This window comes from Glutamicibacter sp. ZJUTW, from assembly GCF_008370855.1.
Taxonomy (GTDB): Bacteria; Actinomycetota; Actinomycetes; order Actinomycetales; family Micrococcaceae; genus Glutamicibacter; species Glutamicibacter nicotianae.
This window is the reverse complement of record NZ_CP043624.1, coordinates 1,658,724-1,889,409: the sequence shown is the minus strand read 5'-3', so window position 1 is coordinate 1,889,409 and position 230,686 is coordinate 1,658,724. Positions and strand designations below refer to the sequence as shown.

212 protein-coding genes, 3 tRNA genes, 1 other RNA gene and 1 pseudogene (2 of these 217 only partly in view) are annotated in these 230,686 nt (G+C 62.8%); 122 read left to right on the top strand and 95 right to left on the bottom strand.

Features of this window, described 5'->3' with window-relative positions:
- A protein-coding gene (locus F0M17_RS08880) for a DNA polymerase III subunit alpha (protein ID WP_149596956.1) crosses the window boundary here: on the top strand, nucleotides 1-2,888 show its 3' portion. The gene continues 568 nt to the left of window position 1, outside the view; only the last 2,888 of its 3,456 coding nucleotides appear in the window; the start codon falls outside the window, past its left edge; its stop codon occupies nucleotides 2,886-2,888.
- Nucleotides 2,889-2,971: 83 nt separating this feature from the next.
- On the top strand, nucleotides 2,972-3,580 hold the full coding sequence (locus tag F0M17_RS08875; protein ID WP_038991214.1) for a nucleotidyltransferase family protein: 609 nt from the start codon (nucleotides 2,972-2,974) through the stop codon (nucleotides 3,578-3,580).
- A gap of 6 nt (nucleotides 3,581-3,586) precedes the next feature.
- Here F0M17_RS08875 and F0M17_RS08870 read toward each other — a convergent pair whose 3' ends face one another.
- Entirely contained in the window at nucleotides 3,587-4,027 is a 441-nt protein-coding gene (locus tag F0M17_RS08870; RefSeq protein ID WP_073706180.1) for a VOC family protein, read from the bottom strand.
- 125 nt (nucleotides 4,028-4,152) lie between these two features.
- Nucleotides 4,153-5,730: an MFS transporter gene (locus F0M17_RS08865; protein ID WP_149596955.1), complete on the bottom strand. Its 1,578-nt coding sequence runs from the start codon at nucleotides 5,728-5,730 to the stop codon at nucleotides 4,153-4,155.
- Nucleotides 5,731-5,809: 79 nt separating this feature from the next.
- On the opposite strand from F0M17_RS08865, the gene F0M17_RS08860 reads away from it, so the two are divergent.
- From F0M17_RS08860 to pdxS, 4 genes are all read left to right on the top strand, one after another.
- Nucleotides 5,810-6,457: a helix-turn-helix domain-containing protein gene (locus F0M17_RS08860; protein WP_149596954.1), complete on the top strand. Its 648-nt coding sequence runs from the start codon at nucleotides 5,810-5,812 to the stop codon at nucleotides 6,455-6,457.
- 108 nt (nucleotides 6,458-6,565) lie between these two features.
- Nucleotides 6,566-8,581: a threonine--tRNA ligase gene (thrS, locus tag F0M17_RS08855; RefSeq protein WP_149596953.1), complete on the top strand. Its 2,016-nt coding sequence runs from the start codon at nucleotides 6,566-6,568 to the stop codon at nucleotides 8,579-8,581.
- A gap of 23 nt (nucleotides 8,582-8,604) precedes the next feature.
- Complete coding sequence (locus F0M17_RS08850) at nucleotides 8,605-9,171, top strand: HIT domain-containing protein (RefSeq protein ID WP_149596952.1); 567 nt, start codon at nucleotides 8,605-8,607, stop codon at nucleotides 9,169-9,171.
- 730 nt (nucleotides 9,172-9,901) lie between these two features.
- A complete protein-coding gene (gene pdxS / locus F0M17_RS08845; RefSeq protein WP_073706185.1) occupies nucleotides 9,902-10,804 on the top strand; it encodes a pyridoxal 5'-phosphate synthase lyase subunit PdxS in 903 nt (300 codons plus the stop codon).
- A gap of 549 nt (nucleotides 10,805-11,353) precedes the next feature.
- Here pdxS and F0M17_RS08835 read toward each other — a convergent pair.
- Nucleotides 11,354-11,814: pseudogene (locus F0M17_RS08835) on the bottom strand (prevent-host-death protein).
- Nucleotides 11,815-12,258: 444 nt separating this feature from the next.
- On the opposite strand from F0M17_RS08835, the gene F0M17_RS08830 reads away from it, so the two are divergent.
- Nucleotides 12,259-12,819 (top strand): dihydrofolate reductase family protein, encoded by a 561-nt coding sequence (locus F0M17_RS08830; protein WP_149596951.1) that lies wholly within the window; start codon nucleotides 12,259-12,261, stop codon nucleotides 12,817-12,819.
- A 74-nt stretch (nucleotides 12,820-12,893) separates the two neighbouring features.
- Here the strand turns inward: F0M17_RS08830 and F0M17_RS08825 are convergent, their stop codons facing one another.
- Nucleotides 12,894-13,661 carry a GNAT family N-acetyltransferase gene (locus F0M17_RS08825; RefSeq protein ID WP_073706187.1) on the bottom strand — a complete coding sequence of 256 codons (768 nt, stop codon included), beginning with the start codon at nucleotides 13,659-13,661 and terminating at the stop codon, nucleotides 12,894-12,896.
- Nucleotides 13,661-15,673 (bottom strand): M3 family metallopeptidase, encoded by a 2,013-nt coding sequence (locus F0M17_RS08820; RefSeq protein WP_149596950.1) that lies wholly within the window; start codon nucleotides 15,671-15,673, stop codon nucleotides 13,661-13,663. The genes F0M17_RS08825 and F0M17_RS08820 overlap by 1 nt, the downstream gene beginning before the upstream one ends.
- A gap of 124 nt (nucleotides 15,674-15,797) precedes the next feature.
- Here F0M17_RS08820 and F0M17_RS08815 point away from each other — a divergent pair, with 124 nt between their 5' ends.
- On the top strand, nucleotides 15,798-16,967 hold the full coding sequence (locus F0M17_RS08815) for a CapA family protein (RefSeq protein WP_246857041.1): 1,170 nt from the start codon (nucleotides 15,798-15,800) through the stop codon (nucleotides 16,965-16,967).
- A gap of 1 nt (nucleotide 16,968) precedes the next feature.
- Here the strand turns inward: F0M17_RS08815 and F0M17_RS08810 are convergent, their stop codons facing one another.
- Entirely contained in the window at nucleotides 16,969-17,604 is a 636-nt protein-coding gene (locus tag F0M17_RS08810) for a DUF6226 family protein (protein ID WP_149596948.1), read from the bottom strand.
- 41 nt (nucleotides 17,605-17,645) lie between these two features.
- Nucleotides 17,646-18,479, bottom strand: a complete 834-nt coding sequence (locus tag F0M17_RS08805; protein WP_149596947.1) for an aldo/keto reductase — start codon at nucleotides 18,477-18,479, stop codon at nucleotides 17,646-17,648.
- A 158-nt stretch (nucleotides 18,480-18,637) separates the two neighbouring features.
- On the opposite strand from F0M17_RS08805, the gene pdxT reads away from it, so the two are divergent.
- The 9 genes from pdxT (at nucleotide 18,638) to F0M17_RS08760 (ending at nucleotide 28,283) form a co-directional block, all read left to right on the top strand.
- On the top strand, nucleotides 18,638-19,249 hold the full coding sequence (pdxT, locus tag F0M17_RS08800; RefSeq protein ID WP_149596946.1) for a pyridoxal 5'-phosphate synthase glutaminase subunit PdxT: 612 nt from the start codon (nucleotides 18,638-18,640) through the stop codon (nucleotides 19,247-19,249).
- A gap of 3 nt (nucleotides 19,250-19,252) precedes the next feature.
- Nucleotides 19,253-20,011 (top strand): YebC/PmpR family DNA-binding transcriptional regulator, encoded by a 759-nt coding sequence (locus tag F0M17_RS08795; RefSeq protein WP_149596945.1) that lies wholly within the window; start codon nucleotides 19,253-19,255, stop codon nucleotides 20,009-20,011.
- Nucleotides 20,012-20,014: 3 nt separating this feature from the next.
- Nucleotides 20,015-20,614, top strand: coding sequence for a crossover junction endodeoxyribonuclease RuvC (gene ruvC / locus F0M17_RS08790; RefSeq protein ID WP_149596944.1), 600 nt, complete (start codon nucleotides 20,015-20,017; stop codon nucleotides 20,612-20,614).
- A 106-nt stretch (nucleotides 20,615-20,720) separates the two neighbouring features.
- Nucleotides 20,721-21,338 carry a Holliday junction branch migration protein RuvA gene (gene ruvA / locus F0M17_RS08785; RefSeq protein ID WP_066138500.1) on the top strand — a complete coding sequence of 206 codons (618 nt, stop codon included), beginning with the start codon at nucleotides 20,721-20,723 and terminating at the stop codon, nucleotides 21,336-21,338.
- 26 nt (nucleotides 21,339-21,364) lie between these two features.
- Complete coding sequence (gene ruvB / locus F0M17_RS08780) at nucleotides 21,365-22,414, top strand: Holliday junction branch migration DNA helicase RuvB (protein WP_128470234.1); 1,050 nt, start codon at nucleotides 21,365-21,367, stop codon at nucleotides 22,412-22,414.
- A 187-nt stretch (nucleotides 22,415-22,601) separates the two neighbouring features.
- Nucleotides 22,602-23,012, top strand: coding sequence for a preprotein translocase subunit YajC (gene yajC, locus F0M17_RS08775; RefSeq protein WP_246857040.1), 411 nt, complete (start codon nucleotides 22,602-22,604; stop codon nucleotides 23,010-23,012).
- A 60-nt stretch (nucleotides 23,013-23,072) separates the two neighbouring features.
- The gene (secD, locus tag F0M17_RS08770) at nucleotides 23,073-24,815 is read left to right on the top strand and encodes a protein translocase subunit SecD (protein WP_149596943.1); all 1,743 of its coding nucleotides are present in this window, start codon (nucleotides 23,073-23,075) and stop codon (nucleotides 24,813-24,815) included.
- Nucleotides 24,808-25,776 (top strand): protein translocase subunit SecF, encoded by a 969-nt coding sequence (gene secF / locus F0M17_RS08765; RefSeq protein ID WP_038991171.1) that lies wholly within the window; start codon nucleotides 24,808-24,810, stop codon nucleotides 25,774-25,776. The genes secD and secF overlap by 8 nt, the downstream gene beginning before the upstream one ends.
- Nucleotides 25,777-26,015: 239 nt before the next feature.
- Entirely contained in the window at nucleotides 26,016-28,283 is a 2,268-nt protein-coding gene (locus F0M17_RS08760; protein WP_038991313.1) for a bifunctional (p)ppGpp synthetase/guanosine-3',5'-bis(diphosphate) 3'-pyrophosphohydrolase, read from the top strand.
- A 27-nt stretch (nucleotides 28,284-28,310) separates the two neighbouring features.
- Here the strand turns inward: F0M17_RS08760 and F0M17_RS08755 are convergent, their stop codons facing one another.
- Both F0M17_RS08755 and F0M17_RS08750 read right to left on the bottom strand, forming a co-directional pair.
- Nucleotides 28,311-28,934: a hypothetical protein gene (locus F0M17_RS08755; protein WP_149596942.1), complete on the bottom strand. Its 624-nt coding sequence runs from the start codon at nucleotides 28,932-28,934 to the stop codon at nucleotides 28,311-28,313.
- 60 nt (nucleotides 28,935-28,994) lie between these two features.
- Nucleotides 28,995-30,353 (bottom strand): DUF349 domain-containing protein, encoded by a 1,359-nt coding sequence (locus tag F0M17_RS08750; protein WP_149596941.1) that lies wholly within the window; start codon nucleotides 30,351-30,353, stop codon nucleotides 28,995-28,997.
- Between the two features lie 143 nt (nucleotides 30,354-30,496).
- On the opposite strand from F0M17_RS08750, the gene hisS reads away from it, so the two are divergent.
- The 4 genes from hisS to F0M17_RS08730 all read left to right on the top strand — a co-directional run bounded on the left by hisS (nucleotide 30,497) and on the right by F0M17_RS08730 (nucleotide 35,298).
- Entirely contained in the window at nucleotides 30,497-31,819 is a 1,323-nt protein-coding gene (gene hisS, locus F0M17_RS08745; RefSeq protein WP_038991164.1) for a histidine--tRNA ligase, read from the top strand.
- Between the two features lie 89 nt (nucleotides 31,820-31,908).
- The gene (gene aspS / locus F0M17_RS08740; RefSeq protein WP_149596940.1) at nucleotides 31,909-33,711 is read left to right on the top strand and encodes an aspartate--tRNA ligase; all 1,803 of its coding nucleotides are present in this window, start codon (nucleotides 31,909-31,911) and stop codon (nucleotides 33,709-33,711) included.
- 146 nt (nucleotides 33,712-33,857) lie between these two features.
- Complete coding sequence (locus tag F0M17_RS08735; RefSeq protein WP_149596939.1) at nucleotides 33,858-34,976, top strand: hypothetical protein; 1,119 nt, start codon at nucleotides 33,858-33,860, stop codon at nucleotides 34,974-34,976.
- Nucleotides 34,977-35,019: 43 nt separating this feature from the next.
- Entirely contained in the window at nucleotides 35,020-35,298 is a 279-nt protein-coding gene (locus tag F0M17_RS08730) for a PadR family transcriptional regulator (RefSeq protein WP_246857039.1), read from the top strand.
- Here F0M17_RS08730 and dtd read toward each other — a convergent pair.
- Nucleotides 35,295-35,732, bottom strand: a complete 438-nt coding sequence (dtd, locus tag F0M17_RS08725; RefSeq protein ID WP_149596937.1) for a D-aminoacyl-tRNA deacylase — start codon at nucleotides 35,730-35,732, stop codon at nucleotides 35,295-35,297. The genes F0M17_RS08730 and dtd overlap by 4 nt on opposite strands.
- Before the next feature lie 89 nt (nucleotides 35,733-35,821).
- Here dtd and F0M17_RS08720 point away from each other — a divergent pair, with 89 nt between their 5' ends.
- From F0M17_RS08720 to F0M17_RS08585, 29 genes are all read left to right on the top strand, one after another.
- On the top strand, nucleotides 35,822-37,228 hold the full coding sequence (locus F0M17_RS08720) for a replication-associated recombination protein A (protein WP_022875202.1): 1,407 nt from the start codon (nucleotides 35,822-35,824) through the stop codon (nucleotides 37,226-37,228).
- A gap of 187 nt (nucleotides 37,229-37,415) precedes the next feature.
- Nucleotides 37,416-38,039: a 30S ribosomal protein S4 gene (gene rpsD, locus F0M17_RS08715; protein WP_038991153.1), complete on the top strand. Its 624-nt coding sequence runs from the start codon at nucleotides 37,416-37,418 to the stop codon at nucleotides 38,037-38,039.
- A 125-nt stretch (nucleotides 38,040-38,164) separates the two neighbouring features.
- Entirely contained in the window at nucleotides 38,165-38,536 is a 372-nt protein-coding gene (locus F0M17_RS08710; protein WP_038991152.1) for a DUF948 domain-containing protein, read from the top strand.
- Between the two features lie 80 nt (nucleotides 38,537-38,616).
- Nucleotides 38,617-38,826, top strand: coding sequence for a hypothetical protein (locus tag F0M17_RS08705; RefSeq protein WP_038991150.1), 210 nt, complete (start codon nucleotides 38,617-38,619; stop codon nucleotides 38,824-38,826).
- A gap of 19 nt (nucleotides 38,827-38,845) precedes the next feature.
- Entirely contained in the window at nucleotides 38,846-41,536 is a 2,691-nt protein-coding gene (gene alaS / locus F0M17_RS08700; protein WP_121866852.1) for an alanine--tRNA ligase, read from the top strand.
- Entirely contained in the window at nucleotides 41,529-42,002 is a 474-nt protein-coding gene (ruvX, locus tag F0M17_RS08695) for a Holliday junction resolvase RuvX (protein ID WP_066138484.1), read from the top strand. Before alaS ends, ruvX begins: the two co-directional genes overlap by 8 nt.
- Nucleotides 42,003-42,047: 45 nt before the next feature.
- Complete coding sequence (mltG, locus tag F0M17_RS08690) at nucleotides 42,048-43,469, top strand: endolytic transglycosylase MltG (protein WP_149596936.1); 1,422 nt, start codon at nucleotides 42,048-42,050, stop codon at nucleotides 43,467-43,469.
- A gap of 65 nt (nucleotides 43,470-43,534) precedes the next feature.
- Nucleotides 43,535-44,383 carry a shikimate dehydrogenase gene (locus tag F0M17_RS08685; RefSeq protein WP_143181013.1) on the top strand — a complete coding sequence of 283 codons (849 nt, stop codon included), beginning with the start codon at nucleotides 43,535-43,537 and terminating at the stop codon, nucleotides 44,381-44,383.
- Nucleotides 44,384-44,412: 29 nt separating this feature from the next.
- Nucleotides 44,413-45,612, top strand: coding sequence for a chorismate synthase (aroC, locus tag F0M17_RS08680; protein WP_038991142.1), 1,200 nt, complete (start codon nucleotides 44,413-44,415; stop codon nucleotides 45,610-45,612).
- A gap of 13 nt (nucleotides 45,613-45,625) precedes the next feature.
- On the top strand, nucleotides 45,626-46,114 hold the full coding sequence (locus tag F0M17_RS08675; protein ID WP_066138479.1) for a shikimate kinase: 489 nt from the start codon (nucleotides 45,626-45,628) through the stop codon (nucleotides 46,112-46,114).
- Between the two features lie 80 nt (nucleotides 46,115-46,194).
- The gene (gene aroB / locus F0M17_RS08670; protein WP_066138477.1) at nucleotides 46,195-47,286 is read left to right on the top strand and encodes a 3-dehydroquinate synthase; all 1,092 of its coding nucleotides are present in this window, start codon (nucleotides 46,195-46,197) and stop codon (nucleotides 47,284-47,286) included.
- Nucleotides 47,287-47,290: 4 nt separating this feature from the next.
- Complete coding sequence (locus F0M17_RS08665) at nucleotides 47,291-47,821, top strand: tol-pal system YbgF family protein (protein WP_038991136.1); 531 nt, start codon at nucleotides 47,291-47,293, stop codon at nucleotides 47,819-47,821.
- Nucleotides 47,822-47,931: 110 nt separating this feature from the next.
- Nucleotides 47,932-48,492: an elongation factor P gene (gene efp, locus F0M17_RS08660; protein WP_038991131.1), complete on the top strand. Its 561-nt coding sequence runs from the start codon at nucleotides 47,932-47,934 to the stop codon at nucleotides 48,490-48,492.
- Nucleotides 48,492-48,902, top strand: coding sequence for a transcription antitermination factor NusB (gene nusB / locus F0M17_RS08655; protein ID WP_038991129.1), 411 nt, complete (start codon nucleotides 48,492-48,494; stop codon nucleotides 48,900-48,902). The genes efp and nusB overlap by 1 nt, the downstream gene beginning before the upstream one ends.
- A 110-nt stretch (nucleotides 48,903-49,012) precedes the next feature.
- On the top strand, nucleotides 49,013-49,468 hold the full coding sequence (locus F0M17_RS08650) for a DUF664 domain-containing protein (protein WP_256370175.1): 456 nt from the start codon (nucleotides 49,013-49,015) through the stop codon (nucleotides 49,466-49,468).
- A complete protein-coding gene (locus tag F0M17_RS17760; protein ID WP_256370211.1) occupies nucleotides 49,378-49,569 on the top strand; it encodes a DUF664 domain-containing protein in 192 nt (63 codons plus the stop codon). Before F0M17_RS08650 ends, F0M17_RS17760 begins: the two co-directional genes overlap by 91 nt.
- A gap of 267 nt (nucleotides 49,570-49,836) precedes the next feature.
- A complete protein-coding gene (gene pyrR / locus F0M17_RS08645; protein WP_149596935.1) occupies nucleotides 49,837-50,406 on the top strand; it encodes a bifunctional pyr operon transcriptional regulator/uracil phosphoribosyltransferase PyrR in 570 nt (189 codons plus the stop codon).
- Nucleotides 50,403-51,365, top strand: coding sequence for an aspartate carbamoyltransferase catalytic subunit (locus F0M17_RS08640; RefSeq protein WP_038991125.1), 963 nt, complete (start codon nucleotides 50,403-50,405; stop codon nucleotides 51,363-51,365). The genes pyrR and F0M17_RS08640 overlap by 4 nt, the downstream gene beginning before the upstream one ends.
- Nucleotides 51,366-51,376: 11 nt before the next feature.
- Nucleotides 51,377-52,681 carry a dihydroorotase gene (locus F0M17_RS08635; protein WP_121866846.1) on the top strand — a complete coding sequence of 435 codons (1,305 nt, stop codon included), beginning with the start codon at nucleotides 51,377-51,379 and terminating at the stop codon, nucleotides 52,679-52,681.
- Entirely contained in the window at nucleotides 52,674-53,180 is a 507-nt protein-coding gene (locus F0M17_RS08630; protein WP_149596934.1) for a hypothetical protein, read from the top strand. Before F0M17_RS08635 ends, F0M17_RS08630 begins: the two co-directional genes overlap by 8 nt.
- The gene (gene carA, locus F0M17_RS08625) at nucleotides 53,181-54,350 is read left to right on the top strand and encodes a glutamine-hydrolyzing carbamoyl-phosphate synthase small subunit (RefSeq protein WP_149596933.1); all 1,170 of its coding nucleotides are present in this window, start codon (nucleotides 53,181-53,183) and stop codon (nucleotides 54,348-54,350) included. It abuts the gene before it with no gap.
- Nucleotides 54,350-57,628, top strand: a complete 3,279-nt coding sequence (carB, locus tag F0M17_RS08620; protein ID WP_121866844.1) for a carbamoyl-phosphate synthase large subunit — start codon at nucleotides 54,350-54,352, stop codon at nucleotides 57,626-57,628. The genes carA and carB overlap by 1 nt, the downstream gene beginning before the upstream one ends.
- Nucleotides 57,621-58,463: an orotidine-5'-phosphate decarboxylase gene (gene pyrF / locus F0M17_RS08615; RefSeq protein WP_073706210.1), complete on the top strand. Its 843-nt coding sequence runs from the start codon at nucleotides 57,621-57,623 to the stop codon at nucleotides 58,461-58,463. Before carB ends, pyrF begins: the two co-directional genes overlap by 8 nt.
- A 147-nt stretch (nucleotides 58,464-58,610) precedes the next feature.
- Nucleotides 58,611-58,946, top strand: a complete 336-nt coding sequence (gene mihF, locus F0M17_RS08610) for an integration host factor, actinobacterial type (RefSeq protein WP_013349055.1) — start codon at nucleotides 58,611-58,613, stop codon at nucleotides 58,944-58,946.
- Between the two features lie 3 nt (nucleotides 58,947-58,949).
- The gene (gmk, locus tag F0M17_RS08605) at nucleotides 58,950-59,516 is read left to right on the top strand and encodes a guanylate kinase (RefSeq protein WP_066138462.1); all 567 of its coding nucleotides are present in this window, start codon (nucleotides 58,950-58,952) and stop codon (nucleotides 59,514-59,516) included.
- 8 nt (nucleotides 59,517-59,524) lie between these two features.
- Nucleotides 59,525-59,785 (top strand): DNA-directed RNA polymerase subunit omega, encoded by a 261-nt coding sequence (gene rpoZ / locus F0M17_RS08600; protein WP_038991115.1) that lies wholly within the window; start codon nucleotides 59,525-59,527, stop codon nucleotides 59,783-59,785.
- A gap of 96 nt (nucleotides 59,786-59,881) precedes the next feature.
- Nucleotides 59,882-61,108 (top strand): bifunctional phosphopantothenoylcysteine decarboxylase/phosphopantothenate--cysteine ligase CoaBC, encoded by a 1,227-nt coding sequence (gene coaBC / locus F0M17_RS08595; RefSeq protein WP_149596932.1) that lies wholly within the window; start codon nucleotides 59,882-59,884, stop codon nucleotides 61,106-61,108.
- 76 nt (nucleotides 61,109-61,184) lie between these two features.
- On the top strand, nucleotides 61,185-62,390 hold the full coding sequence (gene metK, locus F0M17_RS08590) for a methionine adenosyltransferase (RefSeq protein ID WP_149596931.1): 1,206 nt from the start codon (nucleotides 61,185-61,187) through the stop codon (nucleotides 62,388-62,390).
- Between the two features lie 5 nt (nucleotides 62,391-62,395).
- Entirely contained in the window at nucleotides 62,396-64,357 is a 1,962-nt protein-coding gene (locus tag F0M17_RS08585; RefSeq protein ID WP_149596930.1) for a primosomal protein PriA, read from the top strand.
- A gap of 15 nt (nucleotides 64,358-64,372) precedes the next feature.
- Here F0M17_RS08585 and F0M17_RS08580 read toward each other — a convergent pair whose 3' ends face one another.
- Together F0M17_RS08580 and F0M17_RS08575 are read right to left on the bottom strand one after the other, a co-directional pair.
- Nucleotides 64,373-65,248 carry an alpha/beta fold hydrolase gene (locus F0M17_RS08580; protein WP_149596929.1) on the bottom strand — a complete coding sequence of 292 codons (876 nt, stop codon included), beginning with the start codon at nucleotides 65,246-65,248 and terminating at the stop codon, nucleotides 64,373-64,375.
- 10 nt (nucleotides 65,249-65,258) lie between these two features.
- Complete coding sequence (locus F0M17_RS08575; protein WP_073706213.1) at nucleotides 65,259-66,266, bottom strand: sugar-binding transcriptional regulator; 1,008 nt, start codon at nucleotides 66,264-66,266, stop codon at nucleotides 65,259-65,261.
- Between the two features lie 106 nt (nucleotides 66,267-66,372).
- Between F0M17_RS08575 and F0M17_RS08570 the strand changes: the two genes are divergently transcribed.
- The 3 genes from F0M17_RS08570 to glpK are packed head-to-tail and all read left to right on the top strand — an operon-like array spanning nucleotide 66,373 to nucleotide 70,378.
- Nucleotides 66,373-68,052, top strand: a complete 1,680-nt coding sequence (locus F0M17_RS08570; protein ID WP_121866841.1) for a glycerol-3-phosphate dehydrogenase/oxidase — start codon at nucleotides 66,373-66,375, stop codon at nucleotides 68,050-68,052.
- Between the two features lie 59 nt (nucleotides 68,053-68,111).
- Nucleotides 68,112-68,840: an MIP/aquaporin family protein gene (locus F0M17_RS08565; RefSeq protein ID WP_038991305.1), complete on the top strand. Its 729-nt coding sequence runs from the start codon at nucleotides 68,112-68,114 to the stop codon at nucleotides 68,838-68,840.
- 17 nt (nucleotides 68,841-68,857) lie between these two features.
- Nucleotides 68,858-70,378: a glycerol kinase GlpK gene (gene glpK, locus F0M17_RS08560; RefSeq protein ID WP_073706215.1), complete on the top strand. Its 1,521-nt coding sequence runs from the start codon at nucleotides 68,858-68,860 to the stop codon at nucleotides 70,376-70,378.
- A 113-nt stretch (nucleotides 70,379-70,491) separates the two neighbouring features.
- On the opposite strand, the gene F0M17_RS08555 is transcribed toward glpK, so the two are convergent.
- Nucleotides 70,492-72,366: an HNH endonuclease signature motif containing protein gene (locus F0M17_RS08555; protein ID WP_149596928.1), complete on the bottom strand. Its 1,875-nt coding sequence runs from the start codon at nucleotides 72,364-72,366 to the stop codon at nucleotides 70,492-70,494.
- 287 nt (nucleotides 72,367-72,653) lie between these two features.
- Between F0M17_RS08555 and leuS the strand changes: the two genes are divergently transcribed.
- Genes leuS through holA form a run of 6 tightly spaced genes read left to right on the top strand, consistent with a single transcriptional unit; the run spans nucleotide 72,654 to nucleotide 80,044 of the window.
- Nucleotides 72,654-75,143, top strand: a complete 2,490-nt coding sequence (gene leuS, locus F0M17_RS08550) for a leucine--tRNA ligase (protein WP_149596927.1) — start codon at nucleotides 72,654-72,656, stop codon at nucleotides 75,141-75,143.
- Between the two features lie 9 nt (nucleotides 75,144-75,152).
- The gene (locus tag F0M17_RS08545; protein ID WP_073706219.1) at nucleotides 75,153-76,091 is read left to right on the top strand and encodes a DegV family protein; all 939 of its coding nucleotides are present in this window, start codon (nucleotides 75,153-75,155) and stop codon (nucleotides 76,089-76,091) included.
- Between the two features lie 15 nt (nucleotides 76,092-76,106).
- Nucleotides 76,107-76,754 (top strand): ComEA family DNA-binding protein, encoded by a 648-nt coding sequence (locus F0M17_RS08540; protein ID WP_149596926.1) that lies wholly within the window; start codon nucleotides 76,107-76,109, stop codon nucleotides 76,752-76,754.
- Nucleotides 76,751-78,589, top strand: coding sequence for a ComEC/Rec2 family competence protein (locus tag F0M17_RS08535; protein WP_149596925.1), 1,839 nt, complete (start codon nucleotides 76,751-76,753; stop codon nucleotides 78,587-78,589). Before F0M17_RS08540 ends, F0M17_RS08535 begins: the two co-directional genes overlap by 4 nt.
- Nucleotides 78,586-79,017, top strand: a complete 432-nt coding sequence (locus tag F0M17_RS08530; RefSeq protein WP_149596924.1) for a ComEC/Rec2 family competence protein — start codon at nucleotides 78,586-78,588, stop codon at nucleotides 79,015-79,017. Before F0M17_RS08535 ends, F0M17_RS08530 begins: the two co-directional genes overlap by 4 nt.
- A 34-nt stretch (nucleotides 79,018-79,051) precedes the next feature.
- Complete coding sequence (holA, locus tag F0M17_RS08525) at nucleotides 79,052-80,044, top strand: DNA polymerase III subunit delta (RefSeq protein WP_073706221.1); 993 nt, start codon at nucleotides 79,052-79,054, stop codon at nucleotides 80,042-80,044.
- 177 nt (nucleotides 80,045-80,221) lie between these two features.
- Here the strand turns inward: holA and rpsT are convergent, their stop codons facing one another.
- Together rpsT and F0M17_RS08515 are read right to left on the bottom strand one after the other, a co-directional pair.
- Nucleotides 80,222-80,482 (bottom strand): 30S ribosomal protein S20, encoded by a 261-nt coding sequence (gene rpsT / locus F0M17_RS08520; RefSeq protein WP_038991103.1) that lies wholly within the window; start codon nucleotides 80,480-80,482, stop codon nucleotides 80,222-80,224.
- 170 nt (nucleotides 80,483-80,652) lie between these two features.
- Entirely contained in the window at nucleotides 80,653-81,222 is a 570-nt protein-coding gene (locus tag F0M17_RS08515; RefSeq protein ID WP_073706222.1) for a type II toxin-antitoxin system PemK/MazF family toxin, read from the bottom strand.
- Between the two features lie 112 nt (nucleotides 81,223-81,334).
- Between F0M17_RS08515 and lepA the strand changes: the two genes are divergently transcribed.
- On the top strand, nucleotides 81,335-83,182 hold the full coding sequence (gene lepA, locus F0M17_RS08510) for a translation elongation factor 4 (protein ID WP_038991100.1): 1,848 nt from the start codon (nucleotides 81,335-81,337) through the stop codon (nucleotides 83,180-83,182).
- On the top strand, nucleotides 83,183-84,412 hold the full coding sequence (gene hemW / locus F0M17_RS08505; RefSeq protein ID WP_038991099.1) for a radical SAM family heme chaperone HemW: 1,230 nt from the start codon (nucleotides 83,183-83,185) through the stop codon (nucleotides 84,410-84,412). It abuts the gene before it with no gap.
- Nucleotides 84,413-84,428: 16 nt separating this feature from the next.
- On the opposite strand, the gene F0M17_RS08500 is transcribed toward hemW, so the two are convergent.
- Together F0M17_RS08500 and F0M17_RS08495 are read right to left on the bottom strand one after the other, a co-directional pair.
- Nucleotides 84,429-84,830 carry a DUF4870 domain-containing protein gene (locus F0M17_RS08500; protein ID WP_073706224.1) on the bottom strand — a complete coding sequence of 134 codons (402 nt, stop codon included), beginning with the start codon at nucleotides 84,828-84,830 and terminating at the stop codon, nucleotides 84,429-84,431.
- Between the two features lie 91 nt (nucleotides 84,831-84,921).
- Entirely contained in the window at nucleotides 84,922-85,791 is an 870-nt protein-coding gene (locus F0M17_RS08495) for a DUF3097 domain-containing protein (protein ID WP_073706225.1), read from the bottom strand.
- A gap of 127 nt (nucleotides 85,792-85,918) precedes the next feature.
- Here F0M17_RS08495 and hrcA point away from each other — a divergent pair, with 127 nt between their 5' ends.
- From hrcA to F0M17_RS08480, 3 genes are all read left to right on the top strand, one after another.
- Nucleotides 85,919-86,932: a heat-inducible transcriptional repressor HrcA gene (gene hrcA, locus F0M17_RS08490; RefSeq protein WP_073706226.1), complete on the top strand. Its 1,014-nt coding sequence runs from the start codon at nucleotides 85,919-85,921 to the stop codon at nucleotides 86,930-86,932.
- Between the two features lie 66 nt (nucleotides 86,933-86,998).
- Nucleotides 86,999-88,123, top strand: coding sequence for a molecular chaperone DnaJ (gene dnaJ / locus F0M17_RS08485; protein ID WP_038991094.1), 1,125 nt, complete (start codon nucleotides 86,999-87,001; stop codon nucleotides 88,121-88,123).
- Between the two features lie 3 nt (nucleotides 88,124-88,126).
- On the top strand, nucleotides 88,127-88,900 hold the full coding sequence (locus tag F0M17_RS08480) for a 16S rRNA (uracil(1498)-N(3))-methyltransferase (RefSeq protein ID WP_149596923.1): 774 nt from the start codon (nucleotides 88,127-88,129) through the stop codon (nucleotides 88,898-88,900).
- Between the two features lie 352 nt (nucleotides 88,901-89,252).
- On the opposite strand, the gene F0M17_RS08475 is transcribed toward F0M17_RS08480, so the two are convergent.
- The gene (locus F0M17_RS08475) at nucleotides 89,253-90,164 is read right to left on the bottom strand and encodes a GerMN domain-containing protein (protein WP_141355314.1); all 912 of its coding nucleotides are present in this window, start codon (nucleotides 90,162-90,164) and stop codon (nucleotides 89,253-89,255) included.
- A 310-nt stretch (nucleotides 90,165-90,474) separates the two neighbouring features.
- Between F0M17_RS08475 and F0M17_RS08470 the strand changes: the two genes are divergently transcribed.
- The 4 genes from F0M17_RS08470 to era are packed head-to-tail and all read left to right on the top strand — an operon-like array spanning nucleotide 90,475 to nucleotide 94,219.
- A complete protein-coding gene (locus F0M17_RS08470; protein ID WP_149596921.1) occupies nucleotides 90,475-91,503 on the top strand; it encodes a PhoH family protein in 1,029 nt (342 codons plus the stop codon).
- Complete coding sequence (gene ybeY, locus F0M17_RS08465) at nucleotides 91,500-91,973, top strand: rRNA maturation RNase YbeY (RefSeq protein WP_038991091.1); 474 nt, start codon at nucleotides 91,500-91,502, stop codon at nucleotides 91,971-91,973. The genes F0M17_RS08470 and ybeY overlap by 4 nt, the downstream gene beginning before the upstream one ends.
- A gap of 4 nt (nucleotides 91,974-91,977) precedes the next feature.
- Nucleotides 91,978-93,264 (top strand): hemolysin family protein, encoded by a 1,287-nt coding sequence (locus F0M17_RS08460; protein WP_038991090.1) that lies wholly within the window; start codon nucleotides 91,978-91,980, stop codon nucleotides 93,262-93,264.
- Nucleotides 93,257-94,219 carry a GTPase Era gene (gene era, locus F0M17_RS08455; protein ID WP_066138385.1) on the top strand — a complete coding sequence of 321 codons (963 nt, stop codon included), beginning with the start codon at nucleotides 93,257-93,259 and terminating at the stop codon, nucleotides 94,217-94,219. The genes F0M17_RS08460 and era overlap by 8 nt, the downstream gene beginning before the upstream one ends.
- A gap of 84 nt (nucleotides 94,220-94,303) precedes the next feature.
- Here era and F0M17_RS08450 read toward each other — a convergent pair whose 3' ends face one another.
- Nucleotides 94,304-95,476, bottom strand: a complete 1,173-nt coding sequence (locus F0M17_RS08450; RefSeq protein ID WP_149596920.1) for an FAD-dependent monooxygenase — start codon at nucleotides 95,474-95,476, stop codon at nucleotides 94,304-94,306.
- 298 nt (nucleotides 95,477-95,774) lie between these two features.
- On the opposite strand from F0M17_RS08450, the gene leuA reads away from it, so the two are divergent.
- The 3 genes from leuA (at nucleotide 95,775) to F0M17_RS08435 (ending at nucleotide 99,317) form a co-directional block, all read left to right on the top strand.
- On the top strand, nucleotides 95,775-97,517 hold the full coding sequence (gene leuA / locus F0M17_RS08445) for a 2-isopropylmalate synthase (protein WP_149596919.1): 1,743 nt from the start codon (nucleotides 95,775-95,777) through the stop codon (nucleotides 97,515-97,517).
- A 247-nt stretch (nucleotides 97,518-97,764) separates the two neighbouring features.
- Entirely contained in the window at nucleotides 97,765-98,514 is a 750-nt protein-coding gene (gene recO, locus F0M17_RS08440) for a DNA repair protein RecO (RefSeq protein ID WP_066138376.1), read from the top strand.
- A complete protein-coding gene (locus F0M17_RS08435; protein ID WP_073706233.1) occupies nucleotides 98,511-99,317 on the top strand; it encodes an isoprenyl transferase in 807 nt (268 codons plus the stop codon). Before recO ends, F0M17_RS08435 begins: the two co-directional genes overlap by 4 nt.
- Nucleotides 99,318-99,322: 5 nt before the next feature.
- Here the strand turns inward: F0M17_RS08435 and F0M17_RS08430 are convergent, their stop codons facing one another.
- The gene (locus F0M17_RS08430; protein WP_210416710.1) at nucleotides 99,323-100,450 is read right to left on the bottom strand and encodes an alpha/beta hydrolase; all 1,128 of its coding nucleotides are present in this window, start codon (nucleotides 100,448-100,450) and stop codon (nucleotides 99,323-99,325) included.
- Here F0M17_RS08430 and F0M17_RS08425 point away from each other — a divergent pair.
- The gene (locus F0M17_RS08425; RefSeq protein ID WP_073706234.1) at nucleotides 100,421-101,485 is read left to right on the top strand and encodes a quinone-dependent dihydroorotate dehydrogenase; all 1,065 of its coding nucleotides are present in this window, start codon (nucleotides 100,421-100,423) and stop codon (nucleotides 101,483-101,485) included. The genes F0M17_RS08430 and F0M17_RS08425 overlap by 30 nt on opposite strands.
- Before the next feature lie 405 nt (nucleotides 101,486-101,890).
- Here F0M17_RS08425 and F0M17_RS08420 read toward each other — a convergent pair whose 3' ends face one another.
- Nucleotides 101,891-102,484 (bottom strand): DUF3043 domain-containing protein, encoded by a 594-nt coding sequence (locus F0M17_RS08420; protein WP_038991084.1) that lies wholly within the window; start codon nucleotides 102,482-102,484, stop codon nucleotides 101,891-101,893.
- Between the two features lie 69 nt (nucleotides 102,485-102,553).
- Between F0M17_RS08420 and F0M17_RS08415 the strand changes: the two genes are divergently transcribed.
- The 6 genes from F0M17_RS08415 (at nucleotide 102,554) to F0M17_RS08390 (ending at nucleotide 108,588) form a co-directional block, all read left to right on the top strand.
- The gene (locus F0M17_RS08415; protein WP_149596917.1) at nucleotides 102,554-103,963 is read left to right on the top strand and encodes a M20/M25/M40 family metallo-hydrolase; all 1,410 of its coding nucleotides are present in this window, start codon (nucleotides 102,554-102,556) and stop codon (nucleotides 103,961-103,963) included.
- A 133-nt stretch (nucleotides 103,964-104,096) separates the two neighbouring features.
- Nucleotides 104,097-104,471 (top strand): iron-sulfur cluster assembly accessory protein, encoded by a 375-nt coding sequence (locus F0M17_RS08410; RefSeq protein ID WP_038991082.1) that lies wholly within the window; start codon nucleotides 104,097-104,099, stop codon nucleotides 104,469-104,471.
- Nucleotides 104,472-104,643: 172 nt separating this feature from the next.
- Nucleotides 104,644-105,567, top strand: a complete 924-nt coding sequence (gene coxB / locus F0M17_RS08405) for a cytochrome c oxidase subunit II (protein ID WP_223308954.1) — start codon at nucleotides 104,644-104,646, stop codon at nucleotides 105,565-105,567.
- 2 nt (nucleotides 105,568-105,569) lie between these two features.
- Nucleotides 105,570-107,288: a cytochrome c oxidase subunit I gene (gene ctaD, locus F0M17_RS08400; RefSeq protein ID WP_073706236.1), complete on the top strand. Its 1,719-nt coding sequence runs from the start codon at nucleotides 105,570-105,572 to the stop codon at nucleotides 107,286-107,288.
- A 2-nt stretch (nucleotides 107,289-107,290) separates the two neighbouring features.
- Complete coding sequence (locus F0M17_RS08395; protein WP_038991079.1) at nucleotides 107,291-107,692, top strand: cytochrome c oxidase subunit 4; 402 nt, start codon at nucleotides 107,291-107,293, stop codon at nucleotides 107,690-107,692.
- Nucleotides 107,693-107,805: 113 nt separating this feature from the next.
- Nucleotides 107,806-108,588, top strand: a complete 783-nt coding sequence (locus F0M17_RS08390; protein WP_038991078.1) for a GntR family transcriptional regulator — start codon at nucleotides 107,806-107,808, stop codon at nucleotides 108,586-108,588.
- A 741-nt stretch (nucleotides 108,589-109,329) separates the two neighbouring features.
- On the opposite strand, the gene F0M17_RS08385 is transcribed toward F0M17_RS08390, so the two are convergent.
- From F0M17_RS08385 to F0M17_RS08370, 4 genes are all read right to left on the bottom strand, one after another.
- Nucleotides 109,330-110,997 carry a ubiquinol-cytochrome c reductase cytochrome b subunit gene (locus F0M17_RS08385; RefSeq protein WP_149596916.1) on the bottom strand — a complete coding sequence of 556 codons (1,668 nt, stop codon included), beginning with the start codon at nucleotides 110,995-110,997 and terminating at the stop codon, nucleotides 109,330-109,332.
- Nucleotides 110,998-110,999: 2 nt separating this feature from the next.
- Complete coding sequence (locus tag F0M17_RS08380) at nucleotides 111,000-112,049, bottom strand: ubiquinol-cytochrome c reductase iron-sulfur subunit (RefSeq protein WP_066138349.1); 1,050 nt, start codon at nucleotides 112,047-112,049, stop codon at nucleotides 111,000-111,002.
- Nucleotides 112,050-112,119: 70 nt separating this feature from the next.
- Entirely contained in the window at nucleotides 112,120-112,914 is a 795-nt protein-coding gene (locus F0M17_RS08375) for a c-type cytochrome (protein ID WP_073706237.1), read from the bottom strand.
- A gap of 76 nt (nucleotides 112,915-112,990) precedes the next feature.
- Entirely contained in the window at nucleotides 112,991-113,629 is a 639-nt protein-coding gene (locus F0M17_RS08370; RefSeq protein ID WP_038991074.1) for a heme-copper oxidase subunit III, read from the bottom strand.
- Nucleotides 113,630-113,916: 287 nt separating this feature from the next.
- Between F0M17_RS08370 and trpD the strand changes: the two genes are divergently transcribed.
- Complete coding sequence (gene trpD / locus F0M17_RS08365; protein WP_073706238.1) at nucleotides 113,917-114,984, top strand: anthranilate phosphoribosyltransferase; 1,068 nt, start codon at nucleotides 113,917-113,919, stop codon at nucleotides 114,982-114,984.
- Between the two features lie 84 nt (nucleotides 114,985-115,068).
- Here the strand turns inward: trpD and F0M17_RS08360 are convergent, their stop codons facing one another.
- Entirely contained in the window at nucleotides 115,069-115,350 is a 282-nt protein-coding gene (locus tag F0M17_RS08360) for an Lrp/AsnC family transcriptional regulator (protein ID WP_066138340.1), read from the bottom strand.
- 164 nt (nucleotides 115,351-115,514) lie between these two features.
- Between F0M17_RS08360 and F0M17_RS08355 the strand changes: the two genes are divergently transcribed.
- Together F0M17_RS08355 and F0M17_RS17610 are read left to right on the top strand one after the other, a co-directional pair.
- Nucleotides 115,515-116,111 carry a sigma factor-like helix-turn-helix DNA-binding protein gene (locus F0M17_RS08355; RefSeq protein WP_038991298.1) on the top strand — a complete coding sequence of 199 codons (597 nt, stop codon included), beginning with the start codon at nucleotides 115,515-115,517 and terminating at the stop codon, nucleotides 116,109-116,111.
- Nucleotides 116,112-116,654, top strand: coding sequence for a hypothetical protein (locus F0M17_RS17610; RefSeq protein ID WP_210416709.1), 543 nt, complete (start codon nucleotides 116,112-116,114; stop codon nucleotides 116,652-116,654). It begins immediately after the preceding gene.
- On the opposite strand, the gene F0M17_RS08345 is transcribed toward F0M17_RS17610, so the two are convergent.
- Nucleotides 116,643-117,017 (bottom strand): DUF3054 domain-containing protein, encoded by a 375-nt coding sequence (locus F0M17_RS08345; protein WP_149596915.1) that lies wholly within the window; start codon nucleotides 117,015-117,017, stop codon nucleotides 116,643-116,645. The two genes, F0M17_RS17610 and F0M17_RS08345, sit on opposite strands and share 12 nt — an antisense overlap.
- A 149-nt stretch (nucleotides 117,018-117,166) precedes the next feature.
- On the opposite strand from F0M17_RS08345, the gene F0M17_RS08340 reads away from it, so the two are divergent.
- Entirely contained in the window at nucleotides 117,167-118,147 is a 981-nt protein-coding gene (locus F0M17_RS08340) for an arsenic resistance protein (protein WP_066138329.1), read from the top strand.
- A 62-nt stretch (nucleotides 118,148-118,209) separates the two neighbouring features.
- Entirely contained in the window at nucleotides 118,210-118,485 is a 276-nt protein-coding gene (locus F0M17_RS08335; protein WP_149596914.1) for a hypothetical protein, read from the top strand.
- Here F0M17_RS08335 and F0M17_RS17845 read toward each other — a convergent pair.
- Both F0M17_RS17845 and F0M17_RS08325 read right to left on the bottom strand, forming a co-directional pair.
- A complete protein-coding gene (locus tag F0M17_RS17845; RefSeq protein WP_149596913.1) occupies nucleotides 118,482-118,976 on the bottom strand; it encodes an SRPBCC domain-containing protein in 495 nt (164 codons plus the stop codon). The genes F0M17_RS08335 and F0M17_RS17845 overlap by 4 nt on opposite strands.
- 171 nt (nucleotides 118,977-119,147) lie before the next feature.
- On the bottom strand, nucleotides 119,148-119,510 hold the full coding sequence (locus F0M17_RS08325; protein WP_073706241.1) for a helix-turn-helix transcriptional regulator: 363 nt from the start codon (nucleotides 119,508-119,510) through the stop codon (nucleotides 119,148-119,150).
- Between the two features lie 319 nt (nucleotides 119,511-119,829).
- On the opposite strand from F0M17_RS08325, the gene zapE reads away from it, so the two are divergent.
- The 6 genes from zapE (at nucleotide 119,830) to F0M17_RS08295 (ending at nucleotide 124,476) form a co-directional block, all read left to right on the top strand.
- On the top strand, nucleotides 119,830-120,882 hold the full coding sequence (gene zapE / locus F0M17_RS08320; RefSeq protein ID WP_149596911.1) for a cell division protein ZapE: 1,053 nt from the start codon (nucleotides 119,830-119,832) through the stop codon (nucleotides 120,880-120,882).
- A complete protein-coding gene (gene def / locus F0M17_RS08315) occupies nucleotides 120,879-121,520 on the top strand; it encodes a peptide deformylase (RefSeq protein WP_038991065.1) in 642 nt (213 codons plus the stop codon). Before zapE ends, def (F0M17_RS08315) begins: the two co-directional genes overlap by 4 nt.
- On the top strand, nucleotides 121,520-122,371 hold the full coding sequence (locus F0M17_RS08310; RefSeq protein ID WP_038991064.1) for a putative RNA methyltransferase: 852 nt from the start codon (nucleotides 121,520-121,522) through the stop codon (nucleotides 122,369-122,371). Before def (F0M17_RS08315) ends, F0M17_RS08310 begins: the two co-directional genes overlap by 1 nt.
- Before the next feature lie 104 nt (nucleotides 122,372-122,475).
- Nucleotides 122,476-122,952, top strand: a complete 477-nt coding sequence (locus F0M17_RS08305) for an NfeD family protein (protein ID WP_038991063.1) — start codon at nucleotides 122,476-122,478, stop codon at nucleotides 122,950-122,952.
- Between the two features lie 53 nt (nucleotides 122,953-123,005).
- Nucleotides 123,006-123,944, top strand: coding sequence for an SPFH domain-containing protein (locus F0M17_RS08300; protein WP_073706243.1), 939 nt, complete (start codon nucleotides 123,006-123,008; stop codon nucleotides 123,942-123,944).
- Nucleotides 123,945-124,128: 184 nt separating this feature from the next.
- A complete protein-coding gene (locus tag F0M17_RS08295) occupies nucleotides 124,129-124,476 on the top strand; it encodes an RNA polymerase-binding protein RbpA (RefSeq protein WP_038991059.1) in 348 nt (115 codons plus the stop codon).
- Between the two features lie 255 nt (nucleotides 124,477-124,731).
- On the opposite strand, the gene F0M17_RS08290 is transcribed toward F0M17_RS08295, so the two are convergent.
- From F0M17_RS08290 to F0M17_RS08215, 16 genes are all read right to left on the bottom strand, one after another.
- The gene (locus F0M17_RS08290) at nucleotides 124,732-125,460 is read right to left on the bottom strand and encodes a polyprenol monophosphomannose synthase (protein WP_149596910.1); all 729 of its coding nucleotides are present in this window, start codon (nucleotides 125,458-125,460) and stop codon (nucleotides 124,732-124,734) included.
- 410 nt (nucleotides 125,461-125,870) lie between these two features.
- A complete protein-coding gene (locus tag F0M17_RS08285) occupies nucleotides 125,871-127,475 on the bottom strand; it encodes an amidohydrolase (RefSeq protein ID WP_038991056.1) in 1,605 nt (534 codons plus the stop codon).
- Between the two features lie 55 nt (nucleotides 127,476-127,530).
- A complete protein-coding gene (locus F0M17_RS08280) occupies nucleotides 127,531-130,329 on the bottom strand; it encodes an RNA helicase (protein WP_149596909.1) in 2,799 nt (932 codons plus the stop codon).
- A gap of 28 nt (nucleotides 130,330-130,357) precedes the next feature.
- Nucleotides 130,358-131,224, bottom strand: coding sequence for a twin-arginine translocase subunit TatC (gene tatC, locus F0M17_RS08275; RefSeq protein WP_038991052.1), 867 nt, complete (start codon nucleotides 131,222-131,224; stop codon nucleotides 130,358-130,360).
- A gap of 9 nt (nucleotides 131,225-131,233) precedes the next feature.
- Nucleotides 131,234-131,449 carry a Sec-independent protein translocase subunit TatA gene (gene tatA / locus F0M17_RS08270; protein WP_022875116.1) on the bottom strand — a complete coding sequence of 72 codons (216 nt, stop codon included), beginning with the start codon at nucleotides 131,447-131,449 and terminating at the stop codon, nucleotides 131,234-131,236.
- 31 nt (nucleotides 131,450-131,480) lie between these two features.
- A complete protein-coding gene (locus F0M17_RS08265) occupies nucleotides 131,481-131,795 on the bottom strand; it encodes a hypothetical protein (RefSeq protein WP_143181014.1) in 315 nt (104 codons plus the stop codon).
- 45 nt (nucleotides 131,796-131,840) lie between these two features.
- Nucleotides 131,841-133,847 carry a YafY family protein gene (locus tag F0M17_RS08260; RefSeq protein ID WP_149596908.1) on the bottom strand — a complete coding sequence of 669 codons (2,007 nt, stop codon included), beginning with the start codon at nucleotides 133,845-133,847 and terminating at the stop codon, nucleotides 131,841-131,843.
- Nucleotides 133,848-133,940: 93 nt separating this feature from the next.
- Nucleotides 133,941-134,336 (bottom strand): FKBP-type peptidyl-prolyl cis-trans isomerase, encoded by a 396-nt coding sequence (locus tag F0M17_RS08255; protein WP_066138294.1) that lies wholly within the window; start codon nucleotides 134,334-134,336, stop codon nucleotides 133,941-133,943.
- Between the two features lie 16 nt (nucleotides 134,337-134,352).
- Entirely contained in the window at nucleotides 134,353-135,288 is a 936-nt protein-coding gene (locus tag F0M17_RS08250) for an FKBP-type peptidyl-prolyl cis-trans isomerase (RefSeq protein ID WP_168201985.1), read from the bottom strand.
- Nucleotides 135,289-135,409: 121 nt separating this feature from the next.
- Entirely contained in the window at nucleotides 135,410-136,783 is a 1,374-nt protein-coding gene (gene pafA / locus F0M17_RS08245; protein ID WP_121866813.1) for a Pup--protein ligase, read from the bottom strand.
- Nucleotides 136,784-136,861: 78 nt separating this feature from the next.
- Nucleotides 136,862-137,047: a ubiquitin-like protein Pup gene (locus tag F0M17_RS08240; RefSeq protein ID WP_038991046.1), complete on the bottom strand. Its 186-nt coding sequence runs from the start codon at nucleotides 137,045-137,047 to the stop codon at nucleotides 136,862-136,864.
- 67 nt (nucleotides 137,048-137,114) lie between these two features.
- Nucleotides 137,115-138,731: a depupylase/deamidase Dop gene (gene dop / locus F0M17_RS08235; protein WP_149596906.1), complete on the bottom strand. Its 1,617-nt coding sequence runs from the start codon at nucleotides 138,729-138,731 to the stop codon at nucleotides 137,115-137,117.
- Complete coding sequence (gene arc / locus F0M17_RS08230) at nucleotides 138,728-140,437, bottom strand: proteasome ATPase (protein WP_371737267.1); 1,710 nt, start codon at nucleotides 140,435-140,437, stop codon at nucleotides 138,728-138,730. Before arc ends, dop begins: the two co-directional genes overlap by 4 nt.
- Nucleotides 140,438-140,585: 148 nt before the next feature.
- Nucleotides 140,586-141,644: a tRNA (adenine-N1)-methyltransferase gene (locus F0M17_RS08225; protein ID WP_038991044.1), complete on the bottom strand. Its 1,059-nt coding sequence runs from the start codon at nucleotides 141,642-141,644 to the stop codon at nucleotides 140,586-140,588.
- A gap of 42 nt (nucleotides 141,645-141,686) precedes the next feature.
- A complete protein-coding gene (locus F0M17_RS08220; RefSeq protein WP_038991043.1) occupies nucleotides 141,687-142,814 on the bottom strand; it encodes a site-2 protease family protein in 1,128 nt (375 codons plus the stop codon).
- On the bottom strand, nucleotides 142,811-143,524 hold the full coding sequence (locus F0M17_RS08215; RefSeq protein ID WP_149596905.1) for an HAD family phosphatase: 714 nt from the start codon (nucleotides 143,522-143,524) through the stop codon (nucleotides 142,811-142,813). Before F0M17_RS08215 ends, F0M17_RS08220 begins: the two co-directional genes overlap by 4 nt.
- Nucleotides 143,525-143,607: 83 nt before the next feature.
- Between F0M17_RS08215 and F0M17_RS08210 the strand changes: the two genes are divergently transcribed.
- Nucleotides 143,608-144,516: a proteasome assembly chaperone family protein gene (locus F0M17_RS08210; protein ID WP_073706251.1), complete on the top strand. Its 909-nt coding sequence runs from the start codon at nucleotides 143,608-143,610 to the stop codon at nucleotides 144,514-144,516.
- A gap of 32 nt (nucleotides 144,517-144,548) precedes the next feature.
- Here F0M17_RS08210 and mshC read toward each other — a convergent pair whose 3' ends face one another.
- The 3 genes from mshC to F0M17_RS08195 all read right to left on the bottom strand — a co-directional run bounded on the left by mshC (nucleotide 144,549) and on the right by F0M17_RS08195 (nucleotide 147,051).
- Complete coding sequence (mshC, locus tag F0M17_RS08205; protein ID WP_149596904.1) at nucleotides 144,549-145,811, bottom strand: cysteine--1-D-myo-inosityl 2-amino-2-deoxy-alpha-D-glucopyranoside ligase; 1,263 nt, start codon at nucleotides 145,809-145,811, stop codon at nucleotides 144,549-144,551.
- A 127-nt stretch (nucleotides 145,812-145,938) separates the two neighbouring features.
- Nucleotides 145,939-146,763: an undecaprenyl-diphosphate phosphatase gene (locus F0M17_RS08200; protein ID WP_073706253.1), complete on the bottom strand. Its 825-nt coding sequence runs from the start codon at nucleotides 146,761-146,763 to the stop codon at nucleotides 145,939-145,941.
- Nucleotides 146,764-146,841: 78 nt separating this feature from the next.
- Nucleotides 146,842-147,051 carry a hypothetical protein gene (locus tag F0M17_RS08195; RefSeq protein ID WP_038991037.1) on the bottom strand — a complete coding sequence of 70 codons (210 nt, stop codon included), beginning with the start codon at nucleotides 147,049-147,051 and terminating at the stop codon, nucleotides 146,842-146,844.
- 44 nt (nucleotides 147,052-147,095) lie between these two features.
- On the opposite strand from F0M17_RS08195, the gene F0M17_RS08190 reads away from it, so the two are divergent.
- Nucleotides 147,096-147,329, top strand: a complete 234-nt coding sequence (locus F0M17_RS08190) for a DUF5703 family protein (protein WP_038991036.1) — start codon at nucleotides 147,096-147,098, stop codon at nucleotides 147,327-147,329.
- A gap of 33 nt (nucleotides 147,330-147,362) precedes the next feature.
- On the opposite strand, the gene F0M17_RS08185 is transcribed toward F0M17_RS08190, so the two are convergent.
- From F0M17_RS08185 to F0M17_RS08165, 5 genes are all read right to left on the bottom strand, one after another.
- Nucleotides 147,363-148,502, bottom strand: coding sequence for an acyl-CoA dehydrogenase family protein (locus tag F0M17_RS08185; RefSeq protein WP_149596903.1), 1,140 nt, complete (start codon nucleotides 148,500-148,502; stop codon nucleotides 147,363-147,365).
- Between the two features lie 47 nt (nucleotides 148,503-148,549).
- Nucleotides 148,550-149,866, bottom strand: a complete 1,317-nt coding sequence (locus F0M17_RS08180; RefSeq protein ID WP_149596902.1) for a M20/M25/M40 family metallo-hydrolase — start codon at nucleotides 149,864-149,866, stop codon at nucleotides 148,550-148,552.
- 84 nt (nucleotides 149,867-149,950) lie between these two features.
- Nucleotides 149,951-150,925, bottom strand: a complete 975-nt coding sequence (locus F0M17_RS08175) for a TAXI family TRAP transporter solute-binding subunit (RefSeq protein ID WP_149596901.1) — start codon at nucleotides 150,923-150,925, stop codon at nucleotides 149,951-149,953.
- Nucleotides 150,915-152,351: a HAMP domain-containing sensor histidine kinase gene (locus tag F0M17_RS08170; RefSeq protein ID WP_149596900.1), complete on the bottom strand. Its 1,437-nt coding sequence runs from the start codon at nucleotides 152,349-152,351 to the stop codon at nucleotides 150,915-150,917. Before F0M17_RS08170 ends, F0M17_RS08175 begins: the two co-directional genes overlap by 11 nt.
- Nucleotides 152,348-153,016 (bottom strand): response regulator transcription factor, encoded by a 669-nt coding sequence (locus F0M17_RS08165; protein ID WP_073706459.1) that lies wholly within the window; start codon nucleotides 153,014-153,016, stop codon nucleotides 152,348-152,350. Before F0M17_RS08165 ends, F0M17_RS08170 begins: the two co-directional genes overlap by 4 nt.
- 243 nt (nucleotides 153,017-153,259) lie before the next feature.
- Between F0M17_RS08165 and F0M17_RS08160 the strand changes: the two genes are divergently transcribed.
- The 3 genes from F0M17_RS08160 to F0M17_RS08150 all read left to right on the top strand — a co-directional run bounded on the left by F0M17_RS08160 (nucleotide 153,260) and on the right by F0M17_RS08150 (nucleotide 156,888).
- Entirely contained in the window at nucleotides 153,260-154,540 is a 1,281-nt protein-coding gene (locus F0M17_RS08160; protein WP_141355369.1) for an Nramp family divalent metal transporter, read from the top strand.
- An 80-nt stretch (nucleotides 154,541-154,620) separates the two neighbouring features.
- Nucleotides 154,621-155,262: an NADPH-dependent F420 reductase gene (locus tag F0M17_RS08155; protein ID WP_149596899.1), complete on the top strand. Its 642-nt coding sequence runs from the start codon at nucleotides 154,621-154,623 to the stop codon at nucleotides 155,260-155,262.
- 111 nt (nucleotides 155,263-155,373) lie between these two features.
- Complete coding sequence (locus tag F0M17_RS08150; RefSeq protein ID WP_149596898.1) at nucleotides 155,374-156,888, top strand: FAD-dependent oxidoreductase; 1,515 nt, start codon at nucleotides 155,374-155,376, stop codon at nucleotides 156,886-156,888.
- Nucleotides 156,889-156,966: 78 nt separating this feature from the next.
- Here the strand turns inward: F0M17_RS08150 and F0M17_RS08145 are convergent.
- A tRNA-Leu gene (locus tag F0M17_RS08145) sits at nucleotides 156,967-157,051 on the bottom strand.
- Between the two features lie 510 nt (nucleotides 157,052-157,561).
- Here F0M17_RS08145 and F0M17_RS08140 point away from each other — a divergent pair.
- From F0M17_RS08140 to F0M17_RS08130, 3 genes are all read left to right on the top strand, one after another.
- Nucleotides 157,562-158,083 carry a DUF2127 domain-containing protein gene (locus tag F0M17_RS08140; RefSeq protein ID WP_149596897.1) on the top strand — a complete coding sequence of 174 codons (522 nt, stop codon included), beginning with the start codon at nucleotides 157,562-157,564 and terminating at the stop codon, nucleotides 158,081-158,083.
- Nucleotides 158,084-158,197: 114 nt separating this feature from the next.
- The gene (locus F0M17_RS08135; protein ID WP_149596896.1) at nucleotides 158,198-159,178 is read left to right on the top strand and encodes an alpha/beta fold hydrolase; all 981 of its coding nucleotides are present in this window, start codon (nucleotides 158,198-158,200) and stop codon (nucleotides 159,176-159,178) included.
- A 64-nt stretch (nucleotides 159,179-159,242) separates the two neighbouring features.
- Nucleotides 159,243-160,436, top strand: a complete 1,194-nt coding sequence (locus F0M17_RS08130; protein ID WP_149596895.1) for a glycosyltransferase — start codon at nucleotides 159,243-159,245, stop codon at nucleotides 160,434-160,436.
- Between the two features lie 74 nt (nucleotides 160,437-160,510).
- On the opposite strand, the gene F0M17_RS08125 is transcribed toward F0M17_RS08130, so the two are convergent.
- From F0M17_RS08125 to F0M17_RS08115, 3 genes are read right to left on the bottom strand one after another with little or no spacing between them, the layout of a single operon-like run.
- On the bottom strand, nucleotides 160,511-161,365 hold the full coding sequence (locus F0M17_RS08125; protein WP_149596894.1) for a MaoC/PaaZ C-terminal domain-containing protein: 855 nt from the start codon (nucleotides 161,363-161,365) through the stop codon (nucleotides 160,511-160,513).
- Nucleotide 161,366: 1 nt separating this feature from the next.
- Nucleotides 161,367-162,704: a 3-oxoacyl-ACP reductase gene (locus F0M17_RS08120; RefSeq protein ID WP_149596893.1), complete on the bottom strand. Its 1,338-nt coding sequence runs from the start codon at nucleotides 162,702-162,704 to the stop codon at nucleotides 161,367-161,369.
- Nucleotides 162,704-163,999 (bottom strand): acetyl-CoA C-acetyltransferase, encoded by a 1,296-nt coding sequence (locus F0M17_RS08115; protein WP_073706265.1) that lies wholly within the window; start codon nucleotides 163,997-163,999, stop codon nucleotides 162,704-162,706. Before F0M17_RS08115 ends, F0M17_RS08120 begins: the two co-directional genes overlap by 1 nt.
- A gap of 75 nt (nucleotides 164,000-164,074) precedes the next feature.
- On the opposite strand from F0M17_RS08115, the gene F0M17_RS08110 reads away from it, so the two are divergent.
- Together F0M17_RS08110 and F0M17_RS08105 are read left to right on the top strand one after the other, a co-directional pair.
- Entirely contained in the window at nucleotides 164,075-164,734 is a 660-nt protein-coding gene (locus F0M17_RS08110; RefSeq protein ID WP_121866796.1) for a TetR/AcrR family transcriptional regulator, read from the top strand.
- Between the two features lie 51 nt (nucleotides 164,735-164,785).
- A complete protein-coding gene (locus tag F0M17_RS08105) occupies nucleotides 164,786-166,801 on the top strand; it encodes an acyl-CoA dehydrogenase (RefSeq protein ID WP_149596892.1) in 2,016 nt (671 codons plus the stop codon).
- Nucleotides 166,802-166,894: 93 nt separating this feature from the next.
- Here the strand turns inward: F0M17_RS08105 and F0M17_RS08100 are convergent, their stop codons facing one another.
- A complete protein-coding gene (locus F0M17_RS08100; protein ID WP_246857168.1) occupies nucleotides 166,895-167,371 on the bottom strand; it encodes a VOC family protein in 477 nt (158 codons plus the stop codon).
- 59 nt (nucleotides 167,372-167,430) lie between these two features.
- On the opposite strand from F0M17_RS08100, the gene F0M17_RS08095 reads away from it, so the two are divergent.
- Nucleotides 167,431-168,000, top strand: coding sequence for a GNAT family N-acetyltransferase (locus F0M17_RS08095; protein WP_149596891.1), 570 nt, complete (start codon nucleotides 167,431-167,433; stop codon nucleotides 167,998-168,000).
- Here F0M17_RS08095 and F0M17_RS08090 read toward each other — a convergent pair.
- From F0M17_RS08090 to F0M17_RS08045, 10 genes are all read right to left on the bottom strand, one after another.
- The gene (locus tag F0M17_RS08090) at nucleotides 167,997-168,935 is read right to left on the bottom strand and encodes a dihydrodipicolinate synthase family protein (RefSeq protein WP_246857167.1); all 939 of its coding nucleotides are present in this window, start codon (nucleotides 168,933-168,935) and stop codon (nucleotides 167,997-167,999) included. The genes F0M17_RS08095 and F0M17_RS08090 overlap by 4 nt on opposite strands.
- A 661-nt stretch (nucleotides 168,936-169,596) precedes the next feature.
- Nucleotides 169,597-170,157: a hypothetical protein gene (locus F0M17_RS08085; RefSeq protein ID WP_073706270.1), complete on the bottom strand. Its 561-nt coding sequence runs from the start codon at nucleotides 170,155-170,157 to the stop codon at nucleotides 169,597-169,599.
- 135 nt (nucleotides 170,158-170,292) lie between these two features.
- Nucleotides 170,293-173,166 carry an exo-alpha-sialidase gene (locus F0M17_RS08080; RefSeq protein ID WP_149596888.1) on the bottom strand — a complete coding sequence of 958 codons (2,874 nt, stop codon included), beginning with the start codon at nucleotides 173,164-173,166 and terminating at the stop codon, nucleotides 170,293-170,295.
- Between the two features lie 224 nt (nucleotides 173,167-173,390).
- Nucleotides 173,391-174,083 (bottom strand): N-acetylmannosamine-6-phosphate 2-epimerase, encoded by a 693-nt coding sequence (locus F0M17_RS08075; protein ID WP_038991016.1) that lies wholly within the window; start codon nucleotides 174,081-174,083, stop codon nucleotides 173,391-173,393.
- The gene (locus F0M17_RS08070; RefSeq protein ID WP_149596887.1) at nucleotides 174,083-175,024 is read right to left on the bottom strand and encodes an ROK family protein; all 942 of its coding nucleotides are present in this window, start codon (nucleotides 175,022-175,024) and stop codon (nucleotides 174,083-174,085) included. Before F0M17_RS08070 ends, F0M17_RS08075 begins: the two co-directional genes overlap by 1 nt.
- 9 nt (nucleotides 175,025-175,033) lie before the next feature.
- Nucleotides 175,034-175,981, bottom strand: coding sequence for a dihydrodipicolinate synthase family protein (locus F0M17_RS08065; protein WP_149596886.1), 948 nt, complete (start codon nucleotides 175,979-175,981; stop codon nucleotides 175,034-175,036).
- Nucleotides 175,982-176,041: 60 nt separating this feature from the next.
- The gene (locus F0M17_RS08060) at nucleotides 176,042-176,848 is read right to left on the bottom strand and encodes an ABC transporter ATP-binding protein (protein WP_149596885.1); all 807 of its coding nucleotides are present in this window, start codon (nucleotides 176,846-176,848) and stop codon (nucleotides 176,042-176,044) included.
- Nucleotides 176,845-178,872: a dipeptide/oligopeptide/nickel ABC transporter permease/ATP-binding protein gene (locus tag F0M17_RS08055; protein WP_198934342.1), complete on the bottom strand. Its 2,028-nt coding sequence runs from the start codon at nucleotides 178,870-178,872 to the stop codon at nucleotides 176,845-176,847. The genes F0M17_RS08060 and F0M17_RS08055 overlap by 4 nt, the downstream gene beginning before the upstream one ends.
- A gap of 2 nt (nucleotides 178,873-178,874) precedes the next feature.
- Entirely contained in the window at nucleotides 178,875-179,831 is a 957-nt protein-coding gene (locus F0M17_RS08050) for an ABC transporter permease (protein ID WP_038991012.1), read from the bottom strand.
- A gap of 118 nt (nucleotides 179,832-179,949) precedes the next feature.
- A complete protein-coding gene (locus F0M17_RS08045; RefSeq protein ID WP_073706276.1) occupies nucleotides 179,950-181,557 on the bottom strand; it encodes an ABC transporter substrate-binding protein in 1,608 nt (535 codons plus the stop codon).
- 137 nt (nucleotides 181,558-181,694) lie between these two features.
- Between F0M17_RS08045 and F0M17_RS08040 the strand changes: the two genes are divergently transcribed.
- Nucleotides 181,695-182,426: a FadR/GntR family transcriptional regulator gene (locus tag F0M17_RS08040; protein WP_141355409.1), complete on the top strand. Its 732-nt coding sequence runs from the start codon at nucleotides 181,695-181,697 to the stop codon at nucleotides 182,424-182,426.
- Nucleotides 182,427-182,469: 43 nt separating this feature from the next.
- Complete coding sequence (gene pepN, locus F0M17_RS08035) at nucleotides 182,470-185,118, top strand: aminopeptidase N (RefSeq protein WP_246857166.1); 2,649 nt, start codon at nucleotides 182,470-182,472, stop codon at nucleotides 185,116-185,118.
- A 130-nt stretch (nucleotides 185,119-185,248) separates the two neighbouring features.
- On the opposite strand, the gene F0M17_RS08030 is transcribed toward pepN, so the two are convergent.
- A complete protein-coding gene (locus tag F0M17_RS08030) occupies nucleotides 185,249-186,304 on the bottom strand; it encodes a biotin/lipoate A/B protein ligase family protein (protein ID WP_149596884.1) in 1,056 nt (351 codons plus the stop codon).
- Nucleotides 186,305-186,474: 170 nt separating this feature from the next.
- Between F0M17_RS08030 and F0M17_RS08025 the strand changes: the two genes are divergently transcribed.
- Nucleotides 186,475-188,073, top strand: coding sequence for an HNH endonuclease signature motif containing protein (locus F0M17_RS08025; protein ID WP_149596883.1), 1,599 nt, complete (start codon nucleotides 186,475-186,477; stop codon nucleotides 188,071-188,073).
- 431 nt (nucleotides 188,074-188,504) lie between these two features.
- On the opposite strand, the gene F0M17_RS08020 is transcribed toward F0M17_RS08025, so the two are convergent.
- The 4 genes from F0M17_RS08020 to F0M17_RS08005 form a co-directional block, all read right to left on the bottom strand.
- Nucleotides 188,505-188,762: a type B 50S ribosomal protein L31 gene (locus F0M17_RS08020; RefSeq protein ID WP_038991006.1), complete on the bottom strand. Its 258-nt coding sequence runs from the start codon at nucleotides 188,760-188,762 to the stop codon at nucleotides 188,505-188,507.
- A 146-nt stretch (nucleotides 188,763-188,908) separates the two neighbouring features.
- Nucleotides 188,909-189,742, bottom strand: a complete 834-nt coding sequence (locus F0M17_RS08015) for an RNA methyltransferase (protein ID WP_149596882.1) — start codon at nucleotides 189,740-189,742, stop codon at nucleotides 188,909-188,911.
- 4 nt (nucleotides 189,743-189,746) lie between these two features.
- Nucleotides 189,747-190,541, bottom strand: coding sequence for a sulfite exporter TauE/SafE family protein (locus F0M17_RS08010; protein WP_066138978.1), 795 nt, complete (start codon nucleotides 190,539-190,541; stop codon nucleotides 189,747-189,749).
- Between the two features lie 31 nt (nucleotides 190,542-190,572).
- A complete protein-coding gene (locus F0M17_RS08005; RefSeq protein WP_149596881.1) occupies nucleotides 190,573-191,358 on the bottom strand; it encodes an ABC transporter ATP-binding protein in 786 nt (261 codons plus the stop codon).
- A gap of 189 nt (nucleotides 191,359-191,547) precedes the next feature.
- Here F0M17_RS08005 and serB point away from each other — a divergent pair, with 189 nt between their 5' ends.
- The gene (gene serB / locus F0M17_RS08000) at nucleotides 191,548-192,468 is read left to right on the top strand and encodes a phosphoserine phosphatase SerB (RefSeq protein ID WP_149596880.1); all 921 of its coding nucleotides are present in this window, start codon (nucleotides 191,548-191,550) and stop codon (nucleotides 192,466-192,468) included.
- Between the two features lie 224 nt (nucleotides 192,469-192,692).
- Entirely contained in the window at nucleotides 192,693-194,378 is a 1,686-nt protein-coding gene (locus F0M17_RS07995) for a VanW family protein (RefSeq protein ID WP_246857165.1), read from the top strand.
- Between the two features lie 146 nt (nucleotides 194,379-194,524).
- Here the strand turns inward: F0M17_RS07995 and F0M17_RS07990 are convergent, their stop codons facing one another.
- Complete coding sequence (locus tag F0M17_RS07990) at nucleotides 194,525-195,274, bottom strand: SDR family oxidoreductase (protein WP_038991001.1); 750 nt, start codon at nucleotides 195,272-195,274, stop codon at nucleotides 194,525-194,527.
- Nucleotides 195,275-195,308: 34 nt separating this feature from the next.
- Entirely contained in the window at nucleotides 195,309-196,067 is a 759-nt protein-coding gene (locus F0M17_RS07985; protein WP_174520595.1) for a beta-ketoacyl-ACP reductase, read from the bottom strand.
- 179 nt (nucleotides 196,068-196,246) lie between these two features.
- Between F0M17_RS07985 and F0M17_RS07980 the strand changes: the two genes are divergently transcribed.
- The 3 genes from F0M17_RS07980 to F0M17_RS07970 are packed head-to-tail and all read left to right on the top strand — an operon-like array spanning nucleotide 196,247 to nucleotide 197,817.
- Nucleotides 196,247-196,663 carry a DUF3099 domain-containing protein gene (locus F0M17_RS07980; RefSeq protein WP_158024656.1) on the top strand — a complete coding sequence of 139 codons (417 nt, stop codon included), beginning with the start codon at nucleotides 196,247-196,249 and terminating at the stop codon, nucleotides 196,661-196,663.
- Nucleotides 196,663-196,908, top strand: a complete 246-nt coding sequence (locus F0M17_RS07975) for a hypothetical protein (protein WP_038990998.1) — start codon at nucleotides 196,663-196,665, stop codon at nucleotides 196,906-196,908. The genes F0M17_RS07980 and F0M17_RS07975 overlap by 1 nt, the downstream gene beginning before the upstream one ends.
- A complete protein-coding gene (locus F0M17_RS07970; RefSeq protein ID WP_149596878.1) occupies nucleotides 196,909-197,817 on the top strand; it encodes an SURF1 family protein in 909 nt (302 codons plus the stop codon). It begins immediately after the preceding gene.
- Nucleotides 197,818-197,892: 75 nt separating this feature from the next.
- Here the strand turns inward: F0M17_RS07970 and F0M17_RS07965 are convergent, their stop codons facing one another.
- The 7 genes from F0M17_RS07965 to mptB (F0M17_RS07935) all read right to left on the bottom strand — a co-directional run bounded on the left by F0M17_RS07965 (nucleotide 197,893) and on the right by mptB (F0M17_RS07935) (nucleotide 206,417).
- Entirely contained in the window at nucleotides 197,893-198,339 is a 447-nt protein-coding gene (locus F0M17_RS07965) for a hypothetical protein (RefSeq protein WP_149596877.1), read from the bottom strand.
- A 69-nt stretch (nucleotides 198,340-198,408) separates the two neighbouring features.
- Nucleotides 198,409-200,010, bottom strand: coding sequence for an ABC-F family ATP-binding cassette domain-containing protein (locus F0M17_RS07960; RefSeq protein ID WP_149596876.1), 1,602 nt, complete (start codon nucleotides 200,008-200,010; stop codon nucleotides 198,409-198,411).
- Nucleotides 200,011-200,160: 150 nt separating this feature from the next.
- Entirely contained in the window at nucleotides 200,161-201,264 is a 1,104-nt protein-coding gene (locus F0M17_RS07955; RefSeq protein WP_149596875.1) for a GTP pyrophosphokinase family protein, read from the bottom strand.
- An 82-nt stretch (nucleotides 201,265-201,346) separates the two neighbouring features.
- Nucleotides 201,347-202,117, bottom strand: a complete 771-nt coding sequence (locus F0M17_RS07950) for a DUF2637 domain-containing protein (RefSeq protein WP_052253742.1) — start codon at nucleotides 202,115-202,117, stop codon at nucleotides 201,347-201,349.
- A 131-nt stretch (nucleotides 202,118-202,248) separates the two neighbouring features.
- Nucleotides 202,249-203,352: a VanZ family protein gene (locus tag F0M17_RS07945; protein WP_149596874.1), complete on the bottom strand. Its 1,104-nt coding sequence runs from the start codon at nucleotides 203,350-203,352 to the stop codon at nucleotides 202,249-202,251.
- Nucleotides 203,353-203,409: 57 nt separating this feature from the next.
- Nucleotides 203,410-204,891, bottom strand: a complete 1,482-nt coding sequence (gene mptB / locus F0M17_RS07940) for a polyprenol phosphomannose-dependent alpha 1,6 mannosyltransferase MptB (protein ID WP_073706291.1) — start codon at nucleotides 204,889-204,891, stop codon at nucleotides 203,410-203,412.
- Entirely contained in the window at nucleotides 204,891-206,417 is a 1,527-nt protein-coding gene (gene mptB / locus F0M17_RS07935; RefSeq protein WP_149596873.1) for a polyprenol phosphomannose-dependent alpha 1,6 mannosyltransferase MptB, read from the bottom strand. Before mptB (F0M17_RS07935) ends, mptB (F0M17_RS07940) begins: the two co-directional genes overlap by 1 nt.
- A 212-nt stretch (nucleotides 206,418-206,629) precedes the next feature.
- Between mptB (F0M17_RS07935) and orn the strand changes: the two genes are divergently transcribed.
- Together orn and F0M17_RS07925 are read left to right on the top strand one after the other, a co-directional pair.
- Complete coding sequence (orn, locus tag F0M17_RS07930) at nucleotides 206,630-207,241, top strand: oligoribonuclease (protein WP_073706293.1); 612 nt, start codon at nucleotides 206,630-206,632, stop codon at nucleotides 207,239-207,241.
- Nucleotides 207,242-207,400: 159 nt separating this feature from the next.
- A tRNA-His gene (locus F0M17_RS07925) sits at nucleotides 207,401-207,476 on the top strand.
- Between the two features lie 83 nt (nucleotides 207,477-207,559).
- On the opposite strand, the gene F0M17_RS07920 is transcribed toward F0M17_RS07925, so the two are convergent.
- The gene (locus F0M17_RS07920; RefSeq protein ID WP_371737257.1) at nucleotides 207,560-208,150 is read right to left on the bottom strand and encodes a DapH/DapD/GlmU-related protein; all 591 of its coding nucleotides are present in this window, start codon (nucleotides 208,148-208,150) and stop codon (nucleotides 207,560-207,562) included.
- 304 nt (nucleotides 208,151-208,454) lie between these two features.
- Between F0M17_RS07920 and F0M17_RS07915 the strand changes: the two genes are divergently transcribed.
- The 3 genes from F0M17_RS07915 to def (F0M17_RS07905) all read left to right on the top strand — a co-directional run bounded on the left by F0M17_RS07915 (nucleotide 208,455) and on the right by def (F0M17_RS07905) (nucleotide 210,959).
- Nucleotides 208,455-208,530: transfer RNA gene (locus tag F0M17_RS07915), tRNA-His, on the top strand.
- A 683-nt stretch (nucleotides 208,531-209,213) separates the two neighbouring features.
- Nucleotides 209,214-210,362 carry an acyl-CoA dehydrogenase family protein gene (locus F0M17_RS07910; protein WP_149596872.1) on the top strand — a complete coding sequence of 383 codons (1,149 nt, stop codon included), beginning with the start codon at nucleotides 209,214-209,216 and terminating at the stop codon, nucleotides 210,360-210,362.
- Nucleotides 210,363-210,386: 24 nt separating this feature from the next.
- A complete protein-coding gene (gene def, locus F0M17_RS07905; RefSeq protein ID WP_121866782.1) occupies nucleotides 210,387-210,959 on the top strand; it encodes a peptide deformylase in 573 nt (190 codons plus the stop codon).
- A 26-nt stretch (nucleotides 210,960-210,985) separates the two neighbouring features.
- Here def (F0M17_RS07905) and F0M17_RS07900 read toward each other — a convergent pair whose 3' ends face one another.
- The 4 genes from F0M17_RS07900 to rnpB all read right to left on the bottom strand — a co-directional run bounded on the left by F0M17_RS07900 (nucleotide 210,986) and on the right by rnpB (nucleotide 215,081).
- Complete coding sequence (locus tag F0M17_RS07900) at nucleotides 210,986-212,032, bottom strand: winged helix DNA-binding domain-containing protein (RefSeq protein ID WP_149596871.1); 1,047 nt, start codon at nucleotides 212,030-212,032, stop codon at nucleotides 210,986-210,988.
- Nucleotides 212,033-212,175: 143 nt separating this feature from the next.
- Nucleotides 212,176-212,802, bottom strand: coding sequence for a hypothetical protein (locus F0M17_RS07895; RefSeq protein WP_149596870.1), 627 nt, complete (start codon nucleotides 212,800-212,802; stop codon nucleotides 212,176-212,178).
- A 231-nt stretch (nucleotides 212,803-213,033) separates the two neighbouring features.
- Complete coding sequence (locus F0M17_RS07890; RefSeq protein ID WP_149596869.1) at nucleotides 213,034-214,491, bottom strand: glyceraldehyde-3-phosphate dehydrogenase; 1,458 nt, start codon at nucleotides 214,489-214,491, stop codon at nucleotides 213,034-213,036.
- A gap of 234 nt (nucleotides 214,492-214,725) precedes the next feature.
- Nucleotides 214,726-215,081, bottom strand: an RNA gene (gene rnpB, locus F0M17_RS07885) — RNase P RNA component class A.
- 133 nt (nucleotides 215,082-215,214) lie between these two features.
- On the opposite strand from rnpB, the gene F0M17_RS07880 reads away from it, so the two are divergent.
- A complete protein-coding gene (locus F0M17_RS07880; RefSeq protein ID WP_149596868.1) occupies nucleotides 215,215-216,003 on the top strand; it encodes a YaaA family protein in 789 nt (262 codons plus the stop codon).
- 61 nt (nucleotides 216,004-216,064) lie between these two features.
- On the opposite strand, the gene F0M17_RS07875 is transcribed toward F0M17_RS07880, so the two are convergent.
- Together F0M17_RS07875 and F0M17_RS07870 are read right to left on the bottom strand one after the other, a co-directional pair.
- Nucleotides 216,065-216,451: a VOC family protein gene (locus F0M17_RS07875; RefSeq protein WP_149596867.1), complete on the bottom strand. Its 387-nt coding sequence runs from the start codon at nucleotides 216,449-216,451 to the stop codon at nucleotides 216,065-216,067.
- Nucleotides 216,452-216,463: 12 nt separating this feature from the next.
- The gene (locus F0M17_RS07870) at nucleotides 216,464-217,417 is read right to left on the bottom strand and encodes a Nif3-like dinuclear metal center hexameric protein (protein WP_149596866.1); all 954 of its coding nucleotides are present in this window, start codon (nucleotides 217,415-217,417) and stop codon (nucleotides 216,464-216,466) included.
- Nucleotides 217,418-217,549: 132 nt separating this feature from the next.
- Here F0M17_RS07870 and msrA point away from each other — a divergent pair, with 132 nt between their 5' ends.
- From msrA to epsC, 3 genes are all read left to right on the top strand, one after another.
- Entirely contained in the window at nucleotides 217,550-218,077 is a 528-nt protein-coding gene (gene msrA, locus F0M17_RS07865) for a peptide-methionine (S)-S-oxide reductase MsrA (RefSeq protein ID WP_038990965.1), read from the top strand.
- A 128-nt stretch (nucleotides 218,078-218,205) separates the two neighbouring features.
- On the top strand, nucleotides 218,206-219,141 hold the full coding sequence (gene cysK, locus F0M17_RS07860; RefSeq protein WP_038990964.1) for a cysteine synthase A: 936 nt from the start codon (nucleotides 218,206-218,208) through the stop codon (nucleotides 219,139-219,141).
- Between the two features lie 142 nt (nucleotides 219,142-219,283).
- On the top strand, nucleotides 219,284-219,868 hold the full coding sequence (epsC, locus tag F0M17_RS07855) for a serine O-acetyltransferase EpsC (protein WP_073706300.1): 585 nt from the start codon (nucleotides 219,284-219,286) through the stop codon (nucleotides 219,866-219,868).
- A 174-nt stretch (nucleotides 219,869-220,042) separates the two neighbouring features.
- Here the strand turns inward: epsC and F0M17_RS07850 are convergent, their stop codons facing one another.
- Both F0M17_RS07850 and F0M17_RS07845 read right to left on the bottom strand, forming a co-directional pair.
- A complete protein-coding gene (locus F0M17_RS07850; RefSeq protein WP_149596865.1) occupies nucleotides 220,043-221,323 on the bottom strand; it encodes a dicarboxylate/amino acid:cation symporter in 1,281 nt (426 codons plus the stop codon).
- Between the two features lie 296 nt (nucleotides 221,324-221,619).
- The gene (locus F0M17_RS07845) at nucleotides 221,620-222,174 is read right to left on the bottom strand and encodes a hypothetical protein (protein ID WP_149596864.1); all 555 of its coding nucleotides are present in this window, start codon (nucleotides 222,172-222,174) and stop codon (nucleotides 221,620-221,622) included.
- A gap of 131 nt (nucleotides 222,175-222,305) precedes the next feature.
- Between F0M17_RS07845 and F0M17_RS07840 the strand changes: the two genes are divergently transcribed.
- Entirely contained in the window at nucleotides 222,306-224,567 is a 2,262-nt protein-coding gene (locus F0M17_RS07840; RefSeq protein WP_149596863.1) for an excinuclease ABC subunit UvrA, read from the top strand.
- Nucleotides 224,568-224,569: 2 nt separating this feature from the next.
- A complete protein-coding gene (locus F0M17_RS07835; RefSeq protein ID WP_149596862.1) occupies nucleotides 224,570-225,070 on the top strand; it encodes a GNAT family N-acetyltransferase in 501 nt (166 codons plus the stop codon).
- On the opposite strand, the gene F0M17_RS07830 is transcribed toward F0M17_RS07835, so the two are convergent.
- The 3 genes from F0M17_RS07830 to F0M17_RS07820 are packed head-to-tail and all read right to left on the bottom strand — an operon-like array spanning nucleotide 225,071 to nucleotide 227,111.
- A complete protein-coding gene (locus tag F0M17_RS07830) occupies nucleotides 225,071-225,604 on the bottom strand; it encodes a hypothetical protein (RefSeq protein ID WP_149596861.1) in 534 nt (177 codons plus the stop codon).
- A gap of 52 nt (nucleotides 225,605-225,656) precedes the next feature.
- Nucleotides 225,657-226,667 (bottom strand): NADP-dependent oxidoreductase, encoded by a 1,011-nt coding sequence (locus F0M17_RS07825; protein WP_149596860.1) that lies wholly within the window; start codon nucleotides 226,665-226,667, stop codon nucleotides 225,657-225,659.
- 51 nt (nucleotides 226,668-226,718) lie between these two features.
- Entirely contained in the window at nucleotides 226,719-227,111 is a 393-nt protein-coding gene (locus F0M17_RS07820; RefSeq protein WP_149596859.1) for a DUF1304 domain-containing protein, read from the bottom strand.
- 92 nt (nucleotides 227,112-227,203) lie between these two features.
- Here F0M17_RS07820 and F0M17_RS07815 point away from each other — a divergent pair, with 92 nt between their 5' ends.
- Together F0M17_RS07815 and F0M17_RS07810 are read left to right on the top strand one after the other, a co-directional pair.
- Complete coding sequence (locus tag F0M17_RS07815; RefSeq protein WP_121867813.1) at nucleotides 227,204-227,782, top strand: TetR/AcrR family transcriptional regulator; 579 nt, start codon at nucleotides 227,204-227,206, stop codon at nucleotides 227,780-227,782.
- A gap of 96 nt (nucleotides 227,783-227,878) precedes the next feature.
- The gene (locus F0M17_RS07810; protein WP_149596858.1) at nucleotides 227,879-228,397 is read left to right on the top strand and encodes a DinB family protein; all 519 of its coding nucleotides are present in this window, start codon (nucleotides 227,879-227,881) and stop codon (nucleotides 228,395-228,397) included.
- 153 nt (nucleotides 228,398-228,550) lie between these two features.
- Here F0M17_RS07810 and gndA read toward each other — a convergent pair whose 3' ends face one another.
- Nucleotides 228,551-229,990, bottom strand: coding sequence for an NADP-dependent phosphogluconate dehydrogenase (gene gndA, locus F0M17_RS07805; protein WP_038990948.1), 1,440 nt, complete (start codon nucleotides 229,988-229,990; stop codon nucleotides 228,551-228,553).
- 209 nt (nucleotides 229,991-230,199) lie between these two features.
- Between gndA and F0M17_RS07800 the strand changes: the two genes are divergently transcribed.
- On the top strand, nucleotides 230,200-230,686 hold the 5' portion of the coding sequence (locus F0M17_RS07800) for a FadR/GntR family transcriptional regulator (RefSeq protein WP_038990947.1). The gene runs 248 nt beyond the window's last position; the window shows 487 of its 735 coding nt (coding positions 1-487); it begins with the start codon at nucleotides 230,200-230,202; its stop codon lies off the right edge, out of view.

Below are 230,686 nucleotides of genomic sequence, written 5' to 3'. Positions count from 1 at the left end.
ACGCCCACGAGCGGGGGGTCAAAGCAGTCCTCACCAACGCCGTCCGCTACGTGGACCCCGACGGGGCGGTCACCGCAGACATCCTGGACTCGGCGCGCGCCCTGCACAGCCTGAAGAACCTGGACTCCTGCCAACCCAACGGCCAAGGATGGCTGAAAACCCCGCAAGAGATGCGCCAGCTGGCCAAGGAAATCGGTTATGCCACCGAAAGAAGCTGGGCGCACCAGCTGCTGCGGGAAACCGAAGCGCTTGCCGAATGGGCTGCGGCCGACCCGGTGGCTGATCTCGGATGGAAGAAGCCGGTCATCCCCGAGGCCAAGGTCCTCGGCCTGGACCGCCCGGCCATGCAAGAGCTCACCAGCCGCGTCTACGGCGCGGTGCCAGGGCTCTTGCCGCACGCCAAACCCAGCCTCATTGAAAAACAGCTGGCTCTGGAACTCGGGGTGATCGACCGGCTGGACTTCGCCGGGTATTTCCTGACCGTCGCCGAAACCGTCAAGCTGATCACCGGCATGGGAATCCGCGTGGCCGCCCGCGGCTCCGGCGCCTCCTCGCTGGTGAACTACCTGCTGGGCATCAGCCAGGTGAACCCGCTAACCCATGACCTGGTGTTCGAACGCTTCCTCTCCGATACCCGCACCACCTTGCCGGACATCGATATCGATGTGGAGTCCGCACGCCGCCACGAGATCTACCGGGAGATCTTCGCCAACTTCGGCGAAGAGCGCGTGAGCCTGATGAGCATGCAGAACGCCTACCGTGCCCGCGGCGCGGTCCGCGATGCAGGAGCCGCCCTCGGGGTGGAGCAGGAGCAGGTCGACGAGATCGCCAAGCAGCTCTGGCGCTTCTCCGCGTCCTCTTTCCGCGAAGCGCTCACCGAGAAGCCGGAACTGGCGGCATTGGCCGAACGCATTACCGATGACACCCAGCTCGATATCCTCATCGACGCCACCGAACGCCTGGACCGGCTGCCGCGCCATATCTCCATGCACCCCTGCGGAGTGATCCTCTCCGACGCGAGCCTGCTGGACCGCACCCCGGTCCAGTCGTCGGGCATCGGGCTGCAGATGAGCCAGTTCGACAAGCACGACATGGACCTGATGGGGCTGATCAAGCTCGACGTGCTTGGGGTGCGCATGCAATCAGCCATCGCCTACACCCTGGAAGAGATCGCCCGCATGCACCCGGACAAGCAGTCGGTCGCGCGCGCCGGAGGGCATGTGGATGACAGCTATATCTCCGCTGCCGGAGCGATCGACCTGTCCCGGGTGCCGCTGGATGACGAACCCACATTCGAATTGATCCGCTCAACCCATACCCTGGGCTGCTTCCAGATCGAATCCCCGGGCCAGCGCGAGCTGATCGGCAAGCTCGCCCCGCGCGAATTCAACGACCTGATCATCGACATCTCGCTGTTCCGCCCTGGCCCCATGCAATCGAATATGGTCAAGCCCTACCTGGAGCACCGCCACGGCTTCGCCCCGGCCCAATACCTGCACTCGGACCTGATTCCAGCGCTCGCCGAAACCCATGGGGTCACCGTCTTCCATGAACAGGTGCTGCGCATCCTGGATGTGATGACCGGTTGCGGGCTGGGCATGGCCGATGTCTACCGCCGGCTGCTGGGGAATCCGGACAAGGAACCAGCCGTAGAACGCTATGTGCGCACCGAAGCAACCAAGCGCGGCTACAGCCAGGAGACGATCGACAAGGTCTGGGAAGTGCTCTCCGGTTTCGGGTCCTTCGGCTTCTGCAAAGCCCACGGGGCGGCCTTCGCCGTGCCCACCTACCACTCGGCCTGGCTCAAGGCCCACCACCCCGAAGCCTTCCTTGCCGGCATCTGGGAACATGACCCGGGCATGTACCCCAAGCGGCTGCTGGTCTCCGAAGCCCGGCGCATGGGCATCCCCATCCTGCCGCTGGACATCAACCGCTCCACCGGGCACTACCGGGTCGAACGGGTGTTCGAATCCGCTCCAGCGAAGCTCCCGGTGGTGCCACGCGCGCCCAGCTCGCTGCGCCCTGGACGCTACGGGGTCCGCCTGGCCTTCCGCGACATCCACCAGATGAGCGAACGCGAAGTCGAACGCCTGGTCGCTGGCCAACCCTATGAGCACCTTGCAGATGTCCGCGCCCGTGCGGGGCTCTCGCGCCGCACCTACCAGAACCTCGCGGCCCTCGGCGTCTTCGACTCCCTGCTCGCCGGGACCTCGCGTGCCGACACCATCGCCCACACGCAATCGATGGCACACAGCTCCCTTCCGCCCAAATACCGGCCTGGGCCCGGGCAGCTGGCGCTTGACCTCGGGAAAATCGAACACATCAAGGCCACGGGAACCGAGCTGAAACCTGCCGAAGTGGTGCGTACCGAGCTGGACCTGATGCACCTGGATGCCAGCGAGCACCTGATCTCTTCCTACCGGCAACGCCTGGCGCACCTGCCTATTGCCCAAGCGGCCGAGCTGCTGCAGTTGCGCAACGGAACCGAGGTCCTCGTCGCTGGAGTGCGCGTGGCCACCCAGACTCCTCCCATGCGTGGAGGCAAGCGAGTGGTCTTCATTTCCGTGGACGACGGGACAGGCTGCATCGATGCGACCTTCTTCGACGACACCCAGCAACGCACCGGGCCGTTGCTTTTCTCTACCCGCATGCTGCTCATCCATGGCGTCACCCGGCGCACCGGACCACGTGGCATCTCGCTGCAGGCGCTGAACGCCTGGGACCTGCATCAGCCCGAAACCTTGCCCGCTGCGGGGTACCTTGAAGAGCAGGGCCGCCCGCAAATCAGCTACCGGCCAAAGCTCGGCGAAGGTGCTCGCAGCATCGAGAGCGTCGGTGAGCTGGCCAAGCGGATGGAAGCCGAAGGGCTGGACCAGAGAGGGGCATGATGCGCTGGTTCGCTGACAGGGTTTTGCCCAGCATGTACATTGGCTCCAAAGGAACAAGTACTTGACGCGAGGGGCAAAGGAACGTGAATGCACAGGATGAACAATTCTTTCTCAAGTGCGTTCAGGCAAACCCCGTCAACCAGCAAATCCTCCACCTCGCCCCGCAGCTAGGTGTTTCGGACTGGTGGCTCACTGCAGGCGCACTATTCCAAACGGTATGGAACGTGCTTGAGGGCAAGGAGCCGCAAAACGGAATTCGCGACTACGACCTCTTCTACTTCGATGAGGACACGTCCTATGAGGCAGAAGACGCAGTCATACGCCGGGCCAAAAAACTCTTCAAAGGCATCGACGCAGAAATCGAAGTCCGCAATGAAGCACGCGTCCACATGTGGTACGAAGAGCACTTCGGGGTGCCAGCCATTCCCTTCACCAGCTCCACGGATGCCATCGATCATTTTGCGGCGAAGACCTGCTGCTTTGCGGTCACCCGTGATGCGCATGGGCAAATAGCCACCTACGCCCCGCATGGATTTGCAGATCTATTCGCCCGGAAGATCGTTCCGAACCCAGTGCTTGCCCCGCGGGAAGTCTACGAAGCCAAGATCAAAAGGTGGTTATCCCAGTGGCCCTCGCTGAGCGCTGACCCCTGGCCCGAGTCGAAAGCATCGACGAACATCACCGAAGGCTGAAAAACCTCACACCGAAGACACGTGCCCGTCCGCGTCGATCACGAAGGACGGATTGTGCACGAAATCCCAGCGGAACCCGTCCGGGTCGGCCACGCAGGCACTCTTGCCGCCCCAAGGCTGAACCGTCGGTTCGGTGACCGACGTTGCTCCAGCATCAAGCGCTCGCCGGTAGAACCGCTCGACTTCCTCATCGGTGTGCACGTTGTGCCCCAGCGACACAGGGGGAGCCTTCTCGCCGTGTCCGATGTCGCCATACTCGCTTGGCATCTGCGTAACGTCCCACAAGGCCAGCATCAAGGAATGCCCGGCACGGACAAAGGCAATCTCCGGGTGGGCTGGCTGCACCAGCTCGAAACCCAGTCCCTCGGTATAGAACCTGGTTGAAGCACCGACATCACGCACGCCGAGGGTGATCGCGCTGATGGTCGGCGGGGCCGACTTGTTCATGTAACCAGCCTAGGGTGCCCTGATCTCGATTGATAGGCCTGGGAGCAGTCGGACGACGATTCTCAAGCCGTAAGGCTCTGCACGCTGGCGATTTCCGAACCGCCAGGGCCGCAAGCCGACACTGACTACAGATGGATCCACTGTTCGTTGCGAGGCGACGACAGGTCGCGCTCACGCTGGGCGCGGAGTTCCAGGTCGACGCGGCTCGGCAGGTGATGGTTGCGCTGTACGCTGCTGGGAGTGCGGCGCAAGCCAAGCCGCCGGGACGAAACGGATGAGTTTGATGCTGGATAGTTTTTCATGCTCGGTTCTCCTTGAACCTGCGTCGGCTCGTCTTCTGCAGAAACCAAACCTGCAGATTCCTTCGCCTCCACTTCGATCTGAGAATTTGTGCTCGCCGGTTCGCTGGACCACTGATCCGGGTGCGGGATGCCGCGCACGTGCCGTGAGCACCAGGCGGCGATAGCTGCAACGATCACCAGTGAGCCGAAGAACAGCAATGTCGGTCCCATGCCCAGCCATTGCAGGCCGAGCCCGGTGAGGAACGGCGCCAGCGGCAGAGCCGACAGGGCCATGAACAAGATCAGGGAATTGGCTCGTCCTGCCATTTCCCGCGGGACTACTGCCATGAAGTAGCCTCCGACCGACGCGTTCAACGCAGGAACGCTCAGGTAGGCCACCAGCAGCATGGCACCCAGCCAGAGCAGATTTGTGTTGAAGCCCATTAGCAGCATCGCTCCGCCCAGAACGCTCAAGCAGCTGCAGGCCAGCACGCCCGTCCGGAATTTCTCGATCAAGCGTCCGGCGAACAGCGAACCGGCGAACATGCCCAGGCCCATGAATGTGGAAACCAGGCCGATTACCCGTGGGGTTTCGCCGCGTTGCTGCAACCCATAGATCAACGTCGTGTTCAGTCCGTTGGTTCCGATATTGATGACGGTGATCAGGATGAGCAGGCTGCGCAGCTGCGGCCTGGCGAAGCACCATCGCATGCCCGCCGCGATGCCGGGCGAGACCGGACGGCTGCCGGCCGGGGAGTGCTCCATGGGCTTTGACATGGCTTCGGCTGCGCGCAATGGTCCGCGCAGCGCGAACCCCGAAGCGGCGGCGAGCAGCTGCACGAAACTGACAGCCAACAGGGCAAACCCTGCTCCGAATCCGAGCAGGAGCCCGCCCAGCGGAGCCGCGCCCAGCATGAGCACCGAATCGCGTCCCTGATTTGCCGCCATGGCTCGTCCCAACTGCTTGGGATGGACCACGTCCTTGAGTGCGGCATTCGTGACGGCACCGAAATAGCCTGAACGCAGTTCCATGAGCACGTGGGCCAAGCAGAGCACTGCTACGCTCAGCGAGCCGCTCATGCTGGCCACTGCCAGTGCCAAGGTGAGTGTCGCGCCGCAAATCCCTCCGGTGAGCATCATGCGTGCCCTGTCGGAACGGTCAGCCACGGAGCCGCCAAGCAGCGTCAAGCTGGCCCGCGCGGCCAGTCCCAGGGCGGCCAGCGTGCCGGCCTGCACCGTCGAACCGGCCAGTCCCAGCAGGATCAGCGGCAGCACGAAGGAGTAGATGCCGCCAGCCAGCAAGGCCGTGGTGTCGGCGACCCACCAGATGCGGTAGCTGCGCTGGTAATGCAATGCCGGCAGCAGTTGTGCGCCGGCAGCGGTCGCCTGCGGCTGAATCAGGGGAGTCTGGTCCGTGGTCATGCATCAACCATAGACCCGCAAATAAACTTGCGCAATAGAATTTGCGCAACTTAATTTGGGCAATTGCTATGCTGATCCCATGACCCAAGCACAGTCGAATGTCACGTTCACCGCGCCAATGCTCAAGGCCATGGCCAACCCGTTGCGTAGGCAGATCTTCGATGCATTGGCGGCGATGGGCGCCGGGCGTGCCTCCGATATCGGCGAACTGCTGGGTCTGGCCCCGAACAAGGTCAGCTTCCACCTGCGCGAGCTGGCCAAGGCCGAGATGATCGAGGAGGCTCCCGAGCTGGCGCGCGACAAGCGCGACCGCGTCTGGCGTCCGGCGGCTACCGGCTACACCACGGGCCAGCCCGCGGACCGCACCGGGGATGGTTCTGCCACCGCCATGAACGCCTACCTCGGGCAGGTCATGCACGACGAGCAGCGGCGCTTGGAAGCCGCCTTGGCCCACGCCCAGCGCTGGTACGGAGCCAGCGATTCCAGGCCGGACCTGGCGCAGCTGAGCACCAGCAACCTGATGCTCACCGAAGATGAACGCCAGGAGCTGCAACGCCGTTTGGATGCGGTGATCCCCGCCTTCCGCAAGGACCAGCAGAGCGGGAAGATCGCAAGTTCGCAACCAGCCTCTCAGCGCAAGCTGTGGCACTACTCCGGGCTGCTGTCGGCCGACGAGCTGTTGAACGGGTCACACTCGGGCGAACAATCGGCACAAAACCCGAAGTGAACCGGTTGCGCGACGCAATGCTGAACTAAACTGGATTCTGGCTGGCTGTGGCCAAGGTATGCCACAAGCTATGAAGCCATCACAGATTGAAAGGTAGAACCCGATCTCATGAGCGAGCAGCTGACTCTCACCATTGACGGCGAGCAGGTACAGGTGGACGCGGGAACGACCGGTCTGCAGCATTTCGCCAATGACAAGGACGTGGTTGTCATGCACGTCGATGGCGTACTGCGCGACCTGGCCCGCGAACTGGAAGCCGGAACCACTGTCACCCGCGTAACCATCAACGATCCAGAAGGATTGGAGGTGCTGCGCCACTCGACCGCCCACGTGATGGCCCAGGCTGTGCAGCAGCTGCGCCCGGATTCCAAGCTGGGCATCGGCCCGTACATCACCGATGGTTTCTACTTCGACTTCGATGTCGAAGAACCGTTCACCCCGGAAGACCTCAAGCAGCTGGAAAAGATGATGCAGAAGATCATCAACCAGAACCAGCTCTTCGTCCGCCGCGAAGTATCCCCGGCGGAAGCCAAGGCCGAAATGGCTAACGAGCCCTACAAGTGCGAGCTGCTGGCCAAGGCCGACTCCGCAGACACCTCCGGCGAAGGCGTGACCGTCGAGGTCGCCGCCGGCGAGACCACCATCTACGACAACGTCGACCGCAAGTCCGGCGACACCGTCTGGAAGGACCTGTGTCGCGGCCCGCACCTGCCGAACACGAAGCTGATCAAGAACGCGTTCGCACTGACCCGCTCGGCCGCCGCGTACTGGCTGGGCAGCGAGAAGAACAAGCAGCTGCAGCGCATCTACGGCACCGCCTGGCCTACCAAGGAAGACCTGAAGGCCTACCAGGAGCGACTGGCCGAGGCCGAGCGCCGCGACCACCGCAAGCTCGGCGCCGAGCTGGACTTGTTCTCCTTCCCGGACGAGCTGGGCTCGGGCCTGCCGGTGTTCCACCCCAAGGGCGGCATCATCAAGCGCGAGATGGAAGACTATGTGCGCGACCGCCACGTCGAAGAGGGCTTCCAGTACGTGGGCACCCCGCACATCTCCAAGGACGGGCTGTTCCACACCTCGGGCCACCTGCCGTACTACGCGGACACCATGTTCCCGGCACTGCACATCGACGAGGAGCGCGACGAGGACGGCAGCATCACCAAGCAGGGCCAGGAATACCGCCTGAAGGCAATGAACTGCCCGATGCACAACCTGATCTTCCGCGGCCGCGGACGCAGCTACCGCGAACTGCCGCTGCGCCTGTTCGAATTCGGCCACGTCTACCGCTACGAGAAGTCCGGCGTGGTTCACGGCCTGACCCGTGTGCGCGGTTTCGCACAAGATGACTCGCACTCCTACGTCACCAAGGAGCAGGCCCCAGCCGAGGTCGAGCACCTGCTGAACTTCATGCTCTCGCTGCTCAAGGACTTCGGCATGGACGACTTCTACCTGGAGCTGTCCACCCGCGATCCGGAGTCGGACAAGTTCATCGGCACCGACGAGCAGTGGGCGGAAGCCACCGCGGTGCTTGAGCGTGTGGCCACCGAATCCGGCGTGGAACTGGTTGCCGACCCGGGTGGCGCAGCGTTCTACGGGCCGAAGATCTCGGTCCAGGCCAAGGACGCCATCGGCCGCACCTGGCAGATGGGCACCGTGCAGTACGACTTCAACCAGCCGGCACGCTTCGGCCTGGAGTACCAGGCTGCCGACGGAACCCGCCAGGAACCGGTGATGATCCACGCCGCGAAGTTCGGCTCCATCGAGCGTTTCCTTGGCGTGCTCACCGAGCACTACGCCGGCGCCTTCCCGGCATGGCTCTCGCCGGTGCAGGTGCGCGCGATCCCCGTGGCCGAGGCCTTCAACGGCTACCTCGAAGAGGTTGTCGCCAAGCTCAAGGCCCAGGGCGTCCGCGTGGAACTGGATGACTCGTCGGACCGCTTCCCGAAGAAGATCCGCAACGCGTCCAAGGACAAGATTCCATTCGTGCTCATCGCCGGCGGTGAAGATGCTGATGCGAACGCCGTGTCCTTCCGCTTCCGCGACGGCAGCCAGGACAATCAGGTGCCTGTCGATGACGCGGTAGCCCGCATCGTTGAAGCCATCAAGAACCGCGACAACAACAACTAGTTCGGCCAGGGAGTCCATTGAGCATGCAGGAACACGCAGACCAGTCCGTCACCGACGACTTCGAACTCGCCGGAGTGCCGGATTCGTTCCAGCGCCTGTGGACTCCCTACCGGATGGCCTATATCAAGGGCGGGCAGGAACAGGTCAAGGATGAGGCCAGCTGCCCATTCTGCGCAGGTCCCGGCCGTACCGACGAGGAGGCGCTGATCGTCCACCGCGGCAAAACCTGCTACGTGATCCTGAACCTGTTCCCGTACAACCCCGGCCACCTGCTGGTCTGCCCGTACCGCCACGTGCCGAACTACACCGACATCACGGTTGAGGAGACGGCGGAAATGGCGGCGCTGGCGCAGCAGTCCATGCGCGTGCTGCGCAAGGTGTCCAATCCTGCCGGCTTCAACCTGGGCATGAACCAGGGCGAAGCCGGGGGAGCCGGCATCGCCGCCCACCTGCACCAGCACATCGTGCCCCGGTGGAACGGCGACGGGAACTTCTTCCCGATCATCGCGCAGACCAAGGCGATCCCGCAGACCCTCTCCGAGGTTCGCAGCGCCATTGCCGAGGCATGGGACAGCGAAACGCTGAACTAGGCATTAGCCGGCTCACGGGCCCGGCAGGACATCAATATGTCCTGCTGGGCCACTGGTTTTTAACGCGATTTTAACGCGAGAATCGCGATGCTGGCCTGAATCAAAGCAGTGTCTCATAGATAGTTGCGGAAACTTGGCGCAACGCCTCGCGGTCGAGGCGCCGAGCGAGTCCCAATACCATCTAGGGCTCTTGGGCGCTGTCCGGCAGATGATCGCGCGCGGCTTCAGGTCATGGAAGCGGGGAACCCTGGGTTTGATGAGTTCGCGGAATGCCTCGCAGGCATCCAACAACGTGTCGACGACCCGGATCCGTCTTATACCCGCGCCTGGACCACGCGGCTCTTGGGCGATGCCTGATAACTGCGGGAAGCGGCTGCAACGATTCAAAGAGGCATGAGCCTAGTGCAATGCATGTCCGATGAAGCGGTGCGATAGGATGCCGGGGAATATGACGCGGGTGGAGGGCGGCAAAAGGGGCTGTGGCTGAGGTACTGGAAGCAAACCCTCAACTACGTGCCTAAGATAGGTTTGACTAGTACATTTGTGCCGAAAGACTATGTTACGCACTAACCTCTGATCGGTAGACAAGTCTCCCGGTGCTGGATTGTGACGCAACACGTGAGGTAATAAAGCAAAGCGATCCTACGATTACTGGCGTACCACCTCGCTTAAAACCCTGAAATTCTGGGGCAAAACGAGTCACCGCAGTGTCGAAAGGAACCATTCCTCCATGTCTACGAACAACCAGAACTCCGTCGTCGGTTCGGACCGCGTCAAGCGCGGCATGGCCGAAATGCTCAAGGGCGGTGTCATCATGGACGTAGTCACCCCGGAGCAGGCACGTATCGCAGAAGACGCCGGTGCCGTGGCAGTCATGGCGCTGGAGCGCGTTCCCGCCGACATCCGTGCCCAGGGTGGCGTCTCGCGCATGAGCGACCCGGACATGATCGACGGCATCATTGCCGAGGTCTCCATCCCGGTCATGGCCAAGGCCCGCATCGGCCACTTCGTCGAGGCGCAGATCCTGCAGTCCCTGGGCGTCGACTACATCGACGAGTCCGAGGTCCTCTCGCCAGCTGACTACGAGAACCACATCGACAAGCAGCCGTTCACGGTGCCGTTCGTCTGCGGTGCCACCAACCTCGGTGAGGCCCTGCGCCGCATCAACGAGGGCGCTGCAATGATCCGCTCCAAGGGCGAGGCCGGCACCGGCGACGTCTCCAACGCCACCGGCCACATGCGCAAGATCCGTGCAGAGATCGCCAAGCTGTCCGCCCTGCCAGAGGACGAGCTGTATGTTGCAGCCAAGGAATTGCAGGCTCCATACGAACTGGTCAAGGAAGTTGCCGCCAACGGCAAGCTTCCGGTCGTGCTGTTCACCGCTGGCGGCATCGCCACCCCGGCCGACGCCGCGATGATGATGCAGCTGGGTGCCGACGGCGTCTTCGTCGGCTCGGGTATCTTCAAGTCCGGCAATCCGGTGCAGCGTGCCGAGGCCATCGTGAAGGCCACCACCTTCTTCGATAACCCGGACGAGCTGGCCAAGATCTCCCGCGGCCTGGGCGAGGCAATGGTCGGCATCAACGTCGCCGACGTGCCGGTGCCACACCGCTTGGCTGAGCGCGGCTGGTAAGCCCTGACTCCATAAGTGCTAAACGCCCACGCTACCGAACTTCTCGGTGGCGTGGGCCTTTGCTACCGGTTGCTGGTCAGAGGCCCAACCATTTACCCGTGCAGGAGCGGCGTCTGGATAGAACTATTTCCAGGTTCTAGTCGAGTCCGGCAATTGCTGACTGCTGGAACGGACGCGGCGTATGCCAGCGCTCGAAGTTAGTTCGTATCGTTTCGATGAATGGTGTGCACCTGTTCCAAGTACACCCTATGGCCACTCACGTAGAACCAGATCCGAGCGGTACCCGTCGCACCAGCCTTATGCTGCCACCTCTCATGGATCGACCCACCGCGTTTGACCGTCCCGAGTTCACCTTTCAGCCGATAATTCGTCGGAGTGGTGGCTTAGGGTTTGCGTGTGAGGAAGTCCCAGGCGTCCGACATTGGATTTCGGATCGCCTCAACCAGGTCCCGCCATCCTTTCTGGGCATCGGTGGTAGCGAAGCGGATCCCGTATCCGACCTTCTTCGGAGGCCGGGGACCAGATTCCCCTTCTTGGCAGCAGCCACGATCAGGGGCGCTCCACGGTGATCTCAACGTCATCGAGCCACTCAAGATCGGCGCTGCCGAGTCCCGCGGCGGCTGCCGTAGCAGTCTCTTTCCATGAGGTCAGCTCCGAGATCGGCAATTGAAGCTGGTTGGTGGAGAATGAGGCCCGAGCAGCATCGACAAGCTCCTGCGCACAGGACTCGCGATCAGCAGGCGACAGGGCAAGCACCATGGCAAGTTCTGGTTCATGCGCTCGGCCAGTGTACCCCGGTCGTCGAGGGGCACGATGATCAATTGCGCAGCAAAGTGCAGTAGTCGGGCGCGTCCATCGGCCTCCCGCTGTGACATCAGCACCGGTGTCTCCCCGTCATGACGGGTTACCGTGACTGGATGTTCTTCCGCCTCGGCGAAGACCTCGGCCGAGTGCTTGCTCAGATCCGAGGAGCGCCTAGTCCGGGTTGGAGGCTCAGCTGCGATGGATATATTTCAATGCTATTCGGAATGTATTCGGAAGCCTAGAAGATGGGCGGTTGGCGACCGTAGGTCGAATTCCCGCGATCGGAGACGAGTTCTCGGGTCGAGCCAAGCAGAAAATGCCGATTGAGAATTCGATCAGACCTTGCTGCTGGTCGCACTGGTGTCTACCAACCACGTGTATTGGGCTAAAGCTCGGAGATGCCGATCAGGCGCTGCCGGCAGATATCAACCCGGAGTGCGGCACTCGGCGGCGCAGATCGTTTTGTGTACGTCAAGGCCCATGTGCGGGTCTTGAGTGGGGCCATCGCTGAGCAGGCACGCTACACCTTCGTTGACGATGGCTTGGCGTTCGAGCATTATCGTCCGTCACGGAACTTGCGTGGTGCAAGCGCGAATTGATCCCAGTGGAGTCGTACTTAATAGTGCTTGAGACATGGCAGACTGGAGAGCATGGGCGAGATCATTTTCGACGCAGCTGTCACCCTCAACGGCATTCTGGCAGATGAAAACCATAGCCTGCAATGGCTCTTCGATGTTCCGGGGGCCCAAGACCCCGACCCGGACCTGCTGCCCAAGAATGTCGGCGTGCATGTGGAAGGCGCGAATACCTACCTATGGCTGATCAAGAACGAGCAGTTCATCGAGAACCCGCAGAAGTGGCAGGAATATTATCGGGGGATCACCACGTATGTTTTCACCTCGCGGGACCTGCCACTTCCCGAGGGCGCTGACGTCCGCCTGGTCAATGGTGCGGTCAGAGAATTCTTGCCTGAAATCCGCGAGGCCGCGGGGGAGAAGAACATCTGGGTGCTCGGCGGAGGAGAGCTGCTGGGACAGTTCCTGGACATCGACGCACTCGATACCCTGGCATTGACTGTTGCGCCAGCAGCATTGTCTGCAGGAGCCGCATTGCTGCCACGCAGTATTGGCAGTGACCGGTTGGAACTGGATGAAGCACGGAAAGCCGGGCCATTTGCCCGCCTCGTCTACCGGGTCCTTCCAACTAAGTGAACAAGTTTTAAAAGACTCGACTGGCCACCGGAAAATTCGGTGGCCAGTCAAGTTCCCGCCGTTTTAGCTGTTCGCTACTGGTTCCACGAGCGCAACACCATGTGGCGTCCGCGACCAAGAAGCTTGAGCCCATTGGCGCTGAAGAAGTCGGCGCTGGACGGCGTGGCCGCCGCGAGCAGCTCCTGCGGCACCTCGTCGTCTGGAGGCGACAGCGGATTGATCATGGAACGCGACAGGCCGTGCAGCAAGGCGGTGCCAATGCCATGGCGGCGATGTTCCTTGCCTACAGCCAGGGCATGCACCATGAGCTGTCCGTTCAGGCCCTGCTGGGCAAAGCCCCGGCCGACGATCTCTCCCTCGTCGGTGCGAGCCAAGGCATGCTCAACACGACGCAAGGCCGGATGCCCGCTGGATAGCTGGGTACTGGTCTCGCGCCACAGATTCGTCACGTTCAGCTCGGCCGCATCAGCGCCGGAGGCCTCAGGCACATTATTGCCCAAACGGATCTTTCCGTTCCAGCGATCCATGGGAATGGCCAACGGGCCAGCATGCCATGAGACTTGTGCATTATCGGAGAATCCTGCTGCCTTCAGCTCATCCGAGTGGGCGCCTGAGTTGACCCATGCTTCCACGCGCCGGGCGCCTAGCCGGTGGCCTTCGGCCAGCGCCGGGCGCAGGCCCGCCTGCTCCGGCTGCTCGGGGAACAACAGGATCAGGCGCTTGCGTACCGGCTGCCAGGCCCATGAGCATCCGTGTGTGGTAAAGATCTTGCCGCCGGTGGCTACTGCCAGTGCCTGATGCCAGTGGCTTAGCGCTTCCTGTGCGGAGGCAATAGTGGTCATTATTCTGCGTTCACCAATCCTCGACGGCGCAGCAACGGTTCAACCACTGCGGTGCGGCCGCGGAATAACTCGTAGGACTCAAGGGGATCGCGCGTATTGCCGCGCGACAGCAGTTCCTCGCGGAACCGATTACCATTTTCGCGCATCAAGCCGCCATTTTCCTCGAACCACTGCACAGTGTCGGCATCGAGCACCTCACTCCAGATGTAGGAGTAGTAGCCAGCGGAGTATCCATTGGCGAAAATGTGCTGGAAATAACCGGTGCGGTAACGAGGCGGAATCAGCTCGGTATCGAAGCCGGCTTGCTGAAGCACGTCTTGTTCGAACTGCAGCGGATCGGCGATAACGGTCCCGGCGCTGATGGTATGCCAGGCCCAGTCGAGCACGCTGGCAGCCAGGTACTCGGTGGTTGCAAAACCCTGGCCCCATAGCGAAGCTGCGCGGATCTTCTCGATCAGCGCCTCGCTCAACGCTTCGCCGCTCTGGTGGTGGACTGCATAATCGGTGACGACATCCTCGTGGAGCATCCACATCTCGTTGACCTGGGAAGGGAACTCCACGAAGTCGCGCGGGACCGAGGTGCCGGCAAGAGAAGCGTATTTTCCACTGGAGAACATGCCGTGCAGCGCGTGGCCGAACTCATGGAAGAGCGTATTCGCCTCATCCATGGACAGCAGGATTGGATCACCAGGCGCAGGCGGGGTGATGTTCAAGGTGTTGGTGACGATCGGTCGTTCTTCCAGGAATGAAGCGGCATCGCGCAGGCTGGTCATCCACGCGCCGCCCTTCTTCGTGTCACGGGCCAGATAGTCTCCGGTGTAGAGCGCCAAAGGCTTGCCATCGGCGTCGAAGACTTCGAAGACCCGAACGTCCGGGTGGTAGGCAGGCAGGTCGAACCGTTCTTGGAAGGTGATGCCGAACAGCTTGGTAGCCGTCGCGAAGACCCCATCGATGAGCACCCGGCCCAACTCGAAGTAGTTGCGCAGCGCTTCGGAATCCACCGAGTACTGATCACGCAGGACCTGATTGGAGAAGTATTTCCAATCCCACGCGTTGATTTCAGCACCGGAAATCTCACCGAGCACCTCAGCTTCCCTCCGGGCGTTTGCGGTGGCAGCTTTCGTCAGTTCGGCCAGGCGCTCTTCCACCGCAGCGGTGGAAGGGGCGGTGGCTTGGGCGAGCACGGTTTCGGCATGATTGGCGAATCCGAGCAGCGCGGCGCGTTCGGCACGAAGCTGCGCCATTTCGGCGGCAATGTGAATTGTCGCGTTTTCCTCGGTGCCACGGCTCATTGATGCGTTGAACACCTTGCGGCGGGACTCGCTTGAGGACAGCGACTCCAGAACCGGCTGCTGGGTCGGAGAAACCAACGCCAGCAGGTAGCCCGACGCGTGGCCTGCTTGCTTCGCCGCCTCCGCTGCCGACTCGATGGCTGGACCGGACAGGCCGTCGAGTTCCGCTGCATCCTCGAAGTGCACCGCATGGGCGTTCTGATTCTTCAGCACGAGGTCAGCGAACTGCGTTGAAAGTTCGGCCAGCTTCGCGTTCAGTGCCTTCAGGCGATCCTTTTCGGCATCGCCCAAGCCTGCCCCGGCCAATTGGAAATTCTTCAAAGTTTGGTCCGCTAAGCGGGCGTCTTCACCCTGGAGGCTTGCACAATCCAAGGCTTGTAAACGCGAATACAAGGTTTGGTTCAGGTAGATCTCGTCTTCCTGCTCGGACCAGATCGATGAAATCTCTGATTGAATCGCCCGCAGATCTTCCGTCCCATGGGCAGAAATCACGGAGAAGTACGTCATCAACGCACGGCGCAGGGTCTGCCCGCTGGCTTCCAAAGCGAGGAATGTGTTCTCGAATGTGGGTTCCTGCGTATCGTCGATAATGCGCTGCAGCTCTTCGCGCTGCTCGGCTGCGCCGATCCGGGTCGCCTCCAGGTAGTGCTCAGCAGTGAGCTGGTCGAATGCTGGCCATTGGTAGGGCCTGGTGCTGGGAGTCAGAAGAGGGTTTTGCATAGGCCTAGGTTTTCATGGAAAAAGTGATTCAGCTTGCATTTACACCCTGCATACCCAGCTGAGCTAGGCTCGATGCATGCCCCAACGTGCTCTGCCTGCATTACTTCCACTTGGTTCAACGCTGATGGCCGCATTGCTGATTGGCGGTTGCTCTGCTGCTCCGAACGACATTCGAGAATCAGCAACCCCGCAGCCTTCGGTTCAATCGTCCACTTCAGCCTCGGCGCAACCGTTGTCGAGTCCACCCATTGATGAGAGTCCTGCTGAGGCTTTGGTGCCCCAAGAACTATCACTAATGGTTACCGGCGACGTATTGCTGCATCCTCAGCTGCTGGGCGAAGCGAAGCAAGCGGCTGGCGCTAAATCCGGTAATGGTGAGGACTTCGATTTCAGCCCACTGCTTGCGGGTCTTGCACCGTTCGTCCAGGACGCGGATGTGGCCCTTTGCAATCTGGAGACTCCGATTGGCGCCCCTCCGTACTCGAGGTATCCGCGGTTCACCGTTCCGGATCAAATTCTGAGCGATCTCGAGGCTATCGGCTACGACGGATGCACCACCGCCACCAATCACACGGTGGATTCCGGAACTGCCGGCGTCGAGCGGACACTGGATGCCTTGGAAGCGAACGGTCTTTTCGCGACCGGTTCCTATCGCAGCGAAAAAGAATCCGGGAAACCGTCGATCCTGGATGTCGATGGCGTGAAGCTCGGCGTGGTTACCAGCACCTATTCGCTCAACGGCCTGCCGGAAGAAGCTGACTGGCAAGTCGATACCGGAGTGGATGCCCAGCAACTGATCGCAAGGGGCAAGGCAACGCGCAAGGCGGGGGCTGACATCGTGGTGGCTGCCGTGCACGACGGAGCTGAATACACCAGCGAACCGACAGTGTCCCAGAGGAGGCTAGGTCGAGCTCTAGCTGAGTCCGGTGTCTTCGATTTCATCTACATGCACCACACCCACTCGGTATTGCCCATTGAAAAGCACGACGGAACCTGGATCGTCTACGGCTTGGGCAACTCCGTGGCCAAACATGCAACGCCAACTATTCTCAACCGCGAAGGCATAAGCGTGAAAGCAACATTCACCGAGGACGAGCCGGGCGAATGGGACGTCAGCGACCTGCGCTGGGTCCCGCACCAGCTTTCGACCTCGCCGGTGGCGTGGTGCCAAGTCTTCGATGCCGACGGATGCGTTCCGGACGCTGATGCTAAAGCCTCGTTGAAGCGCAGCAAAGCCACGGTGAATGCCTATGGCGCATTCGAAGATGGGCTTCACGAGTGGGCGTTGGACTGAACTATCGCAGTGGCCAGGGCTCCCAGGAGCCGCTTTCGGGCAGAATGGCACGCGCCCTGGCCAACCGAGCCGGCGATAAGTCATCGAGACTGCCGGATTGCTCACTGAACCCCATCTCATCAACTTCGAAACGATGAACGAGGCGGCCAGCGTCTAGATCCAGGTACTCGCCGAATGCTCCGGACACTGCTGCCCCCACCTGGGCTTCCAGTTCCTCAATCATGTCGGGAACGTGCTCATCGCAGGCGTCGCAGCCACAGTACGGGAACGCTGCTTGGTACAGCGCACCGAGCTCCAGATGCACCCCGGGAAATTTGGTGAGAACTATTCCCAATGGAGCGCAGCGCGAATCCACCGGGAGGATCCGAATAGAGCACATCACTGTGTCCGGTGGAATCCGCAGTTCGGTGGCCAGACCGGGATCTTCGAAGCAGCGCACCTGGAATTGCTCCTGCATCCAGCCCAGCAACGCCCGGGCTACATGCTGCACGGGGGCAAAACGTTCCGGATGTTCGGTCACCGAATAGCTTTCATGATCCGGCTCCCCATCCCAACGCTCGCCATAGGGGATTGGGGTACCGAGCTCGTCGAGGTACTCGGCGAATTTAATGTCTGGCCGCTTATAGCCCCTGAGCATGCTGGGTTCCTCCTGATGCGTCAAACCATGGAAGTAAGGGCTTAATGCCCGAATTCATCCGAATCGGTGAAGGGGCCGGCTCCGGTATCCATGGCATCGATGGCGGCTATTTCTGCCTGTGTGAGGTGGAAATCGAAAATATCCAAGTTCTCGCGCTGCCGCTGGGGATCGGCCGATTTCGGTGCGGCCGCACGCCCGGACTGGACATGCCAGCGGAGCGTCACCTGCGCGCTGCTCTTCCCATGCGCCTCGGAAATTTGTGCCAGAGTTGGATGTGAAAGGAAGTCGGACTTCTGCCGTCCCAATGGGGAATAGGCTTCGGTCCGCACGCCATGCTCCGTATTGAAAGTTTGCCATTCGGCGCTTTGACGCTCCGGGTCCACCTGGATCTGGTTCAGCGCCGGCACGTGGCCTGCTTCCAGGATCTTCTGCAACTGGTAGGGCTTGAAATTGGAGACGCCGGCAGCTCGGATCTTCCCTTCGTCTACGAGCTTTGCCAGCTCTGTGAACGCCTCGACGTAGGTGTTCTGCCGCGGGTTTGGCCAGTGGATCAAGAACAGGTCCACATAGTCGAGTCCAAGGCGGGACAGGGAGTTCTCCAAGGCCTGGCGCACGCCTAGGGCCGAATGCCACTTCTTGTTGAACTTCGTCGTCACGAAGAATTCATCGCGGTCAAGCCTGCTCTGCGCCAAGGCCTGGCCGACGGCGTCCTCGTTCTCATAGTTCTCCGCCGTGTCCACGCGGCGATAGCCGACGTCAAGGGCCGAGCGGACTGCGGCAACCGCCTCCTGGCCGCGCAGGGGCCACGTGCCCAAGCCAACGGAAGGCATGCTCACGCCACCGGCAAGTTCGAAGGAAGAAATATCAGCAATCATGTTCCCGAACCTACCAAGCTTCACGGGCTGCCGGGTGGTTGCATCGAAGAATCCACGACACACCGGGAAACAAAACCGGCGCACGGCATCCATGGGTTTAACGTTGTTTCGGCGCATTTCCGTGCTGCCATCCACCGAACACCATGAAGGTTACAACCATGCCGAAAATAGGCGTCCTCGCGCTGCAAGGGGATTTCCGCGAACATCTGGCCTCTTTTGAACGGCTTGGGCAACGTGCGCAAATGGTGCGTACAGTCGAGGATTTGGCGCAGGTCGACGCGCTGGTGCTACCCGGCGGCGAGTCTTCCGTAATTGACCGGCTCTCCCGCAACTACGGGTTGGCCGATCCCATCAAGGATCGCATCGCCGAAGGGATGCCGGTCTACGGCTCCTGCGCTGGAATGATCATGCTGGCCGATCGCATTGAGAATCCTGCAATCGCGCGGGATGGCGCGGTCCAGCAAAGCTTCGGCGGCATCGACATGACGGTGAAGCGCAATGCCTTCGGGCGCCAGGTCGACTCGTTCGAGCACCAGCTGGACTTCAACGGGCACACTCTCGAAGCGGTGTTCATCCGCGCCCCGGAAGCCGTGCAAATCGGCCCGGACGTCGAGGTGATCAGCACCGTTCAAGCCGGGCCGAATGACGGACAGGGTAGAATTGTTGCAGTACGCCAGGGAAAATTGTTGGCAACCAGCTTTCACCCGGAAGTCACCGGCAGCACAGCTATCCATCAATTTTTCATCAATCTCACGCGAGGAGACGCTTAAAGCATGTCAGGCCACTCCAAATGGGCAACTACCAAGCACAAGAAGGCTGCGATCGACGCCAAGCGCGCCAAGGCCTTCGCGAAATTCATCAAGGGCATTGAAGTTGCCGCCCGCGCCGGCGGAGCCGACATGGCCGGCAACCCTGCATTGGAACTTGCCGTCAGCAAGGCCAAGAAGAACTCCGTGCCGATCAACAACATCGACCGCGCAATCAAGCGTGGCGCCGGCCTGACCGGTGAGGTCGTCGACTACACCGAGATCATCTACGAAGCACGCGGCCCGCAGGGCTCGGCGCTGCTGATCGAGTGCCTGACCGACAACAAGAACCGCGCAGCCTCCGAGGTTCGCGTGGGCATCACCCGCAATGGCGGCACCGTCGCCGACCCGGGATCGGTGGCCTACCTGTTCAACCGCCAGGGCGTAGTCCGCCTGCCCAAGGGCGAGCTGACCGAAGATGACCTGCTGATGATCGTGCTGGATGCCGGTGCCGACGAGATCCTGGACGAGGACGAGAACTTCGCCATCGTGTGCGATCCTTCGGACCTGCGCGCGGTCGCAGCGGCGCTGGACGAGAACGAGATCGCCTACGAATCCGACGAAATGGAATTCCTGCCGTCGATGAAGGTGGACCTGGATGTTGACGGAGCCCGCAAGTTCCTGAAGCTCTACGACGCGCTGGAAGAACTGGACGATGTCCAGGGCATCTACACCAACGCCGACCTGTCCGATGAGGTTCGCGCCGCATTGGACGAAGAGCAGTAGGGCTTGGCCTTACGTGTTGTCGGCGTCGACCCCGGCCTGACCCGTTGCGGTCTTGCCGTGGTCGACGTCGCTGCTAACAGGCAGGTTTCGCTGGTGGACGTCACCGTCGCCGGCACCCCGCCGGGCACCCCGCTCGACGCCCGGCTCTTGACGATCGCCAACGCGATCGAGGCGTGGCTGGACCAGCACCAGCCCGACGTGCTCGCCCTGGAACGCGTGTTCGCTTCGGCGAACGTCTCCACGGTGATCGGCACCGCCCAGGTCACCGGCGTGGTGATCACCGCCGCGGCACGACGCGGCATCCCCGTCGCGCTGCATACGCCGACCGAGGTGAAGGCGGCGGTGACCGGTTCCGGCCAGGCGACCAAGGCGGCGATCGGCAAGATGATTGCCAAGATCTGCCGGCTTGATGAACCGCCGAAACCTGCCGACGCCGCTGACGCGGTGGCCCTGGCAATTACCCATGGCTGGCGCGGAGCGGCCACCGGCTCGAACGCCTCGGCCTCTGCGGTGCACGCCGGCGGGTCCTCGCAGCTGACAGGTGCGCAGCAGGCATGGATCGCCGCCGAAGCGTCAGCCAAGCGCCGAGCGGTGCGCCGCTAGCCGGCGGCCGGGAAATGACCTCGACCCACCGGGAAACACGGCGGATCGATATTCGTAGGTATCTTCGATAAACTGGGTTCGATCGAACATACATCCAAGGAGTGGCATGATCAGCTCATTGACCGGCACCGTGCAGGCGGTTGCACTGAACACCGCGGTAATCGACGTTAACGGCTTCGGAATGCTGGTCAACGCCACCCCCGGAACGCTGTCCGGCCTGCATCAAGGGCGCGAGGCGACGGTCTTCACCTCCATGGTGGTGCGCGAGGACTCCATGACCCTCTTCGGCTTCGCCACCGCTGAGGAGCGCGATGTCTTCGAGGTCCTGATCTCCGTATCGGGAATCGGGCCGCGCACCGGCTTGGCCATCCTTGCCGTGCATTCTCCTGAAGAAGTGCGCATCGCGGCGAATACGAAGGACACCGCCGCCTTCACCAAGGTGTCCGGCATCGGCCCCAAGGGCGCCAGCCGGATCGTGCTGGAACTGAACGGCAAGCTGGTCCCGACCGGCGCGCCGGTGGCTCCGGTGTCCGGCGGCGGTACCGCCAGCGTCTGGGAACCGCAGGTGATCGAAGCGCTGACCGGACTGGGCTGGAGCGAAAAGGATGCAACCAGTACCCTGAAGTCGCTGTCCAAGGCCGATCCGGATGTCGTTGCCACCGGTAACGTCGCAGAAATCCTGCGTGCCGCGCTGCGCAGCATGTCCAGCGGAACCCGCGTCTAAGCGGTCTGCGAGAGGATCGACTTTTCATGAATGACTCCACCGGGCTCACGAACGCCGGCAGCGAACCCGAAGAACGGGTTATCGAAGCTGCCCTGCGCCCGCGGAACCTCGACGACTTCGTCGGCCAATCCCGGGTGCGCCAGCAGCTTTCGCTGGTACTCGAAGCAGCCAAGATCCGCGAACGCACCGCGGACCACGTACTGCTCTCGGGTCCGCCCGGGCTGGGCAAGACCACTTTGTCGATGATTATCGCCGCCGAGATGAACGCGCCATTGCGCATCTCATCCGGCCCGGCAATCCAGCACGCGGGCGACCTGGCCGCGATTCTCTCTTCGCTGACCGAGGGCGAGGTGCTGTTCTTGGATGAAATCCACCGCATGTCGCGGCCTGCCGAAGAAATGCTCTACATGGCGATGGAAGACTTCCGGGTCGACATCGTCGTCGGCAAGGGGGCTGGCGCGACAGCCATTCCACTGGAACTTCCACCGTTCACGCTCGTTGGGGCCACCACGCGTGCGGGCTTGCTGCCTGGGCCGCTGCGCGACCGCTTCGGCTTCACCGGGCACCTGGAGTTCTACGCGGTCAAGGAACTCGAGCTGGTACTGCGCCGTTCGGCAATGATGCTGGATCTGAGCGTGACCTCAGCTGCATTCACCGAGATCGCCGGTCGATCCCGCGGAACCCCGCGTATCGCCAACCGCCTGCTGCGCCGCGTGCGCGACTGGGCCCTGGTGCACAAGCTCGAAGAGATCGATGCCAAGGCAGCGGCTGCCGCTCTGGACATGTACGAGGTCGATGCGCGCGGACTGGACCGCCTGGACCGCGGAGTGCTGGAAGCACTGTGCACGAAATTCGGCGGGGGACCGGTGGGGCTTTCAACCCTGGCCATTGCCGTGGGCGAAGAAACCGAAACCGTCGAAACCGTCGCCGAGCCATACCTGGTGCGCGAAGGATTGATGGGCCGGACTCCGCGAGGGCGTATCGCCATGCCCGGAGCCTGGGAGCATCTGGGATTAGCCATGCCCAAGGATGCCATCTTCGCCAGTGCGCAAAGCTATGAAAACGATGAGGATTAGGCAAGCATTACTTCACTGCCCGCGTAAATGGCCTGCCGGTTCACCGTGACCCATTAGACTAAAGACGCCCGACCTGTGCCCACTTCAGGGTAAGGTGGGGCGTCTTTGCTGTTTCGCGCCAGAAAATGGCGCAACGGCATCCCAGAATTCCAGATCAAATCGCAACTAATCGTTAGCAGGTAAATACGTGAATCCTCTCGTAATCGCACAGGCCGCTGGTGGCGGCTTCAACCCTTCGCTGATCCTGATGGTCGCCCTGTTTGCAGTGCTGATCTTCATGATGTTCCGTGGCCGCAAGAAGCAGGCCGCCCAGCAGGAGAAGCTGAAGACCAACACCGTGCCAGGCGCCAAGGTGATGACCAACTCGGGAATCTTCGGCACCGTCGTCGGTGTAGACGCAGAGGATCGCGTACAGGTTGAGGTTTCGCCAGGCGTGGTGCTCACCCTGCACCGCCAGGCCATCGCCACCTTCCTGGACAAGGATGCGGCAGCCCCGGCCGCTGCCGACGAACCAGCAGCACCCTCCAACGCAACCGAAACCCCGGAAGAGTCCCTGCGTCGCTTGAACGACGAGGGCAAGGACGAGCGCAACGCCTAAGTCCCGGGCAGCATAGCGGTGGCCTGAAGGCTAAGCCACCCGAACCAGAAAGCACATTAGATGTCATCAATCAGACCTGTTAAGCAGGCGCGCAAAGCGTTGCTGTGGTTGCTGGTCGTCTTCATCATCGCAACCGGCGTGTTGGTGGGTGGTGCGGTGAACGGCAAAACCGGATGGGGGCCGAAGCTGGCCCTCGACCTCGAAGGCGGCACCGAGATGATCCTGGCCCCTCGGGTCCAGGGCGACGAGGCGATCAACCAAGAGCAGCTGGACCAAGCGGTGGAGATCATCCGCCAGCGCGTGGACGGTTCCGGTGTCACCGAATCGGAAATCACCACCCAGTCCGGACGCAACGTCGTGGTCTCGATGCCCGGTACCCCGGACCAGACCACCCGCGATTTGATCCAGGCCTCGGCCAACATGGAATTCCGCCCGGTGCTGATCACCGGTGGCTTCGCGGCCACTCCGAAGGAAGACCGCACCCCCAAGGAAGACCTGCCAAAGCCTAGCGGCAAGCCGGAGAATCCATCGGATACCAACTGGATCACCCCAGAGCTGTTCCAGGAGTTCGAAGGCTACGACTGCGAGGTCGAGCTCAAGGATCGCGGTGGCGAAGCCGCCGACCCAGACAAGCCAATGATCTCCTGCGACCGCGAGATGGGCGTGAAGTACATCCTCGGCCCGCAGGAAATCTCCGGTGACATGATCAAGGACGCCTACGCCCAGTTGGCCCGCGGCGTCAATGGATCGGTGACCGGCGAATGGGTCGTCGTTATCGAGTTCAACGCCGAAGGCACCAAGCTCTTCGCGGATACCACCCAGCGTCTGATTGCCCTGCAGGGGTCGCAGAACCAGTTCGCGATCGTGCTTGATGGCGAAACCATTTCGGCGCCAACCACCAATGCAGTGATTTCCGATGGCCGTCCGCAGATTTCCGGCGGTTTCACCCAGGAAAGCTCGCAGGCGTTGGCCGAGCAGCTGAAGTACGGCGCGCTGCCAATCAGCTTCGACATCCAGTCCGAGCGCCAGGTTTCCGCAACCCTGGGCGCTGACCAGCTCACCGCTGGCCTCATCGCCGGCATCATCGGCCTGCTTCTGGTCTTCATCTACTCGCTGTTCCAGTACCGGGCCCTGGGCCTGGTGACCATCGCGTCGCTGCTGGTTTCCGGCGTGCTCACCTACCTGGCGCTGGTGCTGCTGGGCTGGGGCATGAACTACCGCCTGTCGCTGGCAGGCGTCGCCGGCCTGATCGTCGCCATCGGCCTCATCGCCGACTCGTTCATCGTGTACTTCGAGCGTGTGCGCGATGAGCTGCGCGAAGGCAGGCCGCTGGCAAGCGCCGTGGATATCGGCTGGAAGCGCGCCAAGCGCACCATTCTGGCATCCAAGGCAGTCAACGTGCTGGCCGCCATCGTGCTCTACATCGTTGCCGTGGGCAACGTGCGAGGCTTCGCCTTCACCCTGGGCCTGACCGCCATCATCGACCTCATCGTCGTGTACGGCCTGACCCACCCGACCTTGGTGCTGCTGGCACGCACCAAGTTCTTCGCCAACGGCCACCCGATGTCGGGCATGGATCCATCGTTGCTTGGCGTCAAGCCGCTGTACCAGGGCGCGGGCAAGGTTCGCCGCTTCGATGAGAATGTTGCGGCAAATCGCGGCAAGAAGAATGCGAAGGCATCGGCTGAGGCAGCGAAGCGCATGACCATTGCCGAACGCCGCCGCGCTCAGGCCGAGCAGTCCGCTGGCTCGAACGCGTCTGGCAGCACGCAGGCCAAGGCCCAGGAGGAGAACAATGAATAAGCTAGTCACTTGGGGCAACGAGCTCTACACCGGCAAGCGTTCCTACCCGTTCACCTCCAAGCACCGCTTATGGTTCCTGATCGCCGGCATCCTGGTGATCCTGTCCATCCTGATCCCGGTGGTCAAGGGCGGCTTCAATCTGGGTATCGACTTCCGCGGCGGTTCCGAATTCACCGTTTCGGATGTGCAGAACACGGATATCTCGATTGGCGAAGAGACGGTCAGCTCAGTGGCTTCGGGATCTGAGGCAACGGTGACCAATATTGCTCCGGGCACCATGCGCGTGCAGACCGAGCGTTTGAGCGATGACCAGACCCTGGCCATTGCCGATCAGCTCGCGAAGAACTACGGCGTCAGCAGCGACGAAGTGACCAGCAACTTCATCGGCCCGACCTGGGGCGAAGACGTTTCACGCCAGGCACTGTTTGGCCTGGTCGTCTTCGTGGTCCTGGTGGGCTTGCTGATGGCAGCATACTTCCGCACCTGGAAGATGTCGCTGGCAGCGATCGTCGGCCTGATGGCAGTGGTGATCGTGACTGCGGGCATCTACTCGCTGACCGGTTTCGAAATCACGCCGAGCGCGATCATCGGCTTCCTGACCATCCTGAGCTACTCGCTGTATGACACCGTGGTGGTTTTCGACAAGGTCCGCGAAAACACCAAGGACTACACCCAGCAGACCAAGCGCACCTTCGAGCAGCTGGTCAACCTCGCTGTGAACCAGACCTTGGTCCGCTCGATCAACACCTCGGTTGTGGCCGTGCTGCCTGTGGCCGCGATCCTGTTCATCGGCTCCTACCTGCTGGGAGCCGGTACGCTCAAGGACCTTTCCTTGGCGCTGTTCGTCGGCATCATCGTCTCGGCCCTGTCGACCCTGTTCGTCCAGGCACCGATGTTTCACTGGCTGCGCCACAAGGACGAGGACGTGGTTGCGCACGACAAGAAGATGGCAGCGCTCTAACGCGATCTGAAGTCTAGGATATGGTGCCCCCGGCAGATGGCCTGGGGCACCATTTCGCTTAAGCTGGAAGATGCGTAATTAGTTGTCACCGCGCGAACGTGCTATAACGTTTGAACTAAAGAAGGTGTTTTTCAAGTGCACGGCCACCGGTGATCTGGCGGCCCGAAACTACCGATGGATTTGACCTGGCTCCATTCAGGCTTCGGGACAATTCCAACGGCAACGGGAAGGAGCGGGGCATGGCGAATACGCCTAACCTGAACAATTCGAAACGACGCTCTATCTCTCGTTTGGTGCGCTTTGCAGGCCGGGGGAGCACTCCGAGCACATCGCCGACTCTCGAACCGCTGCTGCGCACGGTCAAGTCCAAGCATCCGAAGGCGGATCTGGATTTGCTGGTCCGTGCCTACGAGGTCGCAGAAAAATATCATGAGGGCCAAAAGCGCAAGAGCGGCGACCCCTACATCACGCACCCTGTCGCGGTCGCCACGATCTTGGCAGAAATGGGCATGACCGGTTCGATTCTCGCCGCTGCCTTGCTGCACGACACGGTCGAAGACACCGAGTACTCCCTCGAGTCGGTGAAGAAGGAATTCTCCGAAGAAATCGCCATGCTGGTGGACGGCGTGACCAAGCTGGACAAGGTCACCTACGGCGATGCGGCCCCCGCCGAAACCGTGCGCAAAATGGTCGTCGCAATGTCCCGCGACATCCGCGTGCTGCTGATCAAGCTGGCGGACCGCCTGCACAATGCACGCACCTGGCGCTACGTCTCGCCGGAATCCTCCTCCCGCAAGGCGAAGGAAACCCTGGAAATCTTCGCTCCGCTGGCACACCGCTTGGGCATGAACACGGTCAAATGGGAGCTGGAGGACCTGTCCTTCGCCGCTTTGCATCCCAAGGTCTACCAGGAGATCGTCCGCATGGTCGGCGACCGCACCCCTGAGCGCGAAAAGTACCTTTCATCAATCCGCCAGACCCTTTCGCACGATCTGGGAGATGTGGCCATCCACGCCTCGGTATCCGGCCGGCCCAAGCACTACTATTCGATCTACCAGAAGATGATCGTGCGCGGCAAGGACTTCGACGACATCCACGACCTGATGGGCGTGCGGATCCTGGTCGACACCGTCAAGGACTGCTACGGCGCGCTGGGCGTCGTGCACGCGGAGTGGAATCCGCTGCCCAACCGCTTCAAGGACTACATCGCCATCCCGAAGCTGAATCTCTACCAGTCGCTGCACACCACGGTGATGGGTCCCGAGGGCAAGCCCGTGGAAATCCAGATCCGCACCCATGACATGCATGTGCGCGCTGAATACGGCGTCGCCGCGCATTTCCAGTACAAGCATGGCCAGACCGACAACTCCATGCTCTCTCCGGAGCAGAACATGGATTGGCTGCGCTCCCTGATGGAATGGCAAGCCGACACCGCCGACTCCGAAGAATTCCTGGACGGGCTGCGCTACACCATCAGCTCCGCCGAGGTCTACGTGTTCACCCCGAAGGGCGACATCATGTCCCTGCCGGTGGGGGCAACACCGGTGGACTTCGCCTACTCGATCCACACCGACGTAGGGCACCGAACCATCGGTTCGCGCGTCAACGGCAAGCTCGTGCCTCTGCATACCGAACTCAAGCAGGGCGATGTGGTGGAGGTCTTCACCTCCAAGGCCGAGGGTGCCGGCCCATCCCAGGACTGGCAGAATTTCGTCAAGTCGCCGCGGGCCAAGGCGAAGATCCGCGGCTACTTCTCCAAGGAGCGCCGCGAAGAGGCCATCGAAAAGGGCAAGGAGCTGCTGACCAAGGAACTGCGACGCAACCAGCTGCCGTTGCAGAAGCTGATGACGCACGATTTGCTCACCGCGGTAGCCAACGAGTTGCACCACACTGACATTTCTGCCCTGTACCAGTCGGTGGGCGACGGCCATACCAGTGCGCAAAACGTCATCGAGCATCTAACGGCTCTGATCGGCCCGCCAGAAGCCGAACAGGTCGATGAGGAAGCGGTTATCCACCCGGTCGCTCCTAGCCCGTCTACGGGCAATGAGGCCGGCGTGATCGTCGAAGGCCTGGGTGACGTGCTGGTCAAGCTGGCGCGTTGCTGCACCCCCGTGCCGCCAGACGAGATCCAGGGCTTCGTCACCCGTGGCGCCGGCGTCTCGGTGCACCGCACGGATTGCCTGAACCTGACGCAGCTCGCTGAGCAGCCGGATCGGCTCGTCAACGTCACGTGGGCCACCAAGCACCACGGCGTATTCCTGGTCGAAATCCAGGTCGAGGCGCTGGATCGCAAATCGCTGCTGTCCGACGTGACCCGGATCCTTTCCGAAAGCCACCTGAACATCCTCTCGGCCAGTGTGCAGACCAGCAAGGACCGTGTTGCCATTTCCCGCTTCGCCTTCGAAATGGGCGACCCGAAGTTCCTGAGCCACGTGCTGAACCAGGTGCGGCGGATTGATGGCGTCTACGATGTCTACCGCACCACTGCGGGATCCCGCCGGTAACTTGCCTGGCCAGTCCGGCCGCGCGGCCTATGCTGCCTGTGCCGTGCCGGAGAAGGACTGCACCAGGCGCAGCGCCCTGGATCGTTCAGGTGACGGATCCTCGCTATCCAGCGCCTGCCGGATCAGATCCAAGTTCAGGTAGGGGTCTGCCAGGGATATGACGGTGCCCAGCACCCGGCTGGCAATGGGCAATGGATCATATTTGGCGCAATCGCAGGCGCTGCGCAATGCCGTGGTGACCTTGAAGCGGCTGCGGAACACCATCTGCGTATCTGGCACCTGCATCTGGGCGAACTCGGCCTTCAGGCCGTGCCCGGGATAAAAGGGTCGATGGTAGTTCTTGGTGTAGATGCACAAGGTGAAGACCGAGGGCAAGAGCCCGTGGATCCAGGCCGCGGTCTGCCGCGCCAGCACTGCATCGCGGCCCAGTTCCCGGCCGCAGGCGAAGCCCGCAATGCGGGCACGCACCGAGGCGTTGACCTGGATGCTGCTGGGCAGGAAGTAGTCACCAAGCACCTCGCGCAATAAGCCGTTGGAAGCCATGGCGTCCAACTCGTTGCGGGTGAACATCTCGCCGGCGATCCAGAGATCCCCGGGAATGCGCAACGCGGCGGCGCGGGATCCGGTAGCTGCGGAATTTCTCGTTTCCATAGAGCTACTGAACCAGTCCGCACCGCCGCGTTGGCGGGTTGCAAGCGATCTGTGGATTACTTACTGGAAGTCGGCTGCCGACTTCTCCAAGGTGCTCAGCCACATGCGGCGTGCATCCAGGGCTTCCTGGGCTGCCGCGATCTGCTTGGCATTGCCCTTGGCCTGCGCTGCTGCCAGATCATCTTCCAGGGCGGCGATGGTGTCCTGCAGCTGCGAGAGCATGGAGTTGGAACGGGCCTTGGTCTCCGGGTTGGAACGGCGCCACTGCTCGTCCTCGGCACCCTTGACCGCGTCCTCGACCTGGCGCAGTGCCGACTCGATGCGCTGCAGGTCGTTGCGCGGCACCTTGCCGGCTTCCTCCCAGCGGATGCGGATCGAATCCAGTTCCTTCTTGGCGGTAGCCAGATCCTTGATCGGAAGCAGCGCGCGGGCTTCTTCCAGCAGCGCTTCCTTCACCACGAGGTTCTGGGCGTACTCTTCATCGATCTTGGCGTTGGCCGCGGCGCGGGCCTGGAAGAAGACATCCTGGGCGGCGCGGAAGCGGCTCCACAGCTGGTCGTCATCCTTGCGCGAGGCGCGGCGCGACTTCTTCCACTCATCCATGAGCTTGCGGTACTCGGCGGCCGTGGCAGCCCAGTCGGTCGAACCCTGCAGCGCCTCGGCGCGGGCGATCAGTTCTTCCTTGACTTCCTTGGCGGCCGCGTTGGTCGAATCCAGCTGCGAGAAGTATGCGCGGCGGTGGCGGTCGAAGGTGGTGCGGGCCGTACGGAACCGCTTCCACAGCGCATCCTCAGTGGCGCGCGGCAGGCGGACCGAGGAACGCTGCGCGCCCTTCCAGGCATCGAACAGCTCGTTCATCGTGGCCGAAGCGGTCTTCCACTGGATCTGCTCCGGGCGCTTGGCGGCCAGGGCCTCGGCCTGATCGACAATGGCTTCGCGGGCTGCGAGCTGCTCGGCACGAGCCTCGTCGTTGGCCTTGCGCTGTTCGCTGGCCAATGCCTCGACGGCGACGCGGACATCTTCCAGGCGGGATTCCAGCGCCGGGATGTCGCCGACCATGTGGCGTTCTGCGACGGTGGCCGACAGCGCCTGCACAGCCTTGCTGAGCTCGCCGGCCGGGGCCTTGGCAACAACACGCTGCTCGAGCAGCATCAGCTGCGAGAGCGCGTCGTCGTATTTGCGCACGAAGTAGCCCAGGGCTTCTTCCTGCGTTGCGTCCGGGTACTGGCCCACGGGGGACTCGGCGCCGTCGATGATCACGAAGACGTGGCCGTCCTCGGTCACGCGGGCGAACTTGGCCGCTTCATCGAGGGGAGTGGTGTGTGCGACGCTTGGCGCTACAACCGGCTTTGCGGCAGGCTTCTGCGCCTGAGGCAAGGGGGTCTTCTGGCTGTCGTCGGATTGCTGACTGGTGGTCACCGCTGAAACTCTTTCACTTTACGAGCACTTGCTTTACCCAACTCTACCTGTGACCTCCGCTTCTTAGTAAGCCGACGTGCACAGGTTTCTCGGGTTTCGGGCTATAAGATGGGTAGGTAGCCCAATTTGCACTAAGGAGTTTCATGGCACGCAAGGCCTCACTATCAGGTTTCCCGGAATGGCTTCCAGCCGAACGGGCTGTCGAACAGCACGTGCTGGACACCTTGCGCCATGTCTTCGAACTGCATGGATTCGCCAATATCGAGACCCGTGCCGTGGAAACCCGCGCGCAGCTGCTGCGCAAGGGCGAAATCGACAAGGAAGTCTACGGACTGTCGCGCCTGGCCGCCGAGGATGACAAGAACGATCCGAACGCCCTGGCCCTGCACTTCGACCTTACCGTGCCTTTCGCCCGCTACGTGGTGGAGAACGCCGGACACCTGGCCTTCCCGTTCCGCCGCTACCAGATGCAGAAGGTGTGGCGCGGCGAACGCCCGCAGGATGGCCGTTTCCGCGAATTCACCCAGGCAGATATCGACGTCGTGGGCGATGGCGCCCTGCCCTTCAGCTACGACGTGGAACTGGCGCTGACCATCGCAGATGCGCTCTCCGCCCTGCCGATCGGAGATTTCCGCCTGCGCGTGAACAACCGCAAGCTGGCCGAAGGCTTCTACCGCGGTCTGGGCCTGGAGGATCCGGACGCCGTGTTGCGCGCCATTGACAAGCTGGAGAAGATCGGCGATGACGCAGTTGCCAAGATCCTCATCGAAGAAGTCGGCGCCACCGCCGAGCAGGCCGCCGCCGCCCTGGCCTTGGCCAAGATCCGCACCCTGGACACCTCCTTCATTGAGCAGGTCCGCGCCCTGGGTGTGACGCACGAGCTGCTGGACACCGGCCTGGATGAGCTCTCGCAGGTCATCGACGCCGCGTCCAAGCGCGCACCGGGCAAGGTCATGGCCGACCTGTCCATCGCCCGCGGCCTGGACTACTACACCGGCACCGTGTACGAGACCGTGCTGGTGGGCCATGAGTCGCTGGGTTCGATCTGCTCGGGAGGCCGCTACGAATCATTAGCTTCCAAGGGGAAGAAGAACTACCCGGGCGTGGGCCTGTCCATCGGCGTCACCCGCTTGGTCTCGCGCATCCTGGCCGAAGAGGTGGTAACCGCGAGCCGTTCGGTGCCGTCGGTGGTATATGTCACCTTGGCCAACGAGGACTCCTGGCACGAAGCTCAGGATGTCGCTGCGCAGTTGCGCGAGCGCGGCATTGCCTGCGAGGTCGCGGCCAGCGCGGAGAAGTTCGGCAAGCAGATCAAATACGCTGATCGCCGCGGGATTCCGTTCGTGTGGTTCACCCACGCCGACGGCACCCACGAGGCCAAGGACATCCGCTCCGGCGAGCAGGTGACCGCCGATCCGGCCACCTGGATGCCGGCCGAAGCAGATCTGAAGATCGCCATCAGCTAGTTTCAGGGCTTTGCCGCCCGCCCGCGCACCAGCAATGGTGCACTAAACTTCATGGGAAGAAACTTTCCACACAAACCGAAAGGATCGTAGTGCTACGCACTCATCAGCTGGGCGTCCTGAACGCCGAGCACATTGGACAGCAAGTCACCCTCACCGGCTGGGTCGCACGGCGCCGTGACCACGGCGGAGTCGCCTTCCTGGATTTGCGCGACGCGTCGGGCGTGGCCCAGGTCGTCGTGCGCGATGAAGAGGACTTCCATCCGCTGCGCAATGAGTTCGTCCTGCAGATCACCGGCAACGTCGAGCGCCGCCCGGAAGGCAACGAGAACCCGAACCTGCCAACCGGCGAGATCGAGGTCATCGCGGACACCGTGACCGTGCTGAACACCGCCGCTCCGCTGCCGTTCCAGGTTGATGAGCACGTCGAGGTCGGCGAAGAGGCACGCCTGCGCCACCGCTACCTGGATCTGCGCCGCCCGACACCGGCACGCAACATCCGCCTGCGCTCCGAGGCCAACCGCGTCGCACGCAACCTGCTGCACGATGAGGGCTTCATCGAAATCGAAACCCCGACGCTGACCCGTTCCACCCCGGAAGGCGCCCGCGACTTCGTCGTGCCTGCACGCCTGACTCCCGGCTCCTGGTACGCGCTGCCTCAGTCCCCGCAGCTGTTCAAGCAGCTGCTGCAGGTCGGCGGCTTCGAGAAGTACTACCAGATCGCCCGCTGCTACCGCGACGAGGACTTCCGCGCGGACCGCCAGCCGGAGTTCACCCAGCTGGACATCGAGGCATCGTTCGTCGAGGAAGACGACATCATCGCGCTCGGCGAGAAGCTGGTCAAGGAGCTGTGGAGCCTGATCGACGTCCAGGTGCCGACCCCGATCCGCCGCATGGCCTACTCCGAGGCGATGGCCAAGTACGGTTCGGACAAGCCGGACCTGCGCTTCGGCCTGGAACTGACGGAGATGACCGAGTACTTCGCGAACACCTCCTTCAAGGTGTTCCAGTCCGAGTACGTCGGTGCCGTAGTCATGCCTGGCGGCGCATCCCAGCCACGCCGCACCCTGGATGCCTGGCAGGAATTCGCCAAGCAGCGCGGTGCCAAGGGCCTGGCCTACGTGCTGATCAAGGAAGATGGCGAGCTGGCAGGCCCAGTGGCCAAGAACCTGTCCGACGAGGAGAAGGCCGGCCTGGCCGCGGCCACCGGCGCCTCTGCCGGCGACTGCATCTTCTTCTCCGCCGGCAAGAAGAACGAATCCCGCGCGCTGCTCGGCTCGGTTCGTGTCGAGATCGGCCACCGCACCGGCCTGATCAAGGATGGCGACTGGGCCTTCGTCTGGATCGTTGATGCGCCGATGTTCGAAGCCGCTTCCGACGCTGTCGCTTCCGGCGACGTGGCAGTGGGTACCGGTGCCTGGACCGCTGTGCACCACGCGTTCACCAGCCCGAAGCCTGAGTTCATGGATACCTTTGACACCGATCCTGGCTCGGCCCTGTCCTATGCCTACGACATTGTCTGCAACGGCAATGAAATCGGCGGCGGCTCGATACGTATCCACCAGCGCGACGTGCAGGAGCGTGTCTTCAAGGTCATGGGCGTGACCCAGGAGCAGGCCGACACCCAGTTCGGCTTCCTGCTCGAGGGCTTCAAGTACGGTGCCCCACCGCATGGCGGCATCGCCCTGGGCTGGGACCGCGTGCTGCAGCTGCTGACCAACTCCGAGTCCATCCGCGACGTCATCGCGTTCCCGAAGACCGGTGGCGGCTTCGATCCGCTGACCCAGGCTCCTGCGCCAATTACCCCGCAGCAGCGCAAGGAAGCCGGCATCGATTTCAAGCCGGAAAAGAAGAAGGCCGAAGAAGGCGACAAGGCTGAAGCAGAAGCCAAGTAGGCATTCGCTGTTCAAGGAAGCCGGGTGGAACGCATTTCATGTGTTCCACCCGGCTTCTTTTGCGTATTTGTTGGCCGAGCAATGGATTAATGGCGATTTTAATACTAGGTTGGTTTTCAACCTAGTTCTCGATCCCAGGAGTACCCGTGTCGTTAGTGCTTCCCGACGACGTTATTGAGCTCTACCCAGAAAGCGACCGTGAATGGGCGCGGGACTTCAACATTGCTCTGTGGTGGAAGGACCTGGATGATTCACAGTGCGCAGCGGAACTGGGGAAGGTCCTGGATGCCATCCGCGACAGCGGGCAGAGCGCGGAAGAACTCTTCGGTGATCCCGCCGAATTCGGCGAAGTCCGCGCTTATGCGCGCTTGACCCCTCAGCAACTGGCTGATTCGGAGCTGCCGGTCAGTAATAGCTGGGGGCTGATTGCTGGTTCCGGGTTGGTCGTCGGGTTGCTATGCGCAGGGTTCGGTATTTGGATCGGATTCAGAGATGGATGGGCCGCGACATCGTGGCATTATTGGCAGCTGGCGGCTTTGTCCGCCGGGGCCGGCTTGGCAGTATCTGGACACCTGTGGTGGTTGCATCGGGTCAGGGGCAAATTCGCCCTATCCTGGATACTCGGCCTTGCCGCAGCCACTGCTGCCACCGCTGTAGCCGTGCTGATCGCAGTACTCGGCGCGGAGGAAGCGATGCCGCTGCCCAACTGGCTGGTGCCGATCATCGGCGTTGCACTGGTTGTCAGCGTTTTTTGGTTGCCGTTCACAGAGGAATCTGGCGCGAAACGAGAAGCGGTTTGCGTGGATGTGGATCCTGAGTCCTGGTTTGCCGAGGTTTCGCGTTTACTACGCGGGCGCTATGGAATGCGGAGCAAAGAGGCGGACTTCGCCCTTGAATCTGCCCGCGAACACTGGTCAGCCCTGCACAGTGAGGACGGCAATGCCAGAATTTCCGAAGAGTTCGGCACGCCGATCGAATTCGCCATCGGGCTGTCGGTCAACACCGGCAAAGCGTTAAAGCGGCGCTGGTTGCTTCGTCGCCTGTTTCCGCTAGCCGTCGTGGGTCTGTACAGCATCAGCCTTGTTCCGGCAGTGATCGCTCCAGAACGCAGCGGTTGGGATATCTTCTTCGCGGTCTGCATGCTGATTTTTGCTGCAGGGACACTCTATGAGCTGCGTCCTGCGAACCGGGCAAGCTATGTCGAGGACAGGCTGGCCGAAAGGCGTGCCCAGTCCCGCGGGCTAGAAGAAGGAAAAGATGGGTAAAGATGCGCCATTTCCCGGTAGCTGGCAACGCGCGATACTGCCTATGTTGCTTCTTGCAGAGCTCTCCAGCAGCCCGGCTCATGGTTATGCGCTGTCCAAATCCCTGCAGGAACGGGGTTTCGGTCCGATCAAGGGTGCCACGCTCTATCCCGCATTGTCCAAGCTTGAGGCCGCGGGCTTCGTGGACACGCGGTGGGAAGAAGGCCAAGGTGGTCCTGGACGGAAGGTCTACGGGCTATCTGCCGCCGGTCGCGCCGAGCTGGACCGCCAGCGCGACAGTTTCGATAAGCTGGCAGCACTGGTTCAATCCACCGGAACCTAGGCCAGATCGGCCGAATCCACGATCACCGTGAAAGGCCCGGAATTCACCAGCGACACATTCATCATCGCCCCGAACTTCCCGGTCTCCACGTGGGCCCCCAGCTCCTGCAGGTAGGACACGAAGTACTCGTAGAGCGGTTCGCTCACCGGGCCCGGCGCGGCATTGGACCAGGACGGGCGCCGGCCCTTACGCACCGAGCCGTAGAGCGTGAACTGGCTGATCACCAGCAGTGGAGCGGCAGTGGACTCTGCACTGGATTCGTCCTTCAAGATCCGCAGCCGCCAGATCTTCTCCGCAACCTTGCGCGCCGTTGCTTCATCATCGTCATGGGTGACCCCCAGCAGGATCACCAGCCCGGGGGAAGCGAGACGGCCTACGATCTCCCCTTCGATTTCGACGTGGGCGGTGCTGGCGACCTGGACGACGGCGCGCATGGAGCAAGTCCTTTCAAGAGGCGGTGTGTGAGTGCGACGACGTGTTGGCTTGCGCCGCGCGACTACCAGAGTATCGGTAGGCTTAGGGGGTGAGCGATTTGTTCGATTCCTTGTCCGATGATCAGCACGATGGGAGCACCTCCCAAGTCAACCGGCCGCGTCCGCCGCTGGCGGTTCGCATGCGCCCTCGATCCCTGGACGAGCTGGTTGGCCAGCAGCACCTCTTGGGTCCCGGCTCTCCGCTGCGCCAGCTCGCCGAGCATCCGGAAACCGGCCTGGCAGGCCCGGCCAGCGTGATCCTCTACGGCCCTCCGGGGATCGGCAAAACCACCATCGCCCACGTGATCGCCCGCGCCACCGACCGCAAGTTCGTCGAGCTCTCCGCGATCACCGCAGGCGTCAAGGACGTGCGCCGGGTCATCGAACAGGCGAAGGACGACCGAGATCTGCGCGGGATCACCACCGTCTTGTTCCTCGATGAGATCCACCGCTTCAACAAGGCCCAGCAGGATGCCCTGCTGCCCGGCGTGGAGAACCGTGTTGTCGTCCTAGTAGCCGCGACGACCGAAAACCCTTCCTTCTCGGTGATTTCTCCGTTGCTCTCGCGCTCCTTGCTGCTGACCTTGCGCCCGCTGACCGACGGCGACCTGTCCACCTTGCTCGAGCGCGCTGTAGCCGACGAGCGCGGCTTCGATGGACAAGTGATCCTGGACGACGAGCAGCGCGAGGCGATTGTCCGCCTGGCCCAGGGCGATGCGCGCCGCTCGCTCACCGTGCTGGAGGCCGCCGGCGCGGTCGCCTGGAACGCCGCCGGGAAGGATGTCGCACCGCCGGTGCACATCACCGCAGGCCATGTGCAGCTGGCCATGGACCAGGCAGTACAGCGCTACGACAAGGATGGCGACCAGCATTACGACATCATCTCCGCGTTCATCAAGTCCATCCGCGGCTCGGATGTGGACGCTGCCCTGCACTATCTGGCCCGCATGCTCTCCGCAGGGGAGGACCCCCGCTTCATCGCCCGCCGGCTGATGATCTCGGCCTCGGAAGACATCGGCATGGCCGATCCCACCGCGCTCCCGCTCGCGGTCGCCGCCGCCCAGTCGGTTCAGCTCACCGGCATGCCCGAAGCGCGGATCATGCTTGGCCAGGCGACAGTGCATCTGGCCACCGCTCCGAAGTCCAACGCCTCCTACAACGCGATCAACGCCGCCCTGGCCGATGTGTCCGAAGGCAAGGGCTCGCTGGTACCCGACCACCTGCGCGACGCGCACTATCCAGGTGCCAAATCGCTGGGCCACGGGGTGGGCTACATCTACTCGCACGATGCGCCGCATTCCATCGCCACCCAGCAGTACCTGCCCGATGACCTGGTGGGCACCAACTACTACACGCCCACCAATAACGGTGCCGAAAAGACCCTTGGGTCCCGCCTGGCCCGCTTGCGCGAGATCATCCGAGGCAAGGATCCGCTGCGCTCCAAGGGCAAGCGCTAAGTGTGCGCTAGGACTCAGCGAAAGCAACGGCGGTTTCGTGTAAACTTGATCTTTGGCTGGCAAGCCTTGCCTGTGCATTCGAGTGATCGGCTGCACAGCGAGGTTGAAGTGAAGCAGGGACGCGACGCCCACACACTCTCCCTCCTGGAGGCCAGTAGATACCGTCGCTAATCGAAAGGGACACACCATGGCTAACGCCCGTGCCCGCCGTACCGTACGCCTCTCGCGTGCGCTCGGCCTTGCATTGACTCCAAAAGCTGAAAAGTACATGGAGCGCCGTCCATACGGTCCAGGCCAGCACGGCCGCGCCCGTAAGAAGCAGGACAGCGACTACGCAGTACGTCTGCGCGAAAAGCAGCGTCTGCGTGCCCAGTACGGCATCCGCGAAGCTCAGATGCTGAGCGCCTTCAAGGAAGCTAAGCGCCTCGGCGGCGAAACCGGCGGCAACCTGCTGGCTCTGCTCGAGTCCCGTCTGGATGCCCTGGTTCTGCGTGCAGGCTTCGCCCGCACCATCCAGCAGGCTCGCCAGATGGTTGTACACCGCCACATCCTGGTCAACGGCCAGCGTGTAGACCGTCCGTCCTTCAAGGTGCAGCCGGGTCAGCTGATCCACGTGCACGAGAAGAGCGAGAAGATGGTTCCATTCCAGATGGCTGCAGCCGGCGAGCACGCAAAGGTGCTGCCAGCTGTTCCTGCTTACCTGGACGTGAAGCTGGAAGCCCTCCAGGCGACCTTCGTGCGCACCCCAGAGCGCGCCGAAATCCCAGTGACCTGCGAAGAGAACCTCGTGGTCGAGTACTACGCACGCTAAATCCGTGCGCTAGTTCCAAGCCCGCAACCGGAAACGGTTGCGGGCTTGTCGCTTAACTACCTATCTCGGCTCTGACTTCGATAAGGTGGACTGGCACCAAAAACCCAAAGCAGAAGAGGAAGCACATGTCGGGTTCGGATATTGCAGGGCTCATCGCCGCCGGCGCGTTTGTCGTACTAGTTGTGCTGCTGGCAGTGCCGATCATCAAGTTGGGCAAGGTGTTCGACGAGCTGCGCAAATCGATCAAGGACCTGGCTGACGGAACCACTCCGTTGATCGGCGAAGTCGCGACCACCGTTGCGACCACCAATGACCAGCTCAAGAAGGTCGACGTCATCACCAGCAACGTTTCTGACACCACCGCCAACGTTTCCGCGCTGTCCTCGCTGATAGCAGCCACCGTTGGCAAGCCGCTGATCAAGGTTGCAGCATTCACCGAAGGCGTGAAGGCTGCCATGAACACCAAGCCAAGCGGCAAGGCACGCCGCAGCCGCTAAGCAGGCAACGCTGTTTGATCGAACACGTATCGGCGTGCTGAATAGGATACGGCCATCCGGTGGCCGCCAAGGAGACTAGAATGAAAAAGCTCTTGTGGGTTTCGATTGGAGTGGGCGTTGGCGTGCTCGCGTCCAAGAAATACGCTGAAGTTTCGTCCGGGGCGGCGCTGAACCGCCAGGTCGGCAAGTACGCCGACCGCGCCTCGGAATATTGGGAAGCCTTCCGCCAGGGAATGAGCTCCCGCGAAGAAGAATTGCGTTCCGCCTTGGGCGTGGACGCCGCTAAGTGAAGGGATCATCCGTAACACGATGAAAACGCAGGAAATTGCCCGTCGTTGGGTCGACTTTTTCGTCTCGAAGGGCCATGCCGCGGTGCCGAGCGCCTCGCTGGTCTCGGCCGACCCTTCGCTGTTGTTCACGGTGGCCGGCATGGTTCCGTTCATCCCTTACCTCACCGCGCGCGAAGAGCCTCCATATTCCCGTGCCACCTCGGTGCAGAAGTGCATCCGCACCGGTGACATCGAAGAGGTCGGCAAGACCGCCCGTCATGGCACCTTCTTCCAGATGTGCGGCAACTTCTCCTTCGGCGACTACTTCAAGAAGGAAGCCATCCACTTCGCCTGGGAGCTGCTGACCAGTTCCGTCGAGGACGGCGGCTACGGCCTGGACAAGGACCGCCTATGGGTCACCGTCTACGAAGACGGCGACGAGAAGGACCTCGAGGCCCGCCGCATCTGGGAAGAAGAGATCGGCATGCCTACCGAGCGCGTTGTCGGCACCGGCAAGGAAGACAATTACTGGAACACCGGCCAGCCCGGCCCCGGCGGACCATGCTCGGAGATCTACTACGACCGCGGCCCGGCCTACGGCGTCGAAGGCGGCCCCGCCGTCGACGAGACCCGCTACGTGGAAATCTGGAACCTGGTGTTCATGCAGTACCGCCTCTCGGCAGTACGCTCCAAGACCGACTTCGACGTTGCCGGCGAACTGCCCAAGCGCAACATCGATACCGGCCTGGGCCTGGAGCGCCTGGCGATGATCCTGCAGGGCGTCGAGAACATGTACGAGACCGACCAGGTCCGTCCGGTCCTCGACAAGGCAGCCGAACTGGCCGGCGTCACCTACACCTCCACCGAGGATCCTGCCGACCCGAACCACGCCACCGACGTGCGCCTGCGCATGATCGCCGACCACATCCGCTCCTCGCTGATGCTGATCTCCGACCAGGTCACCCCGGGCAACGAAGGCCGCGGCTACGTGCTGCGCCGGCTGATCCGTCGCGCCGTGCGCGCCATGCGCCTGATGGGCGTGGACACCGAGGTGCTCCCTGAGCTGCTTCCGGTCTCGCGCGACGCCATGAAGGGCGTCTACCCGGAAGTCGAGGCCGATTTCGAGCGCATCGCCCGCATCGCCTACGCCGAGGAACGCGCCTTCCGACGCACCATCGCTTCGGGCACCACCCGCCTGGACGAGGCGCTGAACCACGCCAAGGAGGAAGGCAAGAACCTCTCCGGCGACGACGCCTTCACCCTGCACGACACCTACGGCTTCCCGATCGACCTGACCCTGGAGATCGCCGCCGAGGCTGGCCTGTCCGTCGACGAGTCGCGCTTCCGCGAACTGATGAACGAACAGCGCACCCGCGCCCAGAAGGACGCCAAGGCCAAGAAGGCCGGCCACGCCGACCTGTCGGTGTACAACAAGCTGGCCGAGGCCGGCAACGTGCACTTCACCGGCTACGACACCCTCGAAGGCGAATCCTCCATCCGCGGCATCATCCGCGATGGCCAGGTCGTGCCGTTCGCCGAGCAGGGCCAGGAAATCGACCTGGTGCTCAACGAAACCCCGTTCTACGCCGAATCCGGCGGCCAGGCAGGTGACAGCGGCCTGATCACCGGCGACGGATTCGTGCTGGAAGTCACCGATGTGCAGGCCCCGGTCAAGGGCCTGAGCGTCCACAAGGTCATCGTGCGCGAAGGCGAACTGCCTGCCGAGGCACTGGTGCGCACCCAGGTCGACGCCGTGCGCCGCCGCTCCGGCGAGCAGGCGCACTCGGCTACCCACCTGGTGCATGCCGCCCTGCGCGAGCTGCTTGGCCCGACCGCCACCCAGGCCGGCTCCTTCAACAAGGCAGGCTACCTGCGCTTCGACTTCTCCTGGGCCGAGGCGCTGTCCGCTGCCGCGCGCAGCGAGGTCGAAGAGGTCGTCAACCTTGCCATCGCCGCCAACCACCAGGTCATCACCAACGAGATGGCGCTGTCCGAGGCGAAGAAGCTGGGCGCGATGAGCCTGTTCGGCGAGAAGTACGCCAACGACGTGCGCGTGGTGGAGATGAACGGCGCCTGGTCGCGCGAGCTGTGCGGCGGCACCCACGTGGATACCACCGCCCGCATCGGCCAGCTGACCCTGCTCTCCGAGGCTTCGGTGGGTTCGGGCAACCGCCGCGTCGAGGCGCTGGTGGGCATGGAAGCCTTCCGCCACGGCGCTGCCGAGCGCGCCCTGGTCTCCGAGCTTTCCGGCCTGTTCCGCGTGCCATCCAGCCAGGTCTCCGAGCGCGTCAACGATACCGTTGCCAAGCTCAAGGCCGCTGAGAAGCAGATTGCCGAACTCAAGAACCAGGCAATGCTGGCCCAGTCCGCGGCGCTGCTGCAGAAGGTAGTCACCATCGGCGGCACCCGCCTGCTGGCGCACAACGCCGGAGAAGTCGACTCCGCCGATGCGCTGCGCACCATGGCGCTGGACCTGCGCGGCAAGCTAGGCTCCGACGCCGCAGTCATCGTGCTGATCGGCGTGTCCAACGGCCGTCCGCTGGTGCTGGCGGTGACCAACGAGGAGGCCCGCGCCAACGGCTTCAAGGCCGGCGCCCTGGTCCGCACCGCAACCGGCGTGCTCGGCGGCGGTGGCGGCGGCAAGGACGACATGGCCCAGGGCGGCGGCCAGGACGCGTCGAAGATCGACGACGCGCTGGCTGCCATCCAGGCGGCACTGGCCAATGGCTAATGCCGCTCTCGGCGTCGACGTGGGCCTGGCCCGCGTCGGCGTCGCCGCATCCGATCCCTCGGGAATCCTCGCCACTCCGGTGATGACCCTGCGCCGGGATGCCAAGAAGAATTCGGATCTGCGGATGCTCTTGCGCATCATTGCCGATCGCGGCGTCACCGAGGTCTTCGTCGGGGAGCCGAAATCGCTGGCCGGCAACTCGACCGAATCCACCAAAATGGCACGTGACTACGCGATTGCCTTGGCGGAAGAAGCCGCAAGCGCTAATATCGAGCTTGAGGTTTTCCTGGTCGACGAACGCCTGAGCACCGTCAACGCGCATCGGTCGTTGCACGCCTCGGGCAAGAAGATGGCAGAGCACCGCAAGGTCGTCGACCAGGTCGCAGCCACCGAGATCCTGCAGCAAGTGCTGGAAATGCGGCGCAACAACGTCCGCGTGCAAGCCAGCCGGATTGTGCTGCGCTAGCCTACCACCGCTAGTGCTCCACAACGACCCGAGAGATGAGAGTTGATGCGAGAAGAAGCCCGCCACGAACGGCAACGCGAAACGCATCGCGCGCTATATGAACGCTTTGCCGCCGGAACTGGCGTGCCGATCGCACAACCCTCTGAACCGGAACTGGCCGGCGCCGAGCACTACCGCGAATCGCTAGCGGCCACCGCAGAACCCGGCGCTTCGGGCGGGGAAGACACCCACACCAGGTTCCTCCCCGCCCAAGCGGCCGCTGACCCCGAAATGCAGGAATCCGACGATCCTGCAGACGCCCAGGATGAGGACTACACCGGGGAAACGCACGCCGTACAGCCGGCAGTTGTCTTCGGCGACGAGCCGCAGGACGAGCAAGCCGCGGCCCACAAGGCCCAGCGGCGCAAGCGCACCAAGCGCAAGCGCAACCTGGTGATGCTGGCCACCGTCCTGATCTTCGCGCTGGTGGTCTCCGGCTCGGTCTTCTTCGTCAAGTCCGTGCTCAAGCAGTTCAACCCCGACGATTACCCGGGCCCGGGCGGGGCCACCGTGGAATTCACCGTGGAAGATGGCTGGGGCGTGAACATCATTTCGCGCAAGCTCGAAGAGCTCGACGTCGTCTCCGACGATGGCCTGTTCTCCGACGCCGTCGCCGACTCCGAAGCCGAAAACAAGCTCATCCACCCCGGCACCTACCTGCTCAAGAAGCAGATGCCAGCAGCCGACGCGGCCGAGATCCTCATCAACCAGCGTCCGGACAAGGTCTTCTACATCGCGCTGAAGGCCAATATGCGCATGGATGCCGCGATCAAGGAGATCGCCAAGGGCTCGGGCCTGAAGGAGAAGGACCTGCAGGCGCTGGCCACCAAGCCGCAGGAGTTCGGCCTGCCCGACTCGGTGACGAACCTCGAAGGCTGGCTGCACCCGGGGGAGTATCGCTTCCCGCTGGAAACCAGCGCCAAGGAAGTGCTGGCCGAGCTGGTCAAGGCCACCAAGGTTTCCCTCGAGCAGGCGGGCATTACCGACCTCGACGAGGGCTACCGCATCTTGAAGATCGCCTCGATCCTGCAGGCGGAGGCGCGCACCCCGGACTACGCCACGGTCGCCGGAGCGATCGAGAACCGGCTGGATCCGGGCAACCGCGAAACGCACGGGCTGCTGCAGGTCGACTCCGCGGTGATCTACGGGCTGGGCCGCTACTCGCTGCAGTTCAGCGCGCAGGAGAAGCAGGACGCGTCGAACAAATACAACACCTACGTGCACAAGGGCCTGACGCCAACTCCGATCGGCTCGCCAGCGAATCCTGCGATCGAGGCCGCCGCCAATCCGGAAGACAACGGCTACTACTACTGGGTGACCGTCAACATCGAAACCGGCGAGACCAAGTTCGCCTCGACCTACGAAGAGCACCAGCGGTACAAGGCCGAATTCGACGCCTGGTGCGACGAGCATCCAGACGTCTGCTAGCGCAAGCCCGCGAACGAAAGACGCGTTGCCGCCCCCAGGGCCGGGCAATTACCAGCAGGAAGTCCATGAAGAAAATGAAGCAGGCAGCCGTCCTCGGCCACCCCATCAGCCACTCCAAATCGCCGGTGCTGCACCGCGCCGCCTACCAGCTGCTCGGCGCGCCGATCAGCTACAGCGCGATCGACATGGAACCGGGCCAGGCTGCCGAGCATGCTGCCGCACTGCGCGCAGGCAACTGGGCCGGCTGCTCGGTGACCATGCCGCTGAAGGACGCATTCGTGCCATTGATGGATGACCTGTCCGCACGCGTGCAGCGCCTCGGCGCGCTGAACACCATCGTGGTCCGCGACGACGGCACCCTCTACGGGGAAAACACCGACGTCGACGGCCTGGTCCAGGCCCTCGCCGATTTCGGGCTCGCCCAGTGCGCGCAGGCGATGATCCTGGGCTCTGGCAACACCGCGCTGGCAGCCATCGAGGCCGCCGCTGAAGTGGGCGTGAGCCAGCTGGCACTTGTCGTGCGCAGCGCCGCGCGGGCCTCCCGGGCCGTCGATCTGGCCCACCAGCTCGGGATGGAAACGACCGTCCACGAGATTTCGGGAATCGACCAGGCAGTGGCGGCGACACTGAACGATATCCCGCTCGTGTTCTCCACGCTGCCGCCGCGTGCGGCCGACGACTGGGTGCCGGTGATCGGCGCAGGCAGCGGTATCCTGCTGGATGTGGCCTACGACCCCTGGCCCTCTGCCTTGGCGCAAGCATGGCAAGGCACCGTAATCTCCGGTATCCACATGCTCGTGCACCAAGCCGTGGAACAAGTGCGATTCTTCAGTGCCGGAGCCTGGCAGGAATCGCGCCGAGCGGACGTCACAAATGCGATGTATGACTCTTTGGGTCTGGCCCGACACCAGTAATCAGTTCGTGTCATGGCAAAATAGATGACATGTTGCGTTGGTTGACCGCGGGCGAATCGCATGGCCCGGCACTCGTTGGAATTCTTGAAGGCCTACCCGCCGGAGTATCGGTGGATAGCGAAGCAGTGCGGGAGGCACTGGCACGCCGCCGTCTCGGCTATGGCCGCGGCGCGCGCATGAAATTTGAAAAGGACCAGGTCACCTTCCTCGGTGGCGTCCGCCATGGCAAGACACAGGGCGGCCCGGTTGCCATCGAAATCGGCAACACCGAATGGCCCAAGTGGGAACGCGTGATGAACGCCGATCCGGTGGATCTGGATGAGCTGGCCTCGCTGGCGCGCAACGCGCCGCTGACCCGCCCGCGTCCGGGCCACGCCGACTTCACCGGCATGCAGAAGTACGGCTTCGAGGACGCCCGCCCGATCCTCGAGCGCGCCAGCGCCCGCGAAACAGCGGCCCGCGTCGCACTCGGCACGGTGGCCTCGCGTTTCCTCAATGATTTGGGCATCCAGCTCGTCTCGCACACCACGGCCGTTGGCGCCGTGGCCGCACCGGCCGATGCACCGCTGCCCACCGCAGCCGATGTCGCCGCCCTGGACGCCGACCCGCTGCGCTGCTTCCACCCCGAGACCAGCGTAGCCATGGTCGCCGAGGTCGACGACGCCCACAAGGCAGGGGAGACCCTGGGCGGCGTCGTCGAGGTCCTCGCCTACAACCTGCCTCCGGGCATCGGCTCCTACGTGCACTGGGACCGCCGCCTGGACGCGCGCCTGGCCGCCGCCCTGATGGGCATCCAGGCCATCAAGGGCGTCGAGGTCGGCGACGGATTCGCCACCGCCGCGCGCCGCGGTTCGGCCGCGCACGATGAGATCGTGCACGCCGAAGACGGCAGCATCAAGCGCAACTCGAACCGCGCCGGCGGCATCGAGGGCGGCATGAGCATCGGCGAGGTGCTGCGCGTGCGCGCCGCCATGAAGCCGATCGCCACCGTGCCCCGCGCCCTGCGCACCGTGGACACCGCCACCGGCGAGGACACCACCGCGCACCACCAGCGCTCGGATGTCTGCGCCGTGCCGGCTGCCGGCGTGGTCGCCGAGGCCATGGTCGCTCTGGTGCTGGCCCAGTCCCTGCTGGAGAAGTTCGGCGGCGATTCGGTGGCCGAGACCAAGCGCAATATCGAGTCCTACCTGGCCAGCATCCCGGGCAATCTGGGTTCGACCGGCGTCTAGGAAGCACGCTTCAATGATCTACCTCATTGGTCCGATGGCCAGTGGCAAGTCCACCGTGGGCAAGTCACTGGCCACGGCCCTTTCTACCAGCTTCGCGGATTCCGACGCGGCCATCGTCGCCCACCACGGAACCATCGCGCAGATCTTCGCCGAACATGGCGAAGCGCATTTCCGCGACCTGGAAGTCCAGGCGCTGTGCCGGCTGCGCACCGGTGTGGTCGCCACCGGCGGAGGCGCGGTGCTGCGCGAGGAGAACCAGCAGCTGCTCTCGCGCGGCACGGTAATCTACCTGGAACTCGGCGAACAGGCTGCCGCCGAGCGCATCAAGGGCGACGGGCACCGCCCGCTGCTGGCTGGTGACGAAGCCCTCAAGAGCTGGATCGCCGTCTACGAAAAGCGCCGCCCGATTTATGAAATGCTCGCTGACGTGCATGTTCTCGTGGATGGAAAGTCCGTTTCGCAAATTCTCGACGAGGTATTGCCGCAGCTGGAACGGCTGTGATTAGCCTCACGAGATGCAACTTCTGGCCGGGCTCACGCGTACGCTAGAAAAATCACCACCATCAGGAGGAAGCTAGACTGATGCCTATCGCACCGACCACCATGAAGGTCACCGGAAGCACCCCCGCGGAGTCGTACCCCGTCATGGTCGGCAACGGCCTCTTGGGCCAACTGCCCGACCTGCTTGGTCCCGCGGTCAAGAAGGTCCTGGTCATCCACCCGCGAGCACTGCGCGCCACCGGCGACGTGGTTCGCGACGAACTGGCGAAGTTCGGCCTGGAGGCATTGACCGCGGAAATTCCGGATGCCGAAGAAGGCAAGCACATCCAGGTTGCCTCCTTCTGCTGGGAAGTGCTGGGCAAGAACGACTTCACCCGCTCCGATGCAGTCATTTCCGTGGGCGGCGGGGCCGTCACCGACGTGGCAGGATTCGTTGCTGCCACTTGGCTGCGCGGCGTGAAGGTCATCCATATTCCTACCTCGCTGCTGGCCATGGTCGACGCTGCCGTGGGCGGCAAGACCGGAATCAACACCGCCGAGGGCAAGAACCTCGTCGGCGCCTTCCACCCGCCGGCCGCGGTGCTCGCCGACCTCGACGCGCTGGCCACCTTGCCGAAAAACGAGCTGGTGACCGGCATGGCTGAAATCGTCAAGTGCGGCTTCATCGCCGACGAGCGCATCCTGGAACTGATCGAAGAGGATCCGGCCGATGCCGTCGATCCCGCCAGCGACCGCCTGCGCGAGTTGGTCGAGCGCACCATCGCCGTGAAGATCGACGTGGTCTCGCGCGACTTGAAGGAATCCGGCGACCGCGAATTCCTGAACTACGGCCACACCCTGGCCCACGCCATCGAGCTGGCCGAGCGCTACCAGATGCGCCATGGCGCAGCCGTGTCCATCGGCCTGGCCTTCGCCGCCGAACTGGGCCGCTCGGTGGGCTACACCTCCGACGCCGTGGCCGACCGCCACGTCGCGATCCTGAAGTCCCTCGGGTTGCCGACCACCTACCGCAACGACCGCTGGGCGGCGCTGCTCGACGGCATGAAGCGCGACAAGAAAGCCCGCGGCAGCCAGCTGCGCTTCGTCGTGCTGGAAGAAATCGGCAAGCCGCGCATCTACGAAGTGCCCGATAACTCGCTGCTCTTCGCCGCCTACCAGGAAATCGGGGAGTAAGCACATGGTCGACTACACCGCATACGCCATTGACGTCGCATCGGTAAACCGCGAAGGTGTCGGCACAGCTGTTGAAGGCGTGCTGATCGATCCCGAGACGCTCAAGCCCTACATCGCCGATGAGGCGGCCGCCGAGCAGCAGCTGCTGGTGGGTTCGCCCACCGACCAGGTAATGGTGCTGCTCGCCCGGGGCGAGCTGGCCAAGGCCGGCGAGCTGATCGCGGAATCGCGTTTCGTTGATCCGACCAACGCCCATCTGCGCGTCCTGGACACCGAGCTGACCCGCATGCAGGGCGACTTCGATCGCGCGATCAACCGCCTGCGCAAGCTGGCCGAGGAATTCGCCGGCACCGCGTACGAGCCGCTGATGCACTACCATGCAGGCCTGTCCTTCTTCGCAAAGGGCGATTACAAGGCGGCGGCCACGCGATTCCGCAAGGCCCTGGAGCTGCGCATCGAGTTGGACGACGACGCATACCTGGTCAACGCGGCCAGCACCTGCATGCATATTGCCGAAGAGCGCGCCGCGCAGTAATGCGCGCCACCGCGTCCAACCCTTTGTGCCCCATGGCGCGTAGGGTAAACTTGAACATGGATTTTTGATAATGCCGGCTGCAGCTGGCGAAAATAGAGGATTGAGGAAACGTGGCGGATACAACTGACATCAAGAATGGACAGGTCATCAAGATCGATGGCCAGCTCTGGACCATCATCGACTTCCAGCACGTCAAGCCAGGCAAGGGCGGCGCATTCGTGCGCACCAAGATGCGCAACGTCATCTCCGGCAAGGTCCTGGACAAGACCTACAACGCAGGCACCAAGATCGAACTGGCCACCGTTGACCGCCGCGATTACCAGTACCTCTACCAGGATGGCGAAGACTACGTCTTCATGAACCTGGAAGACTACGACCAGCTCACCGTTCCCGGCGCCACCGTTGGCGATGCCGCCGGCTTCCTGCTGGAGAACCAGAACCTGACCATCGCCATGTACGACGGCAGCCCGCTGTACCTGGAACTGCCGGCATCGGTCGTTCTGGAAATCACCTACACCGAGCCGGGCCTGCAGGGCGACCGCTCCTCGGCTGGCACCAAGCCGGCAACCCTGGAAACCGGCAAGGAAATCCAGGTGCCGCTGTTCGTCGAGCAGAACACCAAGGTGAAGGTTGACACCCGCACCGGCGATTACCTGGGTCGTGTCAACTAGTGAGAGCCCGCGCCAAAGCCCGCCGCCGAGCCCTTGAGTTCCTGTTCGAAGCCGAGGCCCGCGATGCAGATCCGCTGGCCGTAGCCATCGCACGACGGGAAAACTCGGACATCGTACTCAACGAGTACTCGTTGGCGATCATCGAAGGCGTGACCGCCCATCTGGCCCGCATTGACGAAGTTCTCGAAAGCTACGTCAAGGACTGGACCATCGAGCGCATGCCAGCTGTTGACCGCAGCGCACTGCGCATCGGCGTGTGGGAGCTGCTGTACAACGATGACGTTCCCGACGCTGTCGCCGTGGCCGAAGCCGTGGTGAACGTGCGGGAACTGTCCACCGATGAATCGCCGGAGTTCGTCAATGGCGTTTTGGGCCGCATCCAGAGTGTCAAGGACACCCTGGTCGACTAATTCGATCCTCACGTTTCCGAGCCCGGGCCGGAACCCTTTTGCGGGGTTCCGGCCCGGGCTTTTTTGCGCAGCCATTGCCCGCGGGGCGTGCGACGGCGAGGCTAGGGTGCATGAACCAGAAGCCCAAACGCTGGAGCAAATCCGTGATCATGCCGGACATGTGGCTTGATCCCGACCAGGATCCGCGGGAAGCAGGGGACGACCCGGCAGGGGAGCGGGCCACCTGCGAACGCTACCTGCGCGACTACCGGCTCACCATCGAGCTCAAATGCCAGGGCCTGGACGCGGCCCAGCTGGCCTCGCGCCCGGTCCCGCCCTCCATGCTCAGCCTGCTGGGCCTGCTGCGCCACCTCGGCGAAGTCGAGCGGGACTGGCGCAACTGGATCACCGCGGCGAGCCTGCCGGCAGGATCTACGGGCCGGCGGGATCCGACTTCGAAACGGTGCGCCCGGATCCCTCCCAGGCATCCCAGGCGCTGCGCATCCTGCATGAAGAGCAAGATGCCACCGACCGCCTGCTGGCCGGCTTCGAAGACCTCGGCCAGTGCGCAGGACGCGAGCAGGTGATCATCCGCGACCTGATGGTCCACCGCATCGAGGAGTACGCCAGGCACAGCGGGCATGCAGACCTGCTGCGCGAATGCTTCGACGGGAGGGTGGGCCAATAGCGCAGCACACTTCCAACGGTCCTGGCCGCTTAGTGCGTGTGTCGATCGCAACACCTGCCGTGCCTGCGGCAGAGTCGGTTCACGGGATCTGCGTGATTCTGCCCCTCGGCGAGAACCGCCACATGCATCCTTGTGACCGATCCCATGCCCTATTCAGTGTCATGCATAGGTTTCCGCTAGGGAATCGCCTCGCGCTCGTGATAATTTGAGTTAGCAATATTCCTTTAAATCCCGTCCCGTGAGGCGGAGAAGGGAGAGATGCACAGCATGGATGAGAATTCAGTGCCAGATGCCGCGCGCACGGTATTAACCGGCGACGACATCGAACGTGTACTCACTCGCGTAGCCTACGAAATCATCGAGGCCAACAAGGGCACCGACGACCTGGTCCTCCTTGGCATTCCCAGCCGCGGATTCCCGCTGGCCCAGCGCCTGGCAGCCCGCATCGCAGCCACCGCCGATGGCAATCTCGAACCGGCATCGCTGGTCGGCCAGCTCGACATCACCATGTACCGCGACGATCTGCGCCACTCCACCACCCGCACCCCGGCGCCGACGCGCCTTCCAGCAGGCGGCATCGAGGGCAAGGTTGTCGTCCTGGTCGACGACGTGCTCTATTCCGGTCGCACCATCCGCGCCGCCCTGGACGCACTGGCCGACTGGGGACGCCCGCGCATCGTGCGCCTGGCCGTGCTGGTTGACCGCGGGCATCGCGAACTGCCGATCCGCGCTGATCATGTGGGCAAGAACCTGCCGACCGCGAAGAGCGAAAAGGTGCGCGTGCACTTGGCAGAAATCGATGGCACCAACGAAGTAGTGATCGAGGGCGCCGCATGAAGCACCTGCTCTCCACCGCGGATCTGACCCGCGACGAAGCCATCGCCATCCTGGATATCGCCGAAGAGATGCGTGAATCGGGAACCCGCCAGATCAAGAAGCTGCCGGCCCTGCGCGGACGCACCGTGGTGAATCTGTTCTTCGAGGACTCCACCCGCACCCGGATTTCCTTCGAGGCCGCCGCCAAGCGCCTGAGCGCCGACGTCATCAACTTCTCGGCCAAGGGATCGAGCGTATCCAAGGGCGAGTCGCTGAAGGACACCGCGCAGACCCTGCTGGCCATCGGAGCCGACGCGGTAGTCATCCGCCACCCGGATTCCGGTGCCCCCGCCCGGCTGGCGGCCACCGACTGGATCGGGCTGCCGATCGTCAACGCCGGCGACGGCACGCATGAGCACCCCACCCAGGCGCTGCTCGACGCCTTCACCCTGCGCCGCCAGGTGGCGCTGCGCGAGGGCACCAGCCCGGCAGGCCGCGGCCTGGACGGGCTGAAGGTCGCGATCGTCGGCGACATCCTGCACAGCCGTGTCGCCCGCTCCAACCTGTGGCTGCTGAACACCCTCGGTGCCGAAGTCACGATGGTCGCCCCTCCGACCCTGCTGCCGGTCGGCGCCGGATCCTGGCCGTGCACCATCAGCTACGACCTGGACGAGGTGATCGCCAAGGGCGTCGACGCGCTGATGATGCTGCGCGTGCAGGGTGAGCGGATGAATGCCGCCTACTTCCCGAACCCCCGCGAATACTCGCGCTACTGGGGACTGGACGATGCGCGCCTGGCGGAATTGGACGCTTCGGGCGCCGAAACCCTGATCATGCACCCGGGGCCGATGAACCGCGGCCTGGAGATCTCCTCGGCCGCCGCGGACTCGCCGCGCTCCACCGTGCTCGACCAGGTCACCAATGGCGTGGCCGTGCGCATGGCCAGCCTCTACATGCTCCTCTCCGGCGACCTGATCTGAAGGAAGAAACCATGAACTACTTGATCAAGCAGGCCTCCATCCTCGGCGGCGAACCTGCCGACGTGCTGATCGCCGACGGCAAGATCGCCCAGCTGGGCACCATCGCCGACGCCGGCGACGCGCAGGTGATCGATGCGACGGACCTGGTGCTGCTGCCGGGCCTGGTCGACACCCACACCCACCTGCGCGAACCGGGCCGCGAAGACGCCGAAACCGTGGAAACCGGTTCGCAGGCAGCCGCCCGCGGCGGCTACACCGCCGTGCACGCGATGGCCAACTCCACCCCGGTGGCCGACACCGCCGGCGTCGTCGAGCAGGTCTACGAATTGGGCCGCAAGGCCGGCTGGGTGGATGTCCGCCCGGTCGGTGCGGTCACCGTCGGCCTGGCCGGCAAGCAGCTGAGCGAAATCGGCGCGATGGCCGATTCCCGTGCCGCGGTGAAGATGTTCTCCGACGACGGCATCTGCGTCTTCGACCCGCTGCTGATGCGCCGCGCCCTGGAATACGTGAAGGCCTTCGACGGGGTCATCGCCCAGCACGCCCAGGAACCGCGGCTGACCGAAGGCGCCCAGATGAACGAGGGCGAAGTCTCCTCGATCCTGGGCATGCCCGGCTGGCCTGCGGTCGCCGAGGAATCGATCATCGCCCGCGATGTGCTGCTGGCCGAGCATGTCGGCGCGCGGCTGCACATCTGCCATGTGTCCACTGCCGGCTCGGTGGAGATCATCCGCTGGGCCAAGGCCCGCGGCATCCAGGTCACCGCGGAGGTCACCCCGCACCACCTGCTGCTCACCGACGAGAAAGTCCGCACTTACGACCCGGTGTTCAAGGTCAACCCGCCGCTGCGCCGCGAGGAAGACGTGATGGCGCTGCGCGCCGGCGTCGCCGACGGCACCATCGACGTGATCGGCACCGACCACGCCCCTCACCCGTCCGAAGCCAAGGACTGCGAGTGGGGCGCGGCGGCCATGGGCATGACCGGGCTGGAGACCGCGCTGTCGATCGTGCAGCACACGCTGGTCGACACCGGCTTGATGGGTTGGGCTGACGTCGCGCGCATCACCTCCGAGGTGCCCGCGCAGATCGGCCGCGTCGCCGACCAGGGCCGCCCGATCGCCGTGGGCGAGCCGGCCAACCTCACCCTGGTGGATCCGGCAGCCCGCTGGATCGTCGACCCGGCAGCCATGGCCACCAAGGGCCGCAACTCGCCATTCGCCGGCATGGAGCTGCCCGGATCGGTGCGCGCCACCTTCTTCCACGGACACGCCACCGTGCTCGATGGCCAGCTGGCAACCCCGAGGTCGATCAATGCCTGAGGGAGCACTTCAGCCGCTCATCTGGACGATCGTCGCGGTCGTCGCTGCCGTGACGCTGATCCTGCTGGGCTGGCGCAACCTCAAGGCCCGGCAATCGGCGATTCCCGAGCCGTATGAGGAGTTCGCCGACCAGGTGGAGCACAGCTTCGAGGGCATGTACGTGGTCACCACGAAATTCGACGACTGGCTGGACCGCATTGCCGTGCATGAGCTCGGCGTGCGCACCAACGCCACCTTGGAACTGGGCAGCGAAGGCGTGCACCTGATCCGTTCCGGAGCGCGCGACGTGCACATCCCGTGGGAGCACTACGAACAGGTCAAGCGCAGCAGCGGGATGATCGGCAAGGTCGTGGAGAAGAACGGCCTGATCGTCATCACCTGGAACAAGGACGGCTTCACCTTCGACACCGGATTCCGTCCCCGCTACCACGAGGACACCCCCAAGATTTATCAGTTGCTGGCGTCGCACGACGACGTAAGCCGAGCAGGAGACAAATAAGTGAATTCCCTGAGCAACCTACCAGCCGTGTTGGTACTCGAAGATGGCCGCATCTTCCGCGGACGCAGCTATGGCGCCGTGGGCACCACCCTGGGTGAAGCAGTCTTCACCACCGGCATGACCGGCTACCAGGAAACCCTGACTGACCCGTCCTACGCGCACCAGATCATCGTGCAGACCTTCCCGCACATCGGCAACACCGGAGTGAACTCCGAGGATCCGGAATCCACCCGCATGTGGGCCGCCGGCTATGTGGTGCGCGACGCCGCCCGCCGTCCAAGCAACTGGCGCAGCGAGCGCACCCTGGACGAGGACCTGGTCGAGTACGGCATCGTCGGCATCCAGGGCGTGGACACCCGCGCGCTGACCCGCCACCTGCGCGACGCCGGCGCCATGAAGTCCGGCATTTTCTCCGGCGATGACGCCGCGAAGTCCGACGCCGAACTGGTGGAAATGGTCAAGGCGCAGCCGTCGATGGCCGGGCGCAACATCTCCGCCGAGGTCTCGGTTGACACCGCCTACATCGTCGAGCCGGCCGACCACGGCTACACCGGCGAGCCCAAGCGCACCGTCGCCGCCATCGACCTGGGCATGAAGTCGATGACCCCGCACCGCCTGGCCGAGCGCGGCCTGCGCGTGCACGTGCTGCCGTACAACGCCACCCTTGAGGACATCAAGGCCACCGGCGCCGAAGGCGTCTTCTTCTCCAACGGCCCGGGCGACCCCGCCACCGCCACCGCGCAGGTGGAACTGGTGCGCTCGGTGCTCGATGCCGGCATGCCGTACTTCGGCATCTGCTTCGGCAACCAGATCCTGGGCCGCGCGCTGGGCTTCGACACCTACAAGCTGCGCTTCGGCCACCGCGGCATCAACCAGCCGGTGATGGACAAGGCCACCGGCCGCGTGGAAATCACCAGCCAGAACCACGGCTTCGCCGTCGACGCGCCGATCGAAGGCACCGTCACCGCGCCGGTCGAGCGCTTCGGCAAGGTCGAGGTCTCGCACTACTCGCTGAACGACCACGTGGTCGAGGGCCTGTCCTGCCTGGACATCCCGGCCTTCTCCGTGCAGTACCACCCAGAGGCCGCATCCGGCCCCCACGATGCCGCCTACCTCTTTGACCGCTTCATGACCGCGTTGGATTCCGCCGCAGAAAAGGACAGCAAGTAATGCCTAAGCGCACCGATCTGAAATCAGTTCTCGTCATCGGTTCGGGTCCGATCGTCATCGGCCAGGCCGCCGAGTTCGACTACTCCGGCACCCAGGCCCTGCGCGTGCTGAAGGAGGAGGGCCTGCGGGTCATCCTGGTCAACTCCAACCCGGCCACCATCATGACCGACCCGGAATTCGCCGACGCCACCTACGTCGAGCCGATCACCCCCGAGGTCGTCGAGAAGATCATTGCCAAGGAACGCCCGGATGCGATCCTGCCGACCCTGGGCGGGCAGACCGCGCTGAACACCGCGATCGCGCTGGACAAGTCCGGCGCCCTCCAGAAGTACGACGTCGAGCTGATCGGCGCGAACATCGAAGCCATCGAGCTGGGCGAGGACCGCGAGAAGTTCAAGGGCGTCGTCGAGCGCTGCGGCGCCGAATCGGCCCGCTCGGTCATCGTGCACACCCTGGACGAGGCCTTCGCCGCCGTCGAGGAGCTGAACTACCCGGTGGTCGTGCGCCCGTCGTTCACCATGGGCGGCCTGGGCTCGGGCATGGCCTACAACCCGGAGGACCTGCGCCGCATCGCCGGCGCCGGCCTGCAGTACTCGCCAACCACCGAGGTGCTCCTGGAGGAGTCGATCCTGGGCTGGAAGGAGTACGAGCTGGAGATGATGCGCGACAAGAACGACAACGTCGTGGTCGTGTGCTCCATCGAGAACTTCGATCCGGTCGGCGTGCACACCGGCGACTCGATCACCGTCGCCCCGGCGATGACCCTGACCGACCGCGAATACCAGAAGCTGCGCGACATCTCCATCGCGGTCATCCGCGAAGTCGGCGTGGACACCGGCGGCTGCAACATCCAGTTCGCCATCGACCCGGCCACCGGCCGCGTCGTGGTCATCGAGATGAACCCGCGCGTTTCGCGTTCCTCCGCGCTGGCCTCCAAGGCCACCGGCTTCGCGATCGCGAAGATCGCCACCAAGCTGGCCGTGGGCTACACCCTGGACGAGATCCCGAACGACATCACCCAGAAGACCCCGGCTTCCTTCGAGCCGGCCCTGGACTACGTGGTCGTGAAGGTCCCGCGCTTCGCCTTCGAGAAGTTCCCGGCCGCGGACAAGACCCTGACCACCACCATGAAGTCGGTCGGCGAAGCGATGGCCCTGGGCCGCAACTTCACCGAAGCGCTGCAGAAGGCGCTGCGCTCCCTGGAGCAGAAGGGCTCCGAGCTGTCCTTCGAGCCGATCCCGGAAGCCGAGCACGAAGCAGTGCTGGCCTCGATCGTGAAGGGCTCGACCGAACGCCTCTCGCTGGTCCAGCGCCTGCTGTTCTCCGGCGTGTCCATCGAGAAGCTGTTCGAGACCACCGCGATCGACCCGTGGTACCTGGACCAGCTGCAGCTGATCAACGAGGTCGCGCAGCTGGTGGCCGCGAACAAGCACCTGCCCGAGCACGTGCTGCGCGAAGCCAAGCGCCACGGCTTCTCCGATGCGCAGCTGGCCCAGCTCACCGGCAAGTCCGAGTCGGTGATCCGCGGCATCCGCCACGCGCTGGGCGTGCGCCCGGTCTACAAGACCGTTGACACCTGCGCCGCCGAGTTCGAGGCCTTCACCCCGTACATGTACTCCTCGTACGACGAGGAGACCGAGGTGGCGGCCCACGAGAAGAAGTCGGTCATCATCCTCGGCTCGGGTCCGAACCGCATCGGCCAGGGCATCGAGTTCGACTACTCCTGCGTGCACGCAGTGATGGCGCTGCGCGCCGAGGGCTACGAGACCGTGATGGTCAACTGCAACCCGGAGACCGTCTCCACCGACTACGACATCTCCGACCGCCTCTACTTCGAGCCGCTGACCCTGGAAGACGTGCTCGAGGTCATCCACGCCGAAGAGGAAACCGGCGGCGTGCTGGGCGTATTCGTCCAGCTCGGCGGCCAGACCCCGCTGAAGCTCGCCGCCGAGCTGAAGGCCGCCGGCGTGCCGATCCTGGGCACCTCGCCGGAAGCCATCGACCTGGCCGAGCACCGCGGCGCCTTCCAGCAGGTGCTGGACAACGCCGGGCTCGTCGCGCCGAAGAACGGCACCGCCGTGTCCTTCGCCGAGGCCAAGGCCATCGCCGACTCCATCGGCTACCCGGTGCTGGTCCGGCCGTCCTACGTGCTGGGCGGCCGCGGCATGGAGATCGTGTACGACGAGGCTAACCTCGAGCGCTACATCGCCAACGCCACCGAGATCACCGTGGACCACCCGGTCCTGGTCGACCGCTTCCTGGAAGACGCGATCGAGATTGACGTCGACGCCCTGTTCGACGGCACCGACCTGTACGTCGGCGGCATCATGGAGCACATCGAGGAAGCCGGCATCCACTCGGGCGACTCGGCCTGCACCCTGCCTCCGATCACCCTGGGCCCTGACGTGCGCGAGCGCGTGAAGCAGGCCACCCGGGCGATCGCCGAAGGCGTGGGCGTGCGCGGCCTGATCAACATCCAGTTCGCGCTGGCCAGCGACATCCTGTACGTGATCGAGGCGAACCCGCGTGCTTCGCGCACCGTGCCGTTCACCTCGAAGGCCACCGGCGTGCAGCTGTCCAAGGTCGCCGCGCTGATCGGCGTCGGCAAGACCCTGGCCGAGCTGCGCGGCAGCTACCTGCCGGCCACCGGCGACGGCGCGCACCTGCCGGAAGCCGCGGCCATCGCCGTGAAGGAAGCGGTCATGCCGTTCGCCCGCTTCCGCACCCCGGAAGGCAAGGTCGTCGACTCGCTGCTCGGCCCTGAAATGCGCTCCACCGGCGAGGTCATGGGCTTCGACAAGTACTTCGACACCGCCTTCGCCAAGTCGCAGGCCGCGGCGAACAACCCGCTGCCCACCGCCGGCAAGGTCTTCGTCTCGGTCACCAACCGCGACAAGCGCTCGATCGTGATGCCGGTCAAGCACCTGTCCGACAACGGCTTCGAGATCATCTCCACCGGCGGCACCGCCGAGGTGCTGCGCCGCAACGGCATCCCGACCCAGGTGGTGGGCAAGCTGCACGAAGGCGGGGAGTCCATCGTCGACCTGATCGTGGCCGGCCAGATCGGCCTGATCCTGAACACCCCGTCGGGTTCGGATGCGCGTGGCGACGGCTACGAGATCCGCGCCGCCGCGACCTCGGTCGGCACCCCGGTGATCACCACCGTTGCGGAATTCAACGCCTCCGTCCAGGCAATCGATGCCCTGCGCGAGTACGAGTGGGATGTCACCAGCTTGCAGGTGCACGACGCCAACCTGAACGCGGCACGCAATGCCTGAGCCGATTCCATTCGGCCAGCGGCTTCGTTCGGCCATGCAGGCTTCCGGCCCGCTGTGCGTGGGGATTGATCCGCACCCGGCGCTGCTGGAAGCCTGGGGGCTGGAGAATACCGCCGATGGCGTGCGATCTTTCTCACTGGCAGTCGTGGAAGCGATGGCCGGTGCGGCGGCAATCCTCAAGCCCCAGGTCGCCCTGTACGAGCGCTTCGGGTCCAAGGGATTTGCCGCGCTGGAGGACACCTTGAGCGCCGCGAAGGCCGCCGGGCTGCTCACGTTGGCCGATGCCAAGCGCGGGGATATCGGTTCGACCATGGCCGCGTACGCGACCGCATGGCTCGATGACGCTTCCCCGCTGGCCTCAGACGCGGTGACCTTAAGCCCATACCTGGGCTACGAGTCGCTGCGCCCGGCACTGGATTTGGCTGCTGCCACCGGCCGGGGAGTGTTCGTTCTCGGACTGACTTCCAACCCGGAGGGGCCGTCGGTGCAGCATGTCGGCGGAGAAAACTCTGTTGCTAAAACGATTATTGACCAAGTCACTGCGGAAAATTCAGGTGCAGAAGATTTAGGTCATGTCGGTTTGGTCGTCGGCGCCACCATCGGCGATGCGCCGGCCAAGCTCGGAATCGATCTAGCGACCTCCAAGGCTCCGCTGCTCACACCGGGACTTGGCGCGCAAGGCGCCACGGCAGCTGATATTGCCAAGTCATTCGCCTCCAGCTACGGCCAAGTGCTGGGCACGAGCAGCCGGGACATCCTCAAAGCGGGGCCGGACAAGACCGCGCTCCGCGACAAGGCCCTGAGGGTCCGGGACGAATTGCTGGCAGCTAGCTAGCAAAAAATTCGAATAAGTGGCATAGGCGCGTTGTGGCTATTAGAGTTTCTAGTAGCCACAACGCGTTTAGTCTTGCAAAAGCAGCGTTACCTCGCTATGTTTCTCAACATAAGCCTTAGTCCACTACAACTGAAGGATGGCTGAACGATGGTACTGCGAGAACTCTCTGACGAAGATCGTATCCGGGCCCGCGCCAAGGCACTCGCCGCACGCACTCGTCGTGCAGAAATCAAGGCGGAGTTCAGTGCCGGAAAAATTTCCATCACCGAGGTACTAGACTTGGTATACGAAGATGAAGCCGTGGGACGCATGCGTGTCATGGACCTTCTGGAATCGGTACCGGGCGTAGGTGAAGTACGCGCGGCAAACTTGCTGGAGCGACTTGGCATTTCCCCATCACGCCGTCTGCGCGGACTGGGACGCAAGCAGCGCACCGCAATCACCGAGCACTTCAAGCAAAGCCCGCCAAAAACGAAAGTGTAGTCAATGACCGCAGCGTCGGTAACTGTTCTAGCCGGCCCCACGGCAGTAGGCAAGGGCACCGTCTCTACCTACATCCGCGATAACTATCCAGATGTCTGGCTCTCGGTGTCGGCAACGACCCGCAACGCCCGGCCGGGGGAGCAGGATGGAGTCCACTACTTCTTCGTGGGCCCCGAGCGCTTCCAAACCCTGGTTGAGGAAGGCCAGATGCTGGAATGGGCTGTCGTCCATGGCCAGAACAGCTACGGCACGATTCGCTCCACGGTTGAAAATGCAGTGGCACAGGGCAAGAAGGTCCTGCTGGAAATCGATCTGCAGGGTGCGCGCCAGGTCAAGGAGTCGATGCCCGAGGCAAAATTCGTCTTTCTCGCCCCGCCATCGTGGGACGAATTGGTGCGCCGGCTTGTGGGACGCGGCACTGAATCGGCCGAGGAACAGCAGCGCCGCCTGGAAACCGCTAAACTAGAACTTGCAGCGGAATCAGAATTCGACGTGACCATCGTCAACGACGATGTCGCACGTGCCGCCGAAGAGCTTGTAGCCCTCATGGGGCTAAAGAACGACAAATAGGGAGTCCTGTGTCCAACCCAGAGGGAATCATCAACCCATCGATCGACTCGTTGCTTGAGACCAACGACTCGAAGTACGCCATTGTGCTGAACTCGGCCAAGCGCGCACGCCAGATCAACGCCTACTACGCGCAGCTCAACGAAGGCCTGTTCGAGTACGTCGGCCCGCTGGTGGAAACCAAGCTGAACGAGAAGCCCCTGACCATCGCCTTGCGCGAGCTGGATGACAGCCTTCTGAAGGTCACTCCGGCCGAGGCCATCGAGGACTAATCGAAAAGTCGGCGCCCCGCAGCGGGCGCCTTCTTTTTCGTTAAGCCCCTTTTCCACCCACCTCATCACCGCACCGAATCCTCGAGGAAGTACTTCGTGAAGCGAATTGTCCTAGGCGTCTCAGCTGGCATCGCCGCCTACAAGTCCGTGCTCCTGCTGCGCTTGCTGCGCGAAGCCGGCCACCATGTCGATGTGATCCCCACCCAGAACGTCGCGAACTTCGTGGGCAATGCCACCTGGGAGGCCCTGTCCGGAAATCCGGTGACCTCGAATGTGTTCGAAGCGGTCGATACCGTCAACCACGTGCGTCTCGGCCAGCAGGCCGATCTGGTATTGATTGTTCCGGCTACCGCCGATGTGCTGGCCAAGGCCGCCGCAGGGCTGGCCGACGACCTGCTCACCGGCACCTTGCTGGCCACCCGGGCTCCGGTTGTGGTGGCCCCGGCCATGCACACCGAAATGTGGCAGCACCCGGCCACCATCGCGAACGTGCAGACCCTGCGCGATCGCGGCGTGCGGGTGATCGAACCTGCCTCGGGGCGGCTTACCGGAAAGGATTCGGGACCGGGCCGGCTTCCGGAACCAGATGAGATCTTCGCGGCAGTCCAGGACCTGCTCTCCGAGCCGGTGCTCGCTGGTTCCAAGGTCCTGATCACCGCCGGGGGCACCCGCGAACCGCTGGACCCGGTGCGCTTCTTGGGCAACCGCTCCTCGGGCCGCCAGGGTGTCGCGCTGGCGCAGGCCGCCCGTGATGCCGGGGCCGAGGTCACGCTGATCGCCACCCATCTGGAAGTTCCCGCGCCGCATGGCGTGAAGCTGGTGCACGCTTCAAGCGCGCTGGAGCTGCGCGAGGCGGTCTTCGAGAACGCTCCGGGCCAGGACGTGCTGATCATGAACGCGGCGGTCGCCGATTTCCGTCCGGCACGCATCGAGAACTCGAAGATCAAGAAGCGCGACGAGCATTCGGCACCGGTCATCGAGCTGGTGCGCAACCCCGATATCCTCGCCGAACTGGTTTCCGCCCGCAGCCAGAACCCGGACCTGCCGGAGTTCATCGTCGGCTTTGCCGCCGAGACCGGCGACGAGCAGGGCAGCGTGCTCGAGTACGGGCAGGCCAAGCTGGAGCGCAAGGGCTGCGAAATGCTCGTGGTCAATGAGGTGGGCGCGACGCTGACCTTCGGGCAGGAAACCAACAGCATCCACGTCCTCGTCGCCGATCACGCCGAAGCGGTGCAAGCCTCGGGCAGCAAGCTGGAGGTGGCCCGCGTGGTCATCGAGCAGATTTCGAATGCCGCAAAAAGTCATGCAGCTGTAACAAAGTGAGCCGCGCCATATGGTGCTTGTTCACGAAATGTCCTAGTTCTGCTTACCGGTCCCAGAGACCAGATAGAGTTATACGGTGACTTCAACAACCCCTGAACTTCGCCTTTTCACCTCGGAATCCGTGACCGAGGGCCACCCCGACAAGATCTGCGACCAGATCTCGGACGCGATCCTCGACGCCATGCTGGCCCAGGATCCGGACTCGAAGGTCGCCGTCGAGACGCTGACCACCACCGGCCTGGTGCACGTGGCCGGCGAGGTGACCACCAACGGCTATGTGGAGATCCCTGAGATCGTCCGCAAGACCATTTTGGACATCGGCTACGACTCCTCGGCCAACGGCTTCGACGGGGCGCGCTGCGGCGTGTCCGTGTCCATCGGCCAGCAGTCCCAGGAAATCCACGACGGCGTCTTCAACTCGCTGGAGTCCCGCGAAGGCACCGCCAAGGACCCGCGCGACATGCAGGGCGCCGGCGACCAAGGCCTGATGTTCGGCTACGCCTCGGATGAAACCGATTCGCTGATGCCTACCTCGATCTTCCTGGCGCACCGCCTGTCCGAACGCCTGACCCAGGTCCGCAAGAACGGCCGCATGCCGCTGCTGCGCCCGGACGGCAAGACCCAGGTCACCATCGGCTACGACGGCGACAAGCCGGTCTCCGTGGACACCGTGGTCGTTTCCAGCCAGCACGCCGCCGAATACGAGCTGGCCACGCTGAAGGCCGACCTGCACGAAGAGGTCGTCACCCCGATCCTGGAGCGTTCGGGCCTGGATACCTCGAACACGAAGATCATCCTGAATCCTTCGGGCCCGTTCATCATCGGCGGCCCCGTCGGCGATGCCGGGTTGACCGGACGCAAGATCATCGTCGATACCTACGGCGGCTTCGCCCGCCACGGCGGCGGCGCGTTCTCCGGCAAGGATCCATCGAAGGTCGACCGCTCCGCAGCCTACGCCATGCGCTGGGTGGCCAAGAATGTGGTCGCCGCCGGCCTGGCCCGCCGCGCCGAGGTCCAGGTGGCCTACGCGATCGGCGTGGCCCGTCCGGTGGGCCTGTACGTGGAGACCTTCGGCACCGAGACCGTTGACCCGGCGAAGATCACCAAGGCCATCAACGAGGTGTTCGACCTGCGTCCGCTGGGCATCATCGAGGACCTGGACCTCAAGCGCCCGATCTACCGCAAGACCGCTGCCCACGGCCATTTCGGCCGCGAGGACAACGACTTCACCTGGGAGAAGCTGAACCGCGTCGACGCCCTGCGCAGCTGGTTCAACGCCTAGCCACCGTGCAGCAAGACGCCCTGATCTCAGCACCCGAGCCGGCCCGCATCAAGCGGGTTGCCCGGGTGCTGATTGATTCTTCGGTCCCGCACCTGGACCGCTTCTTCGACTACGAGATCCCGCCCTCGATGACGGAGGATGCGGTGGCCGGAGTCCGCGTGAAGGTGCACTTCGGCCCCCAGCTGCTCTCCGGGTTCATCGTTGCCGTGCTTGAGGACTACGCCCCGGAAATGAAGCTGAGGCCGCTGGCCAAGCTGGTCAGCACCCAGGTGGCGCTGTACCCGGCGATCGTGGACGCCGCGCAGGAGGTCGCCACCCGCTACGCCGGCACCCTGTGGGATGTGGTGCGCCTGGCCGTGCCCGCCCGCGCCGCCAAGGTCGAAAAAGAGGAACTGGCCACCGTCGCCCCAAAGCTGCCCGAGGCGCCGAACCAGCTGCTCCACTACGAGCATGGGGAGCAGGCACTGGCGGCCTGGGGCAGCGGCGAAACCCTGCGGGCAGTGGCCACCTGGGTGCCGAATTTCCACGGTGCCTGGCCCGGTTTCCTGATGGATGCCGCCCGTCCGGTGATCGAGCGCGGCCAGCGGGTGCTGCTGATCGTGCCCGATGCCCGCGACCTGCGCCTGCTGGGCAGCTACCTCGACGAGCACTTCGGGGCCGAATCCTATGCCCGGCTGCAGGCCGACGACGGGCCGACACCGCGCTACCGCAACTTCCTGCGCGCCATCGGCGGGCACGTGCAGATCGTCATCGGCACCCGCTCGGCGGCGCTGTGCCACGTGCCCGGGCTGGAACTGATGATCGTGTGGCAGGACGCGGACCACTCGCACCGCGAACAGCGCGCACCCTACCAGCACAGCCGCGAAGTGGCCTTGCTGCGCAGCGCGCAGGCAGGCATCTCCCTGCTGATCGCCGCGCCATCGCGCTCGGTCGAAGCCCAGCGCCTGGTGGACACCGGCTGGGCCATCGAGCTGAAGATGCCGCGCGAGCTGCTGCGTGCGCACACGGCCCGCGTCGTGGCCACCACCAATGATTTCGAGCTGGAGCGCGACCCGGTGCTGGCTAGGGCCCGCATCCCGTCGCTGGCTTGGCGCGAAGCCACCAAGGCGCTGGAAACCGGTCCGGTGCTGGTGCAGGTGGCGCGCACCGGGTTCATGCCTGCCCTGGCCTGCCAGGATTGCCGGACCGCTGCGCGCTGCCCCGCCTGCCAGGGCCCGCTGCACATTGCCGGCAAGGGCTCGCATGTGGCCTGCCGCTGGTGCGGCGAGCAGTACCACGACTACCGCTGCGCGCACTGCGCCTCGCCGCGGATCCGGGCCGCCAGCATCGGCGCCGACCGCACCGCCGAAGAACTCGGCCTGGCCTTTCCCAAGGTCAGCGTTATTTCTTCCACCGGAGCAAAGCCGGTGGACAGGATCGGCGACAAGCCGGCGCTGGTCGTCGCAACCCCTGGGGTCGAACCGTTTGCCGAATCCGGGTACGCCGCGGTGCTGCTGCTCGATGCCGACAGGATGATGGCCCACGATTCGCTGCGCAACGCCGAGGAAGTCATCGCCCGATGGTTCACCGCCGCCTCCATGGCGCGGGCTGACGGAGTCGTGGTGCTGACCGGCAATCCGAGCCCTGCCGGGGCCGCGCTGGTGCGCTACGACCCGGCGAGCTTTGCCGAACGCGAATTGGCCGAGCGCCGCGAGGTGGGGCTGCCTCCGGCGGTGCGCAGCGCGGTCATTTCGGGCTTGGGAGCCGAACGGCTGGTCGCCAACCTGGATCCCGAGACCCGTGCGCGCGTGCAAATCCATGGTCCGACGGTGATTGACGGGCCGCCGGCCCAGCACCGCTACGTGCTCTTCTTCTCCTACGCCGACGGAACCGCGGTGACCACGGCGCTGCGCCACCTGCGCGCAACCATGTCCGCGGCCAAGGACCCGGTCGTGGCGATCGCCATCGATCCGGACGACGCGCTCTAGGAACGTGCCGCGGCGCTAGTGTCGGCCAGCTGCCAGCTGCTGCAGGAAGCGGTCGATGGCCTTCGCGGTTTCCGGGGCCTTTTCATAGTGGATCAGGTGCCCGACGTTCTCGAGCATCACCAGCTGCGCGTCGGCGAAGCTTGCCCGCAGCGTTTCCTGCGTCTGCGGGGTGCCCAATTCGTCTTCCCTGCCGGCGACCAGTAGCGTGGGCAGTCCCAGGGCAGGGGAGTAGTCCCCGACGGTCGAGCTGATCGACGCGCGGTAGGACTGGGCCAGGGTCGCGCGCGAATGGAAGCCGCCGAAATAGGCGCGGTGCTGCTCGCGCACGTAGGCCCGGATGTCCGTGTCCTTGCTCTTGGTCATCACCAGGCTCATCGCATCGCTGAACAGCCTGGATCGCAGCAGCGCTTCGCCGATGCCCGCCGGAATCCTGGCGCATGCCTCGTAGTAGCCGCTGGCCAGCTTGGACAGCAGCGCCTGGTCGGATTCCAAGGCAAGCTCCGAGATCGGATTCAGCAAGAGCAACGAGGCGAAGCTGCGCACGGTAGCCAGCTTGGCGGCCACGATCGATCCGAAGGAATGCCCCAGCAGGTGCACCGAAGGACCCAGCTGCAGTTCTTCGGCCAGCTGGTTGAGCACCGCCGCATACCCGTCGACATCGTGGTCCAGATCCAGCATCGACGTCGAGGAGCCGAAACCCGGCAGGTCGGGGACGACCACCGTGTAGTGCGGCAGATGCGAGACGATGCGCGCCAGCCCGTGGTGGTCGCCGCGGAATCCGTGCAGCGCGTAGATCACGCCGCGCGAGGGCTTCTGGGCCGGGTGGGTGTAGACGCGGATTTCGGCGCCGTTGAAATGGTGGGTGGTCGCTAGCTGCTGTCGGGGGGCCATGGCTTTAACCCTACCCGTCCAGCAGCGCCAGGGCCGTGCCCTCGTCGATCACCAGATCGGTGATCAGCCCGCCTTTAAGCGCACCGCGCACCGCCTGCAGCTTGCCGCGCCCTGCAACCACGCAGAACCGTGTCGGCACCTTGCGCAGTGCATCGAGGGCTGGCCCGGTGGAACGGGCATTGAGCGAAATATTCGAGCTGGTGCCGTTCTTGTCGAAGAACACCGTGGCCACGTCGCCGACCACACCGATCTCGTTCAGTTCCTGGGCTTCGTCTTTGGTCAAGTAGCCGCCGCGGTACACCTGCGAGACGACAGCGGAACCGGCCGAGCCCAGCGAGAACACCGCGAGGTTCATCTCCTTCTGCACCTGCAGCACCCGTTGGATCGACGTCTCCTGCCACATGGCTTCGCGGGTGGATGCCCGGTCGAAGAAGGCCGGGACCGGGAACTGCTCGGTGCGTGCGGTGAAGGCCTGGCCGAAACGCGTGAGGATGTCGCTGGCGTAGCGCACTCCGCTGGTTACCGGGTTTGCCGCACCATTGAGCTGCACGATTTTCGTGTCATGGGTGGGGTGCGAGCCCAGGGCCATGGACACCGCCTGCATCGTCGACCCCCATGCGACGCCCACGGTCATCGAGGAGGAGACCATGCCGCCGAGCAGATAGGCGGCGTGCGCAGCGACGCGGGAAAGCAATTCGGAGTCGTCCATGTTGCCGTCGGTGGGCACGACGTTGAAGCTTATCCCGTAGTGCTCGGAGAGCTGGTTGCCCAGCAGCGCCGACATGTTGGCGCTGGGCGAGATGCTGATCGAGACCATGCCGGTGCGCTTAGCGTGGGAGAGCAAGCGGGAGACCGTCGAACGCGAGGTTCCCAGCTCTTTGGCGATCGCTTCCATCTTCATGTCCTGCAGGTAGTACAGCTGGGCGGCGCGCAGCGCGTCCTTGGCCTTGGGAGTGCTGTGCACGGATGTGCCATTCGTTGCCCGCTTGTAGGTGCCCCGGGGGGAGGATTTCATCATGATTTAGACCACTTCTGCACGTTTGTGCATTTTGTTTGACCGCTTTGCCGTTCTGTAACAAGACTAGCTTCAGACTCATCCATTTATTACACAAGGGGCACAAATCGTGATTCGGGAACAGCTAGCCAAACTGCGTGAACGTTCGCAGGCGCAGGTTCTGGTTGTTGGCGGCGGCATCAACGGCGTCGCCACTTTCCGCTACCTAGCCATGCAGGGGATCGATGTCGCCCTGGTCGAGCGCGGCGATTACTGCCAGGGCGCCTCCGGTGCCAGCTCCCACATGATCCACGGCGGAATCCGCTACCTGGAGAACGGCGAGTTCCGCCTGGTCCACGAATCCGTGCAGGAACGCAACTCGCTGCTCCAGATCGCGCCGCACTACGTCAAGCCGCTGCAGACCACCATCCCCATTTTCTCCACGTTCTCCGGCATGCTCAGCGCGCCAATGCGCTTCTTGACCCACAAGTCGGGCAAGCCCACAGAGCGCGGCGCCGCGCTGATCAAAGCCGGCTTGATCATGTACGACGTGTTCGCCGGCATCGGCGGACGCAACACCCCATGGCACAACTTCAAGGCAGGCAAGGCTGCCCGCAAGGACCTGCCCGCGCTGCGCGATGACGTGAAGTACACCGCCACCTACTTCGACGCTTCGGTGCACAACCCGGAGCGCCTGACCCTGGACGTGCTTCAGGAAGGCCTGAGCGCCAACAGCGCTGCCCGCGCCAGCAACTACGTCGAACTGACAGGCGTCGACGGCGGCACCGCGAAGCTGCGCGATGTGCTCACCGGCGAAAGCTTCGACTTCGAGGCCGAGGTCATCATCAACGCCACCGGCGCGTGGGTGGATATGACCAATAAAGATCTGGGCCGCGAAACCAAGTGGACCGGCGGCACCAAGGGCTCGCACATCGTGCTCGACCACCCAGAGCTGCTGGCCGCCACCGGCGGGCGTGAAATCTTCTTCGAGCACGAAGACGGCCGCATCGTATTGATCTACCCTATGCTCGGCCGGGTGCTGGTAGGCACCACCGATCTCGAGCACGACATGAACGAGCCAGCGGTTTGCACCGATGAGGAAGTCGACTACTTCTTCGAGCTGGTGCACCATGTCTTCCCGGGCATCCGCGTGAGCGAAGAACAGATCGTCTACAAGTTCTCCGGCGTCCGCCCGCTGCCGAATCACGATGACACCGCACCGGGCTTCGTCTCCCGCGACTACCAGGTCAAGGAAACCCGCCTGACCGACAAGACCACGATGCTCTCGCTGATCGGCGGCAAATGGACCACCTTCCGTGCCCTGAGCGAGAACCTGGGCGGCAAAGCGCTTGAATTCCTGGGTGAGCGCGAGACCGCGAGCACCGTGGGCGTAGCTATCGGCGGAGGCAAGAACTTCCCGAAGAATGAGGGCGAGCTGGCCGCCTGGTTTGCGGCCCGCGAGCACCTGGCCGGACGCGAACGCCTGCGTGTGCTCCTGGAGCGCTACGGCACCGGCGCAGATGCAGTGCTCGAAGCGCTCGGCAGCAACGAAACCATGCTCGAGCACACCAACGAGCTGTCCTGCCAGGAACTGGCCTACATGGCCAAGCATGAGCAGGTGGGCCGCCTGATCGACGTCTTCATCCGACGCACCAACCTGGCCTTCCGCGGCCTGGTCACGAAGAATTTGGTGATCGAGGCAGCTAATTGCCTCGCTAACCCGATGGAATGGGATAAGTCCCAGATCCAAGCCGAGATCGACCATTCGCTCTCGGTCCTTGCAGAAGCCCACGGTGTCACCCTGGTCTAAGCTGCATCTTGGCCGGCGGCAAGTCGCCGCCGGCAATCGAAACCACTAAGAGGTCAACGTTGTCCACTCACGTGTTTCTCGCCGAATTAGCCGGCACTTTCATACTCCTGCTCATGGGCGGCGGCGTCTGCGCCAACGTCGCCCTGAAAGGCACCCTCGGCAGCGCAGCGGGCTGGGTAGCCATCAGCTTCGGCTGGGGCTTTGCCGTCTACTGCGGCGTCTGGATCGCCGGAATTTCCGGAGCCCACCTGAACCCGGCAGTCACCCTCGGCCTGCTGGTCAACCCGGATGCCGCCGAATACGCCCCAGGGGTCGCCAAGACCTTCGCCAACACGATGCTGTATTTCCTGGCGCAGTTCATTGGCGCCTTCCTCGGTGCCGTGGGAACCTGGCTCGCCTACAAGAAGCATCTGGACGATCCGCAGAACGCGGGCCAGCAGCTGGGTGTCTTCTCCACCGGACCGGCCATCCGCTCCTACGGCTGGAACCTGGTCACGGAGATCTTCGGCACCTTTGTCCTGGTGTTCGTGATCGCCGGGTTGGGCCACACCCCGCATGAGCTCGGCCCGCTGGCCGTGGCCCTGCTGGTTGTCGCCATCGGCCTGTCCCTGGGCGGTGCCACCGGCTACGCCATCAACCCGTTCCGCGACCTGGGTCCACGCGTCGCCCACGCCATCCTGCCGATCAAGGGCAAGGGCTCTTCCGACTGGTCCTATTCGTGGGTTCCGTTGGTCGGTCCAGCTATCGGCGGTATCCTTGGCGGACTTGCCGCCGCGCCAATGTTCTAGAAAGAGAGCAGTGAATCATGAGTGAAAAATTCGTCATCGCCATTGACCAAGGCACCACCAGTTCCCGTGCAATCGTCTTCAACCATGCCGGCGAGGTGCACTCGGTAGGCCAGAAGGAGCACGAGCAGATCTTCCCGGCCGCCGGATGGGTCGAACATGATCCAGCCGAAATCTGGACCAATGTGCGCGAAGTGATCGGCCAGGCCTTGTCCAAGGCCAACCTGACCCGTCACGACATCGAGGTCGTTGGCATCACCAACCAGCGCGAAACCACGGTGGTGTGGGACAAGAACACCGGCGAAGCCGTTTACAACGCGATTGTCTGGCAGGACACCCGTACCCAGGACATCGTCGACGAGCTGGCGGGTGATGGCGGCCTGGAACGTTACAAGCAGACTGTCGGCTTGCCGCTGGCAACCTACTTCTCGGGCACCAAGATCAAGTGGATCCTGGACAATGTCGAAGGCGCGAGGGAACGCGCAGAAGCAGGAGACCTGCTGTTCGGCACCACCGACAGCTGGGTGCTGTGGAACCTGACCGGCGGCGTGGACGGCGGTGTGCACGTTACCGACGTGACCAACGCGTCGCGCACGCTGTTCATGGACCTGAAGACCCTCCAATGGGACGAGAAGATCCTGGCCGATTTCGGCGTGCCGCTGTCCATGATGCCGGAGATCCGTTCGTCTTCGGAGGTGTACGGCACGGTGCACACGAACCAGTTGCTGCGCGAGGTGCCGGTTGCCGGTATCCTGGGCGACCAGCAGGCGGCAACCTTCGGCCAGGCCGCATTCACCGCGGGCACCGCGAAGAATACCTATGGCACCGGCTGCTTCCTGATCTTCAACACCGGCACGGAGATCGTGAATTCGTCCAACGGCCTGCTGACCACGATGGCGTACAAGCTGGGCGAGAGCGCACCGGTGTATGCCCTGGAAGGTTCCATCGCCGTTGCCGGTTCCCTGATCCAGTGGCTGCGCGACAACATCGGCATGATCGCCACCGCCCCGGAGGTCGAACAGCTGGCGGCCCAGGTTGAGGATAACGGCGGCGTATATATCGTTCCGGCTTTCTCCGGCTTGTTCGCTCCCTATTGGCGTTCGGATGCCCGGGGCGCGATCGTCGGCCTGACCCGCTATGCGAACAAGAACCACATTGCCCGTGCGGCGCTCGAGTCCACCGCATTCCAGACGCGAGAAGTACTGGATGCGGTCAACGCCGACGCTGAGGTTCCGTTGACCGAACTGAAGGTCGACGGCGGCATGGTGGCCAACGAAGCCCTGATGCAGTTCCAGGCCGACATCCTCGGCGTGCCAGTGGTTCGCCCGCAGGTCACCGAGACCACCGCGCTGGGTGCGGCTTACGCCGCTGGCCTCGCCGTTGGCTTCTGGAAGGACCTTGGCGAGCTGGAGCAGAACTGGGCCGAGGACAAGCGTTGGGAGCCGACCATGGATGAGGCATCGCGCGAGCGCAGCCTGCGCCTGTGGAAGAAGGCTGTCACGCGCACCTTCGACTGGGTCGACGAGGATACCAAGGCCTGAGCCCGACTGCGGCTTGGCCGGAACCGTTCCGGACACCGGCAGCGCCCGAACCGCCCATTGGCGTGGTTCGGGCGCCGCCCGTTTAAGACGGCCCTGTCAACACCTTGGGCCGCTCAGGTTTCCCGCCCTGCATCAGGGGTTTCTTCCTTGCCCGGCGGCTCGGGGTCCGGTGCGGCAGGTGCGTGGCGTGTGGGGGATTCGCCTGCCTGCCGGGCACCCCAATAGGTATTGCGGCGCGGAATTCGTTCCGGATCGACATGCTCCGGCATGAGCACGTGCGGCAGCCCGTCGACATCGATCACCGTGATCTGCCCGGCGTGGCGCTTGTGGTGATCGCCCGTGCACAGTCCGGCCCCTGACCAGACGCTGGTTTCCCCGCCGTCAGACCAGGGTTTCAGGTAGTGGTCGGCTTCGACCTGGTCCGGGGGCGCGGTGCAGTCAGGCACGATGCAGCCTCGGTCCCGGGCCATGATGGCTTCGCGGATCGCACCCTTGTGATAGCGCATCTTGCGCCCCATATCCAGCACTTGGCTGTTGCCTCCGAGCACGATCGGGATGATGTTCGCCCTGGCCAGTTGCCGCCGCAGCTCGCCGGGCGGGATATCGACGCCGTTGGCGGTCATGCCATGCGCATCGGCCAGGTTTTGCAAGTCTGCGAGCCACAGGTAGACCACGAATTTCGGGGTGACGACCTTCCTTTTTCCGCCGGTGAAGGGGGCCCGCAGCAACGCCATGAATGCATTGAGCCGGCGGCGGTGCAGATCCGGCTGTTCGGTGGCCTCGTCGCTTCGCAGCTCGTCGTGTGCCGCATCGCCATCTGCATGCGCTTCGGTGTTTCCGGGCTCCGGAGCACACCCGTTGCCGGGTTCTGCTTCGTCTTCGGCCCACGGCGGCATGGGGTGTTCGCTGCGCAGCCAGAAAGGCGCCTGCGGTGCAGTTTCTGGTTCAGTTGATGGCTGCGGCTCGGCACCCGAGTCCTGGCTGGCCGTGGAATCGTGGCCGGCCTGGGGTTCCTGATCCTGGTCATCGGGGTTTCCGGTGCCGGAGCCCGATTCCGGCGTGCGCTGCTGTTCGGCTTCGCGGTCGGCGCGGCCTGACTTGGTCCGCGGATTTCCGGCCTGGGCGGCCATCGAATTCAGCAGCTGCGCGTCGCTGGCATCGGTGCGAAGCGAGAAGAAATGCACGCCGTCCTTCACAGGGCCGATGAAGAAGCCCAGTCGCGGCGGCAGCTTTTTGCCATGCAGTTCCTTGTAGGTCCTGATCTCGGCGCTGATCCGCTTCTGCGCTGCCCGTGGGCCCAGGTCGCCCAGCGCTTCGGCCGCGGATTCATCCAGGGTGCGGCCATCGGTGCCGTAGGCTTGCAATTTCAGGGGCACGCCGTCAAAGGTGGTGTCCTGCGGTTCGAGCCGGTCGAGGCGCCGTGCGGCCGAGGCGATGGCCCGGCGGTCGCCAGTGCCCTTGGCATAGAGCCCTGCCAGTTGGGGGAAGCGCGGCGCGCAGATGCCGCCATCGGGGGCGCGGCGCCCGATGAGCAGGTGCGCGTCGGCCAGGCGCTGCCGGGCTTCGAAGTAGCCCAGCCCCAGCCAGGCGGCCAGCAGCTCAGCGGTGTCCTTGTAGCAGCAGCGCCCCGGCACGATGCCCGGCTCCCCGGCAAACAGGTCATCGCTGATGGCTTCGGGATCATCGGCGGGCACCCGCAGCGCGGCATAGCCCTCCAGGGACAACGCGTGGGCGCCGGTGGCTTCGGCCTGCAGCGCGCCTGATAGCTGGTCGCCATGGACCTGCTGGGCGAAGCGTTCGGCCAGCTGCAGATGCGCCAGGACTAGGCGCGGGTCGCCCGAGCCGTGCACCAGCTTACCCAGGGTCGTGTACAGGGCCAGGCAGAGGTAGCCCAGGCGCAGCAGCATGGCGCCGGATAATGCAGGTCCGAGGTGCAGCGGGACCTGGCATGCGGTGCGCAGAGCGGCGATCAGGGCAGGGGCGTTCATGGCTCCATGATCGGGCGTTGGATCGGCCTGCGCGTCGGCGTTGCCGCCAATTGTGGATTAGCGCGGGCGGCCCGTTGGCGGTTGTGAACAATCTTGCGCTTCACCGATGCGCGCGTGGGCAGGACAGATGCGATAGAATCGCGATATGAATCCTAAGCGCAACCTAGTGTAAGCGCGGCCCGATGGCCGTGCCCCCGAGTGGAAATTTGGGGGCTTTTGTTGTGTCTGGAACCAAGAGCAAATTTTCCTATCGGAAATTTTTCCGCAAAGCGTGTGAGAAGAGCAGCGTGACATCATCGACGAACGAACCCAGGACCTACGACTTCAAGGACATCGAGTCCAAGTGGCTTCCGGTGTGGGACGAGCTACAGGTGTTCAAGCCCGCCGATGACGGCAGCCGCGAACGCCGCTACGTGCTGGACATGTTCCCGTACCCCTCGGGCGATTTGCACATGGGCCACGCCGAGGCCTTCGCCATGGGCGACGTCGTCGCACGCTACTGGCGCCTGCGCGGCTATGACGTGATGCACCCGATCGGCTGGGACTCGTTCGGCCTTCCGGCGGAGAACGCCGCGATCAAGCGCAATGCGCACCCTGCGGAGTGGACCTACAAGAACATCGACACCCAGGCCGCCAGCTTCAAGCGCTACGCGATTTCCGCGGACTGGTCGCGCCGCCTGCACACCTCCGATCCGGAGTACTACCGCTGGACCCAGTGGCTGTTCAACAAGTTCTACGAGAAGGGCCTGGCCTACCGCAAGGACCACCCGGTGAACTGGTGCCCGAAGGACCAGACCGTGCTGGCCAACGAGCAGGTCGTCAACGGCGCGTGCGAACGCTGCGGCACCGCAGTGACCAAGAAGTCGCTGAACCAGTGGTACTTCAAGATCACCGACTACGCCGACCGCCTGCTTGAGGACATGGACCAGCTCAAGGGCCACTGGCCCGAGCGCGTGCTGCTGATGCAGAAGAACTGGATCGGCCGCTCCGAAGGCGCCGAGGTCACCTTCGAGATCGAGGCGCACGAGGATCAGCCGGCGGTGAAGATCCCGGTGTTCACCACCCGCCCGGACACCCTGTACGGCGCGACCTTCATGGTCGTCGCCGCCGATGCCGACCTGGCCGGAGAGTTGGTCACCGCTGAGCACCGCGAAGCGCTGGAAGCCTACCAGGAGCAGGTCAAGGCGCTGAGCGAAATCGAGCGCCAGTCCACCGAGCGCGAGAAGACCGGCGTGTTCACCGGCCGCTACGGGATCAACCCGCTGTCGGGGGAGAAGCTGCCGATCTGGGCCGCCGACTACGTGCTGGCCGACTACGGCACCGGCGCGATCATGGCCGTGCCCGCGCACGACCAGCGCGACCTGGACTTCGCCCGCACCTTCGATTTGCCGGTGCGCGTGGTCGTCGACACCGGGGAAGAGGACCCGAACGCCACCGGCATCGCCACCGCCGGCGAGGGCCAGCTGGTGAACTCCGGGCAGCTGGACGGGCTGGGCAAGGCCGAAGCGATCGACCGCGCCATCGAAATCGTGGAAGCTGCCGGCACCGGCAAGCACACCGTGAACTTCCGCCTGCGCGACTGGCTGCTGAGCCGCCAGCGCTTCTGGGGCACCCCGATCCCGATCATCCACTGCGCGGACTGCGGCGAGGTGCCGGTTCCCGAGGACCAGCTGCCGGTGCGCCTGCCGGATAATCTGCGCGGCGAGCAGCTCGCCCCGAAGGGCACCAGCCCGCTGGCCGCCGCCGAGGAATGGGTCAACGTTCCCTGCCCGAAGTGCGGGGGAGCGGCCAAGCGCGACACCGACACCATGGACACCTTCGTGGATTCGTCCTGGTACTTCCTGCGCTTCGTCTCCCCGAACTATGCCGAAGGGCCGTTCGACCCGAAGGCGGTGCGCGACTGGATGCCGGTCGGCCAATATGTCGGCGGCGTCGAGCATGCGATCCTGCACCTGCTCTACTCGCGCTTCTTCACCAAGGTCATCCACGATTTGGGCCTGATCGACGCGACCGAGCCGTTCAGCGCGCTGCTGAACCAGGGCCAGGTGCTCAACGGCGGCAAGGCGATGAGCAAGTCGCTGGGCAACGGCGTGGATCTGGGCGAGCAGCTGGACAAGTTCGGCGTCGACGCGGTGCGCCTGACCATGGTGTTCGCCTCCCCTCCGGAGGACGACGTGGACTGGGCCGACGTCTCGCCATCGGGCTCGCAGAAGTTCCTGGCCCGCGCCTGGCGCATTGCCCAAAACGTGGCCAGCGAACCAGGCGTGGACTACGCGGCAGGGGACAAGGCGCTGCGCCAGGTCACCCACCGCACCGTGCACGAGGCCGCGCAGCTGCTGGACTCGGGCAAGTTCAACGTGGTGATCGCCAAGGCCATGGAGCTGGTCAACGCCACCCGCAAGACCATCGACTCCGGTGCCGGCGCGGCCGACCCGGCAGTGCGCGAGGCCGCTACGGTTCTCGCCCAGCTGCTGAGCATGTTCGCCCCGTACACCGCCGAGGACATGTGGGAAGCGCTGGGCTACGCCCCGAGCGTGGTCACCAGCGCGTGGCCGCAGGTCGATGAGTCCCTGCTGGTCGATGACACCATCACCGCGGTCGTGCAGATCAAGGGCAAGGTGCGCGCGCGCCTGGAAGTATCCGTGGACATTACCGAGGACGAGCTGCGCGAGCAGGCACTGGCCCACGAGTCGGTGATCCGGATGCTCGACGGCAAGGAGCCGCTGAAGGTCATCGTGCGTGCGCCGAAGCTGGTGAACGTGGTCCCCGCCCCGTAAGCTCAGCTCATGACTGAACGCCAGAAAAGCTCGCGCGCGGGCTGGCTGCCCAAGTGGCTGGCCCCGCGCGGGCTTTCTCGTACCCGCATCGGGGTGGTCTCCGATTCGGCGTCCTGCCTGCCCGAGGCCTTCGCGCGGCATGCGGATTTCATCCAGGTGCCGATCCCGATCATCGTGGACAACCATGTGCAGGGCGAAGACCTGCAGGCGCTGATGATGGGCCTGGCCATGGGCAAGGCGGTGAAGACCTCCCGCCCCGCACCAGGCGAGTTCGAACGCGCCTACCGGCAGCTGCTGGAGGCCGGGTGCGAATCGGTCATCTCGATCCACATGTCCGGGGCGCTGTCGGGCACCGTGGATGCCGCCCGCCTGGCCGCGCGCGGCTTCGACGCGCCGATCGCCGTGGTCGACACGCGTACCGTCTGCCTGCCCCAGGGCTTCGCCGTGGCCGATGTGCTGGCTGCGCGCGACGCCGGCGCCCCGCTGGAAATGCTCGAGCAGATCGCCGGCACCGCCACCGCCAATTCCGTGTACTTCGCGGTGCCCAGCCTGGAGCAGCTGCGCCGCGGCGGCCGGATCAGCGCACTGTCCTCGGTTCTCGGCAGCCTGCTGAACTTCAAGCCGATCCTCGGTATTGCCGATGGCGCGATCGCCGCCCTGGAAAAGCCCCGCTCCTTCGCGCGCGCCACCGCGCGGCTGGTCTCGCTGGCCTTGCGCGATGCCCGTGGCGCGAAGGGCGAGGTGCGCCTGGGGGTGATGCATTTCGGCGCCGAGGAACTGGCCGAGGAGATCGCCACCGAACTGGCCCCGTTCAGCGCTGCGCCGGTCGTGGTCGAGTCGCTGCCAGCGGTGCTGGCCGCGCATACCGGCATGGGCGTGATCGCCGTGTGCGTCGCGCCGCTGAATCCACAACCGGAATCGATCCTGGACAACCCGCCGGCGCCATAGCCCAGACTGTGGCCCATGGGCCGCCACGACTTCTTCAGCAAGTACGCGCCACGTCCCGGCCGCTTGAGGTTTGCGATCTCGCGCGTGGCCGTGCTGGTGCTGGTCGTCGTGGTGCTCGCCTGGATCGCGATCTCCATCCTGCTGGCGCCCCCGCCGGTAGCCCAGGAGCTTGAAACGGTTCCGCTGGTGTCCGATCCCTCCGCGACGGCTCCGGGGGACCAGCTGTCCCCGAGCCCGTCCGGTCCCGAGGTCACGGTCCATGTGGTGGGCGCGGTGAAGAAGCCCGGCGTCTACACGCTGCCCGCGGATTCGCGGATCACCGATGCGGTCGAGGCCGCCGGCGGGCTGGCCAAGGGCGCCCAGGCGCAGCTGGTGAACCTGGCAGCCAAGCTGGTCGACGGCCAGCAGGTCATCCTTCCCGGCACCGAGACCGGCAGGGACCTCCCAGCCGCCCCGAGCGCCACGGCCGGCGGGAAGATCTCGCTGAACACCGCCGATGCGCAGACCCTGCAGGAGCTTCCGGGGATCGGCCCGGCCCTGGCCGGCAGGATCATCGACTTCCGCACCGAGAACGGCCCCTTCACCTCCGTAGAGGAGCTGGATGCCGTCTCCGGCATCGGCCCGGCGCTGCTGGGGCAGCTGAGCGAGCTGGTGGTCCCGTGAACACCGATTTCCGGGGCCTGTGGCTGCTGGCCGGTGCCTGGACCGCCGCCTATTTCAGCCTCCCGGCCTGGCTGCTGTGGCTGCTGTCGGCGCTGCTCGCCTTTCTGCTGTTCCTGCTCCTGCGTCCCCGGCACGACCGCGCCTACGCCGCACCGTGGTTCACCGGTCCGATCATCCTGCTGCTGGGAATGGTCGCGGTCAGCAGCCTGTCGTTCACCGACCCCCAATGCCAGCTGCCCGGCGCTCCCGAGCAGCAGCGGCGCGCGGTCGTGCGTTTCGAGGACCTGGCCAGCGCGCAGGGCCAGGGAAGCACCGCGGGCCGGGCGGAAATCCAGCGCTACTGGGACGATGGCCAATGGGTGGCATGCCAGGTGCCGGTCTACCTGAGCGTGGATTTCGGACTGCCTGCCAACGCCGGGCAGTTCGAGGCCATCCTCGATCTGGACGCCGCGGATGCCGGATCCTTCGACTGGTGGGCGCAGGCCGCCAGCGAGCCGCAGGTCAGTTCTTGGGCGGAACCGACGGCCGCCGACCTGCTCAAGGAACGCTTCACCCTCAGCCTGAGCGACCTGCCCGGCAATGCGCAGGCGCTGCTGCCCGGCATGCTCTACGGCGACCGCTCCGGGCAGGATGAAGCACTGGGCGAGGCGATGAGATCCAGCGGGCTGAGTCATCTCACCGCCGTGAGCGGCTCGAATATCGCCCTGATCGGGGCCATCGTGCTGGTGCTGTTCCGGCTGTTCTCGGTTCCGCGCGTCCCCAGCGCGATCCTGATGATCGGCGTGGTCGGGCTTTTCGCCTGGTTCGCCGGGCCGGATCCCAGCGTGCTGCGCGCCAGCCTGATGGGCAGCATTGCGGCGGTTTCGGTACTGCTCGGCCGCGGCCAGGGCTCATTGGGGATCCTGTGCCTGAGCGGCACAGCCTTGCTGGCCATCGATCGAAGCCTGGGCGCCGAACCGGCCTTTGCCCTGTCGGTGCTGGCGACCTTGGGCATCATCATGCTCTCGCCGGCGCTGACCGAAATCATGCTCCACGTCATGCCGGCCTGGCTGGCGCAGCTGACCGCCATCTGCTGCGCCGCGCAATTCACCTGCCTGCCGGTGGTGATCGCGTTGAATTCGGATTTCAGCCTGTACTCGCTGCCCGCGAATCTACTGGTGGCGCCGTTGCTGCCGTTGATTACCGCGCTAGGCATGATCTGCCTGCTGCTGTGCACCCCATGGCCGGGATTCGAATCGGTGCTGATCTGGGTGCCCGGACTTCCAGCCGAAGCCATCGGCAAGGTTGCCCATGCCGTCTCCGGGCTGCCGGGTGCTGCCCGTCCATGGCCGGAAGGACTGCCGGGAATCCTGCTGGCGGTCATGCTGTCGCTTGCGCTGTGCTCGCTGCTGGTGCTGGGCCGCGAAACCGAGCGGCTGCGCGTGCGCCAGGTCTCGCTCGGCGTGCTGGGCGCGATCATGGTCTTCGCCGTGGCGCTCATTGTGCCTGCAACCCTGTTCTATCGGGAAGATGTTGCCACGGATTGGAGCATCGCCATGTGCGATGTGGGGCAGGGCGATGCGTTCGTCATCAACCTGGGGGATGCGGAAGGCTGGCTGATCGATACCGGGCCCCCGATAGCGGTTTGCTGCTGTGCCTGGAGCGGCTGGGCATCACCACGCTGGGCAAGGTCTTCATCACGCATACGCACAGCGACCATTTCGGGGCCATCCGGGAACTGGAGGAGTCGAAGGTGCGGATCGGGGACCGCCTGGTCTCGACCGGATTCGATCTGGAACTCTGGCCCGGGGCTCGGGTGCTGGAGCCTGGTACGCGGCAGACTGCGGAGGAGGTGAGCTTCGAAGTCGTGGGTCCTGAGGCGCGGTACGCGCAATACGCCGAACCCAACGACACGTCGCTGGTCATCCGTTTCAGCTTTTCCACCCCGAGTGGTGCCGTCGATTTCTTTGCGGCCGGGGATATGGAGACCGAAGCCATGGATCGCCTGCTGCGGCTGCATCCGCAAGGCCATGCCGCGATCTTGAAGGCTTCGCACCATGGCGCGCGCAACGGCGGCACACGGATCATTGAGCAGATCCATCCGCAGATCCTGCTGGTCTCGGCAGGGAAGGACAATTCCTATGGCCACCCGCACCCGGAAACATTGGAAATGGCGAAGCGGATCGGCGCGACAGTGCTGCGCACCGACCAATCCGGTACCGTACTGCTCACATTTACCGGCCAGGGCATCCGTGGTACCTCCCTGGGTACTCCGGTTCGGTAGGATCAATATATCGACCGATGCACTAAGGAGCTCGATGGCACGCGCCCAAGCAAATCCGGGAATCTCATGGCGGGAACTGCGCCCGCAACCGCTGATCCTGTTGACCGGTTCAGAAGATTACCTCGCTTCACGCGCCTTCGAGCTGCTGCGCTCCCAAGCCGGCCAGCGGGACGACATCCAGCACACGCGTCTTGACGCGGCCAAGTACGAGCCGGGAGAGCTGCTCATGGCCACCAGCTCCTCGCTGTTCTCCACCGCCAATCTGGTCGAGGTCCACGAACTGGCGCACATGAACGAGTACTTCCTCAAGGATGCGATGGCCTATCTGAAGGACCAGGCACCCGAGAATGTGCTGATCATGCATTATTCGGGCGGCACCCGCGGCAAGAAGCTGATAGACGCGATCAAGGCCGCCGGCGCGGTGGTCGTCAACTGCCAGCCGGTGAAGAAGGACTCCGAGAAGATCGACTTCGTCCAGTCCGAATTCAAGGCAGCCAAGCGCCGGATTACCAATGACGCGGTCAAGGCCCTCGTTGCCGCAGTCGGCAATTCGCTGGCAGAGCTCGGTTCGAGCTGCTCCCAGCTGATCGCCGACACCACGGGAACGATTGACCAGGATACCGTTGACAAGTACTACGGGGGCCGGGTCGAAGCGACCGCGTTCAAGGTGGCCGATGCGGCGATTTCGGGCAATGCCCAGCTGGCGCTGCGCACCTTGCGCCACGCGCTGGGTACCGGAACCGACCCGATTCCCATTGTTGCCACCTTGGCGATGAAGGTCCGCCAGATCGCCAAGGTCGCGGGCGTGAATGAACCTGCTGCTGCCCTGGCCTCCGAATTGGGGATGGCTCCGTGGCAGGTGCAGCAGGCGCAGCAGCAGGCTCGCGGCTGGAAGCGCGGCGATCTGGCCCTGTGCGTCGAGGAAATCGCGAATACCGACCGCATGGTCAAGGGCGGCAGCCGTTCACCCGGATATGCCCTGGAACACGCCATCATGTTTATTGCCGGCAAGGCACCTGGACGCTGAGCCCGTTCAGGTCCAGTGGGTGCGCGCACGATGCATTCGTGCGCGCCTCCACTGCGGCCGCTTCCGCGAAGCCTGCCACGCGTCCCTGATCCGGGAAAGCCGCGAAAAGCAGTTTTGGGCAAAACAAAACCCCCGCACTCGATGAGCGCGGGGGAGTTGATGAAGTCTAAGCTCGGCTTAGAGGGCGTTAACCTTCTTGGCGATGGCCGACTTGCGGTTAGCAGCGTTGTTCTTGTGCAGAACACCCTTGCTTACAGCCTTGTCGAGCTTCTTGCCAGCCAGGCGCAGCGCCTCGGTTGCCTTGTCCTTGTCGCCGGCGGCGATTGCCTCGTTGACGTTGCGGATCACGGTCTTGACCTCGGAACGGACAGCTACGTTACGCAGACGTGCCTTCTCGTTGGTCAGGTTACGCTTCTTCTGGGACTTGATGTTAGCCACTTTAATAAACTCTCTCGTTTATCGTTTTATACGGTCGGTAGAGGGTTCATCCTCCAGGCCATCGACTGAGCGGTGTGGGGCACCTATGGCGACCCGAAGGGGGCGTGTTGCCCAACCTGCGCAACACACAAGGATTAACTCTATCAGATACAGAGCCCGGCAACGAGTGCCTACGCGAGTTCGTTTAGGGCGTTCACCACATTCGAGAAGCGTTCGCGGTCCAGAATGGCGCCTTCGCGGCGAACAGCCCGTTCGTCTACTCTAATGATGCGATCAAGCTTGACCTCACTAGGGCGACGCTCGCGGTCCCAGTCCCCGGTACCAATATCCATGTAATTCCGATCGCGGTGACCCGGATTATTCCGGTCCTTGCTGGTTAGCATGAGCCCGAGCAGCCAACCGCTATCGCGTCCAACAATCAGCACCGGTCGATCTTTGCCTCTCGAATAGTCTTCTTCATAAGGAACCCAGGTCCAAACGATCTCGCCTGGATCAGCATTGCCATCCTTGGACGGGTTGTACTCGTAGTGAACCTTGCCACGGTAATCGCCCGGGTATCCGGCACCCCTTGGCGCATGCTGCACGGTGGAAGCTGCTGGAGATTCTCCACTAGCACTCCGAGTCCGACCGTTCGGGCGATTGCGAGCTGGGGAACTGCCGGTCGAATTCGCGCGGATCTTGTTGATTTCCTTGACCACGCGCATGACGATGCTAAATATCTTCTGCGAATTCAGTGCCATGCACGACAAACTACCAGTTCGAGGCTGTCGAAATATGTGATGACGCGGAAATCATGACAGAATGGAAGCTAATCCAACTATGTCTTTTAGTCAGCTAGTGAGGTCTGTTTAGGTGTCTCCATTGGCCCGCACCGCCCAGGTGCCTGCCGCGACCGATCCGTCGCTCATCCGTAATTTCTGCATTATTGCCCATATCGACCACGGCAAGTCGACCCTGGCCGACCGGATGCTGCAGCTGACCGGCGTTGTTGCTGCCCGCGACATGAAGGCCCAGTACCTCGACCGCATGGACATCGAGCGCGAACGCGGCATCACCATCAAGTCCCAGGCCGTGCGCATGCCCTGGGCCGCCGAGGACGGCACGACGTACGCGCTGAACATGATCGATACCCCGGGGCACGTCGACTTCACCTATGAAGTCTCGCGTTCGCTGGCCGCCTGCGAAGGCGCGATCCTGCTGGTCGACGCCGCCCAGGGCATCGAAGCCCAGACCCTGGCGAATCTGTATCTGGCGATTGAGGGCGATCTGACGATCATCCCGGTGCTGAACAAGATCGACCTGCCTAACGCGCAGCCGGAGAAGTACGCCGCCGAGATCGCCAACCTGATCGGTTGCGAGCCCGAAGACGTGCTGAAGGTTTCGGGCAAGACCGGCGAAGGCGTCGAGGCGCTGCTCGACGAAGTCATCAAGCAGCTGCCGCCGCCGGTCGGCGAAGCCGACGCACCGGCCCGTGCGATGATCTTCGACTCCGTCTATGACACCTACCGCGGCGTGGTCACCTACGTCCGAGTGGTCGACGGCAAGCTCACTCCTCGCGAGAAGATCCAGATGATGTCCACCGGCACCACCCACGAACTGCTGGAAATCGGCGTATCCTCGCCGAACCCCGAGCCCACCAAGGGCCTGGGCGTCGGCGAGGTAGGCTACCTGATCACCGGCGTGAAGGACGTGCGCCAGTCCAAGGTCGGCGATACCGTCACCAACTCGCTCAAGCCTGCCAGCGAATCCCTGGGCGGCTACGAAGAAGCCAAGCCGATGGTCTTCTCCGGCCTGTACCCGATGGACGGGACCGACTACCCGGCACTGCGTGATGCGCTGGACAAGCTGCAGCTCAACGATGCCGCACTGACCTACGAGCCGGAAACGTCCGTCGCACTGGGCTTCGGCTTCCGCGTGGGCTTCCTGGGCCTGCTGCACCTGGAAATCACCCGCCAGCGCCTGGAATCCGAATTCAACCTGGACCTGATCTCCACCGCGCCGAACGTGGTGTATGAGGTCATGGGCGAAGACAAGCAGATGATGACGGTGACCAACCCTTCGGAATTCCCCGATGGGAAGATCCTCGAGGTGCATGAGCCGATGGTCGCCGCCACCATCCTGGCGCCGAGCGAATTCATTGGTGCGGTCATGGAGCTGTGCCAGTCCCGCCGCGGCACCATGCGCGGGATGGACTACCTCTCCGAGGACCGCGTGGAAATGCGCTACCACCTGCCGCTGGCCGAGATCGTGTTCGACTTCTTCGACCAGCTCAAGTCCAAGACCCGCGGCTACGCTTCGCTGGACTGGAAGGCCGACGGCGAGCAGGTGGCAGACCTGGTCAAGGTCGACATCCTGCTCCAGGGCGACCAGGTGGACGCATTCTCCGCGATCACCCACCGCGACAAGGCCTACGCCTACGGCACCATGATGACCACGAAGCTGCGCGAGCTGATCCCGCGCCAGCAGTTCGAAGTGCCGATCCAGGCCGCGATCGGTTCGCGCATCATTGCCCGCGAGAACATCCGCGCCATCCGCAAGGACGTGCTCGCCAAGTGCTACGGCGGCGACATCAGCCGCAAGCGCAAGCTGCTGGAAAAGCAGAAGGAAGGCAAGAAGCGCATGAAGATGGTCGGCCGCGTGGAGGTCCCGCAAGAGGCCTTCATTGCAGCGCTGTCCACCGACGAGCCGAAAAAGAAGTAAATGCCATCAGTTCTGCCTGACGGCGATCCGGCTCCGGCCGATGGTCTGCTCCCTGCCTCATGCGCGCATGAGGCACAGGAGCGGACCATGTCCTTTTATGTGCATATCCCGTTTTGCACCGTCCGTTGCGGCTACTGCGATTTCAACACCTACACCGCCACGGAGCTGGGCTCCGGCTCCAGCCAAGCGACCTACGCTGCCACCGTCAGCAAGGAAATCAGCTTCGCCCGCGAGGTGATGGACCGTTCGGGCCAGCCGGATCGCGAAATCGAGACCGTCTTCTTCGGAGGAGGCACTCCCACATTGCTGCCCGCCGGCGACCTGGTTTCGGTGCTCGGCAGGATCCGCGACGAATTCGGCCTGAAGCCAGGTGCAGAAATCACCACCGAGGCCAACCCTGATTCGGTAACCCGCGAGAGCCTGCAGGAGCTGGCCGATGGCGGTTTCACCCGGGTGTCCTTCGGCATGCAGTCGGCGGTGCCGCATGTGCTCAAGGTGCTGGAGCGCACCCATGATCCGAAGCGGGTTCCGCAAGCGGTTGCCTGGGCGCGCGAGGCCGGCCTGGATGTCAGTGTCGATCTGATTTATGGCACCCCGGGGGAAAGCCTTGAGGATTGGCGCACCAGCATCGAAGCCGCGCTGAGCTACGAGCCTGATCATATTTCGGCCTACGCGCTGATCATCGAGGAGGGCACCAAGCTCGCGGCCCAGATCCGCCGCGGCCAGGTGCCGAACATCGACGATGACGATCATGCCGAAAAGTACCAGATGGCCGATGAGATGTTTGCCGCGGCCGGATTCTCCTGGTACGAGGTCAGCAATTGGGCCAAGACCCCGGCCAATGCGTGCCAGCACAACATCGCCTACTGGAAGGGCGGCGACTGGTGGGGTGCAGGCCCCGGCGCGCATTCGCACGTTGGCGGACTGCGCTGGTGGAATGTGAAGCATCCAGCCGCCTATCAGCAGCGGATCGACGCCGGAATTTCACCGGGACATGGCCGCGAGTACCCGGATGCCCAAGCCGTGCAGCTGGAACGCACCATGCTGCTCACCCGCTTGAGCTCTGGAATGCAGATCAGCGAGCTCGATGAGACCGGGCGCAAGAAGATTGCCGGATTGATCGCAGACGAGCTGATTGATGCCAAGGCAGCATTCTCCGGGACCTTGGTGTTAACGCAGCGAGGCCGGCTCCTGGCCGACCTCGTGGTGCGTGAACTGCTTGATTTCTGAGACTGGGTAGCTGGCGCTACTTCATCAGCCTCAGATTGAATCGATAGCGGTAGGGGCGTCCCTTGTTGGCCTGGATGGCGGCAAGGGCGCCGGAGACCGTCATGTAGACCCACAGGGCCACGGCCAGAACGGCAAAAAGCCAGCCGATCACCGGCAAGATCATCAGCACGTTGAACACGATGGCCAGAATGGTCAGCGGGAACGTGAAATTGAACGCTTCCTTGGATTCCTGTGCCGTGAATGGGCCGCGGTCACGGAATACGGCGAAGACGATTGCCGATGGAACACAACCCAAGATGGCGCCGAAGTGGGCCATCGTGGCCCACTGGCGGTCTTCTGAAGGAGTCAGCGGCAGCGCAGAGGCCTGGGAACCTTCGAAGCGGGAATTCTCCGATGGCTTCGTCTGGCGTGATGTCACTATTAATCCTTGTCTTGCTTAAGTGTGGTTCCTCTTATCATAGCGACCGCGGCTGAGCGGACGGGGAGATTCGCCGACTAATCTCCAACTATTAGTCAATCGTTAGGAAACCGTAATCTTCGGTCGTGAGAAAATCGATCAATTCTTCTATTCGGCCCAGCAGCTGCGGTTCAAGCTGCCCGTAATGCTGCACCGTGGACAGCAGCCGTTGCCATCCGATGCCGATATCCTCTGCCGTAGCGTGCGGCCAGCCAAAGGCCTTGAGCACTCCGGTTTTCCAGTCGACCCCCTTGGGGATGACCGGCCACGCCTTGATGCCCAGGGTCGCAGGCTTGATCGCCTGCCACACGTCAACGTAGGGGTGGCCGAGGATCAGCACGTTATCGGCGGCACCGGGAACCTGCATCGCCTCGGCGACAATACGCGATTCCTTGCTGCCAGCGACCAAGTGGTCGACCAGGATTCCCAGACGACGCTGCGGCGACGGGGCGAAGTCGCGGATGGCTCCGGCCAGATCGTCAACGCCATGCAGCGGTTCGACGACAATGCCTTCGACACGCAAGTCGTGTCCCCAGACTTTTTCCACCAGCTCGGCATCGTGCTTGCCTTCAACCCAGATGCGGCTGGCCCTGGCCTCCCGGGCCTTCAGCCCCGCTACGGCACGCGAACCCGAAGCGGAAACCAGGTTCTTCGGCGCCGCGGCCTTGGCGACGGGCTCGACAATTTCCACCGGTTCGCCTTCGAGGAGGAACCCGAAGCCGGCTTGGAAGGAACGGCTCTTGCCGTGGCGGTCTTCGAGCATGATCACGCGCATGCCGCCGGACTTTTCGGTACGGATGACTTCTCCCACCCAACCTGAGGTGGCATCTTCCAGGATCATGCCACGTTCCACGGGGACCTGGCGGAGTTTTCGAGGTGCCGGTGCACTGAGATCTCGTGGTCCCCAGGAGTAATTAGCCACGTACTGCCTTTCGCTGTGATCGAATACGCTCGAAATCCAATGCTAGCAACAGCTGAACGTATTAGACTTGGCACTTGAGAGGTTAGAGTGCCAAAGCCGGGCACAGGGAATCCAAGGAGGTGCTGTCATGTCGGAGCCACGACGCTTGGACGTTTTGCGTGCCATCGTGGAGGACTACGTCCAATCCCGTGAGCCGGTGGGTTCCAAAGCGCTCCTCGACCGCCACAACCTCGGCGTCAGCGCCGCGACGATCCGCAATGACATGGCTTTGCTGGAAGAGGAGGGGCTGATTGCCGCTCCGCATACTTCCTCCGGACGCATCCCCACCGAAAAGGGCTACCGCCGCTTCGTGGACGAGATCGGCGAACTGAAGCCGCTGTCGCGGGCCGAACGCGACGCCATCAACAAGATCCTGGATAATTCCACGGACCTCGACGAGATGCTCAAGAGCACCGTGCGCCTGCTGGCACGATTGACCAACCAGGTGGCGATGATCCAGGTGCCGCACTATGACACCGCGTCATTGAAGAACCTCGAACTGGTGGGCTTGGGCCCAACCCAGGTGCTGATGGTGATGATCGCCTCCAACGGCACGGTGGACCAGCGGATGATGCCGGTCAAGCGTTCCTACAGCGATGACGAGCTGGGCGAGCTGAAGTCGTGGCTGCTCAATAATTTCGGGGGAGTGCAGCTGGCGGAGCTGGCCGGCCGGCTCGGCCGCATGGAGCTCAGCCCGGCACAGCAGGCCGACCCGTTGGTGGAGCATGTGATCGGCGCGCTGGAAGAAATGGCCCAAGCAGCCAATGCCCAGCGCATCATCATGGCCGGCACCGCCAACCTCGCCCGCGTGGAGGGGGACTTCCCGCTGAGCATCACCCCGGTGCTCGAGGCGCTAGAAGAGCAGGTGGTGCTGCTCAAGCTCTTCTCCGAGCTGGAAGCCGATTCTCGCGGGGTGGCCGTGGCGATCGGCACCGAGCACCACTATGGCCAGCTCTCGGATGCAGCAGTGGTCGCGACGACCTATGGCGCTGATGTGCGCAACAAGCTCGGGGTCCTGGGCCCCACCCGGATGAACTATCCGACCTCCATGGCCTCGGTTCGTGCGGTGGCACGGTACCTGTCGAAGATTTTGGCTAGCTAGCCTCGCTGGGCGCCAGCCCGGCACGAATGAAGTTTAAGAGTCTTAGGAAAGGACACGGCGAATAACGTGAGCTCGCATTACGAGACCCTGGGTGTAGCCAAGGACGCGACCCCGCAGGAAATCAAGAGTGCCTACCGGAAGCTGGCACGTAAGCTGCACCCGGATGTGAACCCGAGCGATGAAGCTGCAGAGCAGTTCAAGCTGGTCACCCGCGCCTACGAAGTCCTTTCCGACCAGACCAAGCGCGCCAACTACGACGCCACCGGCGATGAGAACGGCAACGGCCACCCGGGCTTCGGCGGCGGCGGCCAGGGCTTTGGCGGCTTCGGCGACATCTTCGAGCAGTTCTTCGGGGGCGGCCAGGCCCAGGGCCCGGCATCGCGCACCCAGCCGGGCCGCGACGCGCTGATCACCATCACCATCGACCTGGAGGACGCGGTCAAGGGCACCGTGTACCCGCTGGAGATGGAAACCGCCGTCACCTGCAAGACTTGCAACGGCTCGTGCACCCGCGAGGGCACCAGCCCGGTCACCTGCGACATCTGCCATGGCGCAGGCCAGGTGCAGCGTCCGGTGCGTTCCTTCCTGGGCCAGATGATGACCGTGGAAACCTGCGCCGCCTGCCGCGGTTTCGGCACCACCATCCCGGACCCCTGCCTGGAGTGCAACGGCGAAGGCCGCGTGCGCGAGCATGTCTCCAAGTCGCTGAACGTTCCTGCAGGCGTCGATTCCGGCACCCGCATCCAGCTGCGCGGCCAGGGCGAGGCCGGCCCGGGCGGCGGCCCGAACGGCAACCTGTTCGTCGAGGTCGACGTGCGCCGCCACAAGGTGTTCGAACGCTCCGGCACCGACCTGCACGCCAAGATGAGCCTGCCGATGACCGCCGCGGCCCTGGGCTGCGAGCTGAAGCTGGAAACCTTCGACGGTGAGCAGGCCATCAATGTCGAGCCGGGCGCCCAGGATGGCGACACCGTGACCCTGCCGGGCCTCGGCGTGCCGCGCCTGCGCGGAGGCAAGCGCGGGGACATCATCGTGCACCTGCAGGTGGAGACCCCGACAAAGCTGGACTCTGCGCAGCGCGAGCTGCTCGAGCAGCTGGCCAAGCTGCGTGGCGAGGAAATGACGGCCGGCCGTGTCGAGCATTCCGGCGGCATGTTCTCCCGCCTGCGCGACAAGCTGAACCAGCGCTAGGCCATGAGCAACCACAGCTTCGTCATCGACGCCCAGCAGGGCCAGGATGCCTCGGTCGGGGACTTCCTTGAATTGGACGGCCCCGAGGCGCACCACGCGGTCACCGTCAAGCGGGCCGCCGCCGGCGAGCACCTGGACCTGCTCGATGGCAAGGGGCTGCGCCTGACCGTGGAGGTCGTCGCCACCGCCAAGGATCTGCTGCGCGTCAAGGTCCTGCGGCGCACCGAGGAAGCCGTCAGCGATCACCCGGTCACCCTGGTCCAGGCCCTGTCCAAGGGGGACCGCGACCTGCAGGCTGTTGAGGCCGCCGTCGAGCTCGGAGTCCTGGCGGTGCGCCCCTGGCAGGCCGACCGGTCGATCGTGCGCTGGAACGCGGCGAAGGTCGAGAAGGCCATGGCCAAGTGGCGTGCCCAGGTGCGTTCTGCGCAGAAGCAGTCGCGCCGCGCCTATGAGCCAGAGGTACTGGACCCGATGGGTTCCAAGGAGCTCGCCAAGGCCATTGCCGCTGATGCCGATCGCGGCGCTCTGGTGCTGGTCCTGCATGAGCAGGCTGTGGATTCGGTCGCGCGGCACGTGCAGTCGTGGCTCGCCGAGGCGCAGGCCGGCCAGGAGGTCATCATGATCGTCGGTCCGGAAGGCGGCATCTCGGACACGGAGCTGCAGTCCTTCGTGGATGCCGGTGCGCATGCAGCCCTGCTCGGCCAGCACGTGCTGCGCGCTTCGACCGCCGGTCCGGCGGCGCTGGTCTTGATCCGCCATCTGATCGGCGAGATCTAGCTTCATGCAATCTTGCGAGCATCGAAAGTGCTCCGTGCAAGCCTAGGGTGCGCCTGCGCGCTCGGCTTGTGCGGAGCACTTCTGCTTTTCGCGGGCACACAAGTTTCTTGCACCTCGACCTGGCATGGCCCAGGCGACCGCCATCCGGCTCGACGCGCAGGATCTTCGTTCGCCGCAGCGCATCCCATGGTTGTGAAGTCAGTTTCGCGGGCAGCCTGAAGCGGGAAAATTCGGCGCTATCGCGCCATTAGTTGCTGTTCGCGGGACAGGGATCGTTGCCTTTCGAGGTCTTTTGCAACCACGTCAGGCCGTTGCAGGAAACCGGGAACCGGCCGGCAACAGTGGCGGTACGCTACTCGACGCGGAAGTCGCTGATGACCTTGCCGGCCAGATGCTCTGATCCAGTTTCAAGTCCCCAGAAAGTCAGCCGGTAGGATCCTGCACGCAGATCGGTGGTCAGGGTGAAGGAACCGTCGTCCTTGATCTGTCCGGGATTGACCTGCTTCTGGGCGGTGATCACCGTGAGCTTGCCGTCGGCGTCCTTGCGCTGCAGGGAGTAGAAGGTGCCGATGTCGAACTGCGTGGTTCGGCCATTGATCTTGATCGAGCCGCTTTTCAAGGTTGCGCCGAATTGCGGATCAATAATCCAGATCGGTGCAATGAACTCGGCATCGCGTGCGTAGACATCCTTGAGCCGGAAGCCGTCGAAGACCGTTGCGTTGGCTTGTCCGTCCACCAGGATGCGGACCGTTGGGGCGGTGTCGCCGACAACCAGGCCAGAGTTGGCGGCGGCTGCCGTGGCGGTGAACACGAGCTGCTGGATGGCCCGTTCGGAAAGTCCCTGATCCAGGCGGGCGCTGAACACCTTGGCCGGAAGATCCAACGTGATGACATTCGCGTTGCTGATGGAAACGCCGATTTCATCGGTTGGCTTCAGGTGGGTATAGCGCTTCGGCTTCATCGGGTCTGCCGTGAGCAGCGTCCAGATCGCATCGCCAATGGGTTCCTGATGGCGGGTGTCCTGGATGTATTCGCGGTACAGGTACACGCCGGTGTCCGTGTTTTCCAGCCAGTAGACCGGCAGGCTGGCGGCCATGCCGACATCCTCGCCAGCGTCGGTGGCGCTCGGCAGGTTCAGCGATGCGGCCGCGGGGGTCGAAGGCATCTCATAGGAGCTCTCGCGATTCGTCAAACCGCAGCCTGCGGCGACGACGAGAGCGGCAGTGATTCCCAAAACGCCGAATCGACGTGGAATCTTCCGCAAGATCCTTGATTGCACTGCGAACCAATCCGTGGTGATTTATTGCTGTTTCGGTCCGCGGCAGTTGCGGAACCGCTCTCAAGCTTGCCATATTCGAGGCGGCTAACTGGCTAAAAATGGCCCAACTTACTAATCCGTAACCAAATCTATATGTTCGCCACATGCTCTTATTAGCCACATTCAAGAGTACTTTCAGGTATTCCTGCTTACGCTGAGACCTGAATTTTCTCCGGATTGGCCTGCGACTCGATAGAATGGCAAGCACAACAATTCTCGAACACTACGAAGCTCGCAAAGGGGCGCCGCGCACTGCATGCAGGTTGAACAGAATAAAGCGACAACGGAGAACGGATCCGCATCGCTCACCATCAGTTTTGATACGGCTGAGCTCATGATTGCCACGCTGGGCCCCAATGACGAGCTATTGCGGATCCTCTCCGGAGCCTACCCGCAGGTCAGCTTCCGCCCCAACGGCCAAGCCCTGGCCCTGGTCGGCGACCCGCAGCAAGTCCGCAAGGCCCAGCGCGTCACCGAGGAAGCGCGTGCGCTGGCTACCCGCGGCTCGCGCATGAGCGCCGAAACCATCGAGCAGATCATCAAGATGCTTAGCGCCGGCAACCCAGATGCGCCCACCGACGTCCTGGGGTTGAAGATCCTCTCGGGACGCGGACGCTCCATCCGGCCCAAGACCGTGAACCAGAAGAGCTATGTCGACGCCATCGAGGATTCGACCATCACCTTCGGCATCGGCCCGGCCGGCACCGGAAAGACCTTCCTGGCCATGGCCATGGCCGTCGCCGCCCTACAGGACAAGCAGGTCAACCGCATCATCCTGACCCGTCCTGCGGTTGAGGCGGGGGAGAAGCTGGGCTTCTTGCCCGGCTCGTTGACCGAGAAGATCGACCCGTACCTGCGTCCGCTCTACGACGCCCTGCACGACATGGTCAATCCGGAAACCATTCCGCAGCTGCTGGAAGCCGGAACCATTGAGGTTGCACCGCTGGCCTATATGCGCGGCCGTACGCTCAATGACGCCTTCGTGATCCTGGACGAAGCGCAGAACACCACCACCGAGCAGATGAAGATGTTCCTCACCCGCCTGGGGTTCGGCTCGAAGATGGTAGTGACCGGCGATGTCACCCAGGTGGATCTGCCGAACAATGCCACCTCCGGGTTGCGCATGGCCAGCGATGTCCTCGACGGCATCGACGACATCAGCATCTGCCGGCTCGACTCTTCGGATGTGGTGCGCCACCGCCTGATTGCCGACATCGTCACAGCATACGACCGTTGGGATGACACTCGACGCAAAGAACACAACCGGGGACGCCGCAGCAAATGAGCATCGAAGTAAATAACGAAACCGAGTACGACGTCGACCTCAAGGACGTCAACGCCTTGGCCGAATCGGTGATGCGGGCCATGTTCCTGCACCCGGAAACCGAAGTGTCCATCGTTTTCATCGACGAGGACGCCATGAGCGCCCTGCATGTCGAGTGGATGGATCTCGAAGGCCCTACCGACGTAATGAGCTTCCCGATGGATGAGCTGCGTCCCGGCACCGCCGGCGCGCCAGGGGAGAACGGCATCCTTGGCGACATCGTGATCTGCCCTTCGGTCGCCGAAGCGCAGGCCAAGGCCGGCGGGCACAGCACGCACGACGAGATCCTGCTGCTGACCACCCACGGCCTGCTGCACCTGATGGGCTTCGACCACATGGAACCAGCAGAAAAGGAAGAGATGTTCGCACTGCAGCGCAAGCTGCTGGAGTCCTACACTGGCCGCCCAGCACCGAAGGAAACGGTGGAATAGCCCGGTGGAAATCGTCTTGCTGGTCCTGGCCCTGGTTTTCATGGCCTTCTCGGCCGTGCTGACCGCGGTCGACTCGGCCTTCTATGCGTTATCCCGGCACGCGGCCGAACGCCTGCGCGCCGAATCGAACTCCAAGGCGCTTTCCGCGATCCTGGATGAGGCGGAAAGCCATGCCCAGGCGGTGAAGTTCTGGCGCATCTGGTTCGAGACCGCTTCGGCGGTCGCCGTGGCCCTGCTCGTTTCGCAGTGGATCGAGAATGTGTGGCTGATCGGCATGATCTCGACGATTGCCATGGCTGCCCTGGGCTTCGTCCTGGTCAGCGTGTCCCCGCGGCGCTATGGGCGCTCCAACGCGCAGACGGTCGTTCAGTCCACGGCCACCCTGGTTCGCTTCCTGCGCTTGGTCCTGGGTCCGGTCACCAACTGGCTGGCATCCATCGCCAAGGCGCTGAGCCCCGGCGGCGCGGACGGCGAAGGCTACCTGGGCAAGGAACGCCTGCGCGATCTGGTGGATCGCGCCTCCGAAGGCGAGGATCTGGACGAGGAATCGGCCGAACTGATCTCCTCGGTGATCGACCTGGAGGAGACCAGCGTCCGCTCGGTGATGGTGCCGCGCACCGACATGGTGGTGCTGGATGCTGATCATTCATTCCACAGCGCCATGGACCTGTTCATCGCCTCCGGCTTCTCCCGCATCCCGCTGATCGGCGAGGATACCGATGACATCCAGGGGATCATCTACCTCAAGGACCTGATCCGCGAGATCCACGGCCTGCAGCAGGCGCAGTCCCTGGCCGACCTGGCGCGCAAGGTCCGCTTCGTTCCCGAATCGAAGTCCGCGGCAGAGCTGATGCAGGAACTGCAGCAGGAGTCCATCCACCTGGCAGTCGTCATCGACGAATACGGCGGCACCGCAGGCCTGGTGACCCTCGAGGACCTGCTCGAGGAAATCGTGGGCGAGATCGACGACGAGTATGATCGTTCCCGGGCCGAACTGATCGAGAACCCCGACGGTTCGATCTTCGCCGTGGCCGCCGCATCCATTGACGATGTGGCCGACCACTTCGGCATGCACATCGAGGAAGAGGACGTCGATACCGTCGCCGGCCTGCTCTCCAAGGCCCTGGAATCGGTGCCGGTACTCGGTTCCACCGCTGATGTGCACGGCCTGCGCCTGACCGTGGTGGCCCTCGCCGGCCGCCGCAACCGTATCGGCAAAATCCATGTAGAGCGCCTGGAAACAGACGCATCCGACCATATTGAGAACGACGAGGATTCCTCAGATGAGTGAAAACCAGAACCTGCTCGCCTCCAGCGGATGGCCCGAGGGCTTCCGCTCCGGCTTCACCTCCTTCGTAGGCCGCCCGAACGCCGGCAAGTCCACGCTGACCAACGCGCTGGTGGGCCAGAAGGTGGCCATCACCTCCGCCAAGCCGCAGACGACCCGCCACACCATCCGCGGCATCGTGCACCGCGAGGACGCGCAGCTGATCCTGGTCGACACCCCCGGCCTGCACCGTCCGCGCACCCTGCTCGGCCAGCGCCTGAACGACCTGGTCGCCGAGACCCTCTCCGAGGTGGACGCGATCGGCTTCTGCATCCCGGCCAACGAGAAGATCGGCCCGGGCGACCGCTACATCGCCACGCAGCTGGCGCAGCTGCAGCGCAAGCCGATCATCGCGCTGGTCACCAAGGCCGACCTGGTGGACCGCGAGCAGCTCGCGCAGCAGCTGATCGCCGTCGCCGAAATGGGCACGCAGAACTTCGGCGAACAGGGGTTCGCCGCGATCGTGCCAGTCTCCGCGGTCAAGGAGTTCCAGGTCGAAGAGGTGGCCAATGTGCTGGTCGAGCACCTGCCGGCAGGCCCGCCGCTGTACCCGGATGGCGAGCTGACCGACGAGCCGGAAGCCAAGATGGTTTCCGAGCTGATCCGCGAAGCCGCGCTGGAAGGCGTGCGCGACGAATTGCCGCACTCGCTGGCAGTGGTCGTCGAGGAAATGGTGCCGCGCGAGGGCCGCAGCGAAAACAACCCGCTGATCGACATCCACGTTTCGCTGTTCGTCGAGCGCTCCAGCCAGAAGGCCATCATCATCGGCCGTGGCGGTTCGCGGCTGCGCGAGGTCGGAACCAATGCCCGCCGCGGCATCGAGAAGCTGCTGGGCACCAAGGTCTACCTTGACCTGCATGTGAAGGTCGCCAAGGATTGGCAGCGCGACCCGAAGCAGCTCGGGCGCCTGGGCTTCTAGGCCGCGCGCCGCCGCACCGGGCCAACGCCCAACTTCGTCCCCAGGACCGCGCCGGTCTTGGGGACGCGCTGGATAGGCAGCCTCCTACTTGGCCAGGCGGTTGACGATCTGGCGGGCCACCAGCCGATCCACGCCGGGCAGACGCGTGGAATTGATAATGATTCTCCGCATCCGCAGGGCCAGCTGGTTGCGCGGCAGGAAGCTGTTGGCCGCACGCCGCCCCGAAGCCTGGGCCGTGTCGATCTTCGGCCGCATCGCCTTCTCATACCGTGCGAGGGCGGGCGGCAACTGCCCCGGTTCGGTGGCACTGCCCACCGCATCGCCCAGGGCGGCCGCGGCGCACACGGCCATCGCCCCGCCCTGGCCGGCCAGCAGCGAGACCGAGGCCGCCGCATCCCCGATCAGCACCACCGGGCCGGCATGCCAGGAATCCATCACTACCTGCGCGACGGCATCGTCATAGGGGTCATCCGGGCATTGCATCAGCAGCCGGTCGACCTGCGCGCCGCAACCGGCGAAAATGCTGCGCAGCCGATCGCGGGCCGGCCCGAGGGGCGCCCCGTGTTCATGGCGATAGACCAGGAAAGATGCCACCTCGTCGCTGCGCAGCCCATAGATTCCCGCGGTGCGGTCAACCGTATCGGTGAGCACGAAGCGGTTCTTGAAGCGCCGGTTCAGCTCGGGATCCCGGATGATGAAGGCTGCCGCCCGCATTCCCAAGGGGCGCAGGAACGCCCCTTCCGGACCGAAGAACCTTGCCCGGACCGTTGAATGGATGCCGTCGGCCCCGACCAGCAGATCCGCAAGCTCCGGCTGGTTCTGCCCCTTGATGCGGATCTGGGCCCGCTGGCCATGGATGTCCAGCTGGTCGATATGAACCCCGTAGCGCAGCTGGACCCGCGACGGATCGGCATCCTGGAGCGCGGCTCGCGCGGCCGCTTCCATGTCCGGGCGCAGCAAGGTGAGCACCCTGCCGCCGGCGAGTTCGGAGAACTTCGAATAATCCAGCGACGCTGTCGGCTTGCCCCGAGGATCCACATATTGCGCGGCCTGCACGCGGTAGGCGGCCTCGGCGAGATAGGGCAGCAGTCCGATGCGCTCGGACGCTTCAATGCCCGGACCGAAGAAGTCCATCATGTAGCCGTCGGGACGCGGCGCATCCGATCGCTCAAGCACCAGCACCTCCCAGCCGGCCAAGCCCAATTGCCTGGCCGCGACCAGTCCGGCGATTCCAGCGCCAACGATAATCGCCCTCATCAACCAACCTCCTTTGGCGTGTGGTGTGGTGGAACCCATTCTTCGCCGGCGCCATCATCCTGTCCACCGCCACGCACCAACGGCCTGTCCAATATGTGACACGGAGGTGACACAAGTTTCACCTGCCTGCACAGCGTGGTGCTATGCTCATCTCGTGCATTTCGAGCTTCTACTACTACTCAGCCGCTGCGAGGATCCAAAGGACCGCTAGTGGTCTACAGGCCGACCCCTCGTCGCGGAGTAGCTCTTGTCTGGCCCCACAAAGTAAGCACTATTTTTGTCTAGGGGACCCAAAGAAATGCAGAACATGCAGAAATCTTCGAACATGCCAATCCACAAGTATGTTCCATTCCAGGACCAGATCGAGGTCAATCTGCCCGATCGCACCTGGCCTGACAAGTACATCACCAAGGCCCCGCGCTGGTGCGCGGTCGACCTGCGCGACGGCAACCAGGCGCTGATCGACCCGATGAGCCCCGAACGCAAGCACAAGATGTTCGACCTGCTGGTGCAGATGGGCTTCAAGGAGATCGAGGTCGGCTTCCCATCGGCCTCGCAGACCGACTTCGACTTCGTGCGCCAGCTCATCGAGCAGAACCGCATCCCGGAGGACGTCACCATCCAGGTGCTCACCCAGTCGCGCGAACACCTGATCGAGCGCACCTACCAGGCACTGGAAGGCGCCAAGCAGGCCATCGTGCACCTGTACAACTCCACCTCGATCCTGCAGCGCGAGGTCGTCTTCCGCCAGGACGAGGACGGCATCGTGGACATCGCCGTCAACGGCGCGCGGCTGTGCAAGAAGTACGAAGAGCAGCTGAGCGGCACCAAGATCACCTACGAATACTCGCCGGAGTCCTACACCGGCACCGAGCTGGAATTCGCCAAGCGCATCTCCGAGGCGGTCGCCGAAGTGCTGGAAGCCAGCCCGGAGAACAAGATGATCCTGAACCTGCCGGCCACCGTGGAAATGGCCACCCCGAACGTGTACGCCGACTCGATCGAGTGGATGCACCGCAATCTGGCCAACCGCGACTCGATCATCCTCTCGCTGCACCCGCACAATGACCGCGGCACCGGCGTGGCCGCCGCGGAGCTGGGCTACCTGGCCGGCGCGGACCGCATCGAAGGCTGCCTGTTCGGCAACGGCGAACGCACCGGCAACGTGGACCTGGTGACCCTGGGCATGAACATGTTCGGCCAGGGCGTGGACCCGCAGATCGACTTCTCCGACATGGACCACATCCGCCGCACCGTCGAGTACTGCAACCAGCTGCCAGTGCCCGAGCGCAGCCCATATGGCGGCGACCTGGTCTTCACCGCCTTCTCCGGCTCGCACCAGGATGCGATCAAGAAGGGCCTGGAAGCGATGGAAGCCAAGGCTTCGGCTGAAGGCAAGGACATCAATGACCTGGTCTGGGCTGTTCCGTACCTGCCGGTCGATCCGAAGGATATCGGCCGCTCCTACGAAGCAGTGATCCGGGTCAATTCGCAATCCGGCAAGGGCGGCGTGGCCTACTTGCTGAAGAACGACTACAACTTGGATCTGCCGCGCCGCGCGCAGATCGAGTTCTCCGGCGTCATCCAGCGCAAGACGGATACCGAGGGCGGCGAGATCTCCTCGCAGCATATCTGGGATGTCTTCCAGGACGAGTACCTGCCGGTCAGCGAGGATTCGGGAATGAACTCGTGGGGCTACTACCAGATCGCTTCGGCCACCGCGGCTTCGGCAGAGGATGGCAGCTTCCGCCTGGATACCAAGCTGATCATCGACGGCGTGGCCCATGAGCGCAGCGCCCAGGGCAACGGTCCGGTCTCCGCACTGGTCAAGCTGCTCAACGACGATGGCGTGGATCTGCGCGTGCTGGACTACTCCGAGCATGCCATGAGCGAAGGCGGCAACGCCCGCGCCGCGGCCTTCGTCGAATGCGCCGTGGGCGACCGCATCCTCTGGGGCATCGGCCTGGACACCAATACCAACATCGCGGCGCTGAAGGCCGTGGTCTCTGCGGTCAACCGCGCAATCCGCGACAGCAAGTAGGCAGCCTGCAGAACCTGCCGCCAGCAAAACGCCACGGCCAGCCCACTCAGCTGGCCGTGGCGTTTAGTCCTGCACGGCATTCTCGGCCTTTCTGCCCGGTTCAAGTCGAGGAGTGCCTCGAACCCTTTGGATTCGGGCCCGGTAGATGCCGGTTTGCTCGTGCAACTGCCATGTCCGCCGGCGAATCGGAACTTCTGGTATTCAAGCGATTCAGAACTTTGGCAGTTGAAGTGGGAGAATACTGTCTGTGTCCAGATCAGGTTTCGCTTCCAAGAGCTACCACACCCGTGGTCTGGTCTTGCGCACCCATAAGCTGGGTGAAGCCGACCGGATCATCACGCTGCTGACCCCCAACGGAATTGTCCGTGCCGTGGCCAAGGGCGTACGCCGGACCTCGTCGAGGATGGGCGCAACGCTGGAACCTTTCATGGAAGTCAATGCCCTGCTGGTGATGGGCCGGAACCTCGATATCGTCTCGCAGGCCCAGCTGCGCAACCCCTACGGCCAGCTGCTGGTCATGGATTACCCGAGCTATACGGTGGCCAACGCCATGTCGGAGATCGCCGAAAGGCTGCTCGAGACGGACAGCGATTCAACGCTCCAGCAATATCAGCTCTTCCACGGTGCGATCGCGCTGCTCTCCAAGCAGAGGGTCGATTCCGGGGCCGTGCTCGATTCCTATATTCTGCGGGCGCTGTCGGTCGCTGGTTGGGCACCGTCATTCACCAATTGCGTGCGCTGCGGCAAGCCTGGCCCGCATCAAGCACTGCACGTCCAGCTTGGCGGCGTGGTTTGCCCCGAATGCCGCCCTTCCGGGTCATTATCCCCGCACCCCATCACCATCGAATATCTGCAGGCCCTATTGGAGGGGGACTGGTCCACCGTGGCACAGGCAGGACCCCGTGCGCGCAAGCAGGCAGCAGATATCGTGGCCAATTACTTGCAATGGCACCTAGAGCGTGCAGTGAATTCCCTACGTCTTGTGGAGAGAAATTGAAGAAGCTTCCAAAGATCACCGGCCGCCGAGGCCCCGTTGCTCCCTTTGCGCACCCGGAGAATCCACAGGTGCCGGCCATTCCCCAGGAGCTCATCCCTGAGCACGTGGCGATTGTCATGGACGGCAATGGGCGGTGGGCCAACCAGCGCGGACTGCCGCGTACCGAGGGGCATCGTGCAGGCGAAGCCGCGCTGCTCGATGTGATGGCAGGCGCCGTGGAGTTGGGTGTCAAATATGTTTCGGTCTATGCGTTCTCTACGGAAAACTGGAAGCGCAGCCCAGAGGAAGTCCGCTTCCTGATGGGCTTTTCGCGTGATGTCCTGCGCCGCCAACGCGATACGTTGAATTCTTGGGGCGTGCGCATTCGCTGGTCGGGCCGGGAGCCCAAGCTCTGGAAGTCAGTGATCAACGAGCTCAAAGAAGCCGAAGAGCTGACCAAGGACAACTTGGGATGCCAGCTGACCATGTGCGTGAACTATGGCGGTCGGGCAGAACTTGGCGACGCAGTCAGCCAAATTGCCCAAGATGTCGCTGCCGGCAAGCTTCGCGCCAGTTCCGTTGGCGAAAAGACCATTGCCAAGTACCTGCATGCGCCAGAACTCCCAGATGTGGATCTCTTCCTGCGGACCAGTGGCGAGCAGCGCACCAGCAACTTCCTGCTGTGGCAGTCGGCCTACGCGGAGATGGTCTTCCTGGACCAGTTGTGGCCGGATGTCGACCGGCGGACGCTGTATGCCGCGGTGGAAGAATACGCAAAGCGCGATCGCCGCTACGGCGGAGCCGTCGACAAGCCCCAGGGGTAGGACGTTCAGCGCGCTGTGCCCACCATCCGCAGCCAAAGGCTCAAGTCGCGATACGCCGCGGCTCTGGCCGGTTCAGCGGAGGTGAACACATCGTGCATTGCTCCGGGAATTTCGGACAGGGTGACGAAACTTCCCAGCTTCATCGCCCGCAGGCGAGTCTGCTGAACGTCCAGTACCGAATCGCAATGCTGCATATCGGGGGAGTAGGTCGTGCCGATGTGGGTCCGGTCCGAGGTGAGCACGAAGATCGGCTGCTGGAGTTTCAGCCCTTTGGCTACTAGTGCATGGCCATCGAAGATCGTTTTCAGCCATCCCGCGGTATTCGGAAAAGCGACTCTTGGCCGCCACAGTCGATGAACATCCCACTGGCCGTGGCTGTCGGTACTCAGTGATTGCCAGTAATGGTCGAATTCTGGCCCGCTGAGCTTCCGGCGCGGATTCGTGCGGGTGATCGCTTCCATCAGGCCATGAATGGGAATGCGCAAGAAGGCTGTTCCCTGGAATTCGAGCCATGGAGCATTCAGCACCAGAGCCTTGATCTCTGGTTGCCGGCGGGCAATCCATAAGCTAAGAATCAGTCCGCCGGTCGAGTGCCCTTGGGCCACTACTGGCAGGCCCGGATGCTCCTTGCGCAGCAGTTCCAAAGTCGCTTCAAGCTCTTCGTCGAATTCCGCCAAGTCGTCAACGTATCCGGGCAAGGCATGTTCTGCTCTCAAGCTGCGACCATGCCTGCGCAGATCCAGTGCGTAGAAGTGGTATCCGTGGTGATGCCAGAAAACAGCCAGTTCACGGTTGTAGAAATAGTCGCTCCAGCCGTGCACGCTCAGCACGATTCCCTGCGCCTTGCGCCCGAGACGTTGCCGGAATCCTGCCGGGCGGTACCGAATCAGCGTTGCCACCGCCGGGCCTTCGGCATCGGTTCCGAAATCCAGGGTTTGGTGCTCGAAATCGGGCCCCAGCGGATCTTCAACCCATTGCCCCGGGCAGGTGGAAGACATGAAGTCGGGCCAGTTGCTGCTTTCTGGGACGACGAAGTGCTTCATATCTTGAATACTACCCACCTCAAGTTGTCTGTTTCGGCCTCTTCGCGGGAAAATGGGTCTATGCGCATATACCCACTGGTCTTCAAGCACGTCTTCACCAAGATGGATCCTGAACAGGCTCACCATTTTGCCTTCAACGCGATCAAGATTGCGCAACGTGCAGGGCTCACCAAGGCAGCACGCAAATTCTTCGCCCCGGCACCCAAACTGAATCGCACCGTCATGGGTATCGACTTCCCATCGCCATTTGGATTGGCTGCCGGTTTCGACAAGGGAGCCACCGGCATCTTGGCGTTGAGCGACATAGGTTTCGGCCATGTTGAAATCGGAACGGTTACCGGACAGGCCCAGCCCGGCAATCCGCAACCAAGGCTTTTCCGTCTGGTTGACGACCGCGCGGTTATCAACCGCATGGGCTTCAACAATGAAGGTGCCGAGCGCGTGGCTGCCCGCGTCGCCGGTGCCCGCCAGGAGCTCAAGTCTGATTACGCTGGAACCCGTCCGGTGATTGGCGTGAATATCGGCAAGACCAAGGTCGTGGAGTTGGAGGATGCGGTCGCGGATTACCTGTCGTCCACTCGCCAGCTGGCGATCCACGCGGATTACCTGGTGGTGAACGTTTCAAGCCCGAACACCCCAGGACTTCGCCTGCTGCAGAGCGTCGATTCTCTTCGCCCGCTGCTTTCGGAAGTTGGCCAGCTGGCTGACAAGGTTGCAGGCCGGCACATCCCGCTGCTGGTTAAGATCGCTCCCGACTTGAGCGATGAGGACGTTGCCGATGTCGCGCGCTTGGCCATCGAACTTGAACTCGATGGCATCATTGCCACCAACACGACTATCGGTCGTGAGAACTTGAATAGCGATGCCGCCAAAGTTGAAGAAATTGGTGCCGGCGGACTATCAGGGGCTCCGCTCAAGCAGCGATCGCTTGAGGTTCTTCGCCAGCTGCGTTCATTGGTTCCTGCCGAAATGGCGTTGATTTCCGTCGGCGGCGTGGAAAATGCCACGGATGTGAAGGAACGCCTGGACGCGGGCGCGGACTTGGTGCAGGGCTACACTGCATTCCTCTACGAGGGTCCGTTCTGGGCACGTTCCATCAACAAGGATCTGGAGCGCATGCTCTAGAGCGTTGGGCGGGCAAGCCCCTCATCACTCTGGTACGGCCTCGATTTTCACAATCGGGGCCGTACAGCTTTAAGCTCGTTCAGCTACTGCGAAGCTGGCCCGACAATGACCTCGTGTGCTATCTCGCGCACGTGGTGAATCCAGAGCCAGGGAGACAGGGGAGAAGCTGGCAATTTAGAGCGACAGGCTCCAGGAATCCTTGTATCCGCGTCGACAAGCACGAGACTCACCTCCAGATACAAGGCTGTATGGAAAATTTCCTGCTGGAACTGCCCGGTAGATGAAGATCTCCATTCTTCTTGTATTCACGTTCACAAAGTTATAACCCTGTACCACATGGAGGAATTCGATTAGAAAAGGGGCAAGCTCATGCGAGCTTGCCCCTCAGTGGTCTAGCTGGATCGACTAGTCGATAATTTCGCCGCGCTTCACCTGCGGCTTCGGCAGGCGCAATTTGCGGAACTGCATGCCGCGCATCGCAGCGTACATGCGTACGCCCTTCTCCATGTGGCCGAACTTGGCAGTCAAGCGCTTCTTCAAGATTATGGAAGTCACGATGGCCTCGACGATGATCAATGCGATCACGACCCACAGGGCCAGCTGCACGAACATCTGGACCTGCAGATTGCTCTGGAATACCAGCGAGATGACCAAGAAGGCCAGGATGATGAACATCATGAACTCGCCGAACATCCAGCGGGAGTCAATGAAATTCCGGGTGTAGCGCTTCTGCTCGCCCTTATCGCGCGGCATCAGGTAGCGTTCATCGCCAGTTTCGTTCGCCAAGCGTAAACGGTTCTGGGCTTCGATGCGTCGTTGACGTTCAGCCTCTTTCGCGGCCTTGCGATCAGTAGGAACCAACGGGCGTTGCCGGTTCGCCTGCTGCGCACTGCGCTTGGGCGTTGGACCGGTCTTGCGGCCGTCGGTGGATTCCGGGGCCTGCTGAGCAGGCTCCACATTTACGGGGGATTGAGGTTCATCCTTCTTACGTCCAAACACCCCTCCATCTTAGCCGGGATTCGACAACGGCGTGACATTCGATACCCGTGGAATTGCTAGGCTGAAGACATGACCGAAAATACTACCTTCGACGCCGCTGCTAACGGTGTCGATATTGCCGCGCTCAAGAGCCACATCGAAACGAACTTCGAGAAGATCCTCGAAGAGCTCACCTCCCTAGTCGCGATCCCAAGCATCGCATGGGAATCCTTCGACCCGCAGAACCTGGAAAAATCAGCTGCTGCCGCTGCCGAATTGGCGAAGTCGGCTGGCATGGAGACCGTGGAAATCCTGCGCGAACCAGCGCAGAATGGCGCTATGGGCGCACCTGCCGTTGTCGCGCAGCGCAAGGCGGCCCCCGGGAAGCCGACCGTGCTGCTCTACGCGCACCACGACGTCCAGCCCCCAGGCAACGAGGCAGACTGGAATACCCCGGTCTTCGAAGCCACGAGGGTAGGGGACCGGCTGTTCGGACGCGGCGCCGCCGACGACAAGGCGGGCATCATGGTGCACATCGCTGCGATGCGCGCCGTGCTGGATCTCGTCAGCGACTTCGGCGTTGGCGTAACCTACTTCTTCGAAGGCGAAGAAGAAGCTGGCTCCCCATCCTTCCGCAACTTCTTGGAAGCGCATCAGGAAAAGCTGGCGGCAGACGTTATCGTCGTTGCCGACTCGTCCAACTGGTCAGTTGGAACTCCGGCGCTGACCAGTTCATTGCGCGGCATGTGCGCGGCAGAGATCACCGTCCGCTCGCTGAACCATGCGGTCCATTCTGGCATGTTCGGCGGCCCAGTTCTCGATGGCCCCATCCTGGCTGCCAAGCTGATTTCCAGTTTCCACAATGACGATGGCTCCGTGGCCGTTGCGGGATTGGTCGCCAACGACGCTGCCGAAGTCGATTTCGATGAAGCCGAGTTCCGCAAGGATTCCGGCGTACTGGATTCCTTCCAGCTCGCTGGATCCGGGAAAATCACCGACCGCTTATGGAATAAACCAGCACTGAGCGTGATTGGAATGGATATCCCAAGCGTTGACCACTCATCGAATACCTTGCTGCCGGCAACTCGCTTCAAGGTATCGATGCGGCTGGCGCCAGGGCAGGACCCGGCCGACGCGCTCAAGGCCCTTGAATCACATGTCAAGAGCATTGACCTGCGTGGCGCCGAAGTTGAATTTGTGGCTACGGAAGCGGGCAACGCCTACAAGGCCGATTTGGATGCTTCAGCTAATGACACTGCGCGCTGGGCACTGGAACAAGCTTGGGGTGTTGTACCAGTGAATATGGGGCTGGGTGGATCAATTCCATTCATTGCAGATTTGCTGGAAGTCTTCCCGCAGGCCCAGATTCTCGTCACTGGCGTCGAGGATCCTGATTCGCGCGCGCATTCAGCCAACGAGTCGCTGCACCTGGGCGACTTCCAGCACGCCATTGAGGCTGAAGCACTGATGCTGGCAAGGATCAACGCCGAGGGACTATGAAGCGTGTCATACGGAGAGACGCAAGGGGAGAAATCTTCAGCGTAGCGACGTAGGATAGAAGCAAGAACAGAGGTGCCAGCTCCAGAACAAATCTGGGGCTTGGTACCGCATCGAGCAGTATGGGAGGAAAATCATGACTGCATCTGTTGACCAGACCAAGGGCGACCCAACCGAGGTTCCAACCCACGAGGTAGAAATTTCCGACGTGGCAGCGGCGAAGGTTCGCTCGCTTCTGGAGCAGGAAGGTCGGGATGATCTTCGTCTCCGCATCGCAGTGCAGCCAGGAGGCTGCTCGGGCCTGATCTACCAGCTTTATTTCGATGAGCGCATGCTCGAAGGCGACGCTGTGCGCGACTTCGACGGCGTTGAAGTCATCGTCGACAAGATGAGCGTGCCTTATCTTGCTGGCGCATCCATTGATTTCGAGGACACCATCTCGAAGCAGGGCTTCACCATCGACAACCCCGCCGCATCCGGCTCCTGCGCGTGTGGAGATTCCTTCCACTAGGCCGTAGGGAACTAACGCCGCTGTTCAAACGTTGAAGAAATTTCTCGTTAGTACAGCGGCGTTTTTCGGCATTCTGACCCCAAAGAGGGTAAGCTCTACATTAAGTAGTAAAACTATGTTTCCCTTCGTGAGCCACCTCACCGTGCAACTCGTTTAAACCACGAGGTGACTTATGAAGACCACATTCTGCACCAACAAAGAGGAAGGGCCGTCTGTGAGTTCGCAAGACCGAACCGGCAGTCGCGGGTCCGCTAAAGCCAAAGTACTGGCTTTAGTCGGCACTGGCGCATTGCTGTTGACGGGATGTACAGCGGAGGCAAAACGCGGTTGGCTCCCAAACGTGGAGCGCGATACCACCAACCACACCGGGGCAATCCAGGATTTCTGGGTTAACTCGTGGATCGCTGTTATTGTCATCGGCGTATTGACCTGGGGATTGATGCTCTGGTGCGTCATTGCCTACCGTCGCCGCAAGAACGATACGGGTTACCCGCGTCAGCTGAGCTACAACCTGCCATTGGAGATCTTCTACACGGCCATTCCTTTGGTCCTTGTTCTAGTCTTCTTTAGCTTCAACAACAACCTGGAAAAGCAGATCAACGCTCCTGTTGATTCTGAGGTTGTAGTGGACGTCCGAGCCAAGCAATGGGCCTGGGACTTCAACTACAGCTACCAGGGCACCGAGAAGTACTTTGCCGGCGAACAGGCTCACTTGAACACCGATGGCTCGGAAGGCGTTCGCGAAGAACTGCCAACCTTGTACCTGCCAGCAGGCAAGTCGGTAACCCTTGAGCTCAATAGCCGCGATGTCATCCACTCCTTCTGGGTCCCAGCCTTCTTGCAGAAGCTGGACATGATCCCAGGCAAGACCAACTACATCTACCTGACTCCGCAGGTTGAAGGCAGCTACGACGGCAAGTGCGCCGAGCTTTGCGGCGAGTACCACTCGGAGATGCTCTTCAACGTCGAGGTTGTCAGCGAGTCCGAGTTCAAGGCTCAGCTGGCGAAGATGGAAGATGGCCACATTGGTGAAGAATACGACCGTCAGCCAAATGCTGTAAACGGCGTAGTAGTAGAGCACGGGGAAGGAGAGTAATCATGACAACGTTTGAATATGCGACTGACGACGTAAAGTCGATTGCCCCAGCCGTAGTGCCGAAGTCTAAGGGTCGTCTGTTCGTCGACTACATCACTTCGACCGACCACAAGAAGATCGGGTACATGTACCTGATCAGCTCGTTCATCCTGTTCTGCGTCGGCGGCCTGATGGCGCTGCTGATTCGTGCAGAGCTGTTCGAACCAGGCATGCAGATCCTGCAGACCAAGGAACAGTACAACCAGCTGTTCACCATGCACGGCACCGTCATGCTCCTGATGTTCGCAACCCCGCTGTTCGCTGGTTTCGCCAACGTCATGATGCCTCTGCAGATCGGCTCGCCGGATGTGGCCTTCCCACGTCTGAACGCCTTGGCATTCTGGTTCTTCTCGCTGGGCTCGATTATCGCCCTGGCCGGCTACCTCACCCCTCAGGGTGCAGCTAGCTTCGGTTGGTTCGCGTACGCACCGCTGTCGAACACCACCTTCTCGCCAGGCATCGGCGGCGACCTCTGGGTCTTCGGCCTTGCACTGTCGGGCTTCGGTACCATCCTTGGCGCCGTCAACTTCATCACCACCATCATCTGCCTGCGCGCGCCTGGCATGACCATGTGGCGCATGTCGATCTTCTCGTGGAACACCCTGATCACCTCGTTGCTGGTCCTGATGGCCTTCCCGCCACTGGCAGCTGCGCTGTTCGCACTGGGTGCAGACCGCCGCTTCGGCGCTCACATCTTCGATCCGGACAATGGCGGTGCCGTACTCTGGCAGCACCTGTTCTGGTTCTTCGGCCACCCTGAGGTATACATCATTGCATTGCCGTTCTTCGGCATCGTCTCTGAGATCTTCCCAGTGTTTTCCCGCAAGCCGATCTTCGGCTACAAGGGCCTGGTCTTCGCGACCATCGCAATTGCCGCCCTGTCGGTTTCCGTGTGGGCACACCACATGTACGTCACCGGCTCGGTCATGCTGCCATTCTTCGGCTTCATGACCATGCTGATCGCGGTTCCAACCGGTGTGAAGTTCTTCAACTGGATCGGTACCCTGTGGCGCGGCTCGATCACCTTCGAAACCCCCATGCTCTGGAGCATGGGCTTCATGATCACCTTCCTGTTCGGCGGCCTGACCGGCATCATCCTGTCGGCTCCGTCCCTGGACTTCCACGTATCGGATACCTACTTCGTTGTGGCCCACTTCCACTACGTGGTCTTCGGTACCGTCGTGTTCGCGATGTTCGCTGGCTTCTACTTCTGGTGGCCAAAGTGGACCGGCAAGATGCTCAACGAGCGCCTTGGCAAGATCCACTTCTGGTTGCTGTTCATCGGCTTCCACGGCACTTTCCTGATCCAGCACTGGCTGGGCGTCATGGGCATGCCACGTCGCTACGCCGACTACATGCCTGAAGATGGCTTCACCACCATGAACCAGGTATCGACCGTCTTCGCATTCATCCTGGGTGCATCGATGATTCCATTCTTCTGGAACGTGTGGGTAACCCACCGAAACGCCAAGAAGGTTGAAGTTGACGATCCATGGGGCTTCGGCGCATCGCTGGAGTGGGCAACCTCTTGCCCTCCACCACGTCACAACTTCCACTCCATCCCTCGCATCCGTTCGGAGCGTCCAGCACTGGATCTGCACCACCCGGAACTGAGCGGACGGGTTACCCCCGAAACTCCGGTTGCGAAGATCTTCGGCTCGGCTGACCAGAAGGACGTATAACGATGAAAGTTGAATCCTGGATTTTCCTGGGTGGCGTCTTCTTCTTCACCCCGGTAGCAATTGTCTACGGTTACATGACCAACTGGGAAGAATGGGTCGGATTGCTGGCCTTGATCATGCTGGTTGGACTCTCGGCAATGGTAGGCGGCTACTTGCTGTTCACCGCTAAGCGCGTTGGCAACCGCCCGGAGGACCGTGTGGATGGCGAAATCCACGAGAACGCGGGCGATATCGGAATGTTCTCCCCATGGAGCTGGTGGCCATTGGTCCTGGCATCCGCGGCAGCTGTTGGCTTCCTTGGCCTGGCTGTCGGCTGGTGGGTCTTCTTCATCGGCGCCGGCTTGGCCGTCGTTGGTGTGACCGGCTGGGTTTACGAATACAGCCGTGGCGATCACGCTCACTAAGCAGTAACCCTGACGGGGTGGCAAGCACTTTTGCTTGCCACCCCGTTAGTCTTTTAATAACAGTTCTTCGAAGGCAATTGGCCCTCGGGATATCCAGTTCGAGGAGATGCAGCATGCGCCACGCACCGCAGCCACACGTTCAGGCGCACCTTGATCCGCAGAGCAAGCAAAGCAAGTACCGGCAGATCCGCGAGATTCTCAAGACCCATGCGCGCGAAGCCTGCAAACCCGGCTACAAGCTGCCACCCGAACGCGTGCTGGCTGAGCACTTCGGCGTGGCCCGCAAAACCATCCGGCAAGCCATCGACGCGCTGGTCGATGAACAGGTGCTCAAGCGGGTAGTCGGAATTGGGACCTTCGTCGTGCCCGAGAAACTGGATCTCCGTGTCCGCTTGCACTCCTACTCCGAGGACATGATGCGCCGCGGCATGGTTCCCGATGCCCACGTACTCGAATTCGCGGAGATCAAGGCCAACGCCAGCCTTGCGGCGCAGCTGATGGTGGAGGAGGGCACAGCAGTCGTCCAGTTCAAGCGCCTGCTGCTCGCCGATGGCATTCCCATGAGTCTGGACGAGAACTATATGCCCGCTGATCTCGTGCCGGGTTTCGTGGATGGCGAGCCGCCGTCCAAGCTATATCAAGCCTTGCACGAGCGCTACGGCATCTTGCTTGAATGGGGCGAGGATCAAGTGGAAAGCACTGCAGCCAGCAAGAGGCAAGCGGTGCTCTTGGGCGTAGACCCCGGCTTCCCGCTCCTGCAGATCACGCGCTACGCCTACATCGGCGATCGGTTGGCCGACTATTCTGTCTCGCTCTACCGGTCGGACCGCTACAAGCTGTTCGTTCCATTGCAGCGAGTCGGTACTCGCACGCCACGCTACACGGACACCTTCTGAGCCTAGGCTTGCGACTCGGGTGTCAAGGAAATTGGTTTCTGCCCAACAGCAGCCATGAATAATGCCCACTGATGGCCAACAGAACTGCACGTTGACGGTCAGCAGCACCACTGCACACTGGCCTATCCGCGCAAGCATGGCGGCGACCGTCATCCATCGCAACAACCCAACCTCCAAAACGCCATCTCCAGGTCCTCATCAACTATTCCAACGACGGTGCCGGCCCTTGATCTCTTGAAAGTGTGTCAGGGGAGAGACGCAGGAAGTTGGCTGCTGCAGGGAATAGGCCTAGATCGCTTCCTGGAGCTGGACTCTTGTCTGGGCAGCAACCACCTTGAGCAGCCACAGTCGTGAGCGGCTCCGATCCGGAATTGCGGCTGGCTGGTGGCCTCCCAGATTCATCTGCAGACGGCATTCCGCTTCCTCGCGGGTGAAGAGCAATGGAGCCTACGCGCACAGGTTGAATCAACCATCGCAGCAGGTTCTTGGCCTCACCCGGTAACCCCCAACGCCTATTGCGAACCTGGCGGGGGAGCAAGGCCTTGCTGGCCCCGGCATCGCATGCTGGCACAGCGCCAGAAGCCCTTCTAATCGACTGGGAGATCCGTGGATGGCCCGACCTCATGTTCGCGGCATTGGCTGGCGCTCTGGTGCACACAAGGCCGCAGGAAAGATGGGTTAACGAAGGGAGGGACACACCTTGCGGTGTGTCCCTCCCTTTGTGACTAACTCGAGTCGCTGTTACTTAGTGATCGAGTCCTGCTTGTCGCCTTCGACCTCATGGTGGCCGTGGGCTGCATGAGCAGCTTCCAGCTCCGATGGGGTTACCGGGGCGACGCGGTCTTCGAAGAAGAACTTCGACAGTGCCGCACGACGCTTCTCCGAACCGGAGACGTGTCCTGCTGCATCAGGCTGAGCCGGGATGTACTGGCGATCAACGTAGTTGGTCAGCAGGTAACGCTTGTAGACATCAATTTCCTCGTGCTTCTCCGAGAAGCCACCCTCAGGCGACATCTGGATGATGCCGGCTTCGCGGCCGTGCAGGACGATCTCGCGATCCTTGCGCTGCAGCGACAGGCAGATACGGCGAGTCAGCCAGAAGGCCAGGATTGGGCCCAGGAAGAACAGCGTACGCAGCCAGTAGGTGACATCGTTCAGCGACACATGGAAGTGGGTCGCGATCAAGTCGGAGGAGGCAGCAGCCCACATGACGCAGTAGAACACTACGCCTGCCGCGCCCATTGCCGTACGGAATGGAGCGTTGCGTGGACGGTCGAGCAGGTGGTGCTCGCGGTCATCCTTGGTGACCCAGCGTTCGATCCATGGCCAGGCGAACATCACTGCGAACAGTGCGCCGGCAGGAACCAATGCTGGCAGCAGGACGGACAGCACCAGGGTGTTGTCGCCCCATGGGAATGGAATGATCCATTCGAAGCTGAAGTTGCCAAGCACACCAGGCATCAGGCGCAGAGCGCCATCAACGAAGCCGATGTACCAGTCCGGCTGGGTACCAGCCGAAACAGGGGATGGGTCGTAAGGCCCGTAGTTCCATACCGGGTTGATCTGGAACAGGCCAGCAATCAATGCCACGATGCCGAAGACGATGAAGAAGAATCCACCGGCCTTCGCTGCGTAGACCGGGCCAACAGGGAAGCCAACAACGTTGTCGTTGGTGCGGCCTGGGCCTGGGTACTGGGTGTGCTTGTGGGTCACAACCATGAACAGGTGGATCACAATCAGCAGGATGATGATCGCAGGAACGATCATGATGTGCAGCGAGTACAGACGCGGGATCACCGTATCGCCTGGGAACTCTCCGCCGAAGAAGAACATCGACAGGTAGGTGCCCACGATTGGCAGAGCCTTCATGACGCCATCGATAATGCGCAGTCCGTTACCGGACAGCAGGTCATCCGGCAGGGAGTAGCCGGTGAAACCGGCAGCCAGACCCATGATCAGCAGCACGCCGCCAACAACCCAGTTCAGTTCACGTGGGCGACGGAATGCGCCGGTGAAGAATACGCGCAGCATGTGCACGGAGAGGGAAGCAACAAACAGCAGTGCCGACCAGTGGTGCACCTGGCGCATGAACAGGCCGCCGCGCACGTCGAAGGAGATCTCCATGGTCGAGGCCATAGCCGTCGACATGCCGATGCCCTTCATCGGTACATACGAACCGTTGTAGGTGACGTGCGCCATCGACGGATCGAAGAAGAAGGTCAGGAAGGTGCCGGAGAGCAGCAGCAGCACGAAGGTGTACATCGCCACTTCACCGAACATGAACGACCAGTGGTCAGGGAAGATCTTGCGACCGAATTCCTTGACAATGCCCGACGCGCCAACGCGGGAGTCCACGAAGTTCGCGATGCGACCGGTAGCGGTCGATGCTTGGTACTCGTTAGTAGCCATGATTAACCACGCTCCCAGTACGATGGGCCAACTGGCTCGTGGAAGTCACTCTGGGCGACCAGGTAGCCCTCGGAGTCCACGGTGATTGGCAGCTGCGGCAGTGCGTGGCCAGCCGGGCCGAAGATGACCTTGCATTCCTGCGTCAGGTCAAAGGTCGACTGGTGGCATGGGCACAGCAAGTGGTGGGTGTGCTGCTCGTACAGAGCAATCGGGCAACCAACGTGGGTGCAAATCTTGGAGTACGCGACGATGCCGTCGACGTTCCAGGTTTCACGCCCCTCGGAGATCTGCATTTCCGCTGGATCCATGCGCATCAGCAGAACGACGGCCTTGGCCTTTTCGTTCAGCGGGTGCTCGGCCTCGTTCAGGCCTTCTGGGATCACGTGGAAAGCAGAACCGATCTGCACGTCCGAAGCCTTGATCGGGGTACCGGATGGGTCGCGGGTCAGACGGACGCCCTTGTCCCACATGGTGTGGCGCAGGGAATCGATCATCTGGCTCGCGGTGTTGCCGGTGCGATCCAGGTCGCGGAACATGAAGATTGCCGGGATTGGAGCCAAGGCAATGGCGCCGATCAGGGTATTGCGGATCAGCGGACGACGCTTGATGCCCGATTCCTCGATAACGGTATCGATGATCTCGACGGCATCCTGGCGATCTTCTTCCGAGCGGATCTCGTGGCGCATTTCCATGAGCTCGTGATCCGGCATCAGGGTCTTGGCCCAGTGAACAATACCCACACCGATACCAAGCATCGCGAAGGCGGTGCCCAGTCCCAGTGCAGCGTTCTGCACACGCAGTTCAGCGAAGGTCATCTCGCCTAGGCGGCCCAGGACGAAGTAGGCCACGAAGAAGAAGAGCGTGCCGATGATGGAGATGGTAAATAGGAGCGCTACTTGACGCTCATGTCGCTTGGCTGCGCGCGGATCGCGGTCTGCGAGACGCGGACGATGCGGTGGTAGGCCCGGATCTGGGAAACGATCCTGAGCTACATCGTCAGCCTTAGCAACGGTGCCCGAGTTTTCGGGACTGCCGTGACTATGGTCGCCCATGTTTCTCTCTCATCCTTCTGTTAGGAATTTATGTACGTAGTGATGGTTACGGCCGTGGCCGTGGTTTGCCTTAGGAAGGACGCGAGGTCAACCAAATGGTGAAGGCAATGATGATACCCAGACCTGCGGTCCAGGTGAACAGGCCTTCAGCAACTGGACCCAGGGAGCCCAGGGCTGCACCGCCAGCGGAACCATTGGCTTCAATGGTCTTCAGGAAGGTGATGACATCACGCTTCTCTTCTGGGGTGATGTTCGAGTCGTTGAACACTGGCATGTTCTGTGGGCCGGTAGCCATCGCTTCGTAGATGTGCTTTTCGGATACACCGGTCAGGGTTGGTGCGAACTTGCCGCGGGTCAGCGCACCACCGGCAGCAGCCGCGTTGTGGCACATCGCGCAGTTCACACGGAAGACGGTGCCACCGTGGGCGGCGTCGCCCTGGGTGGTATCCAAGTATTCCTCATCAGGGATCGCTGGGCCTGCACCCAGGCTTGCAACGTATGCTGCCAGCTGGGAGATCTGCTCGTCGTCGAACTGCACCGGCTTGACCTGGGCCTGTGGTCCCTGCATCTGCATCGGCATGCGGCCGGTGCCGACCTGGAAGTCCACGGATGCCGCGCCAACGCCAATCAGCGATGGACCGGAATCGGAGCCTTCGGCATTCATGCCGTGGCAAGTAGCGCAGTTGGCGACGAAAAGCTTCTGACCTTCTTCTACATCGGCCTGCGATGCAGTAGTGGTCTCAGCTGCCTTCGCTTCGCTGATGTTACCGGCTGCAGTGTAGAGACTGCCGGTAATCAGCAATCCGAACAGAAGCAGGGCCACAGCGGCGAGCGGGTGGCGGCGCTTTTTCGAAAGAGCCTTCACTTGCTGGTTCCTCACTTAGTTTCTTTGGTGTGGTGTTGCCGTACTTCTTGTTGAGGCAACTAATGAATTTAAGCTGCTACTTCAAGAAGTAGATGATCGCGAACAGGGCGATCCAAACAACGTCAACGAAGTGCCAGTAGTAGGACACCACGATGGAGCCGGTTGCTTCGAAGTGACCAAACTTCTTAGCCAGCATCGCACGACCAATGATCAGCAAGAATGCGATCAGACCACCAGCGACGTGGATGCCGTGGAAGCCGGTCGTAATGTAGAAGGCCGAAGCGTAGGAGTTCGAGTTGATGGCCACGCCCTCGCTAACGAGGACAGCGTATTCGTAGGCCTGGACCGAAACGAAGATCGCACCAAGGATGAAGGTGAGAATGAACCATTCAATCATTCCCCATTCCTTGAAGTTGAACAGCCCGCCAGAGCGGCGAGGCTTGAATTCTTCGGCACGGAACACGCCTAGCTGGCAGGAGAACGAGCTGGACACCAGGATGATGGTGTTAGCCAGCGCGAACGGCACGTTGAGCTTGGCAGTTTCAGTCGCCCATAGTTCGGGCGCGGCAGCCCGGAGGCTGAAGTACATGGCGAAGAGGGCGGCGAAGAACATGAGCTCGCTGGAGAGCCACACCATCGTTCCCACCGACACCATGTTTGGGCGGTTCGGCGCATGTGGCGCCGTCGTATTTGGGGCATGAGTCGCAGTTGTCACACTGACATTATGTCTCTAAATGGCCCTCAGATACCAATGCAAAAGCGGGTTCACGGAGGTTTGTTGCGCCACATCACGGCAACATCCGCGGAAACATGCGGAAGTACGGAGAAAACTCTTTCTACAATTCGTAGAGCTTCATTCGGCGCGTCTCGCGAAACAATCATTTATGCAACGAAAGTATTGCGTATTTAACCTTGGAAACTAGGCGATTTTAGCGACTTGAGCCACATCATTTAGCGACATGAATTGGGTGGCGCGGCCAGTGTCTCGATAGGCTTTCTCATGTGTCAACGAGCCTTGTAAACGAAAAGTTCCCGACGTGGCCAGATCTATTGGCCACCCTGATCGACGGTGGCGATCTCAGCCGCGAACAGGCCGCTTGGGCCATGAATGAGATCATGTCCGGCGAGGCGAGCGACGTGCAGATCGCCGGCTTCCTGGTTGCACTGCGCTCCAAAGGCGAAACCGTGGCCGAATTGACCGGCCTAGTGGACTCCATGGTGGCCAACGCGCGCCCATTGACCATTGACGCACAAACCTTGGACATTGTCGGCACGGGCGGCGATCGCCAGAACACGGTCAATATCTCCACGATGTCCACGTTGGTCTGCGCTGGTGCCGGCGTGAGCATAGTTAAGCACGGCAACCGCGCGTCCTCTTCATCCTCAGGATCGGCCGACGTGCTCGAAGCACTAGGGGTCCGCCTGGAGGTACCAATCGAGCGCCTTGTAGAGGTGTACGACAAGGTTGGGATTGCGTTCTGCTTCGCCAATGTATTCCACCCCTCCATGCGCCACGTTGCCGGAGCACGACGTCAATTGCGGATACCTACCGCCTTCAACTTCATGGGCCCGTTGACCAATCCCGCCTTGCCAACCGCGTCCGCCATCGGATGCTCTGATCTGGTCATGGCACCAATCATGGCTGGCGTGCTTGCAAGCCGTGGCGTGCGCGGCCTGGTCTTCCGCGGAGACGACGGACTGGATGAACTAACGACCACGGCTGCCAACCGAGTCTGGGAAGTGCGCAATGGCCAAGTGACCGAGTTCACGTTCGACGCCCAAGATGTTGGACTCGCCCGGGCGACGCTCGATGATCTCCGCGGTGGGGATGCGCAACACAACGCAGGGGTTGTACTCGATGTCATCTCGGGAGCGACCGGCCCTGTTCGGGACGCAGTTCTCCTCAACGCGGCCGCAGGAATGGTTGCGTACAGCGATACTGCTGAGGGCAGTTTCGAAGATCGCATGCGGGCCGCCATTGAAAAGGCAGCACATTCGATCGATTCCGGTGCGGCGAAGTCCGCCCTGGACGCTTGGTCGTCAACGACCCAGGCGATCGTAGGGGAGTAGCTCCTGCAGGCAGCGACAAAGCCGGTCTTTGGTTCACGACTTTACAATCAGTGAACCAAAGACCGGCTTTGTTTTCGATACCGCTTAGTCGTCTAGACCGAGGGAAAAAGCTGCTTCGAGGTCATGCTCGGAGTAAGCGCGGAAAGCGATGTGGGTCTGGGTGCCGCGGATGCCTGGAATCTTGGAAAGCTTATTAGCGATGACTTCGGCGAGATCCTCGTGCTTGTTGACCCGTGCAATGGCAATCAAGTCCCAGTCGCCTGCGACGGAGTAGACTTCACTGATGCCCGAGATTGCCGAGATCTGCTGTGCGCACTCGGGGATACTGTCAGTTGCAGTCTGGATCATGACGAATGCGGTGACCATCACTATGCCTTTCGGTTCTAACTTGCCGCCTGGCAAGAGGCGGTTGATCTGGAATCAACTGTAGTCGAAAAGCCGAGAATGGCAGGCATGGCTGCATCACCAGACTTAGCAAAGTACAAGAATTTTAGTTTGTAGATATGAATACAAAGTTTTATGATTGTTCCATGATTGTCTTGACTATTGACCAGCGACGTTCCCGATCCACCGAAGACAAGGTGGAAGCACTAGTCAAGCAAGCTAATGCTACCGTCCCTGTGGTCCGCCCGTTCCAGCGAACCGCCGGCGATGAGGTTCAGGCTGTCTTGGATGATGCCAATGAAGCAATTCGCTTGGCAGTGATGATGGCGGCGTCAGGGGACTGGAGCGTTGGCCTTGGTTTCGGACAGGTCGAAACGCCGTTGCCGGAAGAGACCCGGGCTGGCCGAGGACCGGCCTTTGAATATGCCCGTGTTGCCGTGGAACGCGCGAAGAACACCAACGCACATATCGCTGTTCACGGGCCATCGCATGAAGCCACCCGTCTGGAAGCTGAGCTCCAGTTAACTGCCTGCATCGTTTCCAAGCGAAGGGCCACAGCTTGGGAAGCCGGCACATTGGCTGACGAGGGCATGACCCAGCAACAGATTGCCAAGAAACTTGGAATCACTCAGCAAGCCGTCTCTTCTCGGCTGTCGGCCGCACTATGGTTTGAAGCGAATCGGATGATGGATGAAGCTGCGAAATCGCTAACCCGTCAGCTCAAGATGTTAAAGGAGCAGTAAATGCTTTGGATCGCGTGGGGGAGTCTTTGCCTAGCGGCATTCGTCTCGTGCATATCCGCCTACTTCGGTCATGCCGTGGGCAAACGAGCTCGCGTTCGTGACTGGCTCGTAGTTGGTTCTGGCTTGTTCGCACTGCTTTCGGCACTGCTGGCTGCAGTCTCCCAAACATCGATGCAGACGCAAGGGATTCCACCGGTTTACGCTATCGTCCTGAGTTCCATCTTTGCCATTAGTTTCGGCGGCCCTTTTACGGAGCTGATTTTCCGGCTTGCTGCCAAGAATGACGTCGAGCTCCAAAAGGAAGAGTCCGACCCTTCACCGCTTCGTGGCGGACTTTGGATCGGACTTCTGGAACGGACGGCAATTGTCGGAAGCCTCTGGGCTGGTTGGCCAGAAGGCATTGCGGTCGTTCTGGCGGTTAAGGGTCTCGGGCGGTTCTCGGAACTGAAAGATCATCGCGCCGCTGAACAGTTCATCCTGGGGACTTTCGCCAGCGGCCTTGTTGCCGCAGGTTCCTACGGGCTTGGACTGCTATTTATCTGAGCGCTTGGCGACCAACGAAGTTAACAGCCTACGCCCCATCAAGAACAGGCCCAGGACCAGCGAAGCAACGATAATGAATGGGACAGCTGCGGTGGAACCAAAAGCGATGCGCAGCGCTAGCCCAGCTGCTACGGTCCCTACCCAGACCAGTACGCCTGCAGGGAAGAGCTTATTGATCGTGAACCATGGCCTGGACAGCAAGGTCATCACCACATAGGCGATCAAGAACGGCAGGGCTGTCATCAAGATGCCACTAAAGCTCAAGGCATGTTCATGTTCACGCCTGCCGAGCAGGGCGAAGAGAACAATCAGAACAACGTCGACAGCCATCCACAATGGCCACATACGAATAGATTCCTTCATGTACTCATCATAGGTTTACCCTGCGGACCATGAATAATCTGGTGCTGTTTCGAGCGATCTCGGTTCAGACACACGCGTGCCTGATGAAGGCTCGCCACGAATGCCCTGGCATTCCTTCCTGATGCAAGGTCTGCTCTAGCATTAGTCCCATGAAGACGTGGCCTGGCAATGCATGGATGCAAGCTCACCAGATCGCTCTCTACCTCACCGCGATCGCGGCCGGATGCGTCTTCGGCCTGGTTTTGCCTTCAGCCAGCAAGGCGCTTGAATTCACGGTCAATCCAATCTTGGGTCTGCTGCTCTACGCTACTTTCCTGAGCATGCCGCTAACACGTTTGCCCCAGGCCTTCCGGGACATCCGGTTCATGGGTGCACTGTGCACCATCAACTTTGTCGTAGTGCCGATCGTGGCGTTCGGCTTATCGCGTCTCGTGGCGGGGGAACAGCCTCTGCTCTTCGGGGTTCTACTGGTCCTGCTGGCACCCTGCATCGACTACGTCATCGTGTTTACCGGCTTAGCTGGGGGAGACAGCCAAAGGCTGCTGGCCGCCACACCCCTTTTGCTGATTTTACAGATGGTGCTTGTGCCGGCATACCTCTACTTGTTTGCTGGCCCTTCTGCAATCAGCATGATCGTTCCAGGGCCTTTCCTGATGGCGTTGCTGGGGCTCATTACGCTTCCCTTGCTCGCAGCAGCACTCACCCAAGCACTGTCAACGCGCTTTGCACGGATGGAGTGCATCGGCGATTGGGCCGACTACCTCATGGTTCCCTTGATGATGGGAACGCTGTTTTGCGTGGTCGGTTCGCAGATCTACACGGTGCAGTCCAGCTTTGCCCAATTGGCGCTGGGCATCCTTGTTTTTGTCCTTTTTATCGGCCTGATGAACATCCTTGGATACTCTGCAGGAAAACTCTTCCAGCTACCCATGGCCTCACTGCGGGCCGCGACATTCAGCGGCGTCACCCGAAATTCACTGGTAGTGCTTCCACTGGCTCTGGCCCTGCCGGCGGAGCTGGAATTAGCCTCTGCCGTAGTCGTGAGCCAGACCTTGGTAGAGCTGCTTGGCATGTTGGTGATGGTTCGCTTCACGCCGAAACAAAGCACCACATTGCAATCCAAACTGTAAGCAATACATCTCGAATATAATGATGCACCGTCGTTGGGGTCCTTGAAATGAGCGGATGGGGGATGCCCATCCTGCACGACCAGAGCGGCAATTGCGCCACCAGACACAATATTAATCGATCGTTGAATCAATCCGATGAGCACTGGCTTCGTCGCGTATCCCTCCAGGAAGAAAGCGCCGAGATGGCCGAGAGTAAAACCAGCAGACCACCGATCGCGGCCCTGAACGGCGAAGGCGAGGAGAGCATCAGCTTCGTCCCAGGTGGTGTTTCTGCACGGTCGTGCAAACCGTCCGCAAAGAATAGAGAAATCGGAACCACCTGTCGGCAAAAAGATTAGGGGAGAGGTGCAGGCGAATCGCCCAAACTCTCGTATATCTCCCGATATAGATCCCAAAATTGATCCATCGACCGCGGCGCTCCCAGCAAGACGGACTCCAGATAGGTTAGATGCGTTTCCCACCCAGCCAAGTAAGTTGTGACGTCAACGCTGATATTTAAGTGGGTGAGCACGAGTTCAGCTCCGATCGGGACGGACCGCAGAATCCAACTAACCTTCGATTCCGATTCTTCTGGAAACTTCCAGGACATCTCAAGGGCCGTCGCTGGATCAATCCGCTCAATCAGGCTTTCGCAGATATAGCCTTCCGCATGTTCGATTTTCACAGTCGAACCCACGGCAAGGTTGCCAGCGCGGTGGGTACCCAGCCAGAGTGGCAAGGTCTGGCATCCAGTCAGCACATTCCAGAGTCGGTCAGCCGATACGTTGAAACACCATCGAAGAACTACCGAACCCGACGAATCGTCCGCGAACTTTCGGATGAGTGGCATATGAGGACAATACGTCGATACTTTGACGTCGCCAAGGGGAATAGCGCACTGAAACCCGAATCGGGGAGGCCTAGATTTCCACTACTTTACATAATGTAGATTATCGGCTTATCAGAAATTCGGCTGGAAGTGGCTGCATTCGTCCCATTGGCCATGCATTTCCACAGTTGCTTATTGGTCTTCCTCTAGGCGCGCATCCTGCAGATCAAGCCGATGCTTCGCGAAGTCCAAGGTCTGCCGGATGAACTCCCGCGATCGCTCGTCGTGCATCGAGTAAATTACGTGACGTCCGGACTTCCTTGTTTGAAGCACACCCGCGGCCCGCAACCTGGACAGCAACTGGCTGGCGACCGTTGGGCTGACGCCAATCAACTGGGCCAGATCAGACAGAGATAGGTCCTCCATGGACAACGCCCAGAGCATCTGAAGTCTTGCCGGATCAGACAAGGTCTTGAGCACGGTTACCGACATGTCCAAGAGATCACTGGAGACGATCCCGTCTTCAGTCGTTGGGACAATGAATTCGCTGGTCATCTCACGCACTCCCTCTCCGCCATTCGCCCACCCTGGCCTGATCCAACCATTGCGGTCCAGCCCTATGGGTGTGTCCATTATGGCCACGGATCGCGATAAAGCGATAGATACGCAAAAAATTCACATGGCTTGCGCGGTTTCATGGTCAAAACCGTGAGCACTCCCCTGCTTAAATCATCCATTTAGTTATACACGGCATAACCGGTGACTAGTAGTTTTGACCAGAATTTCCTAGCACAAAGCTTTCGTGCCGTCTCCAGAGGTGGCGATTGCATCACAGAAGATTGGTCGTATCAGTGCCCGGTGGCAAAATTTAGATATGGCTAAACCGCTGCTAGGCATTCCCCACAGGGATAAGTACGCTCGTCGGATCCGTGAATCGCTCAAGCTGCAACATATCGAAGCTGATACGGTCCAGAGTGAACTGATCGACCTTCTTGAACGCACTCTGCGCGCGCAGTCGCCCGCCAAACACCCCGGTGTCTATATTTACGGCCCTCCAGGCCGCGGCAAGACACTCATCATGAACACCCTGGTCTCCGTCTTGCCAAACGCCACCACGGCGCGCTTCCATTTCCACGAGTTCTTCCAGCGTTTGAATTCGCCGGTCAACCGCGTCCCTGGACAGCCACTGGGGGCGATCTTCGCGCAAGGGCTTGAGCGCGAACTTGCTGGAATCGAAGTCCTGGTTTTCGATGAATTCCATTGCACCGAACCCGGAGATGCGATGTTCATGGCAAAACTCATCCGGCATTGCACGGAGCATGGAATCCAACTGTTCACCACGTCGAACTACGGTCCGGAGAACCTGTTGGATGATGACACGTTCCATCACCTGGTGCAGCCAACCATTGACCGGATTCAACGGGACTTCATCGTTTTTTCCCTGGATCATTCAGTTGATTATCGCCAGCTCGCATCCGATCCAGGGCTCGCTCCTGACGGGTATCGGAAAGGCTCACTGAATCTTTTCGAGACGCCAGACGACATGCCACTTCACGATACGATGGTCGAGATCGGCTACGACGAAATCGGTCCTGCGCACTTGAGGGCGGATGAAATCTGGATCAGCTTCGATCAAATCTGCCGAACCCGCCGCAATACTGCCGACTATCTGGAGCTGGCAAGCCGGTATTCGTGCTGGCATATAACTTCCATCCCAGCGAGCTCCACCTTGCCGATGGATGAGGAACGTCGACTAGCGAATCTCATCGATATCTTCTATGACAAGAACGTGGAAGTGCACCTGTACGCCGCGGACAATCTCGGCGATCTTGGCCATATGCTGCATGACACCGAAAGGGCTCGACTCACTTCGCGGCTGGCCCAACTGCAGCTCAACGAGTACGAACGGACTTGCGTTTCCCGATGAACACCCCATACACCGCCCAGGACATCGAGATTTTGGTTCGAGAAGTCCTGGACACGGCCAACGATGATCTCGTTTTGCCAATCGTCCAGCTAGGTCATCCAGTTCTCCGCCAGCAGGCCGAAGCCTACGACCACCAGCTGCCACAGGAATTGCTCGAAGAACTGCTCGATGCGATGCGCCAGACCATGTACGATGCTCCTGGCGTAGGCCTCGCAGCGCCTCAGGTGGGTATCCCCCTGCAGATCGCGGTACTCGAAGATCTCTATCCAGTTCCAGAGGAAATTGCTGCGCAACGAGAGCGTGAACCGCTGGATTACTTCGAGATCTTCAACCCTGCTTATGCTGCCGCCACGGATCGTGAAGCAGTGTTCTATGAAGGCTGCCTGTCCTTCGAGGGATTCCAAGGCGTAGTCACCCGCCCCGCCGATATCACCGCAAATTACCAAGACCGCGACGGCCAGAAAATCACGCGCAACTTCTCCGGCTGGCAGGCCCGCATTTTCCAGCACGAAACCGATCACCTGTCGGGCACCGTCTACATCGACAAGGCCGTAACCCGCTCCTTGATCAACGAGTCCGAACTGTGGCGCCATGAAAGCATGGACGTCGCAACTGCACAAAAGGTACTGAAATTCTAATGTCCTCCGGCGCTACCAGCGTTACCTGTCCGGTATGCGAGCAACCCCTAGGCTACACAGGAACCCCGGGCAAAACCCTGAGCTGCGATGCAGGGCACCGCTTCGATGCCGCAAAACAGGGCTACTTCAATTTCTTGACTGGCAAGGGAACCAATTTCCTCGAAGACACCTCGGCCATGGTTCAGGCCCGTGATGCGTTCCAAGCCAAGGGGCATTACGAGCCTCTGGCGCTCGCGCTGTCCCAGCTGATCAATAGTCATCACCACGGAAGTTCTCTCGACGTGCTGGATGCGGGCGCAGGTACTGGCTACTACCTAGCAAGAATCCTGGAACACTCCCCCGCTGACGAACGTGATGCGTTGGCCTTGGACATCTCGCGCTTTGCAATGCGTCGAGCCGCGAAAGTTCCCAGCACGCTCGCCGTGGTCTGGGATGTCTGGCGAAAATTGCCCACGGCTGATCGATCACGCGATGTGGTGCTCAACTGCTTCGCTCCGCATAACCCCGCCGAGTTCCAGCGCGTGCTCCGTCCCGGTGGGATATGCATTGTGGTGACCGGTGAACCAGAACATCTGAACGAAGTCATCGAGCCGCTGGGCATGCTCTCCGTCGCTCCAGGCAAGCAAGCAGCCCTGATTGAAAAATTTGATGCCGAAGGATTCCGCCATCTCGAATCCACGAAGCTGTCCTATCGAATGAATTTGAATACGGATGATCTCTTTCAACTTGCATTCATGGGTCCATCCGGTCACCACCTCTCCCCCGAATTGCTGCATCAGCAAGCTGTCGAACTGGGTGACCAGGCGGTAACCGCCTCCTTCGGAGTACACGCATTCGTCACGCAGGGCTAGAAAATACCCATAAATGACTACACTCTTTACCCGACATCTACGGCAGAATGTAGGAAAGACCAGTTACGGCTGGTCAGGGTCCTAACAGAATTTAGGTGAATGCCATGACAACCGCCGAATGGATCATCAGCAACGCTTGGGTGATCTGGCTGGCACTGTTCTTGCTGCTGGCGATCATCGAGATGCTATCTCTTGATCTCTACTTCATCATGCTCGGCGTCGGGGCCCTAGGTGGCGTAGCGGTCGCACTGCTCAGTGGACCCATATGGCTGCAGGTCCTCGTATTCTGCGTTATTTCATTGTTGATGATCTTCTTGGTTCGACCAATCGCGGTCAAGCATCTACGGAAATCACCCGAGGGATTCCGCACGAACATCGAGCGGCTCATTGGTGCGGATGCACTAATTCTTGAACCGACCTCGCGCATGTCGGGTTCGGCCAAGATCCATGGAGAGATTTGGACTGCCCGCGCTGATTCGAGCGTTCCGACCATGAATCCCGGTACGTATGCCGTGGTTTCCCGTATCGACGGGGCAACTGCGTACCTGACCGCGAAGTCCCCGGACCCCGCAAACGGCTAAATAGCCTGACGCCCCAAATTCATCACTACTGCACAAAGAAAGAGAGTACGACCATGAATTCAGATGGTTTTGGCTTGACTATTGTGCTTGTCGTTCTGGCAATCTTCGTGATTGTCGTCCTGTTGCGCAGCGTGCGTATCGTGCCACAGGCACGTGCTGGCATCGTTGAGCGGCTCGGCAAGTACAACCGAACCCTAAACCCCGGCCTGACGATCTTGATACCCTTTGTGGATCGCTTGCTGCCCCTGCTGGACCTCCGTGAACAGGTTGTTTCCTTCCCGCCACAGCCAGTCATCACCGAAGACAACCTGGTCGTTTCGATTGACACCGTGGTCTACTTCCAGATCACCGAGCCACGCGCGGCCACCTATGAAATCGCCAACTACATCCAAGCTGTCGAACAGCTGACCACCACGACGCTTCGTAACGTCGTAGGTGGCCTGAATCTGGAAGAGGCCTTGACCAGCCGCGACCAGATCAATGGCCAGCTGCGCGGCGTGCTCGACGAGGCCACCGGCAAATGGGGCATCCGTGTTTCCCGTGTCGAGCTGAAGGCCATTGATCCACCGCTGTCGATCCAGGACTCGATGGAGAAGCAGATGCGTGCCGAGCGTGACCGCCGTGCGGCCATCTTGACCGCTGAGGGCACCAAGCAGTCCGATATCCTCACCGCCGAGGGTGAGCGCCAGGCAGCGATTCTCAAAGCCGAAGGTGACGCACAGGCAGCCATCCTGCGCGCGGATGGCGAGTCCCAAGCTATCCAGAAGGTCTTCGACGCAATTCACGCAGGACGCCCGGACCACGAGTTGCTGGCCTACCAGTACCTGCAGACCCTCCCGAAGCTTGCCGAAGGCACTTCGAACACCCTGTGGGTCATTCCGAGTGAACTGACCGAAGCGCTCAAGGGCATCGGCGGAGCACTGGGCGGCAACGGTTCAAGCAGCAAACCTGCGGCTCCGGAATCGCCATCAGCTCCCGACAGCAACCTCTAGCGACAACCGGTTGAGAACCGAATAGCCGTCTGCGGCGAGGTGCATACGATGCACCTCGCCGCAGACGCGTATAATGGATGTTTTGGCACCAAGAATTATCTTCACCTCTAGTCGGAGGGAATGATTTCAGAATGCCAAACGTTGGTACGTGTAGCGAATTCTTCAAACATCGCGGAGGGAAAACATGAGCGATCGCAGCCTACGAGGCATGCGCCTGGGTGCACAGAGCATGGAATCTGAGGCAGGTGTGGAGCCGGCTGCCCGTCAGCGCGTGGAATACCGTACCGAAGAGGGCGAGACCGTCTTCGTCGTCTTCGCTGCAGAAGCTGAAATTCCAGCGACCTGGCACACCAAGACCGGTAAGGAAGCCAAGCTCGTCCATGGCGAAGCCAAGGCCGAAGAACCAGGCAATGAGAAGCCTGTCCGTACCCACTGGGACATGCTTCTGGAGCGCCGTTCCGAGGAAGAACTGGAAAAGACTCTGGCTGACCGCCTCCAGCAGCTGCGTGCTGCGCGTGGAGAAGCCGTCTAATCTCCCCCACTGCCGGTTGGATGCCGTTTTGGCAAGTCCGCAAGGGTTTTAGTCGAGGGCCCGGTTTGACAGCATTATTGCTGTCAAACCGGGCCCTCGAACTTGTACCCGAATGGCTTGAGCCCAAACGCCGATGGTGATGCGTAATTTGCGGACGCTGTAAGGCGGATGCTTGCAGCTTTCCGATACTTCTGGGTTAAAGGGAACTGGCGTGCAACGATTCTTCGTTGCACGCCAGTTCCCTATGCCAAGTATTTACTTCTTGGAAGTCAGCTTCTTCCACCGGGCGCCCAAGCCCCAGCGGGTGACATTCCACATTGCTTCGAATACGATGTTGCCACTCATCTTCGAGGCGCCCAGTTCGCGCTCTACGAAGGTGACCGGAACTTCAACGATCTTCTTGCGCAGCATGGCCACGCGGAAGGTCATATCCACCTGGAAGCCGTAGCCCCGCGACTCAACTGCATCGAAGTCGATGGCTTCCAAGGTTTCGCGCTTGAAGGCACGGTAGCCTGCGGTGATGTCACGCAGCGGCAAGCCCAGCATGGTACGCGAGTAGAAGCTGCCGCCGCGGGAAATGATCTTGCGCAGCAACGGCCAGTTAACTACTTCGCCGCCTTTGACCCAGCGCGAACCGATCACGAGATCCGCACCTGCAGCGCTTGCCTCCAGAAGGCGTGGAAGCTGCTCTGGCATATGCGAGCCGTCAGCGTCCATCTCAACCAGCACGTCGTAGTCGCGTGCCAGGGCCCATTCGAAACCTGCGATGTATGCGGCGCCTAGGCCATCCTTGCCGGTACGGTGCAACACATGGATACTCGAGTCCTCAGCAGCCATCTTGTCTGCCAGTTCTCCGGTGCCGTCGGGCGAGTTATCATCGACGATCAATACATCCGAGTCAGGAACTGCGCTACGCAAGCGTCCTACGGTCAGCGGAAGCGACTCCAGTTCGTTGTAAGTCGGAATGATTGTAATGACGCGCACGCGGCGGCACCTTTCTTGGTATTCGACACAAAGCTTGTTGCCTGCTCGGCTTCGGCCCATGGCTTCAGCAGGAATCTAGGCCAACAAGAGTTAATCCAAACTCAAATTATAGTCATCAATTGCAAGCCAGCGATCTTCGGACACCGTGTTAACGAACGATCCTCAGTGACTTCGGCCCTATTCTCTACGTCGAAAAGCACAGAGAATGTTATCTAAGGTCACTGAGGATCGTTGTATAAATTGCGTCGTTTCCAACGCAATGAATGTGCATCTCGAAGAGGCGCTTAGTCCAGCCTAGTGCGTACCCCACCTAGCCTGTCAACCATCAAATGACTTCACTCTTTATCTAGACAGCACTAGTCAGAATAAAATTCGTGAAATTATTCCACTTATTGAGCAACTGTTTCGCTTTAGGCTAATTCCGCTGGTTCGAGCGCATTGAAAAGCGTGACTCCAGCGCGTACTGTACGCAGGCACTGTGGAATCTCCTCATCAACCACCGGGAGCATCGGAGTCCCAGCACGGGCGTCAGTGCTCCAAGAACTAATTCGGACATCCGGGGTTTGCACAGCAAGTTCAGAGGCAGTCCACACCGCAAAGGTCGCCGGTGCACCGATCACGAGCTGCCCGGCAAATGGGTTCATCTCGCCCATGGCTCGATAGGTGGATCGAGTCTGCGCCAGGAAGGCCGCACGTGCAGAGATTCGCGCGTCGGCATTCGCCATGTTCATGCCGGCGCGCACAACCTGCCAGCCGTCGACCTCGGTGACCGGGGCATCAGAACCAAGCACCAGTGGGACACCGGCGGAGAGCATGGCCGAGAGGTTGTTCATTGAGCTTGCGCGCTCCCCCAGGCGCTGCGCATACATGCCGTTCGAACCGCCCCACGCCTGGTCGAAGACCGGCTGCATGGAAACCATGATGGCGTACTTCAGCAAACGGGCCCGCGAAGCGTCATCAACCATCTCGACGTGTTCCAGACGGTGGCGGCACATCTGCAGCTTGGCTACGCCAATCTGCTCGGCGGCCAGATCGAAACCTGCCAAGACCTCGTCCAGGGCGCCATCGCCGATGACATGGAATGCTGCCTGGATTCCCCGGGAACTGCACGCAACCAGATGGGCCGCGATCTCCTCGCGCTTCAGGTACAGGCAGCCACGTTCACCTGCCAGATCGCTATACTCCTCACGCAGGTATGCCGTGTGGCTGCCCAGCGAACCATCCACGCGAAGGTCGCCTCCCAAGCCCAGCAGCTTGCCTTGCGGGAACGACGCGACTATTTCCTGGGCGATGTCCGGATCGCTGACCAGTTCACCCCAGTAGGCATGCACCTGCGGCAGCTCAGGGTTGTCGATGGACAGCAGCTGTTCCAGTGCCTCGCGGCCTTCGATATGCGGGGCCGCCATCTCCACAACGCTGGCGAATCCACGCGAGGCATAGTGCTCCAGTGCCAGGCGCTGGTATTCCTGTTCGGCCTTCTGCGCGCCGGCCAGTGCTTCACGCACCGCGTCGTGATCCGCACCGGCAACGATGCCGGAGACAAGGTGCCCCAGATCCAGCAAATCCAGCAGTTCCCGATTCACCAATGCGCTATGCACATCCCGGCGGGCCAGATAGTAGCCACGGCCTCCAGCGGCACTGGTCAGGTCGGTTTCCGCAGGCAGTTCCTGGTTGGCCCACGCGGAGTTGTCCCAGCCCTGGGCCAGTACCAGCTTGGTAGACTTCTGCGCCTGCTCGGCGACGAGGGACAGCAGCGACGAACCCGAGGTAGCTGCCCCCAGGTCGGCGCCCGACAGGGTCCGGCCCAGTGCGGCAAGGTGGGTATGGGATTCGACGAAGGCGGGGGTGACCAGGCCGCCCTTCAGGTCGATCACTTCGTCGACGGCCGCCGCGTGGCGTTCAGCCGCGTCCTCGCCGCCCAACCAAGAAATGGTGTCGCCGTCCACCACCATGGCGGTCGCGAATGGATCGGCCGCCGAATAGATGGACCCGTTTCGGTAGAGTGATTTTGCCATCAGCGTCTCCCTTTTCTCCTGCACTGGCTAATAAGTATTCGACTGGACGACCTGGCTAGTCCAGCACATTCGAGTAGGCCACGACGCCGCGCTTGATCTGGTCCACTGCCTTGTAGGCGTTGCGCACCAGCAAGGGCGGAAGGTCGGAATTCTTGGCGAACTGGTCCAGCGTATCGATGACCTGCTTGGCCCAGCGCACGAAGTCGCCCGGTGCCAGATCGGTACCGCGCAACGCGCTGTTCAGGCTTGATCCCCGGGCCCACTTGTATATCGGCCAGATCAAGCCGGATTCCGGCGGAGCGGTCGGGTCGAGGTTCAACGCCTCTTCAGCATCCGAGAGTTCGCCCCAGATCTTGATGGTGGTGTTCCAGATGTCATCGATCTTGCCCGTGGGCATTTTCGGATCGGCACGATCCATGTCCCGGCGCGCCTGGTAGACCAGGCTGGCCACCACTGCGCAAAGTTCTTCGGACTTGAGCTGGGTCAACTTTCCGGTCTCCAGGATCTGGCTGGTGAGCAGGTCGCGGTCGCCATAAATCCGGCGCAACCGGCGGCCCGAGTCGGTCAGCACGAAATCTTCGCCGCCGTCGGATGGAACAAGGTATTCGAACTGCTCCAGCACCTTGCAGACCTTGTCGAACTGCGTGGCAATGGTATTGGTCCGTCCGCGGATGGCGCGACGGGCCTTGTCCGTATCCTTCTTCAGCTTCCAGTACCTGTCGGCCCAGCGCATGTGCTGGTCCTTCTCCGAGCAGGCGTGGCAAGGATGGTCCTTGAGCTCAAGGCGCAGCGCATTGATTTCACGTTCGAAAGAATCCGATCCTTCGAAATCGAAGCTCTGGGCATCCTGACGCGGAGGACGCGACTCGTAGATCGCGTTGCGCAGGGACGAGGCGAGGTCCCGGCGCTCCTTCGGCGTACGCCCGCTGAAGCCCTTGGGAATCTTGATCCTCGAGATGATCTGGACTGGCCCGTTGAGGTCTTCTACCGAGAGCCGGCGAAGCTGCGCTTCTTCGGTCAGGACCGTATGGCGGGGGTTGTACATTGCCTTATCAAGCTCGACGACCACGGCACGGCCAAAGCGGCGTCCGCCGGGCAAGTCAACCACATCTCCGCGGATCACTGCCTGCAAGGACTGCTCTGCTGCCGAACGGCGCTGATGGCGGCGGTCCTTGGCAGCATTCTTCTCTACTTGCGCCAGATTCCGCTGCAGTTTCAGGTACTCCGTGAAATCACCGAGATGGCATTCCATCGACTTCGCGTAGCCAGCCAGGGATTCCTCCTTGGAACGAACCTGGCGGGCCATCCCCACCACGGAACGGTCCGCCTGGTACTGGGCAAAGGACGACTCGAGGATCTGCCGGGTCTGCTCACGGCCAAACTGCGCCAGCAAATTGGTCGACATGTTGTAGGTCGGGCGGAACGAGGAATTCAGCGGATAGGTGCGCTTCGATGCGAGGCCTGCCAAGGACTCCGGCTCCAGATCAGGGTTCCAGAGGACTATTGAATGGCCCTCAACGTCAATGCCACGTCGCCCCGCACGCCCGGTGAGCTGGGTGTACTCCCCCGAGGAGATCTGCACATGGGATTCGCCGTTGAATTTCACCAGCTTCTCCAGCACAACCGAACGAGCCGGCATGTTCACGCCCAGCGCGAGGGTTTCTGTCGCGAACACCACCTTGATCAGGTTCCGCGCAAAGAGGTCCTCGACGATTTCCTTGAAGATCGGCAGCAGGCCTGCGTGGTGCGAGGCAAATCCGCGAACCAGTCCATCGCGCCAAGACCAGAATTCGAGAACGTCCAGGTCTTCGCTGGGGATCCGATAGGCAACTTCATCCAGAGCCTGGGCAATCTCGGCCGCTTCTTCATTGGTCGTCAGGCGCAGGTCCGCCATGGCGCACTGCTGGACCGCCATATCGCAGCCCTTGCGCGAAAAAATGAAGAAAATCGCTGGCAGCAAAGCGGCACGGTCGAGCTTGCCGATCACCGCAGGGCGGCTGATGCGATGCCCCATCCCGGATCCACGCTGGGGTCCGCGGCCGCCACGGCCTCGGCCGCCGTTTCCGCGGCCGCGCTGCACGCGTCCTCCAGGACTGTGCGAGCGGACGAGCTTGCGCAGTTCGGGGTTGACCGAGGCTTTTGAATCGTCTTCGGCGACCTTGTCGAAGGCCACATCCTCGGCAAACAAGTCCACCACATTGGGGCCGACCATGACATGCTGGAACAGCGGCACCGGACGATGCTCGGAAACGATGATGTCGGTCTGGCCACGGACGGTATCTAGCCAGCCGCCGAATTCTTCGGCGTTGGATACGGTAGCCGAGAGCGAAATGATCTGCACGTTGGACGGCAGATGGATGATGACTTCTTCCCAGACGGCGCCGCGGAATTTATCCGCAAGGTAGTGGACCTCGTCCATGATCACGTAACCCAAGCCGTCGAGGGTCTGGGAATCCGCATAGAGCATGTTGCGCAGCACTTCGGTAGTCATCACGACGATCTGCGCCTCGGAGTTGATCGACGTGTCGCCGGTCAGCAATCCGACCTTCTGGGCACCGTAGCGGTTGACCAGTTCCGAATACTTCTGGTTGCTCAACGCCTTGATCGGCGTGGTATAGAAAGCCTTGCGGTTCTCACCCAGCGCCTGGTAGATGGCGTATTCGCCAACTACGGTCTTGCCGGCGCCGGTGGGTGCGGCGACCAGGACGCTGTGCCCTTCTGCGACCTTCTGGCAGGCTTCGGCCTGGAACGGATCCAGGTCGAAGGAGATGCTGGCTCGGAATTCCGGAACTGCAGTGCCGTTTTCGACCTGCCGTGCCTTGGAAATCGCGTAGCGTTCCGCGGGAGAAGTCACTTGTGGTCGTTCACTTTCTCGCCCTGGATCAGAGCTGGGATTTCGGTTCGTCAATCGGGCTTGGGGTATCAATGCCAGAAGTTTCGCCACTGGCCAAGCGCTCATTCTCGGCTTCCTGCGCCGCCAGCTTCTTCGCGCGCTTCTTGTCATTGAAGTGGCAGATCAAGGTAGCCACCGCGAAGGTGATGAACAATGGCCCAGCCAACGCGAACATCGTGATCGCATCGCCACCCGGTGCAGCCATGGCGGCCACCAGCGCAATAAGGAAGACGGTGATGCGCCAGTGCTTCAAGATGAGCTTGGCTGGCAGGATGCCCACCATGTTCAGGCCGACCATCAGCACGGGCACCAGCATGGCAAGGCCGAATGCCAGCAGCAGGCGGAAGATGAAGGGCAGGTACTCTGAAATGTTCAGCAGGTTATCGGAGTTCTCCGGCGACAGGCTGATGAAGAATTCCAGTGCGAAAGGCAGAACGAAGTACGCCATCGCGACGCCGCCAAGGAACAGCGGCACCGCAGCGGCGACGAAACTGTAGCTCAACCGGCGCTCGTTCTTCTTCAGCCCCGGGACGATAAATGCCCACAACTGGTAGAGCCATACCGGGGAGGAAACGATGAGGCCAACGAAGAGCGCTACCTTGATCATGATGTCGAAGGGCGACATCACTGCGGTGAATACTACCGAGCCGCCTGCATCTTTCACAGGTGCAATCAGCAAGGCAAGCAGCCAGTCGTAGACGAAGAAGCCGGCAACCGTACCCAAGGTCAGCGCAATGAGCGACTTGAATAACCGGTTGCGCGCTTCAATCAGATGCTCTTTAAGAGCCATCCGACCTTCGTCGTTCTTGACCCGCTTCTTCTTGCCGCGCGGGTTCTTGTCTTTATTTGTTGCCACTGAAGAGGTCTACGAGTTGTTCTTTTCGTTGGGGTTCGGTTCATTGACGGTGCCATCAACGGTTTCCGATTTAGGATCGTCGTCCTTCATCTGGCGAACCTCGGACTTGAAAATGCGCAACGACTGACCCATCGAGCGAGCCAAGCCTGGAAGCTTTGGAGCGCCGAACAGCAGAAGCGCCAGCACGATAATGATGACCAGATGCCATCCCTGTAAGCCACCCATGTGGATTCCCTTCTCTTTCTTTAAGTCTACGTCAGAACAGGCGCAGATCACGCATGTTCTGAGCTTGGCCGCGCTGTGCGCGACGTGCGACACGTCGTACTCGACGCGCCTCGATTCTTTCGGCTCTCCCCTGATCGCGAAGCGCTTTGATCATCTCCGGATCCCCATGCGTCGCATCGGTTCCGTGCGGGTAGCGACGCGGGTTCGCAGCGTATTCGACGACGCTGCCTTCTTGGCTTAAACCGGCACTGATGTGATCAGCCGCGTCGCCAAGGCCCTCAACGACCGCCATGCCTCGTTTGAATAAACGGAAGCCGGCAATCACTGCTGCAAGTACTGTTGCCAAAACGAGTACAGTCCACAAAAGGACCCAGAACCACCAAGGAAGCATCTACTTATCCTCATACATTGCGATAGCCTCGTCCAACCAACCCACTACATGTTCGCGCGTAGCGTCAGGAGAGACCACAGTCAGTTTACCGCTATGGCGAGCCACCAGCGGCGCAGCTACTTGGTGATCCGAGAACTGGACCTTGGCCAAATATCCCGCACCGATCCTTCCCGTAGACCAGGATGACGGATGGAATGCTTCGATAACCGGCAAGATTTCCGCGTCAACATGGACAATGACCTGTAGATCCTCGTCGCTGGACTCGTAGCGGATCTGGACATCCTGCTCGTCTTCATGCCGGGATTCCAGCTCGAAGTGTTCACCGATAGTTTCCACGCTTAACATCCGGTCCACCCTGAAAGTTAATACGCTGTGTCGTTTTCGGCACCATGCGCGCAGATACTGCACTGCACCATCTTCAATGAGCCGGATCGGTTCCACATCGCGAAGCTGGTGCGTGCGCGAACTGGCCGAGTAGTAGTCGATGCGCACGACGTCCTGGGACCGTATTGCCTGGACCAGCTGCTGCGGAATGTCGTTCTCCCGAGCCTTGGAGAGCGCGAAGCCCAGCGCCCCGCTCCAGCCGTCAAAGCGGGCCACGGCGGAGTTGACCTTGGCCAGCGCGGCATTGAGCACCTGCTGGTGCTCGAACCCGGGAATGCTCGCCAGGGCATTGAGCCCGCCGAGCACGGCCACTGCCTCCAGCGGTGCCAGCTTCTGCGGCTCGGCGAGCAGTGCCGCATTGGAGATCGTCACGGTATCGGACTCGACATCTCCGTCGTTGACGTTGATCAGCTCATCGTGCTGGCCGTTTGGCACGCCGCACATCATGATCATGGCCAATTCTTCGCGCACCTTGGCAACGCTCATGGCGTAGCGTTCGGCCAGCTCCCCGATTTCCACGACACCGTGGGCGTGCACATATTGGATCATGTCGATATTCCGCATGACCTGGGTCGTGGTGGTGCCACGGCCGGTGGCGCGATGCGGACGGAATTTCACGTCTGCAAAGTCGCCCTCGGTGCCCTGGCTGCTCTGGGCGGTGCGTGCGTCGCGCAGAATCTGCTGCACCTGCGTTACGAGTTCCGCTGGCCCCAGGACTTTGGCTGCCGGACCGTAGGCGGCCAGCTGCCGGGCAAATGAATGCGGATCCGCATAGCCGATCTGCAGCTCATCCTGGTCGCTGCGCCCATTCACTGCTTGGGCACGCAGCGGAATGGCGTCATCGCCCCGGAGCAGCACCGTTGCCATCAGCCCCGGATGCTGCAGGTCGAAGTCCTGCAGCACCCGGGTCATGTCGAAATCTTCCGGGCGGGCACGATACTGCCCGTTGGACCCAGCACCGCCATGCCGGAAGTTGGCGAACTTGCCCTGCACCCGCGAAAGGCGGAAGACGCGGGTGTCGTCCCGCGTATGGTCGTAGCCGGTGAAGTACCAGTTGCCGTAGCGCTGGCCGATCCCCCACACATCGACGATGCGGTCGCTGCGCGTTCCGTTGGAGGACGTGTAAGCGAACTTCAACGTGTTGCGGTTGAAGACGGCCAGGGCGCATTCCCGGAAGTTCGGTTCATCCATGGACAGGCGCGGAACCAGTGAGCCGGCCAACGGGGCGACCGGAGCGGCATCGCCTTCAAGCCCGGTGACCCGGGCGGCTGCGTTGAGCCCGAGCGTCTGCAGCTTGGTGTCTTTCCAGAGGCTCGCGGCCAAGGCGACGAGGCCGGCTTCCGCGGGGCTGAATTCCACCGGCGGCAGGAACCATTCGGTCGTATCGATGCTGTAGTACGTGACATCGTCGATCACTTCCTTGTCCAGCTGCAGCCCGAAGTCATTTCGGATGTCGTCCTTGAGGCGATCCAGTGCCTTCTCGCGGGTTTCCTTGCTGCCTTCCGGCACCAGGTATGATCCAATGCGCTCGGCGTTGAACTTCCGTGATTTGGTAGCCAGCGCATAGATGAGGCTGGTCAGGCGTTCTGCCTTGCTGGGTCCAGGAGTTTGCTTTGTGCTCACGTGCCTACAGTAACCAATTTTCACTTGCAACGATGACTTTTAAGACAGCAACGGCCCCGATTCGTGAATCGGGGCCGTTGCCAGCACATGGAATTACTTCGTGCCCATCAAATCGACAACGAAGATCAGCGCTTCATTAGGACCGATGGCACCCGGGGCGCCACGCTCGCCGTAGGCCAGGTGCGATGGGATGTCCAGGCGGCGGCGGCCGCCGACCTTCATGCCCAGCAGGCCCTGGTCCCAGCCCTGGATGACCATTCCGACGCCCACTGGGAAGTCGAGGGTCTGCCCGCGGCCCCAGGAGGAGTCGAATTCCTCGCCGGTGGACCAGGCGACGCCTACGTAGTGCGCCTGGACGGTGGTGCCTGGGGTGACCTCAGCGCCGGTTCCCTCGATCAGGTCGGTGATGACCAGTTCTTCAGGAGCGTCGGTGCCCGGGAAATCGATCTCCGGCTTGGTGCGGTCGTAGTTGCGTTCTCCGAACGACATGCTCACGGCCTTTCTGTTACTTGCTTTCGCTTACCTTGTCTAATTCTACGTAGAAGACCAGTGGGCCTGCAGGCCGGCCCTGGGCTTCAGCGTTTTCGCCGTAGGCCAAGTCGGTCGGGATGGTCAGCAAGACCTTGCTGCCTTCCTTCAGGCCCTGGAAGCCCTGCAGCCAGCCCTCGATCACGCCTCCGGCCATATCGGCCTCGAAGCCTTCTTCGCTGCCGAAGTTGCCGTCGAACTTCTTGCCGTCTTCCCAGCGCACGCCGTGGTAGTGGGCGGTGACCTTCGAGGTTCCGCCAACGGCTGGCCCGTCTCCTTCTTCAAGGACGTCCACGACCAGCCCTTCAGGAGCCTCGGTGTCCTTCGGGATGGTGATCTGCGGATCGCCCTTGCCGGTCTTCACGGTGGGGAGCTTGCCCGCGTCCTTGAGCTTCTTGACCTCGTCCTGGCCCAGGGTCTGGCTAGGGCTCTTGGAATCGGCGATCTTGATCACGATCAGCCGTTCGGCACGCGAGCCTTCGGCCGGTTCGGCCACGGAACCATCTGCCTGCTGCACGCCTTCAATCGCCGCATAGGCGATCCAGTCGCCAATCTGGGACTTCAACAGGGTGTCGTACAGCTCGGGCATCTGCTCCTTGAGCGTCTCGTCAACCTTCATCGGCGACGGATCGGCGGTGAAGTTCTCATTGGTCAGCAGGCCGTCAATGGTCTTGTAGAGGCCCGACTGGATCTGGATGGTGTCGCCTTCCTTGACGTCCGCTCCCTCGCCCTCCACCACGGTGACAGCTTCAGCCTTCTCGGTCAGCAACGGGGCATCGAACTTGACCTCCGGTGCGGTCTTGTCATCTGCTGCTGGCTTGACGTCGATGTCGCTCAGGGCTGACGAACCCGAACCGCAGGACGCCAGGGCAAGGATGGACGCGGTGGCGCATACTGCCAAAACTTTTCGCACGAATCTTCTTTCCGGTTGGATTAGCTGGTCTTGCATTGCGGGCTTGCCTGAAGGGCATGGCTCGAAATGGCCTGCGTCCAGCATAGATGTTTTTGCTGTGTAAATACTTGTTTCCAGCTTGCTATTGCTGCTGGCCCATCAGCTCGATGAGCTCGTCGATCTGCGGATTGCTGGTAGCGAACGGGTCCTTGCACAGCACGATGCCGCCCGGACCGTCCTCGTACTTCATGTGCACCCAGTCCGCGCTGTAGCGCCGTCCGTTGGCCCGTGCGGCACGAATGAATTTGCTGCGCAGCGCCGCGCGTGTCGTGGCCGGCGGGTTGTTCACCGCCTGCAGGATTTCGGCATCGGTGACCACCGAGCTGGCCAGGCCGCGGCGCTTGAGCAGGTGGAACAGCCCGCGCTGCGGATCGATGTCGTGATAGGTCAGGTTCAGCTGCGCGAGCCGTGGCGCCGAGAGCTCGAGGGAATTCTTCCGCGCATATCCCATCAGCAGCTTGTGCTTGATGGCCCAGTCGATGTCCTTGTCGATCAGCGAGAAGTCCTGGCTCTCTACGGCGTTCAGGGTGCGTTCCCATAATTCCAGGACGGTGTCGACCTGGTCGTGGTGCGCGCCGTGGCGGGCGATGAATTCCTTGACCGATTCGAAGAGGATCCATTGGATCTGCAGTGCGGTGGGCTCGTCGCCTCCCATCAGCCGCACCACGGTCTGGCCGGTGAAGTCATGGGAGATCTGGCGTATCGAGCGGATCGGGTTTTCCAGCCGCAAATCGTGGTAGATCTCCCCCGATTCGATCAGCCGCAGCACCAGGTCGGTGGCGCCGATCTTGAGCAGCTGGGTGGTTTCGCTCATTGTCGAATCGCCCACGATGACATGCAGCCGGCGGTGGTACTCGGCATCCGCATGCGGCTCGTCGCGGGTGTTGATGATCGGCCTCGAGCGCGTCGTGGCCGAGGAGACCCCTTCCCACATGTGGTCGGCGCGCTGGGAGAAGACGTACTTGGTTTCCCCCTCATCGGTGATCAGATGCCCTGCACCGCACAAGAGTTGGCGGGTGACGAGGAAGGGGATGAGCATGTCGGCCAGGCGCTTGAACTCGATCTTGCGCGGGATGAGGTAATTCTCGTGGCACCCGTAGGAGTTGCCGGCGGAGTCCACATTGTTCTTGAACATGTAGATCCGGCCTTCGTGGCCTTCTTCGGCCAGCTGGTCTTCGGCCTGGTCGACGAGGTCGAGCATGAAGACTTCGCCTGCGCGGTCATGGGCGATCAACTGCTTGAGCTGGTCGCATTCGGCGGTGGCGTACTCGGGGTGCGAGCCGACATCCAGGTAGAGGCGCGAGCCGTTCTCCAGGAAGACATTCGAGCTGCGCCCCCAGCTGACCACCGGCTTGAACAGGTGCCGTGCGGCATCTTCCGGGGTGAGCCGCCGCCCATCGGACGGGACATAATTCAGTCCGAACTCGGTTTCCAGACCAAAAATTCTGCGATCCACGCGAAGCTACTTCCCCTCAACTGCGGTTCTGCGCCGGGTGGCAGAACACGACGTCCAAAGCCGAAAGCCCGCGGGGGCTTACTGGCCGCCCTTTTGCACGAATCCGCGCACGAACTCCTCGGCGTTGGATTCCAGCACCGAGTCGATCTCGTCCAGCAGGTCGTCCACGCCGGCGGACTGGCCGGTGGTGTTCACCTGGACCTGCTCGGCTTCGGCCTGCTGGTCATGGGTGTTGCGGCGGGACGAGAAGCTTTCCTGGGTCATCGTTTTCTCCTGACATAGTCGCGAATCCCGGAATTACGCACCGGGACTCATACCTATTCTGCGCCGATTAGCGGTGCCGCGCCAATTCGTCGATAAATTCCGCAATCTCCAACTCGGCCTCGAACAGCTCGCCCACCTGCGCCCGGGTTCCGGCCAGCGGCTCGGGCATGTGGAAGCGGCTGATCTTGCGCGCCCCGGGCACGGCGAAGGACAGCGCATCCCAGTTCGCCGCGACCACATACGGCGCATAGCGCTGCAGGGTCATGCCGCGCAGGTAGGCGCGGGTATTCTCGGGCGGCGCGCTGACCGCCTGGTTGATCTCCTGCTGGCTGAACAGCGTCTGGATGGCTCCGCGTTCGGCCAGCCGGTAGTACAGCCCCTTGTTTGTGCGCAGATCCGCCCATTGCAGATCGAGCATCGCCACGCGCGGATCCGACAGCTCCACTCCGTGGCGCTGGGCGAACCCGTTGACCAGCTGGTATTTGGCGATCCAGTCGATCTGATCGGCAGCGTCCATCGGGTCGCGCTCGAGCAGATCCAGCATCTGCGCCCAACGGGTGAGGATCTCGGTGGTATCCGGATCCGCAATCCCCCGTGCCACGCAGTAGCTTTCCGCCGCGTGCAGGTAATGGCGCTGGATCTCGATGGCGGTCAGCTGCACCCCGCCGCGCAATCCCACCTTGGCCTTCAGCGTCGGATCGTGGCTGATCTGCTGCAAGGCCAGGACCGGCTCGGCCAGTTCCAGCTGCGGGGCCATGCCCGCTTCGATCAGCGAGAGCACCAGGTTGGTGGTGCCCACGCGCAGCAGGGTGGAGATCTGTCCGAGGTTCGCATCCCCGATGATCACGTGCAGCCGCCGGTACTTGTCCCAGTTCGCGTGCGGTTCATCGCGGGTGTTGATGATCGGGCGGTTGATCGTGGTTTCCAGCCCCACTTCGGCTTCGAAGAAGTCGGCGCGCTGGGAGATCTGGAAGGCGGCCCGTTCGTTGAGCATGCCCTGGCCTACCCGCCCGGCACCGCAGAAGATCTGGCGGCTGGCGAAGAACGGGGTGAGCCCGCTGGCAATGGCGGAGAACTCGATGCCGCGCGGCATCAGGTAGTTCTCATGAGAACCGTAGGAGACCGACTTGTTGTCGGTGTTGTTCTTGTAGAGCAGCAGTTCCCCGCTGCCCAGGCGCGCCGCGGCCTGGGCGGCGCGGCGCATCACCTCATCGCCGGCCTGGTCCCAGAGCACCGCGTCGCGCGGCGTCATCGTTTCCGGGCTGGAGTATTCCGGGTGGGCGTGGTCCACGTACAGGCGTGCGCCGTTGCCCAACACCATATTCATCACTACATCTGTGGAGTCCTTCTCCTGGTAGAGCGTGGATCCCACATGCGCGTCATTGCCGTCGAGCGCAATGGACTCGGCGGTCCAGATGCCCTCGTCCTCCAGCCCCGGTTCCACGTCGGTCAGCTGGCTCGGGTGCGCCTGCGCGCGGTCCATGGCGAAGCCGCGCGCATCCTGCAGCGGGGATTCGTCGGAATAGTCCCAGCGCGCGGCCTTGGCCGCCGAGTCCTGCTCGGCCACCAGTTGCGCGTAGGCGTCGACGATCTGCGCCGAGAGCACCGTCGCGTTGGCCTTGGGCATGTTCGGGCGGATGATCCCGTATTCGGTTTCCAGGCCGACCAGCCGACGAGCGCTCATTTGCCGGCCTGCTGGTTGACCAGGGAGCGGATGTTGCTGATCCGCTCGCCCTTGCGCCCGGAAATCCGCGCCCAGTCATCGGGGTTGGTGGTGTTGGGCATGTCTTCGTGCTCGGCGAATTCCTCGCGGACCGCGCGCAGCAGGTACTCGGTTCTCAGGCCGCGTTCGTTGTCCGTGATCAGCGCCTTGATGGCGTGCTTCTTGGCGCGGTCCACGATGTTGTGGATGACCGCGCCGGAGGCGAAGTCCTTGAAATACAGCACCTCGGTATCGCCGGTGACATAAGTGACTTCGAGGAATTCGTTGATCCGTTCGGTGGAGTACATGGCCTTCACCGCCTCGCGGATCATCCGGGCGATGGTGGCGGAGGCATCGCCAGCATCGGCCGCGAGCTCATCGGCGTGCAGCGGCAGCTGCGTGGTCAGGTACTTGCTGAAGATTTCCGCGGCGCCCTCGGCGTCGGGACGGCGGATCTTGATCTTGACGTCCAGGCGTCCGGGCCGCAGGATCGCCGGGTCGATCATGTCCTCGCGGTTCGAGGCACCGATGACGATCACGTTGTCCAGCCGCTCCACGCCATCGATTTCGGCCAGCAGCTGCGGCACGATGGTGGTTTCGACATCCGAGGAGACGCCGGTGCCGCGGGTGCGGAACAGCGCTTCCATCTCGTCGAAGAACACCACGACCGGATCGCCGTGCAGCGCCTTTTCGCGGGCGCGGGCGAAGATCAGCCGGATGTGGCGTTCGGTTTCGCCCACGTACTTGTCCAGCAGCTCCGGGCCCTTGATATTCAGGAAATAGCTGCGGTTGCTGGTGCCTTCCTTGCGCTCGGCGACCCGCTGGGCCAGCGAGTGGGCCACGGCCTTGGCGATCAGCGTCTTGCCGCAGCCCGGAGGGCCGTAGAGCAGGATCCCCTTGGGCGCGCTCAGCCCGTGCTCGCGGTACAGTTCCGGATGGGTGAAGGGCAGTTCCACCGAATCCTTGATGGCTTCGATCTGCGAGTTCAGCCCGCCGATATCCGAGTAGGCGATGTCCGGCACTTCTTCGAGCACCAGGGATTGCATGTCGGTGAGCTGGACGCGGGAGACCGCCATGCCCGAGCGGGAATCAATGGACAGCTGGTCGCCGACGCGCAGGTGCATCTCGCGCAGCGGTCCGGCCAGCTCGATCACGCGCTGGTCATCGGCCCGGGCCATGACCACTGCGTGGTGGTTTTCCAGCAGTTCCTTGACCGTGACCAGTTCCCCGGTTTCCTCGAAGCCCAGGGCGGCAACGATCACCAGTGCTTCGTTGAGCAGCACCTGCTGGCCGATGACCAGCTTCTCGAAGTCCAGCAGCGGGCTGACCGCCACGCGCATCTTGCGCCCGGAGTAGATCACGTCGGCCGCCTGCGCGCCGGTGGATTCGATGCCCAGGCCCGGTTCGGGATGCTTGCGCGGGTGCTTGGCCACGATGGTGCCGTGGCTGAAGGGGGTGTCGCCGTCTTTTTCCAGCGCGGCCTTCAGGTTGATGATCTGCTCGCGCGTGGTTTCCAGCAGGGCGACCAGCCGCTTGTTGTTCCCGCTGATTCCTGCCAGCTGCTTGTCGAGGTTGCGGTTCTTGTCGCGCAGCACGTTGACCTGGCGTTCGGTCATCTGCAGCCGCTCGGCCAATTGTTCTGCTTCGCGATTATCGTTCACGTTCCAACCTCCAACATCCAACGCCATCCGGGCCCGTTCTGGGAGCCTGATGAAGTTTTTCCAGTGCATGGCGCACCGGCTTGCTTCCATCCTAGGAACTGAAGGCCCCGAGTGCAGAATACCCGGGGCCTGAAGCCGCATAATGAGACGTTGCGTCTCAGCATGCGGATGCTGCTCAGGCGCCGCCGGCGCCTTCGGCGTTTTCCTCAGCTGCGCGCACGCGCACCGACTGGTTGGCGTCGCGCGCGGCACGACGCAGCTTCTTGTCCGACAGGCCGCGCTCGCCCAGGGCTTCTGCCGTCCATTCGTCCTCAGCGTGATCGCGGGTCCAGGCGCTGAGGTCCTCGTCCGAGTAGGAGTGCTCCTTGATCCGCTTGGCCTTCGGGATGCCGTCAGCCGAGTCGGCCAGCCGGCGGCAGGTGATCAGGAAGGCGGTATGCGCGACCATGCGGTGGTCCGGGCGCACCGCGAGGCCGTCGACGTGCCAGCCGCGCACCAGGGTTTCGAAGCATTCGGGCTCGGTGAACTGGCCGGAGGCGCGAATCGCCTCGACCACCCGGGACATCTGGGTCACTGAGGAGACGTAGTTGGTCCACACCCCGCCCGGCGCCAGCACGGTGGCTACCGCGTCAAGGCATTCCCAGGGGCTGAGCATGTCCAGCACCACGCGGTCGATGCTGCCTGGCTCTTCGAGCTCTACAACCTTGTCCTGGAAGTCGCCGATGGAGATCTGCCAGGACGGGTGGTCTCCGCCGAAGACGGTAGAGACGTTGCCGCGGGCGATGTCGGCGAATTCCTCGCGGCGCTCGAAGGAGTGCAGGAAGCCCTCGTCGCCCACCGCGCGCAGCAGCGAGATGGACAGCGCGCCGGAGCCGACGCCTGCCTCGACCACGCGGGCACCGGGGAAGATGTCGCCGAACTGCACGATCTGCGCCGCGTCCTTCGGGTAGACCACGGTAGCTCCGCGCGGCATGGAGAGCACGAAGTCCTTGGCCAGCGGGCGCAGGGCCTGGTAGCGGAAGCCGTCGGCATTCTCGATGACCGAGCCCTCGGGCAACCCGATGATGTCCTCGTGCGGCAGCACGCCCTTGTGCGTGTGGAATTCCCCGCCGCGCTGCAGGGTGATGGTGTTGATCCGGCGCTTCTCGTCGGTCAGCTGCACGCGGTCCCCGACCCGGAAGGGGCCGCGGCGGGCTGCCGCTCCGTGGGGGGCCTGGCTGATGGCTTCGCTCACTGATGTGATCCTTTTCTTGGTGCTTTCAGTCTGTCTAGAAGTCTACTTGCGGCGTCCGGTGACGGCGTTGACGATCTGCCGCTGGTGCAGCAGGCCCACCACGTTCCCGGTGGAGCTGATCACCGCGTATTCGGCGCTCTCCACGCTGGCCAGATAGTCGACCAGCGCGCGCCCGTCCGAATCCTCGGCGACGATCGCGCCTTGGCCCAGGGCGCGGGAGACCGCCAGCGCCGGAACCTGCGCCGCCTGGCTTCGATCCACCCGGGACAGTGCCTGCGCGTCGATGACCCCGACGGGCATCCCCTTCGGGTCCACCAGGATGATCTCTCCCCCGCGTGCCGCCTGGCGCGCCAGCACGTCGGCAACGCTGGCGTGCGAGACCATGGCCGAGGCCGGGCGCATCAGGTCGGTGGCGATTACCGTGGGCAGGTTCAGCATCATCTTGGAGTGCGCGATCAGCTGCGTGGTGGCCTGCCACATGAACATCGCCACCATGATGCCGACCACCACGGTGATGATCTGCGGCTGCTCGCCGCGAATGAGTGGATAGATGACGAAATAGCCGATGAGGCCCACGGCGATCGCCCGGCCCACCCAGGACGAGGCGATGGTGCCCTTGAACTGGGACCCGGTGGCCTTCCAGACGATGGACTCGACCAGCCGCCCGCCATCGAGCGGAAGCCCCGGCAGGGCGTTGAACGCGCCGAGCAGCAGGTTGGCATAGACGAAGAAGTCAAGCAGCAGGTTCGGGTACACGCCCAGGGTGGCGTTCTGGATCACCAGCCAGCCCAATCCGGCCAGCACGAAGTTGGACAGCGGCCCGGAAAGCGCCACCCAGAGCGACGCGCCGGGCTTGGCCTTGAAGGAGCCGAACTGGGTGTGCCCGCCCATCAGGGTCAGCACAATGTGCGCATCGGGCCATTTGAAGGCGCGCGCGGTCATCGCGTGGGCCACCTCGTGGACCAGCACCGCCACGGCGATGGCCACGGCGCAGGCCAGGCCCATCAGGTAGGCGCTCAGCGGCGGGATAATGCCGCCGCGCGCCAGCTGGATGCCCACGCTGAAGGTGATCACCGCGGTGATGATGAACCACGAGCTGGAGAGGTAGACCGGGACGCCGCCGATGCGGCCCAGCTTGATTCCGGGGGACTTTTCCTGGGTATCGCTCACGCGCTGACCTGCACCAGCCAGCGGGACATTGCGGCCACATCCACGGAGGCCAAGGAGTCGATCCGGCGCCACTTGCCCTCGCCGGGGTCGGTGGCGTTGGGAACCAGCACCGCATGCAGCCCGGCCGCGGACGCCGAGGCGATGCCCGGCACCGAATCCTCGAAGCCGATGCACTGGGAGGCGGACAGCTGCTGGCCGGTGGCTTCGCCCAGCAGCCGCAGTCCGCGCAGGTAGGGCTCGGGGTGCGGCTTGCCCTGGGCCACCTCTTCGCCGGTCACGCTGGCCTGGAAGGTGCCTTCGGGGATGGCGAGCATCAGCTCGTCGACGATGCTGCGCTCGGACATGGTCACCAAGGCCTGCGGGATCCCTGCCTGCTTGCAGACGGCCAGCAGCTCGCGCGCTCCAGGGCGCCAGGGGATTTCGCGGCGGATGCCGGCAACCACCCGGGCCGAGAGCCAGTCGATGATCTCGCGGATTTCCAGCTGCACCCCGGCCAGCTGCAGGGCGCGGGCGCCATCGGGCAACGCGTTGCCGACCAGGGCCAGGCCCTGCTCATGGCTCCAGGTTCCGCCATGGGAGACCACCAGCTCGGCTTCGGCAGCCAGCCAATAGGGCTCGGTGTCGATCAGCGTGCCGTCCATATCCCACAACACGGCTTGCGGGGTTGCGGGCTTGGTTCCGGCGGCAAAGTCAAAACTGGTGCTTGGCATGAGTCCATTCTAGATGGAAGAGTGGGGCTAAGCCGCCTCGGCGAGCCACGCCGGGTACATCGAGTGCTGCCAAGGAGTCGTCAATGAACGAGGAATACCACGCCCCGACGCTGGACAGCTATATCGCCAAGACCCAGCATGAGATTCGCCCCACCATTGTCCTGGCCGCCTTCGAGGGGTGGAACGACGCCGGCTCGGCGGCGACGGATGCCGTGCGCCTGCTGCTCGAATCCCACGAGTACGAGCATCTGGCCACGGTGGGCGAGGACGACTTCTACGACTACCAGTTCACCAGGCCCAAGACCCGGCGCACCGAGAGTGGACGCGTGGTGGAATGGCCGCGCACCGAGCTGTTCAAGATCGCGCTGCCGCAGGCGGCCGCCGACCTGCTGGTGGTCCTCGGTGTCGAGCCGACGTTCAAGTGGCAGGCGTTCTGCTCCCGGATTATCAAGGTGGCGCAGGAGCACAATGCCCATGCGGTGCTGAGCGTGGGCGCGTTGCTGGCCGACGTGCCGCATACCCGCCCGGTGCCGACCTCGCTGGCCAGCGACGATGCGCGCTTGCAGGAGCATCTGAAGATCAGCGCCTCCAGCTATGAGGGGCCCACCGGAATCCCCTCGGTGCTCGGTGTGGAGTTCGAACGCTACGGAATCCCGAGCCTCTCGCTCTGGGCGCAGCTTTCCCACTATGTCGCCCAGTCCCCCAGCCCGCGGGTCCAGCTGGCCATCATCGAGCTGCTGGAGGAGATCCTCCCGGTCTCCGTGCGCGACCAGAAGCTGCGCGAGGATGCGCTGGCCTGGAAGCATGGGGTGGACGAGCTGGCCGCGGCGGATCCGGATGTCGCCAAGTATGTCGAGCAGCTGGAGCAGGCCACCGACACCAGCGAACTGCCCGAGGCCAGCGGCGAATCCATCGCCCGGGAGTTCGAGCGCTACCTGCGCCGCCGCGGAAAGTACCGCACGGACGGCCCGGGGTCCGACTACGATATTTGAGGCGGACCCCGGGTTGCGTGCGAAGCAGCGTGCTAGAGCTTGAGCCCGAGCAGCGCGTCGATGCCGTCGCGCAAGGCGTTGGCGCCCTCGCCATTCGAGCTGGCAGGCTGTGCGGCCCACCGGTCGATGGCATCCAGCGCGGAGGGCGCATCAAGGTCATTGGCCAGGTGCTTGCGGATCTGGGCCATCACGCTGGCCGCATCCTCGAGGCTGGCGCTGGCCAGCGCCTCACGCCAGGCCGCCACGCGCTGCTGCGCGATGGCCAGCAGTTCATCGGTCCAGAACCAGTCGCTGCGGTAGTGCTGGGAGAGCAGCACGGCGCGGATCGCCACCGGCTCGACGCCGGCGGCGCGCAGCTTGGAGACCAGCACCAGGTTGCCCAGGGACTTGCTCATCTTCTCGCCGTCCAGGCCCACCATGCCGGTGTGCACGTAGGCCTGCGCGAGTTCGGCATGGTCGCCTGCGGCCGCGTGGGCCGCGGAGAATTCGTGGTGCGGGAAGATCAGGTCCGAGCCGCCGCCCTGGACGGTGAACGGAGCCGGCAGGGTCTTGCGGGCAATCACCGAGCATTCGATATGCCAGCCGGGGCGGCCTTCGCCCAGCGTGCCGCCATCCCACCGGGGCTCGCCCTCGCGGGCGGCACGCCACAACAGCGGATCCAGCGCGTCGCGCTTGCCTGCGCGGTCCGGGTCGCCGCCGCGTTCGGCGAAGAAGCCGAGCATGGTCTCGCGGTCGTAGTTGGAGACCGATCCCAGCGTCCAGGCATCGTTCTGCGCGGCCATGGTGTCGAAGTACACGTCGCCTTCGACCCCATCGGCACCGGCCGGCACGCGGTAGGCCAGGTCCGCGTCGAGCAGCTGCTCGACCACGGGGACCAGCCAGCCGATGGATTCCACGGCGCCGATGTAGTTCTGCGGCGGGATGACATTCAGCGCTTCCATGTCGTCGCGGAAGAGCTGGATCTGCGACTCGGCCAGTTCCCGCCAGTCGACGCCCGTGGCCGTTGCACGCTCCAGCAGCGGATCGTCCACGTCGGTGATGTTCTGGGTGTAGGCCACGGTTCGCCCGGCGTCGAGCCAGGTGCGCTGCACCAGGTCGAAGGTGACATATGTGGCGGCGTGGCCCATATGGGTGGCGTCATACGGGGTGATTCCGCAAACGTACATGCTTGCCGGCGCAAGAGCCTCATCCGCTGGCGCAGTGGCCTGCTGGGTACCGGTGGCGGTGTTGAAAAGTTCCAGTGTCGGTGCTGAACCAGCCACCTGAGGTACCTCAGGGTTTTTCCACGCGTGCACTTATGAACATCCTTTCGCAGATGCGACGTATTTCTTCCTTTAAGTCCAAGTGAAGCAGGACAAGGTTTATTCCCGTTAACTGCAAGATGTCCGTGAAGCAGTCCACGGACATCTTTCATGGGATGAATCAGGCGGCCATCCAGCCCAATCCGAGAGCGACGAACAGCGCCAGGCCCAGCAGGATGCGGTACCAGACGAAGAAGCGGTAGGAGTGGGTGGAAACGAACTTCAGGAACCAGCCCACGATCAGGAAGCCGACGATGAAGGCGACGACGGTGGCGACACCAGTCTGCGCCAGGGTGTAGACCCCCGGCTCATCGAAGGACTTGGCCAGCTTGTAGAGTCCCGAGGCGAACACCGCAGGGATGGCCAGCAGGAACGAGTAGCGGGCCGCCGCCTCGCGGGTGTAGCCCATGAGCAGGCCCGCCGTGATGGTGCCGCCGGAGCGCGAGACGCCCGGAATCAGGGCCATGGCCTGCGCGAAGCCGTAGAAGATGCCGTGCTTAACGGTCAGCTTCTCCAAGGTGCGCTGCTGCTTGCCGTAGTGGTCGGCGATGGCCAGGATCAGGCCGAAGACCACCAGGGTTGTCGCCACGATCCACAGCGAACGGAAGTTCGTATCGATGTAGTCTTCCAGCAGCAGGCCCAGGATCGCGATGGGCAGGGAGCCGACGATGATCAGCCAGCCCATCTTGGCATCCGGATCCGAATGCGGGATCTTGCCGGCCAAGGCCTTGCACCACGCACCGATGATGCGCACGATGTCACGCCAGAAGAAGACGATCACCGCGGTTTCGGTACCCAGCTGGGTAATGGCGGTAAAAGCCGCCCCGGGGTCCTGGGCGTTAGGCAAAAGTTCGCCAACGATGCGCAAGTGGGCGGAGGACGAGATCGGGAGGAACTCGGTCAGGCCCTGGATCAATCCTAGGAAAGCTGCTTCAAACCAATTCACCCCTCGACATTACTTCACGGATTGCGAGTATCCGGACTCAGAAACACGTAATGCGAAAAATTCACCCCGTGGTCGTACTCACGCATCATCCGAGGGTATGGTGAAGGGCAAAAGCTCGGAATACTGTTCATAGAGGGCGTCCTCATAGTCTTCGAAGGCATCGGCCAACGCGCCAAAGGCGGCGTCGACGGAAGCCTCGGCGGCACCGCGGCTCTGCGACACAATTGCCAGATGCTGCTCCAGGCGGGCAATAAATGCTTGCAGTGCAAAACTCGGATCAGTACTCATAGCATGAGGCTACAACGCATGGCGTTCTTTAGATAGGGGGCAGGATGCTCGAAGAAAGAATTAAGCCGCCGCTGCATCATCCCGATGACCAGCGCTTCGAATACCTGGTCATCACCTCCTTCCCCGGCGAGCCGAAGAATGTAGCCCGGGCAGCCCTTCGCGAGCATGCGGATAACGGCAAATGGGAGCTGATGCGCACCTGCCGCTACGAGGGCGGCGCCTACAAGTATTGGCTGCGCCGGCGCGTGATGCGCATTCGCAGCACGCTGGCCCCCTGAACCGCCACTAGGCAGGCTGCGCCAGGCCTCGGCCTAGCTGTCGAGCGGGCCGACCAGCCAGGAGGCCACCGTGTTGGCAGCCGACGCCGCATTGGACGGGTGGTACCAGCTGGCCTGCACGTCGCGGTAGAGCCGTTCGAATTCCGAGCCGCGGAAATACCCGCCGCCGCCCAGCAGCTGGCCGGCAACCTGGACGTTTTCCCGTGCGGTGTCCCCTGCAATGGTCCGCAGCGTCACCAGCTTCGGGAACCAGGCGCCCTGGTGGTCCGCCTTGGCTTCCAGGTCGCCAGCCACCGAGCGCTGGAGGGCATCCAGGGACAGCAGGCGCATGGCCGCCTCCGCCAGCAGGCCGCGGGCGCGGGCATCCTGCGAGTACCTGGTCCCGTCCTGGTGCACTCGATCAGTCAGCGCCTCTTGCGCCAGGGTCACCGCACGATCGGCGATGCCCACGTAGACGCTCGCGGTCAGGGTGAGGAAGGACGCGAAGATGCCGAAGATCAGCGGGTCCGTGTTCGGGCCGACCGGCAGCCGGCTATGCACCCAATCGCTGGGAGCCACCGCATCCTCCAGCTTCGTGGTGTGCGACTGGCTGGCCCGCATGCCCAGGGTGTTCCAGTCGTCCATCGACTGCACGCCTTCGCCGCGGGCGACGAAGCCGTGGACGAGCTCCCCGGAGTCCTGGTCCTTGCCGAACACCCCCAGACGGGTGAACGCCGGGGAAAGCGAGGTGAAGATCTTCACGCCGGTGAATGCCACCGAACCATCGGCAGCGGTGGCCGCACTGGTCTTGGAGTCGAAGAGCACCGCATCGTTGCCCGGTTCCGAAATCCCGAAGGCCATCACTTCGCCCTCGGCAATCCAATCGGCAACCATGTCCAGGCGCCGGTCCCCGCGGGCCTGCAGCAGATAGGCGACTCCTGCCCAGACCTGGTGCATGTTGATCGCCAGCGCCGTACCCGGCGCGGCAGTGGCAAGGCGGCGCTGCGCCAGCGCCAGGGTGTCGAAACTCCACCCCAGTCCCCCGCGATCCGCCGGCACCAGCGCCTTGAGGTAGCCGAGTTCCACCAGCTCGTTGAAGTCCTCGATGGCGAACGCGTTCGCCTCGTCATAGCCAGCGGCCCGGCCGCGGAAGCGTTCAAGCAGCTCGTTGGTCAGTACTGATTCGATGGACAAGGATTCTTCTCCTGGTTTCTCTTGTGCTCGCTGGGAGGAGGATGTTTCTAGTAGTCCTGCAAGAGCTTCTGCAGGACCCGGACGCCGAATTTGACGGAGTCCACCGGCACCCGTTCATCGACGCCGTGGAACATTCCGGTGAAGTCCAGTTCGGCGGGAAGCTGCAGCGGCGCGAATCCGTAGCCGGTGATCCCCAGCTTGGCCAGCCATTTGTTATCGGTGCCGCCGGAGAGCATATAGGGCAGGACCACCGCATCCGGGTCCTCGGACAGCAGCGATTCGATCATCGAATCCACCAGCGCCCCGGCGAACGGCACCTCAAGGGAATCCTGCTCATGCACCATGGACAGCTCGACATGTTCCCCGGCCAATTCGCGCAGGGTCTGCACGGTGGCTTCGTGCTGCTCGGGCAAGGTGCGGCAGTCGATCAGGGCTTCAGCCTGGCCGGGAATGACGTTGTGCTTGTAGCCGGCGTCCAAGGCGGAAGGGTTCGCGGTATTCTGCAAGGTCGCGCCGACGAACCTCGAGACGTTGCCCATGGCCGAGAGCAGCGGGGCGGGATCTGCTTCATTGAAGTCCAGCCCGGACAGCTCGGCTACCTGTTCCAGCAGGGCGCGCGTGGTCTTGGTATAGGACAGCGGCCATTGATGCTCGCCGATGCGGTGCACGGCTCCTGCCAGATGGGTGACCGCATTGTCGCCGTTCAGCTGCGAACCGTGCCCGGCCATGCCCTGGGCGGTCAGCTTCAGCCAGGCGATGCCCTTTTCCGCGGTCTGCAGCATGTAGGCACGGCGGCCGTTGATCTCGACCGAGAACCCGCCGACTTCGCTGATCGCCTCGGTAGCGCCGGCAAAGAGCTCGGGATGGTTCTGCACCATCCAGCCTGCGCCATAGTCCCCGCCGGCTTCCTCATCGGCAAAGAAGGCGATGACCAGGTCGCGCCGTGGGATGATCTTTTCGCGCTGCAGATGGCGGATGGCGGCGATGATCATCGCATCCATGTTCTTCATGTCTACCGCGCCGCGTCCCCAGATCATCGAGTCGATGATCTCCGCACCGAAGGGATCCACGCTCCAGTCTTCGGCGATGGCCGGCACGACATCCAAATGGCCGTGCACCACCAGGGCCGGTAGCGCCGGGTCGGCACCCGGAATACGGGTGAGCACATTGGCCCGCCCGGGAGCAGATTCGTAGATCTTGGCGTCCAGGCCAACTTCCTGGAGTAAACCGGCAACATATTCGGCGGCCTCCAGCTCACCTGCACCCTTGTTGCCGCCGTAGTTCGTCGTGTCGATCTGGATCAGTTTCCGGCAAATCTCGACGGCTTCATTTTCCATGCGTGCAATGGCGTCGGCAGTGGGCATCGCAATTGATCCTCTCGTAGCAGTGCTCTGCCATACACACTAGTCGGCCAAGCCCCCGGCCGTCTCGTACCGGCGTGCGCGAGCTTATCCGTGCAGTTCCCGGTAGGCGGTGCGCGCACCCGGGTGCAACGGCAGGCCACCGGTGCTGATCAAGGTTTCAGTGGTCAGGAATTGTATGCCGGCGCTGGAGTCCGGGACCAGCTGGTCAGCGTGGTCGACCAGGAGCTTGACGATGGCTCCGGCCAGGTCATCAGCCATATCCGCGCGCGCCATCAACAAGTTGCCCACCCCGATTGTCTGGACGGACTTGACGCCGTGGTAAGTTCCCTCCGGGATGACAACCGCGTCGTACAGGTCCGGGTACCGCTCACGCAGCTGCGGCAGGACCCCCGACACGTCGAGCAGTTCCAGATCCATGCTGGACGCGAGTTCGCTCAGCGGCATCACCGGCAGGCCGCCGAAAAGGAAGAGCGCGTCAATGCTTCCGCGGCTCAGCGCGTCCAGCCCTGCCGCGTACCCGTACTGCAGTTCCGTGGGCGCATTCGCGCTGTTCTTGAGCTTCGCCGCTTCAAGGATCCGCTGGCCGGTAACCCACGTACCGGATTCCGGGGCGCCGGTTCCGATGGTGCGTCCTGCCAGATCGTGCAGCGATTCAATGCCGGTTCCAGGACGGAGGATGCAATGGAAGTAGTTCTGGTAGACGCGGCCCAGGGCCAGCGGCTGGGTCTGCGAGCCATGATCCTTCCGATACTGGTCCGCCGTATCGGCCAGCGCCAGGGCCAGCTCGGCCTCGTTGCCTGCGAGCATCGCGAGGTTCTGGGCGCTAGCTTGGGTATTCAAGGCGTGCGACTGCTCGGCGACGCCGTTGGCCACCAGCGCCTTGGAGAGCAAGGAGGCAAATTGGAAGTACATTCCCCCATCTTCACCTGACGCGATATCCAATCGGCCTGCACTGGCCCGCGAAGTGCAAGAACACAAGGCCGGGATCGTGGCAGCCACCGGAAGCGCAAGCAGGTATTTGAGCAGTTTCCGCCGCGATGGCAATGGCTCAGGATTCATCGTGGACCTCTGATTCCTTGGTGTGCCGGGGGAGGCTTATTGTGGCTTTCAGCCCTTGGCCCGGAGAAGATTCCAGCGTGAGTCCACCGGCATTGACGCGTGCCAGGCGATCGACGATCGCCAGTCCCAACCCTGTCCCCAGGCGGTGCCGCACCTGTTCTGCACGCCAGAACCGATCTGCGGCGTTCTCCAGTTCAGCTGCGCTCATGCCGGGACCATGGTCTTGGATTTGAATCTCTATTGTTCGCTGGTGGAGCTCGAGGCCCATCACGATGCTGCTGCCGGGTGCGTATTTGAAGGCGTTCTCAACCAGTTCTGCGAGCATCTGCTGCAAATCGAAGCCGTTGCACCACGCGATGGCTTCCGGTTCCGAGGTGGCACTGGCATCGAGCACCAGCTGGTTGCCTAGCAGCCGGGCAGCTTCGGATTGCCGTTCGACTTCTTCGGCAAGCATCTGCCCGACGTCGATTTGCTGGCCGCGCACAGCTGCGTCGGGCAGCGCGTCCCCGGCCCTTTGCTCGGTCAGCCGATGCTCGGCGCTGGCCAAGCGCATGACGCCATCCAGCAGGGTCTCGACCCGATCCAGTTCGCTTTCCACGGCGTGCACTCCGGCGGGATCCGCCTGCTCGCCCAGGCGCATCTTCAGCAGATCCACGCGAAGCCTCAAGGCTGCTACCGGGTTGCGCAGCTGATGGGATGTCTCGGCGATGAGCTGTTGCTGCTGATCCAGGCTCTCGGCCATGGTTTGGGCCATGCGGCTCAGTGACCGGGACAGCTGGCGCAGCTCGGGAGGGCCTTGCTCTTCCAGATGCACCGGTGCCTGGTGCTGCGCAATGTCGTTGACCGCGTCGTTGAGCCGGTGCACCGGGCGAAGCACCCAAGAGGTGAGGCGGTCGGCCAGGAGCAGCAGTCCGGCACCAAGGGAGATGACCATGAGCCAGAGCACGCTGGACTTTTCCAGCACCTTTGTGCGTGCAGTTTCCAGGTTCACTTGCATCGTGACCGAGCCGAGCACCTGGGCGGAATTGCCGAAAGGCTGCGAAAGCAATGCAGTGGCATCGGAGAAGGGATCGATGGGCGGAAGCTGGAGGAGCCCGAGGTTCAGTTCGGCATTGCGCACGGCCTGCGCAATCTCGGGGTCCTGCGGGTCGATGCTCCCCGAGACCAATTGCCGCTGGCCGACATTGATCAGCAGTCCCTCGCCATACAGATCGCTATAGGTATCCATCTCCAGCTGGAGCAGCGACATGTCGCTGTTCAGGTCGGCATGGGTGGCAAGCTGGACAAAGCGGTTCAATGCCGAAATCCGGTTCAGCTGCAGGTCCGCGGTGGCATCGCGGCTCACGCTCTGCAACAGCATCGCGCTGGCGATGGCGACGATCGCCAGCAGCAGAGTGCCAAGGATTCCCAGTACGCGCAGCCTCACGGGTTTGGCGTTTCCAGCCGGTAGCCGACCCCGCGAACGTTCACGATCATCCCCGGAGCCGCGAGCTTGGAACGCAAGCCGGTGAGGTGGACATCCAAGGAACGCGACACCGCAATGAATGCGTCGCCCCAGAGACGGTCAAGGATCTGCTCCCGGGTGACTACCGATCCGGCGTGCTGGGCCAGCAACGCCAGCAAGTCGAATTCCTTGGCGGTCAAATGCAGCGCCCGCCCGTCGAGTACCGCTTCGTGCTTGCCGGTATCCACGCGCAGCCCGCCGGCGATGAGCACGCCGTCGTTGTCGTCGGCAAGCACCTTTGCCCGGCGCGCCACCGCGTCAATACGGGCAAGGAGAACTGCCAGGCCGATGGGCTTGACCAGGAAATCGTCTGCGCCCTGGCGCAGCCCCCGGACCACGCTGCGCTCGTCATTGCGAGCCGAGAGGATGACGACGGGAATGTCGCTGATTTGGCGGAGCTTGCGCAGGACCTCAAGTCCGTCCATGTCCGGCAGGCCCAGGTCCAGCAGGATCATTTGTGCGTTTCGATGCTTCAACAGCGCGTCGGCACCGCGGCTGACATGCTCTGCCAGGTGGCCGGCCGCGCTCACCGCATCAATCAGGGCGCGGGCGACGGCCTCGTCGTCTTCGACGATCAACAGCTGCACGGCATCATCCTCGGTGATCAGATCCGGGCGCGAAGCCCGCAGGTAACTGGTCAATTCTAGCAATTCGGGTACGCAGTGTTTCTCACGTCACCCTCAAACTTAAGAAAGTGTTAGTAGTTGACTGTGAGTTTGCCAGTAACAAAGATCACTACCAAGATTGAATACGATCTCACACCCTCCGTGGTCCGCATCACCGTAGATGCGCTGCCGCGGCGGCATCGCATTGCGGCAAAGGAAAATCAAATGAGTGAAAACATCGAGGCGCAACGCGCCGATCTGGACGGTGGCGGCCCACCGCGCTGGAAGGTCATTGGCCCGGGCCTGGTCGTTGCGGCGACCGGCGTTGGCGCAGCCGACATGGTAGCCACCCTGGTAGCAGGCAGCCAGTATGGCTATGCCCTGCTGTGGGCAGTGATTGTCGGCGTGATCCTGAAAATTGTTCTGGTTGAAGGCGCCGGCCGCTACACCCTGGCCACCGGAAAGACCATTTTCGAAGGCTGGAGCACCCTGGGCAAGTGGACCACCTGGTACTTCGGTCCCTACATCATCATCTGGGGCTTCGTCTACGGCGCTACCGCGATGAGCTCTGCCGCGTTGCCGCTGGCAGCCTTGATGCCGGCAGTGGACCTGAAGATCTGGGCAGTGCTCATGGGCCTGCTGGGCTTCGTGATGGTCTGGTTCGGCAAGTACAACTTCTTCGAGAAGATCACCGCCGTGCTGGTAGGCATCATGTTCGTGACCGTGGTGGGCTTGGCTTTCATCGCTGTGCCGAACATTCCGGAGATGCTCAAGGGCCTGATCCCGATGATTCCGCAGGGCGGCGTGGTCTACACCCTGGCTTTGGCCGGCGGCGTCGGCGGCACCATCACCTTGGCCGCCTACGGCTACTGGCTGCGCGAAAAGGGCTGGTACACCCCTAAGTGGATGCGCGTGATGCGCATCGACAACACCATGGCCTACGTCATGACCGGCATTTTCGTGCTCGCGATGCTGATCGTCGGCGCAGAAGTTGTTCGCGCCGCTGGCGTCACCATTTCCGGTGGCGACAAGGGACTGCTGGAACTGGGCGATGTGCTGAAGGCCGAGTACGGCGATGTTGTTGGCAACGGCTTCCTGGTGGGCTTCTGGGCCGCGTCCTTCTCGTCGATAATCGGCGTGTGGAACGGCGTTTCGCTGATGTTCGCTGACTTCTGGGGCCACATGCGCAAGAAGCCTGCAAACCACCCGGACACCATGACCGGCGGCAAGTACTTCAAGTTCTACGTCCTGTGGCTGACCTTCCCGCCAATGGTGCTGTTCCTGCTGGACAAGCCGATCGCCCTGATCCTGGCCTACGGCGTCCTCGGCGCACTGTTCATGCCGTTCCTGGCAGTCACCCTCTTGGGCCTGCTCAACGGCAAGCGCATCCCGAAGGAATGGGCGAACCGCTGGCACACCAATACGGCGCTGGCGATTACCGCGGTGCTGTTCATCATCTTGGGCGTGCAGCAGCTGTTCAAGTCCCTGGCTCCGCTTTGGAGCTGACAAGCTTCCGCTAAGTTGAAGGCCGTGGTGGCATGCAATGAATTGCATGCCACCACGGCCTTCGCGTCTAGGCTGGAGCTATGAGCATCAAGCGGATTGGAATCCTGGGCGCAGGACGAGCTGGCACGGCATTGGCCCGGGCAGCGGCAGCTGCCGGCATTGAGGTACGCATCGCGGGCTCGCGGCCCCCGCGGATGATGAAATACCACTTGGCGCAGTATGCATCCCGGGCCACCGGCGTACTGGCCGAGGAGATCGCCGAGGATGTCGACTTGGTGGTGCTCATGGTGCCGCAGGAAGAACTCGGCGACATCGATGTCTCCTCCTTGGCTGGCATCCTGCTGGTGGATGCGACCAACCGCTGGGAAGATGAGCCGCTTCCCGATTGGCTGGAAGCCTCTCTGGATGCCGGTCTGTCCAGTTCCGAGGGCATCGCGGCCCGCTTCAAGAGCTCGCGCGTAGTCAAGGCACTGAATCACATCAGCCATTGGGATATGGATGCGGATCGGGCAACTAAGCAATCTGCGCAGCGTGCCCTGGGCGTCGCCGCGGATAACGCGCAGGATGCCCAGATGGTTTCGGAACTCACCAAGGCATTGGGTTTCTCCCCGGTGCAGCTGCCCAGCTTGGCCGCCGGCCGGGTGCTGGAACCGCAGGGACCGGTCTTCAACCAGGTGCTGGATGCCGAGAGCCTGCGCCGGCTCAGCGGAACCCAAGGGTAGCCGGGCTCAAGGCACGACGGTTCCATCCAGTGGGACTGCTTCGCAGTGAATCGGCAGTGGACAGCGAATCTTCTGGATACTTTTTAGCCTATTTCGAGAGGATGCCCACACATGTCCGAAAGCAGCTCGTTCAACATTTCAGCCAGCAGCATCAGCAACTGGGATTACGAGGCCGATGTGGTGGTTGCCGGCTACGGCATCGCCGGGGTGAGCGCCGCCATCGAGGCTGCACGCGCCGGAGCCGATGTGCTAGTGCTCGAACGTTCCGGAGGCTGGGGCGGCGCCGCCTCCATGGCCGGCGGCTTCGTCTATCTCGGCGGCGGCACTCCGCTGCAGCGGGCCCTGGGCTTCGAAGACACCGTCGAGAACATCAAGTCCTTCATGAAAGCCGCCCTCGGCCCGGGGACCGACGATGCGAAGATCGATGCCGACTGCGAAGGCAGCGTGGATCATTACAACTGGCTGGTGGACGCGGGTGTCGTCTTCAAGGAATCGTTCTGGGGCCAGCCAGGCTGGGAACCTCCCCATGATGACGGGCTGATGTACTCCGGCGGCGAGAACGCAGCCCCGTTCAGCACCTCGATTTCCCCGGCTCCGCGCGGGCACGTTCCGCAGATGTCCGGCAAGAATACCGGCGAGCAGGGCGGCGGCTACATGCTCATGAAACCGCTGGTCGAGACCGCGCAAGCCCTGGGCGTGCGCGCCGAATACGACCGGCGGGTGCAATCGTTGGTCGTCGAGTCCGATGGACGCGTGGTGGGCATCGACGCCACGCGCTATGGCAAGGATCTCTACGTAAAGGCACGTCGTGGCGTGGTCCTGGCCATGGGCAGCTTCGCTTTCAACGAAGAAATGGTCCGTGCCAATGCGCCGCGCATCCTAAGCCGCCCGGCGGCATCCATTGAGGCGCACGACGGGCGCGCCATCCAAATGGGCCAGTCGATTGGCGCAGCGACCGCCCTCATGGACGTCACCGAGGTCGCATTCTTCTGCGATCCGCAGTTGCTGGTGCGCGGCATCCTGGTCAACGGCCGCGGCCAGCGCTACATTAATGAAGACACCTACCCGGGCCGGCTCGACCAGGCGACGTTGTTCCACCAGGAGAACCAGGCATTTCTGGTTATCGACGAGGCTGCATTCGAAGAAGGCGCGGCCAGCGAAACCTCCAGTCCGGAACTGCTGATGCAGCCTACCTGGGTTGCCGACAACGCCGCCGAGCTGGAAGCCGAGATGGGACTGTCTGCAGGCAGCCTCCAGGCCACCATCGAGCAGTACAACCGCTTCGCGGCCGAGGGCACCGATCCCCTGCTGGGCAAGAACCCCAAGTGGGTCAAGCCACTGCGCGGTGCGCTGGCGGCGATCGACCTGCGTGGCCGCACCGGAGGATTCACCCTGGGCGGGCTGAAGACCGATGCCGACTCACGGGTACTGCATGTTTCGGGCGCACCGATCCCGGGCTTGTTCGCGGCGGGACGCTGCACTTCGGGGGTCTGCGCCGGCGGCTACGCCAGCGGTACCAGCCTGGGCGATGGAAGCTTCTTTGGCCGCCGCGCCGGAATCAGCGCGGCACAGGAAGCAAAGTCCCCGGATGGCATCGCGATGGCGCAGGGAGCCGCGGCTCATTGATTCCGTCCCCAGCGGGCCAAGATTTCTGGCAGATGTGAAAAATCCCCGGTTGACCGAAGTCAACCGGGGATTTACCTGTGCGCGAAAGGGGACTTGAACCCCTACCCTCTATTCGAGGACCAGCACCTCAAGCTGGCGCGTCTACCTATTCCGCCACCCGCGCAGGCTGTTCGTTGTTCGCGTTGTTATCGCTGGCAACGAAGTAAAACTCTACCACCGCTTTCGCGTGAATTCCAATCGGCCACCAACTGCCCCGAAGTCGTCGAAACGCCCGTAAATTCGCGGAATATTCGGCCTTGAGTAGGAGGTTTCAGCATTTTCACTGCAATTTCGTGTCAAGGGTCACAAGATTTTCGGCAGAATTGCAAGTTTTCGGCGACCGTGATGCCAGTTGCCAGCGATTCGAGCAATCAACTGTACTCGCGCAGGCGTGCGAATGACGCGGGTGCCCACTGTCCTTCGTTGATCAATTAGGCGAAGCGACGGCTCACTGTCCTCGTGACTTCGATCAGCGCCTGATCTCCCTACGACATCCCGGAACGAAAACTGATTGAAAATGAACATCGCTCGCCACGTGGAATCGAATTGGCAGCATGCCAGCTCTCAGATACTCCATAGCGATTCGTCGCGCTTTGAGAAGTAAGCTCAGATCATCGTTAATGCTTGTCAAACAATGAAGAAAGCACAGCGGGCCATGAACCATCCGGAATCAGCACCAGGACAAGGCAAGCGCCGCAGATTGCTAGACCGAACTTTTTACGTGGGCCTGATCCTCAAGGGCATCACGGGCGTTTCGGAACTCGTGGCCGGCACCATATTTCTCTTTGCCGGGCCATCTCAGATCATGGTGTTCGTAAGTGCAGTGACTCACCACGAACTTTCCGAAGATCCGCAGGATTTCATCGCCCGCTTTCTGGTCAGTTTGGCTGAACGCCTAGAAGTTTCTGCAACACTCTTTGCAGCGGCTTACCTGCTATTCCATGGGATAGTAAAGGTGGTGCTGGTGTGGGCAGTGCTGAGAAACCAATTGTGGGCTTATCCGTGGCTCATTGGATTCCTGATTGCATTCATCGTGTACCAGATCTACGAGCTGTTTATCAGCTTCAGCTGGGGACTCATCGGGCTCACAGTTTTCGACGCATTCATCGTTGTACTGACATGGCGCGAGTATCAACTTCATCGACGGACAGCTTGAACTCTCCAGCCGAGCTCCCCGCATTTTCAATGATGGCCGGCCAAGGAGATCCAGAAGAGCGGAAGCAACTTTCGATGAAGCCCTCGTTGGCCCGCTTTCCCGTAAAGTGCGTACATGACTGATTTTTCCCTCGGCAGCAATCCCATCCATCACGGGCTGATGCCGACCGACGATGGCCACCAGCTGTACTGGGAAGAGTTCGGACGCCGCGACGGAATCCCGGCACTGCATCTACACGGCGGCCCGGGAGGAACGCTCGGCGCCAGCGGCTATCGAAACCGCTGGGACCTGTCCCGTACGCGCCTCATCGGTTTCGAGCAGCGCGGTTGCGGCCGTTCCCTCCCCTCGGCTGCAGATGCAAACGTGGAGATGGAATCATTCACTACCCCGCGGCTCATTGCCGACATCGAAACGTTGCGCATCGGGCTGGGAATCGAGAAATGGATCCTCAATGGCGTGTCCTGGGGCTCGACCTTGGCGCTCGCCTACGCGCAGGCGCATCCCGAACGTGTTATCGGCATCGTGCTGTTCGCGGTGACGACAACCAGCCGTGAAGAAGTCCAATGGATCACCGAAACCGTCGGAGCGCTCTTTCCCGAGGCATGGGACCGGCTCGCGGGATTCGCCAGCAGGCATGTTCCTGCCTATGCGTCCGGAGAGTTGCGGCTGGTCGAGGCCTACGCGCAACTGCTCAGCTCCAGCGATCTTGAACTTCGCGACGCGGCCTCCCGCGAATGGGCCCTGTGGGAGGATACCCACATTTCCCTCGGCACCGAGCAAGTGGTTCGGGATCCGCGCTGGGAAGAGCGCAGTTTTCGGCATTCGATGACCCGGACGACGACGCATTTCTGGGCCCACGACGGCTTCTGCCAGCCACCGATCCTCGAGAACATGGCCAAGATCCAGCATCTTCCGGCCGTCCTGATCCACGGACGCGCCGATGTTTCCGGCCCTGCAAGAACCGCATGGAAGCTGCACCAGCTCTGGCCGGCTTCCTCGCTGGTCATCTGCGAAAAAGACGGCCACGGAGGAGCGGACATGGTGGATCACTGGACATCCGCAAACGCGAAGATGCTCGACTTGGCTTCTTGGTAGCATCAGAGGCGGAGTTTCGAACGAAAAATTCCGTCACCAGCACAGCACCTTGGGAGCACCGATCATGCGCATAGCCATGCTTTCCCTGCATACCTCGCCAATGCAGCAACCCGGCTCCGGCGATGCAGGCGGCATGAACGTGTACATCCAGAACCTTTCCTATGCGTTGGGCGCGCTGGGCCACGAAGTGCATATGCTCACGCGCACCGCCGGGGATTCAGAGTCGCTGCAGGTCAGTGAGGGCGTATGGATGCACCAGGTGCAGGTAGCCGCGAACCGGACCCTGGCCAAGGAGCAGCTGCCCGAAATCATCGACGAAGCCGCGGAAGAAATAGCCACCCACCTGCACGGCGTGAAGATCGATGTAATCCATGGCCACTATTGGCTCTCGGGAATGGTGGGGCTGCAGCTGGCCGCACGGTGGGACGCTCCCCTGCTGGTGTCGATGCACACCTCGGCCGCGGCCAAGGAGCACGAATCGGGCATCCCCGAGCCCGGGTACCGCAAGGAAGCCGAGCAGCAGCTGCTTGCCGAATGCGCGCGCATCATCGCCAACACCCCGGTGGAAGCGAAGCAGCTCGGGCGCTTCTACGCCGTGGAATCGAAAAAGCTCGACATCGTGCTGCCCGGCGTCAACCACCGAATCTTCCATCAGGACCAGGACAAGGTGCGCCGCCCGCTGGGCGAGGATGACCTGCATCTGGTCTATGCCGGACGGATGCAACCGCTGAAGGGAGCGCATCTGCTGCTCGAAGCCATGGGCATCGCGCGCCGCGAGGACCCCAGCCTGCGCATCACCGCATCACTCTTCGGCGCCCTGTCCGGGCAAACCAACTACGACCTGCCTTCGCTCGTGCAACGCCACGGCCTTCAGGACGTCGTCCGCTTCTTCGATCCGCTCTCCCCCGAGAAATTGGCACTCGTCTTCGCCAACGCCGACGTCGTTGCAGTCCCTTCGCTCTCCGAGACCTTCGGACTGGTAGCTGCCGAAGCGCAGGCCTGCGGTACTCCGGTTCTGGCCAATGCCGTGGGCGGTTTGGCGTACGCCGTGAACGACGGCGAATCAGGGTGGCTCATGGACGAGCCCGATGCCCAGCTGTGGGCCGAAAAATTGCTTGAGCTTGCCCGGGATCCTGAACAGATTACCGCCGCCGGCCATGGCGCACTGGAGCATTCGGGACTATTCACCTGGGAGCGCGCCGCTGTCGCTACATTGGCCAGCTATCGCATGGCCCAGTCCGAGCGCCACCGAGCCTAGTCAAGGTCGGTGGCACCACAGTGCCCTGGCCGTCAACGCGACTGCGTCGATGACCAGGGCACTGGTGACTTCACCTAGCCGCGCACCAGCTCCATTTCGAAGTGGGGCTTGGATTTGCGCGCATTCCACGCCTGGATGGTGTAACCGTCGGAGTTCGGCTGGAAGGCCAGGTCTACCGAAGCCGGAAGCACCACCGGAGTCCTGAACTCGATGCTCCAGCGGTAGCTTCCGCCAGCAGGCTCGATCCCCGCCAGCGCACGGGCCGCCAGGTAGATGCCGTGGGCGATGGCCGCCGGCATACCCAATGCCTTGGCGCTGAGCGCAGCCAGGTGGATCGGGTTGTAGTCCCCGGCGACCGCGGCCCAGCGGCGTCCGGTTCCAGCATCCAGTTTCCAGCTTGCGGTGCGCTGCGGTGCGGCAAAGTCAGGGCGCGCGCTTTTCTCCGGCGTGGTCCCATCGAGCCGCACGCCTTTGGCCAAGAACGTGCTGCGCAGCAGCATCCGGTCCTGCCCATCCACCACAATGCGCATCACCAGGTCGGCGGTCACCCCGTGCGGATGGGCCGCGAGGTTCTCGCTGTGCACCTCGATGTCGAATGCCTCGTCCTCCCCCAGCGGCTGCTGGACCTCCACCTGATTGACCAGGTGGATCATTCCCAGAAGCGGCAACGGGAAATCGTCGCGCACCATCAAGGACATCGCCAGCGGGAACGCCAAGGAGTGCACGTAGAGACTCGGCAGCACGCCGTTCATCGGTGCGTCCACGGCCTTGCGGAACTCGGCAAGCTTCGCCGGATCGGCCTTCGCGCCCTGGAACACCAGCACGGTTTCGGGCAGCACCGGGTTCTTCGGCTTGCGCTTCAGGGTCTTGACGGACTGGGCATAGACCGAGGCCATCGACGGAATTCCGGTAACGATCTGCGCACCCATCTCAGGCACCTACCAGCGATTGGCCGCAGACGCGCAGCACCTGGCCGTTCAGCCCGGCCGCGGCATCCGAGCCGAGGAAGCTGATGGCTTCGGCAACATCCACCGGCAGGCCGCCCTGCATCAGCGAGGGCAGGACCATGCGGGCCACGGTGCGGGTGCCCAGCGGGATCTTTGCGGTCATCTCGGTCTCGATGAATCCCGGGGCCACCGCTGCAATGGAGCCGCCGTTCTCGGCGAACAGCTTGGCGCTGGCGTGCACCATGCCGATCACCCCGCCCTTGGAAGCCGCATAATTGGTCTGCCCGCGGTTGCCGGCGATCCCGGAGGTGGACGCCAGCGACACGATGCGCAGGCCCGGCAGCTTGGCCGCCAGGAAGGCCTCGTTCATGCGCAGCTGCGAGGCGATGTTCACGGCAATCACCGAATCCCAGCGGCCGGCATCCATGTTGGCCAGCAGCTTGTCGCGGGTGATTCCGGCATTGTGGATCACCAGATCCAGCGAGCCATGCCGGCCGATCGCGTGATCCATGATCTGCTGCGCTGCATCTTCCGCGGTGACATCCAGCTGCAAGGTGGTGGCGCCGATGGAATTGGCCACCTTGGCCAGCGCTTCGCCGGCGGCCGGCATGTCTACCACGACCACCTGCGCCCCATCGCGGGACAGCGTTTTGGCGATGGCCGCGCCGATGCCGCGGGCGGCCCCGGTCACCACTGCCACCTTGCCGGCCAGCGGCTTGGCGAAGTCAGCCGGAAGCACGCCATCGTTGGTGCGCACGGTCAGGAATTGGCCGTCCACATAGGCGCTGCGCCCGGAGAAGAAGAAGCGCAAGGCGGCCAGCGCACTCGGGCTGGCCACGGTAGTGCCAGCGTCGAGCACGATGCCATTGGCGGTCGCGCCGCCGCGCATTTCGCGGCCCATCGAGCGCACCACGCCATCGATGCCCTGGCGCACGGCTGACAGCTGGGGCGCATCATCATCCCCGGCGGGCCGGGAGAATGCGACCACGCGGCCGCCGGGAAGCAGCTTGCGCAGCGCCTGGCCGGCTGCGAGCATCAGCGGCGAGAGGTCGGTGGGGCGTTCAAGCTCGTCAAGCAGCAGGACCAGAGCGCCGAGCTTGGCTTCCCCTGCGTCGTGGCGGCGCACATCCAGGCCCCAGGACACCAAGGTGTCGCTCAATTCCTGCGCCTTGGCCGAGGTGCCGAGGATCAATACCGGGCCGGGCAGCAGCGCGGCTTCCGGGCTGTAGCGGCGCAGCCGCGGCGGACGCGGCAGGCCCAGCATGGTGGCCAGCTTCTTGGTCAGGCCGGTGTTGACCAGTTCCATGTACTTGTCTGCCATTAGTTGCGAGCCTCCAGAATAGCGACGACGCCCTGGCCGCCTGCTGCGCAGACCGAAATCAGTGCGCGGCCCGAACCCTTTTCGTGCAGCATCTTCGCAGTGCTGGCGATAATGCGGCCGCCGGTGGCGGCAAATGGGTGTCCCGCTGCGAGCGAGGAGCCATTCACGTTAAGCTTCGACCGGTCGATGGCGCCCAGCGGCGCATCCAGGCCAAGCTTCTCGCGGCAGAATTCCTCGTCTTCCCACGCCTTGAGCGTGGACAGCACGGTGCCGGCGAAGGCTTCGTGGATCTCGTAGAAATCAAAGTCCTGCAAGGTGAGGTTGTTGCGCTTGAGCATGCGGGCGGTGGCGTAGGCCGGGGCCATCAGCAGGCCTTCACCGCCGTGCACGAAGTCCACCGCGGCGGCTTCGAAGTCGACGAAGTTCGCCAGCATCGGCAGGTCGTTGGCTTGGGCGTACTCTTCGCTGCCCAGCAGCACCGTCGAGGCGCCGTCGGTCAGCGGGGTGGAGTTGCCAGCGGTCATGGTCGCTTCCTCGCCCAGGTTCTTGCCGAAGGCCGGCTTGAGCTTGGCGAGCTTTTCCATGCTGGAGTCGGCGCGCAGGTTGTTGTCCTTGGCCAGGCCGTTGAATGGGGTAATCAGGTCGTTGAAGAAGCCCCGGTCGTAGGCGGCAGCCAGGTTCTTGTGGCTGGCCAAGGCCAGTTCATCCTGTGCTTCGCGGGTGATGCCCCACTTCTTGGTGGTGATCGCCTGGTGGTCGCCCATGGACAGTCCGGTACGTGGTTCGCCGGTACCTGGAGCCGCTGGGGCCAGGTGGCCTGGGCGCAGCTTGGACAACGCGGCCAACTTGGCTTTGGTGGAGCGGGCCCGGGAAAGTTCCATCAGGATCGCGCGCAGCGAATCGGATACGGCGATGGGCGCGTCGGAGGTGGTGTCCACGCCGCCGCCGATGGCCGAGTCGAGCTGGCCGAGCTTGATCTTGTTGGCCAGCGAGCCGATGGCTTCCATGCCGGTGGCGCACGCCATCTGCACATCGTAGGCCGGGGTGGCGTGATCCAGCGAGGAGCCGAGCACCGCTTCGCGGATCAGGTTGAAGTTCTTGGAGTGCTTGAGCACCGCACCGCCGGAGACTGCACCGATGCGCTGTCCCTGCAGTCCGTAGCGGGCAACCAGGCCCTCGAGTGCGGCGGTGAACATGTCCTGGTTGGACGCATTCACATAGGCGGTGTTGGAACGGGCGAAGGGAATGCGGTTGCCACCGATGATCACGGCATTGCGCACAGAAGGCTGGCTCATGTTCGTTGAACTCCTGTAAATATTCTGGTGTGACAAGTATTACTGTAACCAAGAGTACATGATACTCTGAGTTACGTGAACAAGATCACCGAAGAATTCGACCGCGAGACCGACGGCCGGGCAGCCCGCTGGGAAGCGCATCGCACCGCGCGCCACGAGGAGCTGCTCAAGCTGGCACGCAAGGCAGTGCACGAGCTCGGCCCGCAGGTCTCGATGGAAGACATCGCCGGGCACGCACGCACCTCCAAGCCCGTCTACTACCGGTACTTCGGAGACAAGGAAGGACTGCGCCAGGCGCTGAGCGCCATGGTGATCAACGACTTCCGCGAACGCGTCATCGCTGCGGGGCTGGCCAAGGAAGACGAAATCAGCGCGCTGCACGCGATGGTCTCCTCCTATCTGGGACTGGCCGACAACAGCCCCAACCTGTACTTCTTCGTGACCTCCGCCCCGCGCTCGGCCGATGACGAGTCGGCCGGGGCTCTGAACACCTTCTTCGAGGAGGCCTCCAGCTTGATGAGCGAACGCCTGCTCAAGCTCTACGACCAGCGCGCCACCGCCGCCACCCTCGATTTGTGGCCGCGTGCGGCCCTGGGCATGGTCCGCGCCGCCGGCGAGCAATGGCTGAGCCAGCCGCCCGGCGCCAACAAGCCGTCGCTGCAGTCGCTGGCCACCGAACTGACCAACTGGCTGGCCTACGGCATCGCCTCCACCCGGACACCGACAACCCGCTGAAGCACCTTGAGTGCATCCCAAACCCGACACCACCGAAATGAAAGGCACGCCATGAGCGAGAACCGCATCAACGTCACCGCCCTCTCCGAGCAGCTGCTCGGCCCCTACGCCGAAATCCGCAAGGCCTCGCGCGCCCGCGCCGCCAATCCGCAGCTGCAGCGCGACCCGCTGCTGGGCATGGACGAGCACCGCGAACGGGTGCTCGGCCAGCTGGGCATCCTCGTCGAGCAGGAGGCCGTGCAGCGTGCCTTCCCCAAGGAATTCGGCGGCTTCGATGACCACGGCGGCTCGCTGGCCGCCTTCGAGGAACTGGTGGCAGCCGACCCATCGCTGCAGATCAAGGCAGGGGTGCAGTGGGGCCTGTTCGCTGGAGCGATCCTGCACCTGGGCAGCGAAGAGCACCACGCCAAGTGGCTGCCGGATGCCATGAGCCTGAAGACCCCGGGCGCCTTCGCCATGACCGAGATCGGCCACGGCTCGGACGTCGCCTCCGTCGCCACCACTGCCACCTACGACGAAGCCACGGAGGAATTCGTCATCCACACCCCGTTCAAGGCCGCCTGGAAGGACTATCTGGGCAACGCCGCGCTGCACGGCAAGGCAGCCACCGTCTTCGCCCAGCTGGTCACCAAGGGCGTGAACCATGGCGTGCACTGCTTCTACGTGCCGATCCGCGACGAGGACGGCAACTTCCTGGAAGGCGTCGGCGGCGAGGACGACGGGCTCAAGGGCGGGCTGAACGGCATCGACAACGGCCGGCTGCACTTCACCAACGTGCGTGTTCCGCGCACCAACCTGCTCAACCGCTACGGCAACGTGGACGCCGACGGCACCTACTCCTCGCCGATCCCCTCGCCGGGCCGCCGCTTCTTCACCATGCTCGGCACCCTGGTCCAGGGCCGCGTCTCGCTGGATGGCGCCGCCACCAACGCCTCGAAGATCGCCCTGCAGATCGCCGTGACCTACGGCAACCAGCGCCGCCAGTTCAACTCCACCTCGGACACCGAGGAAACCACCCTGCTGGACTACCAGCGCCACCAGCGCCGGCTGATCGCCCGGCTGGCCCGCACCTATGCCTCCTCCTTCGCCCACGACGGCCTGCTGGACAAGTTCGATGCGGTGTTCTCCGGCCGCGCCGACAGCGACGACGACCGCCAGGACCTGGAAACCCTCGCCGCCGCGCTGAAGCCGCTGAGCACTTGGGACGCACTGGACACCATCCAGGAATGCCGCGAAGCCTGTGGCGGCGCCGGCTTCATCGCCAAGAACCGCTTCACCCAGCTCTACGCGGACCTGGATGTCTACGTGACCTTCGAGGGCGACAACAATGTGCTGCTGCAGCTGGTGGGCAAGCGCCTGCTCACCGACTATGCGGCCGAGTTCCGCAAGCTCGACACCGGCGCGATGGCGCTGTACGCGGCCAAGCAGGCAGGCACCACCGCACTGCACCGCTCCGGGCTGCGCAGCGTGGGCCAGGCCTTCGCGGACATCTCCGATGAGCGCAAGAGCGCCAACTTCTTCAAGGACCCGGAGAACCAGCGAGCCTTGCTTGCCGACCGCATCAATGCCAAGGTCGCCTCGGTGGCCAACGCCCTGCGCGCCGCCGGGAAGGACAAGGCCAAGGGCGCCGCCGCGTTCAACGAGAACCAGGACCTGCTGATCTCCGCGGCCCGCGATCACGGCCAGCTGCTGCGCTGGGAGGCATTCACCGCGGCCATCGAGAAGACCGGCGATCCGGCCACCACCGAGGTGCTGACCTGGCTGCGCGATGTCTTCGCGCTGTCGTTGATCGAGGACGACCTGGGCTGGTACCTGGCCAACGGCCTGCTCTCGATGCAGCGTGCCCGCACCCTGTCCGGCTACATCAACCGCCTGCTCGCCCGCCTGCGCCCGCATGCCCAGGACCTGGTGGACGCCTTCGGCTACACCCAGGACCACCTGCGTGCGGACATCTCCTCGGGCGGCGAAGCAGAACGCCAGGACGAGGCCATGGAGTATTTCCGCAAGCTGCGCGCCAGCGACAATGCGCCGATCAGCGAGAAGTCCTTGCAGAAGGCCAAGCGCTAGTACCTGCCTGAGGCCAGGTCACCGGTGCCCGGCCCCGGGGAAATTCCGCGGGGCCGAGCTCCGGCCGTTTAACAGTAGTCGCGGCTGCTGGGATTAATTGTCCAGCCGCTGGGCCAGCGCCACGGTCAGCCCTTCGGGACCGCGCACGTAGGCCATCTTCCACATGCCCTCGTATTCGCCGACCCCGCCGATCAGCCCATAGCCCTGGGTTTCAAGGCCGGTGAGCATCTCCTGGAGATCGTCGACCTCGAACGCGATCGAGCGCAGCCCGAGTTCATTGGCCATGGCGTGCGGGTTGCCCGGTTCGTGCGCGGGCTTCTCGAAGCTGGACAGCTCGATGCCGACGGAGGAATCCTCGGATTTGAGCATCACGATGTTCGTGCGCGAGTCCTTGACCCCGCACACGGTTTCCAGGAACTCGCCTTCCATCCCGTCGACTCTCCCCTCGACATGCAGGCCCAGGCCAATGAAGAAGGCGGTCACCAGATCGAGGTCTGCAACGGTGATGCCGATATGGTCAAAACGGATTATTCGTGGCATGGTGGTGGGCACGCTTTCCTTGATCGACATCCAGTTAGCCACAGGGTACGCCCCACAGGCGCCCGGAACCAGTCCCCGAAGAAGACTTGATGGAACTAGAAATCTTGCCTGCAGATGCCTCTCGCTGGGATGGCCTGGCACTCATCTTCGGTGTGCGGGGCGATCCCTCGTGGTGCAAATGCCAGTACTTCATCGATGAGCAATGGAACCGCGGCGCGGCCAGCAATGATACTGCCCTGCGCGAACAGGTCAGCGGCCCCGGCATTCCCGCCGGCCTGCTCGCCTATGCCGATGGCCAGCCGGCAGGCTGGGTGCAGGTCGGGCCCAGCGGGCGGTACCCGCGCTTCCGCCCCCGCGGGCACCAGGCCGGCGAATCCATCTGGGTGCTGACTTGTTTCGTTATCCGCCCCGAATTCCGCCGCCAAGGCATTTCGGCCCAGCTGCTGGCCGGCGCAATCGAGCATGCCCGCGCGAACGGCGCCAGCGTGCTGCGCGCCCGCCCCACCGATACCAGCATCAATGCCAAGGACAGTGCCGGACTGTTTACCGGTGTCCTGGCAACTTTCGAAGCTGCCGGCTTCACTGTCGTCAACCGCAACAGGAGCCTGGCCCTGGTGGAATTGGACCTGGCGGAACTGGATCTGGCTCCGACTCGCTAGAGACTTGCCAGCCCCAACCGGTCGAGCATCAGCGCTAGCTGGGCGCGCTGATCCGGTTTCAGCCCCTGGACCGGCAACGGCAGGCAATCGGGCGCAGCCAATCCCTGACGCTCGGCGATGGCGGCGCTGACGCGCAGGCTGCCGCACTGCCCGATCAGCTCCCACAGAGGTTGCAGGTCTTCACTGAGAGCCAGCGCCTTCGCGGGCTCACCCGCCTGCACCGCACGCGTGATCCCAAGCATCGGTACCGGGATCGTCCCGCCCACCGCGGTAAACCATGTATCGCACCCAGCGATCAGCCCGGCTGCCCCGAACGCATCGCCGGAGACGCCAATGCCGACTTGCTCGGGAAGCACCGCCCTGATCGCGGCGACATGCGCCCGCGCTTTTTCCGGATCTGCCGGAACCCCGGGAATCTTGATGGAAATGATCCCGGGCAACTGCGCGATCCGCCCGTAGAGCTGGTTGCTGAAGGTGAAATGGGTGGTTGACGGATTATCGTAGACGACCACTGGCAGCTCGCTGCGCCCGGTGGCTGCCCGGAACAGCTCGAAGACCTCGTCATCATCCAGCCGCTGGTAGCCCACCGGGGCGAGCAGCACTCCGGCCGCGCCGGCGGCCCGGGCATCATCAATATGCGCCAGCACGTGCTCTGTGCGCATGGCGCCGACGCCGGCCAGCACCGGTATCCCGGCAGCGTGCTGCACTGCCAATCGGATGACGCGCTCGCGCTCTGCACGATCCAGGTACATGTACGAACCGGTCGAGCCCAGTACGGTGATCGAATCCACCCCGGCGGCAACCAGGCGCTGCACCAGTCCGGCGAAGGCGGTCTGATCGAGCTGGCCGTCTTTCAACGGGGTGAGCGGAAAGGCGCTGAGCCCGGTCAATGCAGTCACGGGCACCGTTCCGGTGCTATCTGGCGATGTCATCATGGAAGTCCTGTTCACTATGCTGGTTCCTTGATCTTACGTCCAGCACTGCGCAGGCGATGACCACGCACCCGCCGAGTATGGTGGGCATGCCGACGTGCGTGCAGCAGCATCCCGGCCCATGGCTAGGTCCTCCGCTCCGGGAGCGCAGACTGGTCGCGCATCCATATGCGTCTGGGTCCCTGATCTCAAAAACTGCTGGCGAATGCTGCCTCCAGTAGGTTGTGCTCGACTTGCCTCGAATTGAACCTGCCGGTTGCGCCCGGCACGTTCAGCAAAGTGATCGATAGCGTGCAGGATCTCATCGCTGCGCCAGAATGAGCCGAGCTTGTGTTCCTTCTTGGACTGCAAGATGCCGCAGTTCGTGAGCGCTTGAAGAGGCGGGTAGATGCTTGGCGGTTTCACGCCCGGACTCTGGCCGCGGAGGCTGCTGCAATCACTGGTTTTTGCATCAGCAGATCCAGGGTCCTCCAGGCGTTGCTGCTCACTCGCGAAGAGAAGCGGGTATTCCATGATTCGCGAATGGCGCTGATCTCTTGGACCATTTCCCGGGTATTGGCCACAGCCAGACGCGAAAACCGCCACCATCACCACGCCTTAAAAGAAGACTGGGGTGAATGGCGGATCAGCTCATTCACCCCAGTCCCCCGGAAATCTTCGCGGATTAAAGCCCGTCGACCTCGACCAGGCCGCGTCGGGTAGGCACCGGAGCCACATGCGTGCCGTTGGCCGCCACCCGCTGCACCGAGCGCAGCCGCGTGGCAGGTCCCTGCGCGGTCTGCAGGATCCACGGGCCGACCATCAGGTAGCCGCGGTCCTTCTCGGCTTCGGTCACCACCCCGGTCACCACGAAATCGCCGTATGGTTCCTGGCTGAAGGAAGCCACCACCAGATCGCCATGCGACAGCTCGGAAACCTCGATGTCTTCCGGAGCGAAATCGCCTTCGAAGACGGCAGGGAAGGCGCGCACGTCCTTGTCAGGCTGGCGCTGCATGATCTCGCCGCCCTCGGCGTCCTTGGCTTTCTTCTTCGCCGCGGCAGCGTTCAACCCGCCGACCATCACGTCATCGAGCACGGTCGCGTGCGCGGCCCCGGTAATCAAGAAGTTGCCGAAACGTTCGGTCTTGTAGAGCACCGATAGGACATCGCCGCCCTGGACCTCGCCGAAGGCCGCTTTCATGCCAGCTACGTCGCGCTTGGAAGGGCCTTTGATAAAGACGTCCACTGATTCTCCGTTCATGCTGTTCAACACAATTCTCGCTCCCAAGCCTAGGCGAGAAGGGCGCGCGCCCGGAAACGGACGCGCGCCCTGCTGGCGGCGGGGTTGGCGACGGGAACCAGGATCCGGCCTGCCACCGTGCTACTTCACCCGCACCACCAGCTGCTTGCTATCGGTGGAACCGGCGGCATTCGCCACGGCCGCCCGGTATCGGTAGGTTCCCGGTGCACGGTCCTCCAGAACCGTCGTGGCCTGCTGCGCGTTCGGGGTGTCGGCGTCCAGCTGCTGCTCATCGACCAGCTTGCCGTTCTCGAATAACTGGTAGCTGGTGGCGTTGGTGCCCCACCGCAGCTCGCTGCTCACCGTGATCGTGCCGGCCTGAGCATCAACCTGGGCGCTGAGCTTCGGCGCGCCCGGCGCGGCATCGGTGACCTTCACGGCCAGCACCGCGGTTTTGCGCTGGCCGGCAGCGTTGCGCAGCACGCCCTGGTACTTGTAGGTGCCGTTCGCCTTGCCGGTGATGCCGACACTGGCCTGCTGGGCTTCCTGGCCGCTCGCAGCCAGTGGTTGGCGGGCGATCTGCTCGCCGTTCTCATACAGGATGAACTCGGTGGCGTTGGAACCGTGGCGCAAATCCATGGTGATCGTGTAGTCGCCGTCCTGCAGCCCGCTGTCCTGTCCGTTGTCGTGCGAGAGCACGGCCTTGCCCGGCTTGCCGGAGGCTTCCTCCTGTTCTTGCACCGGCAGGTCCAAGGCCGGCAGCACCAGTTCGGCCGTGGCCTGCTTGGCCCCGTTGTTCCCGGCCAGCGTTTCGGCGGCTTCAGCCAGCTTGGCCTGCTCGATATCCGAGGCTTGCAGCTGGCGGGTGACGGTGGCCGTGGCGCTCTGACCCGCGGCAAGCTCCGGGATCTCGATCCCGCCGCCGATGATGCCGGTCAGCCGCACGTTGCCGGTGTTCTGAACGGTGGCCTCATAGCTGACGGTGTCTCCGGCAGATGCGTAGCCGTCATCGTCCAGGTCGGCCAGCACCGGCTGCCCGGCGTGGGCTTCCAGGCCCGGGGCGCGGACCAGCAGGTCGACCTCGTCGCCGATGATCCGGTATTCGTTGGCGACCGTCGCGTAGTCCCCGAGCTTGCCGGATGTCCAGGTGGTCTGCGGGGTGAAGTATCCGTTGGACAGGTCCTCGGCGGTCACCGCATGGCGCGGGGTGGTGCACTGGTAGGAGGCGCCGGCAGCCAAGTTGGAGTAGCGGCAGTTGCCGGCCTCGCTGGGCTCGCCGACCGGCTTCGCGGCGAAAGGAGCGAAGTTGCCCTCGGTGGGCACCACCCATTGGTTGATGTTGCCGGTGCTCTTCACGGTGAAGCTGTACGGCACCTTCTCGCCGTCGGCATAAGGGTCGGTAGCCACGTCGCGGCCGGAGTCGGCGCGCTGACCGGTCACCTCGATGCCGGTGACCTCCTGGCCGTTGATCTGCGCGTTGACCAGCCCCTGGGACTGGGTGCCATCGGCCTCGGTGAACACCAGCTGCAGCTGCTGGGTGCCATTGGCCAGCGCCGAGATGTCCACCGGCAGGGCCACGGTGCGCGACTGCCCGGCCTCCAGCGGCTCGATGGCCAGCGGTTCGGCGGTGGCCTGGCTGCTTTCGGCCAGCGCCAAGGTGCCGCTGATGGCGCGGTCCTCCTGGTTGGCGATCGTGACTTCCAGCTCGGCCTGCTCCCCGGCTGCGGCGGTGAGTTCCGGCGCGGCCAGCGGCGCGCACACGTAATTCAGCCATTGCTCGTCGAAGCTGGCGAATTGCATGGAGTCGGTGTAGCCCCCCTCATAGAAGACGCCGAACTGTCCATCGTCCAGGGCGCTGGCCACCGAATACGCGGAGAAGCCGCGCCGGATGGTGCGCAGCCCCGGCCAGGTTTGCCCGTCGTCGCAGGAAACCCGGGCGGAGACGTTCTGCCGGCCGGTCTTGGAATTGGCCCCGGTATACAGCAGTTTCTTCGCCTCGGCGCTGCCGGCCTCGGCGCCCGGATACAGCTGGGTGATATGGGCGTTGTTCGTCGGGTCGGGCAGCTGATGGTCCGCGGAAACCTGGGAGTAGCTGTGGCCGCCGTCCTCCGATACGGCCACCTTGCGGTCGCCGCCGCCTGCCGAATCGCGGGAGTTGAGCATGACCCGGCCGTCGGAGAGCTCCACGACCTTGTTCTCGTCCATGCGGCTGCCGGTGAATTTGCCGCGCTGCCAGGTGGCACCGTGGTCGTCGGAGTACACCGAATAGGCCTGGATGCTGCGGGACCCGTCGGGTTGCATGACATCCCCGGCATACTGCTGGATCAACCGGCCGGCGTACTCGCCGCGGGACAGCTGGATGCCCGCGCCGGAGGTGGCGAAGGTGCTGCGCACCGCGCCGGGCACGGCACTGTCACCGGGCTTGACCACATCGGTGATCAGCCGCGGCTCGCTCCAGGTCAGCCCGCCGTCGGAGGATTCGACCACCGCGGCGCTGATCACCTGGCGGTTCTCGTCGTCATTGCCCCAGGTGCTGCCATGGAAGCCCTGGTCCTTGGAGTAGACGAAGAAGGCGAAGACCTTGCCAGTCTGCTCGTCGTGGACGTAGCTGGGATCGGAATAGCCGTACTTGCCTTCCTCGGCGCTGCCGGCGAACCCGGCGGCGATCGTGGTCATCGGCCCCCACGTCTTGCCGTTGTCGGTGCTGCGGCGCTGCACGATGGAGTTGGGGTTCGGCGCGTCGGCGGCGCTGCCCGGCCGGGCATCCCAGGAGGCGAGCACCACCCCGTCGCCCAGGTGCAGCAGCGCCGGGATGCGGTAGAAGAAATCGGCCTCGGTGCGGTCCGCACCGAGGTTGGTCTCGGTGAACTGCCCCGGCGCGGCGCCCGGGTCGGCTTCGGTGGCCGAACCGGCAGCCTGCGCTGGCGAGGCGGCAGACAACGGCACCAGCAGCGCGGCTGCCACGGCCAGGGCCAGCGGCCGGCGCCGGCGTGATCGGTGGATAACAGGTTTCAAGGGCGGAGTCCTCTCACTGGGGATGGGATGATCGCGGTGATCCGCTAGAGGGATGACGTAGGACGTCACCCCCAGTGTATGTGGCGTGCATTACCTTGGCTAGTGGTTTCCGATTTAATCTGAATAATTATCTCCATGTCAAAAGTACTTTGGTGGAATAAATAGAAAACCCCAGGGACGGAACGCTGTGCGTCCCGCCCCTGGGGTACCCCCGGCTTCCGGCGTCAGGAACCGCCGCCCAACGCGTCGCTGAACCAGGAGGTGATGGTGGCCGGATGGGTGATCGCGGTCCCGACCACCACGGCAAAAGCGCCGGCCTCGAGGGCTAAGCGGGCCTGGGCCGGAGTATGGATGCGGCCCTCGGCCACCAGCGGGCACTCCAGCCCGGCCGCGGCGATCTGCTCTAGCAACTCCAGATCCGGACCGTCAGTCTTGGGACGCTCACCGGTGTAGCCGGCCAACGTGGTGCCCACCAGGTCGGCCCCGGCCTCCGCGGCAGCCAGCGCATCGTCCAGGCTGCCGCAATCGGCCATCACCAGCGCGCCGCTGAGTTCATGCACGGCTTTGATGGTCTGGGCCAGGCTCTTGCCGTCCGGTCGCTCGCGGCGGGTGCCATCCAGGGCCACGATGTGCGCCCCGGACTGGGCCACGGCCAGCGCATGGTGCACGGTCGGGGTGATGAACACGCCCTCGTGCCCGTCCTTGAACAGGCCGATGACCGGAACCTCGACGGCCGAGCGGGTGAACTGGATATCGGCCAGGCCCTGCACGCGGATGGCCGCGGCCCCGCCGATCACCGCGGAGGCAGCCATCTGGGCCATGGTCTGCGGGTGGCGCATCGGCTCGCCCGGATAGGCCTGGGCGGAGACCACCAGCTTCCCGCGCAGTGCCTCGAGTCGCTCCTTGGACAGCAGCATCAGGCGTCCTTCCCTTCCTCGTTCCAGAACAGGCTGGCCGCCCCGTAGAAGGCGGCTTCGGTGCCCAGCTGCGCCGGCACCAGGCTAGTGCTGCGCAGCGCGTCGATGGCGCTGTCCGCGAAGCCCTCGCGCAGCGCATTCCACCAGATCTCGCCGGCCCCGGCCATCCCGCCGGTAATGATGACCAGCTCCGGATCCAGCGCATTGGCCAGCGACCCGGCGGCCAGGCCCGCGGCCCGTGCCCCGGTGCGCAGGGCCTCGACGGCCCGCTCGTCCCCGTCCGCGGCACGCGCCGCGACCTGCCGGGTGTCGGCGACCTGCCGGTCTCCGCCCAGGCGAAGGTAGTGCCGGTGGATGCCCGGGCCGGAGGCGATGGCCTCCACATGCCCGGTGCGCCCGCAGGAGCAGGCCAGGCCCGCGGCCAGCGGCGAATCGATATGCCCCATGTGCCCGGCGACCCGGTGGGCGCCGTACTGCGCCCGCCCGCCGATCACATGGGATCCTCCGACACCGGTGCCCACCGCCAGCAGCAGCACGCTCCTAGCCTGCTTGCCGGCGCCGTAGCGGGCCTCGCCCAGGCCGTGGGCGTGCACGTCGTTGACGGCCCGGGCGGCCAGGCCCGTGCGTTCGCGCAATCCGGCGGCCAGGTCGGTGCCGCCCCAGCCGGCGATGGTGTCGGTGGCCGAGAGCACCCGGGCGGTGGCCGGGTCGATGACCCCTGCTACCCCGAGGCCCAGGCCGGCCACCGGCACCGCCGACTGGGCGCGCAGCTCGTCCACGAGCCGGGCCATGGCATCGAGCACCGCCGCCGCCCCGTCAGCGGCCGGGGTGGGCAGCTGCCCGGTGGCCAGCATCCTGCCCTCGGGCTTTAGCACCGCGCCGGCAATCTTGGTCCCGCCCACGTCCAGTGCGATGACCGCGCCGCGTTCGGCGTCCAGCATCGCGCGCGCCTAGCTGGCTACCGCGGCGAGCAGGCCGGTCTCGGCCAGAATCGCGCGGATGGCCGCGGCCTCGGCGGCATTCAGCGATTCCATTGGGGTACTCATGGTGTTGTTGCCGATGATGCCCAGCTCGACCAGGGCGGTCTTGAAGGCGCCCAGGCCGGCGGCGCCGCCGGAGACGCGGGAGGGATCAGGCGTGTAGACGATGTCGAAGACGCGGGCCAGGCGGTCTTGCTCCTTGGCGGCCTGCGCCCAGTCGCCGGTCACGGCGGCGTCGAACAGGCGGCGGTAGCCTGCCGGATCCACGTTGCCCAGGCCCGGCACCACGCCGTGCGCGCCGCCGAGCAGCGCGCCGTCCACCACGACCTCGTGCCCGGTGAAGACCGAGAAGCCCTCGATGCCGCCGGTGGCCAGCAGCAGCTGGCGGAAGGACACGTCGTCGCCGGAGGAGTCCTTCACGCCCACGATGACCCCGTCCTTGGCCAGGCGGATCGCCACATCCAGGGGCAGCTTCACGTGGGTGCGCACCGGTACGTCATAGGCGAAGATGTCCACATCCAGGGCGGCGTGGATGGCGCGGAAGTGCGCCTCGATCTCCGCGGCATTGGACAGCGCATAGTAAGGGGTGGTGACCACCAGCGCCTGGGCCCCGAGCTCGATCATGCGCCGGCCCTCCTCGATGACGCGGGCGGTGGTCTGCTCGTTGGCGCCCACGATCAGCGGCACGCGCCCGTCGTTGGCCGCAGCGATGGTGGAGACCACCAGCTCGCGCTCGGCATTGGACAGGTAGGGCACCTCGCCGGAGGAACCGAGCACGAACAGGCCGGTCACTCCCCCGGCCAGCAGGTGCTGCACCACTGCCTCCAGGCCGGCGGTGTCGATCACGCCGTCTGCGGTGCGCGGGGTGATGACCGGCGGGATCACGCCGGTGTATTTGGGGTTGTTCGCAAAAGCCACGGGACTTGGTTCTTTCTACTGGTGGTCCGGCATCGGCCGGACCGGGAATTTCTTGGATGCCTAGTGCTGCAGCAGCGCCGGTGCGGCGCCGAGCAGGGTGCGGGTGTAGTCGTTGGACGGGGTGTCGAAGACCTGGGCGGCATCGCCCTGTTCCACGATCTGCCCGGCGTTCATCACGCAAATCCGGTCCGAGACATAGCGCACGGTCTGGATGTCGTGGGAGATGAACACCATCCCCAGGTTCAGCTGCGCCTTCAGGTCGGTGAGCAGGTTCAGCACCTGGGCGCGCACCGAGACATCCAGCGCGCTGGTCGGCTCGTCGGCGACAATCACCTCCGGCTCCAGGGCCAGGGCGCGGGCGATCGCCACGCGCTGGCGCTGGCCGCCGGAGACCTGGCTGGGCAGGGCCGAAGCCGCCGAGGCCGGCAGGCCCACCACGGACAGCAGCTCCAGCGCGGTGGCCCGGCGGGAGCCGGCGGTGCCGATCCCGTGCACGCGCAGCGGGTCGGTGAGCGTGTCCATGATGCTCATGCGCGGATTCAGCGCGGTGGACGGGTCCTGGAAGACCACGCCGACCGCACGCCCGAACTGCTTGCGGGCGGCGGCGTTGCGCCGTCCTGCCGGGGCGCCCTGGAACAGCACGGTGCCACGGGTGGGCTCCTGCAGGCCAACGAGCACCGAGGCCAGGGTGGACTTGCCGCAGCCGGACTCGCCCACGATGCCCACGGTCTCGCCGCGGCGCACGGTGAAGTCCACGCCGTTCACGGCCTTGACCAGCCGCGGGGAGAACAGCTTGGAGCCGCGGATCTTGTGGTGGACGTGGACGTCCTTGAGTTCGATGACCGGGGTTGAGGGGTGCTGGCTCATCGCGCTGCTCCTGACTGTTCTGGCGTGCTGGCCGCCGGTTGCGGCAGGTGGCTGGCCCAGCGGTGCTCGCTGCCCGGCGCCACCGGCACGAAGGCCAGGTGCGCTTGCGGGTCCGCGCCAACTCGCTGGGAGCGTTCGGCGAAGCGGTCCCCGTCGGCGAAATCGTACGGGCTGGGCACGGTGCCCGGGATCTGGTGCAGGCGGTCGGCCTGCGATTCGATGGAGAGCACCGCACCGAGCAGGCCGCGGGTGTACTCGTGGTGCGGAGCGATCAGCACGTCGCTGATCGGCCCTGACTCCACCACCTGGCCTGCGTACATCACCGTGACGCGGTGCGCCAGCGAGGCCACCAGGGCCAGGTCGTGGGAGACGAAGACCATCGCGAAGCCCAGCTGCTCGCGCAGTTCGTTGAGCAGGTCGACGACCTGCTTCTGCACGGTGACATCCAGCGCGGTGGTCGGCTCGTCGCAGACCACCAGCTTGGGACTGCGCGAGAGTGCCATGGCGATCAGCACGCGCTGGCGCTGCCCGCCGGAGAGCTCATGCGGGTAGGACTTCATGGTCCGCGCCGCATCCAGCTTCACCAGGGTCAGCAGTTCCGCCGGGCTCTTGCGCCCGCCGCGGCGGGTGAGCTGGCGCAGCTGGTCGCCGATCAGCATCGAAGGATTCAAGGATGAGAGGGCGTCCTGGTAGACCATCGCGATCTGCTCGCCGCGCAGGCCTTGGTAGACCTTGTCGTCCCCGGCCAGGGTGCCGCCGTCCGCGGTGGCCGGCAGCAGCTCGCGCCCTTCGAAGCGGATAGAGCCGGAGATCTTGGCGCTCTTGCCGAGCAGGCCCATGATGGCCAGCGAGGTGATGGACTTGCCGCAGCCGGATTCGCCGACCAGCGCCATGGTCTCGCCCTCGCGCACCGCGAAGGACACGTTCTGCACGATCGGGGTGTCGCCGTAGCGCTGAGGGAAGCGGATCGAGAGGTTCTCGACCTGCAGGATAGTGCGCGGAACCCTTGAGGACGTGTCGAGCACCAGGCGGTCGGTGCGCGCAGCCTCGGTGCGGGCCAGCGCCGCGAGCTCGGCGTCCAGCCGCTCGGTCTCGGCGGTGTCGGCTGCCTGCTTGGCGACCTGCGCCTTTTCCTCGCCGGCGGCCTTCTTCTTGGCCGAGCCCTTGACGTTGACCAGCGCGTCGGTCATGCCTTCGGCCAGGATGTTCAGCGCCAGCACGGTCAGCAGAATGGTCACGCCGGCGAAGGTGGTGGCCCACCAGGCGCCGTTGAGCACCAGGGTGCGGCCGTAGGAGATCACGTTGCCCCAGCTCGGTGCCGGGTCCTGGATGCCGGCGCCGAGGAAGGACAGCGAGGCTTCGAGGATGATCGCGTCGGCGACCATCACGGTGGCGAAGACCAGCACCGGGGCGGCGCAGTTGCGCACCACGTGGGTGAGCAGGATGGTGAAGCGCCCGGCGCCGATGACCCGTTCGGCCCGCACGTAGTCCTCGCCCCACTGGGCGAGCACGTTGGCGCGCACCACGCGGGCGATCTGCGGGGTGTAGATCACCGCGATGGAGATGATGATCACCGGCAGGGTGTTGCCCAGAGAGGCCAGCAGCGCGGCAGCCAGCGCGATGCCGGGGAAGGCCATGAGCATGTCCATGATGCGCATGATGGTCTCGTTGGCCCATTTGGAACCCGTGGCCGCCAGCGAGCCGAGCAGGCCGCCGGCCACCAGGGCCAAAGCCACGGAGCCCAGGCCCACCAGCAGCGAGGACTGCGCGCCGTAGAGCAAGCGGGAGAGGATGTCGCGGCCCAGGCGGTCGGTGCCGAAAAGGTGCTCGGCACCCGGCGGCTGGGCCGGGAGGCCGGTGGCCAGCGGGTTGTGCGGGGCGATCAGCGGGGCGATCAGCGCCACGATGCCGACCAACAGCAGGAAGGCCAGGGCGATTTTGGACCCGATGGGCAGGGAGGTGAAGCGTGCGCCGGAGTCGGACAGACGCTGCACGAGCTTGTTGCGCGGTGCCATGATGGTCATTGCTACACCGTCCTAATTCGTGGGTTGATCAGCAGGTAGAGCAGGTCGACGGCGATGTTGACCAGCACGAAGGTGATGGCGATCGCCAGCACCACGCCCTGGACCAGGTTGGTGTCCTGGTTGGTGATGCCGTTCATGATCAGCTGGCCCATGCCTGGAAGCGAGAAGATCATCTCGATGACCACGGCGCCGCCGAGCAGATAGCCGATGCGCAGGCCCAGCACGGTCACCGGGGTGACCAGCGCGTTGCGCAGCACGTTGCGGCTGACCACCTCGCCGCGCGGCACACCGTTGCCGATGGCGGTGCGAACGTAATCGCGGTCCAGTTCCTCGACCATGGAAGTGCGCACCACGCGGATCAGCGAGGCGGAGACCGGAATGGCCAACGCCAGGGCGGGCAGCGCCATATGCTGCAGCCAGGCGCCGGGACCGGATCCGGCCGGAGCGGCGCCGCCGGAGGGGAACAGCGGATTGCTGCCCAGGGCGAGCCACTGGATCAGCAGGATGCCGAGCCAGAAGGAAGGGGTGGCGATGGCGGCGATGGAGAAGATGCGCACCAGCTGATCGGGCCACTGGTCGCGGTACAGGGCGCCGAGGATGCCGAAGGCCAGGGAGATGACCACGGCGATCACCACACCGAGGAAGGTCAGCTGCAAGGTCAGCGGGAAGGCCTTGGCGATCATCCCGGTGACGGACTGGGCCGGCGGGGTGGTGGTGCCGAAGTCCAGCTGGATCAGGCGGCCGAGGAAGGAAAAGTATTGGATGAACAGGGGGTCGTTCAGCCCGCGTTCTTCGCGGTAGGCTTCTTTGGCGGCCAGGCTGGCGCCTTCGCCCAGGGCGCTGGTGGCCTCGTCGCCGGGGGCGAGCTTGAGGATGATGAAGACCAGAAGCGAAATGCCCAGGATCATCACCGGCAGCGCGGCGAGCCGGCGCAGCAGCAAGTTCAGGAAATTTCCCACGAGATGACTCCGTTGGGGTTTGGGAAGGATGGTTCTGCGGGCGGGCACGGGGCCTGAGCGCGGGTGCGGTCCGCGCCCAGGCACCGTGCCCTGGTCCCCAGGGACGGGGCGGGCGGGCCTAGGCCTTCGGGGCTACGCCGATGAAGGACACGCCGGTAGTGGGCAGCGGCTGGAAACCATCGAGCTTGGCCGAGTCCCAGGAGGTGGGCAGCTGGCGGTGCAGGATCGGGTAGAGCGGGGCCTGCTCGGCGACCAGGTTGATGGCTTTGGCCCAGGCGGCCTTGGCTCCGGATTCGTCCTTGGCCTTGACCGCGGCATCCAGTTCCTTCTGCAGCGCCGTGTACTCTGCGGTCTCGTTCCAGCGGAAGCGGGACTTGGGCCAGACGTCGCCGCGGTAGAACCAGGAGAGCAGCAGGTCCAGGTCGTTGCCGAAGACCGAAGGGTCGCCCGGAGCGGCCACCACGGTGAACTTGCCGGAGTCGACATTATCCGCATACAGCGCGCCGGACTGCAGGTTCTGCATAGTCACGTTCACGCCCGGCAGCTTGTTCCACGATTCGAGCATCAGCGGGGCGACATCCTTCACCCAGGCGGTGTCGGTGGTCAGCAGCTCGAAGTTCAGCGAGCTGACGCCAGCTTCCTTCAGCAGGGCCTCGGCCTTGGCCGGGTCGTAGGAGTAGACGGTGTCGGCCTTCATGTACTGCGGGTGGGTTTCCTGCACGTACGACGTGGCGGCCTTGGCATTGCCCAGCAGCGCGGTCTTGATGATCGACTCGGTGTCCAGGCCATAGTGCAACGCCTGGCGCACCTTGACATCGTTGAAGGGCTTTTCCTTGCAATTGAACATCAGGAACAGCAGGCCGAAGGACTGCACGGATTCAACGTCGACCTTCGACTTCAGGCGGTCCATGTCCAGGTAGGGCACGTCCTCAATGGCCGCCACGCGGCCGGACTCCATGGCGGTCACGCGCGCCGCGGCATCCGAGAGCAGGAACCAGGTCATGCCGCTGGCAGCGGCCGGGTACTGGCCGTTGTAGTCGGCGAACTTCTCGAAGACGATCTTGTCGTCCTTGGTGGCCGAGACGAACTTGTACGGGCCCGAGCCCACCGGGGCGGCATCGAAGGCTGCCTGATCCTTGGAGGCCACGGCCTTCGGGACGATCTTGACCACCGAGATGCGGGTGGGGAACAGCGGGAAGGCGTAGTTCAGGGTGAAGGACACGGTCTTCTCGTCCTTGGCCTTGGCGGCCTTGATGAACGGGATGAACTGGGCGAACAGCGAGGCGTTCTGCTTGTCCAGAACGCGCTCGAAGGAGTACACGACGTCCTGCACGGTCACCGGGTCGCCGTTGTGGAATTTCGCGCCCTCGCGGAGGGTGACTTCCCAGGTGGTGTCATCGACCTGGACCGGGTCGGCGGCGGCCAGTGCCAGGTAGGGTTCACGGGTGGCCGGGTGCAAGTCGACCAGGCCTTCGAAAAGGTGCATGTTGGCGGCGTACGGGGTCGCGCCCGAGGATGTCATCGGGTCGAAGCCGGTGGACAGGGAGTAGGAGATGCCCGCCTCGATGGTGCCAGTTCCGGCGGAGGCTCCCCCGGCGGTGCTGCCCGAAGTAGACGAGCAGGCGGCGAGGCTGGCGGAAAAGGCCGCTGCCGCACCTACCATGCCGCTGTACCGGAGGAAATCTCGACGTGCGAAGGGCTTGCTGGCCAATTCATTCAGTGCCATCGGTGCCACCTTTCGTGATCAATTTTGTAACATGGGACGTAGGATGTCCTATCTATGGACTAGACTGTAGTAGCAATCACATCCATTGGTCAACTGCGTCACACCAGCAGCTGGCCCGAACCCCCGAAAGAGGCCAGTTGAGCACACCACCAGTTCGCCGCAGCGACGCCCGTGCGCGCCTGCGCGCCCTGACCAATGACATCACCGCGCTGATCCTGGAACGCGGACTGCTGCCCGGCGACCCGCTGCCCACCGAGCAGGAGCTCATGGCCGAGCTCGGCGTGGGGCGCAACTCCCTGCGCGAAGCCATCAAGGTGCTCCAGGCCCTGGGCATCATCGACACCCGGCACGGCTTCGGCATGTTCGTCGCCGAGGACAATCTGAACGCGCTGGAGGATTCGCTGGCCTTCCGCGGCCAGATGTCGCTGCGCCACCATGGGCACGAGGCCAATGAGCTGGTCGACGTGCGCCAGGCGCTGGAAGCCGGGCTGATCGGCCAGGCCATCGCCGCGGTGGCCGAGGAGCACCTGGAAGCACTGGAGCAGTGCGTGGTCCAGATGGAGGAGCGCGCGGCCCGCGGCGAGCAATTCGTCGAGCAGGACAAGGCCTTCCACCGGATCCTCTTCGAGCCGCTGGGCAACCGGTTGCTGAGCAACCTGCTGGGGGTCTTCTGGGACGTGTACCGCTCGATCTACGACGCGGTCGACACCGACCCGCGCGCAACCCAGCCTGCGAAGACCGCCCAGGACCACCGGGACATCCTCGACGCAGTCAAGGCGAAGGACATCGCCACCGCCCGCTCGCTGATCTCCTCGCACTTCGACGGGATCCGCTCGCTGCTCGACGCGCGCCAATCACTGCAGAAATGATCGCCGGATAGGTCTCAAACGGTTCTTTCACAGCTAAGCTGGGATGGTGGACACACTTCAACGCTATGCACCCAATGAAAACCTCAGGCGCGACGAAGCGGCCTGGCGCGCACGGAATATCGAATGGCACTTCGCCGAAGTCCAGCTCGACCTGGCCAATGCCGCCGACCGCAACGCCACCAGCTTCACCTCGATCACCACGCTGAACTTCAGCTCCAGGGAACCGGCGACCTTCATCGACTTCATCCACGAATCGGTGGCCGAGGTGCTGGTCAACGGCACCGCGATCGATGTGGATTCCGCCGTGCTCGATGCGCGCATCTACCTCGATAACCTGCGCACCGATGCGCCGAACACCGTGAAGATCACCGGCCAGGCCATCTACTCGCGCTCCGGCGAGGGCCTGCACCGCTTCGTGGACCCGCAGGACGGCGAAACCTACCTCTACACCCAGTTCGAGCCTTCCGAGGCGCGCCGCGTCTTCGCCTGCTTCGAGCAGCCGGATCTGAAGACCAGCTACCGCTTCACGCTCACCGGTCCGGCCGACTGGCACCTGGCCAGCAACCAGCCGATCGTCGATGAGGTCGTGAACGAGGACGGCACCAAGACCGTCGCCTGCTCCCCCACACCTAAGATCTCCTCCTACATCACCGCGGTGCTGGCCGGCCCGTACCATGTGGTGCGCGGCGAGCACGTGCAGCAGCTGGCCGACGGCGAAGAGCTGTCCATTCAGATGGCCGCCACCTGCCGCGCGTCACTGGCCGAGCACTTCGACGGCGAGGAAATCATCAAGCTGACCAGCCAGGGCCTTGACTACTACCACGAGCTGTTCGACTACCCCTACCCATGGGGCAAGTACGACTCGGCGTTCGTCCCCGAGTACAACCTCGGCGCCATGGAGAACCCGGGCCTGGTCACCTTCACCGAACGCTACGTGTTCACCTCGCACGCCACCGAAGGCCAGTACGAGCAGCGCGGCAACACCCTGATGCACGAGATGGCGCACATGTGGTTCGGCGACCTGGTCACCATGAAGTGGTGGGACGACCTGTGGCTCAAGGAATCCTTCGCCGACTACATCGGCACCCTGGCCAACGACGAGGCCACCGACTTCACCACAGCCTGGACCACCTTCGCCGCGCGCCGCAAGGCCTGGGCCTACGTCGCTGACCAGATGCCCACCACTCACCCGATCGTCGCCGACATCCCCGATTTGCTGGCAGCGGACCAGAACTTCGACGGCATCACCTACGCCAAGGGCGCGTCCGTGCTCAAGCAGCTGGCTGCCTTCGTTGGCGCCGATGCCTTCCGCGACGCCGCCCGCGCCTACTTCCGCAAGCACGCTTACGGCAACACCTCGCTGGATGACTTCCTCGAAGCGCTGGAAGCCGCCAGCGGCCGCGATATGGGCCAGTGGGCCGACGCCTGGCTGAAGACCAGCGGCGTGCCGAAGCTGCACGTCCAGTACGACACCGACGAGTCGGGCACCATCACCTCAGCCTCGCTGATCCAGTCGGGCACCGACCCGGTTACCGCAGCGCCGATCGCCCGCCCGCATGTGCTCTCCGTGGGCGCCTACGAGCTGGACTCGGGCAAGCTGCAGCGCACCGATTCGGTGCAGGTGGAGCTGGCCGGCGAACAGGTGGCCCTGGACTTCCTTGTCGGCCGCACGGTCCCGGACCTGCTGCTGCCCAACGACGGCGACGAGACCTACGCGCTGATCGAATTCGATCCGGTCTCGCGCGCCACCTTGCTTGGCCACCTTTCGGGGCTGACCGACTCGCTGCCGCGCGCCACCTGCTGGGCATCGCTGTGGGATGCGGTGCGCTCGGCCACGCTCGACGCGCAGAGCTATGTGCAGGCCATCCTGGATCACGCGCACACCGTCACCGATGCCGGCGTCTTCGGGGTGCTCACCGACCAGTTGGCCACCTCGATCGCCAAGTACGTGGCTCCCGAGCTGCGCGCCGGGCTGCGCCAGCAGGCAGCCGCAACGCTCACCGGATGGCTGACCGAATTCGAGGCCGGCAGCGACCAGCAGACCACCACCGCGCGCACCCTGGTCCGCCTGGCCCGCTCCGGCGTGGCCCCCGAGGTGCTCGATGCGTTCCTCGGCGAGCAGCCCAACGCCTACCAGGTCACCGTCGACGAGCAGCTGCTCTGGGGTTCCTACATCGCGCTGGCCGCCGCCGGCCGGCTCGATGAAGCCGCCGAAGCACGCATGCACGAGGCCGCCAAGGCCAACCCCACCAGCGTGGCGCAGAACTCAGTACGCACCGCACTGGCCGCCCGCCCGGACCCGCAGGCCAAGGAGACCGCCTTCGATACCGTGCTGATGGCCCGCGATGAGCAGGGCGAACTGTCCAACGACGCCCTTTCGGCTACCGCGCTGGGCTTCACCCTGGGTTCGGCCGCACTGCTGGCCCCATTCGAGGAGCGCTACTGGGCGGCGATCCTGCCGGTCTTCGAGACCATGGGCATGGAATTCGCCACCCGCGTGATCGAGGGACTGTATCCAGGCCACCAGGATCTCCAGGGCTCCATCGAGCAGAACAAGGCGCTGGCCACAGCCACCACCTGGCTCGAACGCCACGAGGGCGCCCCGGCCGCACTCAAGCGCATCCTGCTGGAGGAACGCGCCGAGCTGCAGCGCTCGCTGCAGGCCCAGGCCCACAGCCGCGCCAGCCGCTAGCCGATAGCCGCTGGCGCTCCAAGCCGGCCCGCTGCTTCATCAAGCAGAGGGCCGGCTTTTTGCCGCCTGAAACGAAGCAAGGGCCCGTTCTCGATGCGGAATCGAGAACGGGCCCTTGGATCCTGCCGTCTTATGGAACGCGTGCGGTCCACTGCTCGGTGGCGAATTTGGCAGCCGCCAGCTCCTGCGCCGCCTGGCGGGATTCGGCATCCAGCTGTGCCGGCTTGGCACCGGTGCGCTTGGCGAAGGTGCCCATCATGACCTTGATGATCTCCATGCGTTCCAGCTGGGTCTGTGACTTCAGCGGATCAACGCGCTTGACCGCCGAGGCGATGCCCTTGTCGGAAATCTTCTCGCGGCCGATCCGCAGCACCTCGGTCATCTTCTGCGCATCGATGTCGTAGCTCATCGTGACGTGGTGCAGCATCGCGCCATTGGCCAGGCGCTTCTGCGCGGCCCCGCCGATCTTTCCGGCCGGGGTGGCGATGTCGTTCAGCGGCTTGTAGTGCGCCTTCAGTCCGATGCTTTCCAGCGCTTCCATGACCCACTCATCCAGGAACGGGTAGGAATCGGCAAAGCTCATGCCGTCCACCAGTGATTCGGGGGCGTACAGCGAGTACGTGATGCAGTTGCCGGCTTCCATGAACATCGCCCCGCCTCCTGAAATGCGGCGCACCACCTTGATGCCGTGCTTTTCGGCCTGCTCGATGTCGACCTCGTTCTTCAGCGACTGGAAGGAACCAATGACCACGGCGCCTTCGCTCCAATCCCAGAAGCGGATCGTCGGCTTGCGCGTGCCCTTGGCGATTTGCCGGGTCAGCACCTCATCCAGCGCCACCTGCTCGGTGATGGGGATGATCTCCGGGCCCAGGATTTCCCACTCGTGATCTTCCCACTTGGTGGCATGGCCCAGCGCGCGACGTACTACGCGCGCAACGGCGTCCTCGTCGAATCCGAACATCACTGCGCCTTCACGCAGGTTCTCGATCACCGCCGTGCGAATGGTACTGTGGCTGGCATCGGTTGGCAGGCCGCGGATCGCATCATTCAGGTCGTCGAGCGCGTCGTCCGGCTCCAGGAAGAAGTCGCCATTCAAGGACACTTCGGTGATCACGCCGTCGGCGGTATCCAGATCTACAACGACTAATTTGCCACCGACTACCTTGTATTCACCATGATGCATCATGGTTTCATTCTATCCCCGGCCACCCGCGAGTCGAATCCGGGCAGCGGTGGACTCGACGGTTTCCGGTCGACGAACACCCCAACGATAACAATCGAATCAATTTTCGAAAAGGCGTCCACAATCCGCGGATTTCCGGGCCAAAATGTCCGACCCCAGCCAGAGAATTAACTATGGCTATACCCGACTTCATCCAAGACGACGATGACGAGCATCGTCTGCCGCTGCTCCCGGCCGGCACCCGCACAGAATCCCACAAGGATTCTTTCTTCAGCGATCGCATCGAACATCAATTGTTCTGTGGTCCTGTGAAACGCATGGCCGATGAGCTTTACGACGCGGGGCCGCTCAATGGCCCTCGCGACGCCCTCGAACGGCTGACAATGATCCAGCGCCTGCAGAGCAGCCTTGATGCGCTGACCTCAGTGCTGCTGGCCGACTCAGCCGAACAAGTCAGTGAATCATTGGCCGATACCATTGCCACGCAGGACTCGAACACCGAGGAGGAGGAACGCGAAGCGCGACGAAGCGCAGAATACTACGGCATCGACCGTGGCAGCGATCAGGTGATCAACTCCAACCTCATCGCGGAAGCGTCCGTCGCCCTGCGCGAGAGCCCGCGCAAGGTAGCCAAACGCATGTTCCATGCCAAGGGACTCCGCTACGTTTGCAAGGACACTCTCATGGCCCTGGCCGCAGGCGAGATCACCGTTAAGGCTGCTCACGACATTGTGAAGTACGCACAAGACTTGCTCCCAGAGCAGATCAGCCAGATGCAACACCTCTTATTGCCCATGGCCAAGACAGCGTCGGATGACGCTATATACCAACGCGCGCGCCGATTCCATGACCGGATGCGCCCCGAGTCTGCCGAGCAAAGGCGCAAGAAGTCCGAGGAGCATCGCAGGCTTACGTTGCAGGATGACGAGAACGGAATGTCCACGCTCAAGTACTGCAACAGCGCCGCTGTGGTTCATTCAATCAAGAACTCCGTGAAATGGGTGGCTGACCAGCACAACGATCCGGAGGATCCCCGTACCCGGGAGCAAATAGAAGCCGATGCCTTTGCCGACATCATCCTCAATGGCTGGCCAGGCCATGAAGGCACACCCCTGAAACCTCGCGTATCCATTACTATTCCCGCGGTCGAGATGCTGGCAGATCCTTCCAGGACCGTGGCCGATCTGGAAGGCTACGGTCCCATTCCGCTGGGCGCCGCGCTGCAGTTGGCCAAGGATGCGCCTTCGTTCCAGCGAGTATTGACCGACCCGTGGACTGGCGCCGCAATAGATGTCGAGCGCAGGAGCTACCGCCCGTCCCAGGGCCTCAAGGATCTGCTGAGGAATCGAGATGAGCATTGCTGCTTCCCTGCCTGCCGCCGTCCAGCAGATCGCTCCGAGATTGACCATATTGACGACTGGGCCCATGGAGGGCACACGACCAGGGAGAATACCCAACTCCTGTGCAAGCAGCATCAAATGTTCAAACACGCATTGGGCTGGAAAGTTGTTGCTCGGCCCGATGGGTCAAAAATGTGGGTGACACCGCATGGCCTGAATTCCATTGTGGTTCCGGGCAGCGTAAAGCGCGTAGATCAGTTCGATCATGTGAGCGATCATTGCCCGGAGCGTCCCAGGGTCATCCCCTTGCCTCATGTCCGATTGACGCCCGAAGTGCGCAGGGTACTCGGGCTCAAGCCGCACATCGACATTCCGGAAAAGAGTCCAGTCACCGAACCCCCGCACATGGGCGGACAACGGGAAACAGGCTGAGTGCCCTAGCCCGGATGATCGATCTTGGGTGACAAACTTTTTCAGTCACCAGCAGCACCACACCACCCATGAACACCCTTCAGGCAACCGCAATGGAGCCGGTTGCCCAGCTCGATGCGGCCAAAATCGATTCTTCGAGAGGCCAGCGCACACTTTTGCTGTCGCAGCCAGTAGACCTCTACGGCCTTCGCCTCATGAAGCGCCCTGCCTTCGCCACTGACAGAATTTTTCAGTCAGTAACGTCTTCATCTGGCGATCAAGACACCTGGCGCGTCGCACGTTGCGTTCAACGGAGTCCCGCCGATTTTTCAGTGAGAACTTTTTTCAGTCATTGCAGGTCCGGCATCCGGTGATGGCCAGTCCGTTAAAGCAGCGGCGGCGTGTTTCCAGAAACTGGAAACACGCCGCGAAAGCTTGCTAGGGGCGAAGTATTACTTCTTGCCGCCGAAGCCCTTGAAGCGGGCGTTGAAGCGCTCGACACGACCAGCGGTGTCCATGATGCGCTGCTTGCCGGTGTAGAACGGGTGCGAAGCTGCCGAGATTTCGACGTCGATTACTGGGTAGGTGTTGCCATCTTCCCATTCGATGGTCTTGTCCGACTTAGCGGTCGAACGGGTCAGGAACTTTTCGCCGGATGCCAGGTCGTTGAAGACAACTGGGCCGTACTGCGGATGGATATCAGCCTTCATAGCTATACACCTTTTTGTTTATGGCCACTGGATTTTGCCAGCAGCTACTTACTCGGAAATTGTGTCCCGCATTCAGGGCTCCACGTAGAAACCTCAAAGCACAGACAGTCCATCCTATCGCAAAATCGATGACTGCAGAAACGTTCTCAGCGTGGCGCGGAGCACAAATGCCAGAACGCAATTGCGCTTGCGGCACCAACATTCAGTGAATCCACATCACGGTGCATCGGGATGATGACGGTCCGGTCAACGGCGGCGAGAGCTTCATCGGTGACTCCCCTGCCTTCATTGCCCAATATCATCGCGACCTTCTGCCCAGCCTTGATCTCCACTTCGTTCAACGGGATCGCGTCATCGGTCAGTTCCATGGCGAGCATCTCATAGCCATGGTTCTTCAGCGTCTGGAGATCTTCTGGCCAGGACTGCATTCGTACCCAAGGAAGGTCGAAGACCGTACCCATCGAGACACGCGCGCTGCGCCGGTACCAAGGGTCAACGCATTTAGGGGTGAGCAGCACTGCGTCTACCCCGAGGCCTGAGGCCGAGCGGATAATTGCGCCGAGATTCGTATGGTCTGCGATGTCTTCCAAGATGGCAATCCGGGAACTGGCCTCAAGCACTTCGTCCAGATCCCGCGGTTCGGGACGATTCATCGCGGCCATGGCGCCGCGGTGCAGATGGAAGCCGACCAAGTCCTGAAGCTGCCGGTCGTCCCCGATGAATATCGGCGCGTCCGGGAAGCGGTTGAATTCCTCGGCCAGCTGATCCAGATGCTTTTCAGCGAGCAGGAAGCTGCGTGGCACATGGCCTGCATTGATCGCACGCTGGACAACTTTGGTGCTCTCGGCGATGTAGAGGCCATTTTCCACATCGGTGCGCATGCGCAGATGCGCCTCCGAGAGCCTGAGGTACTCATCGAGACGGGGATCCTCCAGATCCGCCACCTGCAAGATGCGTGCAGGATTAAGAATTTCTGCCACGAAGCTACACCAGCTTGTAGAGCATGTTGCCCAAGGCAATCAGCCCCAGAATGACGATGACGGCGCGCAGCCATCCCGGCGAGAGCTTGCGTCCCACCTTGGCACCGATGAAACCGCCGATCAGCGAGCCGACAGCAATCAGCAGCACGATGAGCCAGTGGATGCGCTCGGGCGCGATGATCAGGTACATGATCGCGGCGACAAGGTTCACGATCAAGGAAAGTATCACCTTGATGGCATTGGACTGCTGCAGGGAGGCCTGCAGGAAGATGCCGAAGACAGCCATCAGCAAGATGCCCTGCGCCGCGGTGAAGTAGCCTCCGTAGACACCGATCAGGAACACGAGGATATACAGCACCAGTGGAATCCGCGCACGGTCGGCATCGTCCGGATCGGTGCCGCCGGACGCAGCCTGGCGAGTCTTGGCCCACTTGGAAAGGCGCGGCTGGAAGATCACCAATACCAGCGCGCAAACCAGCAGCACCGGCGCTACGATGCCGAAGACCGACTCCGGCAAATTCAATAGCAGCAGTGAACCGATCAACCCGCCGGCCAAGGAGACTGGCACGAGCTTGAGCAGCGTCTTCTTGACGCTGGCGGCTTCCCGCCGGTAGCCCCAGGCGCCGGAGAAGCCTCCAGCAACCAGACCCATGGCGTTGGAGACCACGGCATTCACCGGTGCCGTGCCCAACGCCACGAGAATGGGGAAAGTGACCAAGGTGCCCGACCCGACGACGGTGTTGATAGTTCCGGCCCAGAGTCCTCCAAGGAAGATCAGGGCTTCACGCCAAAATTCGATCACGTGGAGCTTTCCCCTTTAGTTATTGTTGTTAGCTGCGTGCGAAAGCCGAAAAGCGTCCACCTTCACGGCGCAGGCTCAGCGGCACGCCGTAGGTTGCTTCCAGGTTTTCTTCGTTGAGCGTGGAGTCGATCTCGCCGGCGGCGACGACTTCGCCGTCACGCATCATCAAGATGTGGGTGAATCCCGCTGGCACCTCTTCAAGGTGGTGGGTCACCAGAACCAGTGCTGGAGCATCATCGTCGGCTGCCAGTTCAGCCAGCTTGCCAACCAGGTCTTCGCGACCGGCAAGGTCCAGGCCAGCTGCCGGCTCATCGAGAATCAGCAGCTCGGGATCGGTCATCAAGGCACGGGCGATCAGCACGCGCTTGCGTTCGCCTTCGGAAAGCTTGCCGAAAGGCTGGTTCATGAAGGTCGACATGCCCCAGTTGTGCAGCAGGTGGAAAGCACGGCGCTCATCGAGCTTCTCGTACTTCTCGCGCCAGCGGCCGGTCATGCCGTAGGCGGCAGTGAGCACCACATTCAGCGCGGTCTCGTTGGCTGGAATGGAGTTGGCAACCAGGGCCGAGCTCAGGCCGATCAGCGGACGCAGATCGAAGACCGAAACCTTGCCCAAGCGTTCACCAAGAATATCCGCGGTACCGCGGGTGGGATGCAACCGAGTAGCTGCGATGTTCATCAAGGTCGACTTGCCGGCGCCATTGGGGCCGATCACAATCCACCGCTGTCCTTCTTTGACTTCCCAGGACACGTCCTTGAGCAGTTCTTTTCGCCCGCGTACAACGCTGACATCTTTGAAAGTTAGCACTTCGCTCATGGTATTCAAGATTAGACTTTCCACCCCTGTTTCACTAATCGGAAATGCCGTGCAAGTCCCAAAAATCGCCGGATTGACCTGCATCGCCTCCTGTTGCAATGCCAGTTCGCGCCCATCGGACCGGTGCCTGCACCCGGGGCCAGCACGTCATGTTTGGTCGTAATCACCGGGGCAATGAAAAATGGTTGCATGGCTTCATCATTGGTTTTCGCATCCCGCCCATCCCTTTCCCGCACCGACTTCGCCGCTGTCCTGCAGCGGGCAACGGGAGCCGGACTGATCCCGGATGCCGACGAAAGCCGGATAAAAACCAAGGAAGCGCGATTGGTTGCCAAATTCCGCATCGAGCAGGCCGATCACGCTCAGCTGCAGCAGGCTGCCAAGCAATTCGTCGATGCCCTGGTCGCCGACGGGGCACTGGATTACGCGGACTTGTGCGTAGCTGTGGTGCCTGCCGAGCTTACCGAGGCACCACAGCTCCTGCTGCTGATGGATGTCGATTCCACCTTGATCAAGCAGGAAGTCATCGAATTGCTCGCCGCCCACGCTGGACGGGAAGAAGAAGTGGCTGCGGTGACCGAGGCCGCGATGCGCGGCGAATTGGACTTCGCCCAATCGTTGATCCAGCGCGTAGCTACATTGAAGGATCTGCCAGTTGATGTCCTCGCCGAGGTAGGCCAGCGCATTATCTTCTCCGACGGCGCCGAATCCCTAGTCAAGCGGTTCCATGCGGCCGGGCACAAGGTCGGCGTAGTTTCCGGCGGGTTCCAGCAGATTCTGGATCCGCTGGCCGCCCACCTCGGACTGGACCATGCGCTGGCCAACACCTTGGGGATCACCGGAGGAATTCTTGACGGTACCGTTCACGGCCAGATTGTCGACCGTGAAATGAAGGAAACAATGCTGCGCGCTTGGGCGCAGGAGCACCAGATCCCGATGGCTGCAACGATCGCCGCCGGAGATGGCGCCAACGACCTCGCCATGGTTGCCGCCGCAGGGTTGGGGGTTGCTTTCAACGCGAAGCCCGCCCTGCGCGACGAAGCGGACGTGCGTCTGGACTTCTCGCGCTTGGATGCCATCGCCGACCTGGTTCTCGATGATTTGGCTTAGTGGAATCCAACAACTGCATAACGATTATGCGCTCACGGGCTATTGATATCTGGATCGGTTGTTCCAGCAGTTAGTATTTCTATTGATGCGTGCAACGGCTTGAGGCATTAGCCTTGGCCGCGCGCCGAGCCCCCATCGCTTTCGAAAGAGCTACTAGACCAGTGCAGACCCCCTCCCCGGACAGTTCCTCATCTACGCCTACTCACTCTCAGCAAGACAAGAAAATGCAGAAGGGCAAGGCCAAGCCTTGGATCATTGCCGGTTCTTGCGTGGCAGCCGTAGCCGCAGCATATTTCGGCGGAGCAGCCTTTGTCAGCTCCCAGGTCCCGGCCAACGCCTCCATTGCGGGTGTGAATATCGGTTCCATGAATAAGGACCAGGCTCGCGCCGAGCTGGAACGCGAGGTTCTCCCCCTGGCTGAGAAGCCAGTGGATGTCACTGTCAACGGTGAAAAGTACACACTGGATCCTGCCAAGGCCGGTCTGGAACTGAACGTTGAAGACACCGTCAATGAACTGACGTCCTACGAAATCAACCCGGTCAAGCTCTACGAACGCCTCACCGGCGAGTTCCACGTCACCCCTGCAGTAGACGTTGACGAGGATAAGCTGGCCGCGCAGCTCGATGCACTGGCCCAGAAGGCCAACGCCGAGGTTGCCGAAGGAACCATCGAATTCGGCGATGGCACCTCCAAGCTGACCAAGCCCGTTGACGGCGTCGCGCTGAAGACCGAGGAAGCCGCCGACTTGATCAGCGACGACTGGGAAATTGCCGGCCCTGCGATCGCCCTGCCAGCCGATGTCATCAAGCCGCAGATTTCTGCCGACACCCTGCAGGCCTTCTACGACAAGGACGTCAAGACGCTGCTGAAGGACGAAGTCACCCTGGCCTCGGGCAAGAAGAAAGCAACCATCTCGGTCGCATCCATTGCCGCGGCAGCCAGCTACGCGCCCAAGGACGGTGCTCCGGCGATCGCCTTGGACGACAAGAAGCTCTACAAGGCGGCAACGAAGAACTCCGATCTTTCCAGCACCGCCAAGGATGCGCAGATCGTCTTGAAGGACGGCAAGCCTTCGATCATCAAGTCTTCCAAGGGCATCTCGCTGGAGACCAAGGGCCTGGGTGCCAAGGTCTTGGCCGCGACGGCCGCCAAGAATCGTACTGCCGAAGTCGAGATGACCGAGAAGGAAGCGGACTTCACCACCGCAGATGCGAAGAGGCTTGGCATCAAGGAACCGATCGTCACCTTCTCCACCCCGTACCCTGCCTCAGACACCGTGCGCACCAAGAACCTGCGTGCCGGTTCGGCTCGCGTCAACGGGGACATCATCAAGCCGGGCGAACGCTTCTCGCTGCTCGAAGCCCTGGGCCCGATCACCGTGGCCAACGGCTACTACAGCTCCGGGGTTGTGGAAAGCGGCTTCAGTACCGAAGCCGTTGGCGGCGGGCTCTCGCAGATCTCCACCCAGATGTACAACGTCGGCTTCCTGGCCGGCTACGACGACATCACCCACAAGCCGCATTCGCGCTGGTTCGAACGCTACCCTGCAGGACGCGAAGCTACCCTGTGGGAAGGCCAGATCGACATGATCTGGGAGAACAACACCCCCTACGGCGTGATGATCCAGGCATGGGTTTCGGGCGACAAGGTCAATACCCGCCTGTGGTCCACCAAGTACTGGGATGTCTCGCAGAAGAGCTCGGGGAAGTACAACCTGACCAACCCGGAAACCAAGTACAACCCGGCCGAGAAGTGCGTCTCGGAATCCGGCGGCAAGAAGGGCTTCAGCATCGATATCACCCGTTACCGGGAGACCATCGACGGCTCCAAGAAGCTGCCAGCCGAAACCAAGAGCTGGACCTACAGCCCATGGCATAAGATCGTCTGCGGCGAAAAGCCGAAGGACTAGATCTGCCCTAATCGCCGGGCGCCTCCTTTACGGAAGGTGCCCGGCGATTTTTCATGCCGGCTGTTGCGGCCACGGCACGAAAAAGCTGGCGGCCGGAACCCTGAAACAGGGTTCCGGCCGCCAGCTGCTGCAGGTTGCTGCGGGGCCTACTTGCCCGACTGCGTCAGGAAGTCGCCTGCGCCGCCAACCAGCTCGGTGTGGCCGGTCTCGACGTCGGCGAAGACCATCTTGGCTACCTCGGCACCGAACTCCTCAACGGAGTACAGCTTGCCGGCAGCTTCGCGGCGGGCGTCGATGGCACCTGGCTCCATGCGGTTGAGCAGGGTTGCGGTGATCGTGCCTTCGATCATGTCGCCGGAAACCACCACGAAGGTGATGTTCTTCTCGGCGAGCTCCGGGATCATTTCACGCAATGCATCTTCGCCGGCACGCTTCGACTTCGCTACGGCGTCGTAGGCATCCATGGTGCTGACTTCGTTGATGAAGTGCGCCTGGTGGCTGGTCACGAAAACCACGCGGCCGCCCTCGCTGAGCTTGGGCAGCGCAGCCTGGAGCATCGCGACCTGCGCGTCGCGGTTCAGGCGCAGCGCGTAGTTCTCGCCCATGGAGGTTTCCATGCCGCCCGAAGCGTTCAGCACGACGACGTCCAGCGAACCGAAATTCTCCACGGCGGCGTCGACCAGAGCCTGCGGACCCTCAGCCGAGGTCAGGTCTGCGCCGACGGCCACTGCCTTGCCGCCCTTTTCCTCAATGGCGGCGACAATCTTGTTGGCGCGTGGGGCCTTGGCGCGGTAGTTGACCACGACGCCAATGCCCTGCTCGGCCAGCAGCTGAGCGGTGACTGCACCGATGCCGCGGGAGGAACCGGTAACAACGGCACCCTTGAATTCACTCATGGTGATACTCCTTTAGATCTCTTGCTTAAAACTTCTAGTGGCCCATGCCCAGGCCGCCGTCAACCGGGATCACGGCACCGGAGATGTACGCTGCTTCATCGCTGGCGATCCAGCGGACGACGTTGGCAACTTCCTCTGGTTCAGCAAAGCGGTTGGCCGGAATGCTTTCGAGGTATCCCTTCTGGGTTTCCTCTGGCAAGACGGCGGTCATCTCGGTGTTGATGAAACCCGGAGCCACGACGTTGGCGGTGATTCCGCGCGAACCCAGTTCGCGGGTCAGCGAGCGGGCGATGCCGACCAGACCGGACTTCGATGCCGCGTAGTTGATCTGGCCTGGCGAACCGTACAGGCCCACGACCGAGGAAATCAGCACGACGCGGCCGCGCTTGAGCCGGATCATGCCCTTGGATGCGCGCTTGATAACGCGGAAGGCGCCGGTGAGGTTGGTGTCGATGACCGAGGTGAAGTCGTCTTCGCTCATGCGCAGCAGCAAGGTGTCCTTGGTGACTCCTGCATTGGCGACAAGAACTTCCACTGGACCGTGCGCAGCTTCAACTTCCTTGAAGGCTGCGTCGATGGACTCGCTGTCGGTGACATCTGCCTTGACACCCAGCAGTCCGGCGGGAACCTCGCCGCTGCGGTAGGTGATGGCCACCTTGTCGCCGTTGGCTTCGAATGCGCGTGCAATAGCAAGTCCGATTCCGCGGTTGCCGCCGGTCACGAGGACGCTGCGGCCAGTGGTTGGTTCCGTAGTCAATGTATTTCTCCGTTCATGCGCTTGCGTTCCTGGCATGGAAAACCCTCCATGGGCCAGTCGAAAGCGCACTTTGCCTAGTTAAGTAGCTACTCCGTGAACAATCCTATTAGTTACTCACCAGTTTTACCGCTTCGACAGCGCGTAGAAATTACCCTCTGGGTGATACAAGTGAGACAATGGGAGCAGATCCCGTATTGCAAAGCGAAGTCTTTTACATGTCCTCACAGCCAATGAACCACGGTTCCGGCCAACCCGAAGTTCACCGCATTACCGAAGCGCGCCAGTCGCATACCGCCGAGCGCGATACCCGTGTGCGCAAATACACGATTTCAATGACCGTGCGCCTGGTCTGCTTCGTTCTCGCCTTCTTTTTCGACGGCTGGCTTCGCTGGGTCCTGCTGGTTGGCGCGGTGGTCCTGCCCTACATCGCTGTGGTGATCGCCAATGGAGGTGCGGATCTGACCAAGCGTGAACCGCCAGCCGAGTTCTACAGGGCGCCCGATGCCCATCAACTCGACGCGCCGAAGGACACCGCACAGCGGCAGGAGCGGGAACCAGAGGTAATTGACGGCAACTTTGCCGATGACGAGGAACCAGTGCAACACCCGACAACTTCCCCCAAGGAGGACTAGTGGATCTGCTAGGTTCGCTAGGCGGCCTCCCCGCTGCCGCCGAAATCCAGTGCTCGCGAAAGGGCTGCCGGCAAGGCGCCGACTACCAGCTGCTGTGGAACAATCCGAAAATCCATACCCCGGACCGGCGCAAAATCTGGCTGGCCTGCGAAGAGCATCGCGACTGGCTCGAAAATTACCTCAAGGAACGGCTGCTCTACAAGGAAACGCTGCCAATGCAGGGCAACGAAGGAGAAGGCAAGTAGATGTATCGTTTTCTGGCGAGCACCCGCTGGGTCGGGTGGCTGATACTGGTCGCCATCTTCGCCTCCGCGTGCATTGCCTTGGGCAATTGGCAGAATGACCGCCGCGATGCCGTCCTGGAAGGCATCGAACGGGTCAATCGCAACTACTTCGCCGAGCCGGTGACCGGCAAGCAGGCTCTGGAGAACTTCCACAACCTCGACGAAGACAAGACCTGGATGACCGCCGAGCTGACCGGCGAATACATCGCCGAGGACACCATGATCGTGCGCAACCGCATCAAAGCCGGCCGGCCCGGCTACGAGGTTCTGGTGCCGTTCAAGACCAGCGAAGGCGAAACTGTCATCGTCGACCGCGGCTACCTGCCGATCGGCAACGAGGAAAGCGGCCACCCGGATTCGGTTCCGGCACCGCCAGAGGGCAAGGTAACCGTGGATGTGCGCTTGAAGCCATCGGAAATCCGCTTGGACCGCGGCGCCCCGGAAGGCCAGTTGGCCTCCATCCAGCTCGAAGACTATGCCAAGCAGCTGGATTATGAGATCGCACAGGGTGCCTACGGCCTGATGTATGGAGAGGACCCGGCCCCGGCCGAGGCGCCTCAGCAGCTCGATCCACCGGACATGGACGAAGGCCCTCACCTCTCCTACGAGATCCAGTGGTACATCTTCGGCGTGCTGGCCTTCGTCGGATTCTGGTACGCGGCCCGGCAGCAGAAGAAGCTGAACGCCGAGGAAGCCGCAGAGCGGGCCGAAGCCGAGGCATTGGGTTTGGAAGAGCCGATGCACAAGGTGCGCAAGATCCGGGCGAAGCAGGAGAAGAAGTTCCGCCGCGACGGCACGCTGACCGACGAGGCCATCGAGGATGCAATGCTCGATGAGGCGGAGAATACGCCAGGGGGCACCGCGAAGTAGCAGTGCGCAGCAAACGCAGACCGCGCGGCACGTGGGCATAGTCCAGGTGCCGCGCGGTTTCGCGTTCCATGGCGTTTAGCTTGGCGTGGCCGGCGGGCTCCAGCGGATCCCGCCGTCGCTGCAGTTGGGGGCCTGCTGTTCCGCCCGGTCGTAGCAGGAGGCATCAATCAGGACGCGGTCCCCCACCGGCTCGCCAAGCTCAAGCGTGTACGGCACCGTCTCGTTGCCCTGGCAGTCCTGCCCCTCGCCTTCCAGCGGTTCAACTGCAATGCCGATAGCGATCTGGCCATCGGCAAACTCCACATGTGTGGCGGTGACGTCCCCGGTCTTGCCTGAAGCGCAGGCAAGGCCCATCACGCCGAGTTCCAGGCTGGTGCTCGACGCATTCACTCCAGCCGGGTTGATCAGCGCCCATTGGGCGTTGACTTCGTCGGGCACCTGGACTGCGCAACCGGCCAGCGTACTGGCAAGCAGCGTTGCGGCGCCTGCGAGCACCGGCAATCTGCGTCTTAAAACACTCATGGCTTGGCACATCCCCTTCACGGTGGTGATCTGCCAAGCCTACGAGAGTTCTTTGGTGTTGGTAAGGATCTAGGTCAGCGAGACCAATTCCAGGTAGTCCTCGCTGAACAAGTCCTCATCGCCATCGGGCAGGATGACCACGCGCTCGGGCTTCAGCGCCATGACCGCGCCTTCATCGTGGGACACCATGACCACGGCACCCGGGAAGGTGGACAGCGCGCCGAGCACCTCGGCGCGCGAGGCAGGGTCCAGGTTGTTGGTCGGCTCATCGAGCAGCAGCACGTTGGCGCTGGAGGCCACGATGGTGGCCAGGGCCAGACGGGTCTTCTCGCCGCCGGAGAGCACACCGGCCGGCTTGGTGACGTCGTCGCCGACGAACAGGAAGGAGCCGAGGATGGAACGCACATCGGCATCGTTCAGGTGCTCCGGCGCGTTGCGGCGCATGTTCTCCAGCACGCTGGCATTTGGATCCAGGGTGTCATGCTCCTGGGCGAAGTAGCCGATCTTCAGGCCGTGGCCCGGAACGATTTTCCCGGTATCCGGTTTGGAGACGCCGGCAAGCATGCGCAGCAGGGTGGTCTTGCCGGCACCGTTCAGGCCCAGGATGACCACCTTCGAGCCGCGGTCGATGGCCAGCGAGACGTCGTTGAAGATTTCCAGCGAGCCATAGGCCTTGGACAGGCCTTCGGCCATGAGCGGGGTCTTGCCGCAGGGGGCAGGATCCGGGAAGCGGAGGGCCGCGACCTTGTCGGAGGCGCGCTCTTCCTGCAATCCCGCGAGCATGCGGTCCACGCGCTTGAGCATGGATTGCGCGGCCGAGGCGCCGGAGGCGCGGGCCTTCATCCTGTTCGCCTGGGTCAAGAGGACCGAGGCCTTCTTCTCGATGTTGGCGCGCTCGCGCTTGCGGGCGCGCTCATCGGTTTCGCGCTGGACCTTGTAGCGCTTCCAGTTCATGTTGTAGACATCGACCACGCCGCGGTTCGCGTCGAGGTTCAGCACCTTGTTCACGGTGGCTTCCATCAGCCCGGTGTCGTGGCTGATCATCAGCACGCCGCCGGGGTAGTTCTTGATGAAGTCGCGCAGCCACATGATCGAGTCGACGTCCAGGTGGTTGGTGGGCTCGTCGAGCAGCAGCGTCTCGGCATCCGAGTAGAGGATGCGGGCCAATTCCACGCGGCGGCGCTGGCCGCCAGAGAGGGTGCGCAGCGGCTGGTCCAGGATCCGGTCGGGCAGATCCAGGTTGGCGCAGATGGCCGCGGCCTCGGATTCGGCGGCGTAGCCGCCGGCGGCGATGAATTCAGCTTCCAGGCGGTCGTACTGGCGCAGGGCCTTGGCGGAGACCGCAGGATCCTCGCTGGCCATGTCCTCGCGGTTCTGGGCCAGCTTGGTGACCACCACATCCAGGCCACGGGCGCCGAGGATGCGGTTTCGCGCCAGCTGCTCCATGTCAGGGGTCTTGGGATCCTGCGGCAGGTAGCCGATGGATCCCTTGTGCGTGACTTCGCCAGCGGTTGGCTGGGTCTCTCCAGCGAGGACCTTGGTCATCGTGGTCTTTCCGGCACCGTTACGACCCACCAGTCCGATCTTGTCGCCCTTGTCGATGCGGAAGTTCACTTCGTCCATCAGCAGGCGGGCGCCGACGCGTAGCTCAAGGTTGGCTACGGAAATCATATGGTGTGGCCCTTTCACGCGGGTAATAAAGCTGTGCGGCCCAGAAATTGGGCAACTTGACTAGTCTACCGGCCAACGGCTCCGCGGCTGGCCGAACGTGCACAAACTAACAGTTCCGGGGTTGAGCTGGTTAAAGAATTCGATGCCCGGTCAGTTCCTGGCGCCCAGCTGCGAGCGGTAGTCCATCATCTGGATCAGGCGGCGGCGCAACGAGGCTTCGCGGCGCAGGTCTCCCCCGCTGGTCTTCTCAATGTGGTCCTTGCCGAAGCGCCAGAGCAGCACGTCGTCCAGCAGCCGGTCCGGGCCCGGCGAATAGCGGTGGTCCAGCGCTGCACGCACGTCGGTGACCACATTCGCGTCCAGCAGCTGCGCCAGCTGCCAGGTTTGGCCGATGCCGTGGGCGCCGAGCAGCTCCGCGGCCCAGGACCAGTCGTCATCGCGCTTGCGGTCAACATGCGGCAGCAGCGTCTGCCAGATTTCGCCGATCTTCTCCCCGGTCAGCGGCTCCGATCCGGCGCCCTGCTGATCGTGGTAGCCGTTGAGCCGGTGGTACAGCTCGTCGATGTCGGTGAAGTAGTCCTCGACCGTCTCCAGCATCGCCGCAGTCGCGGTGAAGTGGCGGTCGATCTGCGGATTCCAGGCGGCTTCGCCGGGATGCTTGAAGCGGATGTCATGTTCCATTTCGGACCAGGCATGCTGCAGCACAGTGCGGATCTGCACCTCGAAGACGAAGTTGCCACTGGCCACCACCGGCTTGCCGAGGGCTTCCTGGAATTTGCGCACGACCGGCTCGCTGCGGGTCTTGAGCAGCAGGTGGCGCGAGGAGTAGCCGTAGGTTCCGGACTCCACCGAGCCGATGTCCTTCTCGCGGTCGCTGCGGCAGTCGAAGGAGTCGCGGTTCGACTTGATCAGACTGGCTACCTGCTGGATCTCATGGGGCAGCATCACGATGATGCGGATGCCGACCATGTCGTGGATTTCGCGCAGCGGGTTGGGGAATTCGAGCACCGGGGCGGTCTCGGAATTCTCCTGCAGGCGGCGCGATGCCTTGGCCGCAAAGGATTGCGGGGATTTCACCCGGCCGGTGATGAACAGCGGCTGCACCTCGGAATTGGCGAAGAGCCGGCGGATCTTCGCCTTCATGGCAGACATGACGGTATTCAGTTCGCCGGTCACCGACTTGTACTGCTCAACGGCGGCCGCAATCTGCTCGGAGAACTCGTCGTGCCCCTGGCCCTGCGCCGGATCCCTCATTGATGCCTCCTGGATGCTTCAGCTTCTGTTGAAATGCTGTCCTTCAGTTCGTGTTCACGCGCCAACCGGGTGCGGCTGGGTCCTATGGACGGGACAGGCGCTTGGCCATGTCGTCGAACAATGGAGCCTTGTCCTCGCCGTTCTTCTGCGCGGCGGCCTTGGTCTCCTTGGCTGGCTGCGCATTCTGCTTGATCGGGGTGACCTTCGAGTCCGATCGGCCTGCGGCGATGCCTTCGGCGCGGGCCCGGGCCAGCGCGTCCTGGTGCTCCTGTTCCAGGGCGGCCAGGCGTTCTTCCTCGGCGGTCTTGGTGTCGGCCAAGGCCGCGTTGTAGCCATCGTCATAGGCCACGCCGTACTTCTCGGCGTTTTCCTTTTCCTCGTCGTACTCCAGTTCGGCACGCAGCTTCGCGGCTTCGGACTTCTTCTGGTACATGTGCACGGTCAGGTGGGTGATGGCCAGCAGGACGATTGGCGGCATGGCGGCGACCAGCGCGGACACCAGCGGCGGCACGCCGTTCTCGATGGAGTCCACGGTCAGGATTGCATGGGTGGAGTTCGCCGCGGTGGAAACAATCGCGCCGAAGAACAGCAGCGACCACGGGTAGATCATGGCCTTGCGGTTGAAGCCGTTCAGGGCCACGATGGCTACGGTGGCAGCGACGATCATGCCGTCGATGATGATTGGCCAGATCCATGCCAGGCGCGGGCTGATGCCCGAGCGTTCTGCCAGGTCGGTCAACGCCGCGAATGAGAGCACGAATGCACCGACGGCAATGAGGACCGTCGCGCCTACGGCCGTGCCTAGGACGGCGCGGTGCGGTTCGGCCGGGACCTCTGGTTTGTTATCTTCCATGCTGCTGAGCAGACCTATCTTTTGAGATTAACGGTATGTCTTCAAACGCGAGTTGTGCTGGACCGCGCCGAAAGGCGCAGGCCACCGCGTTCCATTTTAGCTTGCACCCGGCATTGCCGGGGTGCCATGGGTCAAAGTGCGCGGCGGTCGATGAATCCGGTTCCGCTGATTTTTCCGGCCAGTCCCCGGTGATCTGCGTCGAAGATGAAGTAGAAGGCGCTGATCGCGATATAGATCACAGCAAGCATGTTCAGCAGCGGGTAGACGCTGATCTCGTCCATGCTGGTGGAAATCTGGAAAAGGAAGTTGATCCCGCCAAACCCGAGCAGGCTTCGCAGCAACGCCCTGCCTGCCGGGGACGGCCCGCCCTGCTTGCTGGCGACCATCAGCCAGGCGCAGCGCTGGCCGAGGGTGGCCCGCCCCGGGGCCAGGCTCGGCAGCCAGAAGACGAAGAAGACCACGATCAGCGGCAGCCAGAAGTTCATCCACTGTTTGCCGAATTCCATGCCGCCCAGTCGCTGAAGGAGTTCCAGCGCGGCGCTGATGACGAACAGCGCACCGGAGGTGAAGCCCGCATCGAAGACGTTGGCCAGTGCCCGGCGTGCCCGGGTGACCGGCCGCGCCGGCGCCTGGGCGGCGTCGGCTTCCACGGGGCCCGAGAGGAAACGGAACATCGGCAGGTAGGCGATGACCGCGCCGAGCAGCGCGCCGGCGGTGTTGGTGATCAGGTCATCGACATCCGCCACGCGGTAGGCGCAGGTGTACAGCCCCCAGATCCCGGTGTATTGGGTCAGCTCGATGGCCAGCGAGGCGGCGAAGCCCAGCAGCACCCCGGTGATGATGTTGCCGCGCAGCCAGCGCACGGCCAAGATCCCCAGTGGCATGAACAGGATGATGTTGAACAGCACCTGCCACAGCGTGAAGCTGGTTGCGAATCCGCTGAGCCCGCGCTCCACGATGGCCAGCTTGAAGTCGTCGAGGAACCGTCCTGGAACCAGCTGCGGGATGGCCACGCCCGGCCGGCAGAATTCGTCGCGCGAGGAGGGCAGCGGGAGCATGGTGTAGCTGAACAGCCCGAAGCCGTAGATCGCCGCGGTGGCTGTCGTTATGGTGCGGCGCCAGGACAGCCGTCCGTGGCGGCGGTATTGCACGGCCAGCAGGAAGATGCCGGCGGAGGCCAGGAAGAAGGCGCCGCCGAGGATCGCGATAGTCGCTGGCCAGAACATCGTTTGCATATTTCCATCTAAGCGGAATAATCCGTGAGGAAGCTGAGCTGCGGACTGTGAGCTTGGCTATGCTTCCGGCCCGCGCAGCACCCGCTTGGTGGCGGCATCGGCGGTGAAGAGCGCGGCGAACAGGCCCAGGACCACCACGCCGGCCAGCGACTTCATCAGCCAGGCCGAATGCCACTGCTCGATGGAAAGCTGGTCGACGAAGACCGCCACCAGGATGATGCTCGATGCGTGGATCATCAGCTTTTCCGATCCCCAGGCAACCCTGTGCGAAATGGCGAACAGCGCAATCAGCCACAGGATGTACCAGGGCTGGATGATCGGAGCGAGCAGCACCACCGCGGAAAGCGCCCAGGCCGCCAGGCGCACCGGACTGGAGGCGTCCTTGGCCAGCGCCAAGCGCGCGACGATCACCAGGGACAGCAGCTGGAAGATGGCCACCACGATGGTATTCACCAGCGAAATATCGGCACCGAACAGGCCTGCGAGGTTGCTCACCGACCAGCCAATCAGTCCGACCGGAGCATACGGGAACGCCGCGTCTCCCGCGGTGAACATGGCAGGCAGCCAGCCGAACCAGAGGTTGGTGACGGCGCCGATCAGCAGCAGCCAGGTCAGAGACATGGCCGCGACCTTGACCCAGATCTTCCAGCGTGCGCGCATCGTGCGGGTGCGGCCAAGCAGCACCAGTCCGATGAATGGCAGCACCAGCAGCACGATGGGCTTGACCGATACGGCGATGGCCAGGGCCATGGTGGCCGCCATCGGGCGGCGGTCATAGGCGTAGGCGAAGGCGCTGAAGACGCCGGCAATCATCAGCGCGTCGTTGTGGACTCCGCCGATCATGGTCAGCAGGAACAGCGGATTGCCCACGATCGCCCAGTTGGCCCAGTTGGGGCTCTGCCCCATTTTCGCTGCCAGCTTCGCGGTGTAGTGGTAGCAGCCCCAGACGCCGAGCACGGCGATGATGCGCAGCAGGCCCACGCCGACTTCGGGGATGCCGTTCGAGACGAAGTAGATGATGCGCGAGAGCACCAGGAAGAACGGCCCGTAGGGCGAGGGCGACTGCGCCCAGAGGCCGTCGGATCCCCCGTCGAACCAGCCGGGCAGCGCGGAGATGCCTTCGGCGTACGGGGACTTGTCGGCGTGCAGCATCCGGCCCTGCGCCAGATAGGAGTAGACATCGCGGCTGAGGATCGGGAAGCTGAGCATCAGCGGGGCGGACCACATGGCCAGCAGGCGGCTCAGTTCTTTCCGGGAGATCTCGCCTGCGCTCTGCACCCATGGCCGGGCGAGAATCCAGGTCCGGGTCAGCCAGACGATGCCCACGGCCATCAGCACGATGCAGATGATGACCCCCGGCGCATCGGTGCGGAACTCGATGAAGAAGCCGGTGCGGGCCAGCGGGGAAAGCTGGTTGCGCGGGAACCAGCCGATTCCCCAGGAGGCAACGGTGATCAGCGCCGAGGCGATGAACCCTTGCCAGGACAATGACCGCAGGCTTGCGCGTTGCGGTTCCAGCTTTCGCTCCTGCACTGCCACTAGGCCTTCTTGAGTTTCTTGAGCCAGTTCGTCGAGCTGAGCAGATCGGCGCAGATGTTCTTGGTCTTCGGATCGAAGAAGACCAGGTACACGGCGCAGGCAATCGAGATGCCCCAGGAAATCAGCTGGACGCGCGGAACCAGCGACTCCTGCAGGAACTGCCAGACGAAGATCTGGTCAGCGGCCTGGTAGGCGAGGAAGAAGATGGTGGTCAGGTGCAGCCACAGCATCTGCCAGTCGTCGCGCAGCCCGGTGACGGCGAAGAACGGCAGCAGCCACAGCAGGTACCACGGCTGGATCACCGGGGAGAGCACGACAATCGCGGTGAACGCAATGGCCATGCGCTGCACCAGGTGCGAATACTTGCCGCGGAACATCAGCACGAAGGCGATCACCACGCCGATCAAGCGTCCAGCGGTCTTGACCACATCGAGCACGCCGCCGGGATCCAGGCCGAAGGAATGGAAGATGTTCTGGATGCCCACGGTCGCCAGGCCCAGCGGAGCGTAGATCGAGAATCCGGCGCCGGTGTAGTTGAGCATGACCGAGAGCCAGCCGAACCAGTAGCCGTTGAGCCAGCCCACCAGGGTCATCAGCGCGAGGAACAGCATGCCGGTGTAGAACCAGTACAGGATGCGGCGCGGCCATCTGGCGTCCGGGCCCGCCCAGAGCAGGCCGATGAACGGCAGCAGCACCAGGGTGATCGGCTTGACGCCGACCGAGGCGGCGAGCACGACCACCGCCCAGAATCCGTGGCGCTTGCAGGCCAGGTAGACGGCCCATACGGCCAGGCCGGTCATCAGCGAGTCGTTATGCGCGCTGGCCACGAAGTTGACGAGGAACAGCGGGTTGGCCACGGTCATCCAGGTGGCCTTGGCTCCGGACACCGCGTGCAGTTCGGCCAGCTTCGGAACGAAGTGCATGCACAGCAGCACGCCAATGAACGCGATGGCGCGGAAAGCCAGGATGGCCACGTCGGTGGAGCCGCCGACAATGTTGACCACAAGCCATTCGATGCTCAGGTACAGCGGGCCATAGGGGGTGCCGTCCTGGGCCCACATCGTGTCGGTTCCCAGCTGGAACCAGTTGTTCAGCGAGGAAATGCCGTCAACGTAGGGATCCTGCCCGGCGTCGACCAAACGGCCCTGGCCGATGTAGGCGAACACGTCGCGGCTCATGATCGGCAGGGTGACGAGCATCGGGATGCTCCACAGCCAGACGGCGCGGCGGACCACCTTCAGCGACCCTTCGCCCCAGCCCTTGAGCTTCTGTCCCAGCCGCCACCACGAGCGGAAGAGCAGCCAGCAGCCCAGGGCCAGCAGGATCACGCACGCAATCACGCCGGCCGGTTCGGTGCGCAGCATGATGAAGAACGGGTCGCGGTTCAGCGGGGAGACGCTGGCCAGCCAGCCGGTGCCGAAGGATCCGAAGAGGATCAGGGAGGAACCGATGACGCCGCTGAGAAGGGTCCTGTTCACTCCAGCGTAGGGCGGGGAGCTCACTGCGGCTGGGTTGCTGGCTGACACGTTGGCACCTCGGGCTGTAACGGACATGAGTTCGAGAGTAATTAGGCCAGCGTCGCCTGCGCTTTGCCCTTGCGGGCGTGGCACGTCAACAGCCGGAAATCTCAGACGATTTTAGCATTCACCATGCCTTCGGTCCGGTTGGGACACTGTTCTTCCGCGCCGTTAAGAGGGTGCGCTCCCCCACAGCGTTCGCTGAAGTGTAGATTGGTTGCGTGGCTAGTAATTCAGAAAAAATTGTATGGATCGATTGCGAGATGACCGGATTGGATCTGGTTAATGACGCATTGATCGAAGTAGCGGTGCTCATTACCGACTCGGATCTGGAGATCGTCGATGAGGGCATCCAGGTTGTCATCAAGCCCGAGCCGGCGGCTCTGGCGCAGATGGATGACTTCGTGCGCAATATGCATGTGGCCAGCGGCCTGCTGCCCGAGCTGGAGAACGGCATTTCGATGGCCGAAGCCCAGCGCCTGGTGGTCGACTACATCAAGAAGCACGTTCCGGAGCCGAAGAAGGCGCTGCTCGGCGGCAACTCGGTGGGAACCGACAAGAACTTCTTGGCCCGCGATATGCCCGAGGTCATCGAGCACCTGCACTACCGCATTATCGATGTGTCGACCCTGAAGGAACTGAGCCGCCGCTGGTTCCCGAAGGCCCACTATGGCGCTCCGGCCAAGACCGGCAACCACCGGGCGCTGGGCGACATCCAGGACTCGATCAATGAGCTTCGCTACTACCGCCAAGCCATCATGGTTCCGGCTCCAGGCCCAACCTCCGACGAGGCCCGGAAGATCGCCACGGGGATCAGCCAGAGCGCCGGCTAGCTGCCAGGGATGAGCCCCTGGGGCATGGGTGATGCACTGCACAGTGGCCCAGGGGCTTTCCGATTGGCGTCCAAGCGGAAAATACGTGTATAGTATTTCTCGTTGCCCGATACGGAATCGATTCGCAAAAGCGTTCTGACTAGTATCGAAGCGAATATGGTGGGTATAGCTCAGTCGGTAGAGCGTCTGGTTGTGGTCCAGAAGGTCGCGGGTTCAAACCCCGTTACTCACCCCAGCAGTAAAGGCTCGATTCGGAATGGAAATTCCGAGTCGAGTCTTTTGCTTTCCCCGCACGCCAGATTGCACCGCCGCGCAGAATCAGACCGTGCGCACCACCCTGGCTGGCGATCCGACCACCACTGCACCAGCAGGAACATCCTTGGTTACCACCGAGGCAGCAGCAACCACAGCATTGTCGCCGATCGTCACGCCGGAAAGTATCGTCGCATTCGCGCCAACCCAGACATTGCGCCCAATGCTCACCGGGGCCGGAAGCATGTCAGCTCGACGGGCAGGATCGAGATCATGGTTGAGCGTAGCCACGACGACGTTATGGCCGACCAAGCACTCGTCCCCGATGCTGATGCCGCCCTGGTCCTGGAACTTGTACCCGGCATTGATGAAGACGCGCTTGCCCAGTTTGATATTGCGTCCAAAGTCCGAGTTGAACGGCGGGAACAACACCACCGAATCGTCAACATGCCTGCCGGTCAATTGCCGGAGGAGCTCGTGCACTTCATGTGGACTGCGGTAGCCGCTATTCAATTCCGCGCAGATGCGCAACGCGTCCTGGCTCGCGCTATGCATGAGAGCATGCAGCTCAGAACCGGCGGCAATTCGCTGGCCGGAATCCAGCACTTCCAAAAGATCATCAACGTCCACGACTCCCCCATCAGCGATTCGTGCCATTAGGTCGAACTAGAGCGGCTTTCGTCCATCCTCATGGAGCCAGGTTATCCGCCTCACTTGCCATACCACTGTGGCACCAGGCGCCGCAGGCAAGGGCAACAGCATGGCACTGAACATCACCCGTTATGCCAGATCAGCAGCGCACGACAGGTTCCCAATCACGAATCATGAGCATCGCGTCACAATCCCATTGGCAGCACTGGGCGAATTGGTATTTCTGGCTCGAATGCGTGTATAGTAATTTTCGTTGCCCGGTACGAAATCTTGAGCGCTATTGCTTCTGACTAGTATCGAAGTAGACATGGTGGGTATAGCTCAGTCGGTAGAGCGTCTGGTTGTGGTCCAGAAGGTCGCGGGTTCAAACCCCGTTACTCACCCCAGTTCGAAAGATCTGGTTTGGAATGGAAATTCTGAACCAGATCTTTTTTGCTTCCAGCACTGTGGAGCTCCATGACCACGGCGGCACATTTCCTGGCTCAGTGTTCGACTTCATACCGCCGACAGCCATCGCATGAACCCGTGAGATACAAGGTCATGCCCAAGACGGGCAAAACGGTTTCACTGAACAGACGAGCTCCTCGTCACGCTGCCTCGCTGCTCCCCGCCCAGAGCGACCTGCAATCCGCCTATCAACCGTCCAAATGGAGCGTCAACCACACGGGGCACCCAGACGCATCGGGCTGCGCGCCACGCAAAGTCACGAGTCCAGGCACGGGCAAGACCGGCAAGCCCAGTCCATTACCGAGGCCAGCTGCAAGCACGATACGGAAGCGCCTAGATGAACAGGAAACTCGGCCCTACCGGCGAGCGCAACGCCGCCCAAATGAGGCATTAAGTCATATTTCGGCAGGTTGAAACACTGATTCGAAAGTATGTTCGAATGCTCGGCGTTTCGAGGTCTAACCCCGTGTTTTTCGAGACTTTTTGCGTTATTTGGTGACTTGAATCGTTGTTTGCCCTGGCGAATAGGCATGAATTGGCCTGAGCAACCATAATGGATCATGTACTTCGGCAAGCCAGTGAGCTACATGCCTTCGTTCTACCCACCGAAAGGTACTCCCCTGTGAAACGCGCGCTCTTTGAAGAGGACCACGAGCAGTTCCGTGAACTGGCTATGGAGTTCAATGCCCGGGAGATTTCCGGCAAATACGCCCAGTGGGAGAAGGAGCACCAGATCCCTCGTGAGGTGTGGCAGGCCGCCGGCGAAAACGGCCTGCTGGGTCTTGCCGTGCCCGAGGAGTTCGGTGGCATGGGGATCGATGACTACCGCTTCCGTGTAGTGCTTGACGAGGAGTTCGTGCGTGCCGGGCATCTGGCCGTGGCATTGGCATTCCACCTGCATGACGATCTGGTTCTGCCTTATCTGCTGTCCTACGGTTCTGCCGAGCTCAAGGACAAGTGGCTGCCGCGCATGGTCGATGGCTCCACCATTACCTCCTGCGCGTTTACCGAGCCTGGCGCGGGGTCCGACCTGCGTGCCGTACGCACCAAGGCGGTCCGAGATGGAGATGACTGGCTGATCAGCGGGCAGAAGACTTTCATCGGCAATGCGGCCTTCGGCGATGCCGCGCTGGTGCTGGCGCGTACCGATGGCGAAAGCGGACGGGCCACCGAGCAGTCCTTCTCGTTGTTCATGGTCGAGCGTTCCGAGGGTTACACCAATGGCAGCCCCTTCGACAAGATCGGGTTGCGCGCTTCTGATACCGCTGAGCTGTTCTTCGACGATGTCCGCGTTACGGCTGCCGACCTGGTTGGCGAAGCCGGCCAGGGCCTGCCCTACGTCAAGGCGCACCTCCCCCAGGCCCGCCTGGCAATTGCCGTGGCAGCGTCGGCGATCTGCACCGCATCGTTCGAGCAGGCGCTGGAGCATGCGCGGAACCGCTCGACCTTCGGCCAGGCGTTGACCGAGTACCAGAACACCCGTTTCGAGCTGGCCAACCTGAAGACTGAGGCGCATGTCACCCAGAGCTTCGTGGATCGGGCTGTGCTGGCGTTCAACGATGGCGAGCTGGATCCTGCAGAGGCCGCGGAGGTCAAGCTTTGGGCTAGTGAGAGCGCCAAGAAGCTTTCCGATCGGGCGTTGCAGATCCATGGCGGCTACGGCTACATCATGGAGTACCCGATCGCCCAGTCGTTCACCGCCTCGCGCTTGCTGACCATTTTCGGTGGCACAAGTGAGATCATGCGTGAAACTATTGGACGAGCACTCTAAGCACTTTTGAAAGGAACTGATCACGTGCCTATTCGGCAGATCACTGTTTACGGAGAACCCGTACTTCACCAGCGTGCGGTGGAGGTCACCGAGTTCGACGACGCCTTGCGCGAGCTCGTTGCCGATATGCACGTCACCATGGATGAGGCGCACGGTGTCGGCTTGGCCGCTCCGCAGATCGGTTTGGGCCTGCGCATATTCACCTACGTCTTCGCGGACCAGGACGATGCTCCCGAGCGCGGTGTGGTGATCAACCCCAAGCTGACCCTTTCGAAGGTTTCGCAGGCTCCTGCCCATCCCGATGACCATTCGGAGGGCTGCTTGTCCGTACCGGGCTTGAACTACCCGTTGCAGCGCGCCGACTACGCGAAGGTGGAGGGTTTCGATGAGTTCGGCAAGCCGCTCGCCTTCGAGGCCCATGGCTGGTTCGCCCGCATCATGCAGCACGAGTACGACCATCTGGATGGCCTGCTATACGTGGACAAGCTGCAGCCGCGCTGGGAAAAGAAGTGGAAGAAGGCCAAGAAGGCTCTTGGCTGGGGCGTACCGGGCAATACCTGGTTGCCGGGTACCGATGAGGATCCCTTCGGCCACTAGGCCAGTGTCGGTTGCCAGGCAGCCGCCTACCGGGCGGTCTTGAAGTCCAGATACCGCTGATGCAGCGCCGCACCGAGTCGATCGGTCGGCGCTGCTTCTGCGTTCCAGAGCCTTGCCGCCCTGCCTTGTTCAAGCCAGAAGGGCAGGAACATGCCATTCTTTCCCGGCAGGATCTGCTGGGCCATCTGCTCATCGGCTGCCAGCGCCCGATCCGCATAGCCCAGGTAGTACTCGTCAAAGGGACCCAGCAGGCGCAGCGGCAACCGGGTGGACTGCGGCGTTTCAAGCTCGCGGTGGGCCAGGCTTCCGGCAATGACCCAATAGTCTTCTCCTCGCTCATCGTTGCCTGCGCTGACCAGCACGTCACCAAGGGCTTGGGCAGCAGTTCTCATGGCAGAAAGCGTCTGCCCCGCGTACCAGGCTGCGTCGCGGATGGTGGCTGGCCCATGGGAGCTGAGATAGCGGCGCAATATTTCCGCCAGCGGATCCGCTGGTTCCCGGTGCCGTGCGATCCATTGATCGACGAGCACGAAGTCCTGGGCGATGAGCTTAGCAGCATCCGGTATGGGCCCCAGGCAGATCAAACCGTCCAGGGCAAGGACCTGCAGCAGGTGCAAGCCGCGTTGCTTGTCCGTCTCGATTCCGTGCCGGTTCAGCACGTTGAAGAGCCCGGTTCGGCTGGCCTGTCCGGACTCCTGCAAATGCGAGCTGATGACGCCGGCGGTCAGGTCAATGACCTGTGCGTCGATCTGCAGTCCGCGCAGGCGTGCGGCCGCTGAGCGCAGGGTGCGTTCACGGCTAGCGCGCACCAGCCACCGGAGATCCTCGGCGACGCAGATGTGCAGCGTGCCCCGCATGGTCCATGACCGGACCAGTTGACCTTCGGCGAACAGCTCGTCGACTTGCTGGCGCGATTCTTGGGCTGTCGAGCGCTGGGCCAGCCCGTAGCGTCCTGCAGCGAAGTCCTGGGACTGGAAGGCGAGCATGTGCTCTGAGGCTTGCAGCGTGGATTCTGCCGGTTCCAGCAGAAGCTGGCTGGCCATGCGTGCTGCCAGCACCCTGGTCCTGTCCATCGGTCCACCTCGATCCCATCCCCGATGGCGTAGAGCCTAGCAGTCCTGCGCAGCGGATGCGCCTCCGGATCCGTGGATTCCATGCCTCGCCTTGATGTGCAGATGGTCGTTGACGTAAGACTGCCACAGCAACTGGCGACGCCTCACGTCAGCGGCGCGCGACTCCACTCTGCGAGCGCCTGCCTGAGCAGGGACCAGTTGGCGGCGGTTTCGAAGGAGGTTGCCAGGTGCGAATCGCCTAGCCGGTGCATGCAGTACCCGGCCCACGGCACCACGATGAGATCCGTCAACCTGCGCTCCCAGGCGGCGACCAGTACCGGCCGGACCTCCCTGCTGCGCAACACCGGTTCTGGATTCAATCCCAACCACGGATCGAACATTCGTTCCCATTGCTCGAACGCGATGAGGTCGATCCCCTCGTCGCCGTACTGCTGGGTCCAGAAATCATTGCCGGTGGCTGGACCGGTTGCCGCGGTAGTTGCCGCCAGCCCGGGGATGCGGTGGGCACCCTGCGCCTTTCCCGCCCACGCGTTCGACCAGGTCTGGATCCACCGTTGCTCCCACAAGTCCCGGTCCGCTTCATCCGGCAGGGCCGAGGAGCCCGTCTCGGGAACCGGGCTGAGCTGAGGCAGGGCGAGATCTCCGGCCAGGCCCCAGGCCTGCCGGATGAACAGCAGCATCCGGATAGGCTGCGCGTGATCATCCACGGACAGCGACATGTCCGCGGGCCACCGGCCGTGGCGCGGGGCCGGATTAGTTGATCGCATCATGCCCCGAGCCTTGCACAGGGCACTTCCTCTGGCAACGGGTTCTGTGCGCACGGGACAAGACGGCGAGCGACGGGATACGCGCACATTCGGCTGGTTTCGGCGTCGGAACAGAACAGCCGGCACCGCGAATCGCGCACGGGACGGGTTCGGCCTCAATCCTGGCATGCAAGAAGGGACCATCCCAACGCTTGGTTCGTTGGAATGGCCCCTTCAGCTGAAACCCTTGAGGTCCTAGGCGGTGACGGCTTCTGCCTTCACTGCAGGAACTGCGGCTGGGTGGGTGCCGGCCATGGTTTCGATGACGCGGACTACCTGGCAGGAGTAGCCGAATTCGTTGTCGTACCAAACGTAGACGACAGCGTTCTTGCCGGACACGATGGTGGCCAGGCCGTCAACGATGCCAGCGCGGCGCGAGCCGACGAAGTCGGTGGAAACAACCTCAGGCGAATCGATGTAGTCGATCTGCTTGTGCAGGTTCGAGGTCAGCGAGGTTTCGCGCAGGTAGGCGTTCAGCTCTTCCTTGGTGGTCTCGTTCTCAAGGTTGAGGTTCAGGATCGCCATGGAGACATCCGGGGTAGGAACGCGGATGGCGTTGCCGGTCAGCTTGCCTTCGAACTCCGGCAGGGCCTTGGCAACAGCCTTGGCGGCACCGGTTTCGGTGATCACCATGTTCAGCGCTGCCGAGCGGCCGCGGCGCTCGCCCTTGTGGAAGTTGTCGATCAGGTTCTGGTCGTTGGTGAACGAGTGAACGGTCTCGACGTGCCCGTGGGTAACGCCGAACTTCTCGTTCAGCGCCTTCAGCACAGGGGTGATGGCGTTGGTGGTGCACGATGCAGCGGTGACAATCTTGTCTTCTGCGGTGATCCACGAATCGTTGATGCCGTGGACGATGTTCTTCAGATCGCCCTTGCCCGGTGCGGTCAGCAGGACACGGGAAACGCCCTTGGCCTGCAGGTGCTGGGACAGGCCGGCCTCATCGCGCCAGCGGCCGGTGTTGTCAACGACGATGGCGTTGTCGATGCCGTGCTCGGTGTAGTCAATGGTGGTCGGGTCATTCGAGTAGATGACCTTGATCAGGGTGCCGTTGGCGAGGATGGTGCTGTTTTCCTCGTCAACGGTGATCGAGCCGTCGAAGCGGCCGTGCACCGAGTCGCGGCGCAGCAGCGAGGCGCGCTTGACCAAGTCGTTCTCCGCGCCCTTGCGGACTACGATGGCACGCAGGCGCAGGCCGTAGCCGCCGCGCTCGATGAGGATGCGGGCCAGAAGGCGGCCGATGCGGCCGAAGCCGTACAGCACGACATCCTGCGGTTCTGCGTCGGTTGCGCCAGCCTGGCCAACCTTCTCGCCCAATTCATCAGCCAGGAAGGCGTTCAGATCAGCGGAACCGGACTCCTTGAACTTCTTGTTCATACGGCCGAGATCAACGGAGACCGAGCCGACATTCAGGGACTCGATGGCATCGAGGATCGCCTTGGTGTCGTTCAGGTCGAGCTCTTCGCCATCGATGCGGCGCACGACGCGGTGGGCCTTGATGATGTCGATGGCGGACTGGTTGATCAGCTTGCGGCCGTAGACGGAGGTCACCACATTGTTCTTGCGGTACAGACGTCCGATCAGTGGAATCATGGCCTCGGCGAGCTCTTCGCGCCCGCTCCATTCTTGCTGGGCAACGACAGACTGCTGGGTCACAGAAAATCCTTCCAATTCAGCCGACTCGCAGATCCATGAAGTCGGTTGGCACCGTGGGAAGCACCATTGCTTTTGCGGTGGCACGAGGTAACAGGATCATCCTCGTAAGTACATGATCCATTCTAGACCGTGCGCTGAAAAAGCGCGGATCGGGAACTGTGAATCATCTCACGAGCGGGCAAGGGCCGGGCGATGCGATCAGGAATGAAGGGCTGGATGCAGCCATGGGATTAATGAATGGGATGGCCGATACGCCGGGTTTTGTCGCGCCGAAGCGGGACGGTCATCTATCTACGACTGCCGTTGCCGGCAGCCTCTAGCGGTCCACCCGACTGCATGGGGCGAACAGCCCTCATAACGCAGTCTGTCTGACCTTGCTCCGAGTGGGGTTTACCTAGCCACCCCAATCACTTGGGGTGCTGGTGGTCTCTTACACCACCGTTTCACCCTTACCAGGAAAACCTGGCGGTCTATTTTCTGTGGCACTAGCCTGCGGGTTACCCCGAGTGGGCGTTACCCACCACCCTGTTCTGTGGAGCCCGGACGTTCCTCGGGACAATTGCTTGCCACGCGACCGTCTGGCCATCCCATTCACTACCAGTCTAATCGGTTCAGGACAGCCTTCGGACCACTTTCGAGCACTGGATCGCTCACAGCCGGAGTCGCCACGGCGGGGACATGGCCGGCGCAGAGCAGCAGGTGGACTCCGATAAGCTGGAGAGCGTGCTTATTTTTTTGCCGCCTTCCGAAGGCAAGACCGCCCACGCCGAAGGAGCTCCCTTCGAAATCGAAGATCTCTCTTTTCCGGAGCTCTCTGCCGAACGCCGCCTGGTGCTAGACGCCCTTGCAGAAGTCTCGGCAAGGGAAGATGCCATGGACCTGCTGGGGGTCGGAGCTTCGCTGGCCAATGAGGTAGCTCGGAATATCAACCTGCACACCGAGCCGGCCGCCCAGGCTCACGACATCTACTCGGGGGTGCTCTTCGAAGCCCTGGACTACGCGAGCCTGGATGAAGCCGCGCGGCGGCGCGCCGACGAATCCGTCATCGTGATCTCCGCGCTGTGGGGGGCCGTGCGATTTGGCGATCGCATTCCGCCCTACCGCTTGTCCATGTCGGTCAAGCTCGAGCCGCTGGGCAAGCTGGCCACCTGGTGGAAGAAGCGGCTGGCCCCGGTGCTCGATGAGGCGGCCGGCAGCCAGCTGATCGTTGACGCCCGGTCGAGCACCTACGCAGCCGCCTACAAGCCAGCCAGTGGCAACACCGTTGCGGTCAACGTCTTCCAGTTGCGCAACGGAACGCCGAAGGTGGTCTCGCACTTCGCCAAGCACACCCGCGGCGAGGTCGCCCGCTTCCTGGTCGAGCAGCCGGTCGAACCAAGGAATCCTGGAGAATTGCTCGACCTGGTCCAAACCAAGTGGGAAGCGTCGCTGGTGGAAGACAAGAAAGGCCTGGCCCTGAACATCCTGCTACCAGAAGACCACCAGTTCACCACCGTGAAGCCCGCCGCCTGAGAGCGTTGCGAAGGAGAATGATGCCGTGCCAGCCGAGCAATTCCGCTAGGCCTGCATGGCATCATCGCTGCATTGCAACCAGTTCGACTTCGAATCCGGAAGCATCCTCCAAATAGGCCGCATAGTGCTGCGCTCCCCCGGCGTATGGGTGCAGATGCGCGAACATGAGGCTGAAACCGCGCTCCAGCGCTTCGGCGGCCAACGTGTCGACGGCCTGCCTGGTGCCGGCTTGGAAGGCCAAATGGTTCAGCCCTGGAGCCAGCCGGTCATGCCGTTGCTTCTTCGCATCCGGACCTGATTCCAGGACGATATAGAAATCGCCGCAGGAATAGCTGATGCCGTTGGCCCATTGCGAATTGGCCGTGTAGCCCAGACGGGTCAGCAGCCAGCCCAGCGATGCTGTGCTGGCTGCCAAATCCTCCACCCAGATCTCTACGTGGTGCAGCATGCCAAACTCCGGCTATGGAGTCAGGACAAAGTCCCAAGGATCGGAATTCACCTGGGATACCTCGATTTCCACCGCATGTCCCAGATCGTTCAGCACATTGCCCAAGGCGCGGGCACCGGCCGAGAGCCAGACCCATTCCGAAGCGAAGTGGGAAACGTCGATCAGGTAAGGGAAGCCGCCATTGGCAGCTTCGCGCGCTTCGCTTGCCGGGTGATGGCGCAGGTCGGCGGTTACGTACACATCGGCCTGGTGCGAGCGCACCTCGTCAAAGAGAGAATCCCCGGCACCACCGCACAGGGCAACCTTCCGGATGATTCCGCTGCGGTCTCCGGCGACACGCACTCCGCCGGCGACGGCCGGCAGTACGGAGTAGACGCGTTCCGCGAAATCTTCGAGCTTCATCGGCTTCTCCAAGAAGCCCACCCGGCCCAGGCCTTCCTCCGGCAGCCCGTCCTTGGACTCCACCAAAGGCACGCAGTCCTTGAGCCCGAAGGCATCGGCCAGCGCGTCGTTGACGCCCCCGATGGCACTGTCGGCATTGGTGTGCGCGGTCAGCAATGCGGTACCGGATTCAATCAGGCGGTGAATGGCCTCGCCCTTGAACGTCGTGCCGGCAACCTGGGTGACTCCGCGCAACAGCAGCGGGTGGTGAGTGATCAGCAGATCGGCCCCACGCTCGATTGCATCCTCGATCACCTCCAGCGTTGGATCAACAGCCATCACGATCTTGGAAATCTTCTGGCTGGTTCGTCCGGTAACCAGGCCAACGGCATCCCAATCCTCGGCCAATGACTTTGGCCAAAGCTCCTCGGCGGCTTCAAGGACGTTACCCAGGGTCGTCTGCGCAGCCGAGGTGTCTTCCACCGGCTGCTCTGGCTCTTCTTCGGTAACGGGCTTGAGCGTCGAGGCCTCCGGGGAAACGTTGCTCTTCCCCAGGTCTTGCGAGTTATTTGCCTTGCTCTGCATACCAACCAGACTACGCCGTGCCAATGAGGATGGAACAGAATGCAACGCCGCAACGTTATGAACTGTGTGAGTATTCTCAGCCTTCAGTCACCTCATCAATTCACCCCGACCCTGGATGTCCAGGACACCAAGTTGAGCACCTTCGTGCTAGCTGGCGGTTGCTTCTGGTGCTTGGATGCCGTGTACCAGCGAACGCGTGGCGTCTACGCGGTAATTTCCGGATATATCGGCGGCCACACCAAGGATCCGAACTACCGCGAAGTCTGCAGCGGCACCACCGGGCATGCCGAAGGAGTCGCGGTGATCTTCGATCCGCAAGTGGTTCCGGCCGACGTCATCCTGGACATGTTCTTCACCGTGCACGACCCGACCACGCTGAACCGCCAGGGCTACGATGTTGGAACCCAGTACCGCTCGGCGATGTTCCCGCTCGACGATGCACAGCGCGAACTTTTCGAGGCCGCCATCGACAAGTTCTCGCGTGTATACCCCAATCCGATCGTCACCACGCTGGAAGAGTCGAAAGATTTCTATCCTGCCGAGCAAATTCACCAGGATTATTACTCCGAAAACCAAGAAGTCGGATATTGCCGGGTGATTATCGATCCAAAGCTCGCAAAAGTCAGGAAATATTACGCTCAATGGCTAAACGAAGCCTAGCCGCGCTTTAGGCCTATTAGGGTTAGTTGTGAACCCGATGGGTGTCCGGCGGTTACGCCAGATTCCAGCAGTTATTTCGCCGCAACTATCTGCGGCTGCATAAAGTACACGTAAGGATTGCATACAAGATGGGCAAGATCTACAACAACGTCACCGAAGTCGTCGGCAACACTCCGCTGGTAAACCTGAATCGCGTCGGCGAGGGCCTGCCAGGCAACATTGCCGTGAAGCTGGAATTCTACAACCCGGCCAACTCCGTCAAGGACCGCATCGGCGTGGCCATCGTTGATGCAGCCGAGGCATCGGGCGCGTTGAAGCCAGGTGGCACCATTGTCGAGGGCACGTCCGGCAACACCGGCATCGCGCTGGCCATGGTTGGCGCGGCTCGCGGCTACAAGGTCGTGTTGACCATGCCTGAGACCATGTCCACCGAGCGCCGCGTCATGCTGCGCGCTTTCGGTGCCGAGATCGTGCTGACTCCGGGCGCCGATGGCATGCGCGGCGCCGTGGAGAAGGCCAAGGAGATCGTTGCGACCTCCGATAACGCCATCTGGGCGCAGCAGTTCGCCAACACCGCGAACCCGCAGGTGCACGCAGACACTACCGGTCCGGAAATCTGGGCCGATACCGAAGGCAAGGTCGATATCCTGGTTGCCGGCATCGGTACCGGTGGAACGATCACCGGCGCAGGCCGCTACCTGAAGGAAAAGAATCCGAACCTGAAGATCGTGGCAGTGGAGCCGAAGGATTCCCCAATCCTCAATGGCGGAAAGCCGGGCCCGCACAAGATCCAGGGCTTGGGCGCGAACTTCATCCCAGAGGTGCTCGATACCGAACTGTACGACGAAGTCCTGGATGCCAGCATCGAGGATTCGGTGTCGACCGCTCGCGCGCTGGGCGTCAAGGAAGGCATCCTCGGCGGCATCTCCGCTGGTGCAGCCGTATGGGGCGCCGTGCAGGTCGCCGCACGCGAGGAAAATGCAGGCAAGCAGATCGTTGCGATCATCCCCGACTTCGGTGAGCGCTACATCTCCACGCTGCTCTTCGATGACATCCGCGGCTAAGTAGATTTGCAGAAGCAGAATAAATCGGCGTGAGCCACCGTTGGGTCTATTGAGAGACCTTTATCGGTGCAGCTCGCGCCGATTTGCTGTGTGACATCTGCGGATTGTCCCGCAGCGAACCGCAACCATTAAGGTATTATTCATGAGTTTTATCTCCCGCCTGCGTGAGGATTTGGCTAACGCACGCCAGCACGATCCGGCAGCGCGAAGCGATCCCGAAAACTTCTTCGTGTATTCCGGGCTGCACGCCATCTGGATGCACCGGCTGGCCCACAAGATGTGGCAGAACCCGGCACTGAAATGGCCAGCGCGTTTGCTATCCCAGGCAAACCGCGCACTGACCGGCATCGAGATCCATCCCGGCGCGATCATCGGCCGCCGCTTCTTCATCGACCACGGCATGGGCATCGTCATCGGAGAGACCGCCGAAATCGGCGACGACGTGATGCTGTACCACGGGGTGACCCTCGGCGGCCGGTCGCTGGCCAAGGTCAAGCGCCACCCGACCATCGGGGACCGCGTGGTCATCGGCGCCGGAGCCAAGGTCCTGGGCCCGATCGTGATCGGCGCCGACTCGGCGATCGGCGCGAACGCCGTTGTCGTCAAGGATGCCCCGGCAGGATCGATCGTCACCGGAATCCCTGCGCAGAACCGTCCGCGCCGGCCTGAAGAGCACAAGCCGGCGGTGGACCCGGCCGAGTACATCGACCCGGCCATGTGGATCTAGGACTTCTGCTTCCACTGCAGCGATAAACCCGCCCAGCGTCCGAACCGTTCAGGTTCTGCCGCTGGGCGGGTTTCTTCGTGGTCCGGCTCGCTTGCCGGCAGAACAAAGCATCGATGCCCGGTACCTGCGAGTCTGGTACCGGGCATCGATGCTTATGCTTGCGTGGCAAGCGGGTTAGGCCAGCTTGTGCTCCCCCGATTCGGTGCCATCTGCGAGTTCGACGATTTCGTCCTCGGGATCCTGCGGCTGGGTGCCGAGCTTGCCTCGGGTCAGCTTGTGCATGATCATGGCCAGCGCGCCGTCACCGGTCACGTTGGTTGCGGTGCCGAAGCTATCCAGTGCAATGTAGGCCGCGAACATCAGGCCGACCTCGACCTCGCCGAAGCCGAGCATCTGGGAGAGCAGGCCAGCAGCGGCCGCAATAGCGCCGCCAGGCACGCCTGGGGCGGCGATCATCATGACGCCCAGCATCAGGATGAACGGGAGGTAGGCGCCGAAGGACACGTCGCCGCCGGTCAGCAAGAGCACGGCGATGGAGAAGCAGGTGATCTTGACCATCGAGCCGGACAAATGGATCGTGGCGCACAGCGGGATCACGAAGCCGGCCACGGCGTCGGCCACGCCATTCTTCTTGGCCGATTCCAGCGTCACCGGAATGGTTGCGGCCGACGACGAGGTGCCCAATGCGGTGAAGTACGCATTGCGCATGCCCCACAGGGCGGCCAGCGGGTTGCGCTTGTTCATCGCGCCAGCGATCGTGTACTGCACCAGCAGGACCACCAGGGTGAGCACGAAGGAAATCACTGCAACGAAGAGGAACTTCTGCACCACGATAACGGCGTCACCGGCAGCGGACAGGTCCAGGAAGATGCCGAAGATGAACAGCGGCAGCGCCGGAACGATCACGCGGCGGATGACCATTTCGATGATGCTGCGGAATTCCACCGCACCACGGAAGATCACGGTGGAGCGGAAGGCAGTCAGCCCCAGGCCCAGCATGAATGCCAGCACCAGTGCGGTCATGACGCCCATCAGCGGAGTCAGCACGATTTCAGTTGCGGAATCTCCCGCCTCGCCGACCAGGGAGAAGTACGGCTCGAAACCGGATCCTTCGCCTGCACCAACTTCTTCGACGCCGCCACCGGACAGCGACTTGGTGAACAGCCAGCGGCTGACGAAGTAGGCAAGCAGGCCTGCGGCCAAGGTCGAGGCGTACGCAATGACTGCGGTGATGCCCAACCACTTGCCGGCGCCCTTGCCAAGCTCAGCGATTGCCGGCGCGACCAAGCCGAAGATGATCAAAGGCACGATGAAGCCAAGGAATCCGGAGAAGATCGAGTTGTAGGTCAGGAATACGCTTCCCAACCAGACCGGCATGACCGGGCCAAGCAGGATGCCCAGCACGATGGCAACGAGCACCCAGCCAAGCAGTGGGATAGATTTCAGCAGCTTCATGAAAGTCCTTATAAACGGTTAGGGATCGGAGCGCCCTGCGCGACGGCCACAGGTGTGTCGTGGCGCACGCCTCAATCATGATAGACGTAATTTCCATTACACCGAAATCCTGTGATTGGCTTAAGTGTTACGGAAATTCGCGCTTCTGCCGAATAATTCCCGCCTGAAATCGCAAGGACTCCCATTGAATTCGATTGCTGGGGTATCGACCGTTCCCCAGATGAATATTCAGCGATTCAGCGGCTGAGGGCGTCTGGCCACAATTAAGCGGCATGGTGCTGGTGTGACGTCGTGGACTACTCGAAGCTTGCTTCAACCACGCCTTGTTCATGGCCCTGCCCGACAACCTGGTTTTGCACCCGCAGGTTCAGCACGGTCCCGTCTTCGGCATTTTCATAGCTCACGAACACCGACCCTGCTCCGGCGTCGTTGCTGGTTTGCGACCAATTTGGTCCACCTGCCGCCGAATGCTCGGTCAAGGACGCGACCACTTGGGCGGTGGCCAACTGCTTCATTTGAGCTTCATTCCCGTTGCCCCAGGCAACGACCAGCGCGTCGGCATACTCGGTGGCGTTTGACGGCAGCTTGCCCAGCTCCTGTCCCCCGATCGTTTCCGTTTGCTCCGATTCCTCATCGGCCGACGTGCTTGAAGCTGCAGGCTCTGTCGGCTCGGACGAGGATTCGGTCGGGGATGCGGTTGCGGAGGCGGATTGCGTCGGGCTGGCTCCAGGATCCGTGGACGCTTCGCTTGGTGCGCCGCCGGAGGTGCTGCCGCACCCGGCGAGCGCGAGGCAGCCGGCCAGTGCTGCGACCGAGCTGAGCTTGAGTAGTTTCCGAGGTGCATCCGGCATGGCATTCTCCGCTCTCGACGAGGAATCGGCGATTCCCTGGTAATTCGATCCTCCACCGGAGGGGGCGGCAATTGCAAGCAGGCAAGCCCGGGCGAGGTGCTGGTGTGCTCATTTGTCAGTAGGCTTGGGTCATGAGCCAGCACCCTGCCGATAGCCATGACACGATCCGAGTACGCCAAGCACGGGAAAACAACCTGCGGGGCGTCGACGTCGATATTCCCAAACGCCGCATCACCGCCTTTACCGGCGTATCAGGATCAGGCAAGTCCTCGCTGGTGTTCGGCACGATTGCCGCCGAGTCCCAGCGGCTGATCAACGAAACGTACACGACCTTCATCCAGAGCTTCATGCCATCGATGCCCCGGCCTGATGTAGAGGTGCTGGAGGATCTGTCCACGGCCATCGTGGTCGACCAGGAACGCATGGGCGCGAATTCGCGTTCTACCGTGGGCACGGCTACCGATGCCTATTCGCTATTGCGCGTGCTGTATTCGCGGTACTCCACCCCGAGCGCCGGCGGCGCGGGCGCGTACTCGTTTAATCTTGGCCAGGGCGCGTGCCCGGTATGCGAGGGTTTCGGCACCGAGGCGAGCATCGACCTTGATGAACTGCTGGATTGGGACAAGACGCTGAACGAGGGAGCCATCAAGGCGCCCAACTTCGCCCCGGGCGCCTGGCTGTGGCAGACGCTGACCGCCGGCACGCAGCCAGACCTGGACGTGAAGCTCAGGGACATGCCCAAGGCCATGCTGGACCGCATGCTCTATGAGGAAGCGGGCAAGGTCAAGCTCAACGGCGCAAACATGAGCTACTCCGGGTTGATCACGCGCATCAAGAGCAATTACATCCATTCGGGCAGGGAAATCAAGCAAGCCCATATCCGCGAGTGGATCGATCGGATCTCCACGACCGCCCCATGCTCCGCCTGCGACGGTTCCCGGCTCGGGCCGGCGGCCCGCGAGTCGAAGATCAATTCCCTGGGGATCGCAGACATGACCGCAATGCAGGTGTCCGAGCTGCTCGACGCGCTGGATCAGATCCAGATCGCGGATGCGGCACCGCTGATCACCAATTTGAAGGCCGTGCTCGAATCCATGGTGGATCTGGGACTGGGGTACCTTTCGCTGGACCGCCCGGCTGGCACCCTCTCCGGCGGCGAAGCCCAGCGCGTGAAGATGATCCGGCATCTTGGATCAGCGCTCAGCGATGTCACCTACGTCTTCGACGAGCCCACCGTGGGGTTGCATCCCCATGACATCCAGCGGATGAACGGGTTGCTGGCCGGCCTGCGCGACAAGGGCAATACCGTGCTGGTAGTGGAGCACAAGCCAGAGGTCATCGGCATCGCCGACCACGTCATCGATCTGGGCCCCGGTGCCGGCACCCATGGCGGCACCATTTGCTACAGCGGGGCCGTCAATGGCCTGCTCGCCAGCGATACGCTCACCGGGAAGCATTTCACGACGCGTGCCGCCCTCAATACCACCCCGCGCAAGGCCACTGGTGCGATGGAAGTGCGTGGCGCCTCCCTGCACAACCTGAAGAATCTTTCCGTGGATATTCCCACCGGCGTGATGTGCGCGATCACCGGCGTTGCGGGTTCGGGCAAGTCCACGCTGATCCACTCGACGATCGCCAAGCGCGAGGATGTTGCCGTGGTGGACCAAACTGCGATCCGCGGATCGCGGCGTTCGAACCCGGCCACCTATACCGGGATCATGGATCCGATCCGTGCAGCCTTCGCGAAGGCCAACGGTGTGAAGCCTGCCCTGTTCAGCTCCAATTCGACCGGCGCCTGCCCTGCTTGCAGCGGCGTCGGGTTCACCTACACGGATTTGGCGTCCATGGCCGGAGTCGCCCTGCCGTGCGAACAGTGCCGCGGCAAGCGGTATACAGCTGAAGTGCTGGAATACACCTTGGACGGCTTGAACATCGCCGACGTCCTGGACTTGACCATGGAAGAAGCCTTGGAGCAGCTGAAGGTGCCCAAGGCCAAGGCCATGCTGGAACGGCTGAACCAGGTGGGCCTGGGCTACCTGAAACTGGGCCAGCGGCTGAATACGCTCTCCGGCGGCGAACGGCAGCGCATCAAGCTGGCCATCAACCTGGGCCAGGGCGCCGGCACCTACATCCTGGATGAGCCAACCACCGGGTTGCATATTGCCGACGTGCAGAACCTATTGCGGCTTCTCGACGAGATGGTCGACGAAGGCAATACCGTCATTGTCATCGAGCATCACCTGGCAGTCGTCGCGCACAGCGACTGGGTCATTGACCTGGGCCCCGGGGCAGGCCACCAAGGCGGAAGCATCGTCTTCGAAGGGACCCCTGCGGATCTTGCCGCCTCGGGCACGCTGACCGGCGAACACCTCGCCGCCTACGTCAAGGGATAGGCGTGGCGCAGAAACTCAGGAAACCTCTGCCGGCCGACGCGCAGGAGCTGGCCCGGCTGCATGTCGAGTGCTGGAAGGAAACCTACACGCATCTGCTGCCCGAAGGGTTCTTCGGCTCCGCGCACGATGAGCAGCGCCTGGCCATGTGGACCAGGGTGCTGGATGATCCGAAACCGCTGTTCCGGATCTGCGTCGCTGAGAACGAGGACGGGAAGCTTGTCGGCTTCGCACTTTCGGCTCCGCCCACGGGAAATACCGAAGGTCTGCGCGAAGACGTGGCTCGGCAGCTGTACAACCTGTATGTGCTGCAGGCCTTCCATGGGGATGGCACAGGGCAGGCGCTGCTGGATGCAGTGCTGGGCGATGAACCGGCGGTGCTCTGGGTGGCTGCCCAGAATCCGCGGGCCATCAGGTTCTATGAACGCAACGGCTTCGCCTTCGACGGCACCACCGAGGATGACCCGTCCGCCCCGGAAATCACCGACGCGAGGATGCTGCGGTAGCTAGCCGTCGGCAAGAATCCTCAGGATGTCCGGGTCCGTTCGGGTGCCCAGTTTCGCATCGATCTTCGAGACCAACTGCGCTTGGCGACGCAGCGAGTCGAATTCGGCATGCGAATCGGCGTCCTTCCGAATTCCTGTGGAGTCTCGCGCACGGAATTTATCCAGTGCCAGCTGCTTTACCGCATCACGGATCAGGGCCAAGTCCTCGGGCTGCACCGTCCAGCTATCCTTGTGCTCGCGCATCCAGGATCTGCGCTGCGCGTCGTCCAGGCCTTCGGGCGGCTGGCCTGCGCCCTGCAGATGCTCGAGCATCGACGTGCCGACGTTCTGCTCGGCGATGTCCTGGGACAAGCACCGGTCAATGGCGTATTGGACGCGAAGCCACCATTGACCGGCGGTATCCACTTTCGAGCGCAGCCGCAGCGTTCGCATGGCCAGGACTACGCCTGCGCCCGCGATGAGTACTGTTAGCAGCGGGACGAGCGCGAGCACGATTCCCAGCCCAGTGCCCCAGCCGCCACCATATCCGTTCATGCTCCGATCCTAGATTGGGCTTCGGACCGGAGCAATCGCCAGGTGGCCGAGGCTAGATGCGCACGAGCATCTTGCCGGTATTTGCGCCGCGCATCATGCCCAGGAAGGCGTCCACGGTATTCTCGATGCCGTCAACAATTGTCTCGTCGTAGGCGATCTTGCCTTCGGAGAACCATTGGCCCATGCGCTCGCCGAATTCCGGGGCGAGATCAAGGTAGCTGGAGAGGGTGAATCCCTGCAGTTTCAGTCCGCGGGTGATCAGGTTGGACATGTTCTGCGGTCCCGGTGCCGGCTCGGTGGTGTTGTAGCTGGCGATGGCGCCGCACAGGGCTGCGCGTCCGCCATCGTTGAAAGCTGCCAGGGCAGCTTCGAGGTGATCCCCGCCCACGTTGTCGAAGAAGACATCGATGCCTTCCGGTGCTGCTGCCGCCAGCTGGCCGTGCACGTCGCCATCCTTGTAGTTGAAGGCTGCATCGTAGCCGTACTTGCTGGTCAGCAGTTCAACCTTCTCGGCGCTGCCGGCCGAACCGATGACGCGCTTGGCTCCCATGAGCTTGGCGATCTGCCCGGCAGCAGTGCCCACTGCACCTGCGGCGCCGGAGACGAAGACGGTCTCCCCCTCGGCAAGATTCGCGACGGCGCTCAGCCCCACATAGGCGGTCAGACCCGTCATGCCCAGGATGTGCAGGCGCAGCGATGACGATACCCCGGGCAGATCAGGCGCCGGCTTGAAGCTGGACGAACCGGCTTGCACGGTGTCCGACCAGCCCAGCTGGTGCTGGACCAGGGTGCCTGCCGGGAAGGCCGCGTCAGCGGTCTCGATGACCCGGCCGATCGCTCCGCCGAGGATCTGCTCGCCGATCTGGAATGGAGGGATGTAGGAGCGGGTGTCGTTCATGCGTCCGCGCATGTACGGGTCCACGGAAATGAACTCGTTGCGCACCCGGATTTCCCCGGTTTCCAGCTCCGGCAGTTCAACGGTCTGCACGGTGAAGTTCTCCTGGGTCGGCCAACCGGAAGGGCGGGAAGCGAGCAGGATCTGCGTGCTGGTTGCTTTGGTCATGGTTACCAGTTCTTTCAAGTCTCGGTAGCGTGTGGAATTCTCGGTGTCTTGCTAGTTGCCCAGCATCAGGCCAAGGATCAGCAGCGCGATGGCCAGCAATGGCAAAATCCCTTGCTTGATGGCGAGCTTCGCTTTGCCGGGGCTGCACAGTGCCAGGACCAGCGCGGCGGCCAGCATCGAGCCGGTTCCGGCGAAGACCAAGGTAGCGCCCACGGCCAGATGGCCCAGGCCCGAAACGATCACGCCTGCAATTGAGGCTACGGCCAGGAAGAGGTTGTAGAACCCCTGGTTGAAGGCCATCTCCCGCGTCGCTTCGGCTTCGGCCTCGCTGGTCTTGAACACCGAACGGGTCTTCGCGGTGGTCCACGTCAGGGACTCCATCGAGAAGATGTAGATGTGCAGCAGGGCAGCTGCGGTTGCGAGGATCTGCGCGGCGATGATCATGATGCGTCCTTGGTGTGCGGGGAACAACTATTCTGTAACGACCATTTCAATATATACTGGAATGGTCGTTACGAAAAGAGGAGATGGGTGTGATGGCGCGAACATCCGCATTCGATAAGGAAAAAGTCATCCAGAGTGCCCGATCGGTCTTCTGGTCACGGGGTTTCGAGGCCACGTCCATTCCCGAGCTTGAAAACGCTACCGGCCTGAGCCGCTCCAGCATCTACAACTCGTTCGGCTCCAAGCGCGGCCTCTTCGACGCAGCGGTGGACAGCTACCTCAATGAGATCGTGCGCCCGCGATTGCGTCCACTGCTCCAGGATCCCGTACCGGCCCACGCGCTGGAAGACTACCTGCGCGGACTTGCCGCCGCCTTCGCGAAACCCGAATCCCTGCCGGCAGCCCATGGCTGCCTGCTGATCAACACCGCCAGCGCACCGATTGCCGCCGAAAACGACGTCGCTGCCATCATTTCCGCCTACCGCGAAGAACTCGATGGCGCCGTGGGCCGCGGATTGAAGGCAGTTCGCCCTGAGCTCTCCTCCGAACGCCATGCCCTGCTCAGCGATACCATTACCGGGCTCGTGGTGGCGGCCTTCGCCCTGGTGCGCATCTCCCCCGGCGAAGCAGTCCGCTTGCTGCAGTGCGCGGAGAACCTGCTGGAGGACTAGCAGCACATCTTCCTAGACGGTGCCGCTGCGCGAAGACGGGTATACCATGGAATCCCGGCAACGGGCTCGGGATTTCCTTGCACGGAGCGATGACCGATGGACCAGGTTCGAGAACAAATTGCCGCCAGCTACCGGCGTGATGCCGCTGCCTTGGCTGGCTTCTTGTCTGGCGCCGATCGCAGCTCGTTGGCCAAGCACAGCGAAGGCACCCGCTGGAGCAACGAGCAGCTGCTCTTCCATATGGTCTTCGGCTACATGGTGGTCCGCGCGCTCATCCCGCTGGTGCACCTGCTGATCAAATGCCCGCCGTGGATCCGTTCGGCCTTCTGCGCGGTGCTCAATTCCGGCACGCGGCTGTTCCACCCGGTGAATTACCTCGGATCCTGCGCGGCGGCTACGGTCTACAACCATCGCCGCATGCGCACACGGCTGGAGCGGACCCAAGCAGCGATCCTGGCCAAGCTGGCAACAGAAGACATCGCGGACCTGCAGCGCTGCGTCGACTTCCCGCGCCGGTGGGATCCGTTTTTCCATGAGCGCATGAGCTTGGCCGACGTCTATGCCTATCCCAGCTTGCACTTCGCTTTCCATGCCAGACAGCTGTCGCTGCCCTGAAGCCGAACCGGTACGCGACGGACAAGTGCCCGCACTACGTCGCGATCAGCGCCTGTGTGGAATACATTCCGGTGATCCATGATCATTCGAGCGCAAAAATGGCCTGCCCGAACTCCAGCGAGCTCGGGCAGGCCATTGAAGGGCATCCCGGTATTAGTGGGTATCCTCGGCTGCGATTTCGGTACGGTCACCGCTCCACTGCGTGTGGAAGGTGCCTTCCTTATCGGTGCGGCGGTAGGTATGCGCGCCGAAGTAGTCGCGCAGGCCCTGGGTCAGGGCTGCTGGCAGGCGGTCGCGGCGCAAGCCATCGTAGTAGGCCAGCGACGAGGAGAACACCGGCGCAGGGATGCCCAGCTGGACAGCAACGGAAACCACGCGGCGCCATGCTGGAACTGCCTTGTTGATGGCTTCGGCGAATGCCGGAGCGAACAGCAGGTTCGAAGGCTTCTCGCCGGCCGAGTAGGCAGCGGTGATGTCCTTGAGCAGGGCCGCACGGATGATGCAGCCCTCGCGCCACAGGCCGGCGATCTCATCGAGCTTCAGCTCCCAGTTGTATTCACCGGCAGCCGAGGTGAGCATGTCGATGCCCTGGGCGTAGGAAACCAGCTTCGAGGCGAACAGCGCCTGTCGCACATCCTCGACGAAGTTCTCCGGCAGTGCGACCTCGGCGGTTTCGCCGGTCAGCACCTGCTGGCCCACAGCGCGGATATCGCGCTGCGAGGACAGCGAGCGGGCGAAGACCGATTCGGCAATGGCCGAAACTGGCGAGCCCATGTCCAGGCCGGACTGCACGGTCCAGCGGCCGGTGCCCTTCTGCCCTGCGGAGTCCTGGATGACATCGACCAGCGGCTTGCCGGTGGAAGCATCGACGTGGCCCAATACTTCGGCGGTGATCTCGATCAGGAAGCTGGACAGCTCGCCCTGGTTCCACTCGTTGAAGATCTCTGCCTGCTTGGCCGGCTCGATGCCTGCGGCGTTGCGCATCAGGTCGTAGGCTTCGCCGATGACCTGCATGTCGGCGTATTCGATGCCGTTGTGGACCATCTTCACGAAGTGGCCGGCACCGTCGGTGGAGATCCAGGCGCAGCATGGTGCACCGTCGTCGGCCTTCGCGGAGATCTTCTCCAGCATCGGGCCCAGCGACTTGTAGGATTCGGCGGAACCGCCTGGCATGATCGATGGGCCCAGCAGCGCGCCCTCCTCGCCGCCGGAAACGCCGATGCCCACGAAGTGCAGGCCTTTCTCGGCCAGGGAGGCTTCGCGGCGGCGGGTGTCGGTATAGTGCGAGTTGCCGGCGTCGATGACCACGTCGCCCTCTTCAAGCAGCGGCACCAGCTGGTCGATGACCGAGTCCACCGGAGAGCCGGCCTTGACCATGATCAGCACGCGGCGCGGGGTTTCGAGGTTTGCGACCAGTTCTTCCAGGCTTTCGGTGCGAATGAAATCGCCTTCATCGCCATGCGCTTCGAGCAGCGCGTCGGTCTTGCCGACCGAGCGGTTGTGCAGGGCGACGGTGTATCCGTTGCGAGCGAAGTTGCGGGCCAGGTTTGCGCCCATGACGGCCAGACCTGTGACACCAATCTGTGCAGGCATAAAAATAAGTCTCCATCGATTACGGGGAGTTGAACCGCCAAGCAGAGACCGGATGAGTCACGATCCCTGTTCACGGCCACGTGACCATTCCATCCTACAAGGGCGGGGGCCGTGATTTACAGCGGATCGCAAAAGTTAAAGCATATATATTTCGGCGGTCGACTCGCCTTAGTCTGATTTGACGCAGGCCATTGGCTAAACTGAACCCCATGGCAACAAGTCTGCACGCTCATGTGGTTGAGCACCTCGGCTCCCGCATTATCAGCGGGCAAATTCCGCGCGGCTCCATTATCCTCGCCGCCGACCTGGAACAGAAGCTGCAGGTCTCGCGCTCGGTGATCCGTGAAGCCATCCGGGTCCTGGCTCAATGCGGCCTAGTCAACAGCACCAAGCGGGTAGGTATTCGAGTGCTCGGCGCCGAGAGCTGGAACCCCTACGACGATCATGTCATCCGCTGGCGGCTGGCCAGCGATCAGAAGGGCGCGCAGCTGCGCTCACTGACCGAACTGCGCATTTCCGTCGAGCCGATGGCCGCGGAACTGGCGGCCGAGTTCGCCCCCGAAGCGATGCGCAAGGAGCTGATGATGCTCTCCGCGCAGATGAACCATTACGGACGCCAAGGCGATTTGCGGCGATTCCTGGAGCTGGATATCCGATTCCATGCGGTGGTGCTGGCCGCCTCGGGCAACGAGATGT

Coding starts and splice junctions, on each gene's coding strand:
- F0M17_RS08870 (WP_073706180.1), bottom strand. CDS start 4,027: ATGAACAAGTCGGCCCCGCCGACCATCAGCGCGATCACCCTCGGCGTG.
- F0M17_RS08865 (WP_149596955.1), bottom strand. CDS start 5,730: ATGACCACGGACCAGACTCCCCTGATTCAGCCGCAGGCGACCGCTGCC.
- F0M17_RS08860 (WP_149596954.1), top strand. CDS start 5,810: ATGACCCAAGCACAGTCGAATGTCACGTTCACCGCGCCAATGCTCAAG.
- thrS (WP_149596953.1), top strand. CDS start 6,566: ATGAGCGAGCAGCTGACTCTCACCATTGACGGCGAGCAGGTACAGGTG.
- F0M17_RS08850 (WP_149596952.1), top strand. CDS start 8,605: ATGCAGGAACACGCAGACCAGTCCGTCACCGACGACTTCGAACTCGCC.
- pdxS (WP_073706185.1), top strand. CDS start 9,902: ATGTCTACGAACAACCAGAACTCCGTCGTCGGTTCGGACCGCGTCAAG.
- F0M17_RS08830 (WP_149596951.1), top strand. CDS start 12,259: ATGGGCGAGATCATTTTCGACGCAGCTGTCACCCTCAACGGCATTCTG.
- F0M17_RS08825 (WP_073706187.1), bottom strand. CDS start 13,661: ATGACCACTATTGCCTCCGCACAGGAAGCGCTAAGCCACTGGCATCAG.
- F0M17_RS08820 (WP_149596950.1), bottom strand. CDS start 15,673: ATGCAAAACCCTCTTCTGACTCCCAGCACCAGGCCCTACCAATGGCCA.
- F0M17_RS08815 (WP_246857041.1), top strand. CDS start 15,798: ATGGCCGCATTGCTGATTGGCGGTTGCTCTGCTGCTCCGAACGACATT.
- F0M17_RS08810 (WP_149596948.1), bottom strand. CDS start 17,604: ATGCTCAGGGGCTATAAGCGGCCAGACATTAAATTCGCCGAGTACCTC.
- F0M17_RS08805 (WP_149596947.1), bottom strand. CDS start 18,479: ATGATTGCTGATATTTCTTCCTTCGAACTTGCCGGTGGCGTGAGCATG.
- pdxT (WP_149596946.1), top strand. CDS start 18,638: ATGCCGAAAATAGGCGTCCTCGCGCTGCAAGGGGATTTCCGCGAACAT.
- F0M17_RS08795 (WP_149596945.1), top strand. CDS start 19,253: ATGTCAGGCCACTCCAAATGGGCAACTACCAAGCACAAGAAGGCTGCG.
- ruvA (WP_066138500.1), top strand. CDS start 20,721: ATGATCAGCTCATTGACCGGCACCGTGCAGGCGGTTGCACTGAACACC.
- ruvB (WP_128470234.1), top strand. CDS start 21,365: ATGAATGACTCCACCGGGCTCACGAACGCCGGCAGCGAACCCGAAGAA.
- secD (WP_149596943.1), top strand. CDS start 23,073: ATGTCATCAATCAGACCTGTTAAGCAGGCGCGCAAAGCGTTGCTGTGG.
- secF (WP_038991171.1), top strand. CDS start 24,808: ATGAATAAGCTAGTCACTTGGGGCAACGAGCTCTACACCGGCAAGCGT.
- F0M17_RS08760 (WP_038991313.1), top strand. CDS start 26,016: ATGGCGAATACGCCTAACCTGAACAATTCGAAACGACGCTCTATCTCT.
- F0M17_RS08755 (WP_149596942.1), bottom strand. CDS start 28,934: ATGGAAACGAGAAATTCCGCAGCTACCGGATCCCGCGCCGCCGCGTTG.
- hisS (WP_038991164.1), top strand. CDS start 30,497: ATGGCACGCAAGGCCTCACTATCAGGTTTCCCGGAATGGCTTCCAGCC.
- F0M17_RS08730 (WP_246857039.1), top strand. CDS start 35,020: ATGTTGCTTCTTGCAGAGCTCTCCAGCAGCCCGGCTCATGGTTATGCG.
- dtd (WP_149596937.1), bottom strand. CDS start 35,732: ATGCGCGCCGTCGTCCAGGTCGCCAGCACCGCCCACGTCGAAATCGAA.
- rpsD (WP_038991153.1), top strand. CDS start 37,416: ATGGCTAACGCCCGTGCCCGCCGTACCGTACGCCTCTCGCGTGCGCTC.
- F0M17_RS08710 (WP_038991152.1), top strand. CDS start 38,165: ATGTCGGGTTCGGATATTGCAGGGCTCATCGCCGCCGGCGCGTTTGTC.
- F0M17_RS08705 (WP_038991150.1), top strand. CDS start 38,617: ATGAAAAAGCTCTTGTGGGTTTCGATTGGAGTGGGCGTTGGCGTGCTC.
- alaS (WP_121866852.1), top strand. CDS start 38,846: ATGAAAACGCAGGAAATTGCCCGTCGTTGGGTCGACTTTTTCGTCTCG.
- ruvX (WP_066138484.1), top strand. CDS start 41,529: ATGGCTAATGCCGCTCTCGGCGTCGACGTGGGCCTGGCCCGCGTCGGC.
- mltG (WP_149596936.1), top strand. CDS start 42,048: ATGCGAGAAGAAGCCCGCCACGAACGGCAACGCGAAACGCATCGCGCG.
- F0M17_RS08685 (WP_143181013.1), top strand. CDS start 43,535: ATGAAGAAAATGAAGCAGGCAGCCGTCCTCGGCCACCCCATCAGCCAC.
- aroC (WP_038991142.1), top strand. CDS start 44,413: ATGTTGCGTTGGTTGACCGCGGGCGAATCGCATGGCCCGGCACTCGTT.
- F0M17_RS08675 (WP_066138479.1), top strand. CDS start 45,626: ATGATCTACCTCATTGGTCCGATGGCCAGTGGCAAGTCCACCGTGGGC.
- aroB (WP_066138477.1), top strand. CDS start 46,195: ATGCCTATCGCACCGACCACCATGAAGGTCACCGGAAGCACCCCCGCG.
- F0M17_RS08665 (WP_038991136.1), top strand. CDS start 47,291: ATGGTCGACTACACCGCATACGCCATTGACGTCGCATCGGTAAACCGC.
- F0M17_RS08650 (WP_256370175.1), top strand. CDS start 49,013: ATGAACCAGAAGCCCAAACGCTGGAGCAAATCCGTGATCATGCCGGAC.
- pyrR (WP_149596935.1), top strand. CDS start 49,837: ATGGATGAGAATTCAGTGCCAGATGCCGCGCGCACGGTATTAACCGGC.
- F0M17_RS08640 (WP_038991125.1), top strand. CDS start 50,403: ATGAAGCACCTGCTCTCCACCGCGGATCTGACCCGCGACGAAGCCATC.
- F0M17_RS08635 (WP_121866846.1), top strand. CDS start 51,377: ATGAACTACTTGATCAAGCAGGCCTCCATCCTCGGCGGCGAACCTGCC.
- F0M17_RS08630 (WP_149596934.1), top strand. CDS start 52,674: ATGCCTGAGGGAGCACTTCAGCCGCTCATCTGGACGATCGTCGCGGTC.
- carB (WP_121866844.1), top strand. CDS start 54,350: ATGCCTAAGCGCACCGATCTGAAATCAGTTCTCGTCATCGGTTCGGGT.
- pyrF (WP_073706210.1), top strand. CDS start 57,621: ATGCCTGAGCCGATTCCATTCGGCCAGCGGCTTCGTTCGGCCATGCAG.
- mihF (WP_013349055.1), top strand. CDS start 58,611: ATGGTACTGCGAGAACTCTCTGACGAAGATCGTATCCGGGCCCGCGCC.
- gmk (WP_066138462.1), top strand. CDS start 58,950: ATGACCGCAGCGTCGGTAACTGTTCTAGCCGGCCCCACGGCAGTAGGC.
- F0M17_RS08580 (WP_149596929.1), bottom strand. CDS start 65,248: ATGGCCCCCCGACAGCAGCTAGCGACCACCCACCATTTCAACGGCGCC.
- F0M17_RS08575 (WP_073706213.1), bottom strand. CDS start 66,266: ATGATGAAATCCTCCCCCCGGGGCACCTACAAGCGGGCAACGAATGGC.
- glpK (WP_073706215.1), top strand. CDS start 68,858: ATGAGTGAAAAATTCGTCATCGCCATTGACCAAGGCACCACCAGTTCC.
- F0M17_RS08555 (WP_149596928.1), bottom strand. CDS start 72,366: ATGAACGCCCCTGCCCTGATCGCCGCTCTGCGCACCGCATGCCAGGTC.
- F0M17_RS08545 (WP_073706219.1), top strand. CDS start 75,153: ATGACTGAACGCCAGAAAAGCTCGCGCGCGGGCTGGCTGCCCAAGTGG.
- F0M17_RS08540 (WP_149596926.1), top strand. CDS start 76,107: ATGGGCCGCCACGACTTCTTCAGCAAGTACGCGCCACGTCCCGGCCGC.
- holA (WP_073706221.1), top strand. CDS start 79,052: ATGGCACGCGCCCAAGCAAATCCGGGAATCTCATGGCGGGAACTGCGC.
- F0M17_RS08515 (WP_073706222.1), bottom strand. CDS start 81,222: ATGGCACTGAATTCGCAGAAGATATTTAGCATCGTCATGCGCGTGGTC.
- hemW (WP_038991099.1), top strand. CDS start 83,183: ATGCCATCAGTTCTGCCTGACGGCGATCCGGCTCCGGCCGATGGTCTG.
- hrcA (WP_073706226.1), top strand. CDS start 85,919: ATGTCGGAGCCACGACGCTTGGACGTTTTGCGTGCCATCGTGGAGGAC.
- F0M17_RS08480 (WP_149596923.1), top strand. CDS start 88,127: ATGAGCAACCACAGCTTCGTCATCGACGCCCAGCAGGGCCAGGATGCC.
- F0M17_RS08470 (WP_149596921.1), top strand. CDS start 90,475: ATGCAGGTTGAACAGAATAAAGCGACAACGGAGAACGGATCCGCATCG.
- ybeY (WP_038991091.1), top strand. CDS start 91,500: ATGAGCATCGAAGTAAATAACGAAACCGAGTACGACGTCGACCTCAAG.
- era (WP_066138385.1), top strand. CDS start 93,257: ATGAGTGAAAACCAGAACCTGCTCGCCTCCAGCGGATGGCCCGAGGGC.
- F0M17_RS08450 (WP_149596920.1), bottom strand. CDS start 95,476: ATGAGGGCGATTATCGTTGGCGCTGGAATCGCCGGACTGGTCGCGGCC.
- leuA (WP_149596919.1), top strand. CDS start 95,775: ATGCAGAACATGCAGAAATCTTCGAACATGCCAATCCACAAGTATGTT.
- F0M17_RS08425 (WP_073706234.1), top strand. CDS start 100,421: ATGCGCATATACCCACTGGTCTTCAAGCACGTCTTCACCAAGATGGAT.
- F0M17_RS08415 (WP_149596917.1), top strand. CDS start 102,554: ATGACCGAAAATACTACCTTCGACGCCGCTGCTAACGGTGTCGATATT.
- F0M17_RS08410 (WP_038991082.1), top strand. CDS start 104,097: ATGACTGCATCTGTTGACCAGACCAAGGGCGACCCAACCGAGGTTCCA.
- coxB (WP_223308954.1), top strand. CDS start 104,644: ATGAAGACCACATTCTGCACCAACAAAGAGGAAGGGCCGTCTGTGAGT.
- ctaD (WP_073706236.1), top strand. CDS start 105,570: ATGACAACGTTTGAATATGCGACTGACGACGTAAAGTCGATTGCCCCA.
- F0M17_RS08395 (WP_038991079.1), top strand. CDS start 107,291: ATGAAAGTTGAATCCTGGATTTTCCTGGGTGGCGTCTTCTTCTTCACC.
- F0M17_RS08390 (WP_038991078.1), top strand. CDS start 107,806: ATGCGCCACGCACCGCAGCCACACGTTCAGGCGCACCTTGATCCGCAG.
- F0M17_RS08385 (WP_149596916.1), bottom strand. CDS start 110,997: ATGGCTACTAACGAGTACCAAGCATCGACCGCTACCGGTCGCATCGCG.
- F0M17_RS08380 (WP_066138349.1), bottom strand. CDS start 112,049: ATGGGCGACCATAGTCACGGCAGTCCCGAAAACTCGGGCACCGTTGCT.
- F0M17_RS08360 (WP_066138340.1), bottom strand. CDS start 115,350: ATGGTCACCGCATTCGTCATGATCCAGACTGCAACTGACAGTATCCCC.
- F0M17_RS08355 (WP_038991298.1), top strand. CDS start 115,515: ATGATTGTCTTGACTATTGACCAGCGACGTTCCCGATCCACCGAAGAC.
- F0M17_RS17610 (WP_210416709.1), top strand. CDS start 116,112: ATGCTTTGGATCGCGTGGGGGAGTCTTTGCCTAGCGGCATTCGTCTCG.
- F0M17_RS08345 (WP_149596915.1), bottom strand. CDS start 117,017: ATGAAGGAATCTATTCGTATGTGGCCATTGTGGATGGCTGTCGACGTT.
- F0M17_RS08340 (WP_066138329.1), top strand. CDS start 117,167: ATGAAGACGTGGCCTGGCAATGCATGGATGCAAGCTCACCAGATCGCT.
- F0M17_RS08335 (WP_149596914.1), top strand. CDS start 118,210: ATGCCCATCCTGCACGACCAGAGCGGCAATTGCGCCACCAGACACAAT.
- F0M17_RS17845 (WP_149596913.1), bottom strand. CDS start 118,976: ATGCCACTCATCCGAAAGTTCGCGGACGATTCGTCGGGTTCGGTAGTT.
- F0M17_RS08325 (WP_073706241.1), bottom strand. CDS start 119,510: ATGACCAGCGAATTCATTGTCCCAACGACTGAAGACGGGATCGTCTCC.
- zapE (WP_149596911.1), top strand. CDS start 119,830: ATGGCTAAACCGCTGCTAGGCATTCCCCACAGGGATAAGTACGCTCGT.
- def (WP_038991065.1), top strand. CDS start 120,879: ATGAACACCCCATACACCGCCCAGGACATCGAGATTTTGGTTCGAGAA.
- F0M17_RS08310 (WP_038991064.1), top strand. CDS start 121,520: ATGTCCTCCGGCGCTACCAGCGTTACCTGTCCGGTATGCGAGCAACCC.
- F0M17_RS08305 (WP_038991063.1), top strand. CDS start 122,476: ATGACAACCGCCGAATGGATCATCAGCAACGCTTGGGTGATCTGGCTG.
- F0M17_RS08300 (WP_073706243.1), top strand. CDS start 123,006: ATGAATTCAGATGGTTTTGGCTTGACTATTGTGCTTGTCGTTCTGGCA.
- F0M17_RS08295 (WP_038991059.1), top strand. CDS start 124,129: ATGAGCGATCGCAGCCTACGAGGCATGCGCCTGGGTGCACAGAGCATG.
- F0M17_RS08285 (WP_038991056.1), bottom strand. CDS start 127,475: ATGGCAAAATCACTCTACCGAAACGGGTCCATCTATTCGGCGGCCGAT.
- tatA (WP_022875116.1), bottom strand. CDS start 131,449: ATGGGTGGCTTACAGGGATGGCATCTGGTCATCATTATCGTGCTGGCG.
- F0M17_RS08255 (WP_066138294.1), bottom strand. CDS start 134,336: ATGTCGTTCGGAGAACGCAACTACGACCGCACCAAGCCGGAGATCGAT.
- F0M17_RS08240 (WP_038991046.1), bottom strand. CDS start 137,047: ATGACCCAGGAAAGCTTCTCGTCCCGCCGCAACACCCATGACCAGCAG.
- dop (WP_149596906.1), bottom strand. CDS start 138,731: ATGAGCGCTCGTCGGCTGGTCGGCCTGGAAACCGAATACGGGATCATC.
- arc (WP_371737267.1), bottom strand. CDS start 140,437: ATGGCGTTGGATGTTGGAGGTTGGAACGTGAACGATAATCGCGAAGCA.
- F0M17_RS08215 (WP_149596905.1), bottom strand. CDS start 143,524: ATGCCAAGCACCAGTTTTGACTTTGCCGCCGGAACCAAGCCCGCAACC.
- F0M17_RS08210 (WP_073706251.1), top strand. CDS start 143,608: ATGAACGAGGAATACCACGCCCCGACGCTGGACAGCTATATCGCCAAG.
- F0M17_RS08195 (WP_038991037.1), bottom strand. CDS start 147,051: ATGAGTACTGATCCGAGTTTTGCACTGCAAGCATTTATTGCCCGCCTG.
- F0M17_RS08190 (WP_038991036.1), top strand. CDS start 147,096: ATGCTCGAAGAAAGAATTAAGCCGCCGCTGCATCATCCCGATGACCAG.
- F0M17_RS08180 (WP_149596902.1), bottom strand. CDS start 149,866: ATGCCCACTGCCGACGCCATTGCACGCATGGAAAATGAAGCCGTCGAG.
- F0M17_RS08175 (WP_149596901.1), bottom strand. CDS start 150,925: ATGAATCCTGAGCCATTGCCATCGCGGCGGAAACTGCTCAAATACCTG.
- F0M17_RS08160 (WP_141355369.1), top strand. CDS start 153,260: ATGAGTGAAAACATCGAGGCGCAACGCGCCGATCTGGACGGTGGCGGC.
- F0M17_RS08155 (WP_149596899.1), top strand. CDS start 154,621: ATGAGCATCAAGCGGATTGGAATCCTGGGCGCAGGACGAGCTGGCACG.
- F0M17_RS08150 (WP_149596898.1), top strand. CDS start 155,374: ATGTCCGAAAGCAGCTCGTTCAACATTTCAGCCAGCAGCATCAGCAAC.
- F0M17_RS08140 (WP_149596897.1), top strand. CDS start 157,562: ATGAAGAAAGCACAGCGGGCCATGAACCATCCGGAATCAGCACCAGGA.
- F0M17_RS08135 (WP_149596896.1), top strand. CDS start 158,198: ATGACTGATTTTTCCCTCGGCAGCAATCCCATCCATCACGGGCTGATG.
- F0M17_RS08130 (WP_149596895.1), top strand. CDS start 159,243: ATGCGCATAGCCATGCTTTCCCTGCATACCTCGCCAATGCAGCAACCC.
- F0M17_RS08125 (WP_149596894.1), bottom strand. CDS start 161,365: ATGGGTGCGCAGATCGTTACCGGAATTCCGTCGATGGCCTCGGTCTAT.
- F0M17_RS08120 (WP_149596893.1), bottom strand. CDS start 162,704: ATGGCAGACAAGTACATGGAACTGGTCAACACCGGCCTGACCAAGAAG.
- F0M17_RS08115 (WP_073706265.1), bottom strand. CDS start 163,999: ATGAGCCAGCCTTCTGTGCGCAATGCCGTGATCATCGGTGGCAACCGC.
- F0M17_RS08105 (WP_149596892.1), top strand. CDS start 164,786: ATGAGCGAGAACCGCATCAACGTCACCGCCCTCTCCGAGCAGCTGCTC.
- F0M17_RS08100 (WP_246857168.1), bottom strand. CDS start 167,371: ATGTCGATCAAGGAAAGCGTGCCCACCACCATGCCACGAATAATCCGT.
- F0M17_RS08095 (WP_149596891.1), top strand. CDS start 167,431: ATGGAACTAGAAATCTTGCCTGCAGATGCCTCTCGCTGGGATGGCCTG.
- F0M17_RS08090 (WP_246857167.1), bottom strand. CDS start 168,935: ATGATGACATCGCCAGATAGCACCGGAACGGTGCCCGTGACTGCATTG.
- F0M17_RS08075 (WP_038991016.1), bottom strand. CDS start 174,083: ATGCTGCTGTCCAAGGAGCGACTCGAGGCACTGCGCGGGAAGCTGGTG.
- F0M17_RS08070 (WP_149596887.1), bottom strand. CDS start 175,024: ATGCTGGACGCCGAACGCGGCGCGGTCATCGCACTGGACGTGGGCGGG.
- F0M17_RS08060 (WP_149596885.1), bottom strand. CDS start 176,848: ATGAGCCAGCACCCCTCAACCCCGGTCATCGAACTCAAGGACGTCCAC.
- F0M17_RS08055 (WP_198934342.1), bottom strand. CDS start 178,872: ATGACCATCATGGCACCGCGCAACAAGCTCGTGCAGCGTCTGTCCGAC.
- F0M17_RS08045 (WP_073706276.1), bottom strand. CDS start 181,557: ATGGCACTGAATGAATTGGCCAGCAAGCCCTTCGCACGTCGAGATTTC.
- pepN (WP_246857166.1), top strand. CDS start 182,470: ATGGTGGACACACTTCAACGCTATGCACCCAATGAAAACCTCAGGCGC.
- F0M17_RS08030 (WP_149596884.1), bottom strand. CDS start 186,304: ATGATGCATCATGGTGAATACAAGGTAGTCGGTGGCAAATTAGTCGTT.
- F0M17_RS08025 (WP_149596883.1), top strand. CDS start 186,475: ATGGCTATACCCGACTTCATCCAAGACGACGATGACGAGCATCGTCTG.
- F0M17_RS08020 (WP_038991006.1), bottom strand. CDS start 188,762: ATGAAGGCTGATATCCATCCGCAGTACGGCCCAGTTGTCTTCAACGAC.
- F0M17_RS08005 (WP_149596881.1), bottom strand. CDS start 191,358: ATGAGCGAAGTGCTAACTTTCAAAGATGTCAGCGTTGTACGCGGGCGA.
- serB (WP_149596880.1), top strand. CDS start 191,548: ATGGCTTCATCATTGGTTTTCGCATCCCGCCCATCCCTTTCCCGCACC.
- F0M17_RS07995 (WP_246857165.1), top strand. CDS start 192,693: ATGCAGAAGGGCAAGGCCAAGCCTTGGATCATTGCCGGTTCTTGCGTG.
- F0M17_RS07990 (WP_038991001.1), bottom strand. CDS start 195,274: ATGAGTGAATTCAAGGGTGCCGTTGTTACCGGTTCCTCCCGCGGCATC.
- F0M17_RS07985 (WP_174520595.1), bottom strand. CDS start 196,067: ATGCCAGGAACGCAAGCGCATGAACGGAGAAATACATTGACTACGGAA.
- F0M17_RS07980 (WP_158024656.1), top strand. CDS start 196,247: ATGTCCTCACAGCCAATGAACCACGGTTCCGGCCAACCCGAAGTTCAC.
- F0M17_RS07970 (WP_149596878.1), top strand. CDS start 196,909: ATGTATCGTTTTCTGGCGAGCACCCGCTGGGTCGGGTGGCTGATACTG.
- F0M17_RS07965 (WP_149596877.1), bottom strand. CDS start 198,339: ATGAGTGTTTTAAGACGCAGATTGCCGGTGCTCGCAGGCGCCGCAACG.
- F0M17_RS07960 (WP_149596876.1), bottom strand. CDS start 200,010: ATGATTTCCGTAGCCAACCTTGAGCTACGCGTCGGCGCCCGCCTGCTG.
- F0M17_RS07955 (WP_149596875.1), bottom strand. CDS start 201,264: ATGAGGGATCCGGCGCAGGGCCAGGGGCACGACGAGTTCTCCGAGCAG.
- F0M17_RS07950 (WP_052253742.1), bottom strand. CDS start 202,117: ATGGAAGATAACAAACCAGAGGTCCCGGCCGAACCGCACCGCGCCGTC.
- F0M17_RS07945 (WP_149596874.1), bottom strand. CDS start 203,352: ATGCAAACGATGTTCTGGCCAGCGACTATCGCGATCCTCGGCGGCGCC.
- F0M17_RS07920 (WP_371737257.1), bottom strand. CDS start 208,150: ATGGCACGAATCGCTGATGGGGGAGTCGTGGACGTTGATGATCTTTTG.
- F0M17_RS07900 (WP_149596871.1), bottom strand. CDS start 212,032: ATGGACAGGACCAGGGTGCTGGCAGCACGCATGGCCAGCCAGCTTCTG.
- F0M17_RS07895 (WP_149596870.1), bottom strand. CDS start 212,802: ATGATGCGATCAACTAATCCGGCCCCGCGCCACGGCCGGTGGCCCGCG.
- F0M17_RS07875 (WP_149596867.1), bottom strand. CDS start 216,451: ATGCTGCACCACGTAGAGATCTGGGTGGAGGATTTGGCAGCCAGCACA.
- F0M17_RS07870 (WP_149596866.1), bottom strand. CDS start 217,417: ATGCAGAGCAAGGCAAATAACTCGCAAGACCTGGGGAAGAGCAACGTT.
- cysK (WP_038990964.1), top strand. CDS start 218,206: ATGGGCAAGATCTACAACAACGTCACCGAAGTCGTCGGCAACACTCCG.
- epsC (WP_073706300.1), top strand. CDS start 219,284: ATGAGTTTTATCTCCCGCCTGCGTGAGGATTTGGCTAACGCACGCCAG.
- F0M17_RS07850 (WP_149596865.1), bottom strand. CDS start 221,323: ATGAAGCTGCTGAAATCTATCCCACTGCTTGGCTGGGTGCTCGTTGCC.
- F0M17_RS07845 (WP_149596864.1), bottom strand. CDS start 222,174: ATGCCGGATGCACCTCGGAAACTACTCAAGCTCAGCTCGGTCGCAGCA.
- F0M17_RS07840 (WP_149596863.1), top strand. CDS start 222,306: ATGAGCCAGCACCCTGCCGATAGCCATGACACGATCCGAGTACGCCAA.
- F0M17_RS07830 (WP_149596861.1), bottom strand. CDS start 225,604: ATGAACGGATATGGTGGCGGCTGGGGCACTGGGCTGGGAATCGTGCTC.
- F0M17_RS07825 (WP_149596860.1), bottom strand. CDS start 226,667: ATGACCAAAGCAACCAGCACGCAGATCCTGCTCGCTTCCCGCCCTTCC.
- F0M17_RS07820 (WP_149596859.1), bottom strand. CDS start 227,111: ATGATCATCGCCGCGCAGATCCTCGCAACCGCAGCTGCCCTGCTGCAC.
- F0M17_RS07815 (WP_121867813.1), top strand. CDS start 227,204: ATGGCGCGAACATCCGCATTCGATAAGGAAAAAGTCATCCAGAGTGCC.
- F0M17_RS07810 (WP_149596858.1), top strand. CDS start 227,879: ATGGACCAGGTTCGAGAACAAATTGCCGCCAGCTACCGGCGTGATGCC.
- gndA (WP_038990948.1), bottom strand. CDS start 229,990: ATGCCTGCACAGATTGGTGTCACAGGTCTGGCCGTCATGGGCGCAAAC.